Annotated in this window: 222 protein-coding genes and 11 tRNA genes (2 of these 233 cut by a window edge); 115 read left to right on the forward strand and 118 right to left on the reverse strand. The window is 65.7% G+C overall.

All coding sequences use genetic code 11. The features are described from left to right. From HARCEL1_RS07700 to HARCEL1_RS07710, 3 genes are all read left to right on the forward strand, one after another. Positions 1-175, forward strand: the 3' portion of a protein-coding gene (locus tag HARCEL1_RS07700) for a CBS domain-containing protein (RefSeq protein WP_108382024.1). Its footprint begins 368 nt before the window's first position; 175 of the gene's 543 nt are visible here — the last part of the coding sequence; its start codon lies beyond the left edge, outside the window; the stop codon is at positions 173-175. Between the two features lie 6 nt (positions 176-181). Continuing rightward, on the forward strand, positions 182-682 hold the full coding sequence (locus HARCEL1_RS07705) for a GNAT family N-acetyltransferase (protein ID WP_108382026.1): 501 nt from the start codon (positions 182-184) through the stop codon (positions 680-682). Positions 683-686: 4 nt separating this feature from the next. Then, positions 687-760 (forward strand) — tRNA-Thr (locus HARCEL1_RS07710). Positions 761-1,064: 304 nt separating this feature from the next. Here HARCEL1_RS07710 and HARCEL1_RS07715 read toward each other — a convergent pair. Further along, the gene (locus tag HARCEL1_RS07715; RefSeq protein WP_108382029.1) at positions 1,065-1,406 is read right to left on the reverse strand and encodes an SHOCT domain-containing protein; all 342 of its coding nucleotides are present in this window, start codon (positions 1,404-1,406) and stop codon (positions 1,065-1,067) included. A gap of 57 nt (positions 1,407-1,463) precedes the next feature. Beyond that, positions 1,464-1,805, reverse strand: a complete 342-nt coding sequence (locus tag HARCEL1_RS07720; protein WP_108384160.1) for a hypothetical protein — start codon at positions 1,803-1,805, stop codon at positions 1,464-1,466. Positions 1,806-2,086: 281 nt separating this feature from the next. Between HARCEL1_RS07720 and HARCEL1_RS07725 the strand changes: the two genes are divergently transcribed. Beyond that, positions 2,087-2,554, forward strand: coding sequence for a hypothetical protein (locus tag HARCEL1_RS07725; RefSeq protein WP_108382031.1), 468 nt, complete (start codon positions 2,087-2,089; stop codon positions 2,552-2,554). Between the two features lie 131 nt (positions 2,555-2,685). Here HARCEL1_RS07725 and HARCEL1_RS07735 read toward each other — a convergent pair whose 3' ends face one another. Continuing rightward, positions 2,686-2,955 carry a HalOD1 output domain-containing protein gene (locus HARCEL1_RS07735; RefSeq protein ID WP_108382035.1) on the reverse strand — a complete coding sequence of 90 codons (270 nt, stop codon included), beginning with the start codon at positions 2,953-2,955 and terminating at the stop codon, positions 2,686-2,688. Between the two features lie 215 nt (positions 2,956-3,170). On the opposite strand from HARCEL1_RS07735, the gene HARCEL1_RS07740 reads away from it, so the two are divergent. Continuing rightward, positions 3,171-3,749 carry a helix-turn-helix transcriptional regulator gene (locus HARCEL1_RS07740; RefSeq protein ID WP_108382037.1) on the forward strand — a complete coding sequence of 193 codons (579 nt, stop codon included), beginning with the start codon at positions 3,171-3,173 and terminating at the stop codon, positions 3,747-3,749. Positions 3,750-3,940: 191 nt separating this feature from the next. On the opposite strand, the gene HARCEL1_RS13340 is transcribed toward HARCEL1_RS07740, so the two are convergent. Next, positions 3,941-4,954 (reverse strand): hypothetical protein, encoded by a 1,014-nt coding sequence (locus HARCEL1_RS13340; protein ID WP_159077058.1) that lies wholly within the window; start codon positions 4,952-4,954, stop codon positions 3,941-3,943. Between the two features lie 99 nt (positions 4,955-5,053). On the opposite strand from HARCEL1_RS13340, the gene HARCEL1_RS07750 reads away from it, so the two are divergent. Together HARCEL1_RS07750 and HARCEL1_RS07755 are read left to right on the forward strand one after the other, a co-directional pair. Next, positions 5,054-6,541, forward strand: coding sequence for a PGF-CTERM sorting domain-containing protein (locus HARCEL1_RS07750; protein ID WP_159077059.1), 1,488 nt, complete (start codon positions 5,054-5,056; stop codon positions 6,539-6,541). 81 nt (positions 6,542-6,622) lie between these two features. Beyond that, positions 6,623-7,060, forward strand: coding sequence for an Hsp20/alpha crystallin family protein (locus HARCEL1_RS07755; protein ID WP_108382045.1), 438 nt, complete (start codon positions 6,623-6,625; stop codon positions 7,058-7,060). A gap of 14 nt (positions 7,061-7,074) precedes the next feature. Here the strand turns inward: HARCEL1_RS07755 and HARCEL1_RS07760 are convergent, their stop codons facing one another. Continuing rightward, positions 7,075-8,178, reverse strand: a complete 1,104-nt coding sequence (locus HARCEL1_RS07760; RefSeq protein ID WP_108382047.1) for a tRNA (guanine(26)-N(2))-dimethyltransferase — start codon at positions 8,176-8,178, stop codon at positions 7,075-7,077. 393 nt (positions 8,179-8,571) lie between these two features. Between HARCEL1_RS07760 and HARCEL1_RS07765 the strand changes: the two genes are divergently transcribed. Further along, positions 8,572-8,919 carry a hypothetical protein gene (locus HARCEL1_RS07765; protein ID WP_108384163.1) on the forward strand — a complete coding sequence of 116 codons (348 nt, stop codon included), beginning with the start codon at positions 8,572-8,574 and terminating at the stop codon, positions 8,917-8,919. Positions 8,920-8,926: 7 nt separating this feature from the next. Here HARCEL1_RS07765 and HARCEL1_RS07770 read toward each other — a convergent pair whose 3' ends face one another. Continuing rightward, positions 8,927-9,451, reverse strand: coding sequence for a 50S ribosomal protein L16 (locus HARCEL1_RS07770; RefSeq protein ID WP_108382049.1), 525 nt, complete (start codon positions 9,449-9,451; stop codon positions 8,927-8,929). Positions 9,452-9,598: 147 nt separating this feature from the next. On the opposite strand from HARCEL1_RS07770, the gene HARCEL1_RS07775 reads away from it, so the two are divergent. The 4 genes from HARCEL1_RS07775 to HARCEL1_RS07790 all read left to right on the forward strand — a co-directional run bounded on the left by HARCEL1_RS07775 (position 9,599) and on the right by HARCEL1_RS07790 (position 12,851). After that, positions 9,599-10,588 carry a glutathione S-transferase family protein gene (locus HARCEL1_RS07775; RefSeq protein ID WP_108382052.1) on the forward strand — a complete coding sequence of 330 codons (990 nt, stop codon included), beginning with the start codon at positions 9,599-9,601 and terminating at the stop codon, positions 10,586-10,588. Between the two features lie 67 nt (positions 10,589-10,655). Next, positions 10,656-11,153 carry a hypothetical protein gene (locus HARCEL1_RS07780; protein WP_108382055.1) on the forward strand — a complete coding sequence of 166 codons (498 nt, stop codon included), beginning with the start codon at positions 10,656-10,658 and terminating at the stop codon, positions 11,151-11,153. 125 nt (positions 11,154-11,278) lie between these two features. After that, positions 11,279-11,362 (forward strand) — tRNA-Leu (locus HARCEL1_RS07785). A 556-nt stretch (positions 11,363-11,918) separates the two neighbouring features. After that, entirely contained in the window at positions 11,919-12,851 is a 933-nt protein-coding gene (locus HARCEL1_RS07790) for a hypothetical protein (RefSeq protein WP_108382058.1), read from the forward strand. A gap of 34 nt (positions 12,852-12,885) precedes the next feature. Here the strand turns inward: HARCEL1_RS07790 and HARCEL1_RS07795 are convergent, their stop codons facing one another. Next, positions 12,886-14,235 carry an FAD-dependent oxidoreductase gene (locus HARCEL1_RS07795; protein ID WP_108382060.1) on the reverse strand — a complete coding sequence of 450 codons (1,350 nt, stop codon included), beginning with the start codon at positions 14,233-14,235 and terminating at the stop codon, positions 12,886-12,888. Between the two features lie 134 nt (positions 14,236-14,369). Between HARCEL1_RS07795 and HARCEL1_RS07800 the strand changes: the two genes are divergently transcribed. Continuing rightward, complete coding sequence (locus HARCEL1_RS07800) at positions 14,370-15,236, forward strand: inositol monophosphatase family protein (protein WP_108382062.1); 867 nt, start codon at positions 14,370-14,372, stop codon at positions 15,234-15,236. A 25-nt stretch (positions 15,237-15,261) separates the two neighbouring features. Then, complete coding sequence (locus HARCEL1_RS07805) at positions 15,262-16,401, forward strand: DUF63 family protein (protein WP_108382065.1); 1,140 nt, start codon at positions 15,262-15,264, stop codon at positions 16,399-16,401. Between the two features lie 37 nt (positions 16,402-16,438). Here the strand turns inward: HARCEL1_RS07805 and HARCEL1_RS07810 are convergent, their stop codons facing one another. From HARCEL1_RS07810 to HARCEL1_RS07820, 3 genes are all read right to left on the reverse strand, one after another. Next, entirely contained in the window at positions 16,439-18,055 is a 1,617-nt protein-coding gene (locus tag HARCEL1_RS07810; RefSeq protein ID WP_108382067.1) for a YcaO-like family protein, read from the reverse strand. Between the two features lie 36 nt (positions 18,056-18,091). Then, positions 18,092-18,916 (reverse strand): transcriptional regulator TbsP, encoded by an 825-nt coding sequence (gene tbsP / locus HARCEL1_RS07815; RefSeq protein ID WP_108382070.1) that lies wholly within the window; start codon positions 18,914-18,916, stop codon positions 18,092-18,094. Between the two features lie 294 nt (positions 18,917-19,210). Beyond that, the gene (locus HARCEL1_RS07820) at positions 19,211-21,280 is read right to left on the reverse strand and encodes a hypothetical protein (RefSeq protein ID WP_108382072.1); all 2,070 of its coding nucleotides are present in this window, start codon (positions 21,278-21,280) and stop codon (positions 19,211-19,213) included. Positions 21,281-21,525: 245 nt separating this feature from the next. Here HARCEL1_RS07820 and glyA point away from each other — a divergent pair, with 245 nt between their 5' ends. From glyA to HARCEL1_RS07845, 5 genes are all read left to right on the forward strand, one after another. Next, positions 21,526-22,773: a serine hydroxymethyltransferase gene (glyA, locus tag HARCEL1_RS07825; protein WP_108382074.1), complete on the forward strand. Its 1,248-nt coding sequence runs from the start codon at positions 21,526-21,528 to the stop codon at positions 22,771-22,773. A 98-nt stretch (positions 22,774-22,871) separates the two neighbouring features. Continuing rightward, positions 22,872-24,686: a DEAD/DEAH box helicase gene (locus tag HARCEL1_RS07830; RefSeq protein ID WP_174182922.1), complete on the forward strand. Its 1,815-nt coding sequence runs from the start codon at positions 22,872-22,874 to the stop codon at positions 24,684-24,686. 79 nt (positions 24,687-24,765) lie between these two features. Continuing rightward, positions 24,766-25,344, forward strand: a complete 579-nt coding sequence (locus HARCEL1_RS07835; protein WP_108382079.1) for a DUF7437 domain-containing protein — start codon at positions 24,766-24,768, stop codon at positions 25,342-25,344. 9 nt (positions 25,345-25,353) lie between these two features. Continuing rightward, positions 25,354-25,881 carry a hypothetical protein gene (locus HARCEL1_RS07840; protein ID WP_108384166.1) on the forward strand — a complete coding sequence of 176 codons (528 nt, stop codon included), beginning with the start codon at positions 25,354-25,356 and terminating at the stop codon, positions 25,879-25,881. 276 nt (positions 25,882-26,157) lie between these two features. Beyond that, positions 26,158-26,553, forward strand: coding sequence for an SHOCT domain-containing protein (locus HARCEL1_RS07845; protein WP_108382081.1), 396 nt, complete (start codon positions 26,158-26,160; stop codon positions 26,551-26,553). A gap of 6 nt (positions 26,554-26,559) precedes the next feature. On the opposite strand, the gene pdxT is transcribed toward HARCEL1_RS07845, so the two are convergent. The 3 genes from pdxT to HARCEL1_RS07860 all read right to left on the reverse strand — a co-directional run bounded on the left by pdxT (position 26,560) and on the right by HARCEL1_RS07860 (position 29,060). Further along, positions 26,560-27,138 (reverse strand): pyridoxal 5'-phosphate synthase glutaminase subunit PdxT, encoded by a 579-nt coding sequence (gene pdxT, locus HARCEL1_RS07850; protein WP_108382083.1) that lies wholly within the window; start codon positions 27,136-27,138, stop codon positions 26,560-26,562. 75 nt (positions 27,139-27,213) lie between these two features. Continuing rightward, entirely contained in the window at positions 27,214-28,020 is an 807-nt protein-coding gene (gene pheA, locus HARCEL1_RS07855; protein ID WP_108382085.1) for a prephenate dehydratase, read from the reverse strand. 44 nt (positions 28,021-28,064) lie between these two features. After that, on the reverse strand, positions 28,065-29,060 hold the full coding sequence (locus tag HARCEL1_RS07860) for a PrsW family intramembrane metalloprotease (protein ID WP_233357314.1): 996 nt from the start codon (positions 29,058-29,060) through the stop codon (positions 28,065-28,067). 83 nt (positions 29,061-29,143) lie between these two features. Here HARCEL1_RS07860 and HARCEL1_RS07865 point away from each other — a divergent pair, with 83 nt between their 5' ends. From HARCEL1_RS07865 to HARCEL1_RS07875, 3 genes are all read left to right on the forward strand, one after another. After that, a complete protein-coding gene (locus HARCEL1_RS07865) occupies positions 29,144-29,911 on the forward strand; it encodes a DUF7839 domain-containing protein (RefSeq protein WP_108382087.1) in 768 nt (255 codons plus the stop codon). A gap of 47 nt (positions 29,912-29,958) precedes the next feature. Beyond that, positions 29,959-31,011 (forward strand): diphthamide biosynthesis enzyme Dph2, encoded by a 1,053-nt coding sequence (gene dph2, locus HARCEL1_RS07870; RefSeq protein WP_108382089.1) that lies wholly within the window; start codon positions 29,959-29,961, stop codon positions 31,009-31,011. Between the two features lie 78 nt (positions 31,012-31,089). Beyond that, positions 31,090-31,710, forward strand: a complete 621-nt coding sequence (locus tag HARCEL1_RS07875) for an METTL5 family protein (RefSeq protein ID WP_108382092.1) — start codon at positions 31,090-31,092, stop codon at positions 31,708-31,710. Here the strand turns inward: HARCEL1_RS07875 and HARCEL1_RS07880 are convergent. Further along, positions 31,686-33,419, reverse strand: coding sequence for a rhomboid family intramembrane serine protease (locus HARCEL1_RS07880; protein ID WP_108382094.1), 1,734 nt, complete (start codon positions 33,417-33,419; stop codon positions 31,686-31,688). The genes HARCEL1_RS07875 and HARCEL1_RS07880 overlap by 25 nt on opposite strands. 81 nt (positions 33,420-33,500) lie before the next feature. Between HARCEL1_RS07880 and HARCEL1_RS07885 the strand changes: the two genes are divergently transcribed. Continuing rightward, positions 33,501-33,827 (forward strand): hypothetical protein, encoded by a 327-nt coding sequence (locus HARCEL1_RS07885; RefSeq protein ID WP_108382096.1) that lies wholly within the window; start codon positions 33,501-33,503, stop codon positions 33,825-33,827. A 63-nt stretch (positions 33,828-33,890) separates the two neighbouring features. On the opposite strand, the gene HARCEL1_RS07890 is transcribed toward HARCEL1_RS07885, so the two are convergent. The 7 genes from HARCEL1_RS07890 to HARCEL1_RS07920 form a co-directional block, all read right to left on the reverse strand. Continuing rightward, positions 33,891-35,915 carry a DEAD/DEAH box helicase gene (locus tag HARCEL1_RS07890; RefSeq protein ID WP_108382099.1) on the reverse strand — a complete coding sequence of 675 codons (2,025 nt, stop codon included), beginning with the start codon at positions 35,913-35,915 and terminating at the stop codon, positions 33,891-33,893. Positions 35,916-35,972: 57 nt separating this feature from the next. Then, complete coding sequence (locus HARCEL1_RS07895; RefSeq protein WP_159077060.1) at positions 35,973-37,796, reverse strand: cellulase family glycosylhydrolase; 1,824 nt, start codon at positions 37,794-37,796, stop codon at positions 35,973-35,975. Positions 37,797-38,073: 277 nt separating this feature from the next. Beyond that, complete coding sequence (locus HARCEL1_RS07900; protein ID WP_108382104.1) at positions 38,074-39,675, reverse strand: cellulase family glycosylhydrolase; 1,602 nt, start codon at positions 39,673-39,675, stop codon at positions 38,074-38,076. A 131-nt stretch (positions 39,676-39,806) separates the two neighbouring features. After that, positions 39,807-41,234 carry a cellulase family glycosylhydrolase gene (locus tag HARCEL1_RS07905; RefSeq protein ID WP_108382106.1) on the reverse strand — a complete coding sequence of 476 codons (1,428 nt, stop codon included), beginning with the start codon at positions 41,232-41,234 and terminating at the stop codon, positions 39,807-39,809. 65 nt (positions 41,235-41,299) lie between these two features. Further along, positions 41,300-41,716, reverse strand: coding sequence for a VOC family protein (locus tag HARCEL1_RS07910; protein ID WP_108382109.1), 417 nt, complete (start codon positions 41,714-41,716; stop codon positions 41,300-41,302). A 71-nt stretch (positions 41,717-41,787) separates the two neighbouring features. Next, positions 41,788-41,875 (reverse strand) — tRNA-Ser (locus tag HARCEL1_RS07915). Between the two features lie 70 nt (positions 41,876-41,945). Beyond that, positions 41,946-42,434, reverse strand: a complete 489-nt coding sequence (locus HARCEL1_RS07920) for a hypothetical protein (RefSeq protein WP_108382111.1) — start codon at positions 42,432-42,434, stop codon at positions 41,946-41,948. Positions 42,435-42,550: 116 nt separating this feature from the next. Between HARCEL1_RS07920 and HARCEL1_RS07925 the strand changes: the two genes are divergently transcribed. The 4 genes from HARCEL1_RS07925 to HARCEL1_RS07940 all read left to right on the forward strand — a co-directional run bounded on the left by HARCEL1_RS07925 (position 42,551) and on the right by HARCEL1_RS07940 (position 47,422). Then, positions 42,551-44,023, forward strand: a complete 1,473-nt coding sequence (locus tag HARCEL1_RS07925; RefSeq protein WP_108382114.1) for a carboxypeptidase M32 — start codon at positions 42,551-42,553, stop codon at positions 44,021-44,023. A gap of 160 nt (positions 44,024-44,183) precedes the next feature. Beyond that, positions 44,184-44,702, forward strand: a complete 519-nt coding sequence (locus HARCEL1_RS07930) for a hypothetical protein (RefSeq protein WP_159077061.1) — start codon at positions 44,184-44,186, stop codon at positions 44,700-44,702. 92 nt (positions 44,703-44,794) lie between these two features. Continuing rightward, complete coding sequence (ilvD, locus tag HARCEL1_RS07935) at positions 44,795-46,510, forward strand: dihydroxy-acid dehydratase (protein WP_108382119.1); 1,716 nt, start codon at positions 44,795-44,797, stop codon at positions 46,508-46,510. Between the two features lie 150 nt (positions 46,511-46,660). After that, positions 46,661-47,422, forward strand: coding sequence for a competence/damage-inducible protein A (locus tag HARCEL1_RS07940; RefSeq protein ID WP_108382121.1), 762 nt, complete (start codon positions 46,661-46,663; stop codon positions 47,420-47,422). A gap of 12 nt (positions 47,423-47,434) precedes the next feature. On the opposite strand, the gene HARCEL1_RS07945 is transcribed toward HARCEL1_RS07940, so the two are convergent. From HARCEL1_RS07945 to HARCEL1_RS07970, 6 genes are all read right to left on the reverse strand, one after another. Further along, positions 47,435-48,400 carry a patatin-like phospholipase family protein gene (locus HARCEL1_RS07945; protein WP_108382124.1) on the reverse strand — a complete coding sequence of 322 codons (966 nt, stop codon included), beginning with the start codon at positions 48,398-48,400 and terminating at the stop codon, positions 47,435-47,437. Between the two features lie 30 nt (positions 48,401-48,430). Continuing rightward, positions 48,431-49,291, reverse strand: a complete 861-nt coding sequence (locus HARCEL1_RS07950; protein WP_108382127.1) for an SDR family oxidoreductase — start codon at positions 49,289-49,291, stop codon at positions 48,431-48,433. 111 nt (positions 49,292-49,402) lie between these two features. Continuing rightward, positions 49,403-49,693 carry a hypothetical protein gene (locus HARCEL1_RS07955; RefSeq protein ID WP_159077062.1) on the reverse strand — a complete coding sequence of 97 codons (291 nt, stop codon included), beginning with the start codon at positions 49,691-49,693 and terminating at the stop codon, positions 49,403-49,405. A 170-nt stretch (positions 49,694-49,863) separates the two neighbouring features. Continuing rightward, positions 49,864-50,832 (reverse strand): sulfite exporter TauE/SafE family protein, encoded by a 969-nt coding sequence (locus HARCEL1_RS07960; RefSeq protein ID WP_108382132.1) that lies wholly within the window; start codon positions 50,830-50,832, stop codon positions 49,864-49,866. Beyond that, positions 50,832-51,392, reverse strand: a complete 561-nt coding sequence (locus tag HARCEL1_RS07965) for a carboxymuconolactone decarboxylase family protein (protein WP_108382134.1) — start codon at positions 51,390-51,392, stop codon at positions 50,832-50,834. The genes HARCEL1_RS07960 and HARCEL1_RS07965 overlap by 1 nt, the downstream gene beginning before the upstream one ends. Before the next feature lie 176 nt (positions 51,393-51,568). Further along, entirely contained in the window at positions 51,569-52,225 is a 657-nt protein-coding gene (locus HARCEL1_RS07970) for an SOUL family heme-binding protein (RefSeq protein ID WP_174182923.1), read from the reverse strand. 158 nt (positions 52,226-52,383) lie between these two features. On the opposite strand from HARCEL1_RS07970, the gene HARCEL1_RS07975 reads away from it, so the two are divergent. The 3 genes from HARCEL1_RS07975 to HARCEL1_RS07985 all read left to right on the forward strand — a co-directional run bounded on the left by HARCEL1_RS07975 (position 52,384) and on the right by HARCEL1_RS07985 (position 53,663). Then, on the forward strand, positions 52,384-52,575 hold the full coding sequence (locus HARCEL1_RS07975; protein ID WP_108382138.1) for a hypothetical protein: 192 nt from the start codon (positions 52,384-52,386) through the stop codon (positions 52,573-52,575). 177 nt (positions 52,576-52,752) lie between these two features. Continuing rightward, positions 52,753-53,019, forward strand: a complete 267-nt coding sequence (locus HARCEL1_RS07980; RefSeq protein WP_108382140.1) for a helix-turn-helix domain-containing protein — start codon at positions 52,753-52,755, stop codon at positions 53,017-53,019. Positions 53,020-53,057: 38 nt separating this feature from the next. Then, positions 53,058-53,663, forward strand: a complete 606-nt coding sequence (locus HARCEL1_RS07985; protein ID WP_108382143.1) for a helix-turn-helix domain-containing protein — start codon at positions 53,058-53,060, stop codon at positions 53,661-53,663. Positions 53,664-53,786: 123 nt separating this feature from the next. Here the strand turns inward: HARCEL1_RS07985 and HARCEL1_RS07990 are convergent, their stop codons facing one another. Then, entirely contained in the window at positions 53,787-55,445 is a 1,659-nt protein-coding gene (locus HARCEL1_RS07990; protein WP_108382145.1) for a methyl-accepting chemotaxis protein, read from the reverse strand. A 169-nt stretch (positions 55,446-55,614) separates the two neighbouring features. Continuing rightward, complete coding sequence (locus tag HARCEL1_RS07995; protein ID WP_108382148.1) at positions 55,615-56,367, reverse strand: DICT sensory domain-containing protein; 753 nt, start codon at positions 56,365-56,367, stop codon at positions 55,615-55,617. Between the two features lie 85 nt (positions 56,368-56,452). Between HARCEL1_RS07995 and HARCEL1_RS08000 the strand changes: the two genes are divergently transcribed. The 5 genes from HARCEL1_RS08000 to HARCEL1_RS08020 all read left to right on the forward strand — a co-directional run bounded on the left by HARCEL1_RS08000 (position 56,453) and on the right by HARCEL1_RS08020 (position 60,010). Continuing rightward, on the forward strand, positions 56,453-57,181 hold the full coding sequence (locus HARCEL1_RS08000) for an MBL fold metallo-hydrolase (protein ID WP_108382150.1): 729 nt from the start codon (positions 56,453-56,455) through the stop codon (positions 57,179-57,181). 42 nt (positions 57,182-57,223) lie between these two features. Then, positions 57,224-57,664, forward strand: a complete 441-nt coding sequence (locus tag HARCEL1_RS08005; protein WP_108382153.1) for a hypothetical protein — start codon at positions 57,224-57,226, stop codon at positions 57,662-57,664. Between the two features lie 74 nt (positions 57,665-57,738). After that, positions 57,739-58,095, forward strand: a complete 357-nt coding sequence (locus tag HARCEL1_RS08010; protein WP_108382155.1) for a DsrE family protein — start codon at positions 57,739-57,741, stop codon at positions 58,093-58,095. Between the two features lie 179 nt (positions 58,096-58,274). Continuing rightward, on the forward strand, positions 58,275-58,649 hold the full coding sequence (locus HARCEL1_RS08015; RefSeq protein WP_108382157.1) for a winged helix-turn-helix transcriptional regulator: 375 nt from the start codon (positions 58,275-58,277) through the stop codon (positions 58,647-58,649). After that, complete coding sequence (locus tag HARCEL1_RS08020; RefSeq protein ID WP_108382159.1) at positions 58,649-60,010, forward strand: dihydrolipoyl dehydrogenase family protein; 1,362 nt, start codon at positions 58,649-58,651, stop codon at positions 60,008-60,010. Before HARCEL1_RS08015 ends, HARCEL1_RS08020 begins: the two co-directional genes overlap by 1 nt. A 6-nt stretch (positions 60,011-60,016) precedes the next feature. Here HARCEL1_RS08020 and HARCEL1_RS08025 read toward each other — a convergent pair whose 3' ends face one another. The 4 genes from HARCEL1_RS08025 to HARCEL1_RS08040 all read right to left on the reverse strand — a co-directional run bounded on the left by HARCEL1_RS08025 (position 60,017) and on the right by HARCEL1_RS08040 (position 64,847). Beyond that, on the reverse strand, positions 60,017-60,439 hold the full coding sequence (locus HARCEL1_RS08025; protein WP_108382162.1) for a GNAT family N-acetyltransferase: 423 nt from the start codon (positions 60,437-60,439) through the stop codon (positions 60,017-60,019). Between the two features lie 43 nt (positions 60,440-60,482). Beyond that, complete coding sequence (locus HARCEL1_RS08030; protein WP_108382164.1) at positions 60,483-62,054, reverse strand: TrkH family potassium uptake protein; 1,572 nt, start codon at positions 62,052-62,054, stop codon at positions 60,483-60,485. A gap of 73 nt (positions 62,055-62,127) precedes the next feature. Beyond that, the gene (gene trkA / locus HARCEL1_RS08035) at positions 62,128-63,462 is read right to left on the reverse strand and encodes a Trk system potassium transporter TrkA (RefSeq protein WP_108382167.1); all 1,335 of its coding nucleotides are present in this window, start codon (positions 63,460-63,462) and stop codon (positions 62,128-62,130) included. A gap of 113 nt (positions 63,463-63,575) precedes the next feature. Then, on the reverse strand, positions 63,576-64,847 hold the full coding sequence (locus tag HARCEL1_RS08040) for a glycoside hydrolase family 5 protein (protein ID WP_159077063.1): 1,272 nt from the start codon (positions 64,845-64,847) through the stop codon (positions 63,576-63,578). Between the two features lie 460 nt (positions 64,848-65,307). Between HARCEL1_RS08040 and HARCEL1_RS13345 the strand changes: the two genes are divergently transcribed. After that, on the forward strand, positions 65,308-65,751 hold the full coding sequence (locus HARCEL1_RS13345; protein WP_159077064.1) for a hypothetical protein: 444 nt from the start codon (positions 65,308-65,310) through the stop codon (positions 65,749-65,751). A 244-nt stretch (positions 65,752-65,995) separates the two neighbouring features. Here HARCEL1_RS13345 and HARCEL1_RS13950 read toward each other — a convergent pair whose 3' ends face one another. Beyond that, positions 65,996-66,313, reverse strand: coding sequence for a hypothetical protein (locus HARCEL1_RS13950; RefSeq protein WP_108382172.1), 318 nt, complete (start codon positions 66,311-66,313; stop codon positions 65,996-65,998). A 93-nt stretch (positions 66,314-66,406) separates the two neighbouring features. Between HARCEL1_RS13950 and HARCEL1_RS08050 the strand changes: the two genes are divergently transcribed. Continuing rightward, the gene (locus tag HARCEL1_RS08050; protein ID WP_108382174.1) at positions 66,407-66,751 is read left to right on the forward strand and encodes a helix-turn-helix domain-containing protein; all 345 of its coding nucleotides are present in this window, start codon (positions 66,407-66,409) and stop codon (positions 66,749-66,751) included. Between the two features lie 173 nt (positions 66,752-66,924). Here HARCEL1_RS08050 and HARCEL1_RS08055 read toward each other — a convergent pair. Then, positions 66,925-66,997, reverse strand: a tRNA-Gln gene (locus HARCEL1_RS08055). Positions 66,998-67,089: 92 nt separating this feature from the next. On the opposite strand from HARCEL1_RS08055, the gene HARCEL1_RS08060 reads away from it, so the two are divergent. Beyond that, positions 67,090-67,602, forward strand: a complete 513-nt coding sequence (locus tag HARCEL1_RS08060; RefSeq protein WP_108382177.1) for a hypothetical protein — start codon at positions 67,090-67,092, stop codon at positions 67,600-67,602. Then, positions 67,599-68,126 (forward strand): hypothetical protein, encoded by a 528-nt coding sequence (locus HARCEL1_RS08065; protein WP_108382179.1) that lies wholly within the window; start codon positions 67,599-67,601, stop codon positions 68,124-68,126. The genes HARCEL1_RS08060 and HARCEL1_RS08065 overlap by 4 nt, the downstream gene beginning before the upstream one ends. Here HARCEL1_RS08065 and HARCEL1_RS08070 read toward each other — a convergent pair. From HARCEL1_RS08070 to cyaB, 4 genes are all read right to left on the reverse strand, one after another. Next, the gene (locus HARCEL1_RS08070; RefSeq protein ID WP_108382182.1) at positions 68,123-68,596 is read right to left on the reverse strand and encodes a DUF5804 family protein; all 474 of its coding nucleotides are present in this window, start codon (positions 68,594-68,596) and stop codon (positions 68,123-68,125) included. The genes HARCEL1_RS08065 and HARCEL1_RS08070 overlap by 4 nt on opposite strands. An 82-nt stretch (positions 68,597-68,678) precedes the next feature. After that, positions 68,679-69,869, reverse strand: a complete 1,191-nt coding sequence (locus HARCEL1_RS08075; protein ID WP_108382184.1) for a tRNA sulfurtransferase — start codon at positions 69,867-69,869, stop codon at positions 68,679-68,681. A 71-nt stretch (positions 69,870-69,940) separates the two neighbouring features. After that, complete coding sequence (locus HARCEL1_RS08080) at positions 69,941-71,143, reverse strand: methionine adenosyltransferase (RefSeq protein ID WP_108382187.1); 1,203 nt, start codon at positions 71,141-71,143, stop codon at positions 69,941-69,943. A gap of 50 nt (positions 71,144-71,193) precedes the next feature. Next, entirely contained in the window at positions 71,194-71,784 is a 591-nt protein-coding gene (gene cyaB / locus HARCEL1_RS08085; RefSeq protein WP_108382190.1) for a class IV adenylate cyclase, read from the reverse strand. A gap of 89 nt (positions 71,785-71,873) precedes the next feature. On the opposite strand from cyaB, the gene HARCEL1_RS08090 reads away from it, so the two are divergent. The 3 genes from HARCEL1_RS08090 to HARCEL1_RS08100 all read left to right on the forward strand — a co-directional run bounded on the left by HARCEL1_RS08090 (position 71,874) and on the right by HARCEL1_RS08100 (position 73,917). Next, on the forward strand, positions 71,874-72,854 hold the full coding sequence (locus tag HARCEL1_RS08090) for an FKBP-type peptidyl-prolyl cis-trans isomerase (protein WP_108382193.1): 981 nt from the start codon (positions 71,874-71,876) through the stop codon (positions 72,852-72,854). An 86-nt stretch (positions 72,855-72,940) separates the two neighbouring features. Next, complete coding sequence (locus tag HARCEL1_RS08095; RefSeq protein WP_108382195.1) at positions 72,941-73,477, forward strand: Mov34/MPN/PAD-1 family protein; 537 nt, start codon at positions 72,941-72,943, stop codon at positions 73,475-73,477. Next, positions 73,474-73,917 (forward strand): adenylyltransferase/cytidyltransferase family protein, encoded by a 444-nt coding sequence (locus HARCEL1_RS08100; RefSeq protein WP_108382198.1) that lies wholly within the window; start codon positions 73,474-73,476, stop codon positions 73,915-73,917. The genes HARCEL1_RS08095 and HARCEL1_RS08100 overlap by 4 nt, the downstream gene beginning before the upstream one ends. 1 nt (position 73,918) lies before the next feature. Here the strand turns inward: HARCEL1_RS08100 and HARCEL1_RS08105 are convergent, their stop codons facing one another. Both HARCEL1_RS08105 and ribH read right to left on the reverse strand, forming a co-directional pair. Then, positions 73,919-75,124, reverse strand: coding sequence for a pyridoxal phosphate-dependent aminotransferase (locus tag HARCEL1_RS08105; protein WP_108382201.1), 1,206 nt, complete (start codon positions 75,122-75,124; stop codon positions 73,919-73,921). Positions 75,125-75,167: 43 nt separating this feature from the next. Further along, positions 75,168-75,581, reverse strand: a complete 414-nt coding sequence (gene ribH / locus HARCEL1_RS08110; protein WP_108382204.1) for a 6,7-dimethyl-8-ribityllumazine synthase — start codon at positions 75,579-75,581, stop codon at positions 75,168-75,170. Positions 75,582-75,667: 86 nt separating this feature from the next. Between ribH and HARCEL1_RS08115 the strand changes: the two genes are divergently transcribed. Continuing rightward, positions 75,668-75,750: transfer RNA gene (locus tag HARCEL1_RS08115), tRNA-Leu, on the forward strand. A gap of 253 nt (positions 75,751-76,003) precedes the next feature. Beyond that, positions 76,004-76,135, forward strand: a complete 132-nt coding sequence (locus HARCEL1_RS13865; protein WP_267894691.1) for a hypothetical protein — start codon at positions 76,004-76,006, stop codon at positions 76,133-76,135. A 35-nt stretch (positions 76,136-76,170) separates the two neighbouring features. Here the strand turns inward: HARCEL1_RS13865 and HARCEL1_RS08125 are convergent, their stop codons facing one another. From HARCEL1_RS08125 to HARCEL1_RS08165, 9 genes are all read right to left on the reverse strand, one after another. After that, positions 76,171-77,238 (reverse strand): phytoene/squalene synthase family protein, encoded by a 1,068-nt coding sequence (locus HARCEL1_RS08125; protein ID WP_108382210.1) that lies wholly within the window; start codon positions 77,236-77,238, stop codon positions 76,171-76,173. Positions 77,239-77,419: 181 nt separating this feature from the next. Beyond that, positions 77,420-78,658 (reverse strand): aminotransferase class V-fold PLP-dependent enzyme, encoded by a 1,239-nt coding sequence (locus HARCEL1_RS08130; protein WP_108382212.1) that lies wholly within the window; start codon positions 78,656-78,658, stop codon positions 77,420-77,422. 73 nt (positions 78,659-78,731) lie between these two features. After that, entirely contained in the window at positions 78,732-79,394 is a 663-nt protein-coding gene (locus tag HARCEL1_RS08135) for a DUF4013 domain-containing protein (RefSeq protein ID WP_108382215.1), read from the reverse strand. A 1-nt stretch (position 79,395) separates the two neighbouring features. Beyond that, the gene (locus HARCEL1_RS08140) at positions 79,396-80,565 is read right to left on the reverse strand and encodes an ABC transporter ATP-binding protein (RefSeq protein ID WP_108382217.1); all 1,170 of its coding nucleotides are present in this window, start codon (positions 80,563-80,565) and stop codon (positions 79,396-79,398) included. Between the two features lies 1 nt (position 80,566). Continuing rightward, positions 80,567-81,442, reverse strand: coding sequence for a carbohydrate ABC transporter permease (locus HARCEL1_RS08145; protein ID WP_108382219.1), 876 nt, complete (start codon positions 81,440-81,442; stop codon positions 80,567-80,569). Beyond that, positions 81,439-82,497, reverse strand: coding sequence for a carbohydrate ABC transporter permease (locus tag HARCEL1_RS08150; RefSeq protein WP_394337430.1), 1,059 nt, complete (start codon positions 82,495-82,497; stop codon positions 81,439-81,441). Before HARCEL1_RS08150 ends, HARCEL1_RS08145 begins: the two co-directional genes overlap by 4 nt. 15 nt (positions 82,498-82,512) lie before the next feature. Then, positions 82,513-83,778 (reverse strand): ABC transporter substrate-binding protein, encoded by a 1,266-nt coding sequence (locus tag HARCEL1_RS08155; RefSeq protein ID WP_108382224.1) that lies wholly within the window; start codon positions 83,776-83,778, stop codon positions 82,513-82,515. Positions 83,779-83,938: 160 nt separating this feature from the next. After that, on the reverse strand, positions 83,939-84,667 hold the full coding sequence (locus tag HARCEL1_RS08160) for a universal stress protein (protein ID WP_108382226.1): 729 nt from the start codon (positions 84,665-84,667) through the stop codon (positions 83,939-83,941). A 1-nt stretch (position 84,668) separates the two neighbouring features. Further along, on the reverse strand, positions 84,669-86,105 hold the full coding sequence (locus tag HARCEL1_RS08165; RefSeq protein WP_108382229.1) for an APC family permease: 1,437 nt from the start codon (positions 86,103-86,105) through the stop codon (positions 84,669-84,671). 104 nt (positions 86,106-86,209) lie between these two features. On the opposite strand from HARCEL1_RS08165, the gene HARCEL1_RS08170 reads away from it, so the two are divergent. Further along, entirely contained in the window at positions 86,210-86,740 is a 531-nt protein-coding gene (locus HARCEL1_RS08170; RefSeq protein WP_108382231.1) for a TspO/MBR family protein, read from the forward strand. Between the two features lie 15 nt (positions 86,741-86,755). On the opposite strand, the gene HARCEL1_RS08175 is transcribed toward HARCEL1_RS08170, so the two are convergent. The 4 genes from HARCEL1_RS08175 to eif1A form a co-directional block, all read right to left on the reverse strand. Continuing rightward, a complete protein-coding gene (locus HARCEL1_RS08175; protein ID WP_159077065.1) occupies positions 86,756-87,244 on the reverse strand; it encodes an SRPBCC family protein in 489 nt (162 codons plus the stop codon). 169 nt (positions 87,245-87,413) lie between these two features. Beyond that, the gene (locus tag HARCEL1_RS08180; protein ID WP_108382236.1) at positions 87,414-88,034 is read right to left on the reverse strand and encodes a hypothetical protein; all 621 of its coding nucleotides are present in this window, start codon (positions 88,032-88,034) and stop codon (positions 87,414-87,416) included. Positions 88,035-88,156: 122 nt separating this feature from the next. Further along, entirely contained in the window at positions 88,157-89,143 is a 987-nt protein-coding gene (locus HARCEL1_RS08185; protein WP_108382239.1) for a serine protein kinase RIO, read from the reverse strand. Between the two features lie 78 nt (positions 89,144-89,221). Next, positions 89,222-89,512 (reverse strand): translation initiation factor eIF-1A, encoded by a 291-nt coding sequence (eif1A, locus tag HARCEL1_RS08190; protein WP_108382241.1) that lies wholly within the window; start codon positions 89,510-89,512, stop codon positions 89,222-89,224. Positions 89,513-89,609: 97 nt separating this feature from the next. On the opposite strand from eif1A, the gene priL reads away from it, so the two are divergent. Continuing rightward, positions 89,610-90,701, forward strand: a complete 1,092-nt coding sequence (gene priL, locus HARCEL1_RS08195) for a DNA primase regulatory subunit PriL (protein WP_108382244.1) — start codon at positions 89,610-89,612, stop codon at positions 90,699-90,701. Positions 90,702-90,730: 29 nt separating this feature from the next. Here priL and HARCEL1_RS08200 read toward each other — a convergent pair whose 3' ends face one another. Then, entirely contained in the window at positions 90,731-90,964 is a 234-nt protein-coding gene (locus HARCEL1_RS08200) for a hypothetical protein (RefSeq protein WP_108382246.1), read from the reverse strand. A gap of 45 nt (positions 90,965-91,009) precedes the next feature. After that, the gene (hjc, locus tag HARCEL1_RS08205; RefSeq protein WP_108382249.1) at positions 91,010-91,528 is read right to left on the reverse strand and encodes a Holliday junction resolvase Hjc; all 519 of its coding nucleotides are present in this window, start codon (positions 91,526-91,528) and stop codon (positions 91,010-91,012) included. Positions 91,529-91,653: 125 nt separating this feature from the next. Here hjc and HARCEL1_RS08210 point away from each other — a divergent pair, with 125 nt between their 5' ends. The 3 genes from HARCEL1_RS08210 to HARCEL1_RS08220 all read left to right on the forward strand — a co-directional run bounded on the left by HARCEL1_RS08210 (position 91,654) and on the right by HARCEL1_RS08220 (position 93,798). Further along, positions 91,654-92,481 (forward strand): SDR family oxidoreductase, encoded by an 828-nt coding sequence (locus HARCEL1_RS08210; RefSeq protein ID WP_108382251.1) that lies wholly within the window; start codon positions 91,654-91,656, stop codon positions 92,479-92,481. Then, positions 92,478-93,206, forward strand: coding sequence for an acetoacetate decarboxylase family protein (locus HARCEL1_RS08215; RefSeq protein WP_108382253.1), 729 nt, complete (start codon positions 92,478-92,480; stop codon positions 93,204-93,206). The genes HARCEL1_RS08210 and HARCEL1_RS08215 overlap by 4 nt, the downstream gene beginning before the upstream one ends. Positions 93,207-93,336: 130 nt before the next feature. Beyond that, positions 93,337-93,798, forward strand: a complete 462-nt coding sequence (locus tag HARCEL1_RS08220; RefSeq protein WP_108384171.1) for a type II toxin-antitoxin system VapC family toxin — start codon at positions 93,337-93,339, stop codon at positions 93,796-93,798. A 1,290-nt stretch (positions 93,799-95,088) separates the two neighbouring features. Here HARCEL1_RS08220 and HARCEL1_RS08225 read toward each other — a convergent pair. Beyond that, a tRNA-Val gene (locus tag HARCEL1_RS08225) sits at positions 95,089-95,161 on the reverse strand. A 61-nt stretch (positions 95,162-95,222) separates the two neighbouring features. On the opposite strand from HARCEL1_RS08225, the gene HARCEL1_RS08230 reads away from it, so the two are divergent. The 5 genes from HARCEL1_RS08230 (at position 95,223) to HARCEL1_RS08250 (ending at position 99,982) form a co-directional block, all read left to right on the forward strand. Next, on the forward strand, positions 95,223-95,711 hold the full coding sequence (locus HARCEL1_RS08230; protein ID WP_108382255.1) for a DUF192 domain-containing protein: 489 nt from the start codon (positions 95,223-95,225) through the stop codon (positions 95,709-95,711). 75 nt (positions 95,712-95,786) lie between these two features. Beyond that, entirely contained in the window at positions 95,787-96,761 is a 975-nt protein-coding gene (locus tag HARCEL1_RS08235; protein WP_108382257.1) for an aldo/keto reductase, read from the forward strand. 85 nt (positions 96,762-96,846) lie between these two features. Beyond that, a complete protein-coding gene (locus HARCEL1_RS08240; protein ID WP_108382260.1) occupies positions 96,847-97,803 on the forward strand; it encodes an NADPH:quinone reductase in 957 nt (318 codons plus the stop codon). 53 nt (positions 97,804-97,856) lie between these two features. Then, the gene (locus HARCEL1_RS08245) at positions 97,857-99,095 is read left to right on the forward strand and encodes a HEAT repeat domain-containing protein (protein WP_108382262.1); all 1,239 of its coding nucleotides are present in this window, start codon (positions 97,857-97,859) and stop codon (positions 99,093-99,095) included. A 41-nt stretch (positions 99,096-99,136) separates the two neighbouring features. After that, entirely contained in the window at positions 99,137-99,982 is an 846-nt protein-coding gene (locus HARCEL1_RS08250; protein ID WP_108384174.1) for a CheF family chemotaxis protein, read from the forward strand. A gap of 15 nt (positions 99,983-99,997) precedes the next feature. Here the strand turns inward: HARCEL1_RS08250 and HARCEL1_RS08255 are convergent, their stop codons facing one another. Genes HARCEL1_RS08255 through HARCEL1_RS08265 form a run of 3 tightly spaced genes read right to left on the reverse strand, consistent with a single transcriptional unit; the run spans position 99,998 to position 101,750 of the window. Further along, entirely contained in the window at positions 99,998-100,876 is an 879-nt protein-coding gene (locus HARCEL1_RS08255) for a CheF family chemotaxis protein (RefSeq protein ID WP_108382265.1), read from the reverse strand. A gap of 57 nt (positions 100,877-100,933) precedes the next feature. Then, complete coding sequence (locus tag HARCEL1_RS08260; protein ID WP_108382267.1) at positions 100,934-101,356, reverse strand: DUF7112 family protein; 423 nt, start codon at positions 101,354-101,356, stop codon at positions 100,934-100,936. A gap of 7 nt (positions 101,357-101,363) precedes the next feature. Then, a complete protein-coding gene (locus HARCEL1_RS08265) occupies positions 101,364-101,750 on the reverse strand; it encodes a 30S ribosomal protein S6e (protein ID WP_108384176.1) in 387 nt (128 codons plus the stop codon). 149 nt (positions 101,751-101,899) lie between these two features. On the opposite strand from HARCEL1_RS08265, the gene HARCEL1_RS08270 reads away from it, so the two are divergent. Continuing rightward, positions 101,900-102,538, forward strand: a complete 639-nt coding sequence (locus HARCEL1_RS08270; protein ID WP_108382270.1) for a helix-turn-helix domain-containing protein — start codon at positions 101,900-101,902, stop codon at positions 102,536-102,538. A gap of 36 nt (positions 102,539-102,574) precedes the next feature. On the opposite strand, the gene HARCEL1_RS08275 is transcribed toward HARCEL1_RS08270, so the two are convergent. Together HARCEL1_RS08275 and purB are read right to left on the reverse strand one after the other, a co-directional pair. Continuing rightward, positions 102,575-104,113 carry a hypothetical protein gene (locus HARCEL1_RS08275; protein ID WP_108382273.1) on the reverse strand — a complete coding sequence of 513 codons (1,539 nt, stop codon included), beginning with the start codon at positions 104,111-104,113 and terminating at the stop codon, positions 102,575-102,577. Between the two features lie 99 nt (positions 104,114-104,212). Next, positions 104,213-105,595 (reverse strand): adenylosuccinate lyase, encoded by a 1,383-nt coding sequence (gene purB, locus HARCEL1_RS08280; protein ID WP_108382275.1) that lies wholly within the window; start codon positions 105,593-105,595, stop codon positions 104,213-104,215. A gap of 104 nt (positions 105,596-105,699) precedes the next feature. On the opposite strand from purB, the gene HARCEL1_RS08285 reads away from it, so the two are divergent. The 3 genes from HARCEL1_RS08285 to purH all read left to right on the forward strand — a co-directional run bounded on the left by HARCEL1_RS08285 (position 105,700) and on the right by purH (position 108,473). Continuing rightward, positions 105,700-106,467, forward strand: a complete 768-nt coding sequence (locus tag HARCEL1_RS08285; RefSeq protein WP_108382278.1) for a class I SAM-dependent methyltransferase — start codon at positions 105,700-105,702, stop codon at positions 106,465-106,467. 37 nt (positions 106,468-106,504) lie between these two features. Continuing rightward, entirely contained in the window at positions 106,505-106,822 is a 318-nt protein-coding gene (locus HARCEL1_RS08290; protein ID WP_108382280.1) for a LiaF transmembrane domain-containing protein, read from the forward strand. Between the two features lie 73 nt (positions 106,823-106,895). Next, positions 106,896-108,473: a bifunctional phosphoribosylaminoimidazolecarboxamide formyltransferase/IMP cyclohydrolase gene (purH, locus tag HARCEL1_RS08295; protein ID WP_108382283.1), complete on the forward strand. Its 1,578-nt coding sequence runs from the start codon at positions 106,896-106,898 to the stop codon at positions 108,471-108,473. Here purH and HARCEL1_RS08300 read toward each other — a convergent pair. The 4 genes from HARCEL1_RS08300 to HARCEL1_RS08315 all read right to left on the reverse strand — a co-directional run bounded on the left by HARCEL1_RS08300 (position 108,442) and on the right by HARCEL1_RS08315 (position 113,561). After that, positions 108,442-109,077: a hypothetical protein gene (locus HARCEL1_RS08300; protein ID WP_108382285.1), complete on the reverse strand. Its 636-nt coding sequence runs from the start codon at positions 109,075-109,077 to the stop codon at positions 108,442-108,444. The two genes, purH and HARCEL1_RS08300, sit on opposite strands and share 32 nt — an antisense overlap. Before the next feature lie 73 nt (positions 109,078-109,150). Then, positions 109,151-110,779 carry a tRNA uridine(34) 5-carboxymethylaminomethyl modification radical SAM/GNAT enzyme Elp3 gene (locus HARCEL1_RS08305; protein WP_233357316.1) on the reverse strand — a complete coding sequence of 543 codons (1,629 nt, stop codon included), beginning with the start codon at positions 110,777-110,779 and terminating at the stop codon, positions 109,151-109,153. 44 nt (positions 110,780-110,823) lie between these two features. After that, complete coding sequence (locus HARCEL1_RS08310) at positions 110,824-112,998, reverse strand: OB-fold nucleic acid binding domain-containing protein (protein WP_108382290.1); 2,175 nt, start codon at positions 112,996-112,998, stop codon at positions 110,824-110,826. 71 nt (positions 112,999-113,069) lie between these two features. Further along, on the reverse strand, positions 113,070-113,561 hold the full coding sequence (locus HARCEL1_RS08315) for a helix-turn-helix domain-containing protein (RefSeq protein WP_108382293.1): 492 nt from the start codon (positions 113,559-113,561) through the stop codon (positions 113,070-113,072). 219 nt (positions 113,562-113,780) lie between these two features. On the opposite strand from HARCEL1_RS08315, the gene HARCEL1_RS08320 reads away from it, so the two are divergent. From HARCEL1_RS08320 to HARCEL1_RS08350, 7 genes are all read left to right on the forward strand, one after another. Then, a tRNA-Leu gene (locus tag HARCEL1_RS08320) sits at positions 113,781-113,865 on the forward strand. Between the two features lie 238 nt (positions 113,866-114,103). Beyond that, entirely contained in the window at positions 114,104-118,249 is a 4,146-nt protein-coding gene (locus HARCEL1_RS08325) for an Eco57I restriction-modification methylase domain-containing protein (protein WP_108382295.1), read from the forward strand. A gap of 794 nt (positions 118,250-119,043) precedes the next feature. After that, on the forward strand, positions 119,044-119,523 hold the full coding sequence (locus HARCEL1_RS08330; RefSeq protein WP_108382298.1) for a DUF5813 family protein: 480 nt from the start codon (positions 119,044-119,046) through the stop codon (positions 119,521-119,523). A 108-nt stretch (positions 119,524-119,631) separates the two neighbouring features. Beyond that, entirely contained in the window at positions 119,632-120,984 is a 1,353-nt protein-coding gene (dnaG, locus tag HARCEL1_RS08335; RefSeq protein ID WP_108382300.1) for a DNA primase DnaG, read from the forward strand. A 41-nt stretch (positions 120,985-121,025) separates the two neighbouring features. Beyond that, complete coding sequence (gene pspAB / locus HARCEL1_RS08340) at positions 121,026-121,634, forward strand: PspA-associated protein PspAB (protein ID WP_108382303.1); 609 nt, start codon at positions 121,026-121,028, stop codon at positions 121,632-121,634. 272 nt (positions 121,635-121,906) lie between these two features. Beyond that, on the forward strand, positions 121,907-122,941 hold the full coding sequence (gene radA / locus HARCEL1_RS08345; RefSeq protein WP_108382306.1) for a DNA repair and recombination protein RadA: 1,035 nt from the start codon (positions 121,907-121,909) through the stop codon (positions 122,939-122,941). An 87-nt stretch (positions 122,942-123,028) separates the two neighbouring features. Then, positions 123,029-124,510, forward strand: coding sequence for a hypothetical protein (locus HARCEL1_RS08350; protein ID WP_108382309.1), 1,482 nt, complete (start codon positions 123,029-123,031; stop codon positions 124,508-124,510). Positions 124,511-124,633: 123 nt separating this feature from the next. Here HARCEL1_RS08350 and HARCEL1_RS08355 read toward each other — a convergent pair whose 3' ends face one another. Then, positions 124,634-125,716 (reverse strand): aldo/keto reductase, encoded by a 1,083-nt coding sequence (locus HARCEL1_RS08355; RefSeq protein WP_108382312.1) that lies wholly within the window; start codon positions 125,714-125,716, stop codon positions 124,634-124,636. Positions 125,717-125,861: 145 nt separating this feature from the next. Here HARCEL1_RS08355 and HARCEL1_RS08360 point away from each other — a divergent pair. After that, positions 125,862-125,943: transfer RNA gene (locus HARCEL1_RS08360), tRNA-Ser, on the forward strand. Between the two features lie 280 nt (positions 125,944-126,223). On the opposite strand, the gene HARCEL1_RS08365 is transcribed toward HARCEL1_RS08360, so the two are convergent. After that, entirely contained in the window at positions 126,224-126,817 is a 594-nt protein-coding gene (locus HARCEL1_RS08365; protein ID WP_108382314.1) for an RDD family protein, read from the reverse strand. Between the two features lie 196 nt (positions 126,818-127,013). Between HARCEL1_RS08365 and HARCEL1_RS08370 the strand changes: the two genes are divergently transcribed. Further along, positions 127,014-128,981, forward strand: coding sequence for an aconitate hydratase (locus tag HARCEL1_RS08370; protein ID WP_108382317.1), 1,968 nt, complete (start codon positions 127,014-127,016; stop codon positions 128,979-128,981). Positions 128,982-129,004: 23 nt separating this feature from the next. Here the strand turns inward: HARCEL1_RS08370 and HARCEL1_RS08375 are convergent, their stop codons facing one another. After that, positions 129,005-129,610, reverse strand: coding sequence for a TetR/AcrR family transcriptional regulator (locus HARCEL1_RS08375; protein WP_159077067.1), 606 nt, complete (start codon positions 129,608-129,610; stop codon positions 129,005-129,007). Between the two features lie 96 nt (positions 129,611-129,706). On the opposite strand from HARCEL1_RS08375, the gene HARCEL1_RS08380 reads away from it, so the two are divergent. Beyond that, entirely contained in the window at positions 129,707-132,388 is a 2,682-nt protein-coding gene (locus HARCEL1_RS08380) for a PEP/pyruvate-binding domain-containing protein (RefSeq protein WP_108382323.1), read from the forward strand. 7 nt (positions 132,389-132,395) lie between these two features. Here the strand turns inward: HARCEL1_RS08380 and truA are convergent, their stop codons facing one another. The 7 genes from truA to HARCEL1_RS08410 all read right to left on the reverse strand — a co-directional run bounded on the left by truA (position 132,396) and on the right by HARCEL1_RS08410 (position 141,356). After that, entirely contained in the window at positions 132,396-133,196 is an 801-nt protein-coding gene (truA, locus tag HARCEL1_RS08385; protein WP_108382325.1) for a tRNA pseudouridine(38-40) synthase TruA, read from the reverse strand. Between the two features lie 162 nt (positions 133,197-133,358). Beyond that, positions 133,359-133,688 carry a hypothetical protein gene (locus HARCEL1_RS13350; RefSeq protein ID WP_159077068.1) on the reverse strand — a complete coding sequence of 110 codons (330 nt, stop codon included), beginning with the start codon at positions 133,686-133,688 and terminating at the stop codon, positions 133,359-133,361. Positions 133,689-133,769: 81 nt separating this feature from the next. Next, positions 133,770-134,258: a DUF6516 family protein gene (locus HARCEL1_RS13955; protein ID WP_108382328.1), complete on the reverse strand. Its 489-nt coding sequence runs from the start codon at positions 134,256-134,258 to the stop codon at positions 133,770-133,772. A gap of 16 nt (positions 134,259-134,274) precedes the next feature. Beyond that, complete coding sequence (locus HARCEL1_RS08395) at positions 134,275-134,826, reverse strand: DUF7342 family protein (RefSeq protein WP_108382330.1); 552 nt, start codon at positions 134,824-134,826, stop codon at positions 134,275-134,277. A gap of 345 nt (positions 134,827-135,171) precedes the next feature. Continuing rightward, positions 135,172-137,826, reverse strand: a complete 2,655-nt coding sequence (gene leuS / locus HARCEL1_RS08400) for a leucine--tRNA ligase (protein WP_108382333.1) — start codon at positions 137,824-137,826, stop codon at positions 135,172-135,174. A 126-nt stretch (positions 137,827-137,952) separates the two neighbouring features. Next, positions 137,953-139,611 carry a thermosome subunit beta gene (gene thsB / locus HARCEL1_RS08405; protein WP_108382335.1) on the reverse strand — a complete coding sequence of 553 codons (1,659 nt, stop codon included), beginning with the start codon at positions 139,609-139,611 and terminating at the stop codon, positions 137,953-137,955. Positions 139,612-139,781: 170 nt separating this feature from the next. Further along, positions 139,782-141,356, reverse strand: coding sequence for a globin-coupled sensor protein (locus HARCEL1_RS08410; protein WP_233357318.1), 1,575 nt, complete (start codon positions 141,354-141,356; stop codon positions 139,782-139,784). 157 nt (positions 141,357-141,513) lie between these two features. Between HARCEL1_RS08410 and HARCEL1_RS08415 the strand changes: the two genes are divergently transcribed. After that, positions 141,514-142,017: an amino acid-binding protein gene (locus HARCEL1_RS08415; protein ID WP_108382339.1), complete on the forward strand. Its 504-nt coding sequence runs from the start codon at positions 141,514-141,516 to the stop codon at positions 142,015-142,017. 21 nt (positions 142,018-142,038) lie between these two features. Here the strand turns inward: HARCEL1_RS08415 and phaC are convergent, their stop codons facing one another. The 4 genes from phaC to HARCEL1_RS08435 are packed head-to-tail and all read right to left on the reverse strand — an operon-like array spanning position 142,039 to position 145,020. Beyond that, positions 142,039-143,553, reverse strand: a complete 1,515-nt coding sequence (gene phaC, locus HARCEL1_RS08420; protein ID WP_108382342.1) for a class III poly(R)-hydroxyalkanoic acid synthase subunit PhaC — start codon at positions 143,551-143,553, stop codon at positions 142,039-142,041. Positions 143,554-143,564: 11 nt separating this feature from the next. Further along, positions 143,565-144,116, reverse strand: coding sequence for a poly(R)-hydroxyalkanoic acid synthase subunit PhaE (locus HARCEL1_RS08425; protein WP_108382344.1), 552 nt, complete (start codon positions 144,114-144,116; stop codon positions 143,565-143,567). 48 nt (positions 144,117-144,164) lie between these two features. After that, the gene (locus HARCEL1_RS08430) at positions 144,165-144,677 is read right to left on the reverse strand and encodes a hypothetical protein (protein WP_233357319.1); all 513 of its coding nucleotides are present in this window, start codon (positions 144,675-144,677) and stop codon (positions 144,165-144,167) included. 34 nt (positions 144,678-144,711) lie between these two features. Next, on the reverse strand, positions 144,712-145,020 hold the full coding sequence (locus HARCEL1_RS08435) for an AbrB/MazE/SpoVT family DNA-binding domain-containing protein (RefSeq protein ID WP_108382349.1): 309 nt from the start codon (positions 145,018-145,020) through the stop codon (positions 144,712-144,714). A 301-nt stretch (positions 145,021-145,321) separates the two neighbouring features. Here HARCEL1_RS08435 and HARCEL1_RS08440 point away from each other — a divergent pair, with 301 nt between their 5' ends. Continuing rightward, positions 145,322-145,870 (forward strand): hotdog family protein, encoded by a 549-nt coding sequence (locus HARCEL1_RS08440; protein ID WP_108382351.1) that lies wholly within the window; start codon positions 145,322-145,324, stop codon positions 145,868-145,870. Positions 145,871-145,880: 10 nt separating this feature from the next. On the opposite strand, the gene cgi121 is transcribed toward HARCEL1_RS08440, so the two are convergent. After that, a complete protein-coding gene (gene cgi121 / locus HARCEL1_RS08445) occupies positions 145,881-146,360 on the reverse strand; it encodes a KEOPS complex subunit Cgi121 (protein WP_108382353.1) in 480 nt (159 codons plus the stop codon). After that, positions 146,360-148,633 (reverse strand): ATP-dependent DNA helicase, encoded by a 2,274-nt coding sequence (locus tag HARCEL1_RS08450; RefSeq protein WP_108382356.1) that lies wholly within the window; start codon positions 148,631-148,633, stop codon positions 146,360-146,362. The genes cgi121 and HARCEL1_RS08450 overlap by 1 nt, the downstream gene beginning before the upstream one ends. A 95-nt stretch (positions 148,634-148,728) precedes the next feature. Between HARCEL1_RS08450 and HARCEL1_RS08455 the strand changes: the two genes are divergently transcribed. Further along, positions 148,729-149,331 (forward strand): hypothetical protein, encoded by a 603-nt coding sequence (locus HARCEL1_RS08455; RefSeq protein ID WP_108382358.1) that lies wholly within the window; start codon positions 148,729-148,731, stop codon positions 149,329-149,331. 166 nt (positions 149,332-149,497) lie between these two features. Here HARCEL1_RS08455 and citZ read toward each other — a convergent pair whose 3' ends face one another. The 5 genes from citZ to trpC form a co-directional block, all read right to left on the reverse strand. Continuing rightward, positions 149,498-150,637: a citrate synthase gene (citZ, locus tag HARCEL1_RS08460; RefSeq protein WP_108382360.1), complete on the reverse strand. Its 1,140-nt coding sequence runs from the start codon at positions 150,635-150,637 to the stop codon at positions 149,498-149,500. A gap of 106 nt (positions 150,638-150,743) precedes the next feature. Next, on the reverse strand, positions 150,744-151,109 hold the full coding sequence (locus HARCEL1_RS08465) for a DUF5658 family protein (protein ID WP_108382362.1): 366 nt from the start codon (positions 151,107-151,109) through the stop codon (positions 150,744-150,746). A gap of 149 nt (positions 151,110-151,258) precedes the next feature. Next, positions 151,259-152,086, reverse strand: a complete 828-nt coding sequence (gene trpA, locus HARCEL1_RS08470) for a tryptophan synthase subunit alpha (RefSeq protein ID WP_108382365.1) — start codon at positions 152,084-152,086, stop codon at positions 151,259-151,261. Then, positions 152,083-153,387, reverse strand: coding sequence for a tryptophan synthase subunit beta (gene trpB / locus HARCEL1_RS08475; protein WP_108382367.1), 1,305 nt, complete (start codon positions 153,385-153,387; stop codon positions 152,083-152,085). Before trpB ends, trpA begins: the two co-directional genes overlap by 4 nt. Before the next feature lie 10 nt (positions 153,388-153,397). Then, the gene (gene trpC / locus HARCEL1_RS08480; RefSeq protein WP_108382370.1) at positions 153,398-154,198 is read right to left on the reverse strand and encodes an indole-3-glycerol phosphate synthase; all 801 of its coding nucleotides are present in this window, start codon (positions 154,196-154,198) and stop codon (positions 153,398-153,400) included. Between the two features lie 136 nt (positions 154,199-154,334). Here trpC and HARCEL1_RS08485 point away from each other — a divergent pair, with 136 nt between their 5' ends. The 5 genes from HARCEL1_RS08485 to HARCEL1_RS08505 all read left to right on the forward strand — a co-directional run bounded on the left by HARCEL1_RS08485 (position 154,335) and on the right by HARCEL1_RS08505 (position 163,155). Next, on the forward strand, positions 154,335-156,449 hold the full coding sequence (locus HARCEL1_RS08485) for a hypothetical protein (RefSeq protein WP_108382372.1): 2,115 nt from the start codon (positions 154,335-154,337) through the stop codon (positions 156,447-156,449). Between the two features lie 48 nt (positions 156,450-156,497). Next, positions 156,498-158,240 (forward strand): flippase activity-associated protein Agl23, encoded by a 1,743-nt coding sequence (locus tag HARCEL1_RS08490; protein WP_159077069.1) that lies wholly within the window; start codon positions 156,498-156,500, stop codon positions 158,238-158,240. 116 nt (positions 158,241-158,356) lie between these two features. Beyond that, positions 158,357-161,596 (forward strand): carbamoyl-phosphate synthase large subunit, encoded by a 3,240-nt coding sequence (carB, locus tag HARCEL1_RS08495; protein ID WP_108382376.1) that lies wholly within the window; start codon positions 158,357-158,359, stop codon positions 161,594-161,596. Position 161,597: 1 nt separating this feature from the next. Next, complete coding sequence (locus HARCEL1_RS08500) at positions 161,598-162,269, forward strand: DUF1405 domain-containing protein (RefSeq protein WP_108382379.1); 672 nt, start codon at positions 161,598-161,600, stop codon at positions 162,267-162,269. A gap of 22 nt (positions 162,270-162,291) precedes the next feature. Beyond that, positions 162,292-163,155 (forward strand): TIGR01548 family HAD-type hydrolase, encoded by an 864-nt coding sequence (locus HARCEL1_RS08505; protein ID WP_108382382.1) that lies wholly within the window; start codon positions 162,292-162,294, stop codon positions 163,153-163,155. 9 nt (positions 163,156-163,164) lie between these two features. Here the strand turns inward: HARCEL1_RS08505 and hisB are convergent, their stop codons facing one another. The 4 genes from hisB to HARCEL1_RS08525 all read right to left on the reverse strand — a co-directional run bounded on the left by hisB (position 163,165) and on the right by HARCEL1_RS08525 (position 165,672). Beyond that, positions 163,165-163,752: an imidazoleglycerol-phosphate dehydratase HisB gene (hisB, locus tag HARCEL1_RS08510; RefSeq protein WP_108382385.1), complete on the reverse strand. Its 588-nt coding sequence runs from the start codon at positions 163,750-163,752 to the stop codon at positions 163,165-163,167. Between the two features lie 59 nt (positions 163,753-163,811). Beyond that, entirely contained in the window at positions 163,812-163,997 is a 186-nt protein-coding gene (locus HARCEL1_RS08515; RefSeq protein WP_108382387.1) for a hypothetical protein, read from the reverse strand. A 124-nt stretch (positions 163,998-164,121) separates the two neighbouring features. Beyond that, the gene (locus tag HARCEL1_RS08520; protein WP_108382390.1) at positions 164,122-164,583 is read right to left on the reverse strand and encodes a 30S ribosomal protein S19e; all 462 of its coding nucleotides are present in this window, start codon (positions 164,581-164,583) and stop codon (positions 164,122-164,124) included. 60 nt (positions 164,584-164,643) lie between these two features. Next, positions 164,644-165,672, reverse strand: a complete 1,029-nt coding sequence (locus HARCEL1_RS08525; RefSeq protein ID WP_108382393.1) for a lysylphosphatidylglycerol synthase transmembrane domain-containing protein — start codon at positions 165,670-165,672, stop codon at positions 164,644-164,646. 114 nt (positions 165,673-165,786) lie between these two features. On the opposite strand from HARCEL1_RS08525, the gene thiL reads away from it, so the two are divergent. After that, positions 165,787-166,650 (forward strand): thiamine-phosphate kinase, encoded by an 864-nt coding sequence (gene thiL / locus HARCEL1_RS08530; RefSeq protein WP_108384178.1) that lies wholly within the window; start codon positions 165,787-165,789, stop codon positions 166,648-166,650. Between the two features lie 25 nt (positions 166,651-166,675). On the opposite strand, the gene HARCEL1_RS08535 is transcribed toward thiL, so the two are convergent. Both HARCEL1_RS08535 and HARCEL1_RS08540 read right to left on the reverse strand, forming a co-directional pair. Next, positions 166,676-167,800: a site-2 protease family protein gene (locus HARCEL1_RS08535; protein WP_108382395.1), complete on the reverse strand. Its 1,125-nt coding sequence runs from the start codon at positions 167,798-167,800 to the stop codon at positions 166,676-166,678. A gap of 167 nt (positions 167,801-167,967) precedes the next feature. Beyond that, positions 167,968-168,219 carry a DUF7123 family protein gene (locus HARCEL1_RS08540; RefSeq protein WP_108382397.1) on the reverse strand — a complete coding sequence of 84 codons (252 nt, stop codon included), beginning with the start codon at positions 168,217-168,219 and terminating at the stop codon, positions 167,968-167,970. A gap of 269 nt (positions 168,220-168,488) precedes the next feature. Between HARCEL1_RS08540 and pyrH the strand changes: the two genes are divergently transcribed. From pyrH to HARCEL1_RS08555, 4 genes are all read left to right on the forward strand, one after another. Beyond that, positions 168,489-169,163, forward strand: a complete 675-nt coding sequence (pyrH, locus tag HARCEL1_RS08545; RefSeq protein ID WP_108382400.1) for a UMP kinase — start codon at positions 168,489-168,491, stop codon at positions 169,161-169,163. Then, entirely contained in the window at positions 169,160-170,794 is a 1,635-nt protein-coding gene (lysS, locus tag HARCEL1_RS08550) for a lysine--tRNA ligase (RefSeq protein WP_108382402.1), read from the forward strand. Before pyrH ends, lysS begins: the two co-directional genes overlap by 4 nt. A gap of 50 nt (positions 170,795-170,844) precedes the next feature. Further along, positions 170,845-170,970, forward strand: a complete 126-nt coding sequence (locus HARCEL1_RS13870; protein WP_267894692.1) for a DUF7859 family protein — start codon at positions 170,845-170,847, stop codon at positions 170,968-170,970. Between the two features lie 143 nt (positions 170,971-171,113). Further along, on the forward strand, positions 171,114-172,208 hold the full coding sequence (locus HARCEL1_RS08555; RefSeq protein WP_108382404.1) for an aminopeptidase: 1,095 nt from the start codon (positions 171,114-171,116) through the stop codon (positions 172,206-172,208). Positions 172,209-172,555: 347 nt separating this feature from the next. Here the strand turns inward: HARCEL1_RS08555 and HARCEL1_RS13355 are convergent, their stop codons facing one another. The 4 genes from HARCEL1_RS13355 to HARCEL1_RS08575 all read right to left on the reverse strand — a co-directional run bounded on the left by HARCEL1_RS13355 (position 172,556) and on the right by HARCEL1_RS08575 (position 175,613). Further along, positions 172,556-173,410 carry a hypothetical protein gene (locus tag HARCEL1_RS13355; RefSeq protein WP_159077070.1) on the reverse strand — a complete coding sequence of 285 codons (855 nt, stop codon included), beginning with the start codon at positions 173,408-173,410 and terminating at the stop codon, positions 172,556-172,558. A 584-nt stretch (positions 173,411-173,994) separates the two neighbouring features. Next, positions 173,995-174,068, reverse strand: a tRNA-Arg gene (locus tag HARCEL1_RS08565). Positions 174,069-174,162: 94 nt separating this feature from the next. Then, positions 174,163-175,242, reverse strand: coding sequence for a DUF373 family protein (locus HARCEL1_RS08570; RefSeq protein ID WP_108382409.1), 1,080 nt, complete (start codon positions 175,240-175,242; stop codon positions 174,163-174,165). A 32-nt stretch (positions 175,243-175,274) separates the two neighbouring features. Then, a complete protein-coding gene (locus tag HARCEL1_RS08575; protein WP_108382412.1) occupies positions 175,275-175,613 on the reverse strand; it encodes a ferredoxin in 339 nt (112 codons plus the stop codon). A 155-nt stretch (positions 175,614-175,768) separates the two neighbouring features. On the opposite strand from HARCEL1_RS08575, the gene HARCEL1_RS08580 reads away from it, so the two are divergent. The 9 genes from HARCEL1_RS08580 (at position 175,769) to HARCEL1_RS08620 (ending at position 181,270) form a co-directional block, all read left to right on the forward strand. Beyond that, complete coding sequence (locus HARCEL1_RS08580) at positions 175,769-176,314, forward strand: Rrf2 family transcriptional regulator (protein ID WP_108382415.1); 546 nt, start codon at positions 175,769-175,771, stop codon at positions 176,312-176,314. A gap of 45 nt (positions 176,315-176,359) precedes the next feature. After that, positions 176,360-176,941, forward strand: a complete 582-nt coding sequence (gene dcd, locus HARCEL1_RS08585) for a dCTP deaminase (protein ID WP_108382417.1) — start codon at positions 176,360-176,362, stop codon at positions 176,939-176,941. Beyond that, a complete protein-coding gene (locus HARCEL1_RS08590) occupies positions 176,938-177,837 on the forward strand; it encodes a thiamine-phosphate synthase family protein (RefSeq protein WP_108382420.1) in 900 nt (299 codons plus the stop codon). The genes dcd and HARCEL1_RS08590 overlap by 4 nt, the downstream gene beginning before the upstream one ends. A gap of 723 nt (positions 177,838-178,560) precedes the next feature. Next, the gene (locus HARCEL1_RS08595) at positions 178,561-178,974 is read left to right on the forward strand and encodes a universal stress protein (RefSeq protein WP_108382422.1); all 414 of its coding nucleotides are present in this window, start codon (positions 178,561-178,563) and stop codon (positions 178,972-178,974) included. A gap of 97 nt (positions 178,975-179,071) precedes the next feature. Then, positions 179,072-179,353 carry a 50S ribosomal protein L44e gene (locus HARCEL1_RS08600; RefSeq protein ID WP_108382424.1) on the forward strand — a complete coding sequence of 94 codons (282 nt, stop codon included), beginning with the start codon at positions 179,072-179,074 and terminating at the stop codon, positions 179,351-179,353. Between the two features lie 2 nt (positions 179,354-179,355). After that, on the forward strand, positions 179,356-179,529 hold the full coding sequence (locus HARCEL1_RS08605; RefSeq protein WP_108382426.1) for a 30S ribosomal protein S27e: 174 nt from the start codon (positions 179,356-179,358) through the stop codon (positions 179,527-179,529). Continuing rightward, positions 179,526-180,326: a translation initiation factor IF-2 subunit alpha gene (locus HARCEL1_RS08610; protein ID WP_108382428.1), complete on the forward strand. Its 801-nt coding sequence runs from the start codon at positions 179,526-179,528 to the stop codon at positions 180,324-180,326. The genes HARCEL1_RS08605 and HARCEL1_RS08610 overlap by 4 nt, the downstream gene beginning before the upstream one ends. Position 180,327: 1 nt before the next feature. Next, the gene (locus HARCEL1_RS08615; RefSeq protein ID WP_108382430.1) at positions 180,328-180,510 is read left to right on the forward strand and encodes an RNA-protein complex protein Nop10; all 183 of its coding nucleotides are present in this window, start codon (positions 180,328-180,330) and stop codon (positions 180,508-180,510) included. Between the two features lie 4 nt (positions 180,511-180,514). Beyond that, on the forward strand, positions 180,515-181,270 hold the full coding sequence (locus HARCEL1_RS08620) for a proteasome assembly chaperone family protein (RefSeq protein ID WP_108382433.1): 756 nt from the start codon (positions 180,515-180,517) through the stop codon (positions 181,268-181,270). A 42-nt stretch (positions 181,271-181,312) separates the two neighbouring features. On the opposite strand, the gene HARCEL1_RS08625 is transcribed toward HARCEL1_RS08620, so the two are convergent. Continuing rightward, positions 181,313-182,389 carry a pyridoxal-phosphate dependent enzyme gene (locus HARCEL1_RS08625; protein WP_108382436.1) on the reverse strand — a complete coding sequence of 359 codons (1,077 nt, stop codon included), beginning with the start codon at positions 182,387-182,389 and terminating at the stop codon, positions 181,313-181,315. A 103-nt stretch (positions 182,390-182,492) separates the two neighbouring features. Between HARCEL1_RS08625 and HARCEL1_RS08630 the strand changes: the two genes are divergently transcribed. Next, entirely contained in the window at positions 182,493-183,068 is a 576-nt protein-coding gene (locus HARCEL1_RS08630; RefSeq protein WP_108382439.1) for a hypothetical protein, read from the forward strand. A 31-nt stretch (positions 183,069-183,099) separates the two neighbouring features. Here HARCEL1_RS08630 and HARCEL1_RS08635 read toward each other — a convergent pair whose 3' ends face one another. Further along, positions 183,100-183,900, reverse strand: a complete 801-nt coding sequence (locus tag HARCEL1_RS08635; RefSeq protein ID WP_108384180.1) for a sugar phosphate isomerase/epimerase family protein — start codon at positions 183,898-183,900, stop codon at positions 183,100-183,102. A gap of 115 nt (positions 183,901-184,015) precedes the next feature. On the opposite strand from HARCEL1_RS08635, the gene HARCEL1_RS08640 reads away from it, so the two are divergent. The 5 genes from HARCEL1_RS08640 to HARCEL1_RS13360 all read left to right on the forward strand — a co-directional run bounded on the left by HARCEL1_RS08640 (position 184,016) and on the right by HARCEL1_RS13360 (position 191,528). After that, a complete protein-coding gene (locus HARCEL1_RS08640) occupies positions 184,016-185,449 on the forward strand; it encodes a cellulase family glycosylhydrolase (RefSeq protein WP_108382441.1) in 1,434 nt (477 codons plus the stop codon). 170 nt (positions 185,450-185,619) lie between these two features. Continuing rightward, entirely contained in the window at positions 185,620-188,535 is a 2,916-nt protein-coding gene (locus HARCEL1_RS08645) for a fibronectin type III domain-containing protein (protein WP_108382444.1), read from the forward strand. 100 nt (positions 188,536-188,635) lie between these two features. Then, the gene (locus HARCEL1_RS08650; RefSeq protein WP_108382447.1) at positions 188,636-190,264 is read left to right on the forward strand and encodes an outer membrane protein assembly factor BamB family protein; all 1,629 of its coding nucleotides are present in this window, start codon (positions 188,636-188,638) and stop codon (positions 190,262-190,264) included. A 155-nt stretch (positions 190,265-190,419) separates the two neighbouring features. Then, a tRNA-Gly gene (locus HARCEL1_RS08655) sits at positions 190,420-190,490 on the forward strand. Between the two features lie 840 nt (positions 190,491-191,330). Further along, positions 191,331-191,528, forward strand: a complete 198-nt coding sequence (locus tag HARCEL1_RS13360) for a hypothetical protein (RefSeq protein ID WP_159077072.1) — start codon at positions 191,331-191,333, stop codon at positions 191,526-191,528. Here the strand turns inward: HARCEL1_RS13360 and leuS (HARCEL1_RS08660) are convergent. Next, the gene (gene leuS, locus HARCEL1_RS08660) at positions 191,525-194,164 is read right to left on the reverse strand and encodes a leucine--tRNA ligase (protein ID WP_108382449.1); all 2,640 of its coding nucleotides are present in this window, start codon (positions 194,162-194,164) and stop codon (positions 191,525-191,527) included. The two genes, HARCEL1_RS13360 and leuS (HARCEL1_RS08660), sit on opposite strands and share 4 nt — an antisense overlap. Positions 194,165-194,259: 95 nt before the next feature. Between leuS (HARCEL1_RS08660) and HARCEL1_RS08665 the strand changes: the two genes are divergently transcribed. Further along, a complete protein-coding gene (locus HARCEL1_RS08665; protein WP_108382452.1) occupies positions 194,260-194,739 on the forward strand; it encodes an SRPBCC family protein in 480 nt (159 codons plus the stop codon). 2 nt (positions 194,740-194,741) lie between these two features. Here HARCEL1_RS08665 and HARCEL1_RS08670 read toward each other — a convergent pair whose 3' ends face one another. Together HARCEL1_RS08670 and HARCEL1_RS08675 are read right to left on the reverse strand one after the other, a co-directional pair. Further along, positions 194,742-195,275, reverse strand: coding sequence for a GNAT family N-acetyltransferase (locus HARCEL1_RS08670; protein ID WP_108382454.1), 534 nt, complete (start codon positions 195,273-195,275; stop codon positions 194,742-194,744). A 37-nt stretch (positions 195,276-195,312) separates the two neighbouring features. Further along, entirely contained in the window at positions 195,313-196,848 is a 1,536-nt protein-coding gene (locus tag HARCEL1_RS08675) for a hypothetical protein (protein WP_108382456.1), read from the reverse strand. A gap of 89 nt (positions 196,849-196,937) precedes the next feature. Between HARCEL1_RS08675 and nth the strand changes: the two genes are divergently transcribed. The 5 genes from nth (at position 196,938) to HARCEL1_RS08700 (ending at position 200,397) form a co-directional block, all read left to right on the forward strand. Continuing rightward, the gene (nth, locus tag HARCEL1_RS08680) at positions 196,938-197,618 is read left to right on the forward strand and encodes an endonuclease III (protein WP_108382458.1); all 681 of its coding nucleotides are present in this window, start codon (positions 196,938-196,940) and stop codon (positions 197,616-197,618) included. 105 nt (positions 197,619-197,723) lie between these two features. Beyond that, positions 197,724-198,701 (forward strand): isocitrate/isopropylmalate dehydrogenase family protein, encoded by a 978-nt coding sequence (locus HARCEL1_RS08685; RefSeq protein WP_108382460.1) that lies wholly within the window; start codon positions 197,724-197,726, stop codon positions 198,699-198,701. Between the two features lie 71 nt (positions 198,702-198,772). After that, on the forward strand, positions 198,773-199,390 hold the full coding sequence (locus HARCEL1_RS08690) for a conditioned medium-induced protein 4 (RefSeq protein WP_108382462.1): 618 nt from the start codon (positions 198,773-198,775) through the stop codon (positions 199,388-199,390). Positions 199,391-199,487: 97 nt separating this feature from the next. Continuing rightward, positions 199,488-200,165, forward strand: coding sequence for a potassium channel family protein (locus tag HARCEL1_RS08695; RefSeq protein ID WP_108384182.1), 678 nt, complete (start codon positions 199,488-199,490; stop codon positions 200,163-200,165). Between the two features lies 1 nt (position 200,166). Continuing rightward, entirely contained in the window at positions 200,167-200,397 is a 231-nt protein-coding gene (locus HARCEL1_RS08700; RefSeq protein WP_108382464.1) for an Lrp/AsnC family transcriptional regulator, read from the forward strand. A gap of 27 nt (positions 200,398-200,424) precedes the next feature. Here the strand turns inward: HARCEL1_RS08700 and HARCEL1_RS08705 are convergent, their stop codons facing one another. Then, on the reverse strand, positions 200,425-201,114 hold the full coding sequence (locus tag HARCEL1_RS08705; protein WP_108382467.1) for a DUF5828 family protein: 690 nt from the start codon (positions 201,112-201,114) through the stop codon (positions 200,425-200,427). A 90-nt stretch (positions 201,115-201,204) separates the two neighbouring features. Here HARCEL1_RS08705 and HARCEL1_RS08710 point away from each other — a divergent pair, with 90 nt between their 5' ends. Genes HARCEL1_RS08710 through HARCEL1_RS08725 form a run of 4 tightly spaced genes read left to right on the forward strand, consistent with a single transcriptional unit; the run spans position 201,205 to position 204,592 of the window. Then, positions 201,205-201,861 (forward strand): hypothetical protein, encoded by a 657-nt coding sequence (locus tag HARCEL1_RS08710; RefSeq protein WP_108382469.1) that lies wholly within the window; start codon positions 201,205-201,207, stop codon positions 201,859-201,861. A 23-nt stretch (positions 201,862-201,884) separates the two neighbouring features. Beyond that, positions 201,885-203,186, forward strand: a complete 1,302-nt coding sequence (locus HARCEL1_RS08715) for a tRNA pseudouridine(54/55) synthase Pus10 (protein WP_108382471.1) — start codon at positions 201,885-201,887, stop codon at positions 203,184-203,186. Continuing rightward, positions 203,183-203,899, forward strand: coding sequence for an RNA methyltransferase (locus tag HARCEL1_RS08720; RefSeq protein ID WP_108382473.1), 717 nt, complete (start codon positions 203,183-203,185; stop codon positions 203,897-203,899). Before HARCEL1_RS08715 ends, HARCEL1_RS08720 begins: the two co-directional genes overlap by 4 nt. A gap of 33 nt (positions 203,900-203,932) precedes the next feature. Then, complete coding sequence (locus HARCEL1_RS08725) at positions 203,933-204,592, forward strand: HAD family hydrolase (protein WP_108382475.1); 660 nt, start codon at positions 203,933-203,935, stop codon at positions 204,590-204,592. 65 nt (positions 204,593-204,657) lie between these two features. Here HARCEL1_RS08725 and HARCEL1_RS08730 read toward each other — a convergent pair whose 3' ends face one another. The 4 genes from HARCEL1_RS08730 to gatE form a co-directional block, all read right to left on the reverse strand. Then, positions 204,658-204,879: a hypothetical protein gene (locus HARCEL1_RS08730; protein ID WP_159077073.1), complete on the reverse strand. Its 222-nt coding sequence runs from the start codon at positions 204,877-204,879 to the stop codon at positions 204,658-204,660. An 81-nt stretch (positions 204,880-204,960) separates the two neighbouring features. Further along, complete coding sequence (locus tag HARCEL1_RS08735) at positions 204,961-205,488, reverse strand: DUF7342 family protein (RefSeq protein WP_108382479.1); 528 nt, start codon at positions 205,486-205,488, stop codon at positions 204,961-204,963. A gap of 62 nt (positions 205,489-205,550) precedes the next feature. After that, a complete protein-coding gene (locus tag HARCEL1_RS08740; RefSeq protein WP_108382481.1) occupies positions 205,551-206,147 on the reverse strand; it encodes an HD domain-containing protein in 597 nt (198 codons plus the stop codon). Positions 206,148-206,155: 8 nt separating this feature from the next. After that, positions 206,156-208,054: a Glu-tRNA(Gln) amidotransferase subunit GatE gene (gene gatE, locus HARCEL1_RS08745; RefSeq protein ID WP_108382484.1), complete on the reverse strand. Its 1,899-nt coding sequence runs from the start codon at positions 208,052-208,054 to the stop codon at positions 206,156-206,158. A 92-nt stretch (positions 208,055-208,146) separates the two neighbouring features. Between gatE and HARCEL1_RS08750 the strand changes: the two genes are divergently transcribed. Further along, a complete protein-coding gene (locus HARCEL1_RS08750; RefSeq protein WP_108382487.1) occupies positions 208,147-208,893 on the forward strand; it encodes a class I SAM-dependent methyltransferase in 747 nt (248 codons plus the stop codon). Between the two features lie 54 nt (positions 208,894-208,947). Here the strand turns inward: HARCEL1_RS08750 and HARCEL1_RS08755 are convergent, their stop codons facing one another. From HARCEL1_RS08755 to HARCEL1_RS08785, 7 genes are all read right to left on the reverse strand, one after another. Then, on the reverse strand, positions 208,948-210,417 hold the full coding sequence (locus HARCEL1_RS08755; RefSeq protein WP_108382489.1) for an RtcB family protein: 1,470 nt from the start codon (positions 210,415-210,417) through the stop codon (positions 208,948-208,950). A gap of 109 nt (positions 210,418-210,526) precedes the next feature. Continuing rightward, positions 210,527-212,125, reverse strand: coding sequence for a phospholipase D-like domain-containing protein (locus tag HARCEL1_RS08760; protein WP_159077074.1), 1,599 nt, complete (start codon positions 212,123-212,125; stop codon positions 210,527-210,529). Positions 212,126-212,186: 61 nt separating this feature from the next. After that, entirely contained in the window at positions 212,187-213,494 is a 1,308-nt protein-coding gene (locus HARCEL1_RS08765) for a HEAT repeat domain-containing protein (protein ID WP_108382494.1), read from the reverse strand. A 91-nt stretch (positions 213,495-213,585) separates the two neighbouring features. Beyond that, entirely contained in the window at positions 213,586-214,203 is a 618-nt protein-coding gene (locus tag HARCEL1_RS08770; protein WP_108382496.1) for a 30S ribosomal protein S3ae, read from the reverse strand. Then, entirely contained in the window at positions 214,196-214,438 is a 243-nt protein-coding gene (locus HARCEL1_RS08775) for a KEOPS complex subunit Pcc1 (protein WP_108382499.1), read from the reverse strand. The genes HARCEL1_RS08770 and HARCEL1_RS08775 overlap by 8 nt, the downstream gene beginning before the upstream one ends. Then, positions 214,435-215,508, reverse strand: a complete 1,074-nt coding sequence (locus HARCEL1_RS08780) for a hypothetical protein (protein WP_108382501.1) — start codon at positions 215,506-215,508, stop codon at positions 214,435-214,437. The genes HARCEL1_RS08775 and HARCEL1_RS08780 overlap by 4 nt, the downstream gene beginning before the upstream one ends. Positions 215,509-215,511: 3 nt before the next feature. Beyond that, entirely contained in the window at positions 215,512-215,976 is a 465-nt protein-coding gene (locus tag HARCEL1_RS08785) for a 30S ribosomal protein S15 (RefSeq protein ID WP_108382504.1), read from the reverse strand. A gap of 405 nt (positions 215,977-216,381) precedes the next feature. Here HARCEL1_RS08785 and HARCEL1_RS08790 point away from each other — a divergent pair, with 405 nt between their 5' ends. Together HARCEL1_RS08790 and HARCEL1_RS08795 are read left to right on the forward strand one after the other, a co-directional pair. Further along, positions 216,382-217,860 carry a DUF7289 family protein gene (locus tag HARCEL1_RS08790; protein ID WP_108382507.1) on the forward strand — a complete coding sequence of 493 codons (1,479 nt, stop codon included), beginning with the start codon at positions 216,382-216,384 and terminating at the stop codon, positions 217,858-217,860. A 48-nt stretch (positions 217,861-217,908) separates the two neighbouring features. After that, positions 217,909-217,980: transfer RNA gene (locus HARCEL1_RS08795), tRNA-Ala, on the forward strand. A gap of 685 nt (positions 217,981-218,665) precedes the next feature. On the opposite strand, the gene HARCEL1_RS08800 is transcribed toward HARCEL1_RS08795, so the two are convergent. From HARCEL1_RS08800 to HARCEL1_RS08810, 4 genes are all read right to left on the reverse strand, one after another. Further along, positions 218,666-219,640: a hypothetical protein gene (locus tag HARCEL1_RS08800; RefSeq protein WP_159077075.1), complete on the reverse strand. Its 975-nt coding sequence runs from the start codon at positions 219,638-219,640 to the stop codon at positions 218,666-218,668. Continuing rightward, on the reverse strand, positions 219,637-220,476 hold the full coding sequence (locus HARCEL1_RS08805) for a hypothetical protein (RefSeq protein ID WP_108382512.1): 840 nt from the start codon (positions 220,474-220,476) through the stop codon (positions 219,637-219,639). The genes HARCEL1_RS08800 and HARCEL1_RS08805 overlap by 4 nt, the downstream gene beginning before the upstream one ends. A gap of 579 nt (positions 220,477-221,055) precedes the next feature. Then, on the reverse strand, positions 221,056-221,193 hold the full coding sequence (locus HARCEL1_RS13365; protein WP_159077076.1) for a hypothetical protein: 138 nt from the start codon (positions 221,191-221,193) through the stop codon (positions 221,056-221,058). Positions 221,194-221,325: 132 nt separating this feature from the next. Continuing rightward, positions 221,326-222,066: a tyrosine-type recombinase/integrase gene (locus tag HARCEL1_RS08810; RefSeq protein ID WP_108382514.1), complete on the reverse strand. Its 741-nt coding sequence runs from the start codon at positions 222,064-222,066 to the stop codon at positions 221,326-221,328. Positions 222,067-222,386: 320 nt separating this feature from the next. Here HARCEL1_RS08810 and HARCEL1_RS08815 point away from each other — a divergent pair, with 320 nt between their 5' ends. The 6 genes from HARCEL1_RS08815 to HARCEL1_RS08840 form a co-directional block, all read left to right on the forward strand. Continuing rightward, positions 222,387-222,581 carry a hypothetical protein gene (locus HARCEL1_RS08815; RefSeq protein ID WP_108382517.1) on the forward strand — a complete coding sequence of 65 codons (195 nt, stop codon included), beginning with the start codon at positions 222,387-222,389 and terminating at the stop codon, positions 222,579-222,581. Next, on the forward strand, positions 222,574-222,867 hold the full coding sequence (locus tag HARCEL1_RS08820; RefSeq protein WP_108382519.1) for a type II toxin-antitoxin system RelE family toxin: 294 nt from the start codon (positions 222,574-222,576) through the stop codon (positions 222,865-222,867). The genes HARCEL1_RS08815 and HARCEL1_RS08820 overlap by 8 nt, the downstream gene beginning before the upstream one ends. 209 nt (positions 222,868-223,076) lie before the next feature. Beyond that, positions 223,077-223,274: a VNG_1110C family protein gene (locus tag HARCEL1_RS08825; RefSeq protein ID WP_108382521.1), complete on the forward strand. Its 198-nt coding sequence runs from the start codon at positions 223,077-223,079 to the stop codon at positions 223,272-223,274. 45 nt (positions 223,275-223,319) lie between these two features. Then, a complete protein-coding gene (locus HARCEL1_RS08830; protein WP_108382523.1) occupies positions 223,320-223,796 on the forward strand; it encodes a 50S ribosomal protein L11 in 477 nt (158 codons plus the stop codon). Positions 223,797-223,903: 107 nt separating this feature from the next. Beyond that, complete coding sequence (locus HARCEL1_RS08835) at positions 223,904-224,542, forward strand: 50S ribosomal protein L1 (protein ID WP_108382526.1); 639 nt, start codon at positions 223,904-223,906, stop codon at positions 224,540-224,542. Position 224,543: 1 nt separating this feature from the next. Further along, on the forward strand, positions 224,544-224,778 hold the beginning of the coding sequence (locus tag HARCEL1_RS08840; protein ID WP_108382528.1) for a 50S ribosomal protein L10. Its footprint extends 797 nt past the window's final position; only the first 235 of its 1,032 coding nucleotides appear in the window; its start codon is at positions 224,544-224,546; its stop codon lies beyond the right edge, outside the window.

Genomic DNA, 224,778 nt, shown 5'->3' on the forward strand with positions numbered 1-224,778 from the left:
GATCGGACCGGCCGACGAGGTGCAACGCGAGACGGCGACCGAGGATCCATACGCGCGTGACGAGGCCACCGAGGAGTACTCCGATCAGAGCGTCTGTGAGGCGTGTGGCTCGCTCGCTCACGACCTCGCCGTTGTCAACGGCCAGTTGCTCTGTGCAGACTGTCGGAGCGTCTGACGCTCGATGGAGGGGGTCGTCGTCGAGTCAGCGGACGGTGACGACGTGTCGGCCGTCACCGACCTCTGGGTCGCGCTCGCGGACGATCAGCGCGCGCACGACTCACACGTCCTCGGCGTGGAGAGTCGGGAGACGATCGTCGAGACGGTCCGTCGGATGATCGCGCTTGACGCACTCGCCGTCGCGCGCCGCGCGGACACCGTCGTCGGGTTCGTCGCGATGGAACTCGAACGCGACGGCTACGATCGCGACGTCACTCGCGGGCGCGTGCCAGCGATCTACGTCCGCCCGGACGATCGGTCGTCGGGCATCGGGACGCAGTTACTCGACCGGGCGGAGCGTGAACTCGGCGCGGCAGGCGCTGACGTGATCACACTGGAGGCGCTCGCAGCCAACGACCGCGCCCGCGAGTTGTATCACGATCGAGGGTTCGTGAGCCATCGCGTCGTCTACGAGAAGCCGATCGAAAACGACACACACTCAAGCACCCAACCGGAAGCCGAGTGATGGTGCCAGGGGAGCTTGGGCGGTGCAAGCACTCGATTTGTAATCGAGAATTCGTGGGTTCAAATCCCACCCCTGGCTTGGACCAGAATTCGTCGCTCTGATCGTCGCTTTGTTCGTCGAGAATGTGGTCCGTCGTTCCCTCGGGGTTGGTTTCTATCCGTCGACGGTCCATCCCGATGCAGTTTGGATTCGAAACGACAACCTACAAAGAAGGGGTTCTCCTCCGTTTCAGTAGTCACGAGCCAGTCGATCACGGTCGACGGGATGACCTGTGAGCACTGCCGCACGCAGAACGACGAGAGGGCGGCCTCTCGACTGCGCTCCGACGGGCGTTCGTCCGGTCGGCGCTCGAATCCTGATCAGCGCGTGCCGTCGGACTCACTCATTGATCCAGGGTTCGCCGCCGTGATTCGAACTCGTCGTCGCTCAGTTCCCCGCGCGCGTATCGGTCCCGGAGTTCTGAACGCGCTCGATCCGTGCCGTCGGTTCGTCCCCCGCGATTGCCGGCGTACACGGCCAGGAGGACGATCCCGACCAGGACGAGCGGCCAGAGGAGCATTCCGCCGCCGAGCAGTCCGAGGCCGCCCATCCCGCCCCACCCGCCCATCATGCCGCCGCTTCCGCCACTGTGGGCCATGGCCGTTCCAGTCGCTACGACCAGCGGGACGGCGACGATCACGAGTCGGCGTGCGGTCCGTTCGAGGTGTGTGGTGCGCTGTGTCATTCCTTTATGTATGTGTGATTCGATGTTCGGTTGGCGTGCTCGACACGGTCGAATCAGTTAGCAGTGGCTCTGTCCGCTCGTTGCGCCCATTCCGCCGCCGTAGTCGTCGTGTCCGTCCGTCCCGTTGTGGTCGTCGTCAGCCATGTCCCGGGCCATCTCGTCGACGGTCACGCCCACGTGCGATTCCATCCACTCGACCGATCCAGGCCCCATGTGCGCGGTCATGTGTCCATTCATCCAGGTGGCCCACTCGTCGGTGGTCGCGTTCGTCGTCGGCGCATCGTCGGCGTTCGGAGCGGTCGTATCGGTTCCGTGTGCGCTGACGACCGGAAGCGCGACGGCAAATCCGACGATTGTGATCGCCACGAGCAGCCAGCGGCCGTATCTAACGTTGGTCATTGTCTCGTCCTCGATCACTCCTACGACAGTCCCGGGGATATCACGATGGATGTAAACCCACGGTTGAGACCGTTCTAGAGCGTTTCTCGCGCGTTCTAAGCGTGTATCAGAACGAGGACCGTTCATCGCCGTCGATTTCAGGCGGTTCAGTACCCTGTTCGGTTCGAATGGCTTTCCAAAGCCGAAAGTCGACGACGGTTCAGTTTCCAAAATATGAGTGTAAAAATTCGACGCTCTCGGAGCAGAAACCGCATTAAATCGCCCCTGCGTTCGTATGGGATATGGATTCGACTGGCCCAGACGGGGTCTCGGCGTCCGATCGATCGTCGGGCTGGACGCGGCGCTCGGTGCTCGGGGTCGCGGGGACGACAGCGATGTTCGGCCTTGCGGGCTGTAGCTCGCAGTCTCCGACGGCGCCATCCAGTGACGGCGATTCAAAATCACTGGACGTCGATCGAGAGGGGTACAGCGGCGATGCGTTCGCCGGGCGCCTCACCGAAGGGGTGGAGTCCTCCGAGCCCGCAGTGGTCGAGCACGGCATCTACGAGGGGAAGGTCGTGTACGACCGGTCGTGTGAGTCCGTCGGTGATGGGCTCACTGGCTGTGATGCGGGCATCGAGACAGCGGACCTCGGAGACATCAATTTCTACTACGAACACGACATGCAACAGAAACCCTGTTTGACGCCGGATCAGCAGGTCGCTCTCGACGTCGATGATGACGGAGCCGTCGTTCAACGGCGAGACTGACGGCACCAACACGGACCGTCTTCTTCAGACGTTCAACGCTCGGGGCACCGTTCGGTTCGAGACGTCGGCCAGTGCCGACCTCAGCACTGGCACAGACATCGAGGTCGAGATACCCGACCTCGCGTCGGACTCTAGCGGTGTGATTCGATTCTGATGATCGGTTGGCCGTCCTTGTCAGCGATGACGGTCGCCGTCGTCGTATCGGCCTCGAACTGAAGCGTCATCTTGAGTTGGCTCTCCTGGAAGAGTCCGTCGAGTGCGTCCGTGTTGATGTCTTCGCTGATGAGCCATTCTTGGTCGAGAACGTCCTCGTCGTGGGCCTTTGCGACCGCCGTCACGACCGCCGTGCTGAGTTCTTCGACCTCGTCAGGCTCGTAGTAGAACTCGTTCGTGGCGTCCATACACGGTCTACGATCGACACGGGATTACTCGTTCGGGCCAGGTAGTGACGAGATACAACCCGACACAGAACGGAGTACGGCCGTGACGACCGACTCGCCACCGAAGACGGCTGGCAGACGGGTCGTGATCGAAACGATGAACATCGCAACCGACACGCCAGTCGAGGTCCGAACGAGACCATGGACGGACAGCCGATGGGACCGGAGGGCGTCGCATGAACCGACGACGAGCGGACGCCGTCGTCGGGGTGGGTCTCGGAATTGTCGTCCTGGCCGGCGGCGCACTCGGATGGCAGGCCGCTCGACGACGCAGTTTCGACGGGTCGATGGAGTCGATGATGGACGGATCGATGGACGCAATGCACGGACCGGATCCGCTGTGGTACGTGTTCGGAACCCTGGTGGTCGCGACCGCCATCGTCGGTCTCTACGTGCTCGTCCGTGCGGACCTCACCGACGGAGACACCACCGGCCACCCACCGGCGTCGACGGCATCCGAACCAGCGCCCCCGGAGGAGGTGGAGTCGACACCCGCCGACCCGCTCACGCCCGAATCCGATCCGCAGGCACGCGTGCTCGATTTGCTCCCGGACGACGAACGGCGGGTGCTCGAACCCGTCCTCGACTCGCCGGGAGTCACACAGGTCGAACTCCGCGACCGCTCGGAGTTCTCGAAGAGCAAGGTGAGTCAGACGGTGAGTGCCCTCGAAGAACGCGGCCTGCTCTATCGAGAGCGACAGGGCCGGACGTATCGGGTCTTTCCGAGCGACGACCTGCGAGAGCGGCGATCCTGACGGTCCGCGCTGGTCGGTCGACCGTCCGAATCCGCGATCAGGGTTCGGATCCTCGATCACCGTCCGGATCCTCGATCAACCCTTCAGATCGCCGTTCGAGCGTCCGAATCCCGTTCGAGCGTTCACAGTCCCGATTTTCGAAGCGCCCGAACGGCCCGAGTGACGGGCACGGTGTCGGTATGGACCGATCGTCACCGACGACGCCCGATGGCGACGGCCCCGGCGAGTGTCGCCACCAGCGCGAGGCCCGTCGAGAACCCGGGGCCACCGGTCGCCGTCGGTGTGCTCGTCCGTGGCTGGATCACGCCGTCGTCGGTGGTCTCGGCCCCACCGCCGACCGCCGTTGGGGTCTCCGACGCGGTGGTCGTCGCCTGGGTCTCGGTGGTCGCGGACGGTGTCTCGGTCGTCGAGGTGGGTGACTCGGTGGTGGTCGGCGTCGCAGTCGGGGTCGCCGTCTCGGTGTCCATCGTCACCTCGGGTGTCGACGCTCCCGGGTTGCCCCCGGTATCGTCGGGCACAGAGAGCGTCGACTGGCTGAACGCGATCACCTCGCGCTCGCCACGATAGCCCCGATCGCCGCGCGCGACAGCGAGCATGCGATGATCGCCCGATTCGAAGGACCCGAGGTCGATCTCCGCTCGATAACCCTCGCCGCTGGGTTCTGCAGTCACGTTCTGCACGCCGGAGGCAGTCTCGACGCTGACCAGAAGTTCCTGGATCGAGTCGGCGTTCTCGGCGGTCTGTGTCGACTCGACGGTGACGGTGGCGCTGTCACCGTCGACGGTCGTCGACACCGAGAGGCTGTAACCCGGGACGAGGACCGGTTGGACCGCGACCGGCGAGGAGTCGGGCACGACGGCCATCACGTACGATCCGGAATCGACGCCCGCGAACGACCGGTCGAACGTCGTCGACCCGGTCGCGCGCGTAGAATCCTGAATCGACCCCTCGCTGTCGTACCGATAGAGGCGGTAGCTCTCGTTGTCGGGGGCCGTCACGTCGAACGTCGCGGTGTCGCCGGGGTCGACGACCAGGACGGTGTCGAGGGTGAACGACTGGCCGCCCACGTCGATCGTCTGAGTCGGCCCCTCGACTGCGCCCGGTGCGTCGATCGCGTACCCTGCACCCGCAGCGAGCGCCGTCGCGACGACGACGGCCACGATCGCCCCGCCGAGAAGCCCGACCCGTCCCGCGCCATTCATCATGGAATCAAGACACGTGCTCAAGGAAAATATGGGTGTCGGACAGTCGACCGACGGGATCCCGGAAACCATTTCTATCCGCAGACGTTACAGGATGAACGAATGAACGACTTCGATGCAACGATTCGACGAGCAGGTGTGGTGCTGGTGGCGGTCCTCGCCGTGGTGGGTGGTATCGGCGTCGCCGTCGGGGCGCCCCTGACTGCGCCGCCGCCGAGTTCGGAGGTCACGACGGCCGCCGCTGCTGGCATCACTGGAATGGGTGACGACGTCGGTGTCTGGGGGCGCGCCCCGCTGACGCTCCGCGCCGACGATTCGATGGCCCAGGATACGATTCCGGTCGGGGCCTGGATCGTGGATACCACCGAGTATCCCGACAAACCGATGGGTGTCGGCCCCATCGGCGTGTACGACACGGGTCAACCTGTCGACGTGACGTTCGACGCCGCACAAGCGGAAGTCTCTGGATCCACGTTCGCCAACGAGACGCTCACCGTCTATGCGGTCGCGGGCGAGTCACCGATCGATCCGAATACGACCAGCGCGTCGTCACTCGACGGCCTCAACGCGTCGGAGACGGGCGGTGTGTCACGCGTCGACACGACGACGATCGGCGCTGACGGCAGTGCGACCGTGAACTACGTCACCAACGAGACCGGCACGGTTCAGTTCGTGGCGGTGCTGAGCGACGATCCCAGCGGCGGTCTCGCCGCCAACGCGACGGTCGTGGGCCTCGACTCCGTTCTGGTGCGGTCCACCCCGAGTGCGGCGACCGCCCCCGAGTCCGTCGATGCGGGCGAGAACCTCACGATGAACGTCGACGCCGGCGGGACCGGGACGGCCGGACACGCGGTCGTCCTCTACGATGAGGCGACGATGGCCGACTCGACCGTCACCGTCCGGGTCACCAACAGTTCCGCCGTCACGATCGAACCGGAGATCGACCGACTGAACGCGACCACGCGGACGTCGAACGGGAGCGTCGAATCGACGTCGATCGACATCGCGTCGCTGATGGGGAGTCTCGGCGGCATTTCCAACACGTCACTGTACGCCGACGGGAGTCCGAACGAGACGGTCGTCCTCGACGGAGCGGCGGCGGTGACCACCGGTCCCGCGAACACGACCCTCGACATTCCGACCAGTGAGTCGATGGCCACCGGCGAGTACCGCTGGGTCTACGTCGGAGCGACGAGTGATTCGAGTAGCGTCGCGACTGGATCGGTCGAGATAGCGTCGTCGACGCCGGCCACGCCGACCCCGACGACGCCAACCCCGACGACGACCACGCCGGCGCCGACCACGACCACCGAGGCTGACGACGACGATGGCGGCAGCATCGGCGGTGGCGGACGCGTTCCGATCGATCCCGAGACGACGACCGTTGCGGGCGGGGGCGCCGAACCGAGGACGCCCGTCACGACCACGACGCAGACGACCACGGCGGAACCGACGACTACGGCCGCCACCACGACCGAACGGACGTTCGCCAGGCGGACGCCGACCTCGTCGGGCGGGCCTGGGTTCGGGGCCGTGCTGGCGCTCGTCGCCCTCGTGGCGGTGGCGCTGCTCGGCCTCCGCCGTCGCTGAGCACTCTCTCGACTGCCCGATATCTGACCGACGCGTTCCGACACGAATCTTTATACCCCGAGCACCTGTAGCATCGCTTGTATGCCATCCCGATCCAATCCGTTCGACGACATCGAGCGCATGGTCGAGTCGATGAGCGAGCAGTTCGGTGGGTTCGATCCCGGGAAGTTGGCCCTCGGTGGGGCCGCGCCCGTGGACATCGTCGACACCGGCGAGACGTTCGAGGTGACCGTCGACCTCCCGGGGTTCGAACCCGACGACATCGATCTGCGCGTCATCGAGGGGACGACCCTGGTCATCGGCGCCGACAGTGCCAGCGAGGCCGACGTCGAAGAGACTGCAGACGACGCCATCGTCGTCCGGAGTGAACGCAGCACGCGATCGGTCGAGCGATCGATCACGCTCCCGGCCGCCGTCGAGGAAGCGGCCGCCGAGGCGAGTTTCGACCACGGTGTGCTGACGGTCACGCTGCCGAAACGAGAGGTCACCACCGAAGGCGAGTCCATTCCGGTCAACTGATCGCCTGGAGTCTGTCAGTCGTCGGTCGCCGCTCTGATCGAATCGACGTCCGCGTCCGTTTTGAACGTCGTCCCGCCGTACTGCGTTCGTGAAGCCTGATAGCCCGCCGCCCGGAGTGCGTCGAGAAACTCGTCCATCCCCGATGCCGACCGGCCCCATTCCTTGCAGAGGCGATGCTGGTCGTAGTGGGTCGGCGTGTCGAGTTCGTGCTCGATCCGGTCGAGGAGGTCACGCGCCCGGTCGGCCGTGCCCATCGACGCGTCGACGTGCTCGCGGGTCGCCGCCGTGAACTCGCGATCGCGGATCGCGCCCAGCCAGATCGGTCCCGCCGTGACGATCGATCCGCCACACGCGGGACAGTCCGCGGGCGGATGCGCGATCAGGTCGCGCTCGGCATCGCGGTGGAGACAGTCGGTGCAGTGGTGAACGTAGCCCAGCCGATCGATCTGGGCGTCGGCGGCCTGCGCGCCCGACCCGACCGCGAGGTAGGTTCGGACGTAGTGATCGCTGGCGTGTGTGAACAACGGGTCGAGCGCGCGATCGTAGCGGGCGCCCGCCCGGACGAGTGCGCCGATCAGCACCCGGACGGCCATCTCGCCGTGATACTCGGTGTTGCGCGGGACCGTCGCGTAACTGCGAACGCCACTCCGGAAGTGTGCGCCACACAGCGGCGCGAGATCGGTCGCCGTCACCGCGAGCACGCCGTCGGTCGCGCGGACCGCGGCGTCGACGAACGGCATCGGCGTGCCGAACGGGTCGAGATCGACGATATCGTAGCGCTGTTCGTGCAGACGGACGGTCGCGTCACCCTCGTGGACCGTGCCCGCGAGGTCGTTGCGCGCGAGGTTCTCACGGGCGAGTGTGACCGCGTCGGGATCGGTGTCACAGCACTCGACGGTCCAGCCGTCGGCGGCGGCCCGAACGCCGCGCACCCCGGACGCCGCCGTCGCGTCGAAGTACGTCTCCAGCCCGTCGATGCGCTCGCGAGCGGCCCGCAGCGTGGCGATCGTCAGATCGCGATTGAGTTCCTGATCGGGGTTGAAAAAGACCGCGTCGCCGACGCCCTCCTCGGGTTGTTCGGGCACGGTCAGTGTCACGTGGCCCTCCGAAACGTCCATACCCGGGGGATGGGATCGAATGGGAAAACCACCACGTTCGGCAGTGTTCACCGACTCGCCGGACAGCATGTCAGTCTCGACGCGACCCCCGATCCCCCGGACCGGGTCGACATCCCCGCTGGGTGGAGGCCGTCGCTGAACACTCCCTCACGTTCGGCAGTGTTCACCGACTCGCCGGACAGCATGTCAGTCTCGACGCGACCCCCGATCCCCCGGACCGGGTCGACATCCCCGCTGGGTGGAGGCCGTCGCTGAACACTCCCTCACGTTCGGCAGTGTTCACCGACTCATCGACCGACTGTCAGTCTCGACGCCGCATCCTGATGGCCGGCAGGGGCGTTCGCACTGGCTTCGGGCCGAACGGTTTTGCCCGTCGGTCTCCCACGAATGGACGTGACGGCAGTCGACGACTGGGAGGCCGCCCTCTCCGACGCAGACCAGATCACGCCGGAGATTTTCGACCGCATCGTCGCGACCCACGGTGACCGCGGGCGGCGCGCGATCGAAGCCGTCGCTGAAGGGCGAGTGAAAGCCTACCGGGATTTCACCGTCGTGGTGGGCCACGCCGAAGAACACGTCGTCGAAGCCGACGCCTGTTCCTGTCCCGACGCGACGTACAATCTCGACGGAAGCGATCCCGAGCAGCTGTGCTGGCACGCCATCGCCGTCCGGATCGCCCGCGCGACCGATCGCGTGGACGATCACGACCTCTACTACGCCGACGTCGAGGATCTCCTCTGAACTGGTTTCAGGCGACGAGCAGTTCTTCACCGCGCTCGACGACGATTCGGCACGGCGGCGTCATCTTGTTGTACGCGCGTCGGTAGGCCTCTTTGACGGCGGCGGCCTGATCGACGTCACAGTACGCGGTGAACAGGCGGTCGTCGGCGGGGATTCGCGCGGCGGTGCCGACGATCTTCCCGAACGACTGGCGCATTCCGTCCGAAACACGGTCGGCCCCGGCCCCGGTCGCCTGTTTGTTCTCGCGGATGACCTGGTGGGGGAACTTCCGGAGGATCATCTTGTAGTTGTTCTCTCCGAGTTCCTTGATCAGGTGACGGTTCGCTGAGAGGCGCGCGGCCTCCAGTGAGCCGTGGCGGATCTGGACGGCCTCCTCGGTTTCGAGGCTGATCTGGACGGGGTAGTCGTCGGGCTCACCGGCGCCCATCTTGTGCTGTGCGATCTTGGATCCCGGGATTCCCGTGATGTACTCGCGACGGGTGTAGCTCGGCTTGTCGATGTCCCGGTACATCGAAGCAGGTTTTTCGGACATCGTCGTTCTTGGAGATTCGTGGCCGACCCGGCAGTTAAGGGTGTCGAACCACCGCGCGCTGTGGCGGCCAGCGGGTCCGGCGCGCCGGCCGTGTCCGCCCTGTCACGGCCCCGGTGTTCATCCGGGTGGCGCTCGTGGGTCAGGGCTATGAACATGCTCGTCGACGGTGAGTGGCGCACCGACGCGTATCAGATGACCGATGATGACGGCAACTTCACCCGTCAGCAGACCGCGTTTCACGATCGCATCGAGGACGACCCCGACGCGGAGTTCCCCGCCGAGGCGGGCCGCTATCACCTCTACGTCTCGTATGCCTGCCCGTGGGCGCATCGAACCCTCCTCGTCCGCGCGCTGAAAGGCCTGGAGGACGCGATCTCGGTCGACGTGGTCGACTCCTACCGTGGCGAGGACGGCTGGCAGTTCAGCCCCGAGCGAGAGGGCTGTACGACCGATTCGCTCTACGACAGCGACTATCTCCGCGAACTGTACGTCGAGGCCGATCCCGATGCGACCTGTCGGGTGACCGTGCCCGTGCTCTGGGATACACAGACAGAAACGATCGTCAACAACGAATCGAGCGAGATCATCCGGATGCTCGACACCGAGATGGGCGACGTCGCAAAGCGAGACGTCGACCTGTACCCCGAGGGCTATCGCGACCGCGTCGACGAGGTGATCGAGGCGATCTACGAGCCGATCAACAACGGTGTCTATCGCGCGGGCTTCGCGGGTTCACAGTCCGCCTACGACATGGCCGTCCGCGAGGTGTTCGACGCGCTCGCGGAGTACGACGCGTTGCTCGCCGACCAGCGCTATCTCGCGGGCGATCGCCTGACCGAGGCCGATATCTGCATGTTCACGACGCTCGTGCGGTTCGACGAGGTCTATCACACTCACTTCCGCTGCAATCGCGCGCACGTTACGGACTTCGAGCATCTCTGGGGGTATCTGCGTGATCTCTACCAGACGCCCGGGGTCCGGGAGACCGTCGAGATGAGCCACATCAAAGATCACTACTACCGCACCCACCCCGATCTGAACCCCAAGCAGATCGTCCCGATCGGGCCCGATCCAGAGTTCGAAGCACCCCACGACCGGGATCGACTCCCGGGTGGGCCGCCCGCGGCGCTGGAGTAATGCGGACGAGGGGGCCTCGAACCTGGAATACCGGGCCTTCTTGGGGTCGCTCATACAACGACGCCGCATGAGCCGAGCCGTCACCCTCGGTGGATTTGCACTCTTTTTGCTCGCGACTGCCGTCCTCGCTGGGGGCGTCGTGCTCACATCGGTCGGGAGCGCCCCGTCCGTCACGATCACGGACCCCGACCCCAGGGTTTTGATCGGGCCGGACTCCCCCAGCGAGGGGACTGATGGGGTCGTCACCTGTACGTCGACTGGCCCACCGCCGGGGTCGTACACCGTCACTGGAACCGTCACCCTCCAGCGGGGTGACGCAGGGGTCGGCACCGCCGCGGTCGATCTCACGGTGCGCGTTGGGAACGTCTTCCAGACGACCAGAACGGTCGATCTCGAATCGATAGAGCGCGTGATGCTGTACGAGGTCACGCCAGCGGATGCATCGATACCGCCCGGCCAGTCGATCGACGTTCAGATCACGGCCAGTCACGACGGTCGCACGCTCGATCGAACCACGGTGACCGTCGAGTCCCGGCAGGTCGAGGGCTGTTTCGACGAGTCCTGAACCGCCGGAGAGCGGTCTCCACGGATCCCGCCCGGTCGGCTGTGGCCGTCGGCCACTCGTGGTCCATCGAACGGCAGAATCGCAGGACGGATAAACGGCCGTTGACTACCGTCGAGTGCCTGCGAGCGAGGGTAGCCAAGCCCGGAAACGGCGGCGGACTCAAGATCCGCTCCCGTAGGGGTCCAGGGGTTCGAATCCCCTCCCTCGCATCGCAAGATGCGGGAAGACCCGGCGGAGCGGTCTTCCCTCGCACCATTTCACATTCATCCAGCCACATCTCCGCCGATCCGCTCCCGTAGGGTCCTCGTGAGCGAGGTAACGAGCGATCGAGGGCTCGGAAGACGTTCGAGCGGAGCGAGGCCCGACCGAAGTGAGGGCCTCGACCTGCGAGCGGTGAAACCGCGAGCGGAGCGAGAGCGTCTTCCGGTGGTCCAGGGGTTCGAATCCCCTCCCTCGCATCGCAAGATGCGGGAAGACCCGGCGGAGCGGTCTTCCCTCGCACCATTTCTCATTCCAGAGTGGCGATGCCGTATTCTCAGTGACGCTTCTGTAGCGGGATTCGAATCAGGGAAGGGAGCGAGCGAAGCGAGCGGACTGACCGTGGCTCGAATCCCCTCGCCCATCGCAAGATGCGGGAAGACCCGGCGGAGCGGTCTTCCCTCGCACCAGTAATTCCCGGAGTGGCGAGGCCGGGCAATCGGGTGAGCTCTGCCCGGGGGGAGTGGAACCATGCTTTTGATACCGCCACGACCGAACGGTTCGACGATGCGCATCTCGACCGCGGTCTCGTGGCTCGTCGTCTGCGCGGGCGTCGCCGCCCTCGGCGCGGTCGTCTGGACGGACCGGGTCGCCCGCGCGGTGGTCCCGCGCGCCGTCGGCGCTGGCCTCCTGGCCCTGCTGGTCGGCGTCACGCTCGGTCGGCTGGCGTCGACACGAACCCGCCAGGCCAGTACGGGACTCGGGGCGCCGCGCGTCTGGCCGGTGATCGTGATCGGTGGCGTCCTCGGGAGCGCGGTACTCGCCACGATCGGCGCGCTCGGCGGCGGTCTCGTGGCCCTCCCGATCGTCGAGGCCCCATTGACCGTCGAAGCACTGCGAACGACCCCGCTCGTCCGTCGGGCCGCGCTGGCTGGTGTCGTCCTCACCCACGCGCTCGCCGGGGCGGCGGGCCTCACGACACTCGCACACACGATCACACCCGGCGATCGGGTCGCGGCGACCGGGCCCGCGATCAGCCTCGCAGCGATCGCCGCCGCGGGGCTGGCACTCGCTCCGATCGGGACGGTCCCGATGGCGGGCCTGACGGTCGCGCTCGGGGCCCTCGGCGTCGGGCTGTACGCTCGCGCCCCGATCCGGGCGCTTCTCGATCGTCTGGGCCTGGACGCACGGGTCCTCCCGGCGCGCAGCGAGTGGGCCCACGACGCCGCCGACGCCGAACGCGCCCATCGCCGGGCTCAGAAGCGTGCGCCACCACTCGACATCGGAGAGACGACGAGCATCGTCGTCCAGGAACGCCTCGACGGCGGGCGACAGCTTCGCGGTGTGTACGAGGACTTTCAGGTCTTCGTCAAATGGGACGTGCCCCCCGACTGTGCGACCGGCGAGACGATCTGTGTCCGGATCGAAGACTACGGCACGAACGACGCCGGCCAGCGCACGAGCGGGCAGGCCCGCTTTCTCTCGCGTGGGGCCTGCTAGACACGACAACGCCTGCAGAAAACGGCGACGTCGCTCAGGCCGACTCGTCGGCCCGCGGGAAGTGCTCGATCGTCGCCGCGCGGAACGACTCCTCGTCGAACTGGTAGTCGCCGTCGAGCGTGTCGACGACGGTGTGGGCGTCACGCATGGCGTTTTTCAGGCAGGTCGACGCTCCCGGGGAGGGCGTAATGTTGAAGACGATGTTCTCCCCGACGATCTTGGCCTCGCCCATGTCCAGGCTCTTCCGTGAGGTGTCGACGATCTGCGGGCGGACGCCACCGTAGCCTTTCGCCCGGGAGATATCCGCGAGCGTGGCCTCTGGCACGACCTTCTGGACGTGCGGGAGGAACTGTCGGGGCCCGATCTCGGGCAGATCGTAGAGGAGATTCTTCAGCACGTAGGGGAGGAGCACGCTGTCGGCCAGCACGTTCGCGTAGCTGAGCATGGCCGCGGGGCTGAACCCGAACACGTCGAAAAAGTCCGGCACCGTCGAGAGTCGGCCGCGTTCGAGCGCGGGCACGAGTTTCGCGGTCGGCCCGAACCGCGTGATCGAGGGGTCGTGAACGTCGGCGTCGCCGTGGACCGCCGCGAACGGGAGTTTCTTCATCTGAAGCGTGTACACCTTGCCGTCGAGGAAGTCGCGAGCGGTGAAGAAACTGCCCGCGACCGGGAGGAGGACCTTGTCCTGGCCGTAGCCCAGTTCTTTGGCGATCTGGAGGCTGTGCGATCCCGCGGCGACGACCGCGGTCGAGCAGTCGAACCGTCCGTCGGTCGTGGCCATGGTGTAGCCGTCCCGCGTGGGCGTCACGTCCGTGACTTCGGTGTCGGTGTAGACGTCGACGTGGGACTGATCGCGGACTGCATCGACGAACGATTGGGCGGTCGCGCCGTAGTCGACGACGTAGCCGTCGGGCGTCTGGAGTGCGCGCAGCGTCGTTTCCGGCGGTCGCCCCTCGACGACGGCGGGTTCGATCTCGCGAATCTGTTCGCGATCGATCGGGCGGAGTTTCGGGAACAACTCACCGAAGCCCTCCTCGTCGTACCGCCGGTCGAGTGTTCGGGCCTCCTCGTCGCCGACGCCGAGCACCATCTTCGAGCGCCGGTCGTGGAACTCCCGGTCGGGGTCCTGGGCTTCGAGATAGCCCGCGAGCAGTTCCGCGCCCTCCTTGACGGAGTCGGCCTTCTCGAGGGTGTAGTTCGTCTCGATGTCGCCGAAGTGAAGCGTCTGGGAGTTGTTCGTGTGATGAGAGTTGATCGCGGCGATGTCGCGTTCCTTTTCGATCAGGGCGATCGACTCGACGTCCGTGAACTGCCCGACGGTGTAGAGCAGGGATGCGCCGCTGATCCCGCCGCCGACGATGACGAGGTCGTAGGTTCCAGCCATTGGTATGCGAAGAGTCGGACCCGACCGTGATAATGTCTGGCCAAGCGGTGGCTGTCGCCCCTGGCCGGTCCAGATCACCGACGACTCTCTGGGGGACCGACAGGGTATTGGCCACCACACTCCTCCCGTCCTGTATGACCGATGCCACCCGCCGTGCGGCGATGACCGAACGGGCCGCCCGCGCCGGCGGTGCCGTCGCCCGGGAGGCGTTTCGTGGGGCCTACGAGACCGAGACCAAAGACGGGAAAAACGACCTCGTGACGACCGCCGATCACGAATCCCAGCGCCAGATCGTCGCGACCGTCACCGAGGAGTTCACCGACGAACCGTTCGTCTGTGAGGAATCGCCCGACGGGCCCGCCGCGCCGACCCCCGCGGTGATCGACACCGACCCGGTTCCCGCACCCGACCGCCTCGAAGCGGTCCCCGAGACGGGGCCGGCGTGGGTCGTCGATCCGATCGACGGCACGAACAACTTCGTCCGCGGCCTGCCGACCTGGACGACGAGCGTCGCGAGCGTCGTCGACGGCGAGGTCGTCGCCGCGGCGACCTACCAGCCCACGACGGGTGACAGCTTCACCGTCGGCCCGGACAGCGCCACACGGGACGGCACTGCGCTCGCGGTGAGCGAGCGGACCGATCCCGAGGCCTTTACGGTCGCACTCACGGGGCTGTACGGCAGCGATCCCGCGATGATCGGTGGCCTCGTCGAACAGTCGGGCGAGGTCTTCGGTGATTTCCGTCGGCTGGGCAGCATGCAGGCGACGCTCGCGGCGGTCGCTGATGGCGGCCTCGACGGCTGTCTGACGCCCCACGACACGAACCCCTGGGACACGATGGCCGGCGTCGCGATGGTCCGGGCCGCGGGCGGGGCCGTCACCGACGTGACGGGTGAGCCATGGACGCCCGAAGCGACGGGGCTGATCGCCTCGAACGGCGCGGCCCACGATCGGTTCGTCGCGGTCGCTGAGCAGGCGATACAGATCGGACCGGAAGCCTGAACTGCGGGGCCGTCGGGGTTCCGACATGGATTATTCGCGTCTCGACCTCGTCCGCGCCTGGATCGCGACGGCGGTCGCCGGGCTCCTCGCGTTGGGCGGCGGATCGCTGCTCGCGCCGGGGATCGTCTACGATCGGTTCGTCTGGCAGTACTTCTGGGGCCCGGTCGTCGCGGACGCCCACGACGCCCAGTGTGCGATCCGGTCGGGTGGCGACGTCGTCACCCACACCACCGCATCGGCGTGTACCGCGGGTGCCGACGCCGTTCTCGCCCGGCCCGGCTACACCATCGTCTCCGAGGTCGGCTACGCCATCGTCGGTATCTTCGCACTGCTCGGCGTGTTGGCCGTGCTCCGCCGCCTCCAGATCGGGACCGACCGTCGCTTCGTCGGCGCGCTCGTCCCGATGATGCTGTTCGGGGGCTTTCTCCGGACGATCGAAGACGCCAACGACGCGGTGATCACTGCGACCGACGGCGCCGGCGCGTGGATCGCCTACCCGCTGAACACGATTCTCATCAGCCCGGTGATCTACGTGACGGTGTTCGTCGTCGCGCTGGCGGGCATCGTCGTCTGTCTGTGGCTCGAACGCCACGACTACGTCGAGCGGTACACCACGCCGCTGGCCGCCTACGGGGCCGCCGCGCTCGCGATCAGCCTGATCGTCCTGGCGTGGGGCGTGCTCGTCCGCCCCGAGATCGGCTTCTATCCACAGGTGCCGATTCTCACACTCGGGCTCGCGACCGCGATCGCGGTCGGGATTCATTACGCACTCGACCGGTGGTGGCCCGTGGTGACTGCCGGCACGGGCCTGGCCGGCCTGGCCGTGCTCTGGGGGCAGGCCGTCGACGGCGTCGCGAACGTCATCAACGGCGACTGGGCGAGTGCGCTCGGCCTGCCGGTGACCTACACGCCCAAACACCCCGCGAACCGCATTATCATCGACGTGACCCAGGCGATCTTCCCGGCGGACGTGGTCGCGATCATCGGCACGTCCTGGCCCTTTTTGCTCGTGAAACTCGCCGTCGCGATCGTCGTGCTCTGGCTGTTCAACGAGGAGTTCATGGACGAGAGTCCACGCTTCGGCGTCTTACTTCTCATCGCGATCGTCGCGGTCGGCCTCGGGCCGGGGACGCGTGACATGGCGCGAGCGACGATCGGGATCTGAGCGCCGGGTTCGAATTTTCGATCCGGAGGATCGTATCCTACGGGAACGGGTGTCGGTCGCGGTCGAGTCGGGGTTCGAACCCCATCGAGACGGGCACCTCGCGAGCACGCTCACCGAACGGCACGTCGGATTCGGCCCACGGCTGTGCGCCGGGGACGATCGCTCGGGCCGCCGCAAGCCCCATCGTCGCGACGTCGGGCGGGGTGAGATCGACGGCGTACGCGTCGAGATCGACGTCCGCGAGCCGGTCGACGAGGCTCTCGACGGGAGCGTCCGTGTCGACACCGAGGCCGGCGGCCGGCACCGACCGATCCGGATCGAGCAGGTCCTCGACGGCCGGCGGTCGATCGGCGTACGGAACGTGCCCGCCCGCGGCCTCCGAACGCCCGATGCGGCGCAGTTCCATCCAGTTCTGGACGGCCTCGCGGAGCGCGTCCTGGGCGGCGGCGACCGGATCGAGCGCCGCGGCAGTCGCGATCGAAAAGGCCGGCCACTTCTCGCGGTGGAGTGCGACGGCGACGACGGGGACGTCGACGTCCTGGGTCACGAGCAGTGTGGTCACCCGACAGTCGCTGGTCACCCGACCGACGAGTCGGTCGAACCGCTCGTCGTCGATATCCAGGCCGAGCGGATCGGCCGACGAATACCAGAACAGCATGGCGGCGTCGCGCTCGATCACTTCGAGCAGGCCACGGCGGATCGCATCAGGGCGGTCGTCACCCAGCGCGAGTCCGGTCGTCGTGCCCCGACTGTCCGCGGGCGCGGGATAGACGACGCGGTCGGCGGGGACGGCGACGCGCGCGTCGTCGCTCAGCCGGCGGCCCGACAGCCACCCGGCGTCGGGGTCGCTCGGCGCGACGAACGCCGCCGGATCGACGCGCTCGTCGGGCACGGCGCGTCGGTCCTCGGGCGTGACCGTCGCGGCGGCGTAGCGTTCGTAGGCCTCACCGAGCGCGGCCATCGAGGCGTCCTGCCAGTCGGGCGCGACGCCGGCGGCCTGGAGACGCGGCGTGCGATCGAGAAAGCCCGACGGATCGGCGAGTTCGGCCAGATAGTAGGGCAGCGGTTCGGTTTCGAGTTCGCCCGCGGAGGTGACGATCCCGACGCGGTCGTCGCGGCCGATTTCGGCGCGCTGAAGCGGGGCCATCGAGTCGTCGCTCGTCGGGGGAACGGTGCCCTCTCGGCAGTCACAGCCTGGAACGGGTAACAGTCGCCGTTCGGCGTGGGGTGATTCGAGGACGCGATCGATCGGATCGCCCGCCCCGGTCAGGAGGTCGTACGCCTGCCGGGCGGCACTCGCACCCGCGAGGTGCGCGATCGGTTCTGTGACGTCGTCGACGGTTGCCTCGTCGGTCGTCGCCGCGACGCGATCGCACAGACACGCATAACAGGGCGACCCGTCGAACGCCGTGATCGCGAATTCGACGACGCCGTGGCCCGCGATCCCACCGAGTTCGACCGCGAGCCAGGGGATCGCGTGCTCACGACAGCGTCGATCCACGTCGTGAAACGCCTCGGATCCGGACGCAGCGATCGCGATCACACAGTCGGCGTCCGCGACGCTGGCGGTCTGTTCGACGTCGAAATCGGTCTCGGCAAGTGCACTCCGGGCGGCCGATGCGGCCGGGCCAGTACTCAGAATGGCGACGTCCATATGCGGGCGACGACCGGGGGGACCAAAACAGCGGCGTCAGGAACCAGAGGAGAGGAGACTCTGGGCGACCGACGCGAGTTCGTTGCTCTCGGCCCGTTCGAGGCGGTCGTCACCGACCATCAGGCGCAGTCGCGGGCGACCGACGTCGATCGGGACCTTCTCGGTGTCGATCAAGCCCATGTCTTCGAGTTGGGTCTTCGTTCGCGAGAACGTCGCCTTGCTCGCGAGGCCGACGTCTTCGCCCCACTTCGAGATGTCGTAGAGCAACTCGCCGTTCTTGGCGGCGGCGAGCAGACTGATCGTCACCTCGTCGAGGCCGTCGCCGTCGCCTCGTGCGGTCTGGAGGCTGTCGAGGACGGCGTCGAAGTCCTCGGCGGTGTCCGCGCTGATGTCGGCGGACAACGATTCCCGGACGCGTGTGAGCGGCGGCGTCCGCAGCGAGTACTCCTCGGCGGCGTCCCACCGGTCGCTGTAGTACGACCAGGTGTGATCGACGAACGCGTCGGTCGCGGTCTGGATCCCGGCGAACTGGTCTCCGACCGCAGTGATCGAGACCACGCGGTCGTCGGTGACCACCAGCGAGTTCATCGGCGGTTCGTCCAGGATCTTGATGGTCAGTCGGTCGTCGACCGAGAGGTCAGCAGCGCGACTCGCGACGAGGAAGTCGTCCATGACGTCCTTGAGCGGCCGTTCCGCGACGAACAGACGGACGCTCGGGGGGTCGACCGTCCCGTCGAGAACACTCATGAGCTCTCTGATTGTTTCGCGTGAGGGGTTGACGACGAAGACGTCGTCGGTGGCGTCGATCGCCGCCGACAGTACCTCGTCGGTCGCGCCCTCCAGGAGGGTTTCAGTTGCCATGCGATAGACATAGTTACACGATGCTTGCATTTAATCCCATCGGCCATCTTAGATTTATTTCAGAGTTATGCAACGACAAGGGCTGACGGCCCCCATTGCCATCCCTCAAGTACCCGATTTCAGACCTATCGGAATACATTACCTCTATCGATGTTCGAAGCCCCTCTCTGTGGGTCGGCCTATCCCGATGAAGATGATATATAGGTCGACGAACGCGCCCGTCACCGTCCGCGCGTCGAGCCAGGTCGCTATTTTCCGCGACTGATACTGGATGCGAGATCCCCCCGGCCCGAATCAGCGAATTTCGGTGACTAACTCCTCAGACCAGTTGAATTCGCCGTTATAGATGACTGGCAGCGACGAATCTTCGAGTATCGGGAGTAATTCTCGGGCGCGCATGGTCCGCTCTGTATCCTGTCCGAACAGATACGGTTCGTCACCGAACGGTGGTTCGTGGAGTCGACCGACACTCCGTGCGGGGACGGTCTCGTACGAGACCTCGAAGGCCTCGCCCGCGTCTTCGAGCCAGATCACGGCGGGGTGAGCGGTCGTCGGGACGAGCGCGTCGGTGCCGTCACCGACGACGGCGTAGTCGGTACTCATCATGATGCGGCGTCGAGCGAGTTGCATCGCTCGGCCGATCGAGAAGCCGTGCATCAGGAGTTTCGCGAACGCCGTGCCGACCTTCGCGGCGTGTTCGTCGAGGACCGCGCGGAGCGTGGCCGCACCCGCGACGCTCCCGGCCTCGACGAGGCCCAGGCCCTCTTCGTAGGAGCCACACGCGTTGAGGAAAAAGGATCGCGTCCGCGAGCGCTCGATTTCGGTCGTCGAGAGGTAGCCGTCCGCACACTGCAGGCCCTCGGGTTCGCAGTGGCCGATGTAGTGCAGGAAGTCCGCCCCGGATTCGATGCGCTCGCGAAGTTCGGCTTTCGTCAGCGAACGTGCGATCGAGACGTCGATCGGCATGTCTTCGGCGCGCTCGCGGTAGATGTCAGCGACGGCGTCGTGTTCGCCGGCCATCTCGCCGTCGTTGAGTACGAGATCGATCTCGAAGGTGTCACTCGCTCGCGTGCGGTAGTCGGTCCGATTGAGATACGCCGATCGGGTCGTCTTGAACGCGTCGAGTGGCGTCCCCGGCGCGAGCCAGGCAGTGACGCGACCGCCACTCTCCGAGGGTTTGACGACCGTCGAGGGGTTCGCACAGTCGAGGTCACACGTCGATCGGGTGAACCCCTCCGAGAGGCTCTCGTCGAGCAACGCGGCCTCGTCGAGTTCGGTCGCGTCGGGCAGGCGGATCAGACTCAAGTCGTCGAGCAGATGGGAGAGCACGCTCGCGTTCCCCGGCGTCGGATCGACGAACGTCGAGAGGTGCCACTCGGGCAGTCGGTCGGACAGGTCCTCACCCGCGACCGCGAGATACCGTTCGAGACGGGCCGCCGAGTCGAGTTCGCGGACGTGATCGGCGTCGAGATCGATGGCGTCGAGGATCGGCGCGTTCGTCGCGTCGGTCGCGCCGGTATCGCGCACGAGACAGTCAAGATAGAAAAACTGGCGAAGCAGGTCACCAACCTCCTCTTGACAGTCGGGGACGGCGGCGAGGTCGTGATCGACACGCCCGTCACGCGTTCGGAGATGTGGGTGATCGACGGCGGCGACGCGCAGATCTGCGGCGAGATAGAAGGCCAGCGGTGCGAGCACGAAGACGCTCTCCAACTCGTTCGGAACGAGCAGTTCGATGCCGGTCTCGGGGGTCTCGGATTTGATGGCCGGTGGGATCGATTCGGTGTTGCCGACCTCGATGGCGGGGAGTGGGTCGCGGTGGGCCGGGTGTGAGCGAGCGGGGGATGTCGTCCGGTGGGCCGACCCGAGGTGAGTCACCGCGCGGGCGATGCCCCTGGGCGTGCCAGGCACTCGCATCCGGTCGTCGGCGTCCCCACCGGGCTGGACGATGATCGTGACGGCGGTCGGGTCGGGAAATTCGATCCGGGCGCGCTCGTCGTCGATGTCGACGGTCGCCGGGCCGCGGAAGGTCAGAACGGTCCGCAGTTCGTCGGGCAGGTCCGGGCCCTCTGGTTCGGCCGCAACGGTCGCGGCCCCCGGTCCGATCGTCGCGCGCTCTGTGACCGGTTCGAGTCCGTCCGAATCCGCCGAGGAGACCGTGACACTCCCGGCGGGGAGTTCCAGCCCCGTCGTCGTCACCGGAATCGTCTCGCGACCGGACGGTGTGTCGAGGTCGTGTGCGCCCCCCTGTGCACTTGCCGTCGTATACAGAGCGGAGAGCGAATTCTCGTCGGTCTCGATCCCGAAGGTGAGATCGTAGTCCGACGAGTCCGTCCCCGCATCTGTCACCCCCCAGGTGACCATGCTGGAATAGTATTTGGTACGTTCGCGTATATACTCTGTGGTACTCGTAACCACGAAATTCACACGAAGGCGATAAGCTGAGAACGGCCGATATCTGGGACTTGAGGCTATATTTAGCATATTCAATCAGTAAATGATTTTCCCGATGCGTTATTCCTACCGATCTATAGTACGTAATATTATATTACGGCCGCCGGCTGCCAGAAGACGTGCGCTTATTGTGGGTGGGGGTCGGACCGATTCATATGAACGGACAGGACCTGTCCACGGTCGACCCGGAGATCGCAGACGCCGTCGCGGCCGAGCGCGACCGCCAGAACGACACCCTCGCGATGATCGCGAGCGAGAACCACGCCAGCGAGGCCGTCATGGAGGCCCAGGGCACGACGCTCACCAACAAGTACGCCGAGGGCTACCCGGGGTCGCGCTATTATGCCGGCTGTGAGAACGCCGACACCGTCGAAGAGCTCGCGATCGAGCGCGCGAAAGAACTCTGGGGCGCCGATCACGTGAACGTCCAGCCCCACTCGGGCAGTCAGGCCAATCTCGGCGTCTACCTCGCCGTCCTCGATCCGGGCGACAAGATCCTCTCCCTGGATCTGACCCACGGTGGCCACCTCAGCCACGGCCACCCCGCGAACTTCGCGGGCCAGGTCTACGAGGTCGAACAGTACGAGGTCGACGAGGAGACTGGCTACGTCGACTACGAGGCGCTCGCCGCTCACGCCGAGCAGTTCGACCCCGACATGATCGTCTCGGGGTACTCCGCGTACCCCCGCGAGGTGGACTTCGGGCGGATCCAGGCGGTCGCGGACGACGTCGACGCGCTCCATACGGCCGACATCGCTCACATCACGGGCCTGGTCGCCGCGGGCGTCCACGAGTCGCCGGTCGGTGTCGCGGACTTCGTCACGGGGTCGACCCACAAGACGATCCGCGCGGGTCGGGGCGGAATCATCATGTGCGACGAGGAGTACGCCGACGCGGTCGACAGCGCCGTCTTCCCCGGCGCGCAGGGCGGCCCACTGATGCACAACGTCGCGGGCAAGGCCGTCGGCTTCCACGAGGCACTCCAACCCGAGTTCACCGAGTACGCCGAACAGGTCGTCGCGAACGCGAAGGCGATCGCCGACCAGTTCCAGGAGCGCGGCCTGGAGGTCGTCTCCGGGGGCACCGACACCCACCTCGTGCTCGTCGACCTGCGGCCCTCCAACCCCGACACGACGGGCAAGACCGTCGAGAGCGCGCTCGAATCGGTGGGGATCGTCCTCAACGCCAACACCGTCCCCGGCGAGACGCGCTCTTCGTTCAACCCGAGCGGCATCCGCGCGGGGACGCCGGCGCTGACCACCCGTGGCTTCGGGGAGTCGGAGTGCCGTGAGGTCGCCGACCTCATCGCCGACGTGGTCGACGCGCCCGAAGACGACGCCACCCTGGAGCAGGTCTCGGAGCGGGTCGACGAGTTGACCGACGCGTTCCCGGTGTACGAATAGCGGCTCTCGGACCACCGTCCAGGCCGATCACCCGACGGCGCGTGTCGGCCCGCATCCCCGACCGAAAGGCGATTTGTCCCGGCGACGCTACCCGACGTGTGTCCGAGGAGCCCTCTGTCGACCTCGATCCCGACGCCATCACCGAGATCGCGACCGCGCTCGGCCGGGCCGTCCTGACTGCCGACGCGGTCGCCGACCACCTCGGCGTCTCGCAGGCCGTCGCGAGCGACGCGCTCGACCGTGCCGTCGAGCGCGCGTTCCTCGACGCGACTCGCGTCGAGGACACGCGCGTCTACGTCCCCGCCGACCTGCTGGGTCGCGTAAAGCAAGAGCGGATCGTCACCTTCCCCGACCGTCGGGAGATCGTCGTCGATCAGCCCGACCAGTTCACACGTGCGCAATTGTCCCAGTTCGCCCGTCTCGCCGACGTGAACGGGTCGGGTGGCTATCGCTACGAGATCACGTCCGCGGACGTCTGGGCCGCGCCGGTCGACGACGCCGACGCGCTGGTCGCGAGCGTCCGGCGCGTCCTCGGTGGCCTCGACGAGACGCTCGAATCCTGGCTCAGATCGCAGTACGAGCGCGCACATCGGTTCCGACTCCGCACCCACGACGACGGCTACGTCGTCCTCGAAAGCGACGCGGCCGATCTGATGGGCAACGTCGCCCGCCAACAGCTCGACGACCACCTCCGGGCGGAGCTGTCCGACACCGAGTCCTGGGTCGCAGAAGAACGCGTCGCAGACCTCAAACGGACGCTGTACGAGGCGGGCTATCCCGTCCAGGACGACCGCGACCTGGAGGCGGGCGATCCCGTCGCGGTCGATCTGAACGTCGACCTGCGGGACTACCAGCAGACGTGGGTCGACGCGTTTCTCGACCAGGGCGCGGGCGTGCTCGTCGGCCCGCCCGGCAGCGGCAAGACCGTCGCCGCCATCGCGATCCTCGCAGCGATCGGTGGCGAGTCGCTGATCCTCGCGCCCGGGCGCGAACTGCTCGAACAGTGGCGCGAGGAACTGCTCGCCCGGACGGACCTCGACGACTCACAGATCGGCCTGTACCACGGCGACGCCAAACAGCGCCGCCCGATCACGATCGCGACCTACCGCACGGCCGCGATGGACCGGCATCGACACCTGTTCGACGACCGCGAGTGGGGGCTGATCGTCTACGACGAGTGCCACCACGTCCCTGCCGACGCGCTCCGGCGTTCGACGACCTTACAGACCCGTCACCGTCTCGGCCTGACCGCGACGCCCGTCCGGGAGTCCGACGACGAGCGCGAGATCTTCTCACTGATCGGCCCGCCGATCGGCACCGACTGGGAGGCGCTGTTCGATCGAGGCTTCGTCGCGCGCCCGACCGTCGAGATCCGCTACGTCGAGTGGGATCGCGACGATCGCGACGCCTACGTCGCCAGCGAGGGCCAGGAACGCCGTCAGTTGGCCGCGAGCAACAGTGCGAAGATCGACGAGATCGAGCATATTCTCGCCGCGAACCCCGCGGCTACGGCGCTGATCTTCGCGGACTATCTCGATCAGGGCGCGGCCATCGCAGAGCGACTCGACGTGCCCTTCTGTAGCGGCGAGACGCCCCACCATCGGCGGCAGGCCTTGCTCGAAGACGTCCGGGAGGGCCGCCGCGACCGACTCGTGCTCTCCCGGGTGGGCGACGAGGGGATCGACCTGCCGGCAGCGGATCTCGCGATCGTCGCGTCCGGCCTCGGTGGGTCACGCCGGCAGGGCGCCCAGCGCGCGGGTCGGACGATGCGGCCCACGGGTGGCGCACGCATGGTCGTCCTCGCGACGCGGGGCACGCGCGAGGAAGAGTTCGCGCGGAATCGCACGCGGCACCTCGCGGGCAAGGGCGTACCCGTCACCGAACGCGACGCGGTGACGACCGTCGAGGAGTGAGGGCCGGGCGGAGAACGGTCGTTGCAGTTTGCGTCCGCCACCCCAATCGTTATTACCCAATACACGAATTATGAATTGTATGTCGACAGCCGCCGGCGATCCCGAACGCGCCGTCAACGGCCTCCTCTCGGTCGCCCAACTCCTCGAAGACTCTCGATTGGCTCGTCTGTATTCGTTCGTGCTTCGCGAGGGCGAGTCGACCATCGACGAGATTGCTGACGCCCTGGAGATGCCCCGAACGACTGCGTACTCGGACACGGGGACGCTGGTCGATCTGGGGGTCCTCTCTCGCGACGAGACACAGAAGACCCACACCTATACCGCGATCCCGATCACGCTCACGGCGACCCTCGATGGCGACGAGTACACAGTGACGCCGACGTTCATCGAGGCGGTCGGTCGTTCGTCACGCGACCAGGACCTCGACCTCCTGCTCGAAAGGCACGGACTCGGGAAACTCGCGACGGCGTTGACCTACGCCGTTCCGTACGCCGACGGGTCGCTCTCCGAACGCGTCGCGGCACGCGAACTCGATCTTCAGAACGCGTTCGCCATCGCCGTCTTGCACGCGCTCAGAGAGGTCGTCGAGGACATGCGGACGGTCGATCCGTTCATCGGGGACATCCCGAGTGCGCGCGACCAGCGGCGTGACGATTGAGTGGTATCGATGAGTGAGCCGTTCGATCCGATGGGCGAGGCTGTCGTGTGGATCGCAGATACGGGACTGTTCGTCGCCTGTGGTCGCCAGCAGAACGCCAAATACACTGCACTCGAACAGTTCGCGCGGCGGAACGATCTCACGTTCGTCCTCCCACAGCGCGTGTATGCTGAACTCACCGATGCACCGGTCCGGAGTACACCCGGCGAGACTCCGATCGACGACGCGATCGCAGCGGGGTGGGTGACGGTCGCTGAGGAACCAACGTATACCGATGGAACGGTCGCCCGTGTGATGGACGACGCGCGACGCTCCATCGCCCAATCCTCGAATCGACGGGACGACCAGATCGAAAAAGCAGACACGGCACTCGCGGCCGTCGCGGCCGAACGCCTGTCCGACGAGGCCGAGTTCGCGTCTGTCGTGACGACCGATGTCGACGCCGGCGAGGCGACCGTCACGGCACTCGCGGCGAACGGATTCCAGGATCGGGTTCGGTTCAAAGACGGATTCGAGTTGATCGAAGAGATCACCTGATTCGATCGCTCCGGGGGGTATGTGCGCGTCGATCAGACTGTCAGAACAGTAGACTCGCAGATGGCGCGCGAATGGTCGTGCTCGCGACCCGGGGCAGGCGTGAAGAGGAGGTCGCGCGCAATCGGACCCGTCAACTCGCGAGGGGGGGGTGCCCGTCACAGAGCGCGACGCGGTGACGACCGTCGAGGAGTGAGGGCCGCACCCGGACGGTCGGCCACGTTCTCCCCTCCCCTCGACCGCTGGACCTTTGGTGTGGTGGTCTGAACGACCGACACGATGACCGACGCGCTCGACCGGGCCCGCGAGAACGTGGTCGAAGTCGTCCCGTTTCTCGTCACAGCCGTCTGGCTGGTGGCGCTCTTGACGGGACAGGAGTGGTGGCTCCCCGCGATGCTCGTCGGATACATCGTCGTCGTTCCCACGACTGCGATACTGTTCGGGGACGAAGAGGAGGTCGACGAACAGGTCGACGGAGAGGTGTCCAGCCCCCAGGCGTCTTCGGAGGCGGACGACCCACTCGACACGGCGAAACGACGATACGCCAGCGGCGAGATCGGTGAACGAGAGTTCGAACGGATCGTCGAGCAGTTGCTCGACACCGAGGAGTACGACCGGGCGGATCGCGTCGGGGCCGAAGAGATCGACCGGCAACTCGAATACGAGCGCACGTAACCTGGCCTATTGATCGCCAAAGACCAGCCGATGAATCCGGTCGTCGTCAGTCAACTCGGGGTGGAACGCAGTCCCGACGATCGGACCGTCCCGCACGGCGACCGGGCGGCCGTCGTGGCGGGCGACGACCTCCGCAGAACCGACCGATTCGATCACGGGCGCGCGGATGAACACGGCGTGAAACGAATCAGAGAGGCCGTCGACGTCGAGCGGGGCCTCGAAACTGTCGCGCTGTCGGCCGAAGGCGTTCCGCACGACCGTCGCGTCGATCAGGCCCAGATCGTCCACCCGGTCGTCCGCGCAGTGTGCGAGCACGATCAGCCCCGCACAGGTCGCGAGCACCGGTCGACCGGCCGCGACGTGGGCGCGGATCTCGTCGTCGATACCCTCGCGGGCGAGCAATCGTGAGATCGTCGTCGACTCGCCGCCAGGGATCGCCAGCCAGTCACACTCCGGGACGATCCCGCCGGTGCGAATCTCGTGTACCTCGACCGCGCGGCCCTGACTCGCGGCGACGGCCTCGATCGCGGCGGCGTGCTCGCTCACATCGCCCTGAACGGCGATCACGCCCGCTGTCAGCGACATACGCGGCGTACCCGATCGCCGGCGAAAACGCTGTCGTTCGTCCCGACGCTTCACTGCGGGGGCCTGGGTGAGTCGCTACTCGTCGAGCCGACGGGTGTCGTACGAGCCCAGGTGGCGCACCCATCCATCGCTCGCGAGCGCCTCGATTTCGGCCAGCGCGTCCCGCGTGCGGTCCTCGTTCAGTCCGGCCTCGACGTCGACGTGGAAGACGTAATCCCCGAGTTCGCGCCCGCTCGGTCGGGATTCGAGCCGCGTCAGGTTGATGTCACGATCCGCAAACGGTTCGAGCAGTTCGAGGAGGAGTCCCGGATGGTCGACGCCCGGATCGACGACGAACGTGCTCTTCGATCCCGCGTCACGGCGATCGTCGGACGGCCCGATGACGAAAAACCGCGTGACGTTCGAGTCGCGATCCTGGATGTCGGTGTCGAGGACCTGCAACGCGTCGGTCGCGTTGTCGGGGTGGGCGATCGCAGCGATCGAGGCGTCCTCGCGGGCGCGCTCGACGCTCCGGGCGGTGCTCGCGACGGGGTCGCGGTCCACGTCGGGATAGTGGCGATCGAGATACTCCCGGGACTGCCCGAGCGCCTGGGAGTGGCTCTCGACGCTCTCGAAGGCCTCGCTTTGGGCGATGAGTGCATGGCGAATCGGGACGATGACCTCTTCGAGGACGGCGACCTGACCCGCGGCGAGCGCGTCCAGCGACTCGGTGACCGAGCCCTCGATGCTGTTCTCGATCGGGACGACGCCACGTGTGTGCCGGCCGCTCGCGACGGCGTCGACGATCGCCGTCATCGACTCAGCGAAAGAGACGGAGTCCGCGACCGCCGACGCGGCCCGGTGAGAGTACGTGCCCTCGGGGCCGAGCGTGAGTGCGTCCATACCGCTGTGTCCGGGTGAACGCGCCAAAAGCGCCCCGGTCGCGCTCAGGCGGCACTCGACTCGACGGCCGATCCGGCGGCCTCATCGTAGGCCCGCCGATAGGCCTGGAGTTTGCGATAGAGAAGGGCGACGAAGATCCCGTCGTACACCAGGACGAACCCCGCGTACGCGAGGAGTGGTGGCGTTCCGCTGACGAGGCTGTACAGCGTCGGGACGATCGAGACGAGGACGTTGTAGCCCGCGTGGATCAGCGCGGCGATGAGGAGGCCCTTGAGGACGATCGGGCCCGCACGATCGGGGTTGAACTTCGCCAATCCGAGGTAGTAGCCCGCGAACGCCGCGTAGATGACGTGGCCCGGACCGGCGAGCGCGCGGACGAACGCGATCGACCCGCCCGATCCGATCAGCGCGAGTGGTGAGTCGACGCCGGTCTCGCCGGCGATGTAGATGGCGTTCTCGATGGTCGCGAATCCCAGGCCGGCGGCGGCACCGTACACTGCGCCGTCGACGACGGCGTCGAACCGATCGGACCGATAGGCGAACACGCGGATGGCGAGGAGTTTCACGCCCTCCTCGACGGGTCCGACCACGAGCACGAACATGAGTCCCATGGCGATCGGCGCGAGCAGGTCCGGCAACGGGGCGACGAAGAGGCCCTCGACCACCGAGTTGACGACACCCGCAAAGCCCGCGAACAGGCCTCCGAGCACGACGGTCGCGACCAGCAGGCCGAGCGGTTCGGGCGTGGTCACGTCGAGATGGTGGACGTACCACGCGAGCGCGAGCGTGGGCACCACCGAGAGCGCGACGAACACGCCGACGACTGGCTGGGCGAGTGTCCCGCCGAGGCCGGCGAGAAACACCTGGCCCAGCAAGATCGCGAGCGCGAGCGCGACGACCACCGCTCGGCCGGCCGCGAGCCCGCCACGATAGAGCGCGACGATGACGCGATCGACGATCGACCGGGGCTCCCAGGTCGCGATGCCCTGCAGGTCTCGCCGCCCGTCGGCCATCCGCTGGATCGGATCGCGCTCGGACACGCGCGACCGTCTGAGGGCCAGACACCTCAACGTACTGGTCGACGTATCGGATCATTTAAGCGCCGGCTGGAACTGCTCTCGATATGGTCGAGGTGCTGGAGGACAAGCGCACTGCGACGACGTTGCGCGTCCTGGTCGAAATCGCGGAGCGCCAGCCAGCGGTCTCACAGAGTGAGATCGCAGACGCCGTCGGCGTCACCAACCAGGCCATCAGCGAGTACATCCAGGACCTCATCGAGGACGGCTACGTCACGAGCGAGGCCCGGTCGCGCTACCGGATCACCAACGAGGGTGTCGATTGGCTCTACCGGACGGTCCGGGAGATGCAGGTGTTCAGCGAGCACGTCACCGACGACCTGCTCGGCGGACCCCCCGAGGACGCGGCGATCGCCGCCGCCGACCTCGCGGCGGGCGAGACGGTCACGCTCCGGATGGTCGACGGGTTGCCATACGCCGATCCCGACGCCGAGGGCGCGGCGACCGGCGAGACGACCAGGGCGGCGGCCGCGGGCGAGGCCGTCGGCGTCACGGGCTTCGAGGGCGTGATCGAACTCGATCCCGGACACGTCACCGTCCGGCAGGTCCCGCCCGTGCGTGTCGACGAATCGGTCGATACCGACGCGCTCGCGACGGCGGCCACCGACGCGGATCTCGTCGTCGCGGCAGGCGTCGAGGCCGTCGTCGCACTCCGATCTGCCGAGATCGAACCGGCGGTGTACGTCGCCGGCGGTGCGGTCGCCGCCGCGGCCGCCGAACGCGGCCTGGACGTCCTCGTCGTCGCGACCCGTGACGCCGTGGGGCGCGTGACTGATCCGCTGCGCGACCGGGCGGTCAGCTACGACGTTGCGTAGTGCCGGAAACGCCGTTGTTTTATTGGGGGGCGCGTTATTCTGGCTCCATGACCCCCGAATCGTCCGACCGGTCGTCGGGCGACCTCGCACGCTCCGGGACGGCGCTGAAACACGATCGAGAGTGGGATTACGAACTCGATCGGATCGTCAACGCCGCCCGAGAACGCGAGGCCGACGCCGTCGGCTTGCAGTTTCCCGAAGGATTGAAACGCCGTGCGCCGGACGTCGCCAGCGCGCTCCGCGATCGGCTCTCGGAGACACGCATCGTCCTCTCCGGCGAGCCCTGTTATGGGGCCTGTGACCTGGATCTGCACCTGATGCGCAACGCGGACATCCTGGTGCACTTCGGGCATAGCCCGATGAAAGAGCAGAAAAACGTGCTCTACGTTCCGCTGTACTCGAATGTCGACCCCTCGCCCATCGTCGATCGCGCGATCGAGGAACTGCTCGATCCGCCGCGTGAGGACCCCGACTGTGGCCTGGTGACGACCGCTCAGCACCTCAATCACCTGGAGGAGATCCGCGAGCAACTCGAAGCGGCCGGCTACGAGGTCCACACCCGCAAGGGCGACGATCGACTCACCCACGAGGGTCAGGTGCTCGGCTGTAACTACGAGAGCGCGAACATGGACGTCGAGCAGATCCTTTATGTCGGTGGCGGGAAGTTCCACCCGCTCGGCCTCGCCCTCGATCACCCCGAGAAGCGCGTCGTCATCGCTGATCCCGTGAACAACGCGCTCAACGTCGCTGACACCGAACGCTTCATCAAACAGCGCTACGGTGCGATCCACCGCGCGATGGACGCCGAGACCTGGGGCGTGATCGTCTCGACGAAAGTCGGCCAGCGCCGTCCGGAGATCGCGACCGACATCGTCGAATCGAATCCGATGGCCGTCGAGATCACGATGGACGAGATCGATCCCGGCCGTCTGCGAAACTTCGGGCTCGACGCGTACGTCAACACCGCTTGCCCGCGGGTCGCGACCGACGACGGCGCGGAGTTCAACGTGCCCGTGCTCACCCCGCCGGAGTACGAGATCGCCGTCGGCAATCGCGATCTCGAAGACCTCGAATTCGATTCGTTCCACGGCACCTGGTAGCGTCCACGGCACCGGCGACCGTTCAGCGCCCCCGAGAGCGACCGAGTCCTTTTCGAGGCCGGCCGGCTCACTCCGCGTATGAGCGACCGGCGGCGTCTCGCCCGACGATTGAGCGCGTGTGAGCCGTTCGACGAGCCACGCGTCGATCTCGAACAGTACCCGACGCCGGCGGAGATCGCGGCAGAACTCGTCCACACCGCGGCGCTCCAGGGCGATCTCGCCGGTCGGACGGTGGTCGACCTGGGGACCGGGACGGGCGTGCTCGCCCTCGGCGCGGCGACGCGCGGGCCCGATCGCGTGATCGGCGTCGATCGCGATCGGGCGGCCCTCTCGATCGCCCGCGAGAACGCGACCCGCGTCGATCCCGAATCACCGGTCCACTGGGTCCAGGGTGACGCGCGCCGCCCGGGACTGCGCGGGCCGGCGACGGTGCTCTCGAACCCACCGTTCGGTGCGCAAGCGGGCGCCGAACACGCCGATCGGGAGTTTCTGGCGACTGCAGCGTCCATCGCGACCGTCTCGTATTCGATCCACAACGCGGGCAGCGAGTCGTTCGTCCACTCCTTTGTCGACGATCACGGCGGTCGGGTGACGCACGCCTGGGAGACGGCGTTCCCGATCGATCGGCAGTTCGCATTTCACGAGGCCGATCGCCACGAGATCGACGTGGAGATCTATCGTATCGCGTGGACTGACTGATCGACGCCCAGCGTCACGACGTGGTCGTCGGTGTCGAGCGTGGCCCCGATTCGGCTGGCGATGCGCACCCGCGTTTCCGCGTGACTGGCGTACAGGGCGCCGTCGGTGTGGTGGATCGTGAGTCCGCCCACGGTCGTCCGTTCGCCGGGCCAGGGCACGCGGCCCCGCGAACTGCCGTTCGGGCCGTCGACGACGAGCGCGAACCGACCGCCGGTGGGTTCGATCGTGACCTCGCGGGCGGCGACGCTCAGATTCGCCGTCGTCGCGGTGGATTCGTAGACCCGGTGGCGTTCTCCACCGTCGGGGTGCAGGTCGACGGCGTACACAGTTCCGTTGTCCGGGACGGCCCACCCGCGACGGCGGACGTCGATCGTCCGTCGCCAGTCCGGGCCGCCGATCACGACGTTCGCATTGTTCGACCGCTCCAGCCGACCGGTCGGGACGGCGACCGTCCAGATCGACCGCTCCTGGCTGGTGACGATCACCCCGCTGGCCTCGAAGTTCCAGGAGAGCGACTCGTTGGGGACGACCCCGTCGAACACCGAGACCTGCCGTGTTTCGCGGTCCTCGTCGTAGCCGACCCGGTAGTCCGCGATCTCGACGGCTCGATCGGGGCCGGGATCGTCGACGGTCTGGAGGTTGACCGTGACGGCGACGGCGCCGGTGACCGCGAGCACGCCCACGAGCACGGTGATCGCCGTCCCACGCGTCGGAATCCCCCAGTCGAGACGATCGAGTGGCGTGCCGTCGAGTGCGCGCCCGATCGGGTCGTCGAAGATCGCACCCCGTCCGGTCGCCGCGGCGGTGACGACCGTCGCGAGCGCGAGGATCCCGACCGCACCGGCGGCCCGAAACAGGTAGTAGCCGCCATCGCCGGCCCAGAAGACCGCCCAGAGGCTCTGCTCCAGGGCGAACCCGAGCGTTCCCGCCCAGATCCACGCCGCCGAGAGCGTCCAGTCCCGCCGCCAGGCGAGTACCAGCCCCGCCAGGACGCCGAGCCCGAACCCGAACAGGTGGCCCTGGACGGCGACGCCGGCCCACCACGGTGTCGAGGAGGTCACAGCGGGCGTGGCGAAGGCGATCGGTTCGACGAGCGCGGTGTACGCCAGTCTGACGCCGGTACCGAGAACGATCGCGACGAGCGTCGCGAGTGGATGGCGGAGCACGGCGACGCCGGCGAACGCGAACACGACGCCCGAGAACCCGATCACGGGCCCCCAGGCGAACGCCGCAGTCAACACGGCCCCGATCAGGGCCACGACCGGTACGGCCGCGATCCGGACGGTCGGCCGGTCGCGCCAGCGACCGAACGCCGATCGACCCCGCCCTGGTGGGAAGTGGCCCCACGCGAACTCGGCGATCGGGGCGAACGTGAGCGTCGCGATCAGGTTCCCGAGAAGGTGTCCCGAGGAGGCGTGTGAGAGGCCGCTCGCGAGGATCCCGAGCGGGTACTGATACGACCAGGCGCGATAGGGGATGACCAGCGGGTCGCCCCAGTGATCCAGGCCACCCTGAGCGGTCAGGTAGACCGTCCCGACGAGGGCGACCGTCAGGACGGTGCCCCACGGCACGCCGACGAGGAACCGACCGCGAAGTCGACTCCCGACCGCCTCGGGCAGGTCGACCAGTCGCCAGGCGATTGTAGCGACGACAGTCGCTGACACGACGAACCCGATCTGGTGGACCGGGAGCGAGACCGACTCGAACACGGTCGGCCCTCCGGGTGGGTGGGGCTTATCGGTGTCGACGGCCCGTCAGTTTTTCGAGGGCGCGTCGCAAAGACCCACTCGATGGGGATTCGGCCACCGCAAAGCGACGGGGTCGGTGATCCCGACACCGTCGAGTTCGGCATCGTCGCGTTCGACGGCCTGCTCTCAGAGGCAGACCTGACGTTTCCGACCGATCGCGACCAGGTGCGGGCCACACTCGCCGGTCGGTCGATCGCCGTCGATCCCGCCGGTCGCGAAGTTCCCGTCGACGACGTGCTCGCGGACCTGGACGACCGAACCTACGAATCCGAGGGCGATCTCAAAAACGCGCTCCACCCGATCTTCGAACAGCGTCGAGAGGAGGGCGTCGACCTCCTCGCGCGAGTGCGGTCCTGGCTGGGGCTCTGATCATGGATTGGGCTCTGAGTTGCGGTCGCCGTAGAGCGACAGCGGACAGCGGCGCCGCGTGCGCTACAGGTCGTCCTCGCGGAGTTCGATGTCGGCCACGATCGCGTCCGGCGGTTTGCCCTTCCGTGCGCCGTCGAGCATGAGAAAGGCCTCCTCGGGGGTGAGGAAGTGTTCGGTGACGACACGGCCGATCGGCGTCACCTCCAACCCGTCGATAAAGTCGTAGTCGAGCAGTTTGCCGATCGCGTGTTTGGTCGGAATTTCCCCGAGCAGCGCCTCGTTCAACTGCTTGGCGTCGGCCCCGGCGACCGCGAGGTTCGCGAGCGTCTCTTCGATCGCGGCCGGCCCGTCGTAGGGCGTCGTCACGGCGTCCATCTCGCCGGAGAGGATCTGGAAGGCGACTTCGTCTTCGGTGCGCTCCTGGCCGCCGTGGACGACGCCGTCGGGTTCGACGAGGAGGTACACCCGCCCGCGGTCGTGGTAATCCGGCCGGCCCGCCCGGCCGAGCATCTGGTGGAACTCCTGGACGGAGAGCCACTCGATGCCCATCGCCAGCGAGTCGAAGATCACCTGCGAGGCGGGGAAATCGACCCCGGCGGCGAGCGCGGCGGTCGTGACGACGGCGGCCAGTTCCTGCTCTGCGAACTGGTTCTCGACGCGCTCGCGACGACGGTTGTCCAGGCCGGCGTGATACGGCGCCGACGCGTATTGGAGGCGGCGTGAGATTTCGTGACACCGCCGCCTGGAGTTGGTGAACACGATCGTCTGGCCGCGATAGCCCAGCGAGGATTTGCTGTCGAACGCGCGTTCGACCAGTTTGTTCGTCACGTCGACTTTCTCGTAGGCGTCCGCGAACGTGACGTGGCGTTCGATCGGGACGGGCCGTTCCTCGAACTCGATCGCCGTCGCGTCGAGGTGCTCGGCCAACTCTCCGGGATTGCCGACCGTCGCGGAGAGGTAGATCCACTGCGCGTCGCTCGTGACGTACTTCAGTCGGGCGATCAGTCCGTCCAGGCGGTGGCCTCGCTCCAGTTCGCCCAGCGTGTGGACCTCGTCGATGACGACCGTCCCGATCGACCCCAGATCGCGGCCCGTCCGGAGTGCGTGATCGATGCCTTCGTAGGTCCCGACGATGACGTCGGCGCCGGGATCGAATCGGCCGTCGGCGGCGTCGGCAATCCGACTCGACCCGACCCGGAGGCTCACGTTGAGGTCGGGATAGTCCTCCTGGAAGTCCCGGTAGGTCTGATTCGCGAGTGCGACCAGCGGGACGAGAAAGAGCATCGTGCCCTCGCCGCGGAGGACGCGATCGATGCCGGCGATCTCGCCCACGAGGGTCTTTCCGGTCGCGGTCGCGCTGACGATCAACTGGTCCGCGCCGTCGAGGAGGCCATGCTCGACGGCGAGGCTCTGGACCGGCAGCAGCGTCTCGAAGCGATCTTGCAGCGCGTCGCTCAACTCGGGATGGAGATCGAGATCAGCGACGCGGACGGGATCGACCTGGTCGATCGTCGCCGCGATCTCGTCGACTTTCGTGAGATCGGGATCGAGCGTCCCCGAGAGCAGGCCCTTGATCCGATCGAGGTCCTGGACCTCCAGGAGGAGGTCTTCGAGGCGGTTCTTGGCTCGACTCGTGATCGATCCCGAGTACGCGACCTCGCGGTCGAGTTCCTCGCGTGCACACTGGGGACAGATCTGCTCGCCGTCGGCTTCGATCGCGGTGTCGTCGGTGATCGGAGAATACTGACCGGCGTCGGCGCAGTATCGACAGGTCCGGACGACCGTCGCGTCGAGTTGGTAGCCGTCGAACAGCGCGGCGAGTTCGCGCCGCCCGCGGGCGGAGGTCTGCTCGGAGATGCGGATCCGGTCGGCCCGACGCGCCAGGTCGACGAACTGGTCCGGCGAGCGGAGATCCTCGTCGCTGCCTCGCCGGACGCGCATTCGCGCGGGGCGAGGGCCCGCGTCGGTCGACTTGACTTCGAGTTTCCCGCCGAAGAGGCGCTCGCCGTCGCGAAGGGCTGCGATACGATAGTCCCGGCCCTCTTCGTGACAGAACAGCGTGTCCACGTCGAGGACCTGTTTCGACACGTCGCGGCGTACGTCGGCGGCCCTTTTGAGTGGCTCGGACCCGGCGGACGCGACCGGTCAGACCATCTCGAACAGCGCGAGGACGTCTTGCAGGTCAAGGATTTCGTCGTCGTCGAAGTCGAACTTCTGGGCGTTGTACTGCATCGACGGAGATTCGACGCCCCGGAACAGTTCGTTCACGTCGGGAAAATCCATCTTTCCGTTGCCGTTGACGTCCTCGTACAGTCCGTCGCCGTCGGGGTCTGTCGGGCCGAATTCACTCGGGAACGGCACGCGGTCGTCTTCGTGCTCCGCGAGCGTGTCCTTGACGAACTGGCCCATGTTCGGGGCTTCCCAGAGTGTCCAGGAACAGGGTAACTCCTCGCAGTTGACCGGATACTCCTCTCTGGGCGTGTCGTACCAGCTCCCGTCGGTGAGTTCGAAGTCCCCCTCGTTGATCGTGAAATCTCTCCGGAACATCGTGGGAAGCCAGCGAACGTCGGCCCCCCACGCGACCCATGAGATGCGGTCGTCGGACTCCATCGCCTCGACGAACGGTCGGCCGTAGCTCTCGACGGTGCCTTCGAGCCAGTAGCTGAGATCGACATCGAACATGCCGAGTTCGTCTTCGGTGTACTCCTCGTTTTGCCAGCCGAACTCGGTGACGGCAACCGGATGGACGTCCATCGCTTCTTGCAGGCCCTGGGTCTCGTGGTCCTCCCAACAGCCTTTGCCGATGCACTTCTCGTTGAGCCAGTTTTGCTCCTTGCTGACTCCGTGGCCCGGGTGGTTGTGATAGGTGATCGAGACGTTGTCGTCGGGGAACGCCTGCCAGTGGACGCCCTGCGCGCCCTGACACCACCCGGGTGTCCCCATCATGATGTGCGTGTCGGGGGCGTGCTCGCGAATCGTGTCGATCAGCGGCGTGACGAAGTCGTCGACGAACGTCTTCCAGAGCGGGACCACCTTGTACGCGCCGTACTCCTCGACCGGGCCCAAGATGCCGGGCGCAGCCGGTTCGTTGTACGGTTCGAAGATGACGTGGTCCATCTCTCCGTACCGATCTGCGACGACGTGCCAGAACATGAGCGCCTCGTCGCGAAGCGCCTCGTTGACCTGCCACTGGGTGTACGGCGTGTCGCCGCTCTCGACCATCCGTTCGCTGACGTACCCATCGTCCATGTTGTTCCGGAACCTCTGGTCGACGGCGAGCCAGGACGCCGGATGGTCTGTGCCGTAGAACGCGTTGTACGCCCAGTAGTTGGTGTACTCACTGTCGTACGCGAGGTGATTCTCGGCCTCGGCGTCGCCCTCAGGTCCCATCCCGGTCGGGCCACTCCCCCGACCGTCGCCTGGCGGCTGTTCGTGCCAGTGGCGATGGAAATCCACGATGCAGTAGACGCCCCGCTCTCGACAGTGTTCGACGGCGGGGTCCAGGTATTCGTCGAGATACGTGTCGAGTTGCTCCTCGGTGAACGCCGGCGGTTGCGGTGGCCGCTGGAGCCGCCGGTCCTCGTACATGAACTCGTTGGACTCGTCCTCGACGACCTCCGGGGCGAACTCGCCCCAGGTCGGGCCCGTGTTCCCGTTGGGGTGCTCACCGATGTCGATCGGTTGGACCGGAATCCGAATGACTCTGGGGTGCCACCCGTTCCCGTTGCTGGTGACGAGCGAGACCATCTGCTCGAAGGTCTTTCCCCGCAGGTGTTCGGTGATCGCGACGCGCTTCGGATCCGGGACGGTCAGACCACGGATCTTGAACACCTCGCCGGTGTCCCGGCGCACGATCCGATTGTCCGCGTCGACGTCGAGTGGGGCGAACGATTCGATCCCTGGCTCTGCAAAGGAGAGTGCCGACGCAGGCCCCGTGAGCCCCCCGCCGACCGCCAGCGCTCCCGTCACGGCCCCGCTCTGTAGAAATCGCCGCCGTGAGACCCCTGCTGTTTTTGCTCGGTGCCGGTCGCCGTCGTCTGTGTGTCCCGTCGTCATGATGATCCCCTGGAGCGGAGCCCCCGACCACCACCGGTCGTGGACGTTATCTCAATATTCAAACTGAAAACAAATAATATTTTGGGATCGCTTCGTCGTGACCAACTCGCTCGGGCCAGTGTCGTCATCGGGGAACCCCCCCCCCTCCCCGACACCCACAGTTGTCGGCGTGGTGTGTCCTCCGTCGCGGTCAGACCATCTCGAACAGCGCGAGGACGTCCTGGGCGGTGAATTCTCCGTCGTCGCTGAAGTCGAACATCTCGATGGTCTCCGGGAGGGGCGCCGACCCCGTCTTCTGGTACAGCGTGTTCACGTCGGGGAAGTTCAACTCGCCGTCACCGTTGACGTCCTCGTAGAGACCGTCGCCGTCGGGGTCGGTCGCGTCGTCGAACCAGTTGTCGGTGCCGTCGTCGGTGGTGGTCGGGGTCGTACTCGGCAGTCCGTCGCCGCCGGGCACCAGGTCGTCTTTCCGATCGGCCAGCGCCTGCTTGATGAACGCACCCATGTTCTCGCCGGTCATCAGGTCCCACGAGCACGGCCGATCCTCACACAGCACCGGGATGTCGTCCTCGTAGGGGTGGCCAACCGAGTCACCGAACCCGTCGCCGCCGGCCCAATCGCCCAGCGTGAACATCTTCGGCAGCCAGATCGGATCGGCACACCACGCCGTCCAGTTGATCGCGGGACTCGACTCCAGGAACTCCATGAACGGTTCACCGAAGTCCGAGGTGGACCCACGAAGGTAATTCGAGACGATCGTATTGTCCCAGCCGAACTCGGTGACAAAGAGCGGGAACTCCTCGTAGACCGATGTTTCGTCGCCGTCAGGTCCCGCAGCGACGCCCTGGGCATTGGTCGCCTCGGCGTCCCAGTTCTCGTTCATACTGGGGTTGTGGCCGGGATAGATGTGGTAGGCGTAGGAGAGGTTCCCACCGTCGAACGGATCGTACAGCGCACCCTCGGGACTGGTCGACCAGCCAGGGTTCCCGACGATGATGTGGTTGTCGGCCGTCTTGCGGATCTCATCGACCCACGGCTGAGCCATCGCCTGCCAGGTGTCCCAGACGTATTTGACCCAGTCGCGTTCGAGGACGTCCGCCCACATCCCGGGTTCGGTCGGTTCGTTGTAGATTTCGTAGATGACGTGCGAGCGGTCGGCATACCGTGGCCCGACGGTCTCCCAGAACATCATGACCTCCTCGTGAAGGTCCTGGTTGATCATCTCTTTCGGATCGTCCTGGGCGGTCGGCACGCCCGAGGCCCACTTCAGGGGCTTCCAGTGGCGGTGCATGTCGACGATGGCGTAGACGCCCGCCGCCTCCAACTGGTCGATCACCGGATCGAGATGCGTCTCCAGAAAGTCGTCGAGTTGGGACTGCGTGTACGCCGGCGGTTCGGGCGCGCCGTCGATGTGCCCCGGCGTGTTCTCACCGATGTCGACCGGTTGGCAGGGCACCCGGACGACGCGTGGGTGCCAGCCCTCCTCGTTGTTCGTCACCAGATCGACGACCTGCGAGGCGTCTTTCCCCCGGGCCGGCGCGGTGACGTTGAGGCGTTTGGGATCTGCGATGTTCAGCCCACGCAGTTTGACCGTCGAGTCGTTCGGATCGACGAGTGTGTTGCCCTGCACGTCGAGCCACGGCGTCGGGATCCCCTGCGCGCTCACGGACCCGAACGCCCCGGCCGAGATCCCACTCGCGAGCACGGCCCCGCCCGCTGCTGTCTTCAGAAACGTCCGACGCGACGTCGATGCCGATTCGCCCGTCCCCTGTGTGTTGTGTGTCTCTGTCATGGTGAAGTCCGGACTCTCGCCGCTCGCCCCGACGAACGGCCGAGTCGCTCACAATTTTCACGTACAATCTGAATAGATTTAAAGATTGTGTCGAAAACGGCGATCCCGCGTTCTGGGCCTGTACCGGCCGATCAGACCGCCTCGAACAGTGCGAGAACGTCCTGCATATCGACGGTGCCGTCACCAGTGAAATCGTACGCCCCGACGTGGTCCTGGACTGCCGAGGCGTCGGTGTGCTGGAAGAACCGATTCACGTCCGGGAAGTCGAGGTCGCCGTTCCCGTTGAAGTCCTCGTGGAGGCCATCGCCGTCGCGGTCGGCCGGGACAGTGCCCTCGATCGGATCGAGGTCGGTCCCGCCCGGGACGTTCGTGTCTTTGAGTTCTTTGAGGAGGTCACGGAAGAACACGCCCTGGTAGTCTTCGCCACCCTGGATCGTCCACTCGTGGGTCGCGTCGTCGAACTCGAACATCGGTGGCGCCCAGGAGTGATCGAAACACCAGGCCTGCCAGTGGATGTGGTCGTGGTCGGCGAAAAACTGCTCGAACTCCGCGCCGGCGGTCGACGTGGTGCCTTTCAGGAACGGCGGGACGGGTGCGCCGTCGTGGCGCTCGTTCTGGTAGCCGAACTCCGACATGAAGACGGGCACCTCCGCGGCCGGTTCGCCGAAGTACTTCGAGAGCGGGCGCAGGCCCTCGTGAGTGTAGACGTGACCCACGTAGGCGAGATTGTCACCCGAAAACTCGTTGTTCGGGGCCCACCAGGTCCACTGGCTCCACCGCGGCGATCCGATCAGGACGATGTTGTCGCTGGCGGCGTCGCGAATCGTGTCGACCCACGGCTGAGCGGTCTCGCGCCAGTTCAGCCAGGTGTCTTCGGCGTCGTCGTGGAGCAGGCCCCGGTCGTCGTTCTGGCCGTCGCCGACGTAGGGCCCGATCGGTTCGTTGTACACCTCGTAGAGCACGTGGCTCTGGTCGGCATAGCGTGGCGCGACGGTCTCCCAGAACAGCGTGAGTTCGTCGTGGAGTTCGGGGCGCGTGTAATCGTCGGTCTTGTGGCGGTGATAGTCCAGAATGCAGTAGACGCCACGCTCGGCGCATTTCTCGACGACCGGGTCGAGCAGGTCCGCACAGTACGTCTCCAGTTCCGATCGCGTGAACGCGACGGAGTCCGGTTCTTCGTCGTTCGACCCCGTGACGCCACCGGGCTGGATCGGCACCCGGATGACGCGAGCGTACCAGTCCCGTTCGGGATCGGTGGCGTGGTCGATGGTCTCCGGGACGGGGCGTCGCCAGTGGTTCTGATTCGCTCGCCCGGGCGCGACGACGTTCACGCCCCGCAGCGTGACGCGCTCGCCCGTGTCGTCGACCAGCAGGTTCCCCTCGCGCTGGAGCCACGGCGTCGGGATGCCAGTCGCGGCCGCGCCGACCTCGGTCGCGCCGACTGCCAGCCCCGTCCCCAGCGTCCCCGCGCCCGCGAGGCGGAGAAAGTTCCGCCGCGTCCGTCCCCGTCGCGTCCGTCGATACCCGTCCGTCCGGTGTCCGGTGTCTTCCCCCGTCATCGTTCTCGTATCTTACGGCCCGAATCAGCCTTAAAACTAGTCCTCGTGGCGGCGTGTTGAGGACCTCAGGTCTCGATGAGTTCGACGAGATTCCCCTCCGGATCGCGCAGGAAACACACCGTGGTCCCGCTCGCGGTCGTCTGCGGGTCGCTCACCGTCTCGACCTCTGGAGGCAGATCGGCGACGAACGCCCCGGCGTCGTCGACGGCGACCGCGAGGTGAGTCGTGCCCGCGTCCTGCAGGTCGTCGCTCGCGGGCGCTGCGCCCGGCGGGTCGTAGCGCACGAGTTCGAGACGGACACCGCCGGCGTCGAGGTGGACAAAGTCCGCTGCGGCCTCGGTGTCGGTCACGCGTTCGAACGCCTCGCCCGCGACCTCGAAGCGATCGAGCACCTCGAACTCGAACGTCTCGCGATAGAAGTCGACGCATCGATCCAGATCCTCGACGGTGATGCCCACGTGGTGGGCGTCGAGTGTCGCCATACGTGCAGTTGATAGCGCCGCGTGAAAAACGATCGCGATCGATGGCGGACTGAAACTGCGAGAGAATCGAGCGGTGGGGATGGGATTTGAACCCATGAACCGCCTCACGGCGGGACCTGCTCTCAAGGCAGGCGCGTTCGGCCGCTCTGCCACCCCACCTGAGCACGCGTTCGCCCGGGGGCGGCTAAGGCGTGTCGGTTTGGGGCCTGCCGAAACGTCGGTCGGACAGTCAGGGCGACAGCGCGAACAGGACGACCAGCATGAGAACGGATCCCAGGAGTGCGTACAGACCCGACAATAACGCCGCTTTGAGCTTCCCACCTACCTGATCCCGAGGCCGATCGACCTCTTTGCTTCGAGACCCTGAATACTGGCGGTCCAAGTCCTGTTCGATTTTTTGGATCGGAATCTCTTCGAGATTTTCTATCGCATCGAAAACACTGTCTTCAGGCCGAAAGTTAGATCTGGATCGAAACTTCAGGCCGGCATCTACCTCTTCGGATATCACTAAAAGCGTTTCCGAAACTGTCTGCTGGTCCCCGGGGACCTCTATTGTGATCACGCTGCCAAATCGAAAATGCAGTGGCCTATGACCAGTCTTCGCCGTGATCGTCTCCCCGTCGACGCGGTACGTGGATATGGGATCGGCTATTTCGAGGGCCGCTTTCACCACCGTCAGCGTGTCCTCCCGAGAGCGGGAAACGGTGAGAGACTCCATCGGTTCGTGTTTCAAATCGAGATGAAAAAGAACATCGAAGGACTGCACCGAGGGACGTCACCGTCCGATGTCCTGCGACCCCAAACCCACATGACGCCCCCGCCCCCAGCCCCGGTATGTCCGATCTCGACGCCGACTTTCGCGATCACATCGAGCGACTGAGCGCACTGAACGACGCGACGGGCGTGCTCTCCTGGGACCAACAGGTGACGATGCCCGAGGGCGGGACGCCCGCCCGCTCGGCCCAGAAATCCGCGCTCTCGACGGTGACTCACGACCTGCTCACCGACGACCGGGTCGCCGACTGGATCGAGGAGCACGAATCGCGCGATCTGGAGCGCGACGATCGGGCGATCGTTCGCGAACTCCGCCGTCGCCACGAGCGCGCGGTCCGCGTGCCCGACGAGTTGGTGACCCAGATCTCCGAGGCGTCGACCGAAGCGTTGCCAGTCTGGGAGCAGGCCCGCGAGGAATCGGACTTCGACGCGTTCGCGGACGCCCTCGACGAGTTGGTCGCACTCAAACGCAAGTACGCCGAAGCGATCGACCCCGATCGCGATCCCTACGCCGTCCTGATGGAGGATTTCGAGCCGTATCTCGACGTGGAGACGACCGAGCGGATTCTCGACCGACTCACCGATCGCCTGCCGCCGCTGATCGAGGCGATTGCGGCGAGCGACGTCGATCCGACAGATCCGTTCGACGAGTCGGTGCCCGCCGCCGATCAGGAGGCCGGCGTCCGCGCGCTGCTCGACGGGCTTGGCTTCGACTGGGACCGCGGGCGACTCGACACCTCGACGCACCCGTTCACGTCGGGCAACCAGTTCGACTGCCGGATCACCACCCGGTTCGATCCGTCGGATCCCCTCGACGGTGTCGGCTCGACGGTCCACGAGTTCGGCCACGCGACCTACGAGTTGGGACTCCCACAGGACGCCTACGGGACCCCACTGGGCGAGTCACGTGACCTGGTCGTCCACGAGTCCCAGTCGCGATTCTGGGAGAATCACGTCGGGCGCACGCGGGAATTCTGGGAGTGGGCCCGGCCGATTCTGGACGAGCACTGGACCGCGACGCCCGATCCCGCGGCACTCTACCGCGCGGCCAACCAGGTCGAACCCGGCCCGATCCGGGTCGAAGCCGACGAGTTGACCTATCACCTCCACATCGCGATTCGCTTCGAGATCGAACGCGACCTGATCCGCGGCGATCTGGCCGTCGACGAGGTCCCCCAGGTCTGGGCCGACAAATACGATGAGTATCTGGGGATTCGCCCCGCTGACGACGCACAGGGCGCACTCCAGGACATCCACTGGTCGCACGGCAACTTCGGATACTTCCCGACCTACTCGCTGGGGAGTGTGCTCGCGGCACAGCTCGACGCGACGGTGCGCGAGGCATTCGACGTCCCGGAGCGCGTCCGCGCGGGCGAGTTCGACCCGATTCGAGAGTGGCTCGGCGAACAGATTCACCAGCATGGCCAGCGCTACACCACGCCCGCGTTGATCGAGGAAGCGACCGGCGAGGCGCTGACGGCCGATCCGTTCCTCACGTACGTCGACGAGAAGTTCGGGGCGATCTACCGCTGATCTGCGACCCGGGACGAGACTCCGGCGACGCTCGATAGCTGGCCGTCGACGGGACGACACAGGTCAGGCCCTCGGGCGCGTCGACTGCGGACTCACTCGTCGTTTCGGCCGTTGTTTCGATGGAAAAAGGTTGAAATAGAGGGCGATCGATCGCACCAGCATGGGATTTTTCGGAGCTGTGTTCGGCAGACTGTTCGTCTCGCTCATCATGCTCCCGTTCAAGATCGGGCTGTCGATGCTCACCGCCGTCGGACTGGCAAGTCAATCCAGCCAGTCCACACAAACCGCACAGACGACAGAGCAACAGGGTGATGCGAACACCGAACAACTCGACATCAAATACGATTACGACCCGTATCGGGAGTTCTGGAACGACTCGCCCGCCGAGTTCGTCCTCGACGTCAGTGTCGAGGAGGGCCTCCCCGTATCGGTCGTGCTCTACGACGAGATGAACTTCCAGTACTACGCCGACGGGCACGAGGCAGAGTCCGCGGTGGTCGACGGCCAGGACCTCACTGGGTCGGCCAGCGCCGACGACCCACTCCAATGGGACCTGACCCTCCCCCGGGGCACCTGGTACGCCGTTTTCTATATCGATCCGGAGGCCCGCGAGGCCGTCGACGAAGACGAGACGCCGCGGTCGATCGTCGACCTCGACTGGTCGATCGACGTCGAGTGACTTCTCGACCGAACTGAGGCAGGTGGAAAAGCGATCGATCCCTCACCTGCCGGGGGAGGGTGTTTTAAGCGTCCGCGACGGGTGAATGCCATATGGTCGAACATTCAGACGGCGACGGCCTCCGCTCGTCGGAAGTCACCGAGGGCACAGACCGCGCGCCCCACCGCGCGATGTTTCGCGCGATGGGGTTCGACGACGAGGACCTCTCCGCGCCGATGATCGGCGTCGCCAACCCCGCGGCGGACGTCACGCCGTGTAACGTCCACCTCGACGAGGTGGGCGCAGAGACCGTCGACGCGATCGAGGCGTCGGGCGGGATGCCCATCGAGTTCGGGACGATCACGATTTCGGACGCGATCTCGATGGGCACAGAAGGCATGAAGGCGTCGCTGATCTCCCGAGAGGTCATCGCCGACTCGGTCGAACTCGTCGCCTTCGGCGAGTACGTCGACGGTCTGGTGACACTCGGCGGCTGTGACAAGAACATGCCCGGGATGATGATGGCGATGATTCGCGCCGATCTGCCGGGCGTGTTCCTCTACGGCGGGTCGATCAAGCCCGGTGAGCACGACGGGCGCGCGATCACGATCCAGAACGTATTCGAGGGCGTCGGATCGGTCGCCAGCGGCGACATGAGCGAAGACGAACTCGACGAGATGGAACGGCAGGCCTGCCCGGGCGCGGGGGCCTGCGGCGGCATGTTCACCGCCAACACGATGGCCTCGATCGCAGAGGCGCTGGGCTTCTCGCCGCTCGGTGCGGCCTCGGCCCCCGCCGAGGATCCAGAGCGCGACGCCGTCGCCCGCGAGGCCGGCGAACTCGCACTCGACGCGGTCGCTGACGGCCGCTCCCCGTCAGACTTTCTCACCCGCGAGAGCTTCGAGAATGCGATCGCACTCCAGGTCGCCATCGGCGGGTCGACCAACGCCGTGTTGCACCTGCTCGCACTCGCCGCCGAAGCGGGGATCGACCTGTCGATCGGCGACTTCGATACGATCTCCGATCGGACGCCGAAGATCGCGAACTTCCAGCCCGGTGGCGAGCGCGTGATGAACGACCTCCACGAGGTCGGTGGCGTCCCGGTCGTGCTCGGGGCGCTGCGCGATGCGGACCTGCTCCACGCCGAGGCGCTCACCGTCACCGGCGAGACGCTCGGCGAGGCCCTCGATCGGATCGACCCGCCCGCGATCGAATCGCTCGACGCCGACTACCTCCGTCCGGTCGACGATCCGTTCCGCACGACCGGTGCGATCACGATCCTGGAGGGGTCGCTCGCGCCCGAGGGCTCGGTCCTGAAGGTCACCGCCAGCGATGTCGATACGGTCCACGAGGGCCCCGCACGCGTGTTCGAGCACGAAGAGAACGCGATGCAGTACGTCCAGGACGACCGCGTCGAATCGGGCGACGTCATCGTCATCCGCAACGAAGGCCCACGCGGCGGTCCGGGCATGCGCGAGATGCTCGGCGTCACCAGCGCCGTCGCGGGCCAGGGCCACGCCGACGACGTGGCGCTGATCACCGACGGCCGTTTTTCGGGCGCGACCCGTGGGCTCTCGATCGGTCACGTCGCGCCCGAGGCGGCGGTCGGCGGCCCGATCGGCCTGCTCGAAGACGGGGACATCGTCACCGTCGACGTGGGCGAGCGCCGTCTCGATCTCGACGTGAGCGAGGCGGAACTGGAGCGTCGCCGCGAAGCCTTCGAACCGCCCGCCCAGCAGTACGAGGGCGGCGTCCTCCGGAAGTACGGCGACCTGTTCGATTCGGCGGCCAACGGCGCGGTGACCAATCCCGGCGCGAAATCCGAATGAGTGGGACGTCGATCCCGATCGAGACCGGGGCGTGGAGTGACGAAGAGGCGGACCGCGCCAAAGACCGGGTTCGCGAATCACGTGCCCAGTGGCCCCGCTGACCGGTTTGGACGGCAACGTTGAGGGGCGTGGCGGCCCGAGTGAGTGGCGATGGAGGTCGCCATCCTCACCGTCGGCGAGGAACTGCTGGCCGGCGACACGACGAACACGAACGCCACCTGGCTCGCCGAGCAGGTGACCGATCGGGGCGTCGAGGTCCGTCGCATTCTGACGATCCCGGACGAGCGAGACCTGATCGCCGACAGCGTTCGGGCCTATCACGAGGCCTTCGACGCCGTGATCGTCACCGGCGGGATCGGCGGGACACCCGACGACGTGACGATGGCCGCGGTCGCCGACGCCTTCGACCGCGAGATGGCCGTCAGCGAAGTTTCCCTGCGCGAGGTCGAAGATCGCCTCGCAGACATCGGTGATTCGGTCCCGGAACTCGACATCGACCCCGAGGCAGAGGCATCGATCCCGGCGGGTGCGACGCCACTCTCGAACCCCGCGGGGCTCGCCCCTGGCTGTCGGATCGAGTCGGTGTCCGTCCTGCCGGGGATTCCCGGCGAGATGCGAGCGATGTTCGAGGAGATTGCCGACGACTTTTCGGGCGAGGTCGCCTCGCGACTCCTCTACACCGTCGAACCCGAGGCGAACGTGACCGACGCACTGGCCGCGGCGCGCGATCGGTTCGACGTGCGGGTCGGCTGTTATCCCGACCGCGATCGGCGACACAACCGGATCAAACTCAGTGGGGTCGATGCGGACGCTCTCGACGCGGCGAGCGAGTGGCTGCTCGATACCATCGACGCGAGCGAATCGCCCGTCGCCCGTGACTGGGACCCCGGGGACGACCCCGGCCGATCCTGAGCGATCGAGCGGTCACCGCCCGTCGAGGAACTCGCCACACCGCTCGCGCCCGAGTGCCTGCAACTCGTCGAGAAAGTCGGGATCGCGATCGATCTTCGACGACGCACCGAACCGTTTCCCCATCGCGATACGGTGGATTGCCGTCTTCGAGAACTCCTCGGGCGGCAATCGGCCATCCTCGATCCACTCGTTGACCTGCTCGACGAAGCGGAGTTCCTGGTTCATCGAGATGTTGCCCGACAGTTCGTTGCGCCGGTCGGCGATTTCCTCGACAGTTTTCGGTTCGCCCTCGAAGGTCTGGGGGTTGACCTGAACGATCCAGAGTTCCTCGGGCTTGCGTGCCGGTGGCTGGCCCATCAGGTCGTCGATCGGCGGGTTCTGGCTGAAGAGGGCGTCCCAGTGATAGTGGCCGTGGATCTCGACGGCCTGGAACGCGTTCGGGACCGCGGCGGAGGCGAGCACCGCCTCGACGGTCACCGCCTCGTCGACGAACGTCTCGAAGACGCCCGCGTTGACGTCGACCGTGCCGACGACGAGTTCGGGAGCCTCGCGCGTGCAGAACGCCTCGATCTCGTCGAAGTCGACGTGGGTCTCCAGGACCTCACGGATGCGGGTCTTGCCGATCTCCTCGCCTGGGACATCGTAGGGGCTCACCTCCGGGAGCGGCACCCCGGCGGCATGGAGCGCGTTGAGCTGTTTGAGCCAGCCGTTCAGCAGGCGATCGCCGAACTCCGTCGCGGCGAGATCGTTCCAGATCGCATCGACCAGTTCGGCGGCCCGATCGGGCCCCTCGCTGACGAACCCGTACCACGCCGCGAGCGCGTTGAACGCGCCGCCCGACGCGCCGCTGATGCCGACGAGTTCGAACTCGTCGTCCCAGTCGCACTCTCTGAACAGTTCTTCGAGCACGCCCGCGGTGTAGGCCGTGTGGCTCCCGCCGCCCTGGCAGGCGATCGCCACGCGTGTCGGATCACTCATCGATGCCTCACCGCGAGTCCGTCGGTGCGCTCACGCATAGGTGTGGGTGTACCCACCGTCGAACAGGAGGTCCGCGCCGTTGAGGTGGCCGGCGTGCGAGGAGAAGCCGAACACGAACAGGTTCGCGACTTCGGCGGGCGTCATCATCGCTTTCGTGCGGGCCTGGCCGAGCATCACGTCCTCGACAACCGCCTGCTCGCTAATCCCGCGTTCGGCGGCAGTATCCTGAATCTGATCGACCATCAGCGGCGTCAGGACGTAGCCCACCGACACCGAAAAGCCACGCAGGGTGCCCTCGCCCTCGGCGGCGATCGCCCGCGTCAGCCCGGTGATCCCGTGTTTCGCAGTGATGTAAGCTGGCTTCGCTTGCGTCGCGTACTGGCCGTGAATCGAGGACATGTTCGCGATCGCACCGACGCCGTCCGCGGTCGCCTGGATGTGTGGGATCGCCTTCTTCGCGGTATAGAAGGGCGCACGAAGCATGATGTCGGTCAACAGGTCGTATTTGTCCATCGGGAATGCCGCGATGGGCGCGATGTGTTGCATCCCCGCGATGTTCGCGACGTAGCGCAGATCGCCCTCGTCGGCGGCGGCCGCGACGACCGCGTCCACGTCGCTGTCGTCGGTCAGATCCGTCTCGACCGGGTGATACGGGCCGGGCAGGTCGAAATCGTCGATCGTCGCGGCAGTATCCGCGAGGCCGTCGCCGTCGATGTCGGCCCCGACGACGGTGAGTCCGTTCGCGGCGAGCGCGACGGCGGTCGCCTGGCCGATCCCCGACGCGGCGCCCGTGACGAGCGCGACGCTGTCTGCGTCGAAGTGGAGGTCGTCGAGGACGAGGAGGTCCTCTGGAGTCAGTTCCGGAGCGGTCAGATCGAAGTCGTCACTCATACACACCGACCTGCGGCCGCTCCACGGAAAACGCTAGGTCACCTCAGAGTTACCGGGGCGTCAGTTCGAACTGGTCGAGAGCCGTCCATCTATCAGCGGTTCGACCAGCGTTCAATCGTCGTCATCCTGGTCGTCGGGAATGCGACGGATCGATTTCCTCCAGTTGTGTTTGGCCATGGATCCAGGAGAGGCGAACCGATCGTCCACGATACCGTCACCGGTTCCGAGACGGTCGTGGTCCCACCAGATGGGGTTGCGCCAGAGACCGACGAGGATCACGAGCAGTATCGATCCGAACAAAATGACGACGAGCAGGTCGGAGATCGAGTGTATTCGATCGAGTTCGAAAACGAACTGCGGGATCACGGCCAGAAACGGCAAAATGGTGACGAGGTATAGCAATATTCGAGCGGCACCTTTCGGACATCGAACCATGCTAACTCAGTTTTTGCGTGGACCGCAGAAAAGATATCGGACGAGAGCGACGGAGAGTCACCACCCATCGCCAGGCGACCGCAGGGCGAGTGACCATTCGAGCGCAGCGGTCCATTCACACCGACCGGACGTCCGACTCAGGCGAGCAGTTCGACCCCGAGCACGAGCGCACCGACCAGGCCGAAGACGACGCCCAGCCCGATCTCCATCAGATCGCTCGGGACGTACTTCCCGACGCGCGTGCCGATCGTGCCACCGACGATGACGCCCGGGATCGACCACGCGACGACGTACCACACCGGTGTCGCCGACAGCGCGTGGACGAGCGCGCCCGCGCCGGCGGCGATCCCCAGCGTGAACACGCTGGTCGCGACGGCGACCCGCGGCGGGAGGCGACACCGGACGATCAACTGGGTCGTGACGATCTCGGGCAGGCCCGCGCTGATCAGGCCGGTGATGAACCCGCCGATCGTCGCTAAGGAGAGCCCCGGCGGGCGCCAGCAGGTGTCGTAGGTGAACGTCTCGCCGTCGGCGGCCTGGATCGTGGTCGTGCCCCGACCCGAATTTTTCGCCTCCAGGAACGGGCCCTCACACTCGCCCTGTTCGCAGTCCTCCGGCGGGTCGTAGTAGACGAGAAACGCCCCGAGCAGTACGAGTCCCGCCCCGAAGAGGAGTTTGAGCAGGGTCGGGTCGACCGCGTGGGCGAGCAGGGCCCCGACGACCGTCGCGGGCACCGCCCCGACGAGCAGCCACGTCGCGGTGTCGTAATCGACGACGCCCTGTTTGACGTACGAGCGAAGCCCGTTGCCCATACCGAAGACTTCGGTCAGCAGGCCCGCCCCGATCGCCTGCGCGGGCGAGAGGCCGACCGCGAGCATGAAAAACGGGCTGAAAAAGAGCGCCCCCGAGACGCCCGCCGCGAGCGCGATCGTCGAGAACACGGTCGCGGCGGGGAACACCCACCAGTGCGCGAGAAACTGGGCGGTCGGAAACGCCGCGAGCGCGTCCGCGCCGAGCGACGGCGTCGCTCCCGAGACCGCGACCATGCCCGCCGACGCGGTGATCGCGCCGGCGAGGAAGACGCGCGGGCGAACGGGGACGTCCATCACTCTCCGAAGAACTCGTCGATGCGTTCGTCCGAGGGCGTCCAGCCGACGAAGTCGCCGCCCTCGAAGGGCAGATCGACCGACGCGACGTAGTGACACAGGCCGACGTAGAAATCGACGAGCAGGCCGATCGCGACGATATCGCCGGGATCGTACACCGCCGCGAGCGCGTCGTGAATCTGATCGGTGACCGATCCCTCGGCAACCGCGCGGGCGTACTGGAGCAGGACGTACTCTGCGTCGGGAAACACCGAGAGGTCGTCGCCGCCGATCGCACGCATGTCGACGGTGTCGACGCCCTTCGGACGCGCGATGTCGACGTGTTGGTGCCACTCGTATTCGGCCCGATGTGTGCGGGCGACGGTGAGGATGACGAGTTCTTTCGTGCGGGGCGTCAGTTGGTCGTAGAGGGTATTCAAATACTCCAGCGTGGCTTCGAGGATCTCGGGGTTGTGCGCCCACACGCGGAAGATATGGCGATCACCGAGGTAGTCGTCGGTGAACAGATAGTGATACGTGTCAGGGATCTCGTCGATGTCGAGCAGGTCGAGTCGAGTCACGCTCGATCAGTCGGCTGGACAGAATAAAACTGCACCTGAGGAGCGGGTAACCGGGGGGAGGGCAGGGCCGATCAGACTGCCGTGGCGGCTCCAGTCGACGGATTCTCAGCAGCAGTGACCCAGCATCAAGATGGCGTCGCGGGGTGGCCGGCCCGACAGCTGCTGACGGTCTCGGATTAGCCTCGAATCTCGATCGGTGAGCCCTCGTCGGCGACGTCGATCGCCACCTCGTTCCGCCGCATGAACGGTGGGGTCCACGGATCGTTGTACCGGAGGAGCGAATAGTCACTGCGAGCATCGATCCCCTCGCGATCGAGCGTCGCGCGAAGCTTTCGAGCGTGCCGCCGGACCCGCCAGTCCGGGGCGTACCAGGAAAACTGGTCCACGGCGACCGTCTTCGGTGGTTCGACCACGAGTCGTACGTTCGAATCGGTCGGTACCGGGGCCGTGTCGGGGCCGTACTCCGGCGGAAGGTAAAACGCCATCCGAACGCCATCGCCAGACTCGTCGGCCGACGCCGACCGAACGGGAGCGGTCATCGAAATCGAGGTGCCACCCTCCGTTTCGACCGGTGCCGTCATCGATATCGACTCGTCGCCCTGATTCGCGCCAGAAATGTAGTCGAACAGGCGGCGAAATGCGGCTCGCTGATTCGGAGCCGTCGTTTCGACGAGGACCGTCTCTGGGTACTCCCGCAGTTCGACGCCGTCGATCGTCTCACGGTGCTCGTAGGGGATCGATTCCGCCGTTCTCGATGAGTAGAGTCCCCAACCGATCCAGCCTGCCAACGCCACTGTACCACCGACAACCAATGCCTTGATAGCAACCCTCATACGGAACCTTCGTCTCCCAGAAAAATGAATGGACTGGCCCCCAAGAACGCCGTCCAGCCACGTCGTTCGATCGCATCGGTCGCCCGTCGTCGGGGGGTCGGCGGCAGTCGAGGGGTGTGGACTCAACGTTTTTCGTGCGCGGGACCGTCATCTCGGCTATGCTCCGATCGGTGCTCTCGCGACTCCCGTTCGTGCAGGGGGCGGATCAGGAGGCCAGCGACGACGATTCGGCGGGGTATCTGCCCTCGCAGCTCGACGCGTCAGTCCTGTTCGCCCACGGCCTCGGCACCGAGGAGGTCGAAGCGGCCGAGTCCAGGGCCGAAGAACTCGAAGCCGTCCACGATCGATGAGGGGGTGCCGATCGCGACCGTCCGGCCGGGTTTCGCTGAGGTAATTCCGTTTCACCCACCTCAACAGCGCATTAATCGGTGGAACCACTTGGTAGGTGTACGCGACTCGGGCGACCGAGTGTGATCCCAATGGTCGAGATACCGATCCTCGGCGGACGACTCTGATCGCCCACTCCAATGGACGACCCCAACTGCCCGGTCCTGGCCGCCGCCGTCGCTCGCTACGATCGTACGGACCGACCGGTCTCGGTGGCAGCCATCGGGACAATCCTGGATCGGGATCCAGAGGAGATCGCCGGCCGCATCGATCGACTCCGTGCGTGTGAACTGCTCGCCCGTGAGGGCGACGGGGACCGCTATCGACCGACAGTGACCGGGCGAGAGTTTCTGGCGCTCGACGTGGAGTGTGGCCCGATCGTCGTCGACCCCGACGACTGCCGATAGCGAGAACGCCTATACTGTCGGCCCACGAGGATCGAGGCATGCCCGACGAATCTCGTGATGCCCTCCAGTCGTCACCGACCGCCGGCGACGACCTCTCCGACCGCCCGTACGCGATCTACCGGTGTCAGGACTGTGCGAACGTCGTCCTCTCGATGCAGGACTGCGAGGGCGGGATGACCTGTCACGACGAGCCGATGGAACGGGTCCGGGAGCCGTCGATGGAGATCCAGCCGCCCGATCTCCGGGAGGTGCTGCTCGACGCGTTCGGCCTGCCGCGGGCGGGTTTGGACATCTGTCTGTGTGTCGTCGGGGAGGGTCCGCTCTCGCCGGCGGAGGTCGCCGCCGAACTCGACTACGACGAGAGCACGATCCGGAGCTATCTGAACGAACTCGTGGATCTGGGCCTGCTCCAGAAATCCCAACTCAACCGCGAATCGGGTGGGTTCGTCAACGTCTATCACTCGGTCGATCTCGACGCGATGCGCGAGGACACCCTGATCGGCTTTTACGTCTGGGCGGGCGAGGCCGCCGCGCTCATCGAGGAGGCGAATTTGACGAAAGCCGATTATCTCGACGCCGACCACGAGGCGGGCCTCGAAACCGTGTTCTGGGAGGAGTTCGCGGGCGATCGCGAAGAGTCCTGACGGCGTCGTCGACGGCCCCGCTCACTCGATACAGCAACTCATCGTCGAGATGTCCCGATCGAAGGCCTGACAGGCGCGCTCGAATGACTCGGAGATGTGGCGTGAGTGATCTGCCCTGGACGCTCAGACGTCGACGTCGTCGAGGTCGTCGAGATCGGCCGACTCGTCGCTGTCGACTTTGAACAACGCCACCCGGTCGTGAAGTCGGTCGCTCATCACCGCGAGTTCCTGAGCGTTGGCCGCGACCTCCTCCATCGCGGTCGCCTGCTCGTCGACCCCGCCAGAGATCTGCTGGATCGACGCCGTGATCTCCTCGCTCATCCCCGCGGTGTCTTCGATGGCCGCGTTGACCACTTCGGTGTTTTCGGCTTGAGATTCGACGGCGTCGGAGATCTCGCCGACGCCCTGACTGGTCTCCCCGATTCGCTCGTCGATCGTCTCCAGTCGGTCGGCCAGGTCATCGACCTCGTCGGCCCCCTGTTCGACTTCGTCGTTGGCGTCCTCGATGCTCTCGACGAGATCACTGGTCTGGTGCTGGACGCTCTCGATGATCGTGACGATCTCGTCGGCCGAGTCCTGGGACTGCTCGGCCAGCGATTTGACCTCCTCTGCCACGACAGCGAACCCATCGCCGGCGTCGCCCGCGCGGGCGGCCTCGATGTTCGCGTTGAGCGCGAGGATGTTCGTCTGATCTGCGATATCCGCGATGATGTCGATGATGTCTCCGACCTCTGCCATCGAGTCCTCCAGCGAGTCGATACGCTCAGCGACCGTCGAGGTCGCAGTCGTCGCGTCCCGGATCTGTTCGACCGTGACGCTCGCGTCGTCGACGCTCGTCTCCGCGATGTCGGCCACCGACTCGGACTGGGCGTCGATCTCCTGGAGCGTCGCGGTGATCTCCTCGATCGACGCCGAGAGGTCGTCGACGGTCTCGCTAGCCCGCTGGGACTGGTCGGCCAGATCGTCCGCCCCACTGGCCAGTTCGGTCGACCCCGCGTCGATCTGCTGGATCGACGCCGTCACCTCCTCGCTGTTCGCGCTGAGCGACTCGCTCGTCGAACTCAGGTCGTCGGCACTCTCGATCGACGCCCCCACGACCGACCGGATGTTGTCGGTCGCTCGACCGATGTGATCGTTGAACGTGAGGAACTCCTCGTAGACGGCCTGGGCCTCCGCGTAGTCCTCGGCGGGTTCTGGCACCGTCGGGTCGATCGTCAGATCGCCCGCCGCGAGACGCTCGAACGTGCCCTGGAGATCGTCCAGAACGTCACGCTGGTACGTTTCCAGGAACTGCGTTTTCTCGCGCTGGCGGCGGTGTTCGGTCACCTCTGCGTCGACGAGCATCGCGCCCGTCACCGTGCCCGTCTCGTCGGAGAGTTGCGTCACCGTCCGTTCGAGGGGCGTCTCGGTGTCGCCCACGAGCACCGTCTCTGCGCGCTGCTGGATGTCCTCGCCGCGCGCGAGCGCCTCGGAGACGATGTCGCTCGCCTCGCTGCCCTCGGCTTGCAGGTCGTGGGGAGCGTCACCGACGGCCTCCGCCTCGGTGGTGTCGTACAGTTCGAGTGCCCGATCGTTGACATGAGTGATCCGACCGTCCTCGTCGACCACCAGCGTCGGTTCCTGGAGGCCGTCCAGAATGCTCCGGACGAGGGCCTGGGCGGGATCCCCCCGCTCGTCGCCCGGATCCGAGTCGACGGACTGTGTCGGGTCTCGGTCCTCCGAGACGTCATTCCACGCGACCGACTCCCGACTCTGCTCGGCAGGCGAGTCGTGCTGTGCCATAGCAGCACTACAGCAGAATAAATCATAATTATGTTGTTCATATTATCAATACAAAGTTCCGACGAGCGACGTGACTGCTTCAACGGTGGGATTCACTCAGACCCATCACATCGGAGCGATCCATTCGGGGTGAGGCGACCCGTTTCGAACCGGCCGGGACGAGAACAGATTACGGCCGGGAACGAGACTGGCGTTCGGGATCGAAACTGTAGGCGGTTTCGAGTCGATCGAGGATGCGATCCACGATCACACCGTCGTAGGTCCACACCCCGTAGAACTGCCCCGGTCGGCGTTCTTCAGCGAGGAGTGCGGACTTCTGGGTCGGATTGCCGCCGCCGTCGAACACCACGAACCATGTTTGGGCGATCTCGTCGGCTTCGGTCGTGTGCACGGTGCCGGCCCCCAGTTCCGGCACCACTCCATCGGGGACGCCGTAGGTGTGCACGGTCAGACCACGCTCGGAGAGATCGCGGTAGATCGACGCCTGCCGGGCCATCAGTGAGGTTCGCTGGAAGCCAGCGTGAATGGTCCCACGACCGACCCGACGAGCGCGATCCTCGATCTCCCGGGACGTGGCGAGCATCTGAGTGCGATCGTAGGCCGTGAACGTCGTCTCCTTGAGCGGTTCGAGAATCGGTTCGAACGCGGCGTCGGCGGCCCCGAGGCCACCGCCAGACGGCCCCTCCTCGACGAGGTCCCGGAGCCGATCGACGGTGACGATCGCGCGCACCCCATCACGATCACTGAGGACGGCGACGTTGGCGGGCCGACCCGACGCCGTCCGCGCCGTCCGAACCCTGACGTTCTGGGTCTCGAAAAAGTCCTCCAGTCGCTCGTCGATCCGACTCGCATCCGGGAGGTTGAACAACACCAGTTGTTTTTCCATCGATTCGACGTAGTCGACGATCTCCCGGAGTCGCATCCACGACCCTACGGGACGGATCGGGTTAACGACTGTCCCGGGATCGGGAGTCAAGACTCTTCTGTGGGCTCCCCGTCGTCCGTGCATGCGCGTGACACTGCTCGGCACGGGCGCGGCGTTGCCCGCGGGCGACCGGTATCAGGCGAGCGTCCTCGTCGAGGGCGAGGATCGGGAGCCACTGCTCGTCGACTGTGGCGCGGGCACGCTCCATCGCCTGGTCCAGGCCGGCTGTGCGGTGAGCGACGTCGAGACGATCCTCCTGACTCATCACCACCTCGATCACGTCGCAGACCTGCCCTCCCTGTTGAAGGCACGCTGGCTCGACGGGTCGCCCACCGCCCGAATCGTCGGGCCACCGGGGACGAAGGCGTACCTCACGGAGTTTCTCGCGATCGACGAGATTCCCGAGCGCGTCGATCTGAGGATCGACGAGCGCGAGGGCACCACGTTCGACCTCGCGGGCTATTCGATCCAGACTGCGCAGACGACCCACTCTCAGGCAGGCTTCGCCTATCGGATCGACGACGCACTGACGATCAGCGGCGACACCGAGGCCACCGACGCCATCGCCGCGCTTGCCGAGGGATCCAGCGTCCTCGTTCAGGACTGTGCGTTTCACGACGACCGCGAGAGCCACGGGACGCCCGTCGGGATCGCTCGCGCGTACGCCGACCTCGACGTCGATCGCATCTATCTGACCCACCTCTACCCCGAGACGGCCGCTCGCGCGGCGTCGATCCGATCGGAGATCGATGGGGCCGTCGACGCGACGGTCCACGTCGGCAGCGACCTGGAGACGGTTACGATCGGGTAAGCTGTCGGGGAGAGCTTTCCGTGGGGCGTTCGATGAGCCGGTATGGTCTCGAACACACGACTGTACGGTGCGGCGATCGCCTTTGCTTCGGGTGGGTACTCGCTGTGGAGTGCGAGCACGGCGGCGTCGATGAGCGCGAGTGCGTGGATCATGGTCGTCCTCGGCACGATCGTTCTCGTTCACGGCGCCGTCTTGCTCACGCCCGCCTCGACCCGACTCGGCCGGGCGAGCGGCCCGCTCATGATCGGGTATGCGGCGATCATGCTGTTCAATCAGGCGCTGCTCGGCACGGGTATGATGGGTGGCAGCGACGACATGACCGACGGGATGGGGATGAACGGCGGCATGGGCGACACCGCGGCGTCGACGATGGGCTGGGACCCTGGCATGGTCGCACTCGCGGCGTTGATGCTCGCGAGCGGGCTGATCATGACGCGCGATGTCGTCGACAGCGGAATGGGCGAGTCCGACGGCGGGATGTAGGTCGGCTTTCCCGAGTGTGACGACGTTACCCGACCGTGCGGGAACGATTTTGGGCGCCCCGGCGTCGCCCCGGTATGGCACGCGCAGCGATCGTCGTCCTCGCCGGCACCGACACGCACGCCGACACGGGTCGGCTGGTGAACGCCCTCGAAACCGCTCGTGAGTTCGCTGAGACCGACGGCGACGAGGGCCTCCTGATCTTCGACGGGGCCGGCACGCAGTGGATCGCGGAACTGACCGACCCCGACAACGAGTATCACGACCTGTATCGGAGCGTCCGCGACGAGGCCGCCGTGTGTGAGTACTGTGCGGGCGCGTTCGGCGTCACCGAATCGGTCGCGGACGCCGGTCTCGACACGCTCGACGACCACGACGGCCATCCCAGCATTCGGTCGCTCGTCGAGGAGGGCTACGAAGTCATCACGTTCTGAGGACGCAGTCATCACGTTCTGAGGACGCAGTCATCACGTTCTGAGGAGATCGCACGATCGGTCCCGAGCGGTGCCGTCCCCGCGCTGGATCGACAACCCCATATTTAAATTTTCGGTGATCCGGGGACCGACCGGCCGGCAGAGCTACACTAAGTGGCCGAGACGACCTGGGCAAGAGTATGCGTTCGAACCTCCAGCGACCGGCGGTCGAGACCGACCGGCGGTCCCAGCCACGGTTCGTCGATCCGAGCGCGGCGTTCGAGACGATCCAGACGATCACCGGCCGGAAGTGGCACCTCCGGATCGTCTATCACCTCCTCGACGAGCCGAAAGGCTTCAGCGACCTGAAGAGCGCTCTCGACGGCGTCTCCGGAAAGATGCTCTCCGAGAGCCTCTCGACACTCGATCGGGAGGGCCTGGTGAATCGGACCGTCGTCAGCGACCAGCCAGTGCGTGTCGAGTACGCCCTCACCGAGCGCGGAGCGGCGCTCGAACCAGCGTTGGACGACCTGATCGACTGGACGGAGACGTACGGGCCACGGGAGGACGCCTGATGTACGACGTGCTCGTGATCGGCGGCGGGACCGGGAACACCGTCGCCGCGGCGGCCGCCGACGCGGGCCTCGACACGGCGTTGATCGAGAAGGGCCCGCTCGGCGGGACCTGTCTCAACCGCGGCTGTAACCCCTCGAAGATGTTCATCCAGGCCGCGGTAGCCGCCGAGCAGGTCCGCGAGGCCGATCGCTTCTACCACGACGCCACGCTCGACGAGACGGACTTCGAGGCGATCGTTACAAATATCGACGACACGCTGTCGGGCATCGCCGAGGGCATGGAATCGGACTATCGCGAGAAAGCGACTCTCACGATGTACCGCGAAGAGGCGACGTTCGTCGAGGAGCGCACGGTCGCCGTCGGGGACGATCGGGTCAGCGCCGACCGGGTCGTCGTCGCGGCAGGGAGTCGACCGGTCGTCCCGCCGATCGACGGCATCGAGACGGTCGACGCCCTCACGAGTCGCGAGGCCCTGTCTCTCGACGCCCAACCCGAGAGCCTGGTGATCGTCGGCGGCGGGTACATCGCCGTCGAGTTGGGCTATGCGTTCGAGACCCTCGGGACCGACGTCTCGATCGTCGAAAGCGGCGAGACCCTGCTGGGACGGGAAGACCCCGAGGTCAGCGAGGCATTCACCGCGATCGCTCGCGACCGCCACGACATCCACACCGGCTATCGCGCGACGCGGGTCGAACCGGACGGCGAGGGGGTTCGCGTCCACGCGGAATCGACCGACGGCGATCGCGTCTCGATCGAGGGCGAGGAGGTCCTGATCGCCGCCGGGCGACGGCCGAACACCGACACGCTCGATGTGGCCGCCGCGGGGATCGCGACCACGGATCGGGGCTTCGTCGAGACCGACGATCAGTTGCGCGCGAGTGCCGACGGCGTCTGGGCGCAAGGCGACATCGCGGGCAACGCGATGTTCAAACACTCGGGCGATTACGAGACCCAGATCACGATCGACAACGTCGTCCACGACGCCGGCCGCTCGATCGACCTCTCGGCGCTGCCCCACGCTCTCTTCACTGAGCCACAGATCGCGGGTGTCGGCGCGACCGAGGCGGAGTTACGGCAGGCCGACCGGGCGTACCGCGTCGGCCGGCAGTCGCTGCCGGCGACGCCGATGGGCCGGGCGAAAAAGCTGGAGTACGGGTTCGTGAAGGTGCTCGCCGCTCCGGACGGCACGATTCTGGGCTGTCACATGCTCGGCAGAGAGGTCTCGACGATGATCCACGAGGTGCTCGTCGCGATGCGATCGGGGTCGGGCACCGTCGCGGACGTGACGAACACGATCCACGCCCACCCGACGCTGAACAAGGCCGTCCAGTACGCCTTCGAAGACGTCGACACGCGCTGAACGCTACTATAGCGATTTCTCGACGACGTACCCCCACCGCTCGAAGTCGAGGTGGTCGTAGAAAGCCTGACTGTCGGTCGCGTCCAGCGGTGAGGCCAGACCCAATCGCTCGAATCCCCGCTCGTCCGCCCAGGATTCGACGTACGCGACGAGTGCCGACCCGTGGCCCTCGCCGCGCCGGTCGGGATCGACGACGAGGCTGTACAGCCAGGCCATGCGTTCGTGGTGGAGTTCGGTCATCACCGTCACGCCCGCGACGCCGACGAGGTCAGCGTCGACGAACCGCCCGAACAGGCGATACGAATCGACGCTCGTCCAGGATCGGATCTCACGTGGCTCGGCGTCGGTCCAGAGCTCACCGAGCAGGTCGATCGCCGCCTCGCGCTCATCGTCTCGAATCCGCCTGATCGACGCGTGATCGTCGTCCATGGCCACGATCGGGCGTCGGCCGCGAGGCCCGTCAGGCTATCGCTCAGGGCGATCGGTCGAGCCCGCCGATAAACAGCGCGAGCACGGGCACGATCTCCAGGCGACCGAGCCACATGAACAGGATCATCACGAGTTTGGAGGTCTCCGGGAGGAATAGATAGCTGCCGAACGGCCCGATCCGCCCGAACCCCGGCCCGATGTTGCCCAGCGTCGCGAGCGCACCACTCGTGGCTTCGAGGATCGTCAAATCGATGCCGACCCGGGCGGCGTCGAGGGCGAAAAACACCGATCCGAGCCCGAACAGCACGAAATACAGCACCGTGAAGGTGAGAATCGCCCGGACGGTCCGCTCTTCGACGACCGACCCCGCGAGTCGAACCGGGACGACCGCTCGGGGGTGCGCGGCCGTGAACAGTTCTCGCCGGATGGCCTTGCCGACGACGAGCCAGCGGACGACCTTGATCCCCCCGCCGGTCGATCCGGCCGACCCGCCGACGAACATCGCAAAGAGGAGGACGATCCTGACGTGGGCGTCCCACTGCGCGAAGTTCGATGTGGCGAAGCCCGTCGAGTTGAGGAGTGAGGCGATCTGGAAGGCGGCCTGCCGGAGGGCGTTGCCCGGGCGGCCGGCAGTCGCGCCACCGATTTCGAGGGCGGGCGCGCCACCACCGAGGAGGAGGCCGAAGACGACGGCGACGAACACGGCGATCGCGCCGGTATAGACCTTGAACTCGGTGTTGTCGAGCAACACCTGGAACTCACCACGGACGGCGTGCCAGAACAGCGCGAAGTTGACCCCCGCGACGACCATGAAGGGGATGACGACCCATTGAACGACCGCCGCGAACGCCCCGATGCTGTCGGCTTTCGGTGAGAACCCGCCGGTCGGGAGCGTCGAGAAGCCGTGCGCGAGCGCCTGATAGAGCGTCATCTCCGGGGCGAGACCGGTGACGCCGATCCCCCAGAGGATCGCCACGAGAAGGAGGGTAAAGCCCGCATACAGGAGCCAGAGGACCCTGGCCGTCTGGGCGATCTTCGGGGTGAGCTTCTGGAGTTCCGGGCCGGGCGCTTCCGATTCCATCAGTTCCGCACCGTTGACCGCGAGTTCGGGCAAGATGGCGATCATGAGGACGATGATCCCCATGCCGCCGAGCCACTGGAGTTGCTGTCGCCAGATGAGGAGTGCGTGGGAGTGCTGTTCGAACCCAATCGTGCCCAGGACGGTCGCGCCGGTCGTCGTCACGCCACTCATCGACTCGAACAGCGCGTTCACGATCGACTCGATCGCTGCGCCCGGTGAGGCCAGGGAGAGTCCGACCGTCGATTCGGTGCCGATCCCGGCGATGAGAAACGGGATCGCCCCACAGATCGCGGCGGCGAGCCAGACCGTCGCGACGAGGACGAGCGCCTCGCGCGGGCCGATGTCGGGGTCGGGATCGATCCGTTCGAGCGCGACCCCGATCACCGCGGTCGCCGCCATCGCGAGGACGAACGTCGCGATGTCCGCACGGTAGACGATGGCGACGGCGAGCGGGACGACCATCGTGGCCGAGAGGTACTTCACGACCGTCCCGACCAGGCCGACGCTCGCCCGCCAGTCGACGTGCCAGGTCACGAGGGGGACACTCCCTGCTGCATATGCTGGCCGAACGCCGCGACGGCCTTGAACCCCCCGTCAGCGACCCGGCTCAGATGCGGTCAGCGATCGCGTCTACAGCGTCGGTGGCGACGAAGAAGACGACGTGATCGCCAGCGCGAAACACCGTCTCGCCGCGGGGGGTGACGAGCTCACCCGCTCGTGCGATCGCCCCGATGACGACGGCCTCGGGGAACCCATCGACCGCCGCCTGGACAGTCTCACCGACGAGTGGACTGTCCGCCTGGAGAGTCCGTTCGAGGACTTCGCCGCGGTCGTTTTCGATCATCGCGACGTTGTCCGGACGGCCCTCACGGGTGAACCGAACGATCTCCTCGGCCGCCTCCTCGCGTGGGTCGATCGCCACGTCGACGCCGACCGTCTCGAACAGATCGGCGTACGCGGGCGTCTCGACGATCGCGACCGTCCGCTCGACGCCGACGGTCTCAGCGAGCAAGGAGACGAGCAGGTTCTTCTCGTCGCTCCCCAGACAGGTTACGACGAGATCGGCGTCCCCGACGTGTTCGTTGTCGAGGAAGGTCCGGTCGGTCCCGTCGCCCTCGACGACGACGGTCTTCGAGAGCGCTTCGGCCAGTTCGCGCGCCCGGCCCGGATCGCTCTCGACGAGGCGCGGACGGTAGCCTTCCTGTTCGATGAGGCGGGCGGTCTGGACGCCGACGCTGCTACCGCCGAGGATCACGATGTCGGTCGCCGGTTCGTCGCCCCCGGTCGTCACGTCCGCGGCGAACGCCCGAATCGAGTCCGGACTGCCGATGACGACGACGCGATCGTCAGCCTGGAACCGGTCGGTCCCCGTCACGATGACGAAATCGTCGCCACGGAAGATCGCCCCGACGGTCATCGAGTCGTACTGGTCGGCCTCCTCGACGCTACAGCCGACGAGTGGGCTGTCGGCAGGAATCTCGAACTCCGCCATGCGGATGAGTCCACTCGCGAACGTGTCGACGTCCACCGCGCCCGGAAGTCCGGAGATCCGGAAGATGGCCTCGGCGGTGAGCAGGTCGGTACTAACCATGAAATCGACGCCGTAGGCGGCCTCGGACTCCTGCCAGGTATAGAGGAGCGACGGGCGTTTCACCCGGGCGACGGTGAACGCGTCGGTGGCCGTCCGGGCCGTCCCGCAGACGACGATGTTGACCTCGTCGGCGTCCGTCGCGGCGATGACGAGATCCGCGTCGTCGATGCCGGCTTCCCGAAGCGTGGCGATGTCGGTCCCGTCGCCCTGGATCGCGAGGACGTCCAGCGAGTAGGTCAGATCGTCCACGCGGTCTGGGTCCTGTTCGACGATCACGACGTGGTGGTCGGGGGCGAGGTTTTCGGCGACGGCGGTCCCGACCTCGCCGGCCCCGACGATCACGACGCGCACGAATCGGCCCCCCGAGCGTTCGATCGAGTCACACCGGGAGGTGGCCGAACGGACCCTTGAGTGTTTCCCAGTCGGAGTGTCTCAAATGTGCTCGGATCGACCAGCCCGTCCGATCAGGAGTGGTCGTCGACCGTCCGCTCGGCGGCGACCTGTGGGGCCCCGTCGGACCGACGCTCCGCGAGCCAGGCTTTGACGAACGCGCCTTCCTCCCGAAGCGTCCACGCGCCAGTGTTCTCGCCCGTTTCCGCCGTCTCACCGGCCTCGTCGGTCGCGTCGGCCTCACCCACGAGATCTGGGACGGGCCCGTCGTAGGGCTCGCCGATCGAGTCCGCCGCCTCCGCGTCGACGAACGCGCGGTCGAACAGCGCCGGGCGCCAGACGGGGTCCGCACACCACGCCATCCAGTGGATCGCATCGTTCGCGTCGGCCCACTCGCGGAACGGTGCAGCGAACTCGGCGGTCGAGGCGCGGAACAGATCCAGATCGTCCTCGACCTGCCAGCCGAACTCGGTGACGAACAGTGGCACCTCGCTCGCGACGCCCGCCGTGCCCTGGGCGTCGGGGCCGACCCCCGCCCAGTCGGCCTCGCGGCTGACCTCGTGGCCCGCGTAGATGTGGTACGTGTAGGCCAGATTCTCGCCGTCGAAGCGCTCGACGTAGACCCCCTCGGGGCTCTGGGACCACGTCGGCGACCCGATCAGGGTGGGGGTCTCGGGGGCGTGCTCGCGGATGGTATCCACCCACGGCTGGGCGACGGCTTTCCAGTTCCACCAGAGTTCGGCGGCCGCACCCTCCTCGCGGGGATCGGCGCGCATCCCCGGCTCGGTCGGTTCGTTGTACACCTCGTAGAACACGTGGGTCCGGTCGGCGTACCGCGGCGCGACGGTCTCCCAGAACAGCGTGACCTCCTCCGCGAGCGCGGGGTCGTCCCAGCGCTGCGTGCGATCCTCGGTGTGCCAGTGGCGATGGAAATCCACGATGCAGTAGACGCCGTTTTCCTCGCAGCGATCGACGACGGGGTCGAGATGCTCTGCGAGATACTCCTCGAGTTGCTCGCGGGTGAACGCGGGGGGTTCGGGCGGGCCAGCCTTCCAGCCCGGCGGGTGTTCACCGACGTCGACCGGTTGGACGGGCACGCGGATCACACGTGGGTGCCAGCCGTGCGCGCCGCCGGTGAGATACTCGACGGTCTCGATGGCGTCCTTGCCGCGAGCGGCGGCCGTCCGGTTCAGCCGCTTCGGGTCGGCGACGTTCAGCCCGCGCAGCGTCACCTGGGAGCCCGACGGGTCGACGAGGCGATTGCCCTCGACGTGGAGTCTCGGGGTCGGGATGCCGGGCGAGTGCGAGCGGGTGGGGCGGTCGTCAGGGTGATTGGAGGGCGTCACGCGCTCGTTTTGTCGACGATATCGTGTAAGGCGCTCGCCGAGGGAACAAGATTTGAGATTCGGGGGTGGAGCGGGGGTAATATTATGCCTGCGACGATGGTCGTTGCTGGTGAACGATATCGTGGTTCCTGAAATTGGCGAGTAGATGATCACTCATGCTCGGAATAGGGAGCATCGTCTCGGTCAGGCCGGTTTCGTCACGCTGATCTGGAGCGACGCGTTCGTGCGCACGGAGTGGGGCAACAGAATCTACAACGGTATATCGACGCGAGCCACCAATCGTAGCCAGGCAGCCACTATAAATACCATATTAAATGCACATCATATAACCACTAGAATTTAAGCCACATAGAGAGACACAATACCCATGGGAGATAAATATACAAGCAAGGCAAAAATGAAGATAGGGAAAATAATAGCAGCAAACACCATTCGAAGCGATTAAAAGTGGATAAATTTAATGCAGTATTTATATGAGAATAATAGAAAAATAATTTTCGATTATGAGGACGGGAGACCAGTGTGGCCAAAAGATGAAGAGATTAATTGGGACTTGGAAATTACTGATGAAGAGATTAAACAAGAATTCGTATCATTACAACAATCAAACCTAATAGACCGAAAATACCCCGACAATAATGGCGAATACAAAGACGAGAGACCAAATAATAGTCCAGGAACCGTAAAGTTTGAGCTTACTCAAAAAGGTATAGAAATAGCGCACCAGCATAACCAATCAGAATTGAATGTGTTTAGCGATATGACAATATTGCTTCTGACGGTCGGATTATTAACCACAAATATTGCAAGTATCGTGACTACCGAATGGGTCGAAGCGACAATAATTATTGTAACCTTATTGGGCGTACTAATCGGACTTGTTATAATAACTTCTATAACATAGAATCCTACATCCTCTCGTTATATGTGGATATAGACTTCATCCAACAACGGCCCGATTACCACCCTGCACAGTCAATTTGCAGCTGTCGTTGTTCCCCACCGGCGCATCAATCCCCAGTACAACTCGCTCGATGAATCGCTGCCTGACCCAGTGGAAAGCGTGATCGTCTCGCCCGCTGGGGCGCTCCCCGGCGACACGGTGTCGGTGTTCCTGTTTCGCAAAGGCCCACCTCTGTGGGTTGCATTCACGCCCAGTCGTGATTCTCCCACCCCTCGTAGTGCTTTAGCCGGCTCCTGATCTGAAACGGTTCCAACCCACAGTCGTGATAGAGCACTTCGGCCAACCGGCCAAACGCACTGTTGTTGAGTTCGATCCCGCGATTCCCCCGGTCGGTAATGTACCCTGCCGATCGGAGCATTTCGTAGGCATCGCGTGCGTCGGGATATTCGTGATCCCTGATCGCTGCGATTGAGAGCAGGGCCTCCTGATTAATCGGTGATCCCCACCCGTGTCTCGAAACCATCGCGGCCAGGAGAGCACATTTCACCGACGGCTTTCGCATACTCCGCTCTATTATCGCCCACTACATAAGCCCCGTCAATCAGCGTTAACACGAATGGAAGTGATTATACACACCGGTCACCTCTATTCGAGCATGAGCGAATCCACACCCAGAGACAGCGCGTCCGACCAGGACGTAAAACAGGCGCGTCTCGACCACCCGAGCGGCCTGCTTCACCTCACCCAGCACGAGAGCGTCCCGATCCTCCTCGACGCGATTCTCGACCTGCCGCCCGGCCGGGAGTTCAACAAGAGCGAGTTCGCGGACCACGCGGGCGTCACCCGCCAGACGGTCGGCACGTACATCGACCTCCTGCTCGACGTCGACATCGTCGAGGAGGTCCCGCAGACGACGCCCCAGCGGTATCGAGTGACCGAGAGCGATGTCGTCGAAGCGCTGTACGAGTTGAACAGTGCGATCAACGCGGCTGGCGAGTGAGATCGTCACGTACTCCGACGAGACGCGGGATCTAACAGGTCCATCCTGCATACGGCGAGCGGAGCGAGCCGTTTCACTGAGCGCGAACGCAGTGAGCGCTCAGGTGTTTTTGGTCCAGATTTTTGCGAGGAGGGTTCGCGAAGCGAACCCTCCGACGTAAAAAGGTGGTCTAGTAGTCCCGGGAGGATTCGAACCTCCGTCGTTGCCCCCAGAAGGCAACAGGATTGGCCACTACCCCACGGGACTGCATTCGACAGTCGGACATCGGGTTACAAAACGGTGTCGCTTCGGGCGCTCGAATCCCAACGAGTATCGCCGTCGATCGCCCACCGGCGGGCATGCTGGAGTCCGCGATCGACATCGTGTTCGGGACCAGTCTGACCCACCGGGTCGTGGTGCTCACGGCGATCGCCGTCTACGCCGTGTGGTTCGTCCGCGACGCCCCGACGGCGTGGGCGAACCTGCGTGACGGCGCCTGGACCTTCGGCCGACTGTTCACGCTGATCGTCGCGGCAATGGCACTCGCGAGTGCGATCGGCGCGCTCGTCCCGGTTGCGGCCGTCGAGCGCACGCTCGGCGCGACCGCCGGGCCGTCGGGTGGCGTCCTCGCGGGCGTCCTCGGCGGCCTCCTGCCGGGCGGGCCGTACGCGGTCTATCCCGTGATCGACAGCGTGGGGGCCGCCGGTGGCGGCGTCGCGGCCGTGCTGGCGCTGGCGGTCGGCTACGGTGCGATCGGGGTCGGACGCATTCCCTACGGCCTGGTCTTTTTCGAGTCGCGGATCGTCGCGGCGCGCGTGCTCGCGGGCCTGGCGATCGCGATCACCGCCGGCGCGGGGGTGTATCTGCTGTGAGTCGGTGGCGTCAGGTTGGCCGACTCCTCGTCGGGGCGTCGTGGGGCCAGCGCGTGGTCGTGATCGGCGCAGTCGTCGTCTACGCGACGCTAGCAGTCGTCGACCCCGCGACGGCGAGATCGAGTGCGGCCGGCGGGATCGCGCTGTTCGGGCGGATGGCCTCGCTCGTGGTCGCATCACTGTTGCTCGCGAACGCGCTCGGGCACGCGTTGCCCGAAGACCGCGTCGCGGCGACGCTCGGTGCGGCGGCGGGCACGCGTGGGGTCGTACTCGCTGGCCTGCTGGGTGGGCTGCTCCCGGGTGGCCCGTATGCCGTCTACCCGATCGTCGAACGGGTCGGCGATCGCGGCGCGAGCGCACCAGCGGTGGTTGCGCTGCTCGTGGGGTACAGCGCGATCGGCGTGGGACGGGTCCCGTTCGGCCTCGGCGTGTTCGGACCGCGGATCGTCCTCGCGCGACTGGCGATCGGCGTCGTTGGCACCGTCGGCGTCGCGGTCGTCCTCGCGGCGGTCTGGCCCGACTAGCCGTCACCGAATTCGGTGGGCGTCACGCGAACCACGAGCGTCTCCGCAACGTCGCGCAGGTCGTAGCTCGGCACCGACCCGTCGGTCCGGGTGACGTACATCGGCTCGACCAGTCGGCCCGCGGCGTCGGGACTGGGCCGTTCGACGCCGTAGATTCGGAGATACTGCCCGGTCGCCCTAGGCTCGACAGTCTCGTCGCGAATCTCGCGGGCGAGATCGGCCGAGAGCCACTCCGAGTCGCTGACGCTGGGCTCCCGGACCATCGCGGCCTCGACGTACCGGACGAGATACCAGGAGAGATCGTTGAGCAACGCGACCGCCGCGCCGATGCTGACCGTCTCGACGGCGACCGAATTGACAAAGGGTGAGCGCACGTCGTAGGTCGCGAGCGCCTCGCGAGCGGTCTCGTGCGAGCGGAGAACCTGCCGGAGCGGGTCGTCGGTCGCGCCGAGCAGACAGACCTCGGTCACAGGCGGAGCCTGGCGGGCAACCCGGAAAGCGATTTCGTCGTTCGGGTGGCGGGCGCGGACGACCGCCCGCGGCCGACGACCGTCAGTCGTGACGTGGCTCGATCGGAATCGACTCGACGCGATCGGCGATGTCGGCGGCCATGCGGCTGGCGTCGGCGGGTTCGACGGCGTCGACGCCCGCCGGCGTCGCGCCGGTCTCGGGATACGAGGGTGCGACGCGGTTACAACCCGCGTCGATGGTGGCGTCGTTGTAGGTCCCGATCTCGCGAGCGCGAGCGATGACCCGATCTTTGTCCCAGGTCGCGAGCGGGCGGATCACGGGCGCGCCGATCGCGCGCTGGACGGCCGCGAGGTTCGCGGTCGTCTGGGAGGACTTCTGGCCGATCGACTCGCCGGTGACGACGCCGACCGCCGACTCGGAGGCCTGCGCGGCGATCCGGAGCATGAGTCGCCGGAGCACGAGCATGCGGTGGTCGTGGGTCGTCTCGGCGATGCGCTCGACGGCATCGCCCGCGGGCGCGATCGACAGTTCGTCCACCTGGTCGGGCGCGTACGCCGCCAGGCGTTCGGCCGTCGCGACCGCGCGAGCGCGGTGGTCGGCGCCGCCGTAGTCGCCGAGATCGACGTAGATCGGCTGGACCCTGGCCCCGCGTTTCATCGCCAGCCAGGCCGCGACCGGCGAGTCGATCCCACCCGAGAGGAGGGCGACCAGCGGGGCCTGCGAGCCCAGCGGAAGCCCACCGGGCCCCGACCGCGTTTCACAGAACACGAACGCCCGGTCGGGCCGGCACTCGACGGAGAGTGTGAGGTCGGGATCGTCCAGATCGACGCTCGGATCGAACCCCGCCGCGTCGAGGGCCTCGCCGACGGCCCTACCACCGACCTCACCGATGTCCCGACTCGAAAACGGGTGCGCGTCTGTCTCGCCGGCGCGACGCGCGTCGATGCCGAAGGTGCCGCCCGCAAAGTGGGCCTCGGCCGTCGCGACGAGCGCGTCGCCGATCGCGTCGAGTGTGGGGTCGACGACGCGGGCCGGCGAGGCCGAGACGACGCCGAACCCGTCGGTGACGGCACTCGTCGCGGCCTCGACCGCGTCAGTGTGGACGTACAGTCGATTCCGCTCGACGTGGACGTCGCCGGGGACGTCCCGATCCGCGAGGATCGCGGCGAGGTTCTCGCGCAGACGGCCCTCCATGCGCATCCGAACCTGATCGCTCTTGGTCCCGATCTCGCCGTGTCGGACCAGCACCGTCGAGGCGCCCGGCGGGTGCATATCGTGGCTTGATCGCCGACGATCAAACGGGTGTCGATGGGGCGGCCGACCGCCGATCGAGCGTGACCGTCTCAGAACGTGGTCTGCTCGCCCTCGATGACCGATCGGGTGAGATCGGTGATCCCGTCGAGTTCGTCGTCGATCACCGCACTCACGTCGTCCTCGACCGCGCTGACGGGCGTGCCCGCCTCGGTGACGACGTGGGCATCCGCGAGGTGTGGCTGGTCGATCGGCTGGCCGATCTGGCTGAGCAGGCGGATCTGGATCTGCCGGACGGCATCGACGCGCTCGTAGACCGCCCGCGCGATCTCGGTCGAGAGCAGGTTGTAGATCTTCCCGATGTGGTTGACGGGATTCTTCCCGCTCGTGGCTTCGAGACTCATCGGGCGATTGGGCGTGATCAGCCCGTTCGCGCGATTGCCACGCCCGACCGACCCGTCGTCGCCCTGTTCGGCGCTCGTCCCGGTCGTCGTCAGGTAGATCGCCCCGGAATCGAGGTCGTCGGCGGTGTTGACGTGGACCTCGACCGAGCGGTCGGTGATCTCGCGGGCGAGCTCAAGCACCTCCTCGCGGACCGACTCGACCATCGCCTCGTAGGCCTCGATGTCGGGAACGTGGGCGTCGACAGCGGCGACGGCGACCGTGACGGCGATCTGGTCGTCCTCGCGTTTGGCCATGACCTTCACGTCCTGGCCGATCGCGGGGTTCTCCGCGCCGAAATCGCCGTTGAGTTGGCGCTCGGTCTCCAGGACGATGCGTTCGGTCTCCGAGAGCGGGGCGTAGCCCACGCCGTAGCTGGTGTCGTTGGCCATCGGGACCGTGCCGTCCTCGCCGAAGACCTGCTGGAGGTCGCCGCTGCCCTCGCCCAGGTCGACGTCGACGATGACGTCCGTTCCCACGTCGAGGTCGGGGAACGTCTCGTCGAGGTAGTCCCGGGCGGCCTCGACGGCGACCGACTCGGCGGGGATGTTCGTGCCCTCGTAGGACTTGGTCGCGCGCCCGACGATCAGCAGATAGATGGGTTCGAGCACTTCACCGCCGCCGAACGCGGGCGCGGCACTGCCGGCGACGAGTTGGGTCTCGTCGGTATTGAAATGCAGCACGCGACCGACGCGATCGAGATAGACGCGCGCGAGCGCTTGCGAGACGGCCTCGGCGACGCCGTCACAGACCGAGTCGGGGTGGCCGATCCCCTTGCGTTCGACGATTTCGAGTGTCTGTTCCTCGACGGCCGGGCCCGGGGCGGGTTCGACCTGGACGTTCCGGTCAGTCATCGGCCGCGGATTCCCGCGCAGTCGCGGTATACCTTTCGAAAGCGCCAGCGTCAGTCGAGAAGCAAGCCGAGATAGGACCGTCGGATCTGATCGTCGGGATTCAACCCGAGGTCGGCGAGCGTGCCTTCGAGCGCGTCACGGGCCGAGTCGATTTCCGCCTCGCCGTCGACGTCGCGTTCGAGTTCGAGGTAGGTGCCCAGTCCCGCCACGTCGTCGACGGTCGCCGTCGTCCCACCGATCTGGAATCGGTGGCGATTTTTCTCGACGGTCGCCGCGCGCTCGAAGCCCAGTCCTTCGAGCAACGCTCGCGCCGTCTCGGCGTCGTCGACGGCGATCTCGGCTTCCGTCCGGGTCTTCGATCGGGCGTCGATCTTCGGCCCTTTGTAGGTCATCCGCACGCGGGCGTCCGTCTCGTCAATTCTCGCCTCGTCGCCGGATGCAGAGGCGGACCCATCGACTGCTCGCGATTCGACCCGTTCCCGTCGAATCCGCAGCGCTTCGTCGGTCTCAGCGAACGCGCGGTGTGGCGCGTCGAAATAGGCGTCGGTCTGGTGGACGCGTTCGACGGGTTCGGCCCCGATAGCCGCGAGACGGTCGCGAATCCCCGTCTCGACGGGAACCTTGATCTCGACTTCGTACATGGTCGACTCGGGCAGGCGAACGAAGAAAAGCCCCCCGACCGGGACCGTGAAACGGTGTCCTTAAGGATGGACCGACGGACAAACGGTGTATGACGGACGAAAACGTGGCCGAAGCGGACGATTCCGAGCCGGCCGAGGACGTCGCATCGGACGCCGAAAGTGAGGACACTGCGGGACTCGGGGACGGCGACTTCGTCGAAATCGAGTACACCGCTCGCACCGTCGAGGACGACGCGCTCGTCGACACGACGAGTCGCGAGGTCGCCGAAGAGGAAGGTGTGGCTGAGGACGATCACGACTACGGCCCACAGATGATCGTCATCGGCCAGGGCCACATCTTCCCCTCGATCGAGGAGGCCCTCCGCGGGAGCGAGGTCGGTGACGAAGGCACCGCCGTCGCGCCCGCCGAAGAGGCCTTCGGTGAGTACGACGACGAGCAGGTCCGCACCGTCAGCGCCGAGAAGATCCCCGAAGACGACCGCTACCCCGGGGCCGAGGTCTCCATCGACGGCGACCAGGGCTACCTGGAGACGATCGTCGGCGGCCGCGCCCGCGTCGACTTCAATCACCCGCTCGCCGGCGCGGACATCGAGTACGACTACGAAATCAGCGACGTCGTCGACGACCGCGAAGAGCGCGCCGAGCGGTTCATCGAGACCGCCGTCGGCATGCCGCTGGACGTGGAGTTCGAGACCGCGACCGTCGAAGAGGAGCGGCCCGTCGACGACCCCGAAGAGCACGTCGACGACGCCGACGAGATCGGTGACGAACCGGTCACCGAGACCGTCGAAACCGAACAGGAGACGCTATTCATCGAGGCGACGCCCCAGCTGGCGATGAACCAGCAGTGGATGTTCCAGAAACAGCAGATCGGCCAGCAACTCGAAGACCTCATCGGCGTCGACCGCGTCGTGCTCCGCGAGGAACTCGGCGGCGGGCCCGGCCCGATGGGTGGCATGATGGGTGGCATGGGCGGCGGCGCTGGCGGCCCCCAGGTCGAGGTCGGTGACGACGGCGAAGCCGAACTCGAAATCGACGCCGACGATCTCGCCGAAGAACTCGAAGAGTAGCGCCGATCCGATCGGCGATCCCAGCGACCGACTCCGATTTTCGGTCCATCACAACGCTTAGTTGGCGGCGTCCCGTCTCGGCGTCCATGCGCCCGTTCCGACCGGGAGAGGTCGTGGCGATCGCCGAGTCCGCCCTGGAGTTCGCCATGGAGGCGTCTCGCGACAGCCACCCCGACGAGTACATGGGCCTGCTGCGTGGCGACGACGCCCGCCAGGTCGGCCTCGATCGAGACGGAACGGTGCTGACGGACGTCCTCGTCATTCCGGGGACCGAGACGAACTCCGTGAGCGCGACCGTCAAGACCTCGATGGTGCCCAACGACACCCGCGCGGCGGGGTCGATCCACTCTCACCCGAACGGCGTCCTCCGGCCGAGTGCGGCCGACCGCGCGGCGTTCGGTCGCGGACGGGTTCACATCATCATGGGTGCGCCCTACGAGCGCGGGGACTGGCAGGCGTTCGACCGTGAAGGCGACCCGATCGAGTTGCCCGTCGTCGAGGTCGACGCGCCCGAAGAGCAGTTTTTCGACTTCGACCAGCACGACATCGACGAAGAGTTGCGCGAGGAGGGGCGGCTCTCGGAGACGACCGACGACGCCGAGGACAGCGGGTGGTTGTGGTGAGCACGGTCATCGCCCAGGGGACGTTCGACCTGCTCCACCCGGGGCATTTGCACTACCTCCGTGAGGCCGCCACGATGGGTGACTCGCTGGTCGTCATCGTCGCGCGCCGATCGAACGTCACCCACAAACCCGATCCCGTCGTCCCGGACGCCCAGCGCCGCGAGATGGTCGCCGCACTCGATCCGGTCGACGACGCCATTCTCGGCCACGAGACCGACATCTTCGTGCCGATCGAGCGGATCGAACCGAGTGTGATCGTCCTGGGGTACGACCAGCACCACGACGAAGCAGACCTGGAAGCGGCCCTGGTCGAGCGCGGGATCGACTGTCGAGTCGAACGCGCGAGTCCGCGTGAGCACCACGACGACGAGTTGCTCTCGACCGGCGACATCGTCGATCGGATTCTCGACCGTCGAAAATCCACGGCCGAGTCAGAGTGATCTAGATCAGGTCGGCCTCGGCCAGACGGTCGACACCCTCCTGCAGTCGGTCTCTACTCGCGGCATACGAGAGTCGGACGTAGCCTGGCGTCCCGAACGCGCTCCCGGGGACCGTCGCGACGGCGGCGTCCTCGACCGCGCGCTCGGCCCACGCCTGGTCGTCCTCGGCAACGGGCAACATGAGATAAAAGGCTCCCTGCGGGACCGGCGGGTCGACGCCGTACTCGCGGAACGCCTCGACGAGCATGTCGCGCCGATCCTCGAACGCCGCGCGCATCTCTTCGACGGCGTCGTCGGTGTTTGCGAGGGCCTCGACGCCGGCGTGCTGGACGAAGTTCACCGCACACGTCACCGAGTGGCTGTGCAGTTTCCCGGCCTGCTCGACGATCGACTCGGGCGCGGCGAAATAGCCCAGTCGCCAGCCCGTCATCGCGTACGCCTTCGAGAAGCCGTTGAGCGTGATCGTCCGGTCGCGCATGCCGTCGAGCGCCCCGAGACTCGTCGGTTCGCGACCGTCGTAGACGATCGACTTGTAGATCTCGTCGGAGATGACCGTGATATCGTACTCGACGGCGATATCGCGGACGCCTTCGAGCGCCGCGTCGGTGTAGACCTGGCCGTGGGGATTGCCAGGCGAGTTGACGACGAGGAGTTCGGTGTCCGCGCTGACTGCCGCCCGGAGATCGTCGAGGGCGGGTTCGAGCGCGAAGTCGTGGGCCTCGGTGTCGACCCGGACGAGTGAGCCACCCGCGAGTTTCGCCATCGCCTCGTAGGACACCCACGCGGGATCGAGGAGGGCGACTTCGTCGCCAGAGCGGGACGACGTCCCGCTGGCAGACGGGCCCTGCCCGTCATTGCCGTCGATCAGCGTCTGGAAGACCTCGTAGAGGGCCTGTTTCCCCCCGGGCGTGACGATGAGGTTCTCGGTGCCGTACTGATCGAGGCCGTCGCCGTGGAGTTTCTCGACGATCGCCTCTTTGAGCGCGGGGATCCCGTTCGAGGAGGTGTACCCCGTGTGGCCCTCGTCGAGAGCGGTCTTGGCCGCGCGCTTGATGTTTGCAGGCGTCTCGAAGTCGGGCGCGCCGACGCTCAGATCGACGACGTCGACGCCATCGGCCTCCAGTTCGGCGGCGAGGTTACTGATCGCGATGGTAGCACTCGGCTCGACCCGGCCGACCCGGTCAGCGAACTCGAAAGGTGCGGACATACCCGTAGGAGCGCACCGGGCCACCGTGAATGCTGTGCTTGAGTTACGTGGGCAGGGATTCGACGAGGTCGATCGCGCTCTCGACGGCAGTCGCGCCTTTCTCGACGCGCGCGGCGGCCTCGTCGTGGCTCATCCCCGGGCCGGTGATCCCGAGCGTGACGGGCGTGTCCCGGTCGAGGCTGACCCGATCGAGCCCCTGGGCCGCGGCGGTCCCGATCACCTGATCGTGATCGGTGTCGCCCGAGACGATCGCACCGAGCACGGCGACGGCGTCGATGTCCTCTCGGCGGGCAAGGCGATCCGCCGCCAGCGGGGTGTCGTATGCGCCGGGGACGGTGAGTTCGGTGACGATCTCGGCGTCGCGATCGGCGGCCGCAGCACGGGCGTGCTCGGCCATCTCGTCGATGAGGGCAGCGGACTTCTCGAAGCGCGCGACGACGAGGCCCAGTCTGATCATACCTCCGGGTGGGACCGATCGAAGGAAGTGCGTTCCGGTCGCCCGATCGCAACCACTTTTGACCCCCGGGGCCCGACCCCCGATGGGCGAGGGTAGCCAAGCGGCCAACGGCGGCGGGCTTAAGACCCGCTCCTGTAGAGGTCCCTGGGTTCAAATCCCAGCCCTCGCATAGCGAGGTCCGAACGGTGCGAGACGCGAACGGAGTGAGCGTCTCGATGTGAACGGGGAGTGAAGCGACCCGTGAACGAAGTGAGGACCTCGACAAGACGAACGGCGAGCGACGCGAGACGCGAACGTAGTGAGCGTCTCGAAATGCGAGCGGCGGTAGCCGCGAGCGACGCGAGCCGTGAGTCTCGCACTGAGTGAAAGCCGGTGAGCAAGGCGAGATCGAGATGCGATCTCGGAATGCGAACGGCGGAGCCGTGAGCAGCGCGAACCGGCTGGAACGAACTGAGCGTCTCGAAAACGACGAACAGTGCGAGATCACCGCCCAGTCCGCCGACGCGTTGGACGACGCCACGACGGTCCAGCGGGTCGCATCGTCGATCCGTTGAGAAGACAGTCGACGCGCCAGACCTGGCCTGAAGAGCTACGACTGATGGGGCTCGACGGTCGCGTGGTGGAGTGGCTGTTCGGCGATCGTCGAGCGCAGTTCGTCGAGCACGTCGCGATCGGTCGCGCCCTCCAGCGCCGCGACGACCGCGAACACCTCCTCGCGGTCGACCTTGACGCCCGTCTCGGTGAGTGCGTCCGCCGGTCGCTCGCGGAGTTCGCGGAGCGTGCCGACACCGAGCAGGTAGGGCACGCCCCAGGCGGCGAGCGTGTTGCCTTCGACTAGCGGCATCGCTTCGAGGTAGGTCTGGGCGTCGTCGAGATAGCCCGCGGCGTGGTCGGCCGTGCGGCGGACGACCCGGGCAGCCCCCTCGCGATTCGCGGGGTCGAGGACCTCCTCGGGGTCGACCCCCTCTTCGGTAAGCCACTCCGTCGGGAGATAGACGTTGTTCTCCTCGCGGAAGTCGTCGTGAACGTCTTTGGCGACGTTGATGAGTTGCAAGAGGAGACCGAACTCCTCGCTCGTGGCGGCCATCCGGTCGGCGTCGTCGTGGTCGACCTCGCCACGCGTGAGCAGGCGGGTCACGAGCGTCCCGACGGTCCCGGCGGCGTAGTGGCAGTACTCTTCGAGTTCCTCACGATTGGCGATCCGAAGCCCGCCCGAATCGGCGTGGCGATCGATGAACTCGGCCATGCCCGCAACCATCTCCCGGACCGAGGGGCGGATCGCGGCGCGAACCGATTCGGGTTGCTGCTGGAAGGTCGCCCAGATCGTCGAGGCCTTCGCGAGCACGCGCCAGTCGTCGTTCCGGTCGTCCGCGGGCGGGAGATGCTCGTCGACGGCGTCGCGGAACGCAGGCATCGTCGTCGCGTCATCGGGATCGATCGCCGCCTCGTAGGATGCGAGCAGGCGGCGCTGCTCGTCGGGCGGGATGTGCCCGGCGTCTTCGATGGTGTCGGCCACCCGACAGAGGAGGTATCCGACGCAGATGCGCGTCGCCATCGGCTCGTCGAGCACTTCGACGGTCAGCGCGAACGTCCGGGAGACGTCCTGAACCGCCTCGTGGCACCACTCGCGATCGGCGTCGGGGAGATCTGAATGCATCGTCTGAGAGGGGGATGGATGTGGGGGTGGCGAACGACGGAGTCGCTGCAGTACTCCGTTGCTCGCCGGTCATCGTGATCTGTCCGTCGATCGACTCTGTATTACTGTGGGAGTAGCGCCACCCATTAAAGCTTTGACCGTCGGTCGTCAGATCTGGGTCCGCCGATCGTCGCGCACTGGCCTAGGCGAAGATCTCACGGGCGGCGTCGAGGGCCTCGATCAGGGCGTCGACCTCCTCACGGCGATTGTAGACGTAAAACGAGGCGCGCGCGGTCGCGGCGATCCCCAGCGTGTCGTGCAGCGGTTGGGTACAGTGATCGCCCGCACGGATCGCGACGCCGTGATCGTTGACGATCGAGGCGATGTCGTGAGCGTGGACTGTGTCCAGCGAAAAGGCGACGAGACCGCCGCGCTCCGCTCCGGCGGGCGGACCGTAGACGGTCACGCCCTCCATGGCGTGTAACTGCTCGATGGCGTACTGGGCGATCGAATTCTCGTGGGCCGCGATGCGGTCCATCCCGATCGATTCGAGGTACTCGATCGCGCGGTCGAGCGCGACGGCCTGGGCGATCGGCGGCGTGCCCGCCTCGAACTTCCAGGGCAGTTCGTTCCAGCGGGAGTCCTCGTAGGTGACTTTCTCGATCATCTCGCCGCCGTAGAGGAACGGCTCCATCGATTCGAGCAGGCGTTCTTTGCCGTACAGCACGCCGATCCCGGTCGGGCCGGCCATCTTGTGCCCCGAAAACGCGTAGAAATCGGCGTCGATCGCCGCGACGTCGACCGGCCGGTTCGGCACGGCCTGTGCGCCGTCGACGAAGATCAACCCGTCCTGTTCGTGGACCATGTCAGCGAGTTCGGCGACGGGGTTGATCGTCCCGAGAACGTTCGAGACGTGGACGATCGACGCCATCGCGGTGTCGGGCCCGACGATTTCGCGGGCGTGATCCATGTCGAGACGGCCCGCGTCGTCGACGCGAATGTACCGGACGGTCGCGCCCGTGCGCTCGGCGATCTGTTGCCAGGTGACCAGCGACGCGTGGTGTTCCATCTGCGTGAGGACGACCTCGTCGCCCGGCTCAAGGTTGTTCAGCCCCCACGCGTACGCGACGAGGTTCTCGGCCATCGTCGTGTTCGCGGTGAAGACGACCTCCTCACGTCCGTCGGCCCCGATAAACTCCGCGACGGTGTCGTGGGCCTCTTCGTAGGCGATCGAGGCCTCCTGGCTCAGTTGGTGGAGGCCGCGATGGACGTTCGCGTTGTACTCCCGGTAGTACTCCGTGATCGCGTCGATCACGGGCTCTGGGGTCTGGGTCGTCGCGGCGTTGTCGAGATAGACGAGATCGCTATCCCCGACACGGCGATCCAGGACGGGAAAGTCCGCCCGGATCGCCTCCACGTCGAGTTCCTCGGCTGTGGGCATGGCGGATCTCGGGTACCCACGGGCAATTGCATTTCGGTCGCCCGAAAAATCCCGGCGGCCGGGAGGCCGTGGCTTACCCGCCAGGCGCGGCGTCCGTGCGGGCGAGGCCACGACCCCAGCAGCCGACGGTGACGACCGTCGCGTAGCCCGCGACGAAGAAGCCGACGACGAACACCGAAAGCGCGTCACCGATCGCGAGGCCACCGATCAGGACCGTCCAGCCCGTGACCGTCCAGACGAAATAGGCTGGCGCGCGCGTGATCGGGCCGAGGCGGCCGAGCGCGAGCGCATCGCGGAGGCGGCCCGAGTGGGCGTACAGGCCCCACGCCGCGGGCAGGGCGTACGCGATCGCCATCGCGAGAAACAGGCTCGCCGTCGACCCGAGCGTGATCGCCAGCCCCGTGATCGTGCCCTGGGCGGCGTCACCCGGGAGTCCAGACGCGCCATAGAGCGTCATCGCCAGAATCACCGCCGGAACGCCACCGTAGAGCGCCGAGATCACCGTTCCACCGACGGTCAGGCGGGCCAGGCGACCGACGTTCTCGAAGACGCCCGGATGGTCGTCGCCGCGCGCGACCGCATCGAGCACCTCCACGAGATAGCCGACGCCAGCGACGAGTGGCACGACCGGGACGGTCACCGCCGTGAGCACGTAGAGCCCTCCGAGTGCGGCGACGCCGTCGAGCCCGCGCACCGACCGCAGCGGGTCCAGCGCCGGATCGAACGGATCGCTCACGTCACTCCACCGGTGAGACGTCGACGTTGTCGAGGCTGCGGTTGTGGATCGCCTCGCCCGTGGTGGCGTCGAACAGGTGGATGGCCGTCGGCGGAATGGTCGCGACGATCGACTCGCCCGCCTCGACGGATTCCATCCCGCTGATGGTCGCGACGAACGCGTCCGGCGACCGTTCCTCGCTGACGTGGGCACCGTACTCGTCGTCGGCGTCCGCGAGTCGCAGGTGGACGATGTTCTCGTCGCCTTTCGGTTCGACGACGTCGACGTCCATCTCGAAGGCGTGCTCGCCCGCGGCCCCGCCGAACCTGATGTCCTCCGGGCGGATGCCGAACGTGACCGCGTCTCGACCCTCGACCGCCGCGCCGAGTGCGTCGGTCAACGGATACTCGAAGCGTTCACCGACGAGGCGATCGCCCTCGACGTCCATCGCGAAGAAGTTCATCGCGGGTTCACCGATGAAGCCCGCGACGAACTGGTTTGCTGGCTGGTGGTAACAGGTCAGCGGATCCCCGATCTGCTGGAGCCGACCGTCGTTCAGGATGGCGATCCGGTCACCCATCGTCATCGCTTCGGTCTGGTCGTGAGTGACGTAGATCGTCGTCACACCCAGGTCCTCCTGGAGGCGCTGGAGCTCCGTGCGCATCTGTGCGCGGAGTTTCGCGTCCAGGTTCGCCAGCGGCTCGTCCATGAGGAACACCTCGGGATCGCGCACGATCGCGCGCCCGAGTGCGACACGCTGTTGTTGCCCGCCCGAGAGTTCGCTCGGCTTGCGGTCGAGCAGGTCTGCGATCTCCATCATCTCGGCGCTCTCGGTGACCTGTTGGTCGATCTCGTCGTCCGAGAGGGCGGTCGATTCTTCCAGCCCGAACGCCATGTTCCCCCGGACCGACATGTGGGGGTAGAGTGCGTACGACTGGAAGACCATCGCGACGTCCAGGTACTGTGGTTTGACGTCGTTGATGATCTCGTCACCGAGCGATATCGTGCCGGACGTGACGGTCTCCAGCCCGGCGATCATGCGCAACAGCGTCGATTTCCCACAGCCCGACGGGCCGACGAGGACCAGAAACTCCTCGTCGGCCACGTCGATCGATACGTCGTCGATGGCGACGATTTCGCCGTCGTCGTCCTCGAAGATCTTGGTAACGTTGTCGATTGTGAGTCCAGCCATGTCAAGCACCTCCGCCGGAGACGCCCTCTGCGAACTGTTTTCCGAACAGGACGTACACCGCGATCGTCGGGAGTGCGGTGATGAACGCCCCGGCCATCAGCAAGTTGTACTGCCCGACCATCGACCCCGTAAAGGACTGCAGGGCCATGGTGACGACCTCGTACTCGCCACGCACGAGCACGAGCGCGAAGAGGAGATCGTTCCAGATATTCGTGAACTGGTAGATCAGCGTGACCGCGAACATCGGGATCGCCAGCGGGAACGCGATCCGCCGGTAGATCGTCCGGATCGTCGCACCGTCCAGACGGGCGGCCTCGAACATCGACTGATCGAGGCCCTTGAAGTGCCCGCGAAAGAGGAGCGTACAGATCGGGATCCCGTACGCGATGTGCGTGATCGTCAGCGCGACCAGACTGCCCTCCGGGCCGAGCAGGCCACGGATGTCGACGATACCCGTCCAGAACCGCGTGAGCGGAACGAGCACGGCCTGGTACGGGATAAAAATCCCCGCGACGAAGATCAGCATGACCACGATCTGGCCACGCCACTTCGTAATCGTCAGCCCGTAGGCCGCCAGCGACCCGAACAGCGCCGAAAACGCCGTCGCCGGGACGACGAAGGCGACGCTGTATCCCAGCGCGGGCCAGAGCCGATCTAACGCTTGCCCCCACGGACCAATCGTGAACTGATTGCCGATCGGCGGGAGCACTGGGATCGTGGTCTGGAACGCGCTCTGGGTCTTGAACGCCGTAAAGAGCCCTGTCTCCAGAGGCAACAGGTACAGGACCACCATCGCCAGGAGGACGGCGTACAGGCCGATGCGCTTTCGCGGGACGGTCGTCGCTCGCTCGACGATAGTTCGGTCCGACGTGCTCATAGGTCACCTCGCTGGTACTGGATGTACAGGTACGGCATGATGACGCCCAGCGCCAGGACGAACAGGATCGTCGCGATCGCTGCGCCGTAGGCGAACTGGGACGTGTCGAACGCCGTCCGGTACATCATCACCGAGAGGATGTCCGCACCGGGCCCGGGCCGACTCCCGAAGATCACGTAGAGGAAGTCGAACGCCTTCAGCGCGAACACCATCAACACGACCGCTGCACTCAGCGTCGCTGCGCGCAACTGTGGGATGATCACGCGCAAGTACATCTTGATCGTGCCGGCACCGTCGACCCGGGCGGCCTCGAACTGATCGTTCGGGATCGCTCGGAGGCCGGCCAGATAGACGACCATGCCGTAGCCGCTGAACTGCCAGGTCAACGCGATGATCACCGCCAGCAACTTGAACTGCGCGGCCCCGATCCAGTCGACCGCGAAGAAATCCAGGCCGACGGTCTCCAGCGCGGAGTTGATGATCCCGTACCGGGGATTGTACATCCACTGCCAGAACACCGCCGTCACGACGAAAGAGAGACTCATCGGCAAGAGGTAGATCGTCCGGAACGTGTTCTCGAAGCGGATCTGCTGATCGATGAGGATCGCGAGCAACAGGCCCACGATCAGAGTGAGGACGGTGAAGACGATCAACAGGACGATCGTGTTCCGGAACGACCAGTACTCGATCGGTCCAGTCAGCAGGCGACCGAACAGATCCGCGAGTGGGGCGGGGAGCCACGAGAGGGCGTGATCGCCACTCTGGGCGAACACTCGCTCGAAAAACCGCGTGTACATCCCGAAATCGAGCGGCCAGTAGCTCGCCTGCAACCCCGACCAGTCGGTCAGCGAGACGAGGAAGTTCCAGCCGATCGCGCCGTAGACGAACAGCGCGACGAGCAGGCCCGCCGGCAGCCAGAAGGGTAGCGCCTGGACGAATTCGGGGCCAAGATCCAGGCCGCCAGTTCGGTGGCCACCGTCGGTCGCGAGCGGCGCGTCGCTCGTGGACTCCTCGTCGGACCGGTACCTCCGGACGCGGTCGACGATGCGATCGATGGCGGACATGCGCGGTCAGTTGAAGGCGCTCTCGATGCCAGAGTAGGTGTCGTCGACGTTCCAGTTCGCGATGAAGTCTGCGAAGGCGTCTTCGACGTTGCCCTTGACCGTGGGCGTCACGCCGGTCCCGTGGGCGATCGTCGGTGGTTGGGCCGTCGACGCCCCGAAGTCCTCGGACTGGGACGTGAGGAAGGGTCCGAACTCGTCCATCGAGACGTCCGTTCGCGGCGGGATCGACCCCTTGTTGGTGTTGAACGCGATCTGGCCGTCGACCGAGCCAGCGTACGACAGCCACGCCTCGGTCGCGTCCGGCGAGGGGTTGGGCTGGGGCATCACGAACGCGTCACTCACGACGTGGTAGACGTCGCCGGTCCCGGGGAAGGGGACGTAGTCCCAGTCGGTGCCGTACTCGAAGTCCTCGGCGGACTTGTACTGGCCGGCGGCCCAGTCGCCCTGGTGGAGGAACGCGGCCTCGTCCTGGATGACGCTCTGGTTGCCGGTGTCCCAGGAGACCGACCCAGCGTCCTCGATGAAGTACTCGCGGTAGTCGGCGGTCAACTGGAGGGCGTCTTTGACGGCCTGCTCGTTGGCGGCGACGTTGCCGTCGAGGACGTCGAGATAGGTGTCGACGCCCGCTTGTCCGACGAGGATGTCTTCCCAGAGCTGAACGGTCGACCACTGGGCACTCGTCTGGTGGGCCATCCCGGCGGCGTCGGTCTCTGCTTCGACGGTCTCCATCGCCGTGAGAACGTCGCCGGGCGTTTCGAGACTCGCGGGATCGACACCCGCGTCTTCGACGACCGAGACGTTGTAAAACAGGTTGTTCAGCCGGTGGATGTTGACCGGGACGGCGACGAACGTGCCGTCGTCGGTCTGGGCGAGTTCCATTACGCCGTCCTGGTAAGCCGACTGCATCTCGTCGGTCCAGACCGACCCGATGTCCGCGAGCACGTCCGAGTCGAGGTAGGTGTTCATCGCCTTGCCCGGCCAGATCTGGAACGTGCCGGGCGGGTTCTCGTTGAGCACGCGGTTCTGAATGACGGTGTCGAGTGCACTGCCCGCGCCACCGGGCGCGGGGTTGTTGTTGACGGTGTAGTCGTATTCTTCCTCGTACCCGTCGATGAGGGCCTGGATCGCGTCTTCCTCACCACCGGCGGTCCACCAGTGGACGAGTTCGAGTTCGTTCGATCCGCCGTCGCCGTCACACCCCGCGAGCATGGCGGCACTGGCTGTTCCTGCGACACTGACGAACTGGCGTCGGGAGAGTGGGTTGTCGGGCATGAGAGTCACCTTCGACGGTCACGATGTGCTTCGGAGACGCACCTCATAAAAGATTGGGACAGTTTCACAACCGAATGGGTGACAAGAAGTCGCCGGCGCCGGTTCCGACGACGGCGGCGACAGTCACACGAACCGATCGTCCGACCGGCCAGGGCCAGGGTCAATCGGTCGATTCGTCCATCTGTTCGCGCTCGACCACCAGCACCGGCCCGAGGAACCGTTCAGCGACCTGTTCTGCGGAGTGGCCGAACACGAACGTCGCGAGTGAGGGGTCGGACTCGCCCATCACGACGACATCGTACTCGGCCGCGAGATCGGCAATCGCGTCGGCCGGTTTGACGCCACGCTCGGTGCGAGTCCCGATCCGAGCGGGATCGATAGCCCCGTCTTCGAACCGATCGACGAGACCGTCGAGCATCAAATCGACGTCGGCGTCCGACTCGTCCTCGTCGGTAACGTGAAACAGCGTGATCGTCACGTCCGTTTCCGCGAACAGGCCAGTGACGACCTGGGCCAGTCGATCGATCCCGACCGTTCCCCGGACCGCGACGAGCACGTCCTCCAGTTCGGTGACCGTCCGCGGGACGAGTGTCGCCAGACAGTCGTGTTCTTTGCTCTGGCGATCGATCGTCTGCTGGCCGTCGTGAGTGAAGACCAGTCGCGTCTCGACGGTCGCGCCGCCCTCCTCCAGGACCGTCCGGTACTCCGTGAGGCGATCCTGGGCGCGCTCTTCGAACTGCATCCGCGCCTGTCCGGGCGCGGTCTGATCGGGGATGACGTGATAGCCCAGCAAGATCACGTGCGCCTCGGCCAGCAGTTCGGGCGTTCCTTCGGGGAGCGATTCGCCTTCGAGTACCTCGATCGGGACGAGGACGGTTGGTCTGGTCATCTCAGATGTCTCCTTTGAGGTCGACGGTGCCCGCATAGTAGCGCGTCCACGCCAGCGAGAGCACCATGATCACGGTCCCGATCACGATCGGGACGGGCCCCATGAAGGGGATGAGCGCGAGACTCGCGATCGCGCCGACGACCGGGAGAAGCGGTGATCCCGGCACGCGGAACTTCGGGTCGTACCAGTCGGGGCTCCGGCGGCGTACGGCGAGGAGGGCGACACAGATCAGCGCGTACATCACCAGATGGAGGTAGGACGCGACCTTCGCGAGCAGTTCGACCTGGCCCGTCGCGACGAGCACGGCGATTGGCCCGCCCGCCATGCCGAGTGCGACGTGGGGCGTCCCGTAGCGGAGATTGATCCGACCCGCCGCCTCGGGCAACAGTGCATCACGGCTGAGCGCGTACACCGACCGGGAGGCGCTCAGAATCGAGGCGTTCGCACTCGAAAACGTCGCGAGGAGGCCCGCGACGAGGATCAGGACCGCGCCGGGCAGGCCGAGCAACTCGCGGGCGACCTCGACCATCGCAGTCTCACCGAACGTGCCCAACCGCTCGGCCCCGAACGAACTCGTCGCGACGAAGATCGTCACGGCATAGAAGATCGTCACGACCACGACCGACCCGACCATCGCCAGTGGGAGATTCCGCCCAGGCTTTTTGATCTCGCCGGCGACGGTCGCGACCTGTGCGAAGCCCAGATACGAGGTGAAAACGAGCGCCGCGGTCGTCGCCACCGGGAGATAGCCACGCGGGAAAAACGCCTCGGGGGCGGTGACACGGCCGAACACGCCGAACGCGTCGAGGCTCCCGTAGGTGAGAAAGCCCGTGAGGATCACGAGCAACACGATCACGATCGCGTTTTGCAGTTTCGCGGTGTTCTCGGTCCCACCGACGCTGAGTGCCGTCAGCGCGACGCCGACGACCAGGCCCAGAACGACCGCCGGTTGGACGGGCAGATCGAGCACGATGTCCATCTCGGCCAGCACGGCGACGACGTAGTGGCCGAGTCCGACCAGATAGAAGGCGGCGGCGAAGACGAGTCCGAGCCACAACCCGAGACCGACGATCGCACCGGCCGAGGTGCCCAGACACCGTGAGATGAAATAGTACCCACCGCCCGAGCGGGGCATCGCCGTCGCGAGTTCCGAGGCGGGGAGTGCGACGAGCAAGGCGACGATCCCACCGATGACAAAGGAGAGCGCCGCGGCGGGCCCGGCATGTTGGGCGGCGAGACCGGGGAAGACGAAGATGCCGGCGCCGATCATCGTCCCGATCCCGATCGCGAGGCCCCCGACGAGGCCGATCGTCCGTTCGAGTTCGACGCCCGATCCGTGAGCAGTCGTCTCGTCGGTGACGGCCTCGGGTTCGTCGGCGGGGCGATCACCCTCGACGTTCTCGCCGCCGGTCGAGACGTCGACCGATCCATCGACCATATCCGGACTGCCGCGGGGAGGCCCATAGTTGTATCGCCCGCACTGGGTGACCGGTCCTGACGCTCACCCCCCAGGATTATCAGGAGTGGCTGCGACCCACCCGTATGTCGACAGAGACCGAGGACGGCCTCGCCCGAACGAGCCCACTCGCTCGGACCCGACCGATCGCGACCCTGATCGCCGCGGTCCTCGCGGTCGAACTCGTCGGCGCGTCGGGTGCGGTGTTCACGACGGGTGGGCTCGACTGGTACGCGACGCTCCAGCGCCCGCCCATCGCACCGCCGAACTGGGTGTTCGGGCCGGTCTGGACGCTGCTGTTTGCAGGCATGGGGATCGCCGTCTGGCTCGTCTGGCGACAGCGACACGAGGCAAGTCCCGTCGGGGGCCTGGCCGACCGTGCGCTCGCCCTGTTCGCGATCCACATGGTCGTCAACGTCGCCTGGTCGGGCGCGTTTTTCGGCCTGCAATCCACGGCGATCGGACTCGCCGTCATCGTGGTGCTCTGGGCGCTGATCTTCGCGACGATGGTCGCGTTCTACCGGATCGACTGGCGGGCCAGCGCGCTGCTCGGCCCGTATCTCGCGTGGGTGAGTTTCGCGAGCGTGCTCAACGCGTGGCTGTGGCTGTTGAACTGAGTAGATGCGGGCGATTCAGGGGTCGAGCGTCGCCGTCCCCGTCTCGATGGCCGTCCGGAAGTTCTCCAGGCCCTCGCGCTGGTGGGCCCGGAGCGCATCGATCGTGTCCGCGAACGCGATCCCGACGAGTCGATCGACGACGGCACTGACGAGGGGGACCGAGTACCCGAGTTCGAGCCGTTCGGTCAGGACGACCCCGTCGGCGGTCGGTTCGATCGAAAATTCGAGGCGACCCCCGAGCAGCGAGCGAGGACCGGTGACCGCGAAGACGTACCGGCGCTCGGGGTCGACGCTCTCGACCAGGTAGCGGCCGCCGACGATGCGCTCACGAAAGTATTCGAACTGACAGAACGTCGCCCCTTCGGTCGTGGGATCGCCCGTGAGCGACGCGAAGTGGATGTGATCGTCGGATAGCAGCGTGTAGTTCGCGTCGAGGTTCGCGACGAACGCCGCGATGTCGGCGGGCGTCGCGTCGATGGCGATCGAATCGTCGAGGACGATCACGATCGGGTCCTCCAGGAGCGGTCTCGAATCGATGTGACGGACCGACGAGCCTCCCGTGATCGACCTTCCCAGCCGACCGACCGGTAAGCGGGCACTCCCAGCAGGGCTCGCAGCCCTGTATGCCGAGCGGCGTGTGTGTTGGTAGTCATATGTCGAGTCGCGCGCCCGATCACAGCACGCCGACTGCCATCGCGAGCAAGGCGTACAAAACGACTGCGTAGATGGCGTCGATCCAGAAGATGCGGAGGAGGCTCACGAGTTTCGAGAGCGCGACGAGCGGATAGCCGACGATCTGAAGCAGGGAATCGCTTCGTTTGGACTGTCGCCAGAGCGCCTGGATCGGATCGTCGTTCGGCAGCGCGTGCGCAGCGAGTGCAAATCCAGGATAGAATCCAGCCAGCCAGAGCCACGGTGACCCCTCGTTGGTCACGATACCGCCGAATTCGAGGCCCACGCTGATCCCGTACAGCGCGAGCGCGAGGATCGTCGTCACGACCACGGGGCCCAACACGAGGCCGAACATCGCTCCGAACGAATCGAGCGCGTCGTAATCGACGACCCGTTCGACCCGCTCGTCGGCGCCTGCCTCCTCGGTCGCTCCCAGCGGTCGGGCGACATCGCCCAGCGCAGTCTTTCCCTCAAGATCGCTGACATCCACGCCCTCGGGAACGGCGAACTCGTGGACAGGGACGCCGTAGTACTCCTCGAACACTCCCTGAACGACGCGGTTGGCGACGATGCCAGGGAACGTGGCGATGTTGAATACGATGCCCAGACCAGGGATAAGCATGCAAAATTGTCCGCTATCTCCCGTATCAAAGCTGTCGATTTCGATGGTCGTTTCTCGTCGTGTCGGTGGACGGTGTGAACCCAATTCGATCTCACCCCACGCCAGGCGGACCGGGCGTCGGGTCAGTCCTCGGCCGTGACGAACTCGTAGAGCCCATCGCTGGTCACTTCGACACCCTGACTGGCGAAGAAGTTCGCGACGTTTGTACAGTCACGCCGGAGGAAATCCTCGGCGTTCGGCGAGTGGGTCGTGACGGCCTGGCCCAGATCGATCACGACGAGTTGGCCCTCGTGGAAGACGACGTTGTACTCCGAGAGGTCGCCGTGGACCAGACCCGCCCGGTGGAGGCGGCGCATGTACTCCCGGAGCACCTCGAAGGCCGTCTCGGGGTTCTCGATGTGGACCTCGTTCAGCCGTTTCGCACGGCCGGCCTCGGTGGCGATGTACTCCATGACGAGGACGTTCCGCTCGACGGCAATCGGCTCTGGAACTCGGACGCCCGCCTCGCGAGCGCGACGGAGGTTCGCGAACTCCTTGCGAACCCAGGCCGTGACGACCTTTTTCTTGTCAGAGCCGATCCCCTCGAAGCGCGGGTCGCCGTCGAGGTATCCGCGCATGTCCTTGAAATCCGAGGCGTTGATCCGATAGACCTTGACCGCGACCTCGCGCTCGGCGTCCGGGGTCGGTGGCTGGTCGTCGCTCGTGGATCGGTCTCGCTCGTCGCCCCCGGTGTCGTCGGACCCGGTATCGTCGCTGCCCTCATCGCCGTCTGTGTCGACCGTCAGGTCTGCTCCGCCCGCATCCGGGGATTCACTCCCCGCGAGAGCGGTGTAGACGTTGGCTTCCTTGCCCGTCGATATCGGTGCACCGAACGCGTCGATGTAGCCGTCCTGAACGAGTTTGTACAGTGCGGCGAAGGTCGCGTCGTCGAACACCGACGCCTCGACTTTGAACTGCTCGGTGTCCTTGATGCGCTTGCGAAATTCGCTGAACTCGCGGTCGCGACGCCGGGCGATCCGGTCGGCTTCCGTGTCGGCCACGTCGATCGACTCGAACTCGTCGCCGGGCGTCTCGGCCTCGTCGAGATCCAGCAGCCCAAAGTCACTCACGCTCGATCACCGGGAACACGACCAGCATAGTACGCCGACTGGCCAGGAAAACGGGGGCGACCCGTCATCGATGGGCGATCACGGGTCCTGAATGTGGCCGTCCTCGCGCAACTGATCGGCTTCCTGTTTCTCGTAGCGCCAGGTGATGTCGGCTTTCTCGTCCTGCCAGTCCCAGGGGTCGACGAGGACGACGTCGTCCTCGCGAATCCAGATGCGCTTTTGCATCTTCCCGGGGATCCGCGCGGTCCGTTCGGTCCCGTCCATACAGCGGACAGCGACCCGATTGGCACCGAGCATGTCGGTCACGACCGCGAAGAGTTCGTCTTCGTCGGGCATGCGGAGATCTGTACGTCCCTCGTTGTCGCTCATGCTCGCGGGTTCGGTATCCGGCCGGTTAAGTGTTGCACTGCGGCGTGCTCGTCGGTGACCGCCGGCTTTATTCGCGGGCGCTCGCTATAGCGGGTCGATGAAGCCGCTTCACGCCCGGTATCCGTTTCTCGCGGACGCTCGTGAAGCGGTCGAAGCCGCCGGGGTCGATCTCGCCGTGCTCGTCGAGGACGGCGACCCGGCGGTCGATCGCGCCGTCGATCGCGTCCGCTCGGCAGTCGTCGAGCGGTCGATCGGAGACCCCACCGACACCCGGACCGAGTTGCTATCGTACCCGATCGCCCGGGTGATCGTCTCGGTCGTCGATACGCGAATCTGTACGCAGCGATACGCCCAGGCCGAGGCGAGCGCCGCTCGCGAGCGATTCGAAGACGAACTCCAGCCCGGAGAGGGGTTGCGCTCGGGTGGCGAGCAGGTCGCGCTCCGTGACGTGCTCGCGGAGTTCGATCTCCACGGGCAGGTCCACGCTCGGGATGGCCCACTCGAAACCGCCCAGGCCTACGAGATCGACGTGCCGGCGTATCTGACCTACGCCGCCGACCGACGGGCCGACCGGTGGCGACTCACCCGGCGGCGCGTCGCTGACGGCCGAGTGCGAATCGATCGCGAGGACCTCTTCGGGTTGCTCGAAGCCGCCGTCGAGGATCGCGTCGCCAGTGGGTTACCGCTGGCCGTCCCCGACGTGCTGGAGGAGGCACTCGACGAGGAGCGCGAGACGATCGAGGCCGCGCTCTCGGAACTCGATCTGACCCGCGAGATCGACACGGTGGTGCCGGATCTGTTCCCACCGTGTATGCAACACCTCCTCGATCGCGTCCAGTCGGGCGATCACCTCGCCCACCACTCCCGATTCGCTATCACCTCCTTTCTCGCGGGCATCGGCATGAGCACCGACGAGATCGTCGATCTCTACCAGGTGAATCCGGGGTTCGGTGAAGAGATGACGCGATACCAGACCGACCACATCCGCGGCGAGACCAGCCCCACGGAGTACTCCTCGCCGTCGTGTGCGACGATGCAGTCGTATGGCGACTGCGTCAACAAAGACGATCTCTGTGAGGAGATTCCCCACCCGATGGCCTACTACGAGCGACGGCTGGACGACGCCGACGATGACGACCTCGACGACTGGCGCGAGGCCGAGGCTGACGCCGAGGAGTCGTCGTCCTGAGCGGACGGGCGAGACGAACGCCGAGAAGATCAGTCGTCGCTCGACTCGCCGGGGTCGAACCGCGCGAGCGCCCACCCGCCGATGCCCGCGATGAAGATGAACAGCGCGATGCCGGCGATCGCGACGATCGCACCGCCGTGGGTCAAGTCGTGGGGCCCACTCGCACCCGCCGAAAAGATCGTACTCCCGAGCATGAGCGTCGCGATGAGCACGACCACGGCGGCGAGAGCGCCGCCGATCTCGTAGTACAGCCGATCAACCATCGAGCGGTGGTTCGCGACTCCCCGCCTAAAGCCCGTCGAAGCCGTTCAGGCGAGCATCGACGCGGCCTCCTCGACGTCCAACTCGCCCGTCGCGACCGCCCGGAGCACGTCCTCGATGCGATCGCGAGGTGATCGATCACCGACCTCGTCGAGCGTGCGCTTCTCGGAGTGGCCCAGCAGTTCGGGCAGATCCACGCCCTCCGCGAGTGCGGTCTCGCGTTTCACCCGGTAGTTGCCCCCGTCGGTGGTATAACAGTCGGCAGGATGGAAGAAATACCACGACTCGCGGTCGAACCGGACACCGATCCGGGGTTTCGCACCGAAGTTCCGCGCGAAGTAGACCAGGCTCTCGACCTCGCTGCCCTGGAGATAGATCACGTCGTCCGCACTCGATTTGGCCTCGATCGCGTAGAACTGCTCGCCGTCGCCAGCGAGCACGTCCGGAAGGTCCCGAGCGGTCGCGCTGCCGCTCGCGGGCGCGCGCATGACCGCGAACCCGCCCGCGTCGAGTTCGTCGACGAGTTCCCGCTCCCGACGGTCGCCTTTCGCGTTGGAGTCGGGCATCGACTGCGATCCGGTCGCCGTCGGGGAAAACCTTGCTCTCGATGGACCGTCGTGGGCGGTCGATCGCTTTGCAGGCCCACGAATGGGAGAGACTATGCCGATCCCGCCCGCCAGTCATCCACCTAATGAGCACGGCACTCGTGACCGGGGCCGCCTCGGGGATCGGGCGCGCGGTCACCGAGCAGTTCGACGCCGAGGGGTGGACCGTCTACGCGACCGACGTCGACACCGATGGTCTCGATCAGTTGGCCCGACGGGGCTGTGAGACCCACCGGCTGGACGTCACCGATGACAGCGACATCGCCGCGGTCGTCGAGACGATCACTGCGGCCGGTGGGATCGACTGCCTCGTCAACAACGCGGGCTACGGGCAGTTGGGGCCACTCGAAGACGTCCCGATCGATCGGATGCAGGCCCAGTTCGACGTCAACTACTGGGGCATCGTCCGCTGTGTGAAGGCCGTCCTCCCGACGATGCGCGAGCAAGGCCACGGGACGATCGTCACGATCGGCAGCGTCCAGGGCAGGGTCACGACCCCAGGGTGGGGGACCTACGCCGGATCCAAGCACGCACTGGAGGGAATGAACGATGCGCTCCGTATCGAGGTGGCCGACCAGGGTATCGACGTCGTCCTCGTCGAACCCGCGTGGGTCGCGAGCGAGTGGGCGGACCGCGTCGTCGAGCGCCTCACCGGGTTCGATCGGACGGAGTGCTATCGCGACCTCTACGAGTCGCTGGAGCACGGCGCACTCGTCGAGGGCGGTCGGTTCGCAGTCACGCCCGAGCGGGTCGCACGAACGGTCGTCGCGGCGGCACAGGCCGACGCTCCCGACGCCCGGTACGCCGTGGGGCTGCCCGCCAGGCTGGTCTTGCTCACCCGGCTGGTGCCGGACTCGATCGCTGACCGCGTGCAACAGCACCTGGTCAGCCGATATTCGGGAGGGAAGCGATGACTGGCGCGGATCGCGAGCCCCATTCGCTCTCGACGGGCCACACCGTCGGAGTGCCACTCGACCTGGAGGCGACGATCACGGGCGCCGTCTTCGCTGCGCCGCTCGACGACCTTCGAGCAATGGTTCCCGACGGGCTCCGACCGGTCAGACTGACACCACGCCGTGGTGGAATCACGATCCTCTCGGTCGACTACCACCGGATCGGGGACGACGCGATGGCACCGTACAACGAGGTGAGCATCCAGATTCCGGCCACTCGGGAGGGCTCGCGGACCGTGCCCGTCGTCTCCGGACTGCTCGGAGCCACCGGTGGGTACGTCTGGGCGATGCCGGTGACGACCGAGCCGGCGAAGGCACTCGGCCGAGAGGTCTGGGGGTATCCGAAGACGGTCGCGGACATCGCGATCGATCACGGCGAGCGGGCGACCCAGACGACCGTGTCCCTCGACGGTGATCGCGTGCTGACGATGGACGTCACTCGACCGCCGGCCGTCCCGCTCCGCGTGCGTGGTCACACCTATACCGAACTCGACGGCCGACTGGTCCGGGAGGACACGGCGATCCGTGGACGCGTCGGTGCGTGGCCGCTGAGCCAGGGCGCGACCGTCGAGGTCGGATCGCGTGGGTTCGCGAGGCAGGTGCCCGAGGAGTGGTTCGATGGGCGAGCACTGCTGCGACTTGCGGCCGACTGTCGGTTCCGGATCGAGGCTCCCCGGCCTGTGTGACCTGGGGCCGACGACGCGGATCTGGAGGCGGCGATCGACGACGCGAGCAGCGGAGATCCGAGCCCGCCCGACGACCGCGATCCACTGGCCCGCGATCACGTCGAGACGGTTCGACGCGGGGCCCGGGACGATGCCTGACGGACCGTATCTGTTCGACGTGGGCGTGACGACGCTGGCCCACGCCGGGACACCGGTCAGCGACGTGGCGCTCTCCTGGGTGCGTCGCGCGATCGAGGGCGAGATCGACGCCGTCGTCCCGACGGCCTCGCTCGTCGGCGCGCACCACGTCCTCACGTCGGTCAACGGGTTTACGAACGAGGACGCGTCGACGCTGCTGAGCAGATTGCTCGACGCCCAGCGGATCCACTGGCACGAATCGACGAGTGTGAGCAGCGTCAGAGCGGGATTCGATCGTGCGAGTGCGGCGACCGTCGAGGGGTGGAACGCGTTGTACGCGCAGATCGCCGCCGAGGAGGGCGTCGAGACGGTGTTGACCCTCGACGACGACTTCGAGCGGTTCGAGGAGTTCGACGTGGAGGTCATCCTGTCGCGCGAGGAGTTCCGAACGGTGGAGGAGTATTTGGGGTACTGATCGGGGTGGTTCCTTGTTTACCCGTTTATCGACAATAACGAGCCCACGTATTCCGATCGGCGTCTGATTATTTATCAGATATTCTCGTTTACCCATTTTCAACCTTACACGTGCACTCGAAGCGCTGACAGCGATCGTTAGCTTTCCTCCATGGGGTAGTGTTCTTGTAATGGATACAATTGGCTGTGTCTTCTTTGAAAGCCCTCGCCAGTTTCGGTCCCGCGACTCGCTGCGCGCTTCGGGCGCTACACGCCCTGCAGTGCTTACTTCGTCGGGGTTCCCGAAACTGGCTCGCCCTTTCGATCCGCCAGGATTTGGTTTGTTTTCAACATGAAACAAGCCTTTGGACGGTAGTTATCTGAACATCGTCTTCAGAGAGTACCACGAGTGGATCTCATAGTCCAGGCTCTCCCTTTGCTACAATAAAATGTGGTGAAGAATATGTCAGACCCCGTTTTCGTGTTCTATCTCAAAAACCAAGACTCGACGGCCATCCTGTTGCTCGAACCGATAATCAATGACATCAACTAATCCTTGGTACTCCCACATTCCATCCCCAGATTCTTGATAGAAGAAATGGACTGGTACCGCTGACGAGATCGCATCAATTAATACGGAGTTCCCCGGCGAAGATTCACTCTGATCACCCGACAGACCTTCCCCAATATACTCGAATCTCCCTTCAGTCACAGAATCATTATACGGCCCGCTTTCGTTGGCGAAGAGTAGCACATAGCGTCTGTCATTGCTGTCACGTCGTGGGTTGATGCCGGAAATTTGGTAGCCAAAACCAGTGTCGAAAGCATCTTCGATGTCATCCTAGTTATATTCATCTCCGATATGGATGCCCGAAGGAGGTGTGCGCATACCGTCGGTAGTATGGCCAAATTGTATAAACTTGTGGAATAATAAAATTTGATTTAATTTAGATGACGAGACGGTACTGACAGCCCCACAACAACACATATCATCAACTGACCATCCAATAGTTGCTCGATTTTGGACTGGTGGAACTTGCTTTTGTATCTCTTTAAATCCGGCTGGTCGAATCAATTTCGACGGTGCTCTTGTGCGCATACGGCGGCCTTCGGCCGCCGTTTCACTGAGCGCGAACGCAGTGAGCGCTCAGGTCTTTTTGGTCCAGATTTTTCGAGGAGCGGTCGCCGAAGGCGACCCGACGACGAAAAAGGTGGTTGAGCGGATTCGAACCGCGGTCACTCCGCGCTGACGCGCTCCGTTCCCTGGTATCGAATCCGCCGGGCTTCCAGTTCGCTCCCTGCGGTCGCTCGATGGGTCCGGGCGGATTCGAACCGCCGACCCCTTCCTTGTAAGGGAAGTGTCATAACCACTAGACCACGGACCCTGATCGGCGATAGACGGGGCGACGGCATAACGGTTTTCGATTCGGGGCCCACACGTCCGGTATGGATCGACGCCGGGCAGGCCAGGGGCTGGTGATCGTCGGCGCACTCGCGGTCGCGACACTCCTCCTCGTCGGAAGCCTCACGGGCGCGTTCAGCGGTCGGGACGCCGACTGGGAGACGGTCACGATCGAATCGGACGGTGAGCGACTCGCGACGGTCGACGTACGCGTTGCCGACGACCACCAGTCCCGGTATATCGGTCTAAGCGAGACCGACCACCTCGGTCCGCGCGAGGGCATGCTGTTCGTCCATTCCGACAGTGGGCCCCACGAGTACGTCATGCGCGACATGGCGTTTCCGCTCGACATCGTCTTCGTCGACGCGAACGGCACGATCACCGCGGTCCACGAGGCCCCGGTCCCCGAGGGCAGTTACGATCGGACCTACGAGGGGCGCGGGCGATACGTCCTCGAACTGAATCGCGGGACGATGGCCGAGGTCGGCGCGGGCGTCGGTGATCGCGTCGTGATTCCGAACGGGACGGCCTGATCGGTCACACCGCTCGACCGGTTCGGCCCGCCGAGGACACCCTTTATCCGACCGCTGGCCGTGGACCGACCCAGTATGGAGTACACCACCCTCGGCTCGACCGGGATGGAAGTCAGCCAACTCTGTCTGGGCTGTATGAGCTTCGGCAGCGAGGAGCCCTGGATGCTCGACGAGGCGGAGTCTCGCGAGATCATCGAGCGAGCGATCGAACTCGGCGTGAACTTCTTCGACACCGCCAATGCGTACTCCGACGGCGAGAGCGAGGCGATCCTGGGCGACGTCCTCGCGGAGTACGACCGCGACGAGCAGGTCGTCGCGACGAAAGTCCGCTTTCCCGTCGGCGAGGAGGGCCCGAACGCCGCCGGCCTCTCCCGGAAGACGATCCAGCAGTCACTCGCGGGGAGTCTCGACCGACTGGGCATGGACACGATCGACCTCTATCAGACCCACCGCGTCGATCCGTCGACACCGCCGGAGACGACGCTGCGCGCGCTCGACGACGCGGTTCGGGAAGGGAAAGTCCGCCACGTCGGGACCTCCTCGATGTGGGCGCACCAACTCGCCGAGCGCCTGCGGGTCAGCGAGCGCGAGGACCTCGTCACCTTCGAGACGATGCAGAACCACTACCACCTGGCCTATCGCGAGGAGGAACGCGAGATGCTGCCGCTCTGTGCGACCGAGGAGATGGGCGTCATTCCGTGGGGCCCACTCGGACAGGGCTTTCTGACCCGGCCCGTCGAGGACCTCGAAACCACCGCCCGGGGCGACCCCGAGAACTTCCACAATCCGACCGACGAGTACGAACGCGGCGGCGGCCGTGAGATCAACGCCCGGGTCGAGGAACTGGCCGACGACTACGGCGTGACGATGGCCCAGATCGCTCTCGCCTGGCAGTACCACAACGAGAGGGTGACGGCACCGATCGTCGGGACGACGAGCGTCGAACACCTCGAAGACGCGGTCGAGGCCCTGGAGATCGATCTCTCCGACTCCGATATCGAGTACCTCGAAGCGCCCTACGAACCACAGCCGATCGTCGGTCACGAGTGACGGCATAGGTCCGATCGCGTGGCATCCTCCCCGCTCTGAACGGGACACACGACAGATTGAACGGATCGGCCACCGAGACGCGACTATGCGCGCCTGTCGATTTCACGAGTACGGCGGTCCAGAGGTACTCAGTGTCGAGTCGGTCGATCGGCCCGATCCCGGGCCCGACGAACTCCTCGTCAGCGTCGGGGCGACGAGCGTCAACCCCGTCGACACCTACATTCGCGAGGGAGCGTACGAACCCGCGAGCCTGCCCTGGATTCCGGGGTCGGACCTCGCCGGGACGGTCGCGGCGGTCGGAGCGGACGTCTCAGCGTTCCAGCCCGGCGATCGCGTGTTCGGGACGGGGATCGGCCTCGACCGACCGGGCGGGGCCGCGGAGTACGCTCTCGTCCCGACCGATCGCGTCGCACGACTGCCCGAGACGCTGTCGCTCGCGGAGGGCGCGGCGCTCGCGCTCGTCGGCGCGACGGCCTGGCGGGCACTGATCGGCGTCTGTAAGCTCGAACCCGCCGAGCGCGTGCTGATCCACGGCGGGTCGGGCGGGGTCGGCCACCTCGCCGTCCAGATCGCCGCGGCGGCGGGCGCGCGTGTCACCGCGACCGCCGCGCCAGCGTATCACGACGCAGTCCGGGAGTTCGGGGCCGACACCGTCCTGGACTACGAGCGGAGGGACCTCGCGGACGCGGTCGTCGCGGCGGGCCGGCCCGACGTCGTGCTCGATCACCGCGCCGACGAGTATCTCGACTGTGACGCGAGGGTCGCGGCCCAGGGCGCACGCATCGGCGTCATCGGCAACGAAACGAGCGACGCGCAGTTTGTGGACGTCCCGCGCTGGCGGGCGAAAGGGCTCGCCGTCCACCACGTCAGTCTCTACAACGAACCCGCGATCGATGCGGTACTCGACCGACTGGCCCGTCTGGCCGCCGACGGAGAACTCCGCCCGCGCGTGGCCCGGCGGTACGCCCTCGACGAGGTGCCCGACGCCCATCGCGACGTCCTCGCGGACAGCGTCTGTGGGAAACTCGTCGTCGAGGTGTAGGCCCACACAGCAAAGAGGGGGCCCTACGTAGGCAGACACGACTGCGGGGATCGATGTCACTCTACGAACTCCAGCGCGACGGCGACGTGCAGGGCCTGATCGAGACGCTTCGAGACAGCACGAACGACGAGGTGCGCCGTCGCGCGGCGGCATATCTGGGCGAGTTTCCGAACCACCAGGACCGCGACGACGCGATCAGCGCGCTGGTTCGGGTGGCCCAGGAGGGCGACACCGACGCCGTCGTCGCGGCGGCCATCGACGCGCTCGACCAACTGGGCGAGGACGCCGTCCAGCAGTTGATCGGGGAGATGACGGGGATGGACCTGGAAGCGGGCGCAGACTGGAAGCGTGCGAAGGCGTTCGCACGAGCGCTCGACGCCGACATCCCGGAGATTCGAATGGCGGCGGCCAACGCCCTGGGCAGCCTCGGCGAGGCCGACGCCGTCGGCCCGCTGACCGATCGACTCGACGACCCCGACCCGCGCGTCCGGGCACGCGTCGCCAGAGCCTGCGGCCAGATCGGAGATCCACGCGCCGTCGCGGGGCTGACAGAGCACCTCCAGGGCGAACCCGCGGGCGTCCGGGCCGCCGCGGCGGGCGCACTCGGTGAGATCGGTAATCGCGAGGCGCTCCAGGCGTTACTCGCGATGTACGACGACGAGAACGACCGCGTCCGCCGGATCGCCGTCGACGCCTACGGCAACTTCCGCAACGACCGGCCCGTCGACGCGCTGATCGAAGCGCTCGACGACCCGTCCGCGACGGTCCGCCGGACGGCCGTCTATTCGCTCATCGAGGTGCTCGCGAACGTCCCGACCGATCGCTCTCACGAAATCCGCGAGACCGTCGTCGAGACGCTCAAAGAGGCCGACGAGGAGAGCGTCGTCGAACCGCTGACCGAGATTCTGGCGGAGACGACCCAGGACCCCCAGCGCCGCAACAGCGCGTGGCTGCTCGGGCGAGTCGCGACCGGCGACCGGGGCCGTGTCGTCGACACACTCGTGACAGCGATGGACGACGACGATCAGATGGCCGCGCAGTTCGCCGCGACCAGTCTCGCAGAGATCGGTGGGACGACCGTCGAGGGCCGCCTGATCGACGTCCTCGAAGACACGGATCGCGCGAGCGAGGTGCGCGCCCAGGCCGCGTTCGTCCTCGGCAAGGTCGGTGACGACCGCGCCCGTCGCAGCCTCGAATCGGTGCTCGAAGAGTCCGACGACGAAGCGGTCCGCGAGCGGGCCTTCTCGGCACTCTCGAAACTCGGTGGCCACGGCGGCCGCCCGTCCGATTAAGAGGACTCGTCCCGTAGGTCGACGTGGAGTCAGCCGGCACGATGGGCGAGAAATCCACACTGGCCGATACGACGGGGCGGATCGCCCGCATCGTCGAAGACGGCCACAAGCGCAACGATCTGGAGTGGGAGAAGTGCCGGCTGGTACTGTCGAGCGATCGCCTCGTCGTCGTCACCAACGACGATCAACGCCACATCGAGGTCGATTCGATCACGGCCGTCAAGTCTCGATCGGGGCTGGGCGGCGACGGCGAGGGCTACCTCTCGGTGCAGGTCGGCTCCGACGTCGACATCCTCGCGCCAACCGTCGAAGGGTTCGGTGATTCGCTCTATAGCGCCGTCCTCGACCAGCGGACGGTGTTGATCAAACACCCGGCGCTGAAAGGCGGCGTCGTCCAGGATACGGGCTGGGACAGAGGACGCATCAAGATTGGCGACGGGACCGTCGACCTCGCGGTCTCGACCGGGAGTTTCGTCGAGGTGGAGGTGAGCGACGTCGGCACCGTCGAGCGAGCCGAGAAGAGCGTCGGCGGCGAGACCCGTGACGTGGTCGAGATCGAACACACCGTCGACGGCACGAGCGTCGAGACACACGTCTCGGGGGCGCGTCGCGACGCGAACGTCCTGTTCGAGTTTCTCCGGCGGGAGACCGCCACCGAGACGGACGTCGATCTGGACGACGACGAGCGAGCGGTGCTGATGGCGCTGTACAGTGGCGTCTCGCCGTTCGAAATTCCGGACTTCGTGGATCTGGAGATCGATCGCGTCGAGCAGATCTACGACGGGTTGCTGGAGAGCGGACTGCTCCGTGAAGTTCGGACGCGCCGGTCGGTGTCGTTGCTCCCCCGGGGTCGGAACATCGCCACCGAAGAGATGGCCGAACAGTAGTCGCCGGCGGTCTCCTCACTCGTTGACGCGCTCGATGTGGCGGCTGACGATCACCCGGCCGACCGGCGTCATCTCCGGCCCACCGTCCGTGTCGGTGACGACACCCTGGTCTTCGAGGTCCTCCAACACCATCGTGGCCTTCGTGGCCTCGACGCCGAGCGTGCGGGCGAGTGCGGCCGGATCCTCGATCCCACCGGCGTAGATCGTCACGAGCAACTGGATCTCTTCCTCGGTGAGGTCGATATCGGACGCCTCTGCGACCAGATCGCTGTATTCGAGCCGAATGTACCGCCCGAGAACGTTCGAGAGCCGACCCGACGGAAGCGCGACGAGCGTCGTCACGGCCCGGCCCCTGCTCATGTGCCGGACGGCGATGACCGGCCGGGACTGACCGTCGATCTCACGGCTCAACCGGTCGAAATTCGAGACCGTTCCGAGGCGGACGACGACGGTGTCGCCCTCGCGCGTGAGTTCGAGGCGGTGGGGTTCGATCGCGATCGTCGCCGGTTCGAACTCCTCGCCAGTGACGCGCCCCCCGATACGGGCGGGGTGTTGAACGGTGACGCGGGTCCCGTTCAGCAAGGCCTTGAACAGCACGGTCGAGAACTTCTGGATCGTGTCGTCGTCGGCCTCGACCACCGCCGTCGCGCGGCGATCGTCGGTCTCGAAGGCGACCGTCACCGTCGAGTCGAAGAAGTTACCCAGGTCTGGCGGGACGTGCCCGACCGCGACGTCGAAGACGTCGGCCAGCGGGATCGTGACCGTTCGGTCGGCGTCGGCGGCGAGCACGAGGCGTTTCTCGGAGAGCAGGACGCGACCACGGATCGGTTCGGCGTCGCCCGACATTTCTGTGTTGAAGGTGGCGACGAAGTCCGCGATCACTGATTCCGACATCGGGCGAGTCCTCTAGTGGTGGTACGGCGGAGGGGTACAAGAAAGCTGTTCCCCCGATCACTCCGAGAGGTCACGAGCGATCGAATCGAGTGATCGGTCGGGCGGGTCCCGCGTCTGATAGGTGACGCTCTCACCGGGCGGACGGAGTCCGATCTTGTAGCCCGGCGTGACGACGTCCATCGTGACCGATCGGCCGATCTGCACGTCGACGCTGTCGAGCCAGTCGGCCAGGCGTCCCGAGGGACCCTCCCCGGCGTCGGCCCGTGTCTCCCCGACGGCGGTGATCCGCGGGGCGTCCTCGACGTCGCTCTCGACGACGGCGTGGGTCTCGGTCCCCCCGAGCGAGACGACACACCGGTCGCCAACCGCGAGGTCGACCGCGTCGGGGATCGGGATCGCCGGGCGGCGACGGCCGACGCGCTCGACGGTGACGCGATGGCTCTCGATGGACGCGTGATCGCAGGGGATCCGCTCTGACATCGAGTCGTTACTCCTCGTCGTCGAAGAGGTCCTCGGGGTCCTCGTCGCCGCGCTCGGCGATGCGCGCGTTGATCTGGTGGACCTCGTCGCTGATCTCGTTGCCCCGGACGGTCACACGGCGGCGCACGCCGTCACGCTCGGGGTTGAACCCCGTGCCGCCGTCCGAGAGGATCTCTTTGACGCCAGGCCCGGAGACGTCTTCGTGCATCGGTCGGCCGGAGGTGTCCGAGCCACCGGTGATCGTGAGTCGATAGCCGTCGAGGCCGACGGCCGCGCCGTCGACGTCGTCACCGACGGTGAGGCCGGCGAAGCGGTTGGCGTCCTGTCCGTCGACGTCGCGCTGGTAGGTGCGGCCCGATTCGGGGTCCGCGACCGTGACCGTGAAATCTGCCATGTCGTGGCGATACCGGGCGGCGGCCATAAGCCCGTCGAACAGTCACTCTCCACAGGCGCGAGTCAATCGTCGCCCCCGACATCGGGGGGCTTCTCAAGGCCCGAGAACTCCGACCGACGTTTAGAGGGTGGCGGTCGTAGGTGCCGACAATGCCGGGGATGCGTGCCGAACTCGAAGTTTCGACGCCGGGTGACTGCCCGGTCGCCAAACTCTCGCGATCCGTCGAGGGATCGATCTCGTCGATTTCGCGGGCTGGCGACACGAGCGACGGTGTCGTCGAGCAGTTCACGGCCCCGAACGAGTTGGCAGCCTCGGGCGAGGACTGCTCGCAGCTGTTCGAGTACCGCTCGGCCAGCGTCTATCAGGTCGAACACGACGTGCGCGACTGTCTGTGCTCGGCGGTCGAGCGAGCGGGCCACCCGATCGCGAACGTCCGCGCCGAAGACGGGTCGCTCGCGATCGCACTCCACCTGACCGAGATCGAGGCGCTCCGCGATCTGGTCGCGGACCTCCGCGAGGAGTTCGGTGACGTGAAGATTCGGTATCTCCTCCAGGTCGACAGCGACGAAGAGGGCGCCGACGACGTCGTCCCGATCGATCGGAATCGGTTGACCGACCGCCAGCAAGAAGTCCTGGAGACGGCCTACCAGATGGGGTATTTCGCCTATCCGCGCGAGGCCAACGCGACCGAGGTCGCCGCCGCGCTCGACATCGATTCCTCGACGTTCACCGAACATCTCGCGGCCGCCCAGTCGAAGCTCATGGACGAACTCCTCACCGCGCCCTGACCGGGCGCTCGGCCCGTCGTCCGTTCGTCGACACGCTCACTCGACCGACCACTCCGCGACCGGCCGGCCGGAGCGGGCGCGCTGTCGGTAGGCCGCCTGGGCCGTCCGGATCGCCTCGGGGAAGGATCGACCGCCGTCGAGGGCCGCCTCGCAGCGATCGAGCAGCCACTGACTCGGGACGACGCCGGTCTCGGCGCGGCGTTCGATCGGCGCGAGCAGGTCGTCGGCGTCACTCGAATCCACGTCCGCATCGGCAAGCCCCGCCCGCGCCGTCCGGAAGAGGTCTGCCCAGACGCGGTCGCGGTCGGTGAGGGGTTCGCCATCGCGGTCGATCCACGCGAGATCGGCGGTCGGCCCGTTCTCGACGACGTCGTAGAAACAGCTCTCGGCCGCCGCGCGCTCAAGGTCCAGGACGGGGTGGTCCGTGACGACGATGCCGTGGATCACTCCGGCGACGAGCGCGGTCAGTCCCACGGTCTCAGAGACCGTCGGCTGGGTCGGGAGCGGCCGATACTCGATCCGGATCGACTGCTGATCGCAGATGCCCGCGACGGGATCGCCACCGAACACCGGGCGAACCCACCGCCAGAACAACCCGCGTTTGTGCCGCAACTCCCAGTAGACGTCGAGTCCGGAGCGATCCTCGCTGGCCTCGCGCAGCCACTCGAAGAGGACCGGCGCGAGCGTGTCGTCGCCGGCGATGGCGTCGACGGCGTCGCCCGGCGCGGTGACGTCCGCCGGAACGGCGACCTTCGGCCGGTCGGTGTGGTTGACCGACTGCTCGAAGGCCGCGATCCGGAGTTCGTGATGGGTGTCCGCCAGCACTGCCTCGGGGTCGGCCCCCGTATAACAGTCCGCCGGCAACAGCGGCGAATTCGTCGATAGGGAAAGCACCGGTCCGAGCGTTCGGATCGCCGCGGCGAGCGCACGCGGCAACGCCTCGGCCTCGGGGACGAGCACGTGCGGTTGGATCGATGTCGCGAGTGACTCGAATAAGATCGTCGGGAACGCGTGCTCGAATCCGGGCACGGAAAACGGAATCGAGCCGCCGGCGCGTCGGAGCGAATCGTTGTCGATCGCGATATAGCGCGGGTCGGCGTGCATGTTTCGGGCGACGGTGACGCCGTCACGATCCTCGACGGCCGAGAGGTACGCCACGGTGCCGTCGGCCGCGGGCGCGGGGGCCATCCCCGAGAGCGCGAGATCGCGCGTCGGTCCGACCGCTCGACGGGCCGCGTCGATCGCATCGGCAATCTGAGATCGCTGGCGGCGCAGGCCCGACGTCGAGAGCGGGGCGGGCGCGGCGTTGACCTCCAGGTTGTGGACGCCGAGTTCGGGCGCGACGCCCGCCGTCGAAAAGGCTGCGTCGGGGACGCGCCCGAGCGTGACCGGGGCGTCGCCCGATTGATCGAGCACCGTCGCTTCGAGTTCGAGACCCACAGAGAGGCCGTCACTGTCGAACGCGCCGTCGGCAATCGCCCGTTTCAGGCGGTCGGCCTGCCGGTCGACCCGCTCGGAAAACGTCTGTTCGGCGTCGGTCGACAGCGACCGCCGCACGAACGCGACCGTATCCATGGACCGCTTACGGACAGCCCCCTCTTGAGTGGCCGGGCTCCGAGGCGGGATCGCGACCCGTGACTCACTCCAGCTCCGCCGATCACTCCGGCGCGTCGATCACTCGATCTCGTCGACGAGTGTGTCCCCGACGCCGGTGTACGTCGCGGGTGTCAGGTCCATCAGTTCGGCCCGCACGTCCTCGTCGACGTCGAGGTCGTCGAACAGCGCACGGAAGTCGTCGAGCGTGACGCGCTCGCCCCGGGTCAGCTCCTTGATGCGCTCGTAGGCATCCGTGTCGCCCTCACGGCGGAGGATCGTCTGGACGGCCTCACCGATCACTTCCGGCGTGCCCTCCAGATCGTCGGCCATCACCGCTGCGTTCGGGACGACTCCCTCCAGGCCGGCGAGCGCCTTGACGTAGCCGATCCGGCAATGGGCCAACGTGCCCCCGATCTGGCGTTTGACCGTCGAGTCCGAGAGGTCCCGCTGGAGCCGAGAGTTCGTCAGGTACTCCGCGAGGAAGGCCAGATCGCTCGTGGCTTTCGAGAGGTTGCCCTCGCTGTTCTCGAAGTCGATCGGGTTGACCTTGTGGGGCATCGTCGAGGAGCCGGTCTCGCCGTCGCCGGCCTCCTGGCCGAGATAGCCCTGAGAGACGTAGAGCCAGGCGTCCCGGTCGAGGTCGATCAATATGCCGTTGACCCCGCGGAGCGCGTCGAAGAGGGTGGCGAGGTCGTCCGAGGGGTTGACCTGCGTGGTCAGCGGTTCGTGATCGAGGCCGAGCGATCCGACGAAGTCGGCCGCGAACGCGGGCCAGCCGACGTCGGGATAGGCGACGTGGTGGGCGGCGTAGGTGCCCGAGGCCCCGGCGAGTTTGCCGCTGAGGCCGTCGACAGCGCGCTCGACGCGTGCGATCGCGCGCCCGAGACGGCTGGCGTACACCGCCATCTCCTTGCCGAAGGTCGTCGGTGTCGCTGGCTGTCCGTGCGTGCGCGCGAGCATCGGCAGGTCGCGGTGAGTCTGGGCCAACTCGACCAGGCGATCACGGATCGCGCGTAGATCCTCGAGCAAGACCTCCCGGACGGCCGGCCCGATCAGGAGTCGGTAGGCGAGGTTGTTCACGTCCTCGCTGGTCAGCCCGAAGTGGAGCCACTCCGATCCGACGCCGGCGGGCAGGCGCTCGCGGAGGAAGTACTCGACGGCCTTGACGTCGTGATTCGTCGCGGCGAACGCGTCGGTGCCCTCGGTCTCGATCTGTTTGACGCGGGCGGCGTCGTCGTCGGTGAATTCCTCGTAGATCGCGCGGAGGGCGGCGCGCTGGTCGGTATCGATCGCCAGCGGTGTCGCGTCGAGATCCGCCAGCGCGAGGAGGTACTCGACTTCGACGCGGACGCGCGCACGGATCAGTGCGGATTCGCTGGCGTACTCGACGAGTGGCTCGGTGTAGCGGGCGTAGCGGCCGTCGAGCGGCGAGACGGCCCCGAGGGGGTCGCGATCGGTCATACAGGGCCTCCGGTGAGCGCGCGAAAAAGGACAGCGATGGCAGTCGGTGACGCAACGAACATCTTCGCCCCAACGCCCGTCCGCGTGGGGCGTCGACGCACTGTATGTCCGAGACTGCCGACCGACCGGCCCACCAGGTGTTCGCCGCGTCCGGCAAGCGCGTCCTCCGTCCGGGTGGAACCGCGTTGACCGAGCGTCTGCTCGATCAGATCGCCCTCCAGGCCGGCGCGGACGTCGTCGAGTTCGCGCCGGGGACGGGCGCGACCGCCGAGCGCCTCCTCGATCGCGACCCGGCGACCTATCGGGGGATCGATCTCGACGCCGACACCGTCGCCCGATTGCGCGAGCGATTGGGCGGCCCGAATCGAGAATTTCTGACGGGCCACGCCGCCGAGACCGGCCTGGAACGATCGAGTGCAGACGTCTGTGTCGGAGAGGCCATGCTGACGATGCAGGCCGACGACGGCGCGCGAGCGATCGTCGACGAGGCCGCCCGCCTCCTGCGGGCGACGGGTCGGTACGGCATCCACGAACTCGCGGTCCACGACGACGTGCCCGCCGACCGTCAGGACCAGATCGCCCTGGATCTGGAGAGCGTCCTCGGCGTGCCCGCCCGACCGCGGACCGAATCGACGTGGGTCGACATCCTCGATCAGGAGGGATTCACCGTCGAGTGGACCGATCGGGCCCCGATGGCACTGCTCGACCCGCGTCGACTCGTGGCCGACGAGGGCGTCCTCGGCGCGATCCGGTTCGGCGCGCGCGTGCTTCGTGATCGTGACGCCCGCCAGCGCGTCCGTTCGATCCGGACGACCTTCCGCGAGCACGCCGACGCGCTGACGGCCCTCGCCGTGGTCGCCCGACGGGACTGAGCGGAACCGCTTTCAGAGCGGGCCGAGTCGCCCCAGTATGGGACTCTCGAAGCGCCGCTGGATCCTCGGACCGGCGCTCGTCCTGGTGGGACTGTGGCTGTTGGCCAGCGCCCGCGGGATCGTCGACGTCTCCGTGCTCGCCGTCGTACCGCCAGCGCTCGTCATCCTCTACGGCCTCGTCAAACTGATCGCGGGGCGCGGCCGGCGGATCTTCTGGCCCGGTTTGATCGTCCTGATCGGGGTCACCTGGCTGGCGGCCGGGCTCGGATTCGGTAGCGTCGGCGAGTTGATCGGTACGTACTGGCCGGTCGTGATCGTCCTCGCGGGCCTCTCGATCGTCGCCAGACGGCGCTAGGCCGCCGGGCGGCCGCCGAGGGCCGCCCCTCGAATCCGCAAGGACTTTTCGCAGTCGCCGCGGTGAGACGCACATGAAGATCGCCGGCATGGCCTCGAACCGGGGCCGCAACCTGATGAATATCGCCGACCGCGCGCCGGGCGGGGCCGAGTTCGCCGTCGTCCTCACGAACGATAGCGACGCGCCCGTCCTGGAGAAGGCGCGCGAGCGCTCGATCCCGACCGAAGTGGTCGAACGCGAGGGGCAATCGCGCGCGGACCACGAGGCCCGCGTCGTCGACGCGCTCGCCGCGTACGACGTCGATCTCGTCTGTCTGGACGGCTATATGCGGGTCCTCGAAAACACCTACCTGGAGGGCGCGCCGACGACGATCAACGTCCATCCCTCGCTGTTGCCCGCGTTCCCCGGGATGGACGCCCACGAGCAGGTCCTCGATGCGGGCGTGAAGACCACCGGCTGTACGGTCCACGTCGTCGACGAGACCGTCGACGATGGCCCGATCGTCACCCAGGAACCCGTGCCCGTCCGTGACGACGACACCGTCTCGGACCTCAAAGACCGCGTGCTCTACGAGGCGGAGTTCCGGGCGTACCCCCGGGCGATCCGCTGGTTCGCCGATGACCGCGTGACGGTCGACCGGGAGGCCGGCACCGTCTCTGTCGCAGGCGACGAGGACCGGGCGTTCCCCGAGCGCCGACTCACGAGTGCAGACCTGGCCGACGAGTTGCGCTACGGCGAGAACCCCCACCAGGACGCAGCAGTCTACGCCGATCCGACCGTCGCAGAGGCCAGCGTCGTCGGCGCGCCCCAGTTGAACGAGGGCGCGAAGGGAATGGGGTACAACAACTACAACGACGCCGACGCAGCCCTCGACATCGTCAAGGAGTTCGACGACCCCGCGTGCGCGGTCATCAAACACAAAAACCCCGCGGGCTGTGCGGTCGCCGACACGATCAGCGTAGCGTACGCGGACGCACTCTCGACGGACGCCAAGAGCGCGTTCGGCGGCATCGTCGCGCTCAATCGGCCGTGTGACGAGGCGACCGCCGAACAGATCGTCGAGTCGTTCAAGGAGGTCCTGATCGCACCCTCGTACACCGACGCTGCGCTCGAAACGCTCACCGAGAAAGACAACCTCCGCGTGCTCGCGGTCGGCGACGCGATCGAGCAGCGTGAGCCACGCGTCGAACAGCCGATCGTCGGCGGGCGACTCGTCCAGGATCGGGACCGCCAGTCGATCGACCGCGATGATCTGGAGGTCGTCACCGAGCGCGAACCGACCGACGACGAGATCGAATCGCTACTCTTCGCGTGGCAGACGATCAAACACGTCACCTCGAACGCGATCGTGTTCGCGACCGGCACCGAGACCGTCGGCGTCGGCGCGGGCCAGGTCTCCCGGGTCGACGCCGTCGAGATCGCCGAGAAGAAAGCCACGAACGACGCCGAGGGCAAGTCCGCCGACGGGGCGGTCATGGCCTCGGATGCGTTCTTCCCGTTCCCCGACGGGATCGAGGCCGCCGCCGACGCCGGCATCGAGGCCGTGATTCAGCCGGGTGGGAGCGTCAACGACGACGACGTGATCGCCGCGGCCGACGCCCACGACATGGCGATGGTGTTCACCGGGACGCGGGCGTTCCGGCACGACTAGCGCGCCGGAGGTCGGGGTCGAGGTCGTCACCGCGGGTCATCCTGGGAACGAGGCGATCGACGTGCGTGATCTCCTCGTCCCACCAGCGCACGGAGAGACATTCCTCACAGGGGCCTCGCCGCACGGCGAGATAGGTGTCCTCGGTGCCAAACTGGTCGTCGACGCCGCGCACGAGTCCCGCCTCCAGCACCCGCGGATACGGCGTCTTGAACGTGATCTTGCCCGTGCCCTGTTGGTCGCTCTCCAGTGTGATCGCCCACGATTCGGTCCCGCGGTGATACCGGTCGTACTGGTCGGCCAGCAGTGGGAGTGCGTCGTCGATCGTCGCTATCTCGGGCGGCCAGTCCATCGAGCGAGCGAGGCCACGTCCGATCCGAAACAGCGTGTACCGACCCACGTCTGCCTCGATACGGTCGTACACCGCGAGTCCGTCCGCCAGTGGGTACCAGTCCGTCGATACGGGATCGGCGACCGCCTCGGCGGCGAGAATCGACGAGACGACGGTATGACAGGACCCACAGGCCCGGTCGAGCGTCGTCGGGATCGCATCCAGAAACACGCCCGACACTTCGGCGGTCCGTGTGCTATCGTGACCCGAGGGCATGGTGACCCAACAGTTATTGCCGATAAATAATAAACAACTACGGCCAGTATTCGCGAGCGATATTCGGGACGAACTACGTATCGATAACACAATACGGGCCGTCCTGGCGGTAGCCCCGGTCGCGGTAGTACTCGCGAGCACCGATGCCCGCGAGGACCGCGAGGCGGTCGTAGCCGACCTCGCCAGCGATGCGTTCGGCCCGGTCGAGCAGGCGCCCGCCCCAGCCCCGGTGTTGCCAGCCCGAGCTTTCGGTCTCGATGCCGACCTGTGAGCCGTAGACGTGGAGTTCGCGCAGGACCGCGGCGTCGTCGAGTTCGGGGCGGGCGACGGTGCCGGGTTCGCGCAGGCGGGCGAAGCCGATCAACGCGTCGCGATCCACGCCCGCGGCCTGGAGGAAGTGTTCGGTCCCGCCCGCCACGTCGTAGGTCGTCGTTCGAAGTTCGACGGCGTCTGGCTCCTCGTCGGCCATGCCGACCTCGCGACACCGGATGCAGTCACACGAGCGCCCGCTGGCGTCCAGACGCTGGCGGGCCAGTTGTCGCAGATTCGACTTCTGGACGCCCGCGTCGATCAGGCCCGCGGGAATGTCGCGTTGCACCCGCGAGAGGCGGGTGTATTCGGGAATCCGGGCTTTCGCGTCCGCGACCAACTCGGCCGCGCGCTCGCTGGTCAACGGATCGAACTCGTCGCGTTGCCACTGATCGTACAGCACCGTGCCCTCGACGACGAGCGTCGGATAGATCTTCAGGTAATCGGGCCGCCACCGCTCCGATTCGAAGATCCGTCGGAAGTCCGTCGCGATCGCCCTCTCGTCGTGGCCAGGGAGGCCGGGCATCATGTGGAATCCGACCTTGAACCCGGCGTCGCGCAGGCGTCGGTTCGCGGCGATCGAATCGTCGAGGTCGTGGCCGCGCCCGACCCGGTCGAGCACCTCGGGATGGGTCGTCTGGACCCCGACCTCGACTTTCGTGACGCCGAGTTCGAGCATCCGATCGATCTGAGTGGGGCCACACCAGTCGGGTTTGGTCTCGAAGGTCGTCGTCACGTTCCGGACGCGCCCGGTCTCGTTTTTCGCGATCGTCGCCTCGATCGGTTCGAAGTCGTACTCGTCGAACGACTGGGCGAACGATCGATCCTCGGCGGGTCGGGGATCGGCGTCGGGGTCGAACTCGTTCATCGCCTGGAGCGCGCGCTTGACGAACCAGGACTGGTAGTCGTGGCTCCGCGCGGTCATCGTCCCGCCCATGACGATCAACTCGACTTTCTCGACCGGATGGCCGATGTGGCGCAACTGATTGAGTCGGAGTGTGACCTGGCCGTAGGGGTCGTACTCGTTCTGTTCGGCGCGGGCCGCCGCTGGCTCCTCGCCGGTGTAGGACTGTGCGGAGGAAAACTCCGAATCGGGGCCGCCCGGGCAGTACACACACTGGCCGTGCGGGCAGTTTTCGGGCGAGGTCATGATCGCGACCGGCGCGACCCCGGAGGCCGTCCGAACGGGTTTCCGGCGGACGACCTCCGCGAGTTCGTCGCGCCGCCCGTCGGGCGCGTGATCCAGCAGATCGGCGTTTTTCGGGACTTGTGCGGCACCGTGCTCGCTACACGCGTCGAGTTTCGCGCCCTCCAATTCGGAGCGCTCCAGCTCACCGTCGAGGATGCGCTCGACCAGATCGCGACAGACGGCCGCGAACGACTCGCTACTCACGGACGGGGCTACGGGAAGCAATCGTTTGGGCGTGACGGTCGCGGCTAGCCGAGTTGTTCACCGATCGCCGCGAGCGTCGCCTCGCGGACCTCGTCGCGCTCGCCAGCGAGGAACTCGACGCGCTGGGCGCGCGCACTCGCGGTCTCGACGCCGGCGTCGGGACAGTGTTCGGTGACGCGCTCGGCAACGGTCCGGACGTCGAGTGCGGCCTCGGTCCGCAGGTGGAGACTGTCGCGGTCGATGCCCAGCACGACGTCGGTGTCGTCGCGCTCACGATACAGTTCGTCGAGCAGGATCTCGACGGGCGGGAACTCGAAGCGGTGGGTAAAGGCCTCGACGTCGAGGACGGTCACCGCGACGCCCGCGACGCTGGTCTCGGTGAGGTGAGCGCGCGCGGTGTCGAGTGCGCGGTCGACTTTCTCGCGGTACTGTTCGCTGACGTGACTCGCCAGCCCACCGTCGGCCTCGAACAGGAGGTCTGCGACGAGTTCACGTTTGTCCTCGTAGACCTGGTAGTTCGCGACCAGCGTGACCGCCTCGTTGATCTCTCGGACCGTCCGTTCGTCGTAGCCCGCCGCGGTCGCGGCGTCGAGCGCGGCCCCGGGCACCGATCGACCGATCGCGACCGCGGGGAGGTGCTGGAGATCCGCGCGAACCGAGTCGTCGACGTGGGCCGCGACGGTCGCCGCGAGCGTCGTCGCCGTCGGTTCGCCACGCGGGAGCGCGGGCGTCTCCAAGTCCGCCGCGGACCGATCCGGCGTCAGCGTCGTCGTCACGGCGTCGGCAACACTGTCGTCAGCGACCGAGTCGATCACGATCGCTTCGGCGTCGTAGACGTCGAGCAGGCCGAACCCGTCGACCGATTCGTCGGTGCCGCCCGCGCCGACGAACACGAACAGTGGGTACGGTTCGTCGTGGCGGTCGGCGTCTTCGAGCATGCGCGTCAGGTCGGTCGTCGCGTCGTCCATCGAGTAGACGGTCCCGTCGATCGGGCGGCGGTCGAAGTTGTGATAGACGGCGTCGGCGGCCTCGTGGTGCTCGTCGATCAGGCCGAGTGCGGCGCGCTCGATCGCCGCCGCGCCGACGTAGCCGTCGGCGGTCGCGCTGTGGCGAACGATCACCGGGCGAGCCTCGATGATCGCGCGACGGATCGCGCCCGCGACTTCGGCGGTCGGGTCGGGATCGACGTCCAGGCCCTCGACGAGCGGTTCGACCGCGTCGGGTTCGGCGCGCTCAGCGATCGCGCGCTCGATGCGCTCGGTGGTCGCCTCGCGGAGATCGCCGTCGAGGACGGCCAGCGCTTCGGTCTCGACCTGCAGATCCCCGCGCCGTTCCCGGACTTCGCCGTCGATCCGGACCAGATCGCCCGCTTCGACACTGGGGTAGGCGCGGACCCCCGCCGACTCGAACGCCGCACACTCGACGGTGCCCGTCCCGTCAGCGAGTTCGAACACGGTCGGGCCCGCGGTCTGGCGCGCGGACTCGATCTCGCCTTCGATGCGAACGGTCGACCCGAGGCGATCGCGGAGGTCGGCGATCGGCACGCGCTGGAGGGCTGGCTCGGCGGTGTCGCTGTCGACGTGTTTGACCTCGTCGGTCGTCTCAGACGCCGACTCGCTGGTGTCTGCGGCCGCGGACTCGTCGGCGGCGGTCGCGTCGGAGTCTCGGGATCGGACCGCGCCGGTGACGGCGGTCCCCTCGGCGTCGGCCGACCCGGTCGCGCCGACGTCGCGGTCGCCGCCGTCGCTGCTGGGTTCGGTCGTCGTCTCGTCCGTGTCGCCGGACTCGTCCGTCGCGTCCGAGGCGTCGTCGGTGGCGGCCTCATCGTCGGTGTCCTCGGGCAACAGCGGCGTGTCGGCCGCGGGGTCGTCGATCAGGACGCCACGGAAACTCGACTCGGCCTGTCTGATCGACCAGCCCAGATCGACGTTCCCGTTGTCGCGGACGTTTTTGACCTCGACGAACACCGTCTGGCCGGGGTCCCAGTCGAGCGTTTCGAGGCGCTGATCCAGTTCGCTCTGGTGAAGCAGTCCCGTCACCGTGTCACCGACGTCGACGAACACGCCGAACTCCGCGAACCCGTCGACCGTGCCGCGGTAAAATCGTCCGGGTGTCAGCTGTCCGGGTCGTGTGCCCTCGAAGATGAACGCGACGTCTTGCTCGTGGAGCTCACAGATCGGACCGTCGGTAGACGTACCGCAAATGATACACTGGCTCATTTGTTCGAGCAAACGGTCCGGGCCTAAAACGGTTGTCGAATCGACGCCGCCCGGAAATCCGGCGGGCGGTCTCAGTCGTCGTCGACGAGCGAGACGTCGAGCCGTCTTTCGATCCCCTCGATGAGCGACCCGGGGACGCCGGCCTGGTTCGCCCGGTCTTGCTCGACGGCAATGATGTCGGATTCGTCGACGCCGAGTTCACCCGCGAGTTCCGCGCGCTGGAGGCCCGCGTCCTGGCGCGCCTCGGTGACGACGGCGCCGTAGCCGCTGACCAGATACGGGAGTTGGTCGTCGTCGTACTCGGCGTCGTCTTGCCAGCCGTCGTCGCCACTCGCGCCGTCCATCGCGCGAGCGGCATTGCGGGCGGCCTCACGCCGGCGTTCGTCCTGGTGGCTCTGTCCGCCACGCCCGGTGGCCTGTTCGCGATTCGCCGCACAGTCACCACAGACTTGCAGGTCAGCCCCGGCGATACGCACCGGCTGGAGCGCCGCGTCCGTCGCTCCGCAGAGCTCACAGCTCTCGTCGCTTCCGGCACCCCCGTCGCCGGTGGTGTACTTCGCCATGGACATCGGTAGAGGCACGATGGTATTTCAACTGCGCGCTTCGCTCCGTCACGACGGCCCGCCGTCGGGCCGAGACCGATGCGATTCGCGGTGGCCAGCGGTTTTCACGTCTCCCGCCACCACGTCACCTGTCCCCACGACCCAGCCCCGTTCGCCGGACTGCGAACCGACAGCCATTTTAGGTCGCCTCGGATATCCCCGAGTGCAGTCATTCACCGCGCGTGGGTAGCCAAGCCAGGCCAACGGCGCAGCGTTGAGGGCGCTGTCCTGTAGAGGTCCGCCGGTTCGAATCCGGTCCCACGCACTACCACCTTTTTACTGCGGGGGGTTTCCTCGCGAGCCTCTGGCTCGCTGCGGGAACCCCCACTTGCAAAAATCTGGACCAAAAAGACCTGCTCGCGGGCCGCAGGCCCGCTCGCAGTGAACCGCGTCGCGCCTACGGCGCTCCGCGGATGCGTATGGACCACTGACGAACCTCCAGGCCCGATCCGCCAATGGCGTCACGTATTTGTGGACACGCACGCGGAATGTGAGTAACTCAGATGAGTCAGGCGACACTCCCGGATCGTCCATACGTCAACTCGAACCTGTTTACAGGACACTACCTAGACAATCGAGTACGCGACCGTGACGACTGGGATTGTGACGAGGCGGCCCGAGCAGCGATGGAGGAGCTTCAAGCACTCCACGAACGCGAGGGTTCAATCGTCGAAGGATTCAACGAATCCGAACTAATCGACAACTGGATCGACGAGGTCCTCGAAGTTCTTGGGTTCGGAACCAAAGAGGAAGTGACACTCCCGGACGGAGCAGGGCACGTCGACAAATCACTGTTCGAAGACGAATCAACACGACGAGACGCCGCTGAACTCTACCTCCAAACCGAATCGATGGCCGACGTGTTCGAGCGCGGGATTGGCATCCTCGAAGCAAAGCAATGGGACGCCGACTTCACGGCAGAGTTCAGCGAGCACCGGCAGTATCGCAACGCTTCCCACCAGATCAAACACTACCTGGAGAAGACGCCCTCGGCCATCCAGTGGGGCATTCTGACGAACGGTCGGAAATGGCGGCTCTACGGAACGAAAGACTACGAGACCCAGACCTACTACGAGGTCGATTTACCCGAACTGCTCGAAAGCGGCGATCTGGAGAGGTTCAAGTACTTCTTCGTGTTCTTCCGCCCGGCTGCGTTTCGAGAGTCCGGTGGGACGACGTTTCTGGACGAGGTGCGCTCCGAGAGCGAGACCGCGGCCCAACAATTGGGCGACGACCTGCAGGACAACGTCTTCACCGCGCTGCGCGTGCTCGGCCGCGGGTTCGTCGAGACGAACGATCTTGCGATCGATCCCGACGATGAGGCGGCCCTTGAGGAACTCAAAGAGCAGTCGCTCGTCATGCTCTATCGGTTGATGTTCGTCCTCTACGCGGAGGCCCAGGGACTTATCCATCCGGACGACGCCGACGCCCAGTCAGATTACGAAAAGAACTTCAGCCTCGATGCACTCAGACTGCGGATTCACGAGGAGATCGGGGAGGTCGATACTGGGTTCGAAGCGGCGTACAACGAGCACTCGACGAGAATGTGGAACCGCCTTGCCGACTTGTTCCAGTTGATCGACGAGGGACAGGCCGACCTCGGGATTCCACCGTACAACGGCGGGCTGTTCGATCACGACCAACACGACTTTCTCACCGAGCACACGGTGAGCGATCGGTATCTCGCGGAGGTGATCTACCGACTCTCGACGACCGAGAACGACGCGGGCCGGTACGTCCTCGCGGACTACGCCGATCTGGACACGCGCCACCTCGGCAGCGTCTACGAGGGACTACTCGAACACCACTTCCGGATCGCACCGGAGCAGTACGCCGCCGTCGCCGCCGACGGCGGGCAAGTCTGGGAACCCGCCAGCGAGGTGACGGTCGCCGACGCGGTCGAGACCGTCCCCCAGGGTGGGCTGTACGTCGTCAACGACGAGGGCGAGCGCAAGGCGACGGGGGCGTACTACACGCCGGACTACGTGGTGACCTACATCGTCGAGGAGACCGTCGGGCCGCTGGTCGAGGAGATTCACGACGACCTCGAATCCCAGGGCTACGAGCGCGGGACCCAGGCGTACGTCAGCCCGTTCATCCGGCGGGTGACCGACCTCGAAATCCTTGACCCCGCGATGGGGAGTGGGCACTTCCTCACGCGCGCGACAGAGTACCTCGCCAACGAGGTGATGGCCGAGTTGCGCGACGTCGAGACGGAGATGGGCGTCGCCATCGACGAACAGCAGATGCGCCGGGACATCGCCAAGGAGTGCATCTACGGCGTGGACATCAACGGGATGGCCGTCGAACTCGCGAAGCTGTCGATGTGGCTGGAGACGCTGGCGACCGACCGACCGCTGGCGTTCCTCGACCACCACTTCAAGCTGGGCAACTCACTTGTCGGGTCAGACATTGAGGATATCAAGGAACTGGAATCGGATGCTAACGGTGATGATGAGCAGTCGTCACTGGCTGAATTCGGCGCAACACGTGAAGGAACTATTGAGCGCCTAATGGACATCTACAGTGAGTTTGTGGCCATCGAGAGCGAGACGGTTGAGGACGTGCGGGAAATGAAACGCAAGTATGCCGAAATCGAACAGGATGAATTACGCCAAAGATTGGTGGCAATGGCTAATGTCCATTCTGCTGAGGACTTTGAATTAGATCCACCAGATGGAGCTTACGAGAGGATGGCAAAGGCCCTTGAAAACGAAGAGAAGTGGGATAATATTGCTGAAACAGACTGGTTTAGCACAGCGCAGGAAATTGCAGATAATCATAGCTTCTTCCACTGGAGATTAGCCTTCCCAGAGGTGTTCTACAGGGAGATTACCGAAAGTTACGAGGACATAGAAAAAGAAAATCCCGGCTTTGACGTGATAATAGGGAATCCTCCGTATCTAAACGCATGGTCGATGACTGAAAAGATGCCAGAGTTACGTGATGCACTGAAACGTGGATACAGTGACTCTGGTGCCTTAGAAGGACATTGGGATATGTACCTCTCTTTCGTTGTTCGTTCGCTTGAACTCACCCGTGATCGTGGATACCACTCATTCATCCTTCCGAATACGCTATTGACAGAAAAATATGCGAAACAATTGAGGAAACTAATACTCTCAAAGCACAAAATAAAGAGCATATTGGACTTTGAGGAACGAGAAGTTTTTCCTGGGGTTGATCGACAGTGTGTCGTTTACGTTATTGAAGCACACAATAGTAGTTCTGGAGATCAACAGTCGCTTCGAACCTGTGTCCAACAGGAGCCATTTGAGTTTCGTGAGGAGTCTAGAGTATCTCCAAATGTTTGGCTAAATGTATATAATTTCCAGATACGAGTGGACAAGAACTATGTTGAAAATCACCTGCCATTAATAGAAAAAGTAGACAATAATTCAGATTGGTTAGGGCAGTATTTGTATGTGAATGTTGGTGCTACGGTCTCAAGTAAGGAATCAGGAGGGTTTACAAAGTCAGATGTTGTTTCTGCTGAGCCAATCGGGAATGACAAGAAGTTCTTCGAAGGTACCGATTTACAACGATGGCATATTGATTGGCAAGATCAATGGCTCGATTATCGTGAAGACGAAATGTCGGGCGCACGCCAACCAGAGATGTTTGAGTCTGATAAAATCGTAGTTCGGAAACGGACAGACGAAGGCGGGCGACTTGCGGGTGCGTTTGATAGCACCTCGATGTACTGTGATGATACTGTGATTGTCTGCTGTGAATATGAGCCTTTAGAAGATACAGGAGCTACGACCGATTTCGAAGGATTCGATAGATTAGACGAGGGTCTTAATATGTCATTTATTTTGTCCCTTATAAATTCCACATTTATGTCTTGGGTTTTCAAGTACAAATTCGAGACAGGTGCCCTACAAGGTTCATACTCTGACGTATGGCCCCAGTCTGTTCGTAATTTTCCAATACCATGTAGAGATGCAATCAGTTCAGAGTATAGAGAGGGAGTGGGCTACGAAGAAAAAATGATACAGCTTCGTTCCGACATAGAGGAAAGCAAATCTGAAAAAGCGAGTCTAAATCTTAATTTGGCAGATTATCTTGGTAGTTATGATAGTGGACAATCGTTTTCAGATTTGTCTCCAACTCCGCCAGAAGGATTTGCAGATAGTATCTTAAATGAGAGTGAAAACACCACCGACGAGTTTGAAACTCTCAGAATCTCCGGTGTAGAGATACAAGAGGAAGGAGATATTTTGACTGTTTTTGCAATCCCATATGTTAAACCGGTTGAATCTGTTCGAGACGAATACGATACGAATAATCGAGGCTATGCAACCCTCAATCCAGAACCTGCAATGGTATTTCAGGGGCTCGATAAAGAGATGATTGCACTAATACGAGGCTTCGTTCCGTTCGCTGTTGCCAACGAAGAAGGTGGGTTTGCAGATAACGCTACTAAGACAATATCGCTTATTGACCGGCTCGAAGACATTACTCTCCCGAAATTAGAAGACGTGAAGGAAGGACTGGATCGATACCGCGAAAAGGTAGACCGTGCTGAGGAACTGACTGAGCGCATACACGAAAAAGAGGGCACTATCGACGATATGACATATGAACTGTACGACCTGACTAATGAAGAAATCGAAATCGTTGAGGAAGCTGTCGCCACCGATTGAACGACTATAGCCTGACTACCCACTCGTGTGTGTTCGGTTCAAGATGAGCGCGACACTGCTGTCGGAACGAAATCCCGGTCGGAGCTTATCGCTCCATCCTCGGATCAGCATATTTGTAATCGTTAACTCATCCATTATGTGTTTCCTGTTACGGGTCGGTTGGTGATTTCGAGCGATGATGATCAGCACTCGTTCCGACAGCACGCGCCCCGGGCGGGCTGACTCTGACGATTTTGTTGCCTTCGTTCACAGTCGAAGTATGTAGTTCAGCGTCTCTTTGATCAACTCAGGTTTTTCGAATAGCGGCTAACGCTGTGCCTTAGGAAAGGTTATAAATCAGCCATCAGAATGGCGGTTTATCGAGCCCGAAATGAGGTATTTAGCGGTCAACAGCCTCACTGTATCCGTTTGCGTTGAGGGCTCTGTCCCGTAGGGGTCCGCCGGTTCGAATTCGGTCCCACGCACTACCACCTTATTCTGCGTCGGGTTCGCTCGCGAACCACTCCTTGAAAAATCTGGACCAAAAAGATCCGGACCCTCCCTGCCTCGCGGCGTCGCCGCTCGGCTTCCCGAGGTCGCTCCGCGACCTCGCACCGGTCGGGTCCGGCGAACCGCCTCGTGCCTTCGGCACTCGGCGGATGCATAGAGCCGAGAACACAATTCGGCAGCGACCCGAACCCGTTTGACGCGGGGGTCGCCACCAACGTGTTCGCGAATCGAGCATGATCCCAAAAAGGTGGTAAATGGGTGGCCGACCGCGGAGGCTTTCCCTGACCATCGGCTACCCGTCTCCAATGACCGACGCCACCATCGACGTGCCCGACGCCATCGACAGCGTCGAAGCCCGCGCCGACGGCACGGTGACCGTCACCGCGACCCCGCTGCAGACCGCGATCCGCCGAACCCCGACCGACGAGCCGACCTGGACCGTCGAGATTCGTGTGCCCACGATCGATGCCGTCGCCACCGACCCCGTCGGGGCCGCCGTCCAGGACGACTGGTTCGAGACGTTTCGCAGGCGCGCCCGCGAGGCCAGCGGTGCGACCCGCCGGTCGATCGACCCCGAGGTGTCGATCGATCGCACCGACGACCACGTCGTCGTGACCTACGCCTTCGAAGAGCGAGTCACCGATCGCGCACTGGAAGTCGCCCGCGATATCGCGCTGTTCGTCGAAGGCACCTACGTCCAGGGCGCGATCCCCGGCTACGACTACGAGCCACCACTGTCGAAACTGCTGCATCGGGCGAAAGAGAGCGGCGATCCGACCGCCTGACGGGCGAGCGAGTCGTCAGCATTTTGCGACCCGGTCACGTATCTCGCTTTGCCATGGTGAGTGTCATGGCGGAATCATCAACACCGCCCCTCTCGGGGCAGATCATCAATGGACGATTCAGCGAAATACCTCATTCACGCCAGCATCGAAACGAGCGGGGTGGTCGAACGAAGTGACGTCGTCGGGGCCGTCTTCGGACAGACCGAGGGCCTGCTCGGTGACCAACTCGACCTCCGCGAGCTGCAGGACTCCTCGAAACTCGGCCGGATCGACGTCGAGATTTCCAGCGACGCGGGCCGATCGATCGGGACGATCACGATCGCGAGTGGGCTCGACCGCGTCGAGACCGCAATTCTCGCCGCGGCGCTCGAATCGATCGATCGCGTCGGGCCCTGCCGGGCGACGATCGACGTCGATCAACTCGAAGACGTTCGCTCGGCCAAGCGCCGCGCGATCGTCGACCGTGCGACCAGCCTGCTCGCGGACTTCGACGCGGAGGTACTCTCCAGTCGCGAAATCGTCGACGAAGTCCGCCAGCGCGCTCGGGTTGCCGAGATCACCGACTACGAGGGCTACCCGGCGGGCCCGCGCGTGGCCGACAGCGACGCGATCATCGTCGTCGAGGGGCGGGCCGACGTGCAGACGCTGCTTCGATACGGCATCAAAAACGCCATCGCCGTCGAAGGCACCAATATTCCGGACGCCGTCGCCGGGTTGACCCAGGACCGGACCGTGACGGCGTTTTTCGACGGTGACCGCGGAGGCGACCTGCTCCTTCGCGAACTCGAACAGGTCGGATCGGTCGACTACGTCACGTTCGCGCCCCACGATCGCTGCGTCGAGGATCTGACACGCGACGAAGTACTCGACGCGCTTCGCGAGAAAGCCCCCATCGAACAGCTCGTCGACGTGGACGACCCGCGCCAGTTCGTCCGGGGACCCGAGGACACAGACGGGTCCGGCCCCGACACCGCGCCCGAGGGGCCCGAGCCTGCGGCCGAAAACGGCGAGAACGGCGGAACGGTCGCCGCGAGCGACACCGCGACCGCCGACTCGGCAGTCGAGGAATCGGGCGATTCCGAGGCGGCCGCCGACGCGACCGACGAGACAGATACCGACGTGAGTTCAATCTCCGAGGGCGTCACGGACGCCCCACCCGAAGAGACCCGCCCGCAGACCGTCGGAGACCACGTCACGGCCGTGATCGACGGATCGAGCGGGCTGGTGCGGATGCTCGACCCCTCGAACGCCGTCCTCGACGAGCGCGAGGCCGAGGCGGCCTTCGACGCGCTCCGAGAGGTCGACCCCGTCCCGCAGACGGTCGTCCTCGACGGGACGTTCGATCAGCGCCTGCTCGACGTCGCCGCTCAGCGCGGCGTCGATCAGGCCATCTCACGAACGATGGGCGAGTTCGTCAAACAGCCGATCGGCGTCCGCCTGCGCACCGCCGCGGAGTTCTGATCGATCGGCTCACTTTTCTCTGTGGCGCCCGCCCGACAGATATGGGACTGATCGACGGGATACGATCGGCGCTGGGCATCCAGGCCGAACGCTCGGCAACCCGTGCAGCCGATCCCGAGGACCTCTTCGGGATGAGCACCGCGTACCTGACGATGAGCGCCGACCTGGACTGTCCGCCGGTCGGCCAGGCCGCACTCTCCTTTGCGGACGTCGACAGCACGGAGTTCGCTGACGCCCGGCGGGCCGTCGAGCGTGTCCTCGACGCGGGCGCGAGCGAGACCGGCACGGTCGCGACCTTCCACGAGGATCGCCACGGCTACGAGTGGGTCGTCCTCGAAGACGACGACTTCGAGGACCTGGTCACCTCGATTCACTTCGCTGCGGACACGCTGATCGAGGAGGGGTTCGGCTCGCGCTTGCTCGCCGCCCTGTTCGCGTTCGAGGCTCCGGACGAGGGGTATGCCTACTGGGTGTACTCGTTCAAACGCGGTGCGTACTACCCGTTCGCGCCCGAACCCGGGGCGAGAGAGCGTGACGCGGCCGTCGAATTCAAACTCCAGAGCGTGCTGGACGGTGAACTCGACGTCGAATCGGACGAATCGTACTGGTATCCGCTCTGGCCCGAGAACGCGGGCCACCCCTGGGAGTAGTTACTCGCGCTGGTCGCCGTCGCGCTCGTCGGTCTCTTCGACCCCGAACAGCGACGCGTACACACTCGCCCAGCCCTCCGCGCGTTTCGACCGTGGCGTCGTGGTAGCGCTCATGTATACAGGTATGTTAGGCTCGCCTAAGTCGCTGTCGGTCGGGGCGGCGGGCCGCCCGCCACACGCTCCGCCCGATCGGGCCGTCCGATCGGCCCCACCGCACACTTTCACTCCGGTGTTGACGGCCCTTTATGTGACCCCGTCCGCAAGCGAGGGGTATGGCAACGTCAGAAGACCTCGAAGACCTGCCGGGCGTCGGGCCCGCGACCGCCGAGAAACTGCGCGACAACGGGTTCGAGTCGTTCCAGGGCGTCGCAGTCGCGAGCCCGGGCGAACTCTCGAACACTGCGGACATCGGTGAGTCGAGCGCGTCCGACATCGTCCAGGCGGCCCGCGAGGCCGCGGACATCGGCGGGTTCGAGAGCGGTTCGACAGTCCTCGAACGGCGCGAACAGATCGGGAAGCTCTCCTGGGGTGTCGACGAAGTCGACGACCTGCTGGGCGGCGGCGTCGAGACACAGTCGATCACCGAGGTGTACGGTGAGTTCGGCGCGGGCAAGTCCCAGGTCACCCACCAACTCGCGGTCAACGTCCAACTGCCGGCCGACCACGGCGGGCTCGAAGGCTCGGCCATCTTCGTCGACTCCGAGGACACCTTCCGGCCCGAGCGGATCGACGACATGGTCCGGGGCCTGCCAGAGGATACGATCCAGGCCCTGCTGGACCAGCGCGACATCGAGGGCTCGCCCGGCGACGACGAGACGATGGAGGCGCTGCTCGAATCGGTCCTGGACAAGATCCACGTCGCGAAGGCGTTCAACTCCAACCATCAGATCCTCCTCGCGGAGAAAGCCCAGGAACTCGCGAGCGACAGCCAGGACGACGAGTTCCCCGTCCGCTTGCTCTGTGTGGACTCGCTGACCGCCCACTTCCGCGCGGAGTACGTCGGCCGTGGCCAACTTGCCGATCGCCAGCAGAAACTCAACAAACACCTCCACGACCTGATGCGCATCGGTGACCTCTACAACACCGCCGTGCTCGTGACCAACCAGGTCGCCTCGAACCCCGACTCGTTTTTCGGTGACCCGACCCAGCCCATCGGTGGCAACATCCTCGGCCACACCTCGACGTTCCGGATGTACCTCCGCAAATCCAAAGACGAGAAACGCATCGTCCGCCTGGTCGACGCGCCGAACCTCCCCGACGGCGAGGCCGTGATGACCGTCACTCAAGACGGCCTGAAAGCCGAGTAACGGTCGCGCGCGGGAACGCGACCGATCGCTGACCGACGTGCGAGGAAATATTTATTGTGCATCTTATTGAATTGTAGAACGATATCCATGGCATCTCAGGGCCCACGGCGATCCGACGGCCGGGAACAGCGATACACCAGACGACGCGTCGTGGCGGGCCTCGGCACGGGCGCGCTCGTCGGCATCGGCGCGGTCGGGGCAGCGTCGGCCTCACAGTGGGCCACCCACGAGGAGTGGGTCGACCGTGCCCCGTGGGACGTCTGGACCGAAGGGATCACAGACGGCACCGTCACCTGGAACCGATCCACGGGTGAGCCACCCGACGAGTCGCTGAGCGTCTCGTTCGACGGCGATCGAGTGACGATCGACGTGTTCGTCAAGCGGACCGATCTGTACTGTTACGAACTCCTTCCGCGGCGGGTGATCGCTGGCGATCGACTCGGAATCGTCCTCGATCTGGCGACCGAAAGCGACGCGGAGCCGTGTCCCGGCGACGACGGTGTCCACTACAAGATCGATCTGACACCGACCAATCCGGTCGACACCGTGATCGTCGACGAGCGATTCACTGACGTCACACGCTCCGAACCGGGGCGGACCCGATTCGACCGCGCGCCACGACTGACGATCCCGGACGGAGTCACCGACTACGAGTTGACCCTCGACAACGGGTCGTTCGACTACACGGACGACCCGACGATTACCGTGGACGGCTCGACGGTATTTGTCGAGGGCGCGCTCGTCTACGGGTCGAGTAGCTGTAATACGATCCGTCTGACTGAAATCGTGCGCGACGGCGATAGACTCGACGTCACCGTGGGCGCAACTCACGAACCGCTCTACATGCCGGGACAGGGCTGTACGGAGGATCTGGCTATATCGAACTACACCCTCCGGCTCGACCTGGCTGAGACAGCCGGAATCGACCAGTTGACCGTCGAGGAGGTCGGTCTGGAAGGAACTCGAACCGCGACGGCGACGCTCGACAGCGACCCCGACCCGATCGTCGACTGGACGCTGGAAGAAGACGTCGACGATGTCGCCGCCGAACGTCGCGACGATGACCCGCGCGTCTTTTTCGACGGCCCCGAGGTGATCGTCGAGGGGCTGATCGGGAGCTCCAGATGTGACGAGATCTCCGCGGCGACCGAACTCGTCGGGGAGGGCCACCTCGGAGTGGACGTCACCGCGACGCCGTCTGCCGAAGACTGTACGCTCGAATACCGGCCGATCCCGTATCGACTCACGATCCAGACCAGTAGCGAGGCGGCCATCGACCACGTGACAGCCGGCGAACTGGACGGCGACGAACGCAGAGATCCCCGCCAAACGACCGCCCGACGGCCGCGCGTGCTCGATCCGATCGACAGTGCCCACCCCAGCGACCTTGACGGCGACGGCCTCCACGAGGACCTGACCGGCGACGGGACGCTCGGGTTCACCGACGTGAACTGCTTCTTCCAGCACACCGACAGTCCGGCGGTGACCGACCACGCCGACGCCTACGACTTCGACGGCGACGGGGCCGTCGACTTGCAGGACGTGTTGACGGTGTTCGGGCAGATCTGACCGTCGGAAGAGGACGGCTCGCGACCGACCGGACCGATATTCAGGTCACCACGTGCCACCGGTCGATACTGAGAGTTCACTCGTGCGGTGGGCAATTTCGACGGACTGACCCACCGTAACCCGTCAGTCGTCGGCCGACTCCGGGCGGATCGGCGGGCGCTCGACACCCTCCAGATCCGTTCGGCCGACCGAGGAGCGGTACTCGTCGATCGCCATGCCGTCGTCGCCCACCCCGAAGTTCTCCCGATAGGCCGACGCGACCCGATCCAGTTCCGCCTCCGACAGGGCGGGCGTGTCTGGCGCGCCAGCCCACTCGTCGATGTCGTCGGCCGAACGGAACGTGGGGGTCACGGTCGCCACGGCGTCGTTGGCGAGCAACCACTGGATCGCAGCCTGGCCCATCGTGCGCGTGCCCGCTGCGTGATCGGGGTCCTCCAGGAATCGCAACGCGTCGAGTTTCTGCCAGCCCGCCTCGTACCACGCCTCGGGGCGGTGGGCGCGGTGATCGTCGTCGGCCAGTTCGGTCTCGGGACGGACCTGCTCGTTGAGCAGCCCCGATGAGTGCGGAACGCGCGGGATCAGACTCGTCGACCCGTCGAGGCGGTCGATCTCACTCAGTGCGTGCCGGCCGGGCACCTGCTCGAACAGGTTGAAGACGAGTTGGACGGCGTCGACGCCGGCCTCGATCGCTGCGGTCGCCTCCGCGAGCCACCCGATCGACGGGCCGAGCGCCCAGCCGACCGCGTCGACGCGCCCCGATTCCTGAAGGCGGTCGAGCGCTTCGAGTTCGGGCGCGCCCACCTCGTCGCTGTTCGCGTTGTGGAGCATGAGGAGGTCGACGTACTCGACGTCCAGGCGATCGAGCGAGCGGTCGAGCGCGGTCTCGATCCAGTCGGGGTCGATCCGTTTTGGCAGTTCGCCGTGGCCCGCTTGCGGGTTGTTGTAGAAATCGTAGCCGACCTTCGTCGAGATCGTGACGTGGTCGCGATGGTCGGCCAGCGCCTCACCGATAAGGCGTTCGCTGTCGCCGTGGCCGTAGACGTCGCCGGTGTCGAAGTACGTGATCCCGGCGTCCAGTGCCGTCTCGATCAACTCCGTCGCGTCGGCCCGCGATCGGTCACCCCACCAGTCGGTGCCGACGACCCAGCCACCGAACCCGACCGTGCTGACCTCGACGCCGGAGTCTCCGAGTGTGCGCGTCTCCATAGCCGGTCAACGGGTGGCGGACTCTTTCAGGAACGGGTACCGGCGACGATCGCCGGTCTTCGCGATCGGTCAGCCCGATCCAGGGAGACACGGCAACCCGAGAACGAAAACGCTTAACGGCACGATGACGCAGAGACGAATGCGAGCCAGGATGGCCGAACGGCAAGGCGCACGCCTGGAAAGCGTGTTCCCTTTCGGGATTCAGGGTTCAAATCCCTGTCCTGGCGTTTTCTGTCGCTCACCCTGCCGAGCACCCCGTGTGTTCGGCGCTGATAAACGACTGCGCGCCTTCGCAGAAATTTGAACCTCGCCCAGACGGTCCGGGTCGCTCGCTGACGCTCGCTTCCCGGGCTTCGACTGGTCTCATTCAAATCCCTGTCCTGTCGTCCTCGTGAATGTGCGTAGCGATCGATCGAGGGATCGGGAGACGAGCAAGCTCGTCTCCGAACAGGCCCGTCGCTGACGGTACGTCTCAGAGGCGGGCAGCGAGAATCGACCGACTGCCGTTCAGGCGTCGACGACCGCCGTGTTGGCGACCGAATCACCGAGGCGCGAGCCGTCACGAACGACGAGCACGACGGCCTCGACGATCAGCCAGGCGAGCAAGATGAACCCCGCGAGTGGATCGATCAACAATCCGATGAACGGAATGATCGTGCCAGCGACGACCATCAGATAGACCAGCGGGAACGGCGCGACGAGCATGGCCGTTCGTTTGATCAGCTGATTTCGCGTCGCCGCCCCACCGTCGGCACTCACGACCTTGATGTCCATGAGTGACTTGCCGAGAGACTGGCCGTCGCCTCGCTGTAAGAAGACGAAGTAGCCACCGAGGACGCCAAAGATGGCGGTCCACTTGACGATACCGAGGATGGCCCGGATGGCGATGGAGACGATACTTGCGCCAGCCAACGCCGCGTCGGAGCCTGCTGCCGATCCGGCCCCGACGGCGGCGACGCCGACGACGCCGCCGACGACGGCGGAGATGGCCCAGAAGAGAAGGTACACGATCGCGGAGACGAATCCGAGCAGTAGGAAGTCGATCAGGAAAGCCAAGAGGCGATCTCCTGTCGAACAGTTGGACTGGTTTGCCGTTGACATGCGTGCGAAGGAAACGCCACCGACCACTTATAGGTGGGTGATTTCGATCACCAGACAGCGACGGTCCGCTCCGCCCGCAGGCGGGAGGCCCAGAAGCCACCGATCGACCGCCAGCAGCGGACCGTCGTCTCGATACCACCCCCGATCTACGGAAACACACGGATTTATGGGCGTCGGAGGCGGACTGTCCGACGATATGGGACAGACACTCACCGAGAAGATTCTCGACGACCATCTGGTAGACGGCGAACTGAACGTCGGAGAGGAGATCGGCATCGAGATCGATCAGGTCCTGACACAGGACACGACGGGAACACTCGTCTGGCTCCAGTTCGAGGCGCTCGACCTGGACGAGGTCCAGACCGACCTCGCGGCCCAGTACTGTGACCACCAGACCTATCAGTTCGACTTCCGGAACACCGACGACCACCGCTTCCTGCGGTCGGCGGCGGGCACGTTCGGCGCGCACTTCTCGCGCCCGGGCAACGGCATCTGTCACAACGTCCACAAGGAGAACTTCGCGCGGCCGGGCGCGACGATGCTCGGGTCGGACAGCCACACGCCCACACCGGGCGGGCTGGGCGAGTTGGCGATCGGCGCGGGCGGACTCGACGTCTCGGTCGCGATGGGCGGCGGCGCGTACTACATCGAGATGCCCGAGATCGTCGAGATCCGTCTGGAGGGCGAACTGCCCGACTGGGCGACCGCGAAAGACGTCATCCTGGAGTTGCTCCGCCGCGAGAGCGTCAAAGGCGGCGTCGGCAAGATCTTCGAGTACACCGGCCCGGGCGTCGAGAGCCTGACCGTCCCCGAGCGGACGACGATCACGAACATGGGGACCGAACTCGGTGCGACGACGTCGCTGTTCCCCACCGACGAGCACACGAAAGACTACCTCGACCGTCTCGGTCGCGTCGAGGACTACGAGGAGCTCTCGGCCGATCCGGACGCCGAGTACGCCGACCAGATCGTCGTCGATCTCTCTGAGCTCGAACCGCTGATCGCGACGCCGTCGATGCCCGACAACGTCGTGCCCGTCCGCGAGGTCGCGGGCGAGGACGTCGAACAGGTCATGATCGGGTCGTGTACCAACGGTGGGTTCGAGGACATCCTCCCCGCGGCGAAGATGCTCGAAGACCACGACATCGACCCGACCACCGAGATGATCGTCGCGCCCGGGTCGAAACAGGCCTCCGAGATGCTCGCCCGCGAGGGCTGGGCCTCCGAGATGATGGCCGCCGGCGTCAACTTCTCGGAATCGACGTGTGGGGCCTGCATCGGCATCGGCCACGTGCCCGCGAGCGATTCGGTGAGCCTGCGAACGTTCAACCGGAACTTCGAGGGCCGCTCGGGCATCGAAGACGACAACGTCTACCTCTGTAGCCCCGAGGTCGCCGCCGCATCCGCGATCGCCGGTGAGATCGTCGACCCGCGCGACCTGGCCGACGATATCGGCCTGGACGTCCCGGGCTTCGAGTTGCCCGAGGAGTACTACGGCGCGGACACCGACCTCATCCCGCCCGAGGAGGCCCCCGACGACGGGCTCATCAAGGGGCCGAACATCGCGGACGTCCCGCTCAAAGACCCCCTCGACAGCCACCTGGAGGGGCCCGCACTGCTGAAGATGGACGACAACATCACGACCGACCACATCATCCCTGCGACCCAGGACATCCTGATGTATCGGTCGAACATCCCGAAGCTCTCGGAGTTCACCCTCTCGCGAGTGGACGAAGACTTCGCCGACCGCGCGCTCGACTCGGACGGCGGCTTCCTCGTCGCCGGCGAGAACTACGGCCAGGGCTCCTCGCGTGAACACGCCGCGCTCTGTCCGATGTACCTGGGCGTCGAGGGCGTGCTCGCCCAGAGTTTCGCGCGGATCCACAAGGCCAACCTGTTCAACTTCGGTTTGATCCCCCTGGAGATCGACGAAGAGACCTACGAACAGATCGATCAGGGCGACGACGTCGAGATCGTCGACGACGTGCGCGACGCCGTCGAGAGCGGCCAAGAGGAGTTCACGATCCGGGTGAACGGTGACTGGGAGGCGACCGGACTGCTCGACGCCTCCGAGCGTGAGCGCGACCTGCTCGCCGCCGGTGGGAAGCTCTCCTACACGAAACAGCAACACGAGAGCGGCGAGACGCCCGCGACCGGCGACTGATCGCGCGAACTGCGTCGCGACGATTACCCGTTTTCGACGAGACCGCGCGCGAGCATCTCGATCGACAGATCGCGGATTTCCTCGTAGTCATCACGCGGGTGTTCCTGTTGGTCGATGACCAGCAAGACCAGCGGCTTCATCAGTCGACAGACCGTCACGGGATCCATCTCGGTGATCGGGCCCTCGGCGCGACGCTGAATGTCCTCGACGATCGGGACCAGGTCAGCGACGACGGCCGCACGCGCCCGATCGGCCCGGTCCTGGGAGACGCTCCCGAGGACATCACGGGGATGGCCCTCGGCCAGAACCCGATGGACGTACGGATTCTCCTCCAGAAATCGAACTCGCGCGCGCACGAACTGTTCGAACTCCGCTCGTGGATCGTCCATCGTGGCGAGGTCCGCCGCCAGATCGTCGGTGAAGGTCTCGATCTCCCGTGTACAGATTTCGAGATAGATCTCGGCCTTGCTATCGAAGAACTGGTAAAAGGTCGGCTTCGCGATGCCCACTGGCTCGGTGATGTCGACGACTCTCGTTCGATCGGGGCCGAGATCGAGGAGTTGCTGTCGACCCGCTTCGAGCAGTTCCGTTCTGATGCGCTCGCGGTCCTCGTCGCTGAATCCGCTCACAGCCGAATCACGAACTGGGACTGTATAATCGATCCGGTCACCCAGTATGACTCCATGACCCAAACAGTTATTGAGTTAACAGGCATACCGTTACGAATGACCGGCGACCGGACGGACCAGTACGTCGTCGCGCTCTCGGACCCCTCGGCCACCGATCGATCGATCACCGGCGGGAAGGGGGCGAATCTCGCCCGGATGCAGACCGACCTGCCCGTCCCGGAGGGGATCTGTGTCACGGCCGCCGCCAGTCGGATCCTGCTGGACGACCCCGACGTTCGAGAGGCGATCGATCGCCTCGAGGCCGATCGCGACGGTGTCGACGGAAATCGAGCGGGCGAGACATCCGACCCGAACGGCGGCGAAACGAACGGCGGAAGCGATACGGTGGGCGAATCGACCGCGTCCAAGACGAGCGAGATCGCCGCCGAGATTCGCGACCGTATCGACGCCCAACCGTTCCCCGACGGTCTCGAGGAGACACTCGAGGCGCGTCTGGATCCCAGGGCGACCTACGCCGTCCGCTCGAGTGCGACCGCCGAGGATCGCGCCGACGCCTCGTTCGCCGGCCAGTACGACACGATCCTCGACGTCGGAGCGAGCGGTGTCCCGGATGCCGTCCGTGACTGTGTGGCCAGCCTGTTTGCTGATCGCGCGGTGCACTACCGGGAGGAAAACGACGTTCCCCACGCGGCAGTCTCGATGGCGGTCGTCGTCCAGCGACAGGTCGACGCCGACGCGGCGGGCGTGCTGTTCACGGCGGATCCGACGACAGGTCGGCGGACGGTCGCCGCGATCGATGCCGCTCCGGGGTCGGGCGAAGCGGTCGTCTCGGGCACGATCGCGACCGACGAGATCCGCGTGGATCGGACGACCGGCCAGATCGAGTACACCGTCGGCGACCGCGAGGGACCGACCGAGCACACCCTCACCGACGAGGAAGTTCGCACCCTGGTGGCGTTCGGCGACGAGATCGAGGCGCTGTTCGGGTCGCCACAGGATATCGAATGGGCGGTCGCCGACGGGACGGTGTGGATCCTCCAGGCCAGACCGATCACGACGCTGTTCCCGGTGCCGGCCCAGGGGATCGACGATGGCCTCCACGTCTACTACAGTTTCAACCACCGGCAGGGGATGGACGCGGCCATGCCGCCGCTGGTGGCGGACTACTGGCGACGTGGGATCGAGAACAACGCCCGGCGCGTCGGGTACTCCCCATCCGGTCCGATCTGCACACCGGCCGGTGGTATCGTCTACATGGACGCGACGCCACTGCTGGGCTCCGATCGCCTCGCGGGCAGATTTTTCGGCGTCCTCGAGGAGGCCGATCGTGAGGCCATCGCGCCGCTGAACGACGTCCGCGAGCGCCGTGGCGAAGAGTTCGCCGATGGCTCCGTCCTCGGTGGGCTCTCAGCGATCAGGACCCTCTCGACGCTCGTCGGGTTCGCCGGGACCGCCGCCCGATTCCTGGGCACCGTCGTCGGCGACCTGTTGGACGACTCCCCAGCGGAGTTTCCAGCTCGGACTCGAGAGTGGGGCGACAGCGTCGCCGAGCGGTTGATCGAGGACGTGCGTACCGGCGAGACCGACCGCGAGCGGGTTCGATTGGCCCTCGAGGCCTACGAGGAGTTCACGTACGAGGTTCCCGGTCAGGCGTTCCGGATCTGGAGCAGTTACCTCTACCGTGGGGCCCTCGAGCGCCTCTGTCCCGACGCCGACGCGGCGTTCGAGGCCCTCGAGCGCGGACTCCGCGACAACGTCACGACTGCGATGATGCTCGAACTCGGCGACGCGGCCGACGTGGCTCGCGGCCATCCCGCCGTCGAACGAGCCATCCTCGAGGAGTGCGACCTCGCGACCGTTCGCGACCGCCCGGGCGGCGAGGCGTTCGCCGCGGCGTTCGAGGAGGTCCTCGACCGGTACGGATTCCGGGCGGCCGGTGAGATCGATTTCAGCCAGCCGCGGTACCGCGACGATCCCGCAGGACTGCTGGCGACGATTCGGGCCTCACTCGAGACCGGCAGCGAGGGCGACCACCGCGAGCGCATCCGACGGCTGGAACGGGAGGCCGACGACGCGATCGACCGCCTCGAATCGGTCGCCGGGCAGGGACTGCTCGGTTCGATCCGTCGCCGACTCGTCCGCCCGCTCGCCGTTCGCTATCGGGCGACGATCGCCACGCGAGAGCTCCCGAAGTACGCGCTCTCGAAGCTCCTCGCCGAGACCCGCGATCAGGTCCTCTCGGCGGGCGATGCGCTGGGTGATGCGGGCGTCCTCGACGATCGCGACGAGGTCTGGCTGCTCGAGATCGACGAATTGCTCGCGGCGCTGGACGGGGAACCGATCGGCGTCGACCTCGCGGATCGTCGGGCGGAGTACCGCCGGTGGCAGGACCTCCGCGCGCCGCGCGTGATCACCAGCGACGGCGAGATGGTCAAAGCGAGCGGTCCGGCCGATCCTGAGGCCGATCGGCTCGAGGGCACCCCGACCTCCGGTGGCGTCGTCGAGGGCCGCGCCCGGATCGTCACCGACCCCGAGACGGCCGACCTCGCGGCGGGCGAGATACTCGTCGCCCCGCACACCGATCCCGGGTGGACGCCACTGTTTCTCAACGCGGCCGGACTCGTGTGTGACGTCGGCGGGCGGATGAGCCACGGGTCGATGGTCGCCCGCGAGTACGGCATCCCCGCGGTCGTCGTGCCCGGCGGGACCGACGCGATCGAGACGGGCGAGCGGATCCGCGTCGACGGCACCCGTGGCGTCGTCGAGCGCCTCGAGTGAGGGCCAGTCACCGATAGATCGCCTCACCGATCGACTGCTGGACGCGCGCTATCGTCCGATGGTCGCGGTGGCGCTCGGCGATCGCATCGCGGACGGCCCCGAGGTCCTCCCGAATCCGAAAGTCGAGACCGGGATAGCAAACCTCGGCGAGTACCAGGCCCTCCGGTGGTGCGGGCGGGACGCCCTCGGGGCCGTCGATCGGGGCGGGCCCGAGGACGCGCATCACCCGATCGCGATCGGCCGTGCCCGCTGCGACCGAATCGAGTAGCGTCACCAGCCGGCGGACGAGCGAGCGGGGAAAGCCGTCGCTCGCGACCGTGACGACCAGAAAATCGTCCTCGCGCTCGACGCCGATCGAGAGGTCGCGGACCGTCCCGCGATCGTCGGGCGTGAGGTTGTGGAAATCGTGCTCGCCCGAACACCAGTCGGCCGCGCGCTGTGCGCGGTCCAGGTCGCGATCGGGGGCGTACAGGTAATAGCGGTACGTGCGCTCGGTCGCGTCGTGGGTCGCGTGAAAGGCTTCGGGTGCGTCGCTATGTGCCCACGCGTGGACCGTCTCGGGCAGGCGGCCGTCGAGCGCGGCCGCCGAACACCACTCGGGAGCCTCGAACGCGACGGTCTGGGCGATCGCAGAGACCCCCCGATCGGTCCGGCCCGCCGCGGCGTAGCCAGAGGGAACGTGGTCGGCGCCCGCAATGTCCAGATCCGCGACGGCGTCGAGAATAGCGTCCGAGACGGTCGGCACGTCGGGCTGGCGCTGAAAGCCGTAAAACGGGCGGCCGTCGTAGGCGATCCGAAAGGCGCGCACGAGTGGAGGTCGGTCGCTGGATGCTTGAGACCGTCGTCCACAAATGAAACCCCTCTCTTCTCGAATGTGTTGGTGGAGACAGTCCCCGGGTACTCCACCGAACGGCGCTTTATCCCCGTCTGAAGGGAGAGGTTTTAGCGTCGTACCGAAAATGACGGGGATTCATTCCATTCCCTCTGTAAACCTTATTGAATTGGATTCGATTTCAATATATAGAAACATCGAATCAGACGTACCATCATACCATTCGTACGTATTTTCAGAACCATTTTCTACCCGGATATCCACTATGACTTCAGACCCACTAACGACCTCATCGTATCTTTTCGTTCTATTTGGTTCAATATTAATTGTTTCACTTAATAATAGACTATTATTCGATTGTTTTTGAACTTGGATTGTGATTTTTTGCAATTCATCCGTCTCATTTTCAATGTATATATCTGTCGACGTATTTGATGCAACACCCAAACATCCAGAACCGAACGTCACGAAACACGTCGCACTGACGACGAACGCTCTTCTTTCCATTTCGATGCAGTAATAGCCGATATTATAAAAAATATATCAGAGCTAGACTGGCCAGGTTGGGAGCGAGGGAGTCCCATCCGACCAGCGAATCGCCTCTATCGCCGTCGGGAACTGCTGCAATCGGTCATCGAGGACGGACAGTGGGTGCGCATCCTGGAAGGCTGCACCGTGCCGATCGACGGGTGTGTCGTCGTGATCGTGTTGGATGTGACAGGGCCCGAGGTCCGGGTGATCGGCGTCCTGATGGAAGCCGACCATTAGGTCCCGGTCCGGTTCGACCCAGTTGATGCGATAGTATTCCCGGTCGACCCCGGCCGGGTACCAGAAGCGAATCTCCAGTCGTGCGTTCTCCACGTCGGAAGGGGTACCCAGGAACGATACCGGATCGACATCCGCGATGACGTATCGTGGTCGTCGTCGAGACGGTCGATACCGCACGTTTTCACAGCCTGCTTCCCTCGTCAGTCGGTCGTGAACGTCTCTGAGGAGGGTCCGCTGTGTGTATCGATCGCGACCGGCGAGGAAGATCATGCTGTATACAGAAAAATTAGCTCGTGGCGCGGTCAGCCACGTCGCTCATCTGCTCGCGTGCTGCCGTGACGTCCGAATAGAGCTCCAATGCGTGTTTGATGAGGCGGCGATCCTCCACGTTCTCGCGCCAGAACGCGATCACGTCGCGCCGCTCGCGGAGTTCGTCACTTCCGAGATCGCCGTCGGCGAGCGACTGTTCGAGATCCTCCCACGTCTCGACGTCGTAGGTCGCCTGCCACTCCTCGATCTCTGCGGTGATCGTGGCCAGTTCGTTCCGAAGCTCCTCACGCGTGTTCTCCTCGATGAGCGTACGGATTTCCTCGAAGAGCAGTCGCGTGTAGTCCGGCCGATAGCGCGTCGTCTCGCCGCCCTCGACACGGCGCAGTTGCCCCTGCTCGACGAGCGCCTGGAGTTCGTCGCTGGTCGTGCTCCATGCGGCGTCGGCCTGCTCGCTGATCCAGTTGACCGAACGGGGTTCGCGAAGCGTCTCCGCGACCGATCGAATACGTTCGCGGGCGCTCATCGACTCGGCCCACGACTGGACACCATCTCGCGGAGACTCGGACATACTGGAGACCTCTCGCACTATCGTTCGCGTTCAACTCCCATATATGTTTGTCCCCTCTCGTATAGTCGAGATTCCGTTGGGGTGGCGACACCCAGATATCGAAATGCGATGGCGACAGAAGCGACGAGTCAACAGATATCCACCCGACTTCGAGGAACTGTTGCCGACTGACGCGACGCCCCCAAATCCCAGGAAGGGTGTCAAACGTAGAGAATAGCATTCTGAAAGGCGGCGAAACCGATGCGCCACGATCTGGTCGAACGGGTGGTTCTCCGAGAGGGATAGGAGTAGGAAAATGACGTCCTGCTGGCGAGCCTTTGGCGACAGTACCGCGTCCGACGGACGCTACGCCTCGATGTCGATCGCCGGCCGCCCGGGGCGCGCATCCGTGGCCCAGTCGCCCGCCGCGTCGGCGTCGAGAATCTCCAAGGGCGCGTCGAACTCGCTTTCGATCAGCCAGGCCGCGCGTTCGAGTGCCGTCCGCTCGCGGGCGGGATCGGCCTGTTCGGCCAGCGACTGGACCTCCGCGGCCAGATCCTGGGCGACGTCGGCCCCCCGTTGCCCGTGTTCGCGCATGTACTCCTGACCCATCAGCGCGCCCATCGGGTCCGATCCGTCGAACTCGCGGGCGAACGCGTGGGCCTCGAACGTCCAGTCGGGCGCGATCGCCAGGCGGATGGTTTCGGGATCCTCGATGCCGGCGACGTCGACGATGTCCCGCACGTCCGCACGGGTGTTCTCGATCAGTCGATCCGTGATCTCGTAGTCGTCGGGTCGGTCGGCAGTCGGCCAGTCCGCGGACGCGAGCAGGTCCTCGCCGTCGAGGCGATCCCAGCAGTGCTCTGCGATGTGGGGCGCGACGGGCCCGAGCAGTTTCACGATCGTCCGGAGCGCCCGGTCGAGCGTCTCCTCGGCGGGATCGGTCGCATCGCGATACCGATCGATCAGCGCGATCAACTCGCGAACGGCCTGGAGGGCGTGGTTGAAGCGGAACGCCTCGAACTCCTCGGTGACGGTCGCGATCGTCGCGTCCAGTTCGCGCTCGACGTAGGCGTCGATCTCGTCGCGATCGCCCGTCGCGATCGAACCGTCCTCGTGGGCCCGGACCAGGCGATAGGTGCGCTGGAGCAGGCGATTGGCCGAGCGAACGCCCTCTTCGGTCCAGTCGAAGTCCTTCTCCGGCTGGGCCGCGCTCATGATAAAGAGGCGGGCGGTGTCCGCGCCGTACTCCTCGACGATCTCGGTGGGCTGGACGACGTTGCCTTTCGATTTCGACATCTTCTCACCGTCGAGGAGGACCATCCCCTGGTTGGTCAGGTCGGCAAAGGGCTCGCGCACGCCCTCCAGGAGATCGATGTCGTCGAGCACCTTCGTGAAAAAGCGGGCGTACAGCAGGTGCATCACGGCGTGTTCGATCCCGCCGACGTACCGATCGACGGGCATCCAGTCGCTCGCACGCTCGGTGTCGAAGGGGGCGTCCGCCAGATCGGGCGAGCAGTACCGCAGGAAGTACCACGACGAGTCGACGAAGGTGTCCATCGTGTCGGTCTCGCGCTCGGCCGGGCCGCCACACTCCGGACACGTCGTCGCGCGCCATTCGTCGGCCTCGTCGAGCGGGTTGCCCGTCGTCTGGACGAACTCCGGTAGTTCGACCGGGAGGTCCTCGTCGGGCACCGAGACGTGCCCACAGTCCGGACAGTCGACGATCGGGATCGGCGTGCCCCAGTAGCGCTGACGGCTGATCAGCCAGTCGCGCAGGCGGTACTCGGTGACCCACTCGCCGTCGAGGTCCTCGACCAGTCGGTCGCGGGCACTCGCGCTGTCGAGGCCGTCGTAGTCGCCGGAGTTCACGAGCACGCCATCAGCGGTGTAGGCGGCTTCCTGGACGTCGATGGCGTCGGGATCGGGCTCTGCGTCGGGCGCTGGCTCGACGACCTGCCGGATCGGGAGGTCGTGGGCCTCTGCGAAGGCGTGGTCGCGGTCGTCGTGTGCGGGGACGGCATAGAGCGCGCCCGTGCCCACGTCGTCGAGGACGTAGTCCGCGACGTAGATCGGGAGTTGTTCGCCGGTCGCGGGGTTGATCGCGACGGCGTCGGTCGCGACGCCCGACGTTTCATCGAGGTCCGCACCGTCGGCGCGTTCGACGTACTCCGCGACGTCGTCGTCTTCGGCGGCGAGCGTCTGCGCGAGGTCGTGACCCGGCGAGAGCGCGAGATAGGTTGCGCCGTGGATCGTATCGAGACGGGTGGTGAAGATCGTGACGTCGCTATAGTCGGGCACCTCCAGGGTGACCCGCGTGCCCTCCTGGCGGCCGATCCAGTTGCGTTGCATCTCACAGACGTTCTCGGGCCACCCGTCCAGATCGTCGAGTGCGTCGAGCAGTTCGTCGGCATAGTCGGTGATCTGGAGATACCACTGATTGAGTTCGCGGTCCTCGACCGGCGATTCACACCGCCAGCAGACCTCGTCGTCGCCCGCCTCTTCGACCTGTTCGTCCGCGAGGACGGTCTCACAGTCCGGACACCAGTTGATCTCGCCGGCCTTGCGTTCGAGCAGGCCTTCCTCCCGAAAGCGAGTGAACAGCCACTGGTTCCACCGGTAATAATCGGGATCGCAGGTGCGGACCTCCCGGTCCCAGTCGTACCCGAAGCCCATCTGGGTCATGTCCTCGCGCATGTCCTCGATGCACTGCAGCGTCCACTCCTCGGGGTCGGTGTCGCGTCTCTCGGCGGCGTTCTCGGCGGGCAACCCAAAGGAGTCCCACCCCATCGGGTGGAGGACTTCTTCGCCGCGCATGCGCTCGAAGCGCGCGACGGTGTCGGTGATCGAGTAGTTGCGAACGTGGCCCATGTGGATGTTCCCCGAGGTGTAGGGGAACATCGCGAGCACGTACATGGGATCCTCGGCGTCGTCGGGCACCCGGAACACGTCGGCCCCCTCCCAGGCCTCGCGTGCCGCGGGTTCGATCGCAGTGTGGTCGAAGGTGATCTCGTCGGCCATGTTGTGGAGGCCTACTGGCAGGGCCCCACTAACGCTTTCCATCGGGGCCGAGGCTGGCGAGTCGCCGAGACTGAAAATCGCACAGAACAGATCCGCGCGCAGATCGCGAGTGTCAGTCGACCGGCCTTACATCATGCCGCCCATACCGCCCATGCCACCCATGCCGCCAGGGCCGCCGGGCGCACCGCCCTCGTCACCGTCGCCCTCGGTCGAAAGCCCCGAGGCGGTGATGATGTCGTCGATTTTCAAAACGAGGTTCGCAGCCTCGACGGCACTCGACATGGCGTGCCGTTTCGCGGATCCGGACTCGATGACGCCGGCCTCGAAGGTGTCGACCACGTCGCCCGAATAGACGTTCAGCCCGGCGTGTTCGTCGCCGTCCTCGTGGGCCGCACGGAGGTCGACCAGCGTGTCGATCGGGTCGTAGCCCGCGTTCGCGGCGAGCGTCCGGGGCACGAGTTCGAGGGCGTCCGCGAACGCCTCGACGGCCAGCTGTTCGCGCCCGGAGACGCCATCGGCGTAGTCGCGAATGCGGCGAGCGACTTCGACTTCGACGGCGCCACCGCCGGCGATGACGCGGCCGTCGGCGACCGCCGCGCCGACGATGTCCAGCGCGTCCATCATGCCGCGTTCGAGTTCGTCGACGACGTGCTCGGTCGTCCCGCGGAGCACGATCGTGACGTTGTGAGAGTTCTCGCTCTCGACGACGAACCAGTCGTTTTCGGCGTCGAAGGTCAGCGTCCCGTAGCCGAGCATCGACTCGTCGATGGCGTCTTTGTTCGAGACGATGCGGGCGTCGAGCACTTCCTTCATCAGCTCGATCTTCGATTTCTTGACGCGCTCGACGGCGAGGATGCCGTTTTTCGCGAAGATGTGCTGGATCAGGTCGTCGATGCCCTTCTGACAGAGCACGACGTCGGCACCGGAGTCCATGACGTGCTCTGCGAGTGCGCGAAGCTGTTCTTCCTCGCGCTCGACGAACTTCTGGAGCTGACTGGGGTCCTCGACGTTCAGCTGGGTGTTGGCCTCCGCACTCTGGACTTCCAGGGGCGTATTGAGCACGAGCACGTCGCCCTCGACGGTGGTGGGCATGTCCTCGTGAGCGGGCTCGTCGTCGATGATCGTCCCCTCCAGGAGGTGAGAGTTCGAGACGGACTTGCCCTCGTGGGTCTGGACCTCGATGTACTCCAGATCGACGACCGAGGAGCCGTCCTCGGCCTCGACGGTGACGTTTTCGACGGCCTTGACGACCAGGTCGGCCAGCAGTTCCTTGTCGATCTCCGAGCCCTTGCCGGTCATGCAGGTTTCAGCGACGTTCCGGAGGACCTCGGTGTCCTCGGGATCGATCTCGGTCGCGACGGCGTCGATCTCATCGCGGGCGCGCTCGCTCGCGAGATCGAACCCGTTGATGATCGCCGTCGGGTGGATGTCCTGATCGAGAAGCTCCTCGGCGTTTTTCAACAGTTCGCCCGCGAGTGCGACCGCCGTCGTGGTGCCGTCACCCGCTTCCTCTTCCTGGGTGTCGGCAACCTCGACGATCATCTCGGCGGTCGGATTGTCGATGTCCATCTCGTCGAGGATCGTGACGCCGTCGTTCGTGATCGTCACGTCCCCGAGCGAGCTGACGAGCATCTTGTCCATGCCCTTCGGCCCGAGTGTGGACCGAACGGCCTCCGCGACGGCGCGAGCGGCAGAAATATTGTGAGACTGGGCGTCCTCGTCTTTCATGCGCTCGGCGTCGTCACCGAGCACGATCATCGGCTGGCCCTGCATTCGCTGGCTCATGGTCGTCCGAGGATTGAATGTGATTCTATATAAATCATGCGCACTCGGGCCGACCCGCGATCGGTCGATCGATCGCACCTTGATCGGTAATTCGGTCGTTGAGCGCCCACAGACGTCGATAATCAGACAAACTCGCTGAAAGCGTCGTCCCGGACCGTCGGGGCGGTCGATCAGTGGTTTATGTTTTCGTCGGCCGAGACCGCCAGGTCTCGCACCGACCGGTGAATCTCGTCGATGCTCGCGGTCTGTTGTTCGTTCGCGGCCGCGATCCGGTCGACCTCCTGAGAGATCTGCTGGGACTGTTCGAGGAGTTCGTCGACCATCGAGGCGACCTCCTCGGTCGAGGCGGCCTGATCGTCGGTGGCCTCTGCGACCTCGCGGATACCCTGTGAGGTCTCGGTGACGGCGTCGACGATATCGTCGAGGTTGGCCATCGCGGCCTCGACCTGTTCGCGACCACGGTCGAGTCGGTCGGTCGTCTCTTCGAGGCTCGCGACGGTCTGGTCGGTGTCGTCGCGAATCGACTCGACCATCGACTCGATCTGGCTGGCGTGGTCCTGTGACTCGCCAGCGAGCGATTTCACCTCGTCAGCGACGACCGCGAACCCCTCGCCGGCCTCCCCAGCGCGAGCGGCCTCGATCGAGGCGTTCAGCGCGAGGATGTTGGTCTGTTCAGCGATGTCGTTGATCACGTCGACGACCTCGTCGATCTCTGCGACGCGGTCGGCCAGACGATTCACGTCCGTGGCGACCTCGGTCGCTGACTCGTCGACTTGCCCCATCACCGCGATGGCGTCCTCGGCGGCGTCACGGCCGTCCCGGGCGCGCTGCTCGGCCTCACCGCTCAGCGAGTCGACCTCCTCGGCCGTCGAGGCGATCTCCTCGATCGTCGCGGACATGTTCGAGACCTCGCCCGCCACCTCGGACATCCCCTCGGCCTGGCGATCGGAGAGGTCGCTGATCTCGGTCGCACTGCTCGCGAGGTCGTCGGCGGCGTCGCGGGTCTCCCCGAGTGCGGTTTCGATCTCGGTCGTTCGGTCCTCCCGACGTTCGAGTTCGGCTTCCAGACGCTCGTTGTAGGTGTGGATGTAGGTGTCCATCGCGACGCCCTGATCGAGCGTGAGGAGTTTCAACGCGGAGAGCGTGTCTTCCCGGAACTGATCGAGCGCCCGATCGACGCGCTCGTCGACGGCGTCTTCGACCGCTGCGGCGACCGCGGCGGGGTCGGCGTCGCCGTCGGCCATCGCGTCGTCGACGACCGCAGTGAGGTCGCGATCGGTCGTCTCGCGGGTGTGATCGGCCAGTGCCCGGGTGATCCCTTGATAGTAGATGACGTAGGCCCCGAGGTAGAACTTCGGGCCCATGTCGAGCATGTCGTGGAGTTTGCCGATGCGAGCGCGCTGGTCGAAGTACGATTGGTCGTAGGTGCCCTCGGTCAGCGCGCGAAGATAGCCCGACTGAGTCTGTTTGAGTTTCTCGACGCCCTTCGAGGAGCGACCCATGACCGCGAGTGATTCGTCGAACTCCTGGAGGTGATCGTAGAACCGATCTGCCAGGCCGTCAGCGATCGGATCGAGCACGTCCGAGAGGTCCGCGAGTCGGTCGGCGTCCGCATCTTTGAACTGCGTGAACGCTTTCCGCCACTCGATCTCGGTGTCGTCGATGCCGAGTGCGGCAGTCAGTTCCGGGCCATGCACCGTCGAACGCTCGGTCTCGGTGATGCGGTCTGGTCGTTCGAGAGTCATGTGGAGTCTCCGACGGCGGTCCGTCGTTTCTGTGTGAACGAGTGCCATCCGGTCCAATAGGCGTTCTGGCCGACCGGTCGGTCGTCCATCAAATTCGATCCGAGAGAGCGGCCATCGAACCCAAAGACAGAACCCCAGGGCTCGTGAACGCAGATCTATGTTCGCGGAGATCATGGCGAAGTTCGCTGACAGCCCCAGTCAGCAGCGGGTGATTCGCCTGCTGCTCGAACGGGGCTTCTCGGTCAACGACGAGGGGCGGGTCGTCTCGGGGTCGATCGAGATTCCGTTCACCGAGATCGCCCGCGAAGTCGACGTCGACCGGCGGGTCGTCGACGCGACGACCGACGCGATCCTCGACGATCCGGATCTGCGGCAGATCTTTCAGAACATCTCCCAGATCCCGAGTCTGATGGATCTCGCCCCGATTCTCGAACTGTCGGTCCTCGTCGTCACCGTCGCGGACGCGGACGCGAAAGGCATCGTCGCGACCGTCACGAACATGGTCGCCGATCACGACCTGACGATCCGGCAGATCGTCAGCGACGACCCCGAGTTCTCCGATCACCCACGCCTCTATATCGTTACGGACGAGCAACTCCCGGGAGAGATGTTGACAGAACTGAAAACCCTCGATTTCGTCCGCTCGATCGAACTGCGGTGACGTCTGCCGACGCGAGATGCGTCACTCGCCGTTGATCTGGTCGATCCAGGATCCGACCTGACCGACCGAGGCGTTCGCGATCTCCGCGACGGTCTCGCGGTCTTCGGCCAGGAGGTGGTCGACGGTGTCGATTCCCGCTTCGCGCAGGCGATCCGCGTACGTCGGACCGATGCCATCGACGGTCTCGATGTCGGTGTCGGGCGTGATCTCCTCGTCCGTCTCGGCGGTCGCCTCCGTGACCTGCTCGATGTCCTCCTCGTCGATCTCCGCGGCCTCCGTCGAGAGGTCGACGTCAGCCGTGAGATCGGCCGCTGACGCGTCCTCGGTCGCGGTATCGTCGGTCGGCGTCTCGTCAGTCCCGGTCGAGGACTCGTCGGCCGCGACCTCCTCAGCAGCGTCCTCGTCCGCGGCCTCCTCGTCGTCTTCGTCGATCTGCGAGCGCTCCGCGAACCACTCACAGACCTCCGGCCAGACGTCGGCGTGTGAGGACCGCGAGACCGCCAGGCCGACGTGCCCGGTGGAATACTCGATGGTCTCGACGTCCTCGCTCGCGACGAGGTCGTTGAACGGTTTCGACGCACTCGGCGGGACGAGGTGGTCGTATTCGGCGACGATCTGGAGCAGCGGCATGTCGATGTTGTCGATGTCGACGTGCTCGCCGCCGATGTACAACTCGTTGTTCGCGAGGTTGTTCTGCTGATAGATCTCTTCGAGGAACTGCGCGTAGGTCGCGCCAGCGACGTCGACGCCGTCTGCGAGCCACTTCTCCATGCGCGCGAAGTTCTCGACGAAGTTCTCGTTGTCGAGGTTGTCGAGGAAGTGGATGTACTTCGAGACGTAGTTGTCGACGGGGTCCATCAGCGCGAAGCCCTCGTCGAGGAACTCCTGGGGGACGTTCCCGAACGATTCGTGAATACGACGCGCGTCGAAAAAGGAATCGTCGCCCCACTTTTCGAGGACGCCACCCGTGTCGTCGAAATAGAGGCCGGCGGCCATCAGGCCGAGTGCGTTCACTTTCTCGGGGTGCAGGGCCGCATAGATCGTCGACATCGTCCCGCCCATGCAGTACCCGAGGACGTTGATCGCGTCCTGACCGGACTCCTCGCGGACGACGTCCGCGCAGTTGTCGATATACCGGTTGACGTAGTCGTCGAGCGTGAGATGCTGGTCGAGCCGAGAGGGATTGTTCCACTCGATGAAATAGACGTCGTGACCGTTCTCCAGGAGGCGGCGGATGACCGACCGGTTCGGCTGGAGGTCCAGGATATAGGGGCGGTTGATCAGCGCGTACACGACGAGAATCGGGACGTCGCTTTGGTCCTCGGGATCGACGTCGATGTCGGCGGCCTCGACGTCGTAGTGCAGGAGTTCGAGTTTGTTCTCCTCGTAGACGACGTCGCTGGGAGTCTGGCCGACGTCGACGTTGTTCATCGTCTCGATGGTCTCGGGGAGCGAATCCGCGACGTCGATGGCCTGGGTCATCGCTTCGACCCCCCGGCGCTGGGCGTCGATCGAAGCCGATAGTGGATCATTCATCACGGATCACCCTACTCGCTGGCCTCGATGATCTGATCGAGTTTGTCAGACAGTTCCTGCTGGCGACGTTCGAGTTCGACGAGGCGTTCTCCGACCTCGACGACGTCGTCGCGGGTCGCGAAACCCATCTGAGCGAGTGTGTCCTGGCCGACCGCGTCGGCCTCGTCGCGCATGTCCATCATCGCCTCGATCAACTGGCCGTTGGCCGCGGCAAAGGCCGAGGTGCCCATGACTTCCTTGAACGCCTCGTTGGCCGACTGTAGCCAGATATCACGAAACTCGCTGGGGTCGACGTCCTCACCCTGACTGGCGTCGGCCGACCGCTCGAACATCCGCTCGGCGGCGTCCATCCACACCTCGTACGCCCGATTGTACCCGTCGATCCCCTCCGAGAGGTCCTCGTCCTCGGGGACCGAGTCCTCGACGGCATCGGCCCACGACTCCATGAACGTGGCCTGTGCCGCCATGTTCTGTTCGATGGAGTCTGCCACCGCATCGTTGACGTCGTCCATCATATCCGCCCATTCCTCCTGCGCGTCGGTGGTAGTGTTCGTATCGCTCATCGTTTGGGAGCGCGTCGCATGTTCAAAAAATACTATCGGTTCGGGTCGCTACTCTTCGACAACGTCGACGGCCTCTTCCTGCACTTCCTTGACCTGCTCCTGGACTTCTTCGAGCTGGTCCTGGAGGTTCTCGACCTGTGAGGACATCTCCTCGACGGCCTCGACGGACTGGTCTTCGACTTCCTCGTGGGCCTCGATCAGGAGGTCGACCTGATCGTCGATGGCGCTGACCCAGTCACCGCTGAGGTCGTCGAACGCCTGCGTGCCCTCGGCCCACTCGTCTTCGAACGTGTCGAAGCTCTCGGAGTGGTTCTCGATCAGGAACTCGACCTGCTCGTCGAGTGCCGAGCGGAGTTCCTCGACGGCGGCCGAGGAGCCGGGCATCGAGGACTCGACGGCGTCCAGGTAGCTGTGGACGAGCGTCTGGCTCATCTCGACACCGCGCTGCTGGGCGGATTCGGTGGAGTCGAGGCTGTCGACGATGGCATCGCTCATGCTCTGCTGGAAGTCGATGCTCTGCTGGACGGCCTGCTGACTCTGTTTGATGGACGCGCGCTGCATTTCGAAGGCGGTCGTGATGGGGGTGGTGTATGCGTTAGTCATCGTTATTACCTGAACGGGTGACCGGGAGGACGACGGCCTGGACGATGTCGCCCTCGTCGATGTCGAGGGCCTCGCGTTCGGCGTCCGGAATCGAGATCCGGCCACCGCTCTGCACGCGAGTCTTGAACGTCGCCAGCTGGCTCATCGCGCCGAGCTGGTTCATGTCCATGCCCGCGCCGCCGCCAAGCATCTGCTTCATGAGCTTCTGCTGCTGAGTCAGCGCCTGCTCGCTGGCTGACTGCATCTCTTGCCACATCGCCGGCGGCCACATCATGTCCAACCCGTCTGTCTCCTCGGTCATCGGTTCAACCTAACATATACGCCAGGGGTACTTAAAGATTGCCCTCATTTACCACTCAGTACCATCAGATGGTATCGGTCGGCGTCAGTTCTCCGGGATCCGGTTCGGGCCGGCCAATACATACCCACGACGGCGAAAAATGGTGGCCGATCGGCCAGAGCGGGTCGAAACCCGAGGCGGTCGTCGAAGCGAGGCCCGAGTCGGTCGAAGTGCCCGTCAACCACGCGAACACGTTGGAAATTCGACGCGCAGTTGGCCGACCCGTACGTTTTACTAACTGGACGCAGTATTTACGTGTAGTATGCCCTGTGAGTCCGGTCGGAACACGGCGCTGGAGTCCTGGGCGGCCACCTCCGCCCAGGTCGTCGACAGCGTGATGGCGGCCAACAGGGCCGCTTTCGTCGCGATGGGCGTCGATCAGAGCGAGCGTCGCGCCGATGACCCCGACCGATCCGAATGGTCGATCGACCGCTCCGTCGAGAGCGCCCCGCTCTCGGTCGGGGATCGGGTCACAGTCTCGAAACCCCTCGAACGCCGCGATCTCGAACGGTACGCCATCTCGACGGGCGATCGGACGCCGATCGAAGCCACCGAGATCGACGGCGAACGCCTGATCCAGGGGCCGATGCTCGACGGCATCGCCGGCGCCGCGCTCTCACGCTTGCCGGGCCAGACGGTCCCGCTCTCGATGGATCTCGCCTACCAGGCGCCCGTCCCGATCGGTGAGCGGATCGCCGCCGACTGTGAGATCGTCGAGGACCTCGGCGCCGACCAGTTCCGCCTGTCGGTCACCGTCCACGGTGACGGATCGGTCTACGCCGACGGCGAGTCGGTCGTCCTGATGGAGTAGCGTTCTCCGGTTACCGATCGACGACGAGCAGCGCCACCCGTTCGAGTACGAGATCCGTGAGGTCACCGCGGGTCGCCGCGAGTTCGCTATCCGAAATCTCGAAATACGAGCGTACGCGCTCGCGATCGATCGCCTCGAAGACGGGACCGGGATCGAGCCAGTCGGCCGCCCGAAGCGTCTCGATCGCCGCCTCGGGGGCGACGACCGCGACGTCGTGGGCCTCGCTGTCCAGCCCCATCTCCAGGGCGCGATCGATCTGGCGACGCCCGGCGGCGTACAGCAGGATCTCAACCGCGGGATCGCGCGCGATCGCGTCACCGGCCGCGCGCTCGCGCTCGGCCAGTTCGACCGCGCGCGTAAGGTGCTCGCGCCCGACGAGATACCGGGCGTCGATGGCCTGTACCGGGCCGTCGTGGGCGTCGTCGATCGCCGCGATCGAATCGAGCGCCCGGTCACGATGCCCGTCGAAGCGGCCGGTGACGATCGCCATCAGAACTCACCCAGACTGGCCTGATCCTCGCTCGTGTCTCGATCGTCGCTGGCCGCCCCGGCGGACGTCTCGGCCCCCGAATCGCTCGATTCGATGGCCTCGCCGTCGGGCGTGACGGGTTCCACCTCGGACAGATCGGGGTCGGGGTGGCCGGCGTTTTCGAGGATCGTCTCGGTCGTCAGGCGACGCCCCTCCAGCGCGCCGAGGACGACCCCCGGATCGGCCTCACGGACGTCTGCGGGCGATTCGAGACCGGCGTCGTGGAGGCGACGCGCGCGTTTCCGGCCGACCTCACTGATCCCCACGAGATCGAGCAGTTCCGCGCCGACCCCGTCGGCAACGCGCTGGCGAGCGCGAGCGATCGCGGGCCCGCAGTCCAGACCGGCCTCGGTCGCGAGCGATTCGGCCGCGCCGAGCAGCCACTCCGAAGTCTCGACTTTGCCCCGCAGATCGCCGGGCCCGACGTCGTACCGGTCGGTAATCTCCGATTCCTCGCACTCCTCGGCCCAGTCTTCGAGCAGGCGCGCGGTCTTGAGTGCGGACAGCCAGTCCTCGAACTGATCACCGAACTCGCTGGGTGTCGGCCCCAGGAGTTCGGCCTCGCGCTCGTAGAGTTCCTCGGTGTAGGTCTCGTCCTCGCCCGATCGGAGGTAGAGTTCGTACATATCGGGCGTGCGCGCGACGAGGTGATAGAGGCCGAGTGCGGAGGGCTCGCCGTCGGCCGCGCGCAGGCCGTCGAGGACGACCGCCGCGCTCATCGGATCGACATAGAGTCGCGAGACGGTGTGGCCCAGGCCGGTCGCCGCGAGGCCGTCCGACCGGTCGAGAAAGTCCTGGCGCTCGAGATACGCGATCACGTCGTCGGTCACGCGTTCGATCTGGGCGCGATCGGGGGTCTGAGTGGCATACAGCGTCCGATCCAGAAAGTCCAACAGTGTCGCCCGACTGTTCGCAAAGCCCGAGGCCACGGTCGCGAGCACGTGCATCCGGAGCGCTGGCTCGGCGGCGAGTTTCGATCGGACGGGTTCGGGATCGGCCCAGACGTACCGATCGAACAGCTCTTCGAGTTCCTCGTGGCCCGAAGCGAGAAGGAGTGCTTCGCCGTAGGGATCCAGCCCGGGTCGGCCCGCCCGGCCACACATCTGGTGGACTTCGAGCACCGAGAGTGGGACCATCCCGCCCGCGGTGCCGTCGTAGCGTTGCCAGTCCCGCACGACGACCCGCCGCGCGGGAGTGTTCACGCCCGCGGCGAGCGTCGGCGTCGCGACGACGGCCTTGCAGAGTCGCTCGCGAAAGGCGTCTTCGACGATCGCGCGGTGTTCGCTCGCCAGGCCTGCGTGATGAAACGCCGCGCCGTCTTCGAGCGCGTCGGCCAGGTCCGCGCTGGTGTCGGTGTCGCTGACCTGGCGGACCTCCTGAGCGAGCGTTTCGAGGCGGTCGCGCTCGCCGGGAGCGAGTTCCGACCCGGTCGTCCCGGCGAGACGCCGCGCGGCGGCCTCGGCGTTGCGCCTGGAGTTGACGAAGACCAGGGTCGAGCCGTCTTCCCGGATGGTCTCCCGGACGATCGCAGCAGTCTGGTTCTCGCCGGATTCGACCGCCAACTCGCGTTGGCTGCCGTCCTCGACGTGAACCGACTGGCCGTAGTGGACGCCCATCTGCAACTCGATGGGCCGCCACTCGGAATCGACGAGTGCGGCGTCGAGCCAGTCGGCGAGTTCGCCCGCGTTCCCGATCGTCGCCGAGAGCGCGACCGTCTGGAGGTCGGGATTGCGCTGTCTGAGCTTCGCGAGTGTGACCTCCAGCGTGGGGCCACGATTCCCGTCGTCGACCAGATGCACCTCGTCCGCGACGACGACCGAGAGGTCGTCGATCCAGGGCGCATCGTTGCGCACCAGCGAGTCCACCTTCTCCGAAGTCGCGACGACGAGATCGCAGTCCGCGAGCCACGCCCCCGACTCTTCGTAGCGCCCGGTGGCCACGCCGACGTCGATACCGTACGCTTCCAGATCGGCAAACGTATCGCGTTTCTCGCTCGCGAGCGCGCGCAAGGGGACGATATACAGTGCGGTGCCGTCGGCCAGGCGGGACGTGATCGCGAGTTCCGCGATCAGCGTCTTCCCGCTGGCGGTCGGCACGCTCGCGACCAGGTTCTCCGATTGTGTGACGCCGGCCTCGACCGCGGCGGCCTGGGGTGGGTACAACTCCTCGACGCCGCGCTCAGACAGCACCTCGGGGACCCACTCGGGCACGCCCGGGATCGCCGCGGGTTCCATAGCCGCCGTTGCGCTCGGTGGCCCTTCAGCCGTTCGTTTCGGTGGGTGTTTGATCCTGCCCAACGGCCGTGAGGAGTCGGCTCGTGAGTCAGCGCATGGACCGACCGACTGCGGACCGACGCCAGTTTCTCGCGCTCGCGGGCGCGACCGCGACCACCGTCCTCGCCGGCTGTGACGGCGACGAGGGACAGACGCCGACCGAGACGACGATCCCCGACACGCTCACAAACCCGAGTTTCGAGAGCGGCCTCGACGGCTGGACGATCGGGCGAGACCTCCCCGAGGACCCGAACAACGCCGGCGAACCGGTCGATTCGAGCGTCGCAGTGACCGATCGGGTGGCCAGCGACGGGGACCGCGCGCTGGCGTGTACGATCGACGGGAGCGCCGACGACGGGACGGTCTGGGTCGAACAGCGGGTCGATCTGAGTGGCGTCAGCGAGGTCAGCGTCGACGGGTTCAGTGCCCAGGAGTCGTTCAACACGATCGCGAAACTCGCGGTGTACGCGGGGCCGGACCCCGATGGCGATCTGACCGAAAGTGATTTCGACACCTCGAAAGCGACCGAGGATCACGAGGGCTGGGAGACCTACACGTACGACGTCGATCACGACGGCCCGGGCCTGGTCGCGGTCGGCATCAGCGTCGTCTGGGAGACCGAGGTGACGCGCGTGCTCGACGACGTCCGTCTGGACTGATCGCCGTCGCTACTCGATCAGGAAAAAGAGGAGTGTGTGACCCACCCGATCGAAGGGGCCGATCGGATGTGAAGGTGAGCCACCCGGAGTGAAAGTGAAATCGCACGCCAGCGCGCCGGTCGATCGAGCGCGTCTGACGCGTGTCCGACGGTGGTCCGTGCGAATTTCAGCGGTCGTCGATCCGCGTAAAGGACTGTTCGTCGGGCCCGACGTACCGCGCCCGCGGGCGGATGAGGCGATTGTCCTCGCGGTATTCGAGGACGTTCGCGACCCACCCGCCGACGCGCGACATGGCGAAGATGGGTGTATAGATGTCGATCGGGATGCCCATCTCGTAGTACATCGACGCCGAGTAGAAATCGACGTTCGGCGCGATCCCGACCTCTTTGTCCATGAACTCCTCGATGGCGCGACTGTACGAGTACCACTTGAGTTCGCCCGCGGCGTTGCCCAGCGCCTTCGATTTCGCGCTGAGGATCTTCGCGCGCGGGTCTTTGACGTCGTAGACGCGGTGGCCGAAGCCAGGGATGCGCCGGCCACTCTCAAGGGCCTCGCGGGCCCACTCGACTGCGGAGCGGTCGCTCTCGTCGACCTCCTGGAGCATCCGCATGACGTTCTGGTTCGCGCCGCCGTGGAGGTCGCCTTTGAGCGTCCCGATCGCACTCGTGACGCCGCTGTAGACGTCCGATTCGGTGGAGACGGTCACCATCGCGGCGAACGTCGAGGCGTTGATGCCGTGGTCGGCGTGGACCACCAGCGCCATGTCGAAGACGTCCGCGAGCGTCTGGTCGGGGACCTCGCCGTCGAGCATGTACAGAAAGTTCGCGGCGTGATCTAAGTCTTCACGCGGCTCGACCGGTTCCGACCCGTCGCGCAGGCGCTTGTAGGCGGCGACGATCGTCGGCATCTTTGCGGTGATGCGACGACCCATGTGGCGGGTAAGTTCGGCGTCGTCGGTCGCGCTGTCTCCGTTCTCGGGGTCGTACGCCGAGAGCATCGAGACGGCGGTCCGCAGCGCCGCCATCGGGTTTTCCTCGCGCGCAGCGAGTTCCCGGACCGTCTCGATCACACCCGGGTCGACCGATCGCTCGGCGGCCATGCGCTCGCGAAAGGTCGCCAGTTCGCTCTCCGTAGGGAGCGACCCCTCCCAGAGGAGCGCGAGCGTCTCTTCGAAACTGGCGTTGCGCGCCAGCACGTCGATCGGATAGCCCCGGTACCGAAGCGTGCCCGCCTCGCCGTCGATGAAGGAGAGCGACGACTCCGTGACCAGCACGTCCTCGAGCCCCTTCGCGAGCTCGTCAGTCATGGCGTACAGTTCCCACGCGGAAAGAAAAACATTGGCGTTTGTCGAGCCCACCACAGGAAACGAGAACATTCGGCAGTTCTTGCCGATCGGGGTGAACGCTCGCCACTCACACCATCGCGACGACGTTGATCGCCGCCACCACGTTCCAGAGCACGGCCAGGCCGAGCGCGGCGGCGTACCCGAAATCGACTCGATAGAGCCGTAAGCCGACCGCGACGGCGACGATGGGCACCTTGAGCCCCACGAGTGCCGCCGGACCCCACACCGAGATCCCCCACCGCATCAGCGGGTTCCCCTCGGTGAGCCCCGCTTCGAGTCCGACCGTCGTGGTGGCCATGTCTGCCACGAGGCCCGCCAGAACGGCCCCCCACAGCAGGAGTTCGATCCGACCAGCCGTGACGGACTGGTCGATTCGGTGACGATACCGCTCGACGGCATTGGTTGCGCGCTCGACTGTGTACTCGGAATTCATCGATCCACCCCGGCTCGCCCGTCCCCCCGGACGAACGATCCTAAATTAACAAAGCGGATTACTGAACAAAACGTTGTCGATCGAATGTGGATGACTCGCACGGGTATGCCGGCCGCGCCACCCACCGAATTCCGAACCGAGGCCGACGGTCAGTCAGTCGTCGAGTCGACCCGATCGCGCCCGCCGTCGATCGCCCCGGCTTTGAGTGCGGCGGCTTTCTCGCGTACCTCCTGGGCGACCGTGTCGATCGAGCGATCCTCGCTCGCGCCCCGAGCGACGATGTCGACGAGTGCGGAGCCGACGATGATGCCGTCGGCCCCACCAGCGACGATGTCGCGGGCGTGTTCGCGCGTCTTGATCCCGAACCCGACGGCTTTCGGGACCGGCCAGTCCGCGACGCGCGCGAGTGTCGCGCCGGTCTGATCCGAGACGTCGTCGCGAGCGCCCGTCACGCCCAGTCGCGCCTGGACGTAGACGTACCCCGAGGTCACTTCGCGCATGGTCGCGAGGCGATCGTCGGTCGTCGTCGGCGCGACGATGAAGATCAGATCCAGGCCGAACTCGTCACACGCCTCACGCAACGGCCCGGCCTCCTCGGCGGGCAGATCCGGCACGACGAAGCCCGCGATCCCCGCCTCGGCCGCCCGTTCGACGAACGACCGCGGCCCGTCGCTGTCGCCGTACTGATACAGGAGGTTGTAGTAGGTCATACAGACGACCGGCACGTCGATGTCCAACTCCTCGACAAAAGTAAAGTAGCGATCGGGCGTCATCCCCGCCTGAAGCGCGCGCACGATCGCGGACTGGATCGTCGGCCCTTCCGCGATCGGTTCCGAAAAGGGCAGGCCGAGTTCGATGACGTCCGCGCCGCCCTCGGCGAGCGCCTCGACGTAGGCTTTCGACGATTCGCGGTCGGGATCGCCCGCGACGAGATACGGAACGAAGGCTGGCTCGTCGAACACGCCGTCGAGGCTCATCGCTCGCCCTCCGCGCCCTCGGTCGGGTCGTCGAGCGCCGCCGCGGCGTCCAGATCACGGTCGCGCGTCTGCTCGATGACCGTTTCGAGGTCCTTGTCACCACGACCCGAGACGTTGACGATCGTCGTCTCACCGAGCGCGTCGGGATGTGCTTCGAGGTACGCGAACGCGTGGGCGGTCTCCAGCGCGGGGATGATCCCCTCCAGGCGGGAGACGCGATGGAACGCTTCGAGCGCGTCGTCGTCGTCGACGTTCGCAGCCTGCACCCGCCCGGTGTCGACGAGGTGGGCGAGTTCCGGGCCGACCCCCGAGTAGTCCAGGCCGGCCGAGACGCTGTGGGATTCGAGGATCTGGCCGTCCGCGTCCTGCAGGAGTTTCGTGCGCGCGCCGTGGAGGACGCCCTCGTCGCCGGTCGACAGCGTCGCGGAGTTGGGCGCGACGCCGCGCTCCTCGTCGACCTCCAGCGACGAGCCGCCGGCTTCGACGGCGATCAGGTCCACGTGGTCTCGCGGGCGCTGCCCGCTCGAATCGTCCGCGGAACGTGGTTCCGCGCAGTCGTCTCGGAACTCGTGGAACGCGCCCATCGTGTTCGACCCGCCGCCCGCACACGCGACGACCGAGTCGGGCAGCCCCCCAGTCTTCTCGCGGATCTGTTCGCGGGCCTCCTCGCCGATGATCGACTGGAAGTCCCGGACCATCTCGGGGAACGGGTCCGGCCCGACGATCGATCCGATGACGTAGTGGGTGTCCTCGACGTTACTCGCCCAGTCGCGCATCGTCTCGGAGATGGCCTCCTTGAGCGTCCCCCGCCCGGTCGTCACGGGCGTGACGGTCGCACCGTTGAGACGCATCCGCTGGACGTTGGGCCGCTGACGTTCCATGTCGGTCTCGCCCATGTACACCTCACAGGGCATGCCCAGATGGGCGGCCGCCATCGCCGTCGCAGTGCCGTGCTGGCCTGCCCCGGTCTCGGCGATGATCCGGTCTTTGCCCATGTACTTCGCGAGCAAGACCTGTCCGAGCGCGTTGTTCAGTTTGTGCGCACCGCCGTGCAGCAGGTCCTCGCGTTTGAGATAGACGTTCGTGTCGTATCGGTCGCTCAGCGCCTCGGCGTACTGCAACGGCGTCGGTCGGCCCCCGAAGTCCGCGAGTCGATCGCGAAGTTCCGTCGGAAAGTCGTCGGCCCCGTCCAGAACGTATCGTTCGTAGGCCTCACGCAGTTCTTCGATGGCCGGCATGAGCGCCTCCGGCACGTACTGGCCGCCGTATCGTCCGAATTTGCCGTCGTGTGAGTCTGTCATGAATGTATGCTCAGTGTGTTCGCTCGGTCTCAGCGTCGGGACAGGTTGCCCCGACGAGTCGTTCGGTCGTCGCCTCGATGGGCCCGCTCATGATCGCTGACCCGACGAGCAGGCCGTCTGCCCCCGCCTCGCACATCCGTGTCACGTCGTCGGGCGTCGCGATCCCGCTCTCTGCGATCGACGTGACGTCCTCGGGAATCGCGGGCGCGACCCGTTCGACGGTGCCCAGATCGACCGTGAGTTCGGCCAGATCGCGGTTGTTCACACCGACGATCGTGGCTCCGGCGTCGAGTGCCTCGTCGAGTTCCGCCCGGGAATGGGTTTCGACGAGCACCTGAAACCCGCGCTCGCGGGCCGCGTCGATCAGGTCGGCCAGGTCGTCGGTGCCCGTTTCGTCCAGAAAGCGCACGATCAGCAGGACGACATCGGCCGCGACGGCGTCGAGTTGGGCCTCCCTGACGACGAAGTCCTTCCGGAGGACCGGGACGTCGACCGCCGCGCGCACCCGGTCGAGTGTCTCGGGAGACCCCCCGAAGTGCTCGGGTTCGGTCAGCACCGACAGGGCGGCCGCGCCGCCCGCGACCATCGCCTCCGCCGCGGCGACCGGATCGGTCTCGCGAACGCCGTCGGTCGTCGGACTCGTCGGCTTCACCTCTGCAATCACGGGGACGCGACCGTCGGCGCGGGCCGCCGCGAACGCGTCCGGAAGCGATCGTGCGTCGGCGGCGATCCGATCGGCCTCGACGGTCCGCTCGCGTGCGGCGTCGAGGATCGACCGGACGGCCGGATCGATCTCGTCATCAGCCACCATTGTAGTACACTAACGTACACTCCTGTACAAAAGAGTTGCGGGTCGTTCGCGATTCCGATGCAGGCACACATTCCAAGTCGTCGATTCACGGCAAATATTGACTAATTTTATGCTGATAGCAGTAGAATACGATGCTATGGTCGAAGAGCCCGACAACGACGACCGGGTGTTCGATTCGATCGACAGCGGGTTCGATTCGATCGACAGACGGTCCGTACTGTACGCGCTGGGGGCGACCGGTGGCGCTGGCGTCTTTGGGTCGGGGCTGGCCACGGCGGCGAGTGACGACTCCACGACGACCCCGACACCCGACTTCGAGGTCGTCGAGACGTCGCTGGACGTGGGAACTGAGGGCCTCATCGGAAGCCACTACCGCAACGAGGTGTCGATCACCGTCGACGGGACGACGGTCCATCTGGAGGGCCGGATCGTCTACGATCGCACCGACGAGCCAACACTCGACGTGACCGTCATCGGCGGAACCCTGCTCGTGACCGTCGGGAGTACCCCCGGCGACGAGGATGAGACGGTCATCATGACCAGGTATACCGCCGAGATCGAACTCACGGGCGAACCGGAGACGGTCTACGTCGAACACGACCCGGCCGCCCCCGAGGTTTCCTATGCGAACAGCTGGCACGCCGATTCGGTGATCGTCTCCGACTCGATCGAGACCGTCGATCGCTCGGAAACGGATCTCGTCGGATCGACCGGCGTGACCGTCGAGGACACGCGCGTCCGGATCGACGGCCGACTGCTCGCGACCGCCGCCGACGATCCAACACTCGCCACGGCGTATCACGACGGTGATCTCGCGGTGACGATCGGAATCGACGGCGGGATGACCGCCGAGAGCCAGATCGACGAATCGATCCGATACGTCGCGACGATCGATCTCTCCGAGGCCCCCGACTCGGTCGACGTGGCCCACGATCGATCGCTCGTCGACCCCAAGCAGTCCCGCGTTCGCGTTCACTGGCCGGGCCCCGGCATCGTCGACCACTCGATCGAACGCACGGGCGTCGACGCGTCGAATCCGACGGATCGCGCTGCGATCACAGTCTCGGGGACGGACGTCACGATACGGGGCGAGATCGTCAGCGACGGGAAAAACGACCGACCGAAAGCGACGGCCCAATTCTCCGATGGAACACTCTCGGTCGACGTCGCGACCGCAGACGGTGTCGCGGTCTCAGACGACCTCGACGGCGACAGAGACGCCTGGGGAATCGAGTATCGCCAGGAGATCGCACTCGACTCGATGCCCGAGCAGGTCTACGTCGACCACGCCAACACTGCTGGACTCCGGTCGTGGCGGTCGGCGGGTGTCGAGGATACGACGATCGAAAAGACCGGCGAGACGATGCCCGGCCCGAACCAGGTCGAAGACGACGCGACGATCACCTGTAACGGTTCGACGGTCGAGATCACCGGCCAGATCGTCGCACCGGGTGGCGAGTGCTTCGAACCGTCGATCGAGGCGGCCACGAACGCAGATGGATCGCGCGCGTTCGTCCAGATCGGGACGGTCGCTCCTGTGGGTGCCGTCTGCGTCGAGAATCCCAGCGAAGTGGAATACGCGGCCAGCGTCGAACTGGCAGAGCCACCACAGACGGTGGCCGTCGTCCACGGCGATCGATCGAGCACGGACGGGACGCGAGGCTGGCGATTTCTCGAACGCTGGTGGGTCGATCCGATCGAGACGGTGACGACGACCTGGTTCGATGAGAGAGGCTGTACGCCCGACACGCCACCCGCGAGCGCGTCGATCACCGTCACCGACGCGACCGTTCGCATCGACGGGACGACGAGTTACGCACGGCAGTATCCACCACTCGCGGACGTGGCCGTCGACGACGGGCGAGTCGACGTTGGCTTCGCCCCGAAAGAGCCCGGGGCGAAAAATCTCCATACCGACTGTATCTACGCCGCGGACTACGCCATCGAGATCGAACTCGCGGACGCACTCTCGACCCTCAAACTCGCGTATTCGAGCCCCAACGGATCCGTCGAGAAACGGTGGCCCTCGACCGACCTCGATCCGGTCGACGGAACGGTGCCGGGCGATATCGACGGCGACGGCCTCCACGAAGATTTCTCGGGCGACGGCGAACTGAACTTCCCGGACGTGAACGCGTTCTTCCAGCACACCGAGACTGCGGCGGTCCAGGACCACCCCGACGCCTACGATTTCACCGGTGACGGCACGGTCGACTCACAGGACGTCCTCGCGCTGTTCGAGATGGTCTGACCGCCCACGACCGGAACGGATTTGCCCGCGCCCGCCGCTGAATCGAGCGTGAGGCTGCCCGAACGCGTCACCGGTCTGTGGACGCAAATTCGGCGGGCCGACGTCCGCGCCCTCGTCGGCGTGATCGTCGCGCTCGCACTCGTCGTTCGGCTGGTCGATCTGGGGACGCGGATGGCCCACTGGGACGAGGCTCGCGTGGCGTACTGGACGCTCCGAACGGTCGAGACCAGCGCGTGGGCGTACCGCCCGATCATCCACGGACCGCTGCTCCAGCACGTCGGCGGCGTCCTGTTCGAGGTCGTCGAACCGACCGATTTCGTCATACGCCTCCCGGTCGCGGTCGTCGGCGGTCTCCTCCCCGCGGTCGCGTTGCTGGTCCGGTCCAGACTCGACCGCCGGGAAGTCCTCGCGCTCGCGATGGTCCTCGCCGCCGATCCCGTTCTGGTGTACTACGGCCGATTCTTCCGGAGTGACGTGCCCCTCGCGGCGTTCGCCTTGCTCGCACTCGGCGCGGCGATCCGAGCGATCGACACCGACGACGCGCGCTGGTGGCCCGTCGTCGGCCTCGCGGCGGGACTTGCACTCGCGACCAAAGAGAACGCGATTCTCTACCCCGTCGCGTGGGCGGGCGCGGTGGTCGTAACGGTCGCACTCGCCCACCCCGCGATCGACCGGGCCGATACCGATCTCGGGCGCGCGCGAGACGGGATCGCAACGGTCGTCGACCACGCCCGGCGCGGGTGGCCCTGGCTCGTCGGCGGCCTCGCCCTCGCGGTCGGCGTCGTCGTGATCACGTACGCGCCCCGGACGGCGGGTCCGACCGGCGGGATCGAAGACCTGCTCGCCCACCCCGCATCGCTCGGGGCGATCCTCGACGCCGTTCTCGTCGACGCGCCCACAGACCTGATCGACCTCTGGGTCACCGGCGACGTTCGCGGCCACAGCGTCCCACTCTACCTTGGCTATGGCGTCGCGGTGCTGGTGGCTGGCTCGCTCGGGACGGTGCTGGCCGCGGCGGTCGGCGCGGCGCGCGACCGGCGACCGCTGGTCGTCTTCGCGACGGTCTGGGGCGTGGCGAGCGTCGTAGGCTACGCGGTCGCGGCCGACGTGCGCGCACCCTGGCTGGCGGTTCACGCGATCGTCGCGCTCGCGATTCCCGCCGCCGTCGGTCTCGCGAAGCTTTCGGAGCGTGTGTCCGATCGCGTCCGCAAAGCGACCGTGAGTGGCTGGCCCGAACTCCCCGACCGCACGACCGGCATCGACCGGCGATCCACACTCGCGGTGGCCCTCCTCACCGTCATCGCGGTCCACACCGCCGTCGTCGGGGGCGTCCTGGCCTACCAGCACCCCGAACCGCGCCTGAATTTCATCGCCCAGGGCGCCCAGCCTGGCGAGAACGCGAAACCGACGCTGGATCGGGTCGCGAGCGTCTCGGTCGACGGTCCCGAGGTAGCCTGGGTCGGCGGGTACGCGGTCCGCGACGAGCGCGCGACCCTGACCGCGCCCCCGCCGAGCGCGTGGTTCGAGCGCCTCCCGTTGCCGTGGTACGTCGAGCGCGCGGGCCTCGAACAGATCAGCGTCGCCGATCCCGCCGATCTGGACGACCCGCCGCCGGTCGTGATCGGCCCCGCCGCGGATCGCGACCGGTTCGCCCCCCTCCTCGACGGCTACGAGGTGACCACATTCGCGCGCTTCCGACACGGCAGCCCCCACACCTACCGGGTCGGGCCCTGGTCGTACACCGTCGAGGGCGAGTCCGCGGTGATCTGGATGGATCGCGACGTCGGGTGATCCGACGGGATCACCCGCCGACCGCGGGAAGGGTTGACATTCGATTTTCGAAATTCGCTTGCGAGGATCGTAACCTTTCGCCGGATTTATTACGATCAACGGGTTGAGAGCGGACAATGACAGCCGACAGTCGGCCCACAATATTGCTCATCGGCAGCGGACCGATCCAGATCGGACAGGCGGCGGAGTTCGACTACTCGGGCGCACAGGCCTGCCGGGCGCTCCAGGAAGAGGGCGCGCGCGTCGTCCTCGTCAACTCGAACCCCGCGACGATCATGACCGACCCCGAGATGGCCGACGCGGTCTATCTCGAACCGATCACGCCCGAGGCGATCGCAGAGATCATTCGCAACGAAGAGCCCGACGGCGTGATCGCCGGCCTGGGGGGCCAGACCGGCCTCAACGTCACCGCCGAGTTGGCCGAACAGGGCGTCCTCGAGGAACATAGCGTCGACGTGATGGGCACGCCCCTGGAGACCATCTACGCCACCGAGGACCGCGACGAGTTCCGCCAGCGCATGAAGAACCTCGATCAGCCGATCCCGCGCTCGGAGACCATCAAATCGATCGACGAGGTCGAAGACGCCGTCGATTCGGTCGGCGGACTCCCGGTGATCATGCGGACGACCTACACGCTCGGCGGGCAGGGCTCGGGCGTCATCAGTGAGATGGACGAACTCGAAGAGGCCACCCGGAAGGGCCTGCGCCTCTCGCGGGACGATCGCGTGATGATCACCGAGTCGATCGACGGCTGGGTCGAACTCGAATACGAGGTGATGCGCGACGCCGACGACTCGTGTATCATCATCTGCAACATGGAGAACATCGACCCGATGGGGATCCACACTGGGGAGTCCACCGTCGTGACGCCCTCGCAGGTCATCCCCGACGAGGGCCACCAGGAGATGCGCGACGTCGCGCTGGAAGTCATCCGCGATCTGGAGATCCACGGCGGCTGTAACATCCAGTTCGCGTGGCGCGACGACGGCACGCCCGCCGGGGAGTATCGCGTCGTCGAGGTCAACCCCCGCGTCTCCCGATCCTCCGCACTGGCCTCGAAGGCGACGGGCTACCCGATCGCGCGTGTCACCGCGAAGGTCGCGATGGGCAAACGCCTCCACGAGATCGACAACGAGATCACCGGCGAGACGACCGCGGCGTTCGAACCCGCGATCGACTACATCGTCACGAAAGTCCCGCGGTGGCCGATCGACAAGTTCCGCGACGTCGACTTCGAACTCGGTCCAGCAATGAAATCGACGGGTGAGGCGATGTCGATCGGGCGGACCTTCGAGGAGTCGCTGTTGAAGGCGCTCCGCTCCTCGGAGTACGACCCCGCAGTGGACTTCGACGAAGTCGACGACGAGACGCTTCGCGAACACTACCTCGAACGCCCGAGTCCCGACCGGCCCTATGCCCTCTTCGAGGCGTTCGATCGCGGCTTCACGATCGAGGAGGTCAACGCGCTCACGGACATCCGCGAGTGGTATCTCGAACGGTTCCAGCGGATCGCCGACGCCGCCCGCGCGGCCCAGGCCGGCGAGTTCCAGGAGGCTGCCGAACACGGCTTCACCGATCAGGAGATCACCGCCATCGCGGGCGGGGAGTTCCGCGATACGCACGCCTCCTGGCTGCCCGAGTTCGAGGAGAGCGACGAAGTCGACGCCGCGGTCGAGACCGACGGTGGCGCGGTCGATGACGCGACGGCGGACGACGGATCGCTGCTCGACACCGTCGACGACGCGACGATCGAACGCGACTACAAACTGGTCGACACCTGTGCGGGCGAGTTCGAGGCGACGACGCCGTATTACTACTCCTCGCGAGACCCCTATACCCCGCTCGAACGCGACGAGTTGCTCGTGAATCGTGATCTGGAGAGCGTCGTGGTCGTCGGCGGCGGTCCGATCCGCATCGGCCAGGGCGTCGAGTTCGACTACTGTTCGGTCCACGCCGTCCGCGCGCTCGAAGCAATGGGCATCGAGGCCCACGTCGTCAACAACAATCCCGAGACGGTCTCGACGGACTACGACACCTCGGACGGCCTCTTTTTCGAGCCGATCACCGCCGAGGAGGTCGCGGACGTCATCGAATCGACCGAGGCCGACGGCGTGATGGTCCAGTTCGGCGGTCAAACGTCCGTGGACATCGGCAAGCCCCTCGAACGCGAGTTGGAGCGTCGCGACCTCGACTGTGAGATCCTCGGGACGTCGGCGGACGCGATGGACCTCGCGGAGGATCGCGATCGGTTCAACCGCCTGATGGACGAGTTGGGCATCGATCAGGCCGAGGGTGGGACCGCGACGAGCGAATCGGAGGCGCTCGACCTCGCCAGCGAGATCGGCTATCCCGTGCTCGTCCGGCCCTCCTACGTGCTGGGTGGCCGTGCGATGGACGTCGTCTACAACGACGACGACCTGAAAACGTACATCGAGGAGGCCGTCCGGGTCAGCCCGGACAAGCCGATCCTCGTCGACGACTTCCTCGCGGACGCGGTCGAACTCGACGTCGACGCCGTCGCCGACGCCGCCGGCGAGGGTGGCGACGTGATCATCGGCGGCGTGATGGAACACGTCGAGACCGCCGGCGTCCACTCGGGCGACTCGGCGTGTATGATCCCGCCGCGCAGCCAGGAGATCAAATCGGTCATGCCGCGTATTCGCGAGGTCACCGAGGAGATCGCGCGCGAACTCGACGCCGAGGGCCTGCTCAACGTCCAGTTGGCGGTGCGTGACGGCACGGTGTACGTCCTCGAAGCGAATCCGCGCTCCTCGCGGACCGTCCCCTTTATCTCGAAGACGACGGGCGTCCCGATCGCGAAACTCGCCGCACGCGTCATGGCCGGCGCGGATCTCGCGGATCTCGACGTCGACGAGCGCATCCCCGATCAGGTCTCGATCAAGGAGGTCGTCCTGCCGTTCGACCGCCTGCCCGGCAGCGATCCCCGCCTCGGCCCGGAGATGAAATCCACCGGCGAGGTCATGGGCACCGCCGGAAGCTTCGGGAAGGCCTACCAGAAAGCCCAGATGGCCGTCGGGAAAGCGATTCCGCTGGAGGGCCGGGCGATCGTCGACCTGCCGGTCATCGGCTTCGAAGCACATTACGAGACCCTCGCCGTCGACGACTTCGAGTCGGTGGACGCGGCCGTCGAGGCGATCCGCGACGAGGAGATCGACGCGGTGTTCTCGCGGAACCGCGCGTTGCTCGAAGCGTGTGTCGAGGAGTCGGTCACCTACTTCTCGACGCGAGAGAGCGCCGAGGCCGCGCTCGAAGCGATCGAGTCCGCGGACGAACCGATGAACGTCCAGCCCATCGGTGACCGCCCGACCGATCGCCGCGAGTGGGGTCGGGAGTAAGATGACGGCGCGCGGGCGCGTGCGGTCGACGATCGAGCGGACGCGCGGATCGCCGTTGCCCGCCGCCGCGGTCCGGCCGTATCTGGAGGGCCAGTTCGAACTCGCTGGCCTCCTGGCCGCCAACGGGATCGCCTTCCTCGTCGGGTTGCAGTACTACGCCGCCTCGTTCGACCAGGTGCATTTCCTCACGTGGTGGCTCTTTGCCGACTCGCCGGTCGCGCTCGCACTCGGGACGGTCGCGCTCGCGACGATGATCCCGAGCGCGGGTTCGCGCGCAAAGCGCCAGACCGGACAGCTGTCGGCGGTGATCCACACGCTCGCCGTCGTCGCGCTCGTGTTCACGGGGGTCTGGACGACGATCGTCGTCGGGTGGGGATGGGCGACGACCACGACGTACGCGCCCAGTGAGGCGCTGTTTTTGATCCTCACGCACCTCGGGTTCGTCGTCGAGGCCGCACTTTTGGCGCACGTGGGCACGACCGATCGGATCGCACTCGGGATTGGCGGACTGTTCGTCGGCGTGACGCTCTACTTCGACTACGTCCTCGGCCATCACCCACCGATTCCGTACCCCGACGGCGGATCGGTCGCGCTGATCGGTGCGCTGATCGTCGCCCCGCTCGCGCTCGGTGCGGCGTGGTGGTGGCTGCCCCGCAGGACGCAAGCGGTTTGATCGTCGCGTGCCGAGCGCAGGTATGCAGACCGAAGCCGTCGTACTCGACATCGACGGCGTGTTGATCGACGTCGAGAACTCCTACCGGCGGGCGATCGTCGAGACCGTCGACATCGTCCTCGGTGAGTCACCGCCCACCGATCTCATCCAGGGGCTCAAAGACGCGGGCGGGTTCAACAACGACTGGCTCGTCACCGACGGGCTGGCACTGTACGTCCGCTCGCGACGGGCGGGCCTCGATCTCGATCCCGAGGCGTTCGCCGAACGCGTCGCGGCCGCTGGTGGTGGCATCGAGGGCGTCGAGTCGGCCCTGCGCGAGACCTGTGACGACGCCGAGACGGTTCTCGACGCCTGGGATCCCGACCGCCTGCGCGAGGTCTTCCAGCAGTTGTATCTCGGGCCCGAGCGCTATCGCGAGATCGAAGGGCGTGAGCCCGATCTCGACCGCGCGGGTGGGTTCATCGAAGACGAACCACTGCTGGTCGACCCGGCGACGATCGATAATCTACAGTCGCGATTCGCGGTCGGCGTCGTCACCGGTCGGCCCGCCGCCGAAGCACAGATCGCGCTCGATCGGGTCGGCCTCGACCTGCCTGCAGAGCTGGTCTACACGATGGACGACTGGGCGGGCAAGCCCGACCCCACGGCGTTGATCGCGATCGCCAAGGCCACCGACAGCGCGTCGGTCGCGTTCGCGGGCGACACTCTCGACGACGTGCGCACCGCCCGGAACGCCGACCGTGCCGACGCACGCACCTACCACGGGATCGGCGTCCTCACCGGCGGGCTGACCGGCCAGTCGGGCCGCGAGAAATTCGAGGACTGTGGGGCGGACGCCGTCGTGGACGACGTGAACGCACTGCCCGGCCTGCTCGACCGGCCGTGAGCGGTCGGCCTACAACTCGCCTTTCGTCGAGGCGACCGCGCTGCGACGCTCGTCGATCCGCGTCGCGTCGTCGAGGGCGCGCGCGAGGCCCTTGAAGATCGCCTCGGCCTCGTGGTGGGCGTTCTCGCCATCGACCGTGACGTGCAGCGTGAGGCCCGCGTTGGTCGCGAGCGACCGACAGAAGTGGGCGATCAACTGGCTGTCCATCCCGCCGACGGTCGCCGCCGAGAACGACCCCTCGAACGACGCGTAGGGCCGACCCGAGACGTCGAGGACGACGCTGGCGACGGCCTCGTCTAAGGGCACCCGTCGGTCCGCGAACCGCTCGATGGCGCGTTTCTCACCCAGCGCGTCGTCGATGGCCTCACCGAGGACGATCGCGACGTCCTCGACGGTGTGGTGGGCGTCGACGCCCAGATCGCCGTCCGCGTGGACCGTCAGATCGAACAGCGCGTGTGTCGCCAACGCGTCGAGCATGTGATCGAAAAAGGCGTTTCCAGTCTCGACGGTCGAATCGCCCGCCCCGTCCAGATCGATCGTCGCCTCGATCGACGTTTCCGCCGTCTCGCGTGTGATCGCCGCCGTGCGGTCGGTCATACCGGGGCCACACGAGGCGCGTACAAACAGATTGTGGTCGGCCCGCGGAGGCGTCCTGCTCAGGCCTCGGGTGTCGGGCGAACGCGCGATCGCCAGTACAGCAGGCCAGCACCGACCAGGCCGACGGCCAGTGCGGCCACGCCGCCCGCGACCGGCCGGCCAGCCAAGACGCCGAGACCGTTCACGAGCGCTGCGAGGACGACGAGGGCGACGAGCGCTCGCCCGTCGGCCGGCGGCGGATCCATACGTGGAGGTATCGGAGCAGGAGTGAAAAGAGTCGACCAAGCGGCCAGACTGGCCGACTCGGATCGGCCGACGACGGCCGATCGAAGCGATATCGGTCGACTGAAAGCGACGGGGAAAACCGCGTTAGGCGTAGCGTTCGAGTTCGGGGCGATCGAGGTCCTCGATGACCTCGGTCGCGGTCTCGTCGAGCAGTTCCTGCCCGTCGGCGGTGATGCGGCGGCCACTCGATTCGGTCGTCTCGACCAGCCCAGCGTCTTCGAGTTGCTGGCAGATCGTCCGAATGACGTTGCGACTGCCGTCGGTCGAACTCGCCGGGCGGACCTGGTATCGGTTCGAGCCACCCTTGGAGTCGCCGTAGTACGTCGAGAGCGATCCGATGCCGACCGGGCCGTCCATGCCGACCTTGCGGATGATGCTCGCCGCACGGCGCGTCCAGAAGTCGTCCTGTTCGGGCGGGAGTTCCCGACCGACGCCGCTCTTTGCGAACTCGATCCACTCGGGCGCGTCGATGTCGTCGACCGTCGCGAGGTGGTCCGCGACCGCCTCGATGACGGGTTCGGCGGGTGCGTCGTAGACTGTCGCCATTGGGGTCGAATATCCGACGCCGTCATTTAAGCGCGTCGTTCGGGTGTTCGAACGAGGCGGTCACGCGATGCCGCGTCGGACGCCCACCAGCGTCGTGATCGTCCAGCCAGCGAGTGTCGTCCCCCAGTAGGTGATCCCGCGGTGGATCACGACCGCAGCGGTCGCAGCGGCCGGACTCGCCGCCGTCAAGGAGAGAATCAACCCGACGGTCCCACTCTCGACGGGGCCCGTCCCGCCGGGGAACGGCGTCATCCCGAGGATACTCGCCAGCGGGATCACGACGAGCACCGCAACCACGGGCACGGTCGTCCCGATCGCGACCAGGGAGAGCCACAGCGACATCGACAGCGCGAACCACCCGATCGCAGAGAGGACGCTGGCGCGCACGAGCGTCGCGGGATCCGAGGCCACCCGGTCGATCGAGTCGAAAAAGCGGCCGATCCGCCGGCGGACGTTCGCGCGACTCGGCGGGGTGACCCGGGGGACGATCCCGACGATCCGCCGGACGACGCCCGGAACGACCCGCTCGGCCTGTCGCTCGATCTCGTAGCGATACCGCCAGCCAGCGACCGCCGCGAGGACGAACCCGAGACAGAGCACCGTCACCGCGACGAGCCCCGCGACGAGGTTCTGATCGCCCGCCACGACGCGCGTCCCGAACACGCCCAGCCCGACGATCGCGAACCCGATCGAGGGCATGAAGTGCAACACGTCGATGCTCGCGATGGCGGCCAGCCCGGTCTCGTACTCGCAGTCGGTCGCCTTCGAAATGAGGAGGGCCGAGACCGGTTCGCCGCCGGCCTGGCCGAAGGGCGTGACGTTGTTCGCAAACATCGCCCCGGTGAACACGCCGATCGCCCGGAGCGGCCCGATCCGGACGCCCATCGCGCCGAGGACGGCCTGCAGCGCCAGGCCCCACGCCGACAGCCACACCGTCGCGGCGACGACCACCGCGAGCACGACCGATGGGCGAGCCTTCTGGAACTCGGTGATGACGTCCTCGGCCCCGACGAGGGCGAGCAGCGCAGCGAGCACGAGGACGGCAGCCCCGAACCCGACGAGGGTGGGCCAGCGCTCGGAATCGCTCACGACGGTCGAAGGCCCGAGACGGGCTTGAATGCACCGGTGGGCCACCGTGACTCGACGGTCGCAACGAACGGCGACGACCGGTGGGGCCAAGTGGCGACGCGTCCACCGCCCGATATGGACGAACGGGCGGCGCTCGCGATGATCACCGACCAGATCGACGAGGCCGGCGACGACGCCGCGATCGTCGACGGGACGGCGATCACCATCGACATGCTCCACGACAGCGCGGACTTCCCCGCGGGCGTCACCGACCGGACGATGGGGTGGCGATCGGTCGCCGTCTCGCTGTCCGATCTCGCCGCCGTCGGGGCCGATCCCGTCGGGGCCGTCGCGGCCTACGGCGCACCGACGTTCTCCGAGGGCGCACTCACGGCGTTCGTCACGGGCGCACGCGAGGTCTGTGACGCGGTCGGCACCGAGTACGTCGGTGGCGACCTCGACTGTCACGACGAGCGGACGATCGCGACCGCCGCCGTCGGCCGCGTCGACCATCGCGTCGGACGCGCGGGCGCGACGCCCGGCGACGCGGTCTGTGTCACGGGGTGCCTCGGCACGGGCGCGGCCGCGTTCAAACTGTTCGAGACCGGCAAAATCGAGCGCGCGAACCAGTTGTATCGATTCTCCCCCCGTATCGCGGCCGGGCGCGCACTCGCGCCCGTCGCGACCGCGATGATGGACAGTAGCGACGGTCTCGCTCGATCGCTCCACCAGATCGCCGCCGCGAGCGACTGTGGGATCACGATCGAGGGGGACCTCCCGATCGATCCCGCACTGAGGGAGTTCGCAGACACCGACCGTCTCGCGACCACGTTCGGCGAAGACTTCGAGTTGATCGTGACCCTGCCCGAAGACGCCATCGACGACGCCAGAGCACGCGTCCCCGTCGATCTCACGCGGATCGGGACGGTCACCGAATCAGGCGTCACCCGCGACGGCGACCCGCTCCCCGACGAGGGCTACGTCCACGACCCAGACTGATTCGCCAGGTACGACCGGAGACGAGTCAGGGGCCGACGATCGTCATCGGCACGGGCATCACACACGCGATCCCGACCAGCAAGACCGCGACGGCGACCGCCTGACGTCGCGGATCGAGATCCCGATCGCGGATCGGCGTCGCGGGCCCGACCGCACCGACGAGGATCGTGAGCACGCCCCAGATGATCCAGACGCTCACGCCACTCAGGCCGACCTCGGTCGTCGAATAGACCGTCGCGGCGAGCCCAAAGAGGGCCGCCGGGACGAGTGCGCCGACGGTCTCCTGGCGCGGGCCGAACACCGCCCGCGAGACGTGCCCGCCGTCGAGTTGGCCCACCGGGAGGAGATTGAGCATCGTCACGAGCGCGCCGACCCAGCTGGCGAGCAAGATCGGGTGGTGTTGGCGATCGAGGAAGACGCCAGTCTGGTCGGCCCCGAACCCGAGCGCGAGGAGGTGATGCAAGAGGGGGTAGCCCAGGTCGATTTCGATCGAATTCGACGCCTCCGCGACCGACTGGGGGACCGTGATCGGATCCATCGCCAGCCCGATGACCGCGACGACGACGGTTGCGACGAAGCCAGCGAGCGGCCCCGACGCGCCGATATCGAACAGCGCATCCCGGTCGGGGATCGGCCCGCGAATCCGAATGACCGCGCCGAGCGTACCGATGAAACTCGGCACTGGAATGAAGTAGGGCAGACTCGCGTCGACGCCGTGGTATCGACTCGCGAGGTAGTGCCCGAACTCGTGAACGCCGAGGATGCCGAGCAAGGCGACGGTAAACGGCCACGCCGCGAGCAGATCCAGCGGGGACTGGAGGTCGGTGTAGTACCACTGACTCCCCGCGAACAGCGTCGAGACGACCGTCAGCACGAACAAGAGGAGATTGAGCCAGGGGATCCCGTCGAGTCCGGCTTCGCTCGGACGCGCTTCGAGGGCAACACGCGGGGGCGTCCCGCTGGAGACCCGCCGGACGGTCACGTCGTATCCGCGGAAGGCGTCCTGAGCGGCGGACTCAAGGCGGTCAAGGGGCACGGCGGGCCGACCGTAGTACCGGACGACCCGGCCCTCGCGCTCGATGGTCTCGACTCGGAGGATCGACCCGATCCGGCCGGGCGTGGGCGCGCCGTCCGGCAACCGCTCGTCCATACAGCCGACTCGCCCCACGCCGTAAAAACGTCGGCGGTGGTCAGAGGCCCCCAGGGGACGGGGCCACCACTCGGGAGTCAGGCGAATCGAAAATTTGACCGTTACGCGTGCCGGGCACGAAAGCGCACTCGCCGTCGCCAGCGGGGGATTCGCTGTCGATCAGCGGGTCAGTTCGGTTCGACACGCCACGTCGTCGCGGACGTATACGACCACTTTTCGATTTCGAGGGTCGTCGCTGAATCACTGAGTTTGACCATCAACGCCCCGATTTCCTTCGGAGAGAGCCCGACCTCGTCCGCGATGAACTTGCTTTTGAAGTAGAGTTCCCCGTCGCGCGCCTTGCGTTCGAGGTAGTCTTTGAGCCGCCGTTCCTTGCTCGCGGGTCGGTCGTCGCCGTTCGCAGCGGTGGTCGTGCTCATCTGTTCTCGTCCAATCCATACCGCTTCACCCCCATATACCGAGCCGATGCTTCGGGCCCTTTCGGCTCACGATCGAGAAAAACGGGGTGAAAGCGGACCTCCAGGACGTTTTATTGGGGCCCGAGACGTTTTATAGAGTCCTCTAAGCGTTTCTTTTGTATAATTCTACTCCGAAATGATGTAGTCGCGACACTGGCGGGCATCCTGAGCGGCCGACCGCAATCCCGGTGAAACAACGCTTAAGGGACGGCTACCGTTACTCGGATCCGATGAACACCGTCATATCGCTCGGCGGAAGCGTGCTCGCCGCGGATCTCGATCCAGAGCGGTTCCGGACCTACGGCGACCTCGTCGCGGATCTGGCCGCCGATCACCGCCTCGCGGTCGTGACCGGCGGCGGCCCGACCGCGCGGGAGTACATCGGGACCGCGCGCGAGTTGGGCGCCAACGAGACCGATCTCGACGCGTTGGGCGTGGCCGTCACGCGACTGAACGCCCGATTGTTGATCGCCGCCGTCGGATCGCCGGCCCATCCGACGGTCCCGACGGGGATCGATCGCGCCCGCGAGATCCACCGGACCGGTGACGTCCCGATCATGGGTGGGACCGTCGCCGGCCACACGACCGACGCCGTGGCGGCGAGTCTCGCAGAATCGGTCGACGCCGACCGCCTCGTGCTCGGGACGAGTGTCGACGGCGTCTACTCGGGCGATCCAAACGTCGAAGAAGACGTCGAGAAGTTCGACCGGATCGATGCAGGCGATCTCGTGGGGCTGATCGCAGAGATCGACCTCGACGCCGGAAGTAACGCCCCGGTCGACCTGCTGGCCGCGAAGATGATCCAGCGGTCGGGCATCGAGACGGTCGTCTGTGACGGGTCAGACCCCGCGATCGTGCGCGCGGCGGCGACCGGCGACGCACCCGGGACGGTCGTCGAGCCATGACGGACCCGTTCGCCGTCTTCGACGATCACGATCGAACACTGTGGGTCGACGCCGTCGCGGACGCCATCGAAGCGCGCGATCCCGACGAGCCGATCGTCATCAAAGGCGGCGTCTCGCCGTCGGGCGTCCCCCACATCGGCCACGCCAACGAGATCCTCCGCGGCGCGTTCGTCGCCGAGCGGTTGCGCGAGCGCGGCCACGACGTTCGACAGCTGTTCACGACCGACGATCGCGACCGCTTGCGGGCCGTCCCGCGGACGCTCGCGACGCTCGACGGTGAGATCGTCGGCCTCGACGCCGTCGACGCGGGCGCGCTCGGGCGGAATCTCGGGCGGCCCTACACCGACGTGCCAGATCCGTTCGGCTGCTGTGACTCGTATGGCGCACACTTCACGCAGATCCTCGAATCGATCGCCGACCGGTTGGGCGTCTCGATGGAGGTGGTCTCGAACACCGCGAGCTACGAAGCGGGCGATTTCGACGACGCCATCGAGACGGTGCTGGGCGATCTCGACCGGGCGCGATCGGTGCTCGGCGAGTACCAGGACGGCGTCGGCGAGGAGACGATCCCGTTTCAGGCGCTGTGTGAGTCCTGTGGGATCCTGACCGACGGGATCGAGTCAGTCGATCTCGATGCTGGGACGGTCACGTACACCTGCGAGGACCTCACCGTCGGCGATCAGACGATCGAGGGGTGTGGCCACGAGGGTCAGGCCGCGCTCTCGGAGGGGAAGTTACCCTGGCGATTCGAGTGGCCCGCCCAGTGGGCGCTGTACGGCGTCGATTTCGAGCCGTTCGGCAAGGATCACGCCGAAGGGTCCTGGCCCAGCGGGGAGCACGTCGCACGCGATGTCTTCGACATCGATCCGCCCGTGCCGATGGTCTACGAGTGGTTCACCGTCGACGGCGACGCGCTGTCCTCCTCCAGCGGGACGATCGTCACCGTCGACGAAGTGCTCGACGTGCTCGAACCCGAGGTCGTCCGGTATTTCTTCCTCAAAGACCCCACGACCCAGCGGGACTTCTCGATCGCACATCTCGACCAGTTGGTCGACGAATTCGACCGCCTGGAAGCCGTCTACCACGGAGCGGCGGAGGCCGACGAGGACGAACGGGCGTACGCCGAGCAGGCCTATCCCCTCCTGGTCGAGGATCCGGACGCCGAACGCGTGCGGATCCCGTATACGTTCGCCGCTGTGCTCGCGATGACCGACGATCCCGAACTCAGAGAGACGATCGCGCGCCGCGAGGGCCACATTCCCGACGACGCCAGCGACGCGGTCGTCGACGACGCGCTCGCGCGGGTCGAACGCGCTCGCGAATGGACCCGCCGGACCGACAACGCGTTCAACTACGATCTCAAGCGCCAGGAGCGCCCGGCGGTCGATCTCACGCCCGGCGTCGGTGCCGCGCTCGACCGGATCGCTGACGCCGTCGCGAGCGAGGCCGACGGTGAGCACATCCAGGAAGAGATCTACGAGGCCGCCGACAGCGAGGGCGTCGAGGTCCAGGCCGTCTTCGAGGCCGCCTACCGCCTGCTGTTCGACAAACCCGAGGGCCCGCGACTCGGGCCCTTCCTCGCGGCGCTCGACCGGGCGTTCGTCGTCGACCGATTGCGACGCGAGGCCTGAACCCACCCCCGATCGAACGGTTTAATCCGGTGAGGCCGTGACGTACTGACATGGTCGATTTCAATCCGGTGCTGTGGGGGATCGTGGCGGTCCTTCTCGGATTCATCTTTTTCGTGTATCTGTTTATCCGACGTATCGTCACGAGTTTCTTCGAGGGGATGCGCGGCGGGAAGTAGCGTCGCCCTTGCGACGGGAAGTAGCGTCGCCCTTGCGACGGGAAGTAGCGTCGTCTCTGCGCGACAGCGCGAAGTAGCGTCGCCCGGGGAACCAGTCGCCCGCGCGGCGAAACTCGTTTGAGCGTGCCGGCAGTGGCGGCGGTATGGACCCCCGGATTCGCGAACACGCACAGATCGTCGTCGATCACTCCGTCGGGATCGAGGCGGGCGACGAGGTCGTCATCGACGCTCACCCCGTCGCCGACGACCTCGTCACGGCGCTCGTCGAGGCCTGCGCCGAGCGCGGGGCCCACCCGCTCGTGATCCAGGAACGCCTCGGCAAGCGCTTTCTGCGATCGTATCTCCGGAACTTCGAGGGCGCATTCGAGACGCCCGAGCACGTTCGGGCGCTCTACGAGGCGATGGACGCCTACATCGCGATCCGCGGTGGGGCGAACGCCACCGAGACCGCAGACGTCGATCCCGACCGCCGGAGTGCCTACGACCGGGCGATGCAGCCACTCCTCGAAGAGCGTCTGGGCAAACAGTGGTGTCTCACGCAGTACCCCTCGGACTCGCAGGCCCAACTCGCGGGCATGAGCACCGAAGCCTACGAGACGTTCGTCTGGGACGCCGTCCAGCAGGACTGGGCCGCCGTCCACGAGCGCCAGGAGCAACTGGTCGACGTGCTCGAAGCGGGCGACGAGGTCCACCTCCAGGTCGGCGAGGAGACCGATCTCCGCCTGTCGATCACGGACAATCCCGCTCAGAACGACTCGGGCGAGCACAACCTCCCCGGCGGCGAGGTGTTCACGGCCCCGATTCCGGACAGCGTCGAGGGCCGCGTGCACTTCGACAAGCCGCTCTACCACCAGGGGCGAGAGGTCACCGACGTCCGCCTCGAATTCGAAGACGGCGAGGTCGTCGAGCATTCCGCCGGCAAGAACGAGAGCGTGCTCACCGAGGTGCTGGAAACCGATCCGGGCGCGCGCCGGATCGGTGAACTCGGGATCGGGACGAACCGCGACATCGACCGCTTTACGTACAACATGCTGTTCGACGAGAAGATGGGCGAGACGGTCCACCTCGCGGTCGGGCGGGCGTACGCGGACTGTGTCGCTGAGGCGAACGAGCGCAACGATTCGGCGGTCCACGTCGATATGATCGCCGACACGAGCGAGGACGCACTCATCGAGGTCGACGGCGACGTGATCCAGCGCGACGGGACCTTCTGGTACGAGGACGGGTTCGAGGGCTAGCGCGGGTGCGGTGGTGGTGGGGTTGTTTGGTCGGCATACGGTGAGCGAAGCAAGACTTGATCGGTGCGAGACGCGAAAGAAGTTTCAATACCAAACATAACCCATTTTATGCTCTCGGCAATCAGCTCAATTACGGTGATTCGCGGTCGGAGTGGGTACAAGACGCCATTCGGCTAAAATTGAACATTCTTGAAGCCAAAAGCGGCGAAAAGGCCGACCAAAGAGTTTACGAGTTCGTCTTCGAACAGTTCAGCGTGAAAAGGACAGACCCCATAAATAATTACTGTTATAATGTTTCCCACAATGTTTTATCATAGATTAATGTATACCTATATGATTATGAAGTGCTATTCAATATCAAATATCTTAGATAGGTCGATCTCAGCCGGTTTTTGCGAAATATCGTCCGGAATGGCTTCAACTTCTGATGGCTCAAGCCGCGCGATTCCAAATTCAGGAAAATAATTATCTTGATGTAGAGGTGTATTTCTAATGGGTCGTTCGATTCCCACATCAGCTTCATCCATAATTTTTAATAATTCACGTATATTCATCTGATACTCTTGAAGCTGGCCAGACTTGAGTGCAATAGGTCCAGCAGCCTTTGAAAAATTCAAAGAGTCTGGATTTGCATTATTCATTGTCCTAATGTGGTTGTATAAGTCTGAATTTGAGATATTCTCCAACAATTCGACCATTTGCGGATCCATGACCCTTCCATAGGTGCCCAATACATCCTCAATATCATTAGATAGCTTTTCATGACTTATATTTAACCACTCTATCCAAGGTCTTTTTCCGCTTGTTGAATCTTCTGCAGACCAATCCGCATTCCCAATAGTTTCTGACAAATCCCGATTATACAATTCAATCCACGTTTGAGGCAATTCACCGAATTTAGTTCTTTTACCTGCAGTATACAGATGTGACATCATAACCAAATGGTCGGCCAGAGATTCACTCAATTGATCTAACGCAATCTGACGAATTTTATTTTCTTTGTTTAGTTCTTTTTTGTATAGTTCTCTGCGCACAACTAATGACGTTAAGAAAGACGCAAACAACGCTAAATTGAGTTGTCCCAACATATTTATCACATTTGTAGGCATATATTTGGTGCCAGCCACCGTAGTGACAAATACCAATATAATTACAGATAAAAGAATGAGATATGGCCTGTCTTCATCATCTAAGAGTGTCATGTGGGTGTGTATCGCCCATTCCTAATTAAAACTGGTCTTGAATAATTGTTGGTTGGACTAGCTATTTTGCATCCGACCTAAGATCAACGAGCCGATCGGGCAATTTTTACCCATTGAGACCAGTCTCGAACAGTCATACTCGGAGATCCCAACTCAGGGATCCCCTCATCGGGGTCGTTGCTCACACCCGTCGCTTCAAAGAATTCGAGCGAGCCACCGAAAGTTTGACATAGGAGGTATTGAACTCACAATCACACTAATCACTTCGCTCGCGGTCTCACCGTTCGCATTCGGAGGCTCTAGTTCGTTCGAGATCCTCTTTGCCCGTTCCCTGATTCGAATCCCCGATGGACCGCCCGCATACGGCGGCCGCAGGCCGCCGTTTCACTGCGAGCGGGCCTGTGGCCCGCGAGCAGGTCTTTTTGGTCCAGCTTTTTCGAGGAGTGGTCGCCGAAGGCGACCCGACGACGAAAAAGGTGGTCGGGCACGGTGGGATTCGAACCACGGTCACTCCACTCGCTTCGCTCGTTCCGTTCCCTGATTCGAATCCCCTGCGTGCCGGTTCGCTCCCGATGGTCGCTGCACGGGCACGGTGGGATTCGAACCCACGACCGTCGGATTAGAAGTCCGACGCTCTGTCCGACTGAGCTACGTGCCCCCTGGCCGAGGATTCGCGTGGCAATGCAAAAACCGTGTGGATCGCCGGCCCGTACGCGGGCCGATCACCGCCCGGTGGGGCCATCGCGTCGCGATTAACTCGCTTCCTCTCTGGAGCGCGCGTCCGCGACGGCGAAGGCGAACGTGCTCGCGAGGCCGAGCATGAGCCCCGCCGTCACCATCACGAACAGGTAGTTCTGGGTGGCCGACCCGGTGATCCACCCGCTGGCGGCGTGGATCGCGCCCGCGATCGCGACGATGTAAAACGGCGCGTTGAGGTGTCGCCACTCGAAGGTGCCCCGGAGATAGCCGTCGACGACGCGGCCCGAACTGCTGACGATGCCGGCGGCGGCGATCCAGACGACGGCGGCGTTGACGACCGCCGCGAGGCGACGCCCGACGACGAACACGTCGAGTTCCGTCGGCGGTGGCGCGAGTTCGTTCACGCCGATGACGACGCCGACGATGCCGAGCAGGCCCGCGACCAGCGAGGTGATGAGCGTCACCCGACCGGCATAGAGTGCGGACTGCAGTTGGTCGACGGCCTCGTCGAGACGCTGTTCGAGACCGAGGCCGCGAGCGATGAGGTAGAGTCCGAACAGTCCGGACGCGACGCCGAACACGTCACCGGGGAAGTTGAGCGCGTTCGCGAGCACCGAGAGCGGGTAGATCAACAGGACGATCCCGAGCGGGATCAGCACGGTCCCACGCGTCTCGGGGTCGGCGATCACCTGCTTGATCGTATAATACATCGATTCGAGGTCCTGGGCCTGCCGGACGACCACGCGACGGACGCCGTCGATCTGGACGCGCGAGCGGACGACCGGGACGACGCTCTCGTCTTGGGCGCCATCGGTGACCAACAACGCGCGCGCGTCGCCGTCGGTCGAGAGACCGTCGAGGACGGCGTCGAGTTCCTCCCCGACTGCGCGATTGGCGGCGACGTCCGAGCCCTCGGTGCCCGTGATCGCCGCGACCGCGACGGTCTCGTTCGGGTCGATCCGGTCGTAGATGTTGACCCCCTCGAACAGGACGTTCAGATCGCTGTCTTCGGCGTCGGCCGTCGCGAGCGACACCGCGGCGTCACGGACCGCGTCGCGACCGACGACCGGGGTGGACACGTCAGTCTTCCGCCCGAGGTCGTCGTCGAGATCGACACACAGCACCAGCAGCATCCACCGGTCGTAGCACGCCCGGGGTCAAAAGGCTACTCGCGTGACCACTCCAGACTCGGCTCGCCCGTCCCCTCGGGATCGGGCGCGATCTCCTCGCCCGTCCGACGGTCGATAACGTGGATCACGCCCGCGCCGCCTTTCGCCGGGCAGGCCTCAGCGGCGTCGACGTTCTCCGCCACGGACGATTCGTCGACGAAGTACGTCTCGGGGACGGCGATCCCGGTGTCGAAATCCAGCGACCAGGTCTCCGAGACGGCCGCACACTTGCCCGCGCCGATACAGAGGTTCGCCTCGAACAGGAGTTTGTAGGGCTTCTCGTCGATCGGCGGCGCGTCGGACTCACCGATCGACATCGGGTCGAGGTCGCTCATACGATCGGTTGGACACCCCACGACAACGGTCTATCGGTCCCTGCGACCGTCGCCGGTGTCGAACCAGCACCCGCTGGTGCGCGATCGAACGCTATCTTTCGATCGCCGGAACCGACAGAAAAATATTTATTCAATGCCCAGTTAATACTTAGCACATGGCCTCGATCGACCTCACGGTCAGCCAGGAGACGGTCCTTCGGGCGTTGACGGACCTCAACCGGGAGACAAGCGAGCCGGTCAAAGGCGAGCGGATCGCTGACCGGGTCGACCGCGACCCCGGAACGGTTCGCAATCACATGCAGAGCCTGAAGGCCCTCCAGTTGGTGCGAGGGATTCCGGGCCCGAAAGGCGGGTATCAACCGACGACAGACGCCTTCGAGGTGCTGGATTGCCAGCGTCTCGACGGGGCGGTCGAGACCCCGCTGCGGCGGAACGGAGAAACAGTCGAGGACCTCGTCGTGACGGACATCACACTCGCGAACGTCCACGACCCCGAGGGCTCGCGCGCGACGGTCTCGGTCGAAGGGTCACTCGATCGCTTCGAGGGCGGCGATCGCGTCGCAGTGGGGCCGACACCGGGCGCTGGCGTCTCCGTGCGCGGGACGATCACCGCGACAGATCGGTCGGGCCGTGAACTCGTCCTCGAAATCGAGTCCGTCGGGACCGAAGCCGTCGACGTCGCGCGCCCCGCCGCGCCCTGACGGTCGATCGGGGGGTTTTAGCGGGGGCCAGACCATCCGAGCGGTATGATCCTCTCCGACGGAGACATCCGCCGCCGGCTGGACTCCGGCACCCTCGAAATCGAGCCGCTGGCCGATCCAGACCTCCAGATTCAGCCCGCGAGCGTCGATCTCCGACTCGGCCGGGAGTTCCTCGAATTCCGGCACACGAACATTCCCTGTATTCATCCAGACAGCGAACAGGAAGTCGCTGACTACGTCGACGAGACCAGGGTCGATTCGGGCGAGGAGTTCATCCTCCACCCCGGTGATTTCGTGCTCGGCACGACCGTCGAGCGCGTCACCGTTCCGGACGACCTCATCGCCCACGTCGAGGGCCGTTCCTCGCTGGGTCGGCTCGCCGTCGTCGTCCACGCCACAGCGGGGCTGTGCGATCCGGGGTTCGAAGGGAAGATTACGCTCGAACTGTCGAATCTCGGGACCGCACCGGTCGCGCTCACCCCGGAGATGCGGATCTCACAACTCACCTTTACTCAGTTGACGAATCCCGCCGAGCGCCCGTACGGCGAGGAGCGCGGCTCGAAATACCAGGGCCAGACCGGGCCACAGGCCTCTCGTATCCAGAGCGACGACGAGTTCGACCGATGAAGTTCGTCGAGGAGGTCGTCGTCGAGTCCGTGCTTCCGACGGTCCGATCGCTGCTGGCCGAGGCGCTCGCTGATCGCGGGCGCACCCAGCGGGAAGTCGCTGACCTGCTGGGGATCAGCCAGAGCGCGGTCTCGAAGTACGTCCACGGCGAGATCGATCGGAACGAACGCGTCCAAAGCGACGACCGCGTCGTCGCACTCGTCGAGGAGTTGGCCGACGGCCTCGCGAACGGCGAGATCAGCCAGGTACAGGCGCTCGTCGAACTCGAAGTGCTGATTCGCCAGCTCGAACGCGGCGACCTCATCGCGGAGTTGCACACCGAGGCGATGCCCGCGCTGGCCGACGCCGACGCCGATTTCACCGACGTGCACGACCCGGAGAGTCGCCTCCGCCAGACCGAGCGCGTGCGTGGGTCGGTCCGGCGCGGTCTGAGTCGGCTCGAACACACCGCCGGCTTCGGCGCGGCGGTCCCACAGGTCGGCTCCAACCTCGTCGAGTGTCTCCCGGCGGCGGCCGACCTCGCGGACGTCTGTGGCGTCCCCGGGCGGATCTTCGAGGTCGGCGGGCGGGCCGTCGTCCCCGACGACCCCGAGTTCGGCGTCTCCGAACACGTCGCCTCGATTTTGCTCGCCGCCCGATCGGCGGGCCATCCCGCGCGCGCGGCACTCAACGTCCGGTACGAGCCAGCCCTGCTCGATCGCCTCGATAGCACGGGCGCAACGGCCGTCGCGTTCGACCCCGAAGCCGATCGGGACGCAGCGATCGCCGCGGCCCTGGCCGACGACCCCGACGCCGACGTGCTCTATCAGACCGGCGCGTTCGGTATCGAGCCGATTCTGTACGTGCTGGGCGCGGACGCCTCGGCGGTCGCTGACCGCGTCGCGTCGTTCGTCTGAGCGACGGACCGGCGACTCAGGACTGAAAAACGGGGATCGAAATGGCCCGACCAGTCACGACGGGCAGTTAGCGCACGATGCGTCGTTTTCGCCGGACAGTGACCGCCAGTCAGTACACGACGACCGCACAGCGGTCCTGACCGGGACGGTCGATCGACATGGAGACCGACATCTCTTCACTTTCCTCGTTGGGGCTTCGTTTGATGGAGGGCATCGACAGAATCTACAACGTCCGGCAATATATTACTTTGGTATCGAGTAAAGTTTCGGCCAGAGTCGGAGCGTGGCTGTCGATCACGAACTGTCTCGAAAGAAATCCGCGGACGGGGGTGCCGCGGACGGGGGTGCCGCGGACGGGGAAACCTGTGGACTCTGGGGAGGGCCGACGCGCCAGCGGGTCGGTCTCAGGGTTCGACGACGGCACAGGAGTCGCGCCCGGGCCGGTCGACGGAGTGGTCGACGCTGCGATTCTCGAAGCGATCCGATCGGGGGGTGGTCAGTCCGAACATGGGTACTTCCACGTATGGACCGGTGGTATATATTTTTTCGGGTTCGAGTAAATCCATCGCCAGTCGGTATCATCCGGCCGAAGTCTTTCGATTTCCCGGATGAAGGTGGCAGAGTGATCGGTCGACCGGTTGCCCGAGGCTGGCCGACTGCTGGCAGAAATCATCGGCAATAGTTGTGACCACATCTATTACCCACCAGAAAGTAGACCACCCCATGTTTCGCAACATTCTCGTCGCGACCGACGGCAGCGACCACGCCAAAAACGCCGTCGATTATGCGTGTCATCTCGCGGAACGGTACGAATCGACCGTCCACGCGGTGTTCGTCGTCGACACGAACGTGACGGGCGAACCGGCGCTGAGCAGTGGCGAAGTGCTGGTGAGCGAACTCGAAGATTACGGTCGTGACGTGCTCGACGAGGTGCTCGAAACGGCCGAATACAGAGCGATCGACTGCGAAATCGCACGACGACACGGGACGCCCCACGAGGCCATCGTCGCTGAAGCCGACGACGTCGACGCCGACATCATCGTGCTCGGCTATCAGGGCACGTCGGCGGCGAGCGCCGTCGGGTCGACGGCGAGTCGCGTCATGCGCGCGACCGACCGACCGGTGTTGACCGTTTGATCGGCTCCGGCCGTCCGATCGGGAATCGAGTGCCGACCACCGCGAACCGTAGGGGGTTTATGGGCCGCTATCCAACCCGCGGGCAGGACGATCATCTATGGAGATGCCACGCCGGTTTAATACGTACTGCCCTCACTGCAACGAACATCACGAGCACGAGGTCGAGAAGGTCCGAACGGGCCAGGCCTCCGGAATGACGAAAGTCGACGGTCGACAGAGCGAACGCCAGTCGGGCATCGGGAACGACGGCAAGTTCTCGAAGGTCCCCGGTGGGGACAAACCCACCAAGAAGACCAACCTCAAGTACCGCTGTAGCGATTGCGGCAAAGCCCACCTCCGCGAAGGATGGCGCGCCGGCCGACTCAAATTCCAGGACTGACCATGCCCGGCAATTTCATTCAGATCACGTGCCCGGACTGTGAGAACGAACAGGTCGTCTTCGAGAAGGCCGCCAGCGAAGTCTCGTGTGCGGTGTGTGGACACACGCTCGCTCGCCCGACCGGCGGTCTCGCCGCCGTCGAAGGTGAGGTCACCGAGGTCGTCGAGTCACGATGAAGTACAGCGGCTGGCCCGACCCGGGCGAACTGGTCGTCGGGCGGGTCGAGGAGATCGAAGACTTCGGTGTGTTCGTCGACCTCGTCGAGTACGAGGACCGCGAAGGCCTCTCGCATATCAGCGAGGTCGCCAGCGGGTGGATCAAAAACGTCCGCGACCACGTCAGCGAAGACCAGCGCGTCGTCGCGAAGGTCCTCGACGTCGACACGTCGGCCCAGCAGATCGACCTCTCGCTGAAAGACGTCAACGACCACCAGCGCAAAGACAAGATCCAGGAGTGGAAAAACGAGCAGAAAGCCGACAACTGGATGGAGTTGGCGTTCGGTGAGGACGTCGACGAGGACACCTACACCGCCGTCGCGAACGCCCTGCTCGCGGAGTTCGGCTCGATGTACGACGGGTTCGAACAGGCCGCGATCCACGGCCACGAAGCGCTCGAAGAGAGCGATCTCTCCGAGGATCGGATCGACGCCATCGTCGAGACCGCTCGCGAGAACGTCTCCGTCCCGTACGTGACGGTCACGGGCTACGTCGACCTGACGAGTGCCGCCCCCGACGGCGTCGAGGTCATTCGCGAGGCCCTGGAGGCCGCCGAGGGCAACGGCGCAGTGCCCGAGGAGGTCGAACTCGAAGTCACGTACGTCGGATCGCCGGAGTACCGCATCCGCGTCAAAGCGCCCGACTACAAGACCGCCGAATCCCACCTCGAAGAGAGCGCCGACCGCGCCGCCGCGAACATCGAGGCGGCGGGCGGCGAGGCGACCTTCCACCGGGACCGACGCTCCGACGAGGAGTAACGTGAAATCCGATATTCTGGTCTGTGCGAACTGGGAGACGGTCCACGACCGGCCGGTGTACGCACTCGGTGAGACCTGCCCGGAGTGCGGCGGGCCGACGCACAACAGTGCGCCCGCGCCGTTCTCGCCAGAGGATCCCTACGGCGAGTACCGACGCTCACTTAAGCGGCGCAGCCGCGAGTGACGCCATGGAGGAGTTCGAGGTCGACGTTCTCGCGGAGGTCGAACTGACGGAGCCGGTGCTCGTCGAAGGGCTGCCCGGCGTGGGTCACGTCGGCAAACTCGCCGCCGAGCAGTTGATCGAAGAGCTCGACAGTACCTGCGTCCGGCGGGTCCACTCGACGCACTTCCCGCCACAGGTCACCATCGAGGACGGCACCGCCGAGTTGGCGAACGTCGCCTTTCACGCCATCGAGGTCGAGGACGGGCGCGACCTGCTCGTCCTGACGGGCGACCACCAGGCCCAGGACGGGGAAGGCCACTACGGACTCACCGAGACGATCCTCGACGTGGCCGAGGAGTTCGGCGTCGAGACGGCGTTCGCACTCGGTGGCGTCCCGATCGGAGAACTCATCGAGGAGTACGACGTGATCGGCGCGGTCGCTGACGACGAACTCACCGACGACCTCGAAGCCGTCGGCGTGGAGTTCCGCGACGACGAGCCCGCCGGCGGAATCGTCGGGATTTCGGGGCTTCTTCTGGGGATCGGAGACCGACGGGGCTTCTCGGCAGCGTGTCTGATGGGCGAGACCAGCGGCTATCTGGTCGACCCCAAGGCCGCCCGAGCCGTCCTGGAGACCCTCGAAGCGTATCTCGACATCGAGTTGGCCTACGAGTCACTCGAAGAGCGTGCCGACGAGATGGAAGACGTCGTCCGGCGCATCCAGGAGATGGAGCAGGGGACGCCGACCCCGTCCGACGAAGACCTCCGGTACATCGGCTGATCGATTCTCCGTCAGGAACGCGGCCGGATCGACCGACCGCACTCACTCGCCCGTTCGCATCAGGTGGCTTCTGAGGATGTCGGCGTCCGAGCGTGCCGTCAGCGGATCGATCACGGCGACGCGATCGGTCGCGTCGAGTGCTCCGTCGGCCCGGAGTCGTCGGACTGCCGCGAGGCCGACCCCGCCAGCCGTGCTCGTCGCGACACCGTCACGCCGCGCAGTGTCGACCGCCGTCGCGAGCAGGTCGTCGTCGGTGACGGCGACGCCGTCCACGACCGCCGCGCGCGTCCGCTCGGGAGCGACGGGATCGGGGATTTCGAGCGCGCCACAGACCGTGTCGGGCCGGTCGACTGGCTCGCCGTCGACGATCGGCGCACAGCCAGCGGGCTGAGCGGCGTACAGGTCGGGGACGGTCTCGATCGCGCCACAGGCCAGGCAGTCCACGAACCCATCGTCCAGTGCGATCGGGAGGTGACCGTGGCCGATCGGGACGACGATCGCGTCGAGGTCCGCCCCGGCGAGTTCGACAGCGATCGTTCGGAGGCCGGCGATCCGTCGGCCCGTCGCGAACGGGGCCAGCGACGCGCCCGGGAGGTCTGCGGTGGCCGCGCGTGCGTCGTCGTATCGACCCTCGACGACACGCATCTCGCCGCCGTAGACGTTGACCATCGCCTTCGCGTCGAATCGCGATCGGGAGGGCACGACGAGCGTCGCGTCGAGACCCGCCCGGGCCGCCAGCGCGGCGGCCGAGCGCGCACCGGGGCCCGGACTCGCGAGGTGGACCGCCTCACTCGTGACTGCCGCGATGGCCGGTGCGAGGCCGCGATCGGTGATCGATCCCGTCGGATTCGCGCCCTCACGTTTGATCGCGAGGCCAGCGACGTCGAACGCCGCTGCGGTTGCGGGCGCACTCACGAGCGGCGTCCCGCCGATGCCGGCCTCTGTCGGCGGGCCGGACTCGACCAGCCAGTCGGTCCAGGGCGAATCGAGCGCGTTCGCACCGCCAGCGGCCTCGATGTCGACCCGCGCGAGTCCACCACAGTCCGGGCAGTCCGACGGATCGGAGAGCCTCCGATCACAGTCCCGACACCGATAGCCCGTCGCCAGCGACGCGTTCATGTTCGCGTGTTCGGAGCCCGACGACCTAAACGGTCGGTATCGCGGACCCGGCAACGCTGGACCCGGCCGGAGTCTACAAGCCCCGAGGTTCCCCAGATCCAGTATGACCGACTGCGTCCGTGAGACGCTGACCGACGAGCGGCAGACGGAACTCTCGCGACTGGGCTCCTCGAAGGCCCTCTACGCGACGACGCGTGGCGCGATGGACGGGCCGACGATCGTCGCGGCCAGTGCGGCCCTGAGCGATGCGGTCGCGGACCGGCTGGCCGACCGTGAGGAGTCGTGGGCGGCCGACCTCGAATCCCGGGCGCGAGAGGACGCCGAGACGCTGTCAGATCTCGCTGGCGAGCCGATCGACCCACTGGTCGATTTCGAACTCGCGGGCAGCGAAGCCGAGACGCTCGGGACGCTCGTCGGCTGGGCGACCGTCGCGATCCACCTGGGCGAACAGGAGACGGGCTATTTCGTCGGGCAGGCCCAACCCGGCGACGCCGACACCGTGCGCTCGGTCGTCACGAATCGCAAGGAGTTCCGGAAGGCGGTCTGTAGCGCCGTCGAGAGTGCCGACGTCGACCGAGACGCGATCGAGTCCGCGGCGCTCGACGCCGTCGACGCGGCCTACGAGGCGTACGTCGACCGCCTCGAAGCCGAGGGGATCGAGCCGAAGTCGATCTGTTGAGCGGCGCGGCGACCGCGAGTGACGGCGACGCTCACCGGGCCGCGTCGACACAGGCCTGAAGATCGTCGAGCGATTTGACCTCGAAGACCGCGTAGTCGGCGCTGACGGCGTCGAGGACGCTCGCAAGGTCCTCGAACGGTTCGTGGGCGTCCCGGGTTCCGTCGTTGTCGTGCATGTGGACCGCCCGGATTCGATCACCGAACCGATCGACGTAACGGTGCCAGTCCTGACCCGACGCGGTCGCGTGACCCACGTCGAGGGTGACGTCGAGCGATCGCTCGACTGTGTCGACCGCCTCGCACATCGCCGCGAGGTCGTCGGGCGTCGTGGTGAACCGCCGATCGCGATCGGTCCGCGGCTGGTTTTCGAGGGCGAGCGGAACGCCGACGCGTTCGGCGTGCGCGGTGAGTGTCTGCAGAGACTCGATCGCACCCTCACGTGCGCGTGAGGTGACGTGATCGGGGTAGCGCGCGGGAACCGATCCACCGTGGACCACGACCGCGAGTGCGTCTGCCGCCGCGGCGTCGGTGATCGTCTCCTGGATGGTCTCGACCGCGGCGTGTCGCGTCCGGGGATCGAACGCCGCGACGTTGCAGTCCCGAAAGGGGACGTGCATCGAGACCGTCAGGCCGTACTCGGCGGCGATCGCCCCCAGTCGGGCCGCCGGTGGCGTCGACCGACTGCCGAGGTAGCCGCGCTTGAACTCGACGTGTTCCAGTCCGAGGGCCCCAACGTGCTCACAGAACGCCGCTGGACGCTCCAGGAAACGGAGATCGGTCGCGGCGCCGACCCGCGGCCGATCTGACGGGTCACCGGGGAGCCAGTCACTCATCGGTGGAGCGTCGACCGCCAGGGGCTTCGCCGTTTCGCTCGCGACGGAATCTTTTTGGTGCGTTCGACCCGTAATTAACGTGAACGATCGCGGAGGGCGATCAGCCCAGATCACCATGACAGAACACACCTCTTCGACGCGACGGCAATTTTTGCGCACGACGGCAGGAGCGGGGCTACTCGCTGCGGGCGGTGGCCTCGTGGGGTCGGCCTCGGCCGCCGAGGGCATTCCGACGCCGTGGCTCCACCGTGGCGAGGGCTCGGACAGCAACCTCATCAAGGATCCAGAGGGCAATCCGGTGACACTCCGCGGGGTCAACATTGCCGATCCCGCCCGGCTGGACGACAACGACATGCGGTATCACGTCACGGCGACGAAGGTCACCAGGTGGGCCCTCGACGAATCTGAGGGGTGGTACAATCGGATCGTCCGCATTCCCTGCCAGCCAGGAGACATTCTGGGCCAGGGACACGGCGGTGTCGCCCCCGGCGAGATGACCGCGAGCGACGTCGAGACGTACGTCGAGGACCACCTCCGTCCGGTCGTCGATCTCTGTGGCGAGCAGGGCGCGTACTGTATCGTCGACTATCACCGCCACCAGGATTCGCAGTTGTTGTACACCGACGAGACGCTCAGCGACGAGGTCCACATGTTCTGGGAGGTGATGGCCGAGGAGTTCGCCGCGGACTCGCACGTCCTCTTCGAGGTGTACAACGAACCGATCGCGCCGTATCCCGGCCACAACACCTGGGGTGGCGGCGTCGACGTCGCGAATCCCGACTCCGAGGAGGCCGAACAGACCTGGCTGACCTGGCGGGAGGCCGCCCAGCCGTGGGTCGACACCATCCGCGAGCACGCACCGAAGAACCCGATCATCATCGGGTCGCCCCGGTGGACGCAGTGGACCTGGTGGGCCGACGAACACGAGTTCTCCGGTGACAACCTCGCGTACGCGGGCCACGTCTACGCGCACGCGGGCCTCCGCCCCCTCTCGGAGTACTTCGGCAAACCCGCCGAGAACGTGCCCGTGTTCATGACCGAATTCGGCTACGACGACGAGGGCCAGGACTTCCTCAAGGGGACGACCTCGAACGAGGGCGAGGGGTTCGTGGACTTCTTCGAGACCCACCCGCACGTCCACTGGCAGGTCTGGTGTTTCGACCCGCGGTGGGAGCCTGCGATGTTCGACGAAGACCAGGGCGAGTGGACGCTGCGCGGCGGTGAGGATTTCCACGGCGAGTTGTTCAAAGCCTATCTCGCAGAGAAACGAGCGGACCGCCTTCCGTTGCCGGACTCGACGCCGACCACGAGCACCCCGCCGGACACCCCGGACCTCGACCCGGTCGGCGGAACGGTCCCACAGGACCTCGACGGCGACGGACTGCACGAAGACCTCAACGCCAACGGGAAACTCGATTTCCCCGACGTGAACGCGCTGTTCCAGCACACCGATCAGTCCGCCGTCGAGGATTACCCGGCCGCCTACGACTTCTCCGGAGACGGTGTCGTCGACTCACAAGACGTGCTCGCGTTGTTCGAGCGAGTCTGACCGGCGCGCGCACCCAGAGCAGGCGTTCCGGGGCCACAGCGGCTTATTTCCGGTTCGTTTCTGTCGCAACATTTATTCCGCGAGCGAGAGTAGTTGTCACACGAATCGTCGCCACGGGTCCCCCCGGGGGGAAGAGCGCGCGAGGGCGACCGCTGGCGACGACCCCATCCATGACACGACACGACCCACACCGACAGGAACCGTCGATCGACCGGTCGGTCGCCACGAGACGCGACTTCTTGAAGAAGACCGTCGGCGCGGGCGTCGCCGCCGCGGGGCTGACGGGCGCGGTCGGGACGGCCGCCGCCGAGGGATTCAACACGCCGTGGCTCCACCGCGACGGCAACCTCGTGAAAGACCCGATGGGCAACGAGGTCGTCCTGCGCGGCGTCAACATCGGAGATCCGAAGCGACTGAACGTGACCGCCTCCGCACGGGGCAAGACCGCCGAGCAGGTCGTCCGGGCGGCGACCGACGAATCCGACGGCTGGCACTCCCGGTTCATCCGCATCCCCGTCCAGCCGTGGGACGTGGCCGAACTCCCGCCAGTCCCGATGGCCTGGGGGATGGACGACCCGCCCGCGGAGTTCGTCAAAGTCGGTGAGGAACAGGGCTACTACGAACCGCCACTGTTCACGGCCGACGAACTCGAAACGTACATCGAGACCCACCTCAAGCCCGTCGTTCAGGCGTGTATCGACAACGACGTCTACTGTATCGTCGACTACCACCGCCACTGGGGCGACGGCGAACTCGCGTGGGCCGAAGGCGACGAGTACGGCAACCCGAAAGGCCCGAACCCGGGCCTCGACGAAGAGGTGCGGACGTTCTGGGACACGGTCGCACCCCACTTCGCGGACGTCCCGAACGTCCTGTTCGAGTTGTACAACGAGCCCACGAAACCAGGGTGGGGCCCCGAGGACGTCATCTGGAACGGGTGGCGATCGGTCGCCCAGCCCTGGGTCGACATCATCCGCGAGCACGCGCCGCGGAACATGATCCTCATCGGCAATCCGCGCTGGTCACGGATGGTCTGGGGGATCAAATACGGCGAGTTCGACGGCGATAACCTTGGCTACACTTACCACGCCTACCCCGGCCACGCCGTCACGGACTTCGACGACGACACCGGCAACGCCTGGGAGCAAGCGCCCCTGTTCGTCACGGAGTGGGGCTACTCCGAAGGGCGGTGTAAGTGGATCTGTGGCAACGACCAGCGGTTCGGCACGCCGTTCAAAGAGTGGGCCTCCGAGCGGCCGATCCACTGGACAGCGTGGTGTTTCGATCCGGTCTGGCTGCCGAACATGGTCGAGCGCGATTTCGACACCGACAGCGCCCAAGACGCCATCGGCAACCCGTACGGCGGCACGATTCCGGAGTTCTGTACCGACCTGCCCTGTGACTGGCGGGTGCTCGGCCAGGACGGCAACTACGCGGGCGTCCTCGTCAAAGACTGGCTGACCGAGGTCCGCGAGGATAGCGTCCCACAGGTCGATTACGACCCCCACCCGCCCGCGGCCCCGCCGGACCTCGCTGCGACCGCGGTCGATCAGACGAGCGTCGCCATCGGGTGGGACCAACCGGCGAATCCGGGCGATTCGCCGTTCGACGGCTACGTCGTCTACGTCGACGGCCGTCAGCGCACGACGCTCGGTCCCGACACGACCACCTATACGGTCGAGGAGCTGCTCTCCGACACGCGGTATCAGATTAGCGTCACTGGCATCGACGTGGCGGGCAACGAGGGCCGACCCGCGACCGTGACCGTCACGACCGACGCGTACGACGATTCGACCCCGCCGGACGTGCCGAGCGGGCTCGAAATCGTCGACCGCACCCACGAGTCGATCACGGTCTCGTGGTCCGGGGTTACGGATACCGGCCCCTCGGGCGTCCACCACTACACAGTTGCCCTCGACGGTAGCGTCCGGACACGCGTCGCCGCCGGATCGACCGAGACGACCCTGGAGGACCTCGCGCCCGAGACGGAGTACGAAATCACGGTCACGGCCGTCGACACCGCTGGCAACGAGTCCGCCGCCAGCGCACCGCTCGCGGCCGCTACCGAGGTCGACCGGCCGGGCGCGGACGCCCTCCTCTTACACACGTTCGACGACCGGGACGCCTGGCCGGACGGCAACTGCCAGGGCGAGGGCTGGACGGGCCAGAGCGGCCTGACGACCGAGCAGAGCGACGGCCGAATCGCAGTTTCCTACGACGGCGGCGGATGGATGGGGAGCAAGCTCGGCACCGACATCTCGGGGTACGACTACCTCAAGCTCCGGATGGCCGGAGCGGCGGGTGGCGAACACGAACAGGTCTCGATCAGACTCGGTGGGCAGAGTTCGTCGTTCGAGGACACGATCGGTGCGCTCTCGGGCCAGGAACTCGGCACCGAGATGAGCGTGCTCGCGGTCGATCTGGCCGCGAACGATGCGCCGGCCACCCCTGCGGAGTTCCGGCTCTTTTTCGAGGGCACCGGCAGTGTGACCCTCGACGACGTCTGGCTGGATTCGGTCCCACCGGGCGAGACCGCCGACTCGATCGCACCGTCGACGCCCGCCGACCTTGCCGTCGACGGCACGACCGACGAGTCGATCACCGTCTCCTGGACAGAGTCGACCGACGCGGGAGGGTCGGGCGTCGCCAACTACGCACTCTGGGCGAGTACCCACGGCCCGGTCGAGACCGTCGCGGAGACGACGGTCGACGGCAAAACGACACAGGCCACACTCTCGGGGCTGATCAAGGCCGATCGGACCTACCAGATTCACGTCCAGGCCATCGACGGCGCGGGCAACAAGTCGGCCCCGGCGACGGTGCTCGCAGCGACCACCGGTGACGGTGACCCGCCGACGACCACGCCGACCGACGAGCCAGACTGGCCCGCGGGCGCGACCGACCCTGACGGCGACGGACTGTTCGAAGACCTCTCGGGTGACGGCCGGATCAATTTCCCGGACGTCAACACGCTGTTCCAGAACACAGACAGCGATCGCGCGGCCAGAAACTCCGAGTTCTACGACTTCACTGGCGACGGGGTCGTCGATATGCAGGACGTCCTCGCGCTGTTCGAGTCGGTCTGACGACTGTTCCGTTCCTTCGACAGAGATACCAGGCACTGACATCCTCCCACGGCTAATATCAACAGGATAATGCCATCCGATCCTGAACACGAAATCGAGAATGGCCCACGGTATCGGACGCAATCACGATTGCCGATTGATCGTTATCGTGGTCATCACACTTGTCGCGCTGGGAGGGATACCGGTTGTAGGCGGCTCTGAAACCGGGAACGCGACGGCCGGTGAAATAGTCTGGAGCCACGAGACCGGAGACTGGGCGTGGAACGCTCCGACCGTCGCCGACGAAACAGTGTACGTTGGATCACAAGACGGTCGATTTTACGCACTGTCGACGGCGACTGGCGACACCGAATGGAGTTACGATGTCGGGGACGCAGTGTTCACAGCGCCTGCGCTGACGAACGGAACCGTCTACTTCGGGGCAGCAGACAATCACCTGTATGCCCTCAACGCCACGACCGGTGACCGGGAGTGGAGATTCGAGACTGGAGACTCTATCGGGGCCGCCCCGACGGTCATCGACGGTACAGCCTACGTGGGATCAGACGACGGCAAAGTCTACGCACTCGATGCCCGAACCGGAGCAGTCGAGTGGACCCACCAGACTGGCGACTGGGTGTCGTCGTCGCCGACCGTCGTCGACGGGACCGTGTACGTCGGGTCGTACACTTCGAAGATTTACGCACTGAACGCCTCGACCGGTGCCGTCGAATGGAACTATACGACCGACGGCTACGTGGCTGCTTCTCCGACAGTGGTGAACGGAACTGTTTACGCGGGGTCATACGATCAGCACCTGTACGCGCTGGACGCAGAGACGGGTACTCTGGAGTGGCGCTACGAGACCGATGGCTGGACGTATTCCGACCCGACCGTCGCGAACGGGACGGTCTATTTCGGCTCTGTCGACGACCGTGTCTATGCGCTCGACGCACGCACGGGCCACCTGGAGTGGCGGACTGCCACTGGCAATGGCATCGCTGGCGCCCCGACGGTCGCCGGTGGAACCGTTTACGTCGGATCGCTCGACGCCTCGCTGTACGCCATCGACGCCCGCACTGGATCGATCGAGTGGACCTACGATACGGCAGTGAGTATCAGATCGGTCCCGACAGTCGCCAATGGGACCGTCTACGTCGCGTCGGGAGACACCAACGTCTACGCCATCGCAACCGGACACACCGGGTCGTCGATGGGGTCCCGGGCCAGACTCGGGACGACCGGACACGTCGGCGACCTCGCTGACGAGTTCGGTCGTCCAGTGGCCAGCGTCCACACCCCAGTGACCCGACCGGCAGTCCACACAGAAGTGACGGTCGACGCGTCGGACTCGACCGACTACGACGGCCACATCACGTCGTATCAATGGCGTGTCGACGGCCAGTCCGTCCCAGAATCTGGACCGACGTTCACCCATGCCTTCGAGACTCGGGGCGTCCACGAGGTGTCGGTGACGGTCATCGATGAGGATGGAAAGCGGGCGACGGCCGAAACCGACATCGAGGTCGGATTGGCCCGGCCGATCGACGGTGTCCTCCCGCAGGATCCGGACGAAGACGGACTCTACGAAGACGTAACGGGAGACGGGCAAATCAATTTCCCCGACGTGAACACGTTGTTCCAGCACGCCGAGTCACCGGCCGTACGGAACCACACCGCATACTACGACTTTAACGACGACGGGCAGGTCGACCTGCAAGACGTCCTCGCGCTGTTCGAGGAGGTCTGACCGCTCGCCCGGATAGAAACGCCCTTACCGTTCGGCCGAAAATCCCAGTCCGAGCGCCCGTCCGAGCGCAGGACGGGGCGCGATCGAGCGCCGGTGGTGAGCGAATCCGACGGATTCGCGATCCTCGGCGCACGAGCGAACGACGTGAGCGAAGTGCGCCGGTGGTCTAGTGGTATGACAAGGGCCTTCCAAGCCCTCGACCCGGGTTCAATTCCCGGCCGGCGCAGTGAGCGAGGTCGAACGGAGTGAGACCTCGAAAAGCGAACGGGGAACGCAGTGACCCGTGAGCAGTGAGCGAGCAGGCCCGGAATTGAATCCTGGAAGTCACAGCCCGCGCAGGGCCGCAGGCCCGAGCAGGAATGTCTTCCCCCGGTTCAATTCCCGGCCGGCGCATCTCTCCTCCCGACCGACGTACGCCGCCCGTAGATCGCAAACGCAAGGCGTTTGCTCACTTCTGACAGACAGCGTCTGTCAGCGTTCGCCTCGCTCTAGGCGAACTCCCGGCCGGCGTCCAGCCGAGCGAAGCGAGGCTGGACTCGGGAGACGAACGACCGTGAGTCTCCCGGCGTCCTCGTGAGGGCCGAAGGCCCGAACGAGGGCTCGGAAGAGCTCGCTCTTCCGGCGCATCTCTCCTCCCGACGGTCGTCGTTCAACCATGAGCGACGCTCTTGAGCCCAGCCTCGCAGACTGGACGAGAACCGATCGATCGAGTACGCTGTCAGCAGCAGTATCGGCCACTGAAACTCCGAGCAGGCGGCCATTACTGTGGGGAAAAGACCGTCCAAAGGCCCTCGGAGCCCGATATGCGGCGATCGATCCCTTTCGAACGACGAAATGGCGACCAGCCCGGAGACCACACGACGGTGGGCTCAGCGAACCGTTCGAATTGGCCGAGTAGAGACCAGTACGCCCGACGATCGGCCGAATCCCGATGGCACGCTTTCGGGAAAACCACCACCGGGAAGCGGGATAGCGTGATCCATCCAATATCGGCCGATTCCGACCCTCTATGGCCCGATTCCCGACAGACAGTTCGAAAGAAACGTGTGAACGGTCCGGTCCTTTTATGAGTCCCGACGACCCACGTTCAGTCGATTCAATCATGGGGGTGCTCCAGCGAGGCCTCGGATTGCTCCGTACCGAGGACACAGACGGGGAGAACAAGCCGTTCGTCTGTACGTCCTGTGAGCACTCGTTGTCGGTACAGTATCACACGTGCCCGTACTGTGGCAGCTACGACGTCCGCAGCGCCGAGTGGCTCTAATCGATTCTGATCGCGGGTCGGCCAGGACGCGCAGCGAGTGCCTGCTCCCGAGGGGCCTCGTCGGCCGCGCGGACCTCGACGCGTGCGTCGAACTCGTCAGCGAGCAGCCACGCCGCCCGGTCGAGGACGACGCGTTCGCGATCGGCGTCGAAGACGGGGCCGAGGCGGCGCTGGCGGTCGAGCAGGTCGCTCGCGACCACCTCGATCGTTCCGCGATCCACGGGCGGGTCGTCCAGCCTGGCGACCAGGTCGTCGAGTGCGGGTGAGGCAGCGTCCCGAACCGCACGGTGAAGATCGACCGCCCACCCGGGCGCGACGGTGATCGCGACCGTCTCGGGGTCGTCGATGGCGGCCGTCTCGACGATGTCACGCACGTCCGCGCGCGTGCGCTCGATCAGGCTTCGTTCGCGACTGTAGGCCGCGATGTCGGCCTCCGGCGTGGGCCAATCGGCGGCCGCGACGAGGCCGTCCGCACGGAGGAGGTTCCAGCACTCTTCGGCAAGATACGGAGCCACCGTCGAGACCACCCGGACGAGAACGGTCAACCCCCGGCGATAGGTCGTGTCGTCGGGATCACCCCGATCGCGATACCGCGCGAGGCGATCGGCCAGACGGCGGATCTCACCGACGGCATCGTGGAACCGATACCGTTCGATCGCGTCGGTCGTCGCCGCGATCACCCGGTCGATCGTCCGATCGAGGCCTGCCTCCGTCCGGCCGGAGCGGTCGGCGGTCGCGAGGCCGTCGCGATACGCGTAGACCAGGGTGTACACCTGCTGGACCAGATCGTAGGCGTCGCCCACGTCGACGGCCGACCACTCGAAATCCCGCCGTGGGTGGGCCGCCTCCAGAACGGCGATCCGTGTCGTCTCCGGGCCGTACTCGTGGGGCGCGATCGCGTTGCCCGCCGTCTCGGCCATCTTCTCGCCCCCGGAGAGCACCGTCCCCTGCGCGACGAGTCGCTCGATCGGTTCGGCATCGTCGAGCAGATCCAGATCCGCCATCGCGTGTGCGAAAAATCGGAGATAGAGCAGATGGAGGACGGCGTGTTCGGTCCCGCCGACGTAGACGTCGACCGGGAGGCACTCCGCGACCGCGTCGGGATCGAACGGCCCCTCGTCGTACGCGGGCGAGCAGTAGCGCAGGAAATACCACGACGAGTCGACGAACGTGTCCATCGTGTCGGTCTCGCGCTCGGCAGGTCCGCCACAGTCGGGACAGGTGGTCTCGCGCCACTCGTCGGCGGCGTCGAGGGGGTTTCCCGTCGTCTCGACGTAGTCGGGCAGTTCGACGGGCAACTCGGATTCGGGCACCGGGACCGGCCCACAGTCCGGACAGTGGACCACCGGGATCGGTGTCCCCCAGTAGCGCTGGCGGCTGATCAGCCAGTCGCGCAAGCGGTATCGGTCTGCGGCCTCGGCGGCGGGCGTCGCGTCGAGGAGGTGATCGCTCGCGGTCGCGCTGTCCAGGCCGGCCACCGATGCGGGGGCCTGGACGACGCCCGGATCGGTGAACGGGCGGTCGACATCGTCGGCGTCCTCGGGTTCGACGACCACCTCGATCGGGCAGTCGTGGGCCGCTGCGAACGCGTGGGCCTGCGAGTCGTGGGCGGGCACGCCCATCACCGCACCCGTTCCGACGTCACCGAGGACGTACGCAGCGACGTAGACGGGCAGTTCCGCGCCAGTCACGGGGTTCTCGACGGTCGCGGGCGTCGCGACGCCGGCTTCGGGCCCTGCCCCGGGCGCGAGATCCGCGATCGCCGCCGCCAACTCGTCGTCGCGTTCGGCAAGCGCCTGGGCGAGGTCGTGATCGGGACTGACGGCGACGTAGGTCGCCCCAGCGATCGTGTCCAGTCGGCGGGTAAAGACCGCGACCGATTCGGTCGGGCCCTCGCGCACCGGGAAGGCGACGCGGGTGCCCTCGCGGTGGCCGATCCACTCGCGCTGAGCGGCCCGGACGCCGTCGGCCCACCCGTCGAGGTCATCCAGTCCGCCCAGAAGGTCGTCGGCGTACTCCGTAATCCGGAGGAACCACTGATCGAGCGTGCGCGTGCGGACCGGCGTCGAACAGCGCCAGCACGTGCCACTGCCGCCCTCGGGGTCGACCGCGGACCCACCGACGACCTGGGCGTCCGCGAGGACGGTCTCGCATTCGGGACACCAGTTGACGGGCGCGCCCTCGTACTCGACGAGGCCAGCCTCGTGAAACTGCCGGAACAGCCACTGATTCCACCGATAATAGTCGGGGTCGGCCGTCCGGAGTTCCCGATCCCAGTCGAAGCCAAAGCCCAGCGTCGTCATCTCCTCGCGCATGCGCTGGATGCAGGCGTCGGTCCAGGAGGCGGGATCGGTCCCGCGCTCGCGAGCGGCGTTCTCGGCGGGCAGGCCGAACGCGTCCCACCCCATGGGGTGGACCACGTCACGCCCGCGCATCCGCTCGAAGCGCGCGGTGGCGTCCGTGATCGCGTAGTTGCGCACGTGGCCCATGTGGAGGCGCCCGGAGGGGTACGGAAACATCCCGAGCACGTAGACCGGATCCGACGGATCGGGACAGGCGTACACGTCTTCGCGGTCCCACGCCCACTGCCAGTACTCAGCGACACTGTCGTGATCGTACGTATCGGATCGTTCCATCGACGAGCCTCGGGGTTCGGCCAAGATTGGGCCGGGCCCTGTAAAAGGCCTCCCCCCGCCACCAGGGGTATGCGCGTGGGGACCAATCGTCACGTATGGCGACCTACGAGCGCTCTGCTGTCGTCGCGGCCCCGTTCGAAGACGTCTGGGCGTTTCACGACTCCCTGGAGGGCCTGGAGGCGCTCACCCCCGATTTCGTCGGCCTCCGCATCGAGTCGGTCGAAGGGCCCGACGGCGAGCGCGCGATCGACGATCTGGACGTGGGCACGCGTGCGACGATTTCGGTCCGCCCGTTCGGGGTCGGGCCGCGCCAGCGCGTCGAGACGACGATCGTGGAACGCGAGCGTGACGACGAGTCGGGCCACTTCGTCGATACGTTCTCGGGCGGCCCGTTCGCGCGCTGGCGACACACACATCGGTTCGAGGCGGTCGAGGGCGGCACGCAGATTACCGATCACGTCGAGTACGCGCTCCGCGGTGGCGCGGTCGGGCGGACGCTCTCTCCGATCGCGGTCGTCGGGTTCGCACCCGCGTTCCGGGATCGACACCGGCGGACCGCCGCGCATCTGGAGTGAGGTTACTCGGCGTCGACGATCTCACCCGCGAGTAGTCCGTACCGCTCGACGTCGCGGTACGCGCCGCGGACGAACGCGTGCTCGCGGAAGGTACCTTCGTGGGTGAATCCGACCGCTTGGAGCATTCGTTTCGAGGCCGGATTCGTCTCGTAGACGTTCGAGAAGATTTTGTGGAGCCGTCGGTCTTCGAACGCCCAGCGACAGACCCGGCGAATAGCGTCGGCGGCGTAGCCGTTGCCCTGGGCGTCGGGTCGCAGATACACCCCGAGTTCGGCGTGGCCCCAGACCGGGTCGGGGTGGTTCAGTCCGATGACCCCAACCGTCGCTTCGTCGACGCGAATCAGGAAGTGATGGCCGTCGGCCTCCGAGAGCGAATCGATCCAGTCGCGCTCGTCGGCGGCGGAGTGGGGTTCTGAGACCGCCAGCGAAGGCCAGACCTCTGGATCGTTTACCATCGACGCGACCGTCTCGGCGTCCTCGGGTTCGATCGAGTGCAGTGTTACCGTCTCACCGCGCACGAAGACCGGGCCTGGCATGGAGGCGATGGCACGCGCCAGGGCCAAAGCGTTTCGGTCAGTAGATGATGACGTCCCAGAGCCACTCGACGGGGGACCGGGGACCGATCCCGGGCGGGCGTTCGACGTCGGCAGTCCCGATCTCGCGATAGTCGGCCCGAACGCGGACCGTCCGATTGCTCGTGCGGTACCGGTGTGTCACACGGTCGACGACACCGCGCTCACGGTCGACAGTCACCCGGGCAGTGTGATCGATGCTGGCACGCTCGTCGAAGCGGTGTCCGACGACGAGACCGTCCGGTCGGGGCCCGTCGAGACCGTCGACCAGATACACCGATCGAGTCGCATTCGAATCGACGACTGTCGTCTCGGTGCTCTCGACCCAGTGAATCGGTTCGTGAAAGGCGCCCTCCCGTTCGGCAGACGGGTACCCAGGCAATCGATGGACCGCCCACTCGCCCGACGCAGACACCGATCTATCGGACGTGTTCGACAGCGATGCGGAGAAACGAGACGCCCACATCGTCTCGCCGAAATAATTACAGTAGCCATCGGAATTGACAGAGACCGCATGGCAATCACGGAGTCGGCGATCGTCTCGATCGATGCCGATGCGACTCGTGAGCGTCCAGCCGGTCGACGCGTTCCTGACGGACAGATCGACCCACCGATCGGTACTGGCCGTGTTCTGGATAGCGACCTCGTACGCGCGATCGGGATCGTCCGGCAGTGACTCGATATCGGTATCGTCGACGAGCGGGTCTGCGACCCGGACAGCACTGGCCCCACCGATCGTCGCCAGGACCACGATCGCGGCGACCGCGACGCGACGGACGGGGAGCGACGGGGGGCCGGCCTCCAGTGCCGGAGCAAGCGTCCGATCGACGAACGTGGCGTGGAGTCCAGCACCGATCGTCACCAGCCCCACCCACCCGACGGCGGCGGCCGGCCACAACGTCGATCCAGCGACCCCCTCGGTGAGAAGACGCGCCGCGAGGACGAACCCCGAGGCGAGTGCGAGATATCCGAGCGTGCTCAGGGGACGGCGTGTGACGGCGACGAGGCTGGCCCACCACGCGCGCCTCGGGTCGACGTCGGTCGTGAGCACCAGCACGTCCGCGAACCGCGGGAGCGCGACGACGAAGAGGAGTACGGAGCCCGACGTTCCGATGAGCGGCCCGGCAAATCCGAACCGTCGGGGAGTGGGTGCCGCCGTGGCGTACCCGACGGCCCGAACGACAGTGTCGACGATCATCCACCCACCGATCGTGCCGACCGCGAGCGCGAGTCCCGCGACGGCGGCGATCGCGTTCGTGATCAACAGTGGTCCGTACCACTCGCGAACGGCTCCGATCGCCTCGCGAGGCCCGCGGGACCCACCCTCGACGACCGGCCGGTAGATCGCGACGAGCACCGGAGACACGGCGATCGAGACCAGTGCCGTACCGAGCGCGAGTCCCACGAACGGCCGCTCGAACAGGGTCCCCGTCGCTGCGAGAGTGAGCATCGAAACGACGGTGACCACGACGCCGACCACCAGGTCGACCCACCCGAACACGCGGGGCGTCGCCCGCACCGTCTCCCGGACCGTCATTGTATAGTTGAACCTTCAGCTTCCTTTGAGCGTGTCGGTTTCGTCTGTCGCGGACGACGGCGTGAAGGGCCCGCGCTCGAACACGCTGTATGGCCGACGACGCCGAGCGCCGCGAGCGCATGGAGTGGGTGCTCAACCGACTCCACGACGAATACCCCGACGCGACGATCTCACTCGACTTCGAGAACCGCCTCCAACTCCTCGTCGCGGTCGTGCTCTCCGCGCAGTGTACCGACGAGCGGGTCAACGAGGTCACGCCAGAGTTGTTCGACGCCTACCGGACCGCCGCGGACTACGCCGCCGCGAGTCAGGACACGCTGGCCGACGCCATCTACGGGGTGACCTTCCACAACCAGAAGGCAGGCTACCTCCAGGGGATCGGCGAACAGTTGCGCGACGACCACGACGGCCGGGTGCCCGACGAGATGGCGGCGTTGACCGACCTTCCCGGCGTCGGGCGCAAGACCGCGAACGTCGTCCTCCAGCACGGCCACGACGTCGTCGAAGGGGTCGTCGTCGACACGCACGTCCAGCGGTTGACCCGCCGACTGGATCTGGTCGACGCCGAGCGTCCCGAGGCCATCGAAGAGGAACTGATGGCCATCGTCCCCGAGGCGGAGTGGCAGGCGCTGACCCACCTGCTGATCAGCCACGGGCGGGCGAGTTGTACCGCACGGTCGCCCGACTGTGCGGACTGTGTGCTCGCCGAGCGCTGTCCCTCCGATCGAACGACCGCAGACGTCGATCTGGCGAGCGGCGAGTCGTGGTGACCGCGGAGCCTTGTGAGCGCGAAGCCGAACGGTTGAACCACGACAGTCGATCCACACAGTTCCGGCGATCGACACGCTGAAAGCCGGGCCCCGCCGAGGGCGGACATGCACACCATCGCGACCATTCCCGGTGACGGGATCGGACAGGAGGTCATGCCCGCGGCGATCGATGTCCTCGAAGCGATCGACGCCGAGTTCGAGTTCGTCGAGGGCGAGGCCGGCGAGCACGTCAACGACCGCGAGGGCACCCCCCTGCCCGAGCGGACCCGCGAACTCGCCCGTGACGCCGACGCCACACTGTTCGGTGCGGCGGGCGATCTGGCGGCGGACATCATCCTCCCGCTCCGTGGCGAGGTCGGCTCCTTCGCGAACGTTCGTCCCGCACGAGCCTACCCCGGTGTCGACGCCGTCGCGCCCGAGACGGATCTGACCTTCGTGCGCGAAAATACCCAGGGCGTCTACGCCGGCATCGAGGCCGACGTGACCGCGGACACGAAGACGCTGACCCGTGTCGTCACCCGCGAGGCCTCCCGGAAGATCCTCGAATACGGGTTCGAGTACGCCAGAGAACACGACGCCGAGCGCGTGACCGTCGCGCACAAGGCAAACGTCATGCGCAAGACCGACGGCCTGTTCGTCGAGGTCGCCGAGGAAGTCGCCGCCGAGTACGGGATGGCGTACGACGAGGCACTGATCGACGCGCTCGCGATGCATCTGGTCGCACGCCCCGAGGAGTACGACGTGATCATCACACCCAACCTCGCGGGTGACGTGCTGAGCGACCTCGCGGCGGGGTTGGTCGGCGGGCTTGGCCTCCTGCCGAGTGCGAACGTCGGTGACGACAACGCGTTGTTCGAACCCGTCCACGGCTCCGCGCCCGACATCGCGGGCCAGGGCATCGCGAACCCGACGGCGATGATACTCTCGGCGTCGATGCTGCTCGAACACCTCGGGTACGACGAGCAAGCGGACGACGTCGAGTCCGCAGTCCTCGATACCCTCGAAGAAGGCCCGCGAACCGCCGACCTGGGTGGGGACGCCTCAACGGAGGCGTTCACCGAGGCCGTCGTGGATCGGCTCTGAGGACGCCGGTCGGTCCGCGGATCCCCGAGGGCCGACAGAGCTATCTGTCCGGGTTCCCGTGATCCGGCCCGATGGACGAGAAGACCGAGTCGTTGCGCGACATCTTTCTGGATGTCGCCGACGACGAGACCGTCGTCGAGTCCCAATCGGAGACCCACGGATCGATCACCGACGAGGGCGACCACCGAGACGACCTCCTCGCCGTCGTCGAACAAATCGAAGACGCGTTCGATCGGTCGGTCGCGTTCGACGACGACACCGTCGCGACCCTGATCGAGGCATTTTACGCCGGGGACGACGACACCACCATCGCAGAGACCTGTGAGATCGATCCGGAGAGTGTCTTCGAGACACGGATGGCGCTGCACTGCTATCGTGAGTCGGACAGTCCGCTCGACCTGGACCGGGTTGCCGAGACGCTCTCGCTCGCGGATACCGCCATCGACGAGGTGTCCGACGACGACCGCGACCGGGCCGCAGACGCGCTCGACGCCGACCGGGCGGCGATCGATCGTGCGATCGGTGTCCTCCGGGCGCGTCGTGAGGCCCGATCGGTCAGCCACCGCTTCCGGACAGCCTACGAGGACGTCCTGCCAGACACCGACATCTCGGAATCGCTGACGGCGTCGATCAAAGAGGACGGCCTCGACGAGGCCGCCGAAGACATCGAGACCGACGTCTCGTTGTGACCCGTCCACCGAGTCGCCGTCGCTGCGAGCGTCGTCGGGAACGGCAACCCCCACCGGCGCACCCACACTTATGGTCGACCCCGTCGAATCGGTCCGTATGCAATACGTTATCGTGGGTGCGGGTCGGGTCGGTCTCCGGACGGCCCGGGCGCTCCGCGAGAGCGGTCACGAGGTGACGCTCGTCGAACGCGACGACAATCGGGTCGACCGGGCCCGCCAGGCGGAGTTCGAGACCGTCGTGGGCGACGGCGCGACAGAAGGCCCACTCGAACGGGCGGGCATCTCCGACGCAGACGGGCTCGCGGGCCTGACGGGCGATTTGAGTGCGAACTTCGCGGCCTGTCTCGTCGGTGACTACCACGGCTGTCGGACCGTCATGCGCATCGACGAAGACTACCGGGAATCGATCTACCGGAACTACGCCGACGCCGTCGACGAGGTGATCTATCCCGAACGGCTGGGCGCGATCGCCGCGAAAAACGCCCTCGTCGGTGGCGACAGTCTGGCCATCGCAGACATCGCTGAGAACCTCCAACTCGTCGAGTACACGGTCACCGACCGGGCACCGATCCGGGGGTACACCTTCGACGAAGTCGAACTCCCCGCCGACGCGCGCGTCCTGGCGTACGGATCCGGGGCCGCACCGGTGGACCTGCCAGACGGCGACGTGACGATTACGAGTGGCGACTCGCTGGTCGTGCTGGGTGATTTCGACGTGCTCGGCGACGTCAGACGACTGATCGTCGGCGAACAGCGCGCGATGGGAGGGGCCTGAAATGGTCATCGCCTACAGCATGGTGACGGCGAACACGGGAGAAGCCGACCGGCTGAAACGTGAGATCGAGGCGATCGACGGCGTCACGGAAGTGCACGTCGTCGCCGGTGACGTCGATTTGATCGCTCGGGTCGCCGTCGACTCGCCAGCGGACGTCAAAAGCGTCGCCGCCGATCAGATCCAGTCCATCGACGGCGTCGAGCGGACACAGACGTACATCGCGATGGACTGAGGGTCAGTGTCGGGACCGATCGGCCGGTCAGTTCGTCTCTGCGGCGGTGTCGTCGCCGTTCTCCTCGGGCGGGTCGACACCCTCGACCGCTGCGGACTGTTCGGTCGTCTTCGGCGTGTTGACGTGCCAGCGGTCCACGTCCTGCTCGTAATCGGCCAACTGATTCGAGACGCGCATCTTCACGTCGTCGTCGTTGACGTTGATTTCGAGCGCGTAACTCGGCTCGTCGTCCAACCGCTGGATGTTCGCACTCACGAGTTCGTTGTCGAAATAGTAGGGCGCGACGCGGGTCATGACGTTCCGGTAGACGGCGTCTTCGACGCCGCGGATCGCCTTTCGACCCGCGGTGTCGGCGGCCCGGCGGACGTGATCGATCGACTCACCCCACTTCTCGACGGCCTCGCTCTGGTCGTCTTCGAGTTGTTCGTACGATTCCGCGAGACGGTCGCCGGCCTCGCGGATGTCCTCGTCCGGAGACTTCCCGGCTTTCTCACCCGATCCTTCCGCGATACTGGCCTGGTCGGCCGTCTTCTCGTTGACGTCCTCGGAGAGGCGCTCGTCGGTCTTCGGTCGCCACTCTTCGAACTCCTCGATCAGCGACTCGTCGAGGTCGGCATCCTCGCGGACGTCTCGGAGGGCCTGGGCGATCCGTTCGCCGTGCTCGACGACCTCGACCCAGCCGTCGCGCACTTCGAACCCCGAAACGCTCTCTTCCATTAGCCCAGGGAAGGGCACCGACGCTTAATCAGTTTGTGGCATCGGAACCCGACCGGAAGGTTGAATTGCGCGCCCGACGGTCGCCTGTGTATGTCACTCCGCCGTGCGGGCCCCGTCGTCGCGGGCCTCGTCGTCCTGGTCGTTTTGAGCGGCTGTGCACAGGTCGCCGTGACCGCCGACGTCGCAGGCGATGGGACCGTCGAGACCTACGACGTCCAGGTCGAAACCTCGGCCAGCACGTACGACCGATTGATGTCGACCGCCGAGAGTGATGGCTACGACTCGCTGCGTGCGTACTTGTTACGTGACGTCACCGACGAGGCCGTCGACTCGGTCGATTACGACGAGTCACTTGCCGACGGGCAGGTGACGATCAACGTCACGCTCACCGGCCTCGACCCCGCGGGCGTCGACGGCCTGACCGTCGTCGAGTCCGACGGCCAGATCGTCTACGAGGACGCGACGTTCGTGAGCGACGACCGCGTGACCGACGACGCGAGTCTGACCTACCGCCTCGAGATGCCCGGCGAGATCACGAACGCGACCGCCGGTCGAGTCGACGGCTCGACGGCGACCTGGGAGCGCGAGGGTTCCGACTCGTTGACTGGAACGCAGATCCGTGCCGTCGCGGAGACCTCCGCGCTCGGGTTCGGCCCCGGGTTCGGCCCCGTCGCCGCCGTCCTCGCGATCGTCGGCGCCGTCCTGCTCGGGCGTCGCGCTCGCGGCGACGAACCCGAAAGGGAGTAGCCCCGTCACGCCCACTCGTTTTCATGGACGTTCTCGCGATCGCTCGCGACGCTATTGGGACCGGGCCGGTCTGTGACGCCTGTCTCGGACGCCTCGTGGCCGATCGGAGCCACGGGCTGACGAACGACGACCGCGGTCGGGCGTTGCGCCGGACGATCGCACTGACCGACGACGAACCGATCGACGCCTTCGCCGTCGAGGACTGCTGGGTCTGTGAAGGTGAGAGCGATCGATACGAGGTGTTCGCCGAGCGCGGGGCGACCGCGATCACCGCCGACGTCGAGACCTTCCAGGTCGGGACGCGCGTCCCGCCCCTCCTCGAAGAGAACGATCGCCTGCTCCGCGAGGAGGTCGGTCTCGAACCGGATGCGGGTGAAGCGCTGAAGACCGATCTCAACCGCGAGATCGGCAAGCGCCTGGGCGAGCGCATCGACGCCGAGGTCGACTTCGAACGCCCGGACGTGCAGGTCACGATCGACCTGGCCAGCGACGCAGTCGACGTGCAGGTCAACTCCGCGTTCGTCTACGGCCGCTATCGCAAACTCGAACGGGGGATTCCCCAGACGCGGTGGCCGTGTAACGCCTGTGGGGCGTCGGGCCGAAAACGCGGCGGCGACTGCCCGGAGTGCGACGGGACGGGCTATCGATACGACCGCAGCGTCGAGCAACTCACCGCGCCGGTCGTCCGCGAGGCGATGGACGGCGAGAGTGCGACCTTCCACGGCGCGGGCCGCGAAGACGTCGACGCCACCATGCAGGGGACGGGCCGGCCGTTCGTGATCGAAGTCGACGCGCCACAGCGCCGAACCGTCGACACCGACGCCCTCGAAGGAGAGATCGCGGAGTTCGCCAACGGAGCGGTCGAGGTCGAGGATCTCACCCTGGCGACCTACGAGATGGTCCCACGAGTCAAGGAACTCGACGCCTCGAAGACCTATCGCATGGACGTGGCGTTCGACGCGCCCGTCGAAGACGAAGGCCTCCAGGACGCCCTCGCGACGCTGGACGGCGCGACGATCGAACAGCGCACGCCCGAGCGCGTCGATCACCGCCGCGCCGACAAGGTCCGGACCCGGGAGGTGTACGACGCGTCGGGATCGCTGACCGGCGATCGAAACGCAGAACTTGAAATTCACGGCGCGGGCGGACTGTACGTCAAGGAACTGGTCTCCAGCGACGAGGGCCGGACCGAGCCCTCGCTCGCGGGCGCACTCGGCGTCGGCGCGGAGGTCACCGCCCTCGACGTGCTCGCCGTCGAGGGCGAAGACGAACCGTTTGCCGACCCCGACTACCTGCGCGAACCGGTGGCCGGCGACGACCGATGAGCCTCGCCGTCGCCGTCGTGGACGCCGAGACGCCCGGCAACGTCGGGTCGATCGCCCGCGCGATGAAGAACTTCGCGGTGGAGGAGTTGCTCCTCGTCGACCCGCCCGAACTGGACCCCGAGGGCGAGGCGTACGCGTTCGCCGGGCAGGCCCGCGAGGACGTGCTCCCCGAGGCGACCGAACTGTCGTTCGACGACCTCGCGACGAGCTATCACACGATCGGGTTCACCGCGATTCCGAACGAAGACGATCGCTCACACGTCCGGTATCCCGTAATGCAGGCCGCCGACCTGTCCGATCGGTTGGCGAGCGTCGAGGCCGACACCGCACTCGTGTTCGGGCGCGAGCGGGTGGGCCTGACCAACGACGAACTCGCCCGGATCGACGAGGTCTGTACGATCCCCGCGAGCGAGTCGTACCCGGTGCTCAACCTCGCCCAGGCCGCGACGATCGCGCTGTACGAGTGTCGCGAGTACACCCTCGGCAGGGATCAACTCCCCGAGGATCCGCACGCCCGGGCCGACGAACGGGCGATCGAAGGACTGCACGAGGAGTTCGCGGGCGTCCTCGAAGCGGTCGGCCATCCCGAAGAGAAACGGGCGAAGACGGCCCGTCTCTGGCGACGCGTGCTCGGTCGAGCCGATCCGACGGGGCGAGAAGTGCGGACGCTCCGGGGGATCTTCCGACGGATTCGCGAGCGGACCCGCGACTGAAGCGTTTATACTGCGGGCGGTCGTACCCACCGCATGACCTACGATACCGTCGTCTTCGACAACGACGGTGTCCTCGTCGGGCGCACGAGTTTCGACGTGCTCCGACGGGCGACGGCGAAGACGTTCCGGCTGTTCGACGTGTCCGATCCCGATCCCGACGACGTGGAGGCGATGACGATCGGCGCGACCCCCGCCGAGGTGGATCGCGTCTGCGAGCGGTACGGCCTCGACCGCGGTCGGTTCTGGCGCACGCGCGACCACACCGTCTCGCAGGCCCAGCAAGAAGAGGCGCGACAGGGCCGCAAGACGCCGTATGGCGACGTCAGCGTGGTGGGCGATCTGGACGTGTCGGTCGGCATCGTGAGTTCCAACCAACAGGAGACGGTCGATTTCCTGCTCGATCACTTCGACCTCGATCGGATGTTTCAGACGGCCTACGGCCGCGAAGCGACGGTCAAGAGCCTGGAGTTGCGCAAGCCCAACTCCCATTACCTCGATCGCGCGCTCGCAGACCTCGATCCCCGGCGGGCGCTGTACGTCGGGGACAACGAAAGCGACATCCAGGCCGCCGAGAACGCGGGCATCGACTCGGCGTTCATCCGGCGGCCCCATCGGCGGAACTGGGATCTGAACGTCTGGCCGACCTGGGACATCGACTCGCTGGAGGATCTGCGCGGGGTCTGTGGGGTGTGAGTCGCTCCGGCGGGGGCAGTCCAACCCCTGGATAGCGACTGCTCAAGATACCAATCCGCGACCGGTCACCAGTTCTCGACGGTTCGATACCGCCGGATTACGTAGAGAATCGGGAACGGAACGGCGAGCAGCGGCATGTAATAGAACCACTTCGAGGGCGTCCACTCGGTGTGTTCGGCGAGGATTCGTCGATCACGGTGGACGAAATACGGCGACGCGAAGATCAGGACCATCGAAGCGAAATACACCACGGGGATCAGTCGCAGGCTGACCGGTTGTGGTGCCACGAGAGTCACGAACGCGGTGAGAACCGGAAGCGGGGCGATCGGGAGCCACCACCAGCCACATCGGAGTGAGAAGGCCATCGGTCACCCGGTCGCGAAATCGCGCGACCCCCGTGATCGCTGCCGTCGAGCGCGTTCGTATCGCTCGCGTTCTTTGCGGGCTGTGGCCCATTCGGAGAGGTCACGATACACCTCGTCGATCGTCAGGTCGGTATCCTCGGCAGCGCCGACGGCGTCGACCGCCTCGGGGCCCTCCGCTGCGTATCGGCGCTCGTAGGCGTCGATCCGATCTGTGAGGTCACGAACGTGCTCGCGGAGCGCTTCGATCGAATGCTCGCTCGCCAGGCGGTCCACGTGTCGCCACTCGAAGTACGCGTCGTTGCGTTCGTAGGTCGTCGGTCGTCCCTCGTAGCGAGTCACGACACTCAGGTCGGCAAACCAGTCGAGATACTTTCGGGCGGTCTTGGGGCCACACTCCACTCGATCGGCGATCGCACTCGCTGTCGTCGGCTCTCGCGTCTGCAGAATCGTCCCGTAGATCCGCTGCTCGACGTCTTCGCCCTGGAACGGATCGTCGAACGGTGGCGGGCCGCTCGATTCCGAGTCACCCATACCCGTTGTACCGGCTTGAAAGATATAATTCTTGTTCCGAGGAATAGAATCCGAAGAGCACCTCACGACCGATCGACGGGCACCGACGGGAGATCGAGATCCGCGAGTTCTGCGGGGACGGGTTCGGGCAGGGATGGCGTGATCGACGGGCGAGACGCGATCACGTCGGCGGTGTGGACCAGATCCTCGACCGGCGTTTCGGGCGCGGGCCCCGCGTACCAGGGGCCCATGTGCGCGGCGACGGCGTCGGCGATCCGATCCGGGAGCGCCGAGGTCTCGCGGATCACCCGTGCCATGCGTTCGTCGTGATTGCTGTGGGCCGATCGGTCCAGTTCGTCGTCACCGCCGTACTTGCGCTGATCGTGGAGGATCGCGGCGGCGATGGCCTCGTCACGCCCGTCGGCGTCGATCCGCCCCTGTTCCAGATACGTATCGCCGAGTTCGTCGACGACGGTCGCGACCAGGAGCGTGTGCGCCCAGAGCCCCCGCGGTTCGCGACACGCGGGGTGGTGGTACTCGCCCGCCGACGCCGGCACGTTCCAGAAGTATTCGGGGGCCTGTGCCGAGCATCCCAGCACCGCTCGCGCCAGGCGCTCGTCGTCGATCAACGCGACGGCGGGCAAGCGACGCCGGAGTTCGGCCGTGTCGAGCGCGGTCATGGAAGCGCTCACTCCGCGTGGGCCTGGATCTCCTCGCGGAGCACGTCACTCACCAGATCGCCGTCGGCCTTCCCGCGGAGTTCGCCCATGCACTCGCCCATCAGGCCCGAAAACGCGCCCATACCTTCGTCGGCAACCTGGTCGGCGTTGCGGTCGATCACGCGCTGGACGGCCTCGCGGACGGTTCCCTCGTCGGCACTGCCCAGTCCGGCCTCCTCGGCCAGCTCCCGGGCGTCGGCGTCGGGCGATTCCGCGAGCGCTTCGAGCAGGTCGGGGACGCCCTCGCTCGCCAACTCGTCGTCGGCGACCATATCGAGGACGGCGAGGAAGTGCTCGGCGTCGAGAGCCTCGACCGGGACGTCGTCGCGGCTGAGTTCCGTCACGGTCGACTCGACGGTCCGGGCCGCGAGCGCGGGATCGACGCCACGGGCGACCGCGTCCTCGAAGACCGACCAGCGCTGGCCATAGGCGACCTGGTCGGCGAGACCCGAATCGAGGCCGTACTCCTCGACGTACCGCTCGACCTTCTCGGTGAGGAGTTCGGGGGTCTCGATCGCGCCCGGATCGGGTTCGACCGGCGGCACGTCCGTCTCGGGGTACATGCGTGCCGACCCGGGCAACGGCCGGAGATACGAGGAGGTGCCGTCGGGGTTCGCGTCGCGGGTCTCCTCGGGGACGCCCGCGATCGCCGCGCGAGCGCGGTCGGCGGCGGCCTCGATCGCCGTCGCGGCCGTCTCGGGGTCGTCCGCGACGAGCGCGACCGCGTCCGCGGGGTCGGCATCGACGGCATCGCGCAGATCGGCGACTTCCGCCTCGCTCACACCGTAGGCCGGCAGTTCGTCCGTATGGAACAGGCCGCCCGCGCCGTGACGGCGGGCGTAATCGGCACACTCGGTGCCAAGCCGATGATCGGGCTGGACCTCCCGGCCGAGCAACCCGTCGAACCCTTCGAGGCGAACGGCGTGGACCGCACCGCCGGACTCGATCGCACCGGCGATGACACCGCTGTCGGTGTCCGCGAACACGTCCGTCACGTCCTGGGGCTCGTGGACCGCCGCGTCGCGCGATTGGAGTTCCTCGGCGATATCCAGGAGGACGACCTGGCGACGGGCCTCGTTGCGGACCAGCGTTTCGATATCGTCGAGACTCTGGACGCCTTTCATCTCGATACGCGCGCCCTCGGCGATCGAGACGTTGACGTCCTGGCGGATCGTCCCGAGTCCGCGCTTGACGTTCCCGGTCGAGCGGAGGAGCATGCCGATGCGTTCGGCGGCCGCGCGGGCCTGTTCGGGCGTCGAGATGTCGGGGTCAGTCCCGATCTCGACGAGCGGGATGCCGAGGCGGTCGAGCGAGTAGCGCACGCCCTGATCGGTCTCGGTGACGCGCTGGGCGCTCTCCTCTTCGAGCATCAGATCGTCGATGCCGACGGGGCCCTGGGGCGTCTCGATCGCCCCACCGAAGGCGACGAGCATCGTGCGCTGAAAGCCCGAGGTGTTCGACCCGTCGATGACGATCTTCCGCATCGTGTGGATCTGATCGACGGGGTCCATGTCGAGCAGCGCGGCGATCTTGAGCACGACGTCGAGCGCCTCCTCGTCGACGCGATGGGGTGGCTCGTCGTCTTCCTCGACCAGACAGGTCGAGTCGTAGGCCAGGTACTCGAACTCGCGTTCGACCGAACTCTCTTCGAGCGCGGCGGCGTCGATCTCGCCGAGTTCGCTCTTCGTGGGGTGGAGATATCTGTGGATCCGTCGAGAGGAGTCCTCGGGGTCGCGCAGGCGCGTCGGGCATTGACAGAACAGCTTCGTCGAGGTATCGAGTTGCTGGTGGATCTCCAGGCCAGCCGTCAGGCCCAGCGCCTCGTAATCGAGGTCGTCGGGATCGGGAAGGTCGGGCGCGTCGCTCATTGGCTGTGACGGCGGGCCCGACGACAAAAAGCGCTCCCTTCCCGGGCGGCGGCGACCACAACGGCCAAACCCACCCCACGCCAGCCTCGCCCATGGCCGACACCGACTGGGACCCCGACGCGTACGACGATCACTCGTTTGTCCACGAGTACGGTCGCTCCGTCGTCGAACTGCTCGGCCCCACGGCAGGGGAGGAGATTCTGGATCTGGGGTGTGGCACGGGCGAGTTGACCGCCGAAATCGACGAGACGGCGACCGCTCACGGCATCGACGCCGACCCGTCGATAATCGCGGCCGCCCGCGAGCGCCACGACGCGAGTTTCGAGGTGGCGGACGCGACCCAGTGGACGCCCGATCGATCCTACGACGCGGTCTTCTCGAACGCCGCGATCCACTGGATCGACGATCAGGACGCAGTGCTGGAGACCGTCGCCGACGCACTGGGCGAGAACGGGCGGTTCGTCGCGGAGTTCGGCGGAGCCGGCAACGTCAGTGCGATCAACGGAGCACTCGTCGACGCACTGGCCGCACGCGGGTACGACGTGACGCTGCCGTGGTACTTTCCGACGATCGGTGAGTACGCTACGCGCCTGGAGGCCCACGGCTTCGAGGTGGGACTCGCGCGGCACTTCGATCGCCCGACGCCGCTGGAGGGCGGCGAAGAGGGGCTTCGGAACCTCTATGCGATGTTCTGTGAGGACCTCCTCGGGGATCTGGACGAGGAGACGCGGGCGGCCGTAGTTGGCGATGCCGAGGACGCCCTCCGTGAGGAGTGCTTCGAGGACGGGACCTGGATCGCGGATTACCGGCGATTGCGCGTGCTCGCGGTGCTGGTATGAGTTCGATGCTGAAAATTCGCAGACCCGAGGACTCCTCGTCGATACCGACGACGATCACGTCGCCTTCAGGTTCAGGACGGGCGTGAGTTCGTCGATCACGCGTGCGGTCGGCGTCATCCGGTCGAGAATCGCGTCGCTGTCCTTGTAGGCCATCGGAGCCTCGTCGATCGTCGACTCGCGGATCGAGGTGGAGAACACACCGTCCATCGCGGCCTCGAACGCCGCCAGATCGAACTCGCGGTGGGCCCACCGGCGCGACCCGCGCCGACCCGCACCGTGCGGGGCGCTCAGATTCCAGGCCTCGTTGCCCCGCCCCTCGATGATCACTGCGCCGTCGCGCATGTTGAACGGGACGATCCCGCGCTCGCCCGCGTGCGCTCGCGTCGCGCCCTTGCGGACGATCAGGTCCTCGGCGTCGATGTAGTTGTGCGTCGAGACGATGTAGTCGTCGTCGCTCGCGGCGGGCGCGTCGAGCACGTCCACGACCGCATCCACCATCCGTCGACGGGATTCGGCGGCGTACGTCTGGGCGAAGATCATATCCCGCAGGTAGCCGTGACGCTGGTCGCCCTCGAGATAGTCGAGGTCGTCGCCGTCGGTCTCCTCGCGGGCGATCGTCGCGATGTCGCGGAGGCGATCCATCGTCGCCTCGATGGCCGAGCCCTCTTTCGCCGCGCGGACCGCGTCGGGGCGTTTCCAGTCAGCGCCCATCCCGCCCTGGACCCAGTTGAGCAGGTCCCTGTCGTCGACCGCATCCAGGTCGAACGCGTAGAATGCGGGCTCGATGTCGGGATCCGATCGCAGGCGCTTGCGGATCCGCCCGGCGCGATCGTCACACGCCCGGTGGGCCTGTTCTTGCCAGTACTCGGCGATCGTGTAACCGATCCCGCGCGATCCCGAATGCACGACGACCCAGACGTCGTCGGTCTCGCGCGATCGCGAGACCTCGACGAAGTGGTTGCCCCCGCCGAGCGTGCCCAGACTGCTAATCGCACGCCGGACGTCGTAGCCGATCCGATCACACAGGTCAAGGAAATACGCCTTGCCGTAGTCGGCGTCGATCGCGGTCCCCAGCGTCTCGTTCAGCGTCTGGAGTTTTTTCTCACAGCGATCCCACGGAAAGTCATCGACGAGGTGGTAATCCTGATCGGTCGCGACGTCGTCGAAGGTGTTCTGGCCCATCGGGACGGCCGCTCGAATCCGGTCGTCGATCTCACGCATGGCGTGCTCGTCACCCAGACTGTCGATCAGTGTCGCGGGCCGGCCGAGACGCCGCGCGGTCATGCCACAGCCGATGTCGACGCCGACGGTGTTCGGACAGACCCGCTCGCCCAGCGGCATGGTAAAGCCGATGACCGCACCCGCACCCGGGTGGGCGTCGGGCATGATCCGCACGGGCTCACGGAACGCCTCGTGATCGACCATCGCCTGGATCTGCTCGCGACAGTCGTCTTCGAGGTCGTCGGTGAAGACGCGCGCATCGGTGTACGCGCCCTCGATTCGAATCTCGTCGGTCGTACTCATTAATCGTTCTTCGTCGCCTGGCGGGCTTCAACCTGACCCTGGGAAGGGTCGAACGGTGTCGGTCACCGACGCCACCGAGCACGGAACACCCGAGACGGGTCGCACCGAGTCATCCCTGTTCGAATTCGATCCGCCGGCCGACCCACCCGAGCGCAACCCAGCAGACTGTGGCGACCGCGGCGAGGCCGACCGGCAGTCGCCAGCGCCCACCGACCCAGTCCGCCCGGAAGGCCCGCGCGAAATACGCCGCCGGGCCCTCGCCCTGGAGACCGACGACGACCTCGCGGTTGTTCCGGATCGAGTTGAAGTTCCAGTTGAGACTCCCGACGTACGCGCGATCGTCCACGACCACGCCTTTCGCGTGGATCTTCTCGAAGCGGCCGTGCGGGCGGGAGAGTTTCGCCTCCAGCGGCAGGTCCCGCCGGTCTGCGATCGTATCGAGGCGACTGACGACCGCACGATTCTCCTCGCGGGCGTACCACGCCGCCGAGAGGAGGACCCGGACGCGCGTCCCGTTTTCTGCGGCGTCGATCGCCGCCTGGACGAGTGGCACGTCGACGCCGCCGATCCCGGCCTGTTCGATCAGGACGCGGCGGTCGGCCGTCCGAATCCGGGCGGCGAGCGCGCGTTCGGCGTTGTCGGGCGCGAGCAGGAGTGTCGTCCGCTCGGTGTCGACCGTTCGCGGCGGGATACGTTCGGGATACGCCGTCGCGGCGGGTGCACTGCCGTTCGCGACGTCGATTCGCTCACGAGCGGCCGACCAGTTCGAGACGCCACGCGCCCCGGCGTCTGCGTCGATCGTCCGCGAGAGAGTCGCGACGACGGCGTCGCTGGTGACGATCGTCCCCCAGCCACGCGAGCTGTGACCGCCAGTGCCGGCCGGCTTGAAGTTCTCGGTGGTCACGACCGCGCGGTCGTCGACGACGGCGTATTTCGCGTGGTGGTACCGATAGGGGGCGCCGGAGCCCGTGACGACACGGACAGTCGCGTCCGTGGCGGCGAGTCGATCCAGACGCTCGGCCATCGCGGGTGGGAATCCGCCCGCGGGATCGCCCTCGACGAGGACCGTCACGCGGACGCCACGGTCGGCCGCCGTGACAAGCGCGTCGGTCACACACCGCGAGGTGAGCGTATACCCCGCGAGTTCGATCCGACGATCGGCCGTCGAGAGCGCCTCACACACTCGGCCCCCGGCGTCGGGCAGGAGAAACGTCTCGGCGGGGCCACCGCTGCCCACCACGGGGTCGCGATCGGTCGCGTCGACGTGTCGCCAGGTAATGCCGTCGTCGACGGGCCGACCGATCGCGCCCTCCTCGGGGTCCGCGTAGACGACGCGGTCGACGGTGCGATTGCCCGCCCGGAGGACGACTTCGTCGCCGCTGTTCGCGAGCGCGGGAAAGGTATCGACGGCGACGATGGGCACGTCCACGAACGGGCGGACCCGCTCCGGCGCGGCGGTGACCGCGACCCGGCCGGTCGCGTTCGGGGGAATCGTGATCGTCTGCTCGCCGTCACTCAGGGTGTAGTTTGCCTCGGCCGAGAGTTCGAGGACGACGAACTCGCCCGCGTCCTCGTCGGCGATCGGGTCGGGATAGATCGCGACGATCGACCCGCTGTCCGCAGCGGCCGCGCCACTCGCTGACAGCGCACAGAGCAGGACCGCCAGGACGAGCAGCGTCCAGGCCCCACGAGCGATACGGCTGTCCACGATCGGGCCTCGATCAAGACGGTCAAAAGGGGCGCGATTCGGGCCGATCGAGTGGGCGCGATCAGGCCGCGCCGGCGGCGGCGCTCGCGACCAGTGGCGATCGATCCTCGGCGTACGGACGAGCAGCGTCGAGCGCGCGGTCGGTGCCGATCTGGACGAGTGCCCAGGCCGCACTCGCGCGCACCTCGTCGGCGTCGTCGGTTTCGAGCCGATCGGCCAGCGGGTCGATCGCACGCGGATCGCCGATCCGTCCGAGTGCGCGGGCGGCAGCAGACCGGACCGGCGCGGCGTCGGCCCCCAGTCGGTCGACGATGTCAGGGGTCGCCTCGGGACTCCCGATCGCCCCGAGGGCGTCGAGACTCGTCAGTTCGAGCGGTTGCGCGCCGTCGAGGAAGTTCACCAGCGTGTCGACCGCACGGTCGTCACCGATCTTGCCGAGCACGTCGATGGCTTTGTGATCGCGCTTCTGGGCGCGCTCGTGGACGGCATCGAACGCCTCGGGCGGGGCGATCCGCTCGAAGGTCTTCAGGATGTTCTCTTCCATGAACTCGCTGTCGAAGACGTCGAGCGCGAGGAGGATCTGCTCGATGGCCTCGCTGTCGCCCGTCTCCTTGTACTGAGCGGCATACACCCGGACGGCGTTCCATTCGGGCGGGAAGTCCTTGCGGAGTTCGGGGTCGAGCACGTCGTAAAACCCGTCACGCGAGAGACGCTCGCGAATCTCCAGATCGGTCCAGGCTTCGGCGGCATCGACGCTGTCCGACAGGTCGTCGGTCGCGTCGAGGAGCGCGGCGATCGCGTCACTGTCGGCGTCCGGATCGAGGCCGGCGTCCGCGACCGCACCGCTCGCGTCGTCGAGGGCGTCCGCGGCGTCGGCGACGGTCGGGCCAGAGATCGAGACCGTGCCGCCAGCGTGAGTCGACACCGCCTCGGCAAACGTCTCGACGGCGTCGGCAACGGCGTCCGCGCCGGCCTCGGTGTATCGAGTGTCGCGAAGCGTGCTCGCGACGTCGTCGATCGCGCCCTCGACGTCCTCGCTGTACGGGCCACGAGCATCGTCCAGATCACTTCGGAGATCGTCGAGGCGGTCGGAGAGACCCTCGACGGCCTCCGGGTCGGGGGCGTCGGCGGTCTCGTCCGGGGCCTCGCTGGCCGCGGCGTCATCGCCCTCGCCGTCTTCGGCCTCGTCAGCCTCGCTCTCGTCCTCGTCGGCGGCCTCGGCACGGGCGCCGAGATCCTCGATCGTCTCCCCCAGTGCGTCGAGGGTTGCCTCGACGTCGTCCAGATCGGGTTCGGTCGCCGCGGCGTCGAGGTCCTCAGTGGCCGTCTCCAGCCGGGACTCGACGGCCGCGACCTCGTCGGTTGTCATACCGACGTCTGGGGCCGTCTCGGGCAAAGACGTTTCCCTTGGGCCGGTGCTTGCCGGGTGGACTGATCGAAAACAGATCGCGACGAAAGCGTTACTCGACGTCGACGCTGGTCTCTTCTTCGGCGGCGACTTCCGCGGGCCGGGCTTCGAGCGTGGCCTTCTGGACCTCGACCCGGCGGAGCGGGTAGATGGTCTTGGCCTCGCCGTAGATCGCAGAGGAGAGCCGGCCCTCGACGACGCTGTCGATGATTTCCTCGAAGTCGTGGTCTTCGGCACTCTGCTCGACCATGTCGATCATGGTCCGGCGGATCGCCTGTTCCTGGCTCGCGTCGGCCTTTTTCGTCGTGAAGGCGACGGGCTGGATCTGGAGACGATAGTCGTCGGTCGTGAGCACGGTCACGTACGCGGCGACCTTCGAGGAGCCACGGCGGACCAGACTGCGGACGTAGTCGCGCGTGAGTTCGTGTTTGACGAACTCGGTGTACGCGGAGTCGCTGCCCACGTCGTTGACCTTGAAGGTCAGTTTGGTGTCGTTGTCGCCGGCGTTGCCACGCAGGTCACCCAGCGTGGTCTCGATCGTCCGGCCGATCACCTGTTCGGCTTCTTCGGCGGGTGTTTCTCCGAGCTCGTCGCGCCCGAACGCTTCGGGTGCGAGCACGGTGTACCAGTTCTTCTCTTGAGACTGCTTGGAGACTGATCGGTCACTCATGATTGTCGTTGGCGTCGGTCGTACACTGTACTGCCACCTGGAGTCCGACGAGATAGTCGTCGAGGGTCGTCCGCAGGCCACCGGTCGTCGGGCGGTCGATCGTCGTCTGGACGGTCGCTCCGTCGGTGCGGGTGTCCATCGCCGCCGTGCCGTCGGGCCGGAGCGATCGCGCGATCGTCTGCGCTCGATCGCCGTCGCCGTGGTCGGTCCGGACGGTGACGCGACGGTCGGTCACGCGGCCACCTCCCGGACGCTCGCGATCAGATCGGCGGCGTCGGCGTCGGCGTCGGTCAGGCCGATCGCTCGGGTCCCGTTGCCGATCACGTCGGTCGAATCGCTTGCCCGCCCGAGACACCGGCCCGCGTCGATCTCCGCAGACCGACTCGCGATCGCAACGCGATCGTCGGCGATCACGAGCACGAGCGGTTCGCGCGTTTCGTAGCGGACGGCGAGACGGGCGACGGTCCCGACCGGCGCGCTCGCATCGAGGCGGCGCACGCTCAGGCCGTCGTATCGGCCGGTCGTCGCGTCGTCGAGGGCGCGATGGGCGCGCGTGGCGTGCTCGCGCCACTCCTCGATCGCGTCGGGGACCCGTCCCCCGAGCGCGAGCGTCGTCGCCCCACCAGGGCGTTCCTGGGCGAGCACATCGAGCACGTCGGCGAGACCGCCGATCGAGGCGAACGGGCCGGCGTCGGTCGTTCCGATCGCGGCGGTGACGGCCGCACCCGCTGCGGGCGGGCGGTCGTCGACCGCCTCGATCGCCGCGGCCCCCGCGAGTCGACAGATTGCATCGGCGTCGGCGGTCGCCGGATCGATCGCGAGGTCCGCACACCGGGTTTCGACCGCACCCGGATCGCCCGACCAGGGGCCACGGAGCAGCGTCGAGTGGGCCAGATCGTCGACGGGATCGCCGGTCGGGCCGGCGATACCCGGACTGGGATCGTCGCCACCCTCGCCCGCCAGACGCGGTCCGACCGCCGCGAGCGCGGCGTCCGGCGTCGAATCGAGCGCGCGAGCGACGCGCGCGGCGACCGGCGAGGCCGGTCCGTCGAGGCCGATCGCGCGGTCCGCACGGCGACAGCCGACCGCGAGCGTCAGGTCCGCCTCGGTCGCACGGTCGTCACGCGGGGCGACACTGACCTGGAGGCCGATCGCACGCTCGCGACACGCCCGTCCGAGCAGGCCCGCGGCGGCGACCGCATCGCCGGTCGGGGCCGCGACGATCCGGACGAACGCGGCGCTGTCGATCGAGGCGGCCAGATCGTCGGCCGCCGGCGACTCCGTGGATCGACCCGTCGTAGACATGCGCTACTCGACGATCTCGCGGGCTTTGTCGACGGTGTAGGTGAACTCGGCGTCGAGTTCGTCGCCCCGGTAGTAGTTCACCAGTCGGCGGATCTTCGACTCGACGTTCTGTCGAGCGCGCTTGTTCTGGTGGTCGGTACCGTTCTCCCGAAGGTGGTCGTTCAACCGGACGGCCTTGGCCATCAGGTTGTACAGGTCCTCGGGAACCTCGGGCGCGGCGTCGTTGTCCGCCAGAATATCGGTCACCGACTTCTCACAGACGAGCGAAACGTCCGGGACGGGAACGCCCTGGACGCCCTCGTCGCGCAAGATCACGCCGATCTCGCTGGGCGCGTGGCCCTGCTCGGCCAGTTCGACGACGCGCTCTTCGACGGCGTTGGCGTCGACGTCACTCCACTCCGGTGGGGTCTCTGCCGCGGGACGGTCCGATCCGGACGAGCCCCGACGGCGGGTATGCATTCGTGCCATAGTCTGATTGGAACCGCACAACCGCGTCTACCTGAATGGTACACGCCCGCAATCCCAAGCCGCCCAATCGGACGGCAGGTCGGAGTTGCGGTCGTGCCGTTCCCAGTCGGTCTCGGCGGCCCGGCCTCTTTATCCCTTCCGTTCGGGCGCGCCAGCGCTCGACGATCCCGTCCGATCGGGTAGGCCCGTCATACCGTCCGATCGCCAGGTCGGTCATTTCGCCGGGCGGCGAGAGCAAACGGCAGGCTGAACACCCCCCATTATCGAACCCAATAATATAGGAAATGGCCGTATCAAGGTTTCAAACCCAGATTCGTAGAGCTATACCTCCGATATTATCAATTTTGTTTATCCCCGTAGGACGTCTATACTTTATCGATGAATCCGTGTCGTCGGGCTTGGTCTGTGCGGGGACAGGCCTCGGTGCTCGGGATCGTCGCGTTGTTCGCGTTGATGATGGTCAGTGCGACGATCGTCGCCGCCGTCGGTGCCGCCGCGATCACCGAGTCCCGCGATCAATCCGCCGACCAGCAGGCGATCCGCGAAATGCAGTCCCTCCAGACCCAGATCGGTGAGGCGGCGTCGGGCCAGCCCCGGGGGAGTTTCGACGGCGCGTCGACCGAGGAGATGCGCGTCGCACCCGAGCGTGGCTGGATCCGGGTGACCCACCACGACTACAGCGGGTCGGGCGCGACCGAAGTGGTGGCCAACGAGTCGCTGGGCGAGGTCGTCTACGAGCGCGGTGAGACCACACTCGCCTACCAGGCGGGTGGGCTCTGGCGGCTCGAATCCGACGGTACGAGTCACATGGTCGCCAAACCCGCCCTCGAATATCGCGACGCGACGATGAGCGTCCCGATGTTGAGCGTCGACGAGGGGCCCCTCCAGTCGTCGTCGGCGGTCGCCTTCGAGAAGACCAGCGAACGGCAGGTGTTCCCCAACGAGACCGGCCCGACCGCTGGTGACGAAGTCGGTGCGCCCTACGACGCGACCGACGGCTCCTACGCCAATCCGCTGTACAACGGCACGCTCACCGTCACCGTCCAGAGCCGGTTCGACGACGCCTGGGCCGAGTACTTCCGGTCGTCGACCGGCGGGACCGTCACGCGCACGCCCGCGAAGAATCTGGTCTCCGTGACCATGGAGACGCCGTCCCGACCAGTGGGTGACTTCGAGATGCCCCTGGAGGGCGGCGAGATTCGAATGGACGGCCTCTCGAACGAACACCCCCTGGACGAGTACACGGTACAGCTCCAGCCCGACGGTGATTACGCCAACCTCCACTGGGGGATGTACGTCCACAACGGCTCCGAAAAGTTCGAAATTCACTTCCAATCGACCAGCCCCGGGAAATGCAAGCACGGAAACTACGAGGGCGACCTCTACATGACCGTCTTCTATCAGAACGCGACGACCCACGAGGAGTGGCACACCAAAGCGATCGACCCCGACACCCACGAGGACCTCTCGATCGACTGTTCGTCGCGCACGCTCACGCTGAACGCGCTGGCCGACGAGGACCTCTATTACGAGAACATCGAGAACATCCCCGGTACGAGTTCCGCGGGCAACAAGTGGATCTTCGGTGACGAGATCACGGACACCTACATTACGGGGCCGACGACCTCCTTCGAGGCCCACGACGTGGATCGCGGCCAGTACGACCGTGGTGACAAAGAACGCGCCGCGTTCGTCGTGAACCACTACTTCGGCCTGCTCAACGGGAGTGCGAACCTCACCGTCACGGACGGGCCCGGGTCGAGTTCGCGCGTCGACGAGGCCGCCTCGCGCGGGCGCATCTCCTATCCGATCGAGACCGGCCCGCAGTTCCTGCACTATCTGCACGTTACCGCCCGTGACGTCGTCGTCGACGTCCGTGGGTGAGCGCGGGTTCGATGGGTTTATCCGGGGCCGTCGGTTGAAATCGAGTGCGGGCTCGTAGATCAGTGGTAGATCATCCCCCTGGCACGGGGAAGGCCCCGGGTTCAAATCCCGGCGAGTCCACTCGGCTCACTTCGTTCGCCTCGTTCCCTCGCCGACCTTCGCAAAATCGAAGATTTTGCTCAGTCCCGGCGAGTCCATTCGGCTGACGCCGCATCAGCAATCGACACACGGCGTCGGCATCCGACACCTCCTTTATGCCCGTTCCCGAGAGTTTGAGCGGTCAGTCCGTGCGTCTTGCCGGCTCCAATGGGAGAGGTCGCCTCTCCCGGGTCCGAGCCGTATGGTGGTCGTCACAATTGATTCGTTGTAGCCGACATATAGAGATTCGGGTACCCAGTTCGCTGTAGCAATTGAAGAATACAGCGGGAAGACGGCCGGAGGACGAGAGAATGGGATTAGAACATCAATTGATTCGGCCATTGCTACGGTAACGCAACTCGGTCAAAATATTTTTTGCAGATTTCATCCGCGCGGTAGGCGTCATGGTGCCGTTGGATTTCTATATTTAATATAGTAGTCAACATAATCGAGGTCGGATGGATGGGATTCCGCCAACCGAAAGACACCATCAGGGTGTTCATGCATTTGGGTCAGTTCGTAGGCAATGTTCGATGCCTCCACCTCATCGATGTCCTGTAAGATTATTGTCCCATCTCTACGGCCTGTCTGAATCCCATTTAATAAATCAGTCTCGCCAATCTGGGAATAGAAGATAGCTCGTCGCGTTATCTTGACACGGCTCATCTTAGAGAATTTGGCGGTGCTCTTTGACACAGTAGTAAATGCTCCGGACAAACGATATTGATGAGAGGATGACCTCAAGGGCGACCTCAGAATCTACCTGCCACGATTCTAAGGTTTCAGATTCTTTCCCGTGGGCTCCCGGAATACGCATAGCCCCCAGATAATTGGCACCGTGTAGATGACGTTTTAAGATTAGTCCGTCTCCGCGCATCATGTTTGCTAAGCTCCCAATGCCATTTGCACGAGTGTAGTCTGAATCAGAGTCTCCTTCTTCTGTCGCTAATTCACGCGTTATGTTTTCTGCCGCAACGACGGCATCCACAATGGCGCTATCCGGAGATTCTTCGTATGATAGGAGCGCCTCTTGGAACTTCTCCACACTCTCTTCTTCTGCGTACGCAATTACGTCGCCACCTAATTTTTTGTGGACGAACAAGCGGGCTTTCGCCTCTGACAGGAGGGCATCTTGGAGGTCCTTAACATAATCAGTCGGAAGAGTCTCGACCTCGATTGTCGGAACTAAGTCCTCGTCGTCCTCAAGAAGGTCCGACTCTTCACCGATGCTCAAAAACTGCTTCTTAATGACGTCAACAGACGTGTCCATCTCATAAAGCGTTTTCACAGACTGAGCTGACCGCTCTGCATCAAATCCCTTGTCGAGAAAGGATAAAAACGTCATAAATGGACTATATCGCTGTGCGTATCGGTTCAAGAGGACAAACCCTTGTTCTGGACTCATCTTTCGGGCTTCTTCTTCCACGTCGGGAGATGCGCTAAACGACCCATCATTCTCGACAAGAAGACCGAGTTCGAGTCCAAGTTGAATAACGGCCGCTGTGTACGCCTCGCTCATATCGATAATCTCAGCAATGTCTTCGGTGTCCAACGGCCGAGGCGAAGTTGCAAGGCCAATGACGACCTCGATTAGTGGCTCAGGTTTTACCGCTCGGGAGTGTAGATAGTAATCCTCATTCATCTGTCTTCGTAACTGGTGAGCGTCCGGTGTCCCTCCGATTCCCCATTTTCAGAGGGCGTTTGAGGCTCGGGAACTTCAGCCTCCAGACCCTCCCGAACAGCTATTATTAGTTTCTTTACGTTTTCAGGACCTTCATCTCCGGATAAGTCTAAATTGATTGAGAATTGTCCCTCCTTCAATATTTTACTCGCAGATGGTTCCTCTTGCGGGTATACACGGACCTCCTCTTCCTGACCATCCACAGACGGTTCTGACTCAGGGGATTGGTCTTGTCTCTCTTCCTTCTCGTCAGCTATTTCCTCTGTTTGCTTAGTTTCCACCGAGTCACTCTGGCGCTGAGTATCAGCAATTCGGTAGTTACCCCCCTCTGTTTCTATCAGGATACCAGTCCAAACGAATAGGTCAACGAGGGCCGCAAGTCCAGTCTTTTTCCGAGGAGTTGATGGGTCTGTCTCAGTGATAAATGCAAGCGAATCTATAACTTCATCTTTGACCAGCTCACCTGAGCCGATATCGTTAATGAGTTCCTCAGTCACCTCCCACTCATCAAGCAAATCCCTGAGCCCCTCAGCCGCTTCGCCCTCTCGGTCAAATGCGAGTGCACGGCCTATGTTGTTCCCTGCTTGTAGAAGTCGATAGTCGTGGCCCTCCTTAGAAAGAAGCCCAACATCTGCGAAAAACTTCTTCTGCCTTCTAATGACGTCCGAACTTGACTCTATCTCTTCCTCCACATCCTCGTCCTCTACCAATTCATCAGTGTCGGCGGCTTCGTAGTATCCCTCGATAATCTCCTGTAGCGTGTCGAGACTCGCTTTGGGAACTGGGTGATTTGGCATTGTGGTAGAAAAGATAGTTCCATGGGGTGATAAAACCAACGACTCGGTGACAGATGGAGGTGTTTGTGGTACATACTACTTCAACTCTTGCCCACAACATGTATCAGATGCATTTGGTGTCTGGGTGACCACCACTACAGTACAGTAGTATAGTACCATAACACAGTACGAGGATGAGCGTACGAGTAACATCGGGAAGGTACCCGTAGACACAAGACCATACTAACCAGTACGGTGAACCGTAGGAGTATCAAAGACGGCACAGCAGCAGATAGCAGGCCAGAGAACAGGCATTACAGTCGGGGACAAAGCACTCAAACCCGTACTCACAGCCCCGCTTTCTATCAGAGCCACGGACAGGCTTGTGATGCGGTTTTAAGTGGAAGATGACCAATCACCTATTGGTAAGTAAGAAGCCAGCCACGAGCGATTCTGTGGCCTCTGAGAGCATCTCGTGCTAGCAGCAGACTTCGGGATTCAGCGGCTGTCTGGACAATTTACCGTCGAAGCGTTGGTCACTGTTCTCTGAATCTCTGGTGACCGGTCACTACATCAGAAAACCGACAGAATGGATGGACTTTACAGGTCTTCGAGGTACCGCCGACGGGTGTCCATCTGTTCGGCCTTGTTCCGTCGGTCGTAGTGGGCGTCGAGTACCTCACGGCTCACGTTCATCCGCTCCGAGGCGACGTCCTTCGGCTTCCCGAGGTTGAGCATGTGGGTTATCGCACCCTTCCGCAGTGCATGAGGGGACACCGAGGATGGGCACTTGCTTGCCGTGTTGTAATCGCCAGCTTCGCAGGTGTCCGGTGACCGGTCATGTGGACACTGGGCACCGAAGTGGCACGGTCAAGTGACTGTGTAGATGTTCCGCTGAAGCGTGGTTTTCGCCGGCCGGCCGCTTCCCGTTGAAAACAGTGGCTCGCGCCCGTAGTCGTCAAGGCAGCCAGACCTGTGCATGTCTACGAAGTCGCTCAGGACGTCGCAGAGGTCGTCCTTGATGTAGACGTCACGTTCACCGTTTGCTTTGTTCTTGAGCGGCGTGCCTGTCTCAGGGCGGTGTCGGAGCATGAGCGTGTTCCGGTCCGGGTCGAAGTCTCCGAGGTCGAGTGACCGGAGTGAGCCACTCCGCATGCCAGTGTGCCAGAGGGTGTAGAACACCGCGTGTCGAAATGAGGCATACTCGTACTTGTTCAGGTACTCCAGCATAGCGTCTGCTTCCTCGGAGGTGATGTACGTCTCGTTCACCTCGTCGGCGGTGGACACCTCGGGCACGGCGACCTTCTCGTTGAGTCCCGCACGGACTGCGTCAATCTTCTTGCAGAACCGGAGGAACTTCTTTAGATTCCAGAGGTTGCCCCGGAGGGTCACCTGCTTAACTTCCTCGGCGCGGTCCATCCGGAAGTTTATCACTGTGCGCCCGGTCACGTCGTTCATGTTGTCGATGCCTTCCTGTTGGCACCAGTCGGTAAACGCCGCGAGGTCGTACTTGTAGTTCTGTAGGCTATTCTTGGACAGCTCGTTTTCGCGGCTGGTCAGGTACATCTCTACAGCGCGGTCCGGTGCAATCGGGTCGAGTTGGTCCGTCATGGTGGTTTGCTCCTGTAGACAACCACCATCACAGCCCGAGCATCAGCCGGAGCGGCGAGCGGAGCGAGCCGCAGGCCTCCGGTTCAAATCCCGGCGAGTCCACTCGGCTCACTGCGTTCGCTCAGTCGTTCCCTCGCCGACCTTCGCGAAGCCTTCGGCTTCGCTCAGTCCCGGTGAGTCCATCGGAGCGACCGAGTTTTACGAGGGAGCGAGAATGGACGAGCCGAGCGTAAGCGCAGCGAACGCGTGGATTTTGAAAACGAATCCGCGTCGGCCTGGCCAAACTGTTAAGACTGTCAGTGCTGTACGTTCTGGTAGCAATGTCAGCCGACAAGCGGATCCCCGTCACCGAGGAAACCCGGAAAGAGCTTCACGACCTCAAGGAGCCAGGGCAGACGTACGACGATCTACTCCAGGAGTTGGCTCAACAGCGACGACGAGAAGACCTCGAACAGCGGTTTCAAGACCTCGAAGACGCTGACAGTGACGAGTTGACGGCGCTCGACGATGTCTGAATACGATGTCCTCCTCGGCGACGACGCCAGCGCCTTTCTCGATGCCGCCGACGAAAAGACCGAGCGGATTTGTACGGAAAAACTGTCGTTTCTGACGGAAAACCCCTATCCGGGTCGCGGCCAGGGTGACAAAGAGAAACTCCCGATCGATGGCCGTCGCGACCGGTTTCGATTGCACATCTCCCGGAGCTACACCGCGATCTACACCGTCCTGGAGGACGCGGGTGAGGTTCGAGTCCTCGAAATCGTCCCGATCGACGAGGCGCACAAGCGGTATGGGTTTTGAGTATCGCGCAGGGGTCGTCCCCCTCACTTGAAGCGTTATCGAGAAGACTTATCGATTGGTGGTTGATGGATGGGGAGGCGGTCTCCTTGTTTGAACCATGTTCGACGTTCGCACTCGCGAAGACCGCCCATCACCCCACCCCGACCCACCCAACCCCCGTCCCGGACCGCAATCGACGGCTTCTTTGAGGGGAGTCCACAAGCGCGGGTATGGAGGCAGCCAGCCTTCGGGACAGCACCCAGATCCGCCTGCCCGCCACGGCGATCGAGGGGCTTCGCGAGGAACTCGACACGCGCTTTACGCTCACGATCCGGAGCGAGGCGGACAGCGTCCGGATCATCGGCAGCCCCTCAGAGATCAAGGCTGCCAGCCGATTTCTCTCCCGGAGCGGCGTGACCGTCGCCTGACCGGGAAACAGCAATCTTAAACCCGCGCCGACGGATCCCTATTGTATGTCTGAGACCATCGAAGTGCTGGTCGCGGGCGGGGAGGCCACGCCTGGCCCGCCGCTCGGACCGGAACTCGGCCCGACACCCGTCGACGTGCAGGCCGTCGTCGGAGAGATCAACGACCAGACCGCCGCGTTCGACGGCACCGAAGTGCCCGTCACCGTCGAGTACGAGGAGGACGGCGCGTTTTCGATCGACGTCGGTGTCCCGCCGACCGCCGAACTGATCAAAGACAAGGCCGGCTTCGACACCGGGTCGGGCGTCCCCCAGGAAGAGTTCGTCGCCGACCTCTCGATCGAAGAGGTCGCCCAGATCGCAGAGCAGAAACTCCCCGACCTGCTCTCCTACGACCTGCCCGCCGCCTCCAAAGAGGTCGTCGGGACCTGTGTCACGCTGGGCGTCACCATCGAGGGGACCGACCCACGCGAGGTCGCCGCACAGATCGACGCCGGCGAGTTCGACGACGAACTCGCAGCCTGACGGCGTTCGACGGCTTTAAGTTCCCGATCCCGTTCTTTTCGGTGGAGACACAGCCAGTCTGTGTCACCGACCCGTAGCAGCCGTACGGCGTACTACGGAGGTGAACGATGGCAGATCAGGATATCGAGAACGCAGTCTCAGCGGCGCTCGACAGCGCCCCAGACCGAAACTTCAGAGAAACGGTCGACCTCGCGGTGAATCTCCGCGACATCGACCTGGACGACCCGTCGAACCGTATCGACGAGAGCATCGTCCTGCCCCAGGGAACGGGACAGGAAACCGCGATCGCCGTCTTCGCGGAGGGCGAGACCGCCCTCCTGGCCGAGGAGGCCGCCGACGAGGTCCTCGACAGCGACGACCTCGAATCGCTCGGTGACGACGACGGCGACGCGAAAGATCTCGCCGACCGGATCGACTTCTTCCTCGCAGAAGAGTCGCTCATGCAGGACATCGGTCGCTACCTGGGGACGGTCCTCGGGCCACGCGGCAAGATGCCCGACCCGGTCGCACCGGACGACGACGTGGTCGAAGTGATCGAACGCCTGCGCAACTCCGTGCAGTTGCGCAGCGGTGACCGACGCACGTTCCACACGCGCGTGGGCGCCGAAGACATGGCCGCCGAGGAGATCGCAGACAACGTCGACGTGATCCTCCGGCGCCTCCAGGCCGACCTCGAAAAGGGCCCTCAGAACCTGGACGCAGTGTACGTGAAGACCACGATGGGGCCCGCTGTGGAGGTGGTCTGAGATGAGCGCCGAACGAAAGACCGAGACGATTCCCGAGTGGAAGCGCGAGGAGATCGACGACCTCGAAGCGCTGCTCGACAGCTACGAGAACCTCGGCATCGTCGATCTGACCGCGATCCCGAGCCGACAGCTCCAGGAGATGCGCCGCGAACTCCACGGTATCGCAGAGATCCGTGTGAGCCGGAACAGCCTGCTCGACCGGGCCCTGGAGAGCCACGACGAAGGCGCCGAAGTGC

This window comes from Halococcoides cellulosivorans (assembly GCF_003058365.1).
GTDB classification, from domain to species: Archaea; Halobacteriota; Halobacteria; order Halobacteriales; family Haloarculaceae; genus Halococcoides; species Halococcoides cellulosivorans.

Excerpts from the sequence above, each read along its gene's own strand:
- HARCEL1_RS07705 (WP_108382026.1), top strand. The coding sequence starts at position 182 with ATGGAGGGGGTCGTCGTCGAGTCAGCGGACGGTGACGACGTGTCGGCC.
- HARCEL1_RS07715 (WP_108382029.1), bottom strand. The coding sequence starts at position 1,406 with ATGACACAGCGCACCACACACCTCGAACGGACCGCACGCCGACTCGTG.
- HARCEL1_RS07720 (WP_108384160.1), bottom strand. The coding sequence starts at position 1,805 with ATGACCAACGTTAGATACGGCCGCTGGCTGCTCGTGGCGATCACAATC.
- HARCEL1_RS07725 (WP_108382031.1), top strand. The coding sequence starts at position 2,087 with ATGGATTCGACTGGCCCAGACGGGGTCTCGGCGTCCGATCGATCGTCG.
- HARCEL1_RS07735 (WP_108382035.1), bottom strand. The coding sequence starts at position 2,955 with ATGGACGCCACGAACGAGTTCTACTACGAGCCTGACGAGGTCGAAGAA.
- HARCEL1_RS07740 (WP_108382037.1), top strand. The coding sequence starts at position 3,171 with ATGAACCGACGACGAGCGGACGCCGTCGTCGGGGTGGGTCTCGGAATT.
- HARCEL1_RS13340 (WP_159077058.1), bottom strand. The coding sequence starts at position 4,954 with ATGATGAATGGCGCGGGACGGGTCGGGCTTCTCGGCGGGGCGATCGTG.
- HARCEL1_RS07750 (WP_159077059.1), top strand. The coding sequence starts at position 5,054 with ATGAACGACTTCGATGCAACGATTCGACGAGCAGGTGTGGTGCTGGTG.
- HARCEL1_RS07755 (WP_108382045.1), top strand. The coding sequence starts at position 6,623 with ATGCCATCCCGATCCAATCCGTTCGACGACATCGAGCGCATGGTCGAG.
- HARCEL1_RS07760 (WP_108382047.1), bottom strand. The coding sequence starts at position 8,178 with ATGGACGTTTCGGAGGGCCACGTGACACTGACCGTGCCCGAACAACCC.
- HARCEL1_RS07770 (WP_108382049.1), bottom strand. The coding sequence starts at position 9,451 with ATGTCCGAAAAACCTGCTTCGATGTACCGGGACATCGACAAGCCGAGC.
- HARCEL1_RS07775 (WP_108382052.1), top strand. The coding sequence starts at position 9,599 with ATGAACATGCTCGTCGACGGTGAGTGGCGCACCGACGCGTATCAGATG.
- HARCEL1_RS07780 (WP_108382055.1), top strand. The coding sequence starts at position 10,656 with ATGAGCCGAGCCGTCACCCTCGGTGGATTTGCACTCTTTTTGCTCGCG.
- HARCEL1_RS07790 (WP_108382058.1), top strand. The coding sequence starts at position 11,919 with ATGCGCATCTCGACCGCGGTCTCGTGGCTCGTCGTCTGCGCGGGCGTC.
- HARCEL1_RS07795 (WP_108382060.1), bottom strand. The coding sequence starts at position 14,235 with ATGGCTGGAACCTACGACCTCGTCATCGTCGGCGGCGGGATCAGCGGC.
- HARCEL1_RS07800 (WP_108382062.1), top strand. The coding sequence starts at position 14,370 with ATGACCGATGCCACCCGCCGTGCGGCGATGACCGAACGGGCCGCCCGC.
- HARCEL1_RS07805 (WP_108382065.1), top strand. The coding sequence starts at position 15,262 with ATGGATTATTCGCGTCTCGACCTCGTCCGCGCCTGGATCGCGACGGCG.
- HARCEL1_RS07810 (WP_108382067.1), bottom strand. The coding sequence starts at position 18,055 with ATGGACGTCGCCATTCTGAGTACTGGCCCGGCCGCATCGGCCGCCCGG.
- tbsP (WP_108382070.1), bottom strand. The coding sequence starts at position 18,916 with ATGGCAACTGAAACCCTCCTGGAGGGCGCGACCGACGAGGTACTGTCG.
- HARCEL1_RS07820 (WP_108382072.1), bottom strand. The coding sequence starts at position 21,280 with ATGGTCACCTGGGGGGTGACAGATGCGGGGACGGACTCGTCGGACTAC.
- glyA (WP_108382074.1), top strand. The coding sequence starts at position 21,526 with ATGAACGGACAGGACCTGTCCACGGTCGACCCGGAGATCGCAGACGCC.
- HARCEL1_RS07835 (WP_108382079.1), top strand. The coding sequence starts at position 24,766 with ATGTCGACAGCCGCCGGCGATCCCGAACGCGCCGTCAACGGCCTCCTC.
- HARCEL1_RS07840 (WP_108384166.1), top strand. The coding sequence starts at position 25,354 with ATGAGTGAGCCGTTCGATCCGATGGGCGAGGCTGTCGTGTGGATCGCA.
- HARCEL1_RS07845 (WP_108382081.1), top strand. The coding sequence starts at position 26,158 with ATGACCGACGCGCTCGACCGGGCCCGCGAGAACGTGGTCGAAGTCGTC.
- pdxT (WP_108382083.1), bottom strand. The coding sequence starts at position 27,138 with ATGTCGCTGACAGCGGGCGTGATCGCCGTTCAGGGCGATGTGAGCGAG.
- pheA (WP_108382085.1), bottom strand. The coding sequence starts at position 28,020 with ATGGACGCACTCACGCTCGGCCCCGAGGGCACGTACTCTCACCGGGCC.
- HARCEL1_RS07865 (WP_108382087.1), top strand. The coding sequence starts at position 29,144 with ATGGTCGAGGTGCTGGAGGACAAGCGCACTGCGACGACGTTGCGCGTC.
- dph2 (WP_108382089.1), top strand. The coding sequence starts at position 29,959 with ATGACCCCCGAATCGTCCGACCGGTCGTCGGGCGACCTCGCACGCTCC.
- HARCEL1_RS07875 (WP_108382092.1), top strand. The coding sequence starts at position 31,090 with ATGAGCGACCGGCGGCGTCTCGCCCGACGATTGAGCGCGTGTGAGCCG.
- HARCEL1_RS07885 (WP_108382096.1), top strand. The coding sequence starts at position 33,501 with ATGGGGATTCGGCCACCGCAAAGCGACGGGGTCGGTGATCCCGACACC.
- HARCEL1_RS07900 (WP_108382104.1), bottom strand. The coding sequence starts at position 39,675 with ATGACAGAGACACACAACACACAGGGGACGGGCGAATCGGCATCGACG.
- HARCEL1_RS07905 (WP_108382106.1), bottom strand. The coding sequence starts at position 41,234 with ATGACGGGGGAAGACACCGGACACCGGACGGACGGGTATCGACGGACG.
- HARCEL1_RS07910 (WP_108382109.1), bottom strand. The coding sequence starts at position 41,716 with ATGGCGACACTCGACGCCCACCACGTGGGCATCACCGTCGAGGATCTG.
- HARCEL1_RS07920 (WP_108382111.1), bottom strand. The coding sequence starts at position 42,434 with ATGGAGTCTCTCACCGTTTCCCGCTCTCGGGAGGACACGCTGACGGTG.
- HARCEL1_RS07925 (WP_108382114.1), top strand. The coding sequence starts at position 42,551 with ATGTCCGATCTCGACGCCGACTTTCGCGATCACATCGAGCGACTGAGC.
- HARCEL1_RS07930 (WP_159077061.1), top strand. The coding sequence starts at position 44,184 with ATGGGATTTTTCGGAGCTGTGTTCGGCAGACTGTTCGTCTCGCTCATC.
- ilvD (WP_108382119.1), top strand. The coding sequence starts at position 44,795 with ATGGTCGAACATTCAGACGGCGACGGCCTCCGCTCGTCGGAAGTCACC.
- HARCEL1_RS07940 (WP_108382121.1), top strand. The coding sequence starts at position 46,661 with ATGGAGGTCGCCATCCTCACCGTCGGCGAGGAACTGCTGGCCGGCGAC.
- HARCEL1_RS07945 (WP_108382124.1), bottom strand. The coding sequence starts at position 48,400 with ATGAGTGATCCGACACGCGTGGCGATCGCCTGCCAGGGCGGCGGGAGC.
- HARCEL1_RS07950 (WP_108382127.1), bottom strand. The coding sequence starts at position 49,291 with ATGAGTGACGACTTCGATCTGACCGCTCCGGAACTGACTCCAGAGGAC.
- HARCEL1_RS07960 (WP_108382132.1), bottom strand. The coding sequence starts at position 50,832 with ATGGACGTCCCCGTTCGCCCGCGCGTCTTCCTCGCCGGCGCGATCACC.
- HARCEL1_RS07970 (WP_174182923.1), bottom strand. The coding sequence starts at position 52,225 with ATGAGGGTTGCTATCAAGGCATTGGTTGTCGGTGGTACAGTGGCGTTG.
- HARCEL1_RS07975 (WP_108382138.1), top strand. The coding sequence starts at position 52,384 with ATGCTCCGATCGGTGCTCTCGCGACTCCCGTTCGTGCAGGGGGCGGAT.
- HARCEL1_RS07980 (WP_108382140.1), top strand. The coding sequence starts at position 52,753 with ATGGACGACCCCAACTGCCCGGTCCTGGCCGCCGCCGTCGCTCGCTAC.
- HARCEL1_RS07985 (WP_108382143.1), top strand. The coding sequence starts at position 53,058 with ATGCCCGACGAATCTCGTGATGCCCTCCAGTCGTCACCGACCGCCGGC.
- HARCEL1_RS07990 (WP_108382145.1), bottom strand. The coding sequence starts at position 55,445 with ATGGCACAGCACGACTCGCCTGCCGAGCAGAGTCGGGAGTCGGTCGCG.
- HARCEL1_RS07995 (WP_108382148.1), bottom strand. The coding sequence starts at position 56,367 with ATGCGACTCCGGGAGATCGTCGACTACGTCGAATCGATGGAAAAACAA.
- HARCEL1_RS08000 (WP_108382150.1), top strand. The coding sequence starts at position 56,453 with ATGCGCGTGACACTGCTCGGCACGGGCGCGGCGTTGCCCGCGGGCGAC.
- HARCEL1_RS08005 (WP_108382153.1), top strand. The coding sequence starts at position 57,224 with ATGGTCTCGAACACACGACTGTACGGTGCGGCGATCGCCTTTGCTTCG.
- HARCEL1_RS08010 (WP_108382155.1), top strand. The coding sequence starts at position 57,739 with ATGGCACGCGCAGCGATCGTCGTCCTCGCCGGCACCGACACGCACGCC.
- HARCEL1_RS08015 (WP_108382157.1), top strand. The coding sequence starts at position 58,275 with ATGCGTTCGAACCTCCAGCGACCGGCGGTCGAGACCGACCGGCGGTCC.
- HARCEL1_RS08020 (WP_108382159.1), top strand. The coding sequence starts at position 58,649 with ATGTACGACGTGCTCGTGATCGGCGGCGGGACCGGGAACACCGTCGCC.
- HARCEL1_RS08025 (WP_108382162.1), bottom strand. The coding sequence starts at position 60,439 with ATGGACGACGATCACGCGTCGATCAGGCGGATTCGAGACGATGAGCGC.
- HARCEL1_RS13345 (WP_159077064.1), top strand. The coding sequence starts at position 65,308 with ATGCAGTATTTATATGAGAATAATAGAAAAATAATTTTCGATTATGAG.
- HARCEL1_RS13950 (WP_108382172.1), bottom strand. The coding sequence starts at position 66,313 with ATGCGAAAGCCGTCGGTGAAATGTGCTCTCCTGGCCGCGATGGTTTCG.
- HARCEL1_RS08050 (WP_108382174.1), top strand. The coding sequence starts at position 66,407 with ATGAGCGAATCCACACCCAGAGACAGCGCGTCCGACCAGGACGTAAAA.
- HARCEL1_RS08060 (WP_108382177.1), top strand. The coding sequence starts at position 67,090 with ATGCTGGAGTCCGCGATCGACATCGTGTTCGGGACCAGTCTGACCCAC.
- HARCEL1_RS08075 (WP_108382184.1), bottom strand. The coding sequence starts at position 69,869 with ATGCACCCGCCGGGCGCCTCGACGGTGCTGGTCCGACACGGCGAGATC.
- HARCEL1_RS08080 (WP_108382187.1), bottom strand. The coding sequence starts at position 71,143 with ATGACTGACCGGAACGTCCAGGTCGAACCCGCCCCGGGCCCGGCCGTC.
- cyaB (WP_108382190.1), bottom strand. The coding sequence starts at position 71,784 with ATGTACGAAGTCGAGATCAAGGTTCCCGTCGAGACGGGGATTCGCGAC.
- HARCEL1_RS08090 (WP_108382193.1), top strand. The coding sequence starts at position 71,874 with ATGACGGACGAAAACGTGGCCGAAGCGGACGATTCCGAGCCGGCCGAG.
- HARCEL1_RS08095 (WP_108382195.1), top strand. The coding sequence starts at position 72,941 with ATGCGCCCGTTCCGACCGGGAGAGGTCGTGGCGATCGCCGAGTCCGCC.
- HARCEL1_RS08105 (WP_108382201.1), bottom strand. The coding sequence starts at position 75,124 with ATGTCCGCACCTTTCGAGTTCGCTGACCGGGTCGGCCGGGTCGAGCCG.
- ribH (WP_108382204.1), bottom strand. The coding sequence starts at position 75,581 with ATGATCAGACTGGGCCTCGTCGTCGCGCGCTTCGAGAAGTCCGCTGCC.
- HARCEL1_RS08125 (WP_108382210.1), bottom strand. The coding sequence starts at position 77,238 with ATGCATTCAGATCTCCCCGACGCCGATCGCGAGTGGTGCCACGAGGCG.
- HARCEL1_RS08130 (WP_108382212.1), bottom strand. The coding sequence starts at position 78,658 with ATGCCCACAGCCGAGGAACTCGACGTGGAGGCGATCCGGGCGGACTTT.
- HARCEL1_RS08140 (WP_108382217.1), bottom strand. The coding sequence starts at position 80,565 with ATGGCTGGACTCACAATCGACAACGTTACCAAGATCTTCGAGGACGAC.
- HARCEL1_RS08145 (WP_108382219.1), bottom strand. The coding sequence starts at position 81,442 with ATGAGCACGTCGGACCGAACTATCGTCGAGCGAGCGACGACCGTCCCG.
- HARCEL1_RS08155 (WP_108382224.1), bottom strand. The coding sequence starts at position 83,778 with ATGCCCGACAACCCACTCTCCCGACGCCAGTTCGTCAGTGTCGCAGGA.
- HARCEL1_RS08160 (WP_108382226.1), bottom strand. The coding sequence starts at position 84,667 with ATGACCAGACCAACCGTCCTCGTCCCGATCGAGGTACTCGAAGGCGAA.
- HARCEL1_RS08165 (WP_108382229.1), bottom strand. The coding sequence starts at position 86,105 with ATGGTCGATGGATCGGTCGACGTCTCGACCGGCGGCGAGAACGTCGAG.
- HARCEL1_RS08170 (WP_108382231.1), top strand. The coding sequence starts at position 86,210 with ATGTCGACAGAGACCGAGGACGGCCTCGCCCGAACGAGCCCACTCGCT.
- HARCEL1_RS08180 (WP_108382236.1), bottom strand. The coding sequence starts at position 88,034 with ATGCTTATCCCTGGTCTGGGCATCGTATTCAACATCGCCACGTTCCCT.
- eif1A (WP_108382241.1), bottom strand. The coding sequence starts at position 89,512 with ATGAGCGACAACGAGGGACGTACAGATCTCCGCATGCCCGACGAAGAC.
- priL (WP_108382244.1), top strand. The coding sequence starts at position 89,610 with ATGAAGCCGCTTCACGCCCGGTATCCGTTTCTCGCGGACGCTCGTGAA.
- HARCEL1_RS08200 (WP_108382246.1), bottom strand. The coding sequence starts at position 90,964 with ATGGTTGATCGGCTGTACTACGAGATCGGCGGCGCTCTCGCCGCCGTG.
- hjc (WP_108382249.1), bottom strand. The coding sequence starts at position 91,528 with ATGCCCGACTCCAACGCGAAAGGCGACCGTCGGGAGCGGGAACTCGTC.
- HARCEL1_RS08210 (WP_108382251.1), top strand. The coding sequence starts at position 91,654 with ATGAGCACGGCACTCGTGACCGGGGCCGCCTCGGGGATCGGGCGCGCG.
- HARCEL1_RS08215 (WP_108382253.1), top strand. The coding sequence starts at position 92,478 with ATGACTGGCGCGGATCGCGAGCCCCATTCGCTCTCGACGGGCCACACC.
- HARCEL1_RS08220 (WP_108384171.1), top strand. The coding sequence starts at position 93,337 with ATGCCTGACGGACCGTATCTGTTCGACGTGGGCGTGACGACGCTGGCC.
- HARCEL1_RS08230 (WP_108382255.1), top strand. The coding sequence starts at position 95,223 with ATGGATCGACGCCGGGCAGGCCAGGGGCTGGTGATCGTCGGCGCACTC.
- HARCEL1_RS08235 (WP_108382257.1), top strand. The coding sequence starts at position 95,787 with ATGGAGTACACCACCCTCGGCTCGACCGGGATGGAAGTCAGCCAACTC.
- HARCEL1_RS08240 (WP_108382260.1), top strand. The coding sequence starts at position 96,847 with ATGCGCGCCTGTCGATTTCACGAGTACGGCGGTCCAGAGGTACTCAGT.
- HARCEL1_RS08245 (WP_108382262.1), top strand. The coding sequence starts at position 97,857 with ATGTCACTCTACGAACTCCAGCGCGACGGCGACGTGCAGGGCCTGATC.
- HARCEL1_RS08250 (WP_108384174.1), top strand. The coding sequence starts at position 99,137 with ATGGGCGAGAAATCCACACTGGCCGATACGACGGGGCGGATCGCCCGC.
- HARCEL1_RS08255 (WP_108382265.1), bottom strand. The coding sequence starts at position 100,876 with ATGTCGGAATCAGTGATCGCGGACTTCGTCGCCACCTTCAACACAGAA.
- HARCEL1_RS08260 (WP_108382267.1), bottom strand. The coding sequence starts at position 101,356 with ATGTCAGAGCGGATCCCCTGCGATCACGCGTCCATCGAGAGCCATCGC.
- HARCEL1_RS08265 (WP_108384176.1), bottom strand. The coding sequence starts at position 101,750 with ATGGCAGATTTCACGGTCACGGTCGCGGACCCCGAATCGGGCCGCACC.
- HARCEL1_RS08270 (WP_108382270.1), top strand. The coding sequence starts at position 101,900 with ATGCCGGGGATGCGTGCCGAACTCGAAGTTTCGACGCCGGGTGACTGC.
- HARCEL1_RS08275 (WP_108382273.1), bottom strand. The coding sequence starts at position 104,113 with ATGGATACGGTCGCGTTCGTGCGGCGGTCGCTGTCGACCGACGCCGAA.
- purB (WP_108382275.1), bottom strand. The coding sequence starts at position 105,595 with ATGACCGATCGCGACCCCCTCGGGGCCGTCTCGCCGCTCGACGGCCGC.
- HARCEL1_RS08285 (WP_108382278.1), top strand. The coding sequence starts at position 105,700 with ATGTCCGAGACTGCCGACCGACCGGCCCACCAGGTGTTCGCCGCGTCC.
- HARCEL1_RS08290 (WP_108382280.1), top strand. The coding sequence starts at position 106,505 with ATGGGACTCTCGAAGCGCCGCTGGATCCTCGGACCGGCGCTCGTCCTG.
- purH (WP_108382283.1), top strand. The coding sequence starts at position 106,896 with ATGAAGATCGCCGGCATGGCCTCGAACCGGGGCCGCAACCTGATGAAT.
- HARCEL1_RS08300 (WP_108382285.1), bottom strand. The coding sequence starts at position 109,077 with ATGCCCTCGGGTCACGATAGCACACGGACCGCCGAAGTGTCGGGCGTG.
- HARCEL1_RS08310 (WP_108382290.1), bottom strand. The coding sequence starts at position 112,998 with ATGAGCCAGTGTATCATTTGCGGTACGTCTACCGACGGTCCGATCTGT.
- HARCEL1_RS08315 (WP_108382293.1), bottom strand. The coding sequence starts at position 113,561 with ATGGCGAAGTACACCACCGGCGACGGGGGTGCCGGAAGCGACGAGAGC.
- HARCEL1_RS08325 (WP_108382295.1), top strand. The coding sequence starts at position 114,104 with ATGAGTCAGGCGACACTCCCGGATCGTCCATACGTCAACTCGAACCTG.
- HARCEL1_RS08330 (WP_108382298.1), top strand. The coding sequence starts at position 119,044 with ATGACCGACGCCACCATCGACGTGCCCGACGCCATCGACAGCGTCGAA.
- dnaG (WP_108382300.1), top strand. The coding sequence starts at position 119,632 with ATGGACGATTCAGCGAAATACCTCATTCACGCCAGCATCGAAACGAGC.
- pspAB (WP_108382303.1), top strand. The coding sequence starts at position 121,026 with ATGGGACTGATCGACGGGATACGATCGGCGCTGGGCATCCAGGCCGAA.
- radA (WP_108382306.1), top strand. The coding sequence starts at position 121,907 with ATGGCAACGTCAGAAGACCTCGAAGACCTGCCGGGCGTCGGGCCCGCG.
- HARCEL1_RS08350 (WP_108382309.1), top strand. The coding sequence starts at position 123,029 with ATGGCATCTCAGGGCCCACGGCGATCCGACGGCCGGGAACAGCGATAC.
- HARCEL1_RS08355 (WP_108382312.1), bottom strand. The coding sequence starts at position 125,716 with ATGGAGACGCGCACACTCGGAGACTCCGGCGTCGAGGTCAGCACGGTC.
- HARCEL1_RS08365 (WP_108382314.1), bottom strand. The coding sequence starts at position 126,817 with ATGTCAACGGCAAACCAGTCCAACTGTTCGACAGGAGATCGCCTCTTG.
- HARCEL1_RS08370 (WP_108382317.1), top strand. The coding sequence starts at position 127,014 with ATGGGACAGACACTCACCGAGAAGATTCTCGACGACCATCTGGTAGAC.
- HARCEL1_RS08380 (WP_108382323.1), top strand. The coding sequence starts at position 129,707 with ATGACCGGCGACCGGACGGACCAGTACGTCGTCGCGCTCTCGGACCCC.
- HARCEL1_RS13955 (WP_108382328.1), bottom strand. The coding sequence starts at position 134,258 with ATGATCTTCCTCGCCGGTCGCGATCGATACACACAGCGGACCCTCCTC.
- HARCEL1_RS08395 (WP_108382330.1), bottom strand. The coding sequence starts at position 134,826 with ATGTCCGAGTCTCCGCGAGATGGTGTCCAGTCGTGGGCCGAGTCGATG.
- leuS (WP_108382333.1), bottom strand. The coding sequence starts at position 137,826 with ATGGCCGACGAGATCACCTTCGACCACACTGCGATCGAACCCGCGGCA.
- thsB (WP_108382335.1), bottom strand. The coding sequence starts at position 139,611 with ATGAGCCAGCGAATGCAGGGCCAGCCGATGATCGTGCTCGGTGACGAC.
- HARCEL1_RS08410 (WP_233357318.1), bottom strand. The coding sequence starts at position 141,356 with ATGACTCTCGAACGACCAGACCGCATCACCGAGACCGAGCGTTCGACG.
- HARCEL1_RS08415 (WP_108382339.1), top strand. The coding sequence starts at position 141,514 with ATGTTCGCGGAGATCATGGCGAAGTTCGCTGACAGCCCCAGTCAGCAG.
- phaC (WP_108382342.1), bottom strand. The coding sequence starts at position 143,553 with ATGAATGATCCACTATCGGCTTCGATCGACGCCCAGCGCCGGGGGGTC.
- HARCEL1_RS08425 (WP_108382344.1), bottom strand. The coding sequence starts at position 144,116 with ATGAGCGATACGAACACTACCACCGACGCGCAGGAGGAATGGGCGGAT.
- HARCEL1_RS08430 (WP_233357319.1), bottom strand. The coding sequence starts at position 144,677 with ATGCAGCGCGCGTCCATCAAACAGAGTCAGCAGGCCGTCCAGCAGAGC.
- HARCEL1_RS08435 (WP_108382349.1), bottom strand. The coding sequence starts at position 145,020 with ATGACCGAGGAGACAGACGGGTTGGACATGATGTGGCCGCCGGCGATG.
- HARCEL1_RS08440 (WP_108382351.1), top strand. The coding sequence starts at position 145,322 with ATGCCCTGTGAGTCCGGTCGGAACACGGCGCTGGAGTCCTGGGCGGCC.
- cgi121 (WP_108382353.1), bottom strand. The coding sequence starts at position 146,360 with ATGGCGATCGTCACCGGCCGCTTCGACGGGCATCGTGACCGGGCGCTC.
- HARCEL1_RS08450 (WP_108382356.1), bottom strand. The coding sequence starts at position 148,633 with ATGGAACCCGCGGCGATCCCGGGCGTGCCCGAGTGGGTCCCCGAGGTG.
- HARCEL1_RS08455 (WP_108382358.1), top strand. The coding sequence starts at position 148,729 with ATGGACCGACCGACTGCGGACCGACGCCAGTTTCTCGCGCTCGCGGGC.
- citZ (WP_108382360.1), bottom strand. The coding sequence starts at position 150,637 with ATGACTGACGAGCTCGCGAAGGGGCTCGAGGACGTGCTGGTCACGGAG.
- HARCEL1_RS08465 (WP_108382362.1), bottom strand. The coding sequence starts at position 151,109 with ATGAATTCCGAGTACACAGTCGAGCGCGCAACCAATGCCGTCGAGCGG.
- trpA (WP_108382365.1), bottom strand. The coding sequence starts at position 152,086 with ATGAGCCTCGACGGCGTGTTCGACGAGCCAGCCTTCGTTCCGTATCTC.
- trpB (WP_108382367.1), bottom strand. The coding sequence starts at position 153,387 with ATGACAGACTCACACGACGGCAAATTCGGACGATACGGCGGCCAGTAC.
- trpC (WP_108382370.1), bottom strand. The coding sequence starts at position 154,198 with ATGGTGGCTGATGACGAGATCGATCCGGCCGTCCGGTCGATCCTCGAC.
- HARCEL1_RS08485 (WP_108382372.1), top strand. The coding sequence starts at position 154,335 with ATGGTCGAAGAGCCCGACAACGACGACCGGGTGTTCGATTCGATCGAC.
- carB (WP_108382376.1), top strand. The coding sequence starts at position 158,357 with ATGACAGCCGACAGTCGGCCCACAATATTGCTCATCGGCAGCGGACCG.
- HARCEL1_RS08500 (WP_108382379.1), top strand. The coding sequence starts at position 161,598 with ATGACGGCGCGCGGGCGCGTGCGGTCGACGATCGAGCGGACGCGCGGA.
- HARCEL1_RS08505 (WP_108382382.1), top strand. The coding sequence starts at position 162,292 with ATGCAGACCGAAGCCGTCGTACTCGACATCGACGGCGTGTTGATCGAC.
- hisB (WP_108382385.1), bottom strand. The coding sequence starts at position 163,752 with ATGACCGACCGCACGGCGGCGATCACACGCGAGACGGCGGAAACGTCG.
- HARCEL1_RS08515 (WP_108382387.1), bottom strand. The coding sequence starts at position 163,997 with ATGGATCCGCCGCCGGCCGACGGGCGAGCGCTCGTCGCCCTCGTCGTC.
- HARCEL1_RS08520 (WP_108382390.1), bottom strand. The coding sequence starts at position 164,583 with ATGGCGACAGTCTACGACGCACCCGCCGAACCCGTCATCGAGGCGGTC.
- thiL (WP_108384178.1), top strand. The coding sequence starts at position 165,787 with ATGGACGAACGGGCGGCGCTCGCGATGATCACCGACCAGATCGACGAG.
- HARCEL1_RS08535 (WP_108382395.1), bottom strand. The coding sequence starts at position 167,800 with ATGGACGAGCGGTTGCCGGACGGCGCGCCCACGCCCGGCCGGATCGGG.
- HARCEL1_RS08540 (WP_108382397.1), bottom strand. The coding sequence starts at position 168,219 with ATGAGCACGACCACCGCTGCGAACGGCGACGACCGACCCGCGAGCAAG.
- pyrH (WP_108382400.1), top strand. The coding sequence starts at position 168,489 with ATGAACACCGTCATATCGCTCGGCGGAAGCGTGCTCGCCGCGGATCTC.
- lysS (WP_108382402.1), top strand. The coding sequence starts at position 169,160 with ATGACGGACCCGTTCGCCGTCTTCGACGATCACGATCGAACACTGTGG.
- HARCEL1_RS13870 (WP_267894692.1), top strand. The coding sequence starts at position 170,845 with ATGGTCGATTTCAATCCGGTGCTGTGGGGGATCGTGGCGGTCCTTCTC.
- HARCEL1_RS08555 (WP_108382404.1), top strand. The coding sequence starts at position 171,114 with ATGGACCCCCGGATTCGCGAACACGCACAGATCGTCGTCGATCACTCC.
- HARCEL1_RS13355 (WP_159077070.1), bottom strand. The coding sequence starts at position 173,410 with ATGACACTCTTAGATGATGAAGACAGGCCATATCTCATTCTTTTATCT.
- HARCEL1_RS08570 (WP_108382409.1), bottom strand. The coding sequence starts at position 175,242 with ATGCTGCTGGTGCTGTGTGTCGATCTCGACGACGACCTCGGGCGGAAG.
- HARCEL1_RS08575 (WP_108382412.1), bottom strand. The coding sequence starts at position 175,613 with ATGAGCGACCTCGACCCGATGTCGATCGGTGAGTCCGACGCGCCGCCG.
- HARCEL1_RS08580 (WP_108382415.1), top strand. The coding sequence starts at position 175,769 with ATGGCCTCGATCGACCTCACGGTCAGCCAGGAGACGGTCCTTCGGGCG.
- dcd (WP_108382417.1), top strand. The coding sequence starts at position 176,360 with ATGATCCTCTCCGACGGAGACATCCGCCGCCGGCTGGACTCCGGCACC.
- HARCEL1_RS08590 (WP_108382420.1), top strand. The coding sequence starts at position 176,938 with ATGAAGTTCGTCGAGGAGGTCGTCGTCGAGTCCGTGCTTCCGACGGTC.
- HARCEL1_RS08595 (WP_108382422.1), top strand. The coding sequence starts at position 178,561 with ATGTTTCGCAACATTCTCGTCGCGACCGACGGCAGCGACCACGCCAAA.
- HARCEL1_RS08600 (WP_108382424.1), top strand. The coding sequence starts at position 179,072 with ATGGAGATGCCACGCCGGTTTAATACGTACTGCCCTCACTGCAACGAA.
- HARCEL1_RS08605 (WP_108382426.1), top strand. The coding sequence starts at position 179,356 with ATGCCCGGCAATTTCATTCAGATCACGTGCCCGGACTGTGAGAACGAA.
- HARCEL1_RS08610 (WP_108382428.1), top strand. The coding sequence starts at position 179,526 with ATGAAGTACAGCGGCTGGCCCGACCCGGGCGAACTGGTCGTCGGGCGG.
- HARCEL1_RS08620 (WP_108382433.1), top strand. The coding sequence starts at position 180,515 with ATGGAGGAGTTCGAGGTCGACGTTCTCGCGGAGGTCGAACTGACGGAG.
- HARCEL1_RS08625 (WP_108382436.1), bottom strand. The coding sequence starts at position 182,389 with ATGAACGCGTCGCTGGCGACGGGCTATCGGTGTCGGGACTGTGATCGG.
- HARCEL1_RS08630 (WP_108382439.1), top strand. The coding sequence starts at position 182,493 with ATGACCGACTGCGTCCGTGAGACGCTGACCGACGAGCGGCAGACGGAA.
- HARCEL1_RS08635 (WP_108384180.1), bottom strand. The coding sequence starts at position 183,900 with ATGAGTGACTGGCTCCCCGGTGACCCGTCAGATCGGCCGCGGGTCGGC.
- HARCEL1_RS08640 (WP_108382441.1), top strand. The coding sequence starts at position 184,016 with ATGACAGAACACACCTCTTCGACGCGACGGCAATTTTTGCGCACGACG.
- HARCEL1_RS08645 (WP_108382444.1), top strand. The coding sequence starts at position 185,620 with ATGACACGACACGACCCACACCGACAGGAACCGTCGATCGACCGGTCG.
- HARCEL1_RS08650 (WP_108382447.1), top strand. The coding sequence starts at position 188,636 with ATGGCCCACGGTATCGGACGCAATCACGATTGCCGATTGATCGTTATC.
- HARCEL1_RS13360 (WP_159077072.1), top strand. The coding sequence starts at position 191,331 with ATGAGTCCCGACGACCCACGTTCAGTCGATTCAATCATGGGGGTGCTC.
- leuS (WP_108382449.1), bottom strand. The coding sequence starts at position 194,164 with ATGGAACGATCCGATACGTACGATCACGACAGTGTCGCTGAGTACTGG.
- HARCEL1_RS08665 (WP_108382452.1), top strand. The coding sequence starts at position 194,260 with ATGGCGACCTACGAGCGCTCTGCTGTCGTCGCGGCCCCGTTCGAAGAC.
- HARCEL1_RS08670 (WP_108382454.1), bottom strand. The coding sequence starts at position 195,275 with ATGCCAGGCCCGGTCTTCGTGCGCGGTGAGACGGTAACACTGCACTCG.
- HARCEL1_RS08675 (WP_108382456.1), bottom strand. The coding sequence starts at position 196,848 with ATGACGGTCCGGGAGACGGTGCGGGCGACGCCCCGCGTGTTCGGGTGG.
- nth (WP_108382458.1), top strand. The coding sequence starts at position 196,938 with ATGGCCGACGACGCCGAGCGCCGCGAGCGCATGGAGTGGGTGCTCAAC.
- HARCEL1_RS08685 (WP_108382460.1), top strand. The coding sequence starts at position 197,724 with ATGCACACCATCGCGACCATTCCCGGTGACGGGATCGGACAGGAGGTC.
- HARCEL1_RS08690 (WP_108382462.1), top strand. The coding sequence starts at position 198,773 with ATGGACGAGAAGACCGAGTCGTTGCGCGACATCTTTCTGGATGTCGCC.
- HARCEL1_RS08695 (WP_108384182.1), top strand. The coding sequence starts at position 199,488 with ATGCAATACGTTATCGTGGGTGCGGGTCGGGTCGGTCTCCGGACGGCC.
- HARCEL1_RS08700 (WP_108382464.1), top strand. The coding sequence starts at position 200,167 with ATGGTCATCGCCTACAGCATGGTGACGGCGAACACGGGAGAAGCCGAC.
- HARCEL1_RS08705 (WP_108382467.1), bottom strand. The coding sequence starts at position 201,114 with ATGGAAGAGAGCGTTTCGGGGTTCGAAGTGCGCGACGGCTGGGTCGAG.
- HARCEL1_RS08710 (WP_108382469.1), top strand. The coding sequence starts at position 201,205 with ATGTCACTCCGCCGTGCGGGCCCCGTCGTCGCGGGCCTCGTCGTCCTG.
- HARCEL1_RS08715 (WP_108382471.1), top strand. The coding sequence starts at position 201,885 with ATGGACGTTCTCGCGATCGCTCGCGACGCTATTGGGACCGGGCCGGTC.
- HARCEL1_RS08720 (WP_108382473.1), top strand. The coding sequence starts at position 203,183 with ATGAGCCTCGCCGTCGCCGTCGTGGACGCCGAGACGCCCGGCAACGTC.
- HARCEL1_RS08725 (WP_108382475.1), top strand. The coding sequence starts at position 203,933 with ATGACCTACGATACCGTCGTCTTCGACAACGACGGTGTCCTCGTCGGG.
- HARCEL1_RS08735 (WP_108382479.1), bottom strand. The coding sequence starts at position 205,488 with ATGGGTGACTCGGAATCGAGCGGCCCGCCACCGTTCGACGATCCGTTC.
- HARCEL1_RS08740 (WP_108382481.1), bottom strand. The coding sequence starts at position 206,147 with ATGACCGCGCTCGACACGGCCGAACTCCGGCGTCGCTTGCCCGCCGTC.
- gatE (WP_108382484.1), bottom strand. The coding sequence starts at position 208,054 with ATGAGCGACGCGCCCGACCTTCCCGATCCCGACGACCTCGATTACGAG.
- HARCEL1_RS08750 (WP_108382487.1), top strand. The coding sequence starts at position 208,147 with ATGGCCGACACCGACTGGGACCCCGACGCGTACGACGATCACTCGTTT.
- HARCEL1_RS08755 (WP_108382489.1), bottom strand. The coding sequence starts at position 210,417 with ATGAGTACGACCGACGAGATTCGAATCGAGGGCGCGTACACCGATGCG.
- HARCEL1_RS08765 (WP_108382494.1), bottom strand. The coding sequence starts at position 213,494 with ATGACAACCGACGAGGTCGCGGCCGTCGAGTCCCGGCTGGAGACGGCC.
- HARCEL1_RS08770 (WP_108382496.1), bottom strand. The coding sequence starts at position 214,203 with ATGAGTGACCGATCAGTCTCCAAGCAGTCTCAAGAGAAGAACTGGTAC.
- HARCEL1_RS08780 (WP_108382501.1), bottom strand. The coding sequence starts at position 215,508 with ATGTCTACGACGGGTCGATCCACGGAGTCGCCGGCGGCCGACGATCTG.
- HARCEL1_RS08785 (WP_108382504.1), bottom strand. The coding sequence starts at position 215,976 with ATGGCACGAATGCATACCCGCCGTCGGGGCTCGTCCGGATCGGACCGT.
- HARCEL1_RS08800 (WP_159077075.1), bottom strand. The coding sequence starts at position 219,640 with ATGAATGAGGATTACTATCTACACTCCCGAGCGGTAAAACCTGAGCCA.
- HARCEL1_RS08805 (WP_108382512.1), bottom strand. The coding sequence starts at position 220,476 with ATGCCAAATCACCCAGTTCCCAAAGCGAGTCTCGACACGCTACAGGAG.
- HARCEL1_RS13365 (WP_159077076.1), bottom strand. The coding sequence starts at position 221,193 with ATGCTCAACCTCGGGAAGCCGAAGGACGTCGCCTCGGAGCGGATGAAC.
- HARCEL1_RS08810 (WP_108382514.1), bottom strand. The coding sequence starts at position 222,066 with ATGACGGACCAACTCGACCCGATTGCACCGGACCGCGCTGTAGAGATG.
- HARCEL1_RS08815 (WP_108382517.1), top strand. The coding sequence starts at position 222,387 with ATGTCAGCCGACAAGCGGATCCCCGTCACCGAGGAAACCCGGAAAGAG.
- HARCEL1_RS08820 (WP_108382519.1), top strand. The coding sequence starts at position 222,574 with ATGTCTGAATACGATGTCCTCCTCGGCGACGACGCCAGCGCCTTTCTC.
- HARCEL1_RS08825 (WP_108382521.1), top strand. The coding sequence starts at position 223,077 with ATGGAGGCAGCCAGCCTTCGGGACAGCACCCAGATCCGCCTGCCCGCC.
- HARCEL1_RS08830 (WP_108382523.1), top strand. The coding sequence starts at position 223,320 with ATGTCTGAGACCATCGAAGTGCTGGTCGCGGGCGGGGAGGCCACGCCT.
- HARCEL1_RS08835 (WP_108382526.1), top strand. The coding sequence starts at position 223,904 with ATGGCAGATCAGGATATCGAGAACGCAGTCTCAGCGGCGCTCGACAGC.